Origin of the sequence: Bradyrhizobium sp. sBnM-33 (genome assembly GCF_032917945.1) — a bacterium.
Lineage (GTDB): Bacteria > Pseudomonadota > Alphaproteobacteria > Rhizobiales > Xanthobacteraceae > Bradyrhizobium.
This window is the reverse complement of record NZ_CP136624.1, coordinates 1,996,340-2,227,025: the sequence shown is the minus strand read 5'-3', so window position 1 is coordinate 2,227,025 and position 230,686 is coordinate 1,996,340. Positions and strand designations below refer to the sequence as shown.

Here is a 230,686-nt window from a genome sequence, read left to right as displayed (position 1 = left end):
CCTCCAAGTGCAGGCCCAGCTGAAGGGCAGCCTCGAGTGACTCGGCGAGTGGATCGGGATCGTCGAGGGTTAGCGCCAAACCCGCGGCACCTGATCGGCCCCACTCCTCCAGGACATCAGACGCCAGCGGTTGCACGAGGGGCGGAACGAGCCGCACCGGCATTCGGGCCTGGCTCGCCTGGGTGAAGAGCTCCGTCGGGTCGCCGTTGAGGAAAGCGGGCTGGACCAGGACCAACCCGGTGATCGCGCAGTCGCGCGCGGCGCCTTCCAGCCGCTCCAACGAGCCGTCGATGACGGGCGCGGCCCGCCTGGCCTCTCGTCGGAAGGCGTGGACCTCGCAGTCGATCCTCATGGAGCGCCCTCGCCGCAGAGTGCAGCCGGCAGGGCGCCCGAAAGGCCGCAGCTTACCCGGAAAAGCAGGTCCTCGACCGCGGCGGGGCGGGCGTGGAGACCCTCCAGCTTCTGCTCAAGCACGCGGCGGGCGACGTCCCGCTGCGCGTCCGGACCGTGGCGCTCGGCCGCGATGATCTCGCCGATAGTGCCGAGTCCCAAAATGGAATGCTCGCGCGCCATTGCAAATACGGGGTCGCTATAGGTGATCCTCATCCGGTTATTTGCTCAGCTGTGTAAGTCTTAGTTGCGGAAAAAAACGCGCAAGATGCTTGGTAAGTGAAGGGGATCTGGTCTTTCGCAGTTGCGCCCGTTTGAAAGGCTGGGGCTCCTTGACCTTTACGATCATCTCGCTTGATGCAAATACCTCGCCAGCGAAGTCCAGGATCGTTGCGCCAGCCGTGCGGTAATTGTCGTCCGTTATGCCAATGCCAGTGCCGGCATTGGTCTCGATTGCCACGCTGTGGCCCCGGCCGCCACATATTCGCGGGCGGCTCCAGGCGTGAGGCCACACGATATTCGTGCGTCTCGATTCCTTTAAGAACGCCAACCGTTATTAGCAATCTCCTTACTTGGACGACCTTTTCTGATCGATAGCAGTTTGTTCTCCTGCAAACTTGCAACGCAGGGTCAAATGGCGCGGAAATTCTGCGTTTTTGCCGCCATTGCGCAGGATTCCAAACAGATGGACGCATGCTGGCCGTGGTCGACGATTGCACGCGCGAATGCCTGGCGCTGAGGCCGACAACTTGCTTTCCGGCGCCCGGGTGGCAAGGGAACTGGAGGGCTGGTGATTGAGCGTGGCCAGCCGAAGATGGTGGTCAGCGACAACGGCAGCGAACTCACCAGCAAGGCCATCCTGACCTGGGCTGGGGACATGGCCATCAACGGGAAGCGGGCTGGCCCTCAATTTAGCAACCTACGCAGGGGTCAGTTTCGCAAAAAAAGTAAAGACGTGAATCGCTCAGAAACGAAAGGCCATGACCGAGCACACTAAGGACAAGTTGGCTGCAGCGCTGCGCGATCTCGGCCTCAACCGGGGCCTGGAGCGCGAAGCGCGTAATGTCTGGGTGATGTGGCCGATTGGCGGGCCGGCTCCTGATCATAAGTCGATCACCGATTTTCGAAAGGACGACGGCGCGGCGATCCGGAAGGGTTTGTAAGTTCAAGGCTGCGAACAACCGCGACCGCAACTTCACGCATGCCAAGATGGCGAACCCTCCTGACCTTGCCCCCAAGTTTTAGCCAATCCTGAGTTCGCCCTGGCTGTTGGATTTGCCCGGTTGGGCGGTGGAAGCGACGGGAGCTGGCGCGGAGCCCTCGACATAGCGCAGCGCCAGATCCCGTCGCGGATGGCAGGTGAAGGCGAACTCGGACGGCGTCTTCCATCCGAGCCGCGAGTGTGGACGATGATCGTTGTAGTCGGCTCGCCAGCACCCGAGGGCAATGCGAACCTGAGCCAGTGACGTGAACAGCGTTTCGTTCAGGAGTTCGTCCCTCAAGCGCCCATTGAAGCTCTCGATGAAGGCGTTCTGCATGGGGTTGCCCGGCGCGATGTAATGCCATTCGACGCGGCTGTGATCCGCCCATGTCAGGATGGCGTTGCTGGTAAGTTCGCTACCGTTGTCGCTGACGATCATCTTCGGCTTGCCGCGCTCGACCATCAGCCGGTCCAGTTCCCGTGCCACGCGGATGCCGGAGAGCGAGGTGTCGGCGACCAGCGCCAGACACTCGCGGGTACAATCATCGACGACGGTCAGGATGCGGAAGCGGCGGCCGTCGGTAAGTTGATCCGACACAAAGTCGAGCGACCAGCGGTCGTTCGGTATCATCGGAACCAGCATCGGCGCCCTGGTCCCGATCGCCCGCTTGCGACCGCCCCGGCGGCGCACCGTCAGCTTCTCTTCCCGATAAAGCCGGAAGAGTCTCTTGTGGTTGATCAGATAGCCCTCCCGCTTGAGCAGCACATGCAGCCGTCGATAGCCGAAGCGGCGGCGCTCCTGGGCGATCGCCCGCATGCGCTGGCGAAGGCTGGCATCGTCAGCCCGGGTCGTCCGATATCTCATGGTCATGCGGCAGCAGCCGATGGCTTTACACGCCCGCCGTTCGCTCATCCCGTAGGCATCCACCAGATGAGCGACAGCTTTCCGCTTCCCCGCGGGCGTCACCACTTCTTTCCCAAGAGGTCCTTCAGCGCCACATTATCCAGCATGGCGTCAGCAAGTAGCCGTTTCAGCTTCGCGTTCTCGTCCTCCAGCGACCGCAGCCGCTTGGCTTCGGACACATCCATCCCGCCGAACTTGGCCTTCCATTGTAGATGCTGGCGTCGCTGACGCCGTGCTTGCGGCACAGATCGGCCACCGAAACCCCGGCCTCGTGCTCCTTCAAGATCCCGATGATCTGCTCTTCCGTAAACCGATTGCGCTTCATGCTCTGGTCCTTGTCGTGGGCCAGAGCGAACTTCAAACTGGATTAAGCCCGTGGGGCAAGGTCAAGATTGATGACTTGACCGAGCTTGGCGCGAACAGATCACCTTTCCCAATCGTCTCCGGGTTCTTCGATCACATCGCCCTCCCGCCGAGGCCGCGAAATCATAGGGGCGGTTCGAGGTACTTTTTAAGATGAAATTGCAAGCGTTCGTCTCTCCAGACCTCAAACGCTTGCAATGTCGAAATCCACCGCTGTAAAAAATCCGGGTCCAGCTCAACGGCTGGGCACTTCTTCACGGACGACCGCTTACACTTGCCTGCGTGAACCGATTGAGTGGCCGCTTGAGACCGAGGTTCTCTCTTAGGGTTTGTCCGGAGTATCTGGATCTGAATTTTCCTCGTCGGCGCAATTCGGGAACGACCAGCTCAACAAAATCCTTGAGTCCGCCGGGAACGGTCGCCGGCAATACGTTGAATCCGTCAGCCGCATGTTGGTCAAATCTATCCACCATGGCGTTGGCAATTTCCTCCGGTGTTCCAACAACCATGAGATGGCCACGGCTGTCCGATATCAGACGGATCAGCTGTCTCCAGGTAAATTTCTGGCGTACGGCTAGGTCGACGAGCAGCTTCTGACGGCTCTGGATCGAATTCGTCTGCGGTAAAGTCTCGGGGACCAATGAGTCAAGGTTCATGGAACGCAGATCGGTGACAGACCCCAGCCAAAGATCGGCCGCCCCAATTAGAACGTCGATGTGCGTGTACGATTGCAGTCTTTGAAGCTTCTCAGACGCCTCTTGCTTTGTCCTCCCGATGATCGGGACAATGCCCGGCATGACTAGCAGCTGATCGTCATCCCGTCCAAGTGCGCGCGCTTTCTCTTTGAGAGTTGCGCAGTATCGCTTACCGTTCTCTAAAGACGGTTCGGCGGTGAATACGAGCTCGCCGACTTCTGCAGCAAACGGTATTCCGGCATCGGATGCGCCAGCCTGAACCAACACGGGGTAGCCTTGTGGCGGCCTTGCGATGTTCAATGGGCCTCTGACTGAAAAGTGGTTCCCTCGGTGATTAAGCAAATGCAGCTTCGTAGTATCGGCGTAAATACCACTTTGCTTGTCGCGAATGAAAGCCTCGTCCTGCCACGAGTCCCAAAGACCCTTGACAACGTCTACAAATTCCTTCGCTCGAGCGTAGCGCGTGTCATGATCTGGAAGTTCCTTCTCGCCGAAGTTTTGGGCCTCGAAATTCATTGCCGAGGTGACAATGTTCCAGGCCGCGCGTCCCCGCGATAAGTGGTCAAGTGAAGCGAACATGCGTGCAAGATGATAAGGTTGGTAATAGGTCGTCGTCGCTGTCGCTACAAGGCCGATATCCTGTGTTCTCGACGAAAGCGCCGATAACAGCGTAATTGGTTCGAACCCATCGTTACCGCCTACACGGGCTATGGTTGGGTGATCAACTAGTACACCTTGGTGATCGGCGACAAATACGAAGTGAAATGCCGCACCTTCGGCAAGTGCCGCCAGATGGGCAAGATGGTCGACCTCAACTCCACCATTCGCTGGCACGCTTGAATCGCGCCATGCACCTTCGTGATATCCCGCCGGTGCGAGATACAGTCCGAGCTTCATTTCATCATTGCGGCGCATGCCGTATCTCCGTTTTCAGTTGGACTATCTCGTGCACTGCATTCAGCTGGATTGGCGTCGCAGAAAATCAGCCTCAACGCTCGATTTTCCGCAGGCACAGAGATCTCGACGAGTGTGCTTGCTAGAAGTTTCGCTGCGACCACCCATCCTCTGAAGCCAGTACTGAGGAGAGCGCTCCAAGCATCCTCGCCCTCCCCGAAAGAAGACTGTCATAGGAGGCAGGCACCGCTTATTCACAGAGCGCATCTCCGAAAATGGCTCCGCTCATTTACCTCACAACTGACAACAAGGGACCTACTAAGGGTGGTAGTATCCTCGGTGTCAGAGCTTCAGTATATCCCTGCCATGTAGCTTTCACTGTTTCCATGAGCCTATTTCGAGGAACGGCATTGGAAGTTCCGGAGCGCAGCTGATTTAAGTTGCCTCCGAGTTTGGAGGTGGGACGCGCGGTTATAGGCTTTCTCATTTCGGCCGACGTCGATATAGGTTCGGAGCATTTGTTCACCGGCTAGTTTCGCGCCGAAATACCGGAGCGCCCATAGGCCCGGCCGCGGGAGCCCAGTTAGAAACTACCAATATCGACAGTTGATATTGTTGTCCCGGAGCAGCATCAGTTGCCCAAGGAGTCGCGGTGATGGCTTATAACATTATCGACTTTCAGTTCACGCATGCGTCGCCCGTGAATTCGACTGCCGCCACGTCGCTATCCGTCTCAGTGCGCGCTCGAGCACCATGTTGCCGCCGAGTAATCGACCACGCCGGGATCCGGTTCCCGCCGGCACCTATTGCGCGATGCGGACGATCGACCTTTTCGGTGCGGTCACCTGCCGGAGCCGCTTTGCGCTAAAGACGCGAGAAAAAGGGCGATGTGGAAAGCCCAGGTGAAAGGCGACGGACCTGTTTTCATCAGGGTGCGAGCAGGCACCAACCACAGGTTCTAGCTCAGGTTTAGGTCGATCGCGGCTGCGTGAATCCGCATCCGCGGACCATCGCGAGTTCGGGGCGGGGAAGAGCATCTTTGTGAAACAAAAGCTCGTTTGTCCGCGATGTAAGCGGGCAGCATGATTTCCATGGACAAGAGAGTCGAAACAAAACCGATATAGCGTTCGCGGCCCGCACTCACGAGACGGGCGGCTGGCCATCACCTCGCTGTCGAGCTCAGCGAAACCGTGAAACTCGCGTTGCCGATGGTTCTTACGCAGGTTGGGCAGATCGCGATGACGACGACCGATCTTGCCTTCATCGGTCGGATCAGCACTGAGGCGCTCGCAGCGGCAGCGCTAGCCGGCAGGATCTATCTCGTTAGCTTCACGTTCGGTGCAGGCGTGCTGGCGGCGATCGCACCTTTTGGCGGCACAGGCGTTTGGGGCGGATAATCTGGCCGTGGTCCGGCGCACGGTGCGCATGGGGCTGTGGGCGGCGCTGCTCCTATCGTCCCGATCATAGTCTTCGCGTCGCGCGGGGAACAAATACTGCTGGCTCTTGCCCCCGCGCCTGACGCGGCGCGGCCCGCCCAGCAATATCTGTTCGGACTGGCGTGAGGCGTGGCGCCGGCATTCTGTTTTCAGGCCATCCGTAGCTTTATGGGTGCGGTCAACCGGCCGGAGCCGGTGTTCTGGATCACGCTCACGGCAATCTCCGTCAATGCCCTGTTGGTTTATCTGCTGATCTATAGGAAGCTAGGCCTACCCCGGCTGGAGCTGTTCGGCGCGGGTGTTGCGACCACTCTGGTGAACTGTGCGACGTTTTTGGCAGGTTTATGGTTCGCCACAATGCAACGCTTTTTCCGTGACTACCGCGTGCTTGCACATCTTTGGCGGTTCGATTGGCCGTTAATGCGGCGGCTGATGGTGATCGGAACCCCGATCTCAATCGCCTCCTTGATGGATACGGCCTATTCTCGGCCACAGCACTCCCGGTTGGCTGGATCAGTATCGGCGCACTTGCCGATCACCAGATCGCGCTTCAAGTCGACGCGATCCTGTTGATGATCTCTATCGGGATCGGCATGGCAGCGGCCGTGCGCATTGGGTATGCGGTCGGCCGCAACGACGGTCCCGGCGTCAATCGGGCAGGTCTGGTCCCGATGCTACTCGGCATCGTGAGTACTGCAATTCTGCCGCTTGGGGTGATAGCCGCGCGTTTTGAGATCGCAGAGTTGTTTCTGAGCGAATCTGCCGGCGATGCTGATGCGACGATCCAACTCACCCCACAGCTCATTTTGGTTGGCGCGAGCTTCTTTATCAGTGATACCGTAGAGAGCATTGCGGCGAGCGCCCTGCGCGGGCTGAACGACACGCGGGTGCCGCTTCTGTTTGCCCTAATCGCTTATTGGCTGATCGGTTTCCCCCTGAGCTACGTGCTTAGTTTGAAGATAGGCCTTAGCGCCATGGTATCTGGATTGGCTCGATCGGCACCACCGTGTACGCGGCGCTACTCGTCCGGCGTTTCGTGCTGTTGGCAACTCGGCAGCTCCTTAGAGACAATCCTTGATTGCCTAAACCTCATTTCGACCGCCACGGCGTTGCCGAACCCCTTGCAGATTTCCGATCACGAGATGGACGTCGTCTCCGCCGACGTTTCCCAAAGCCGGCTGCGCACTTCCATGAGGCTGCTGCTACTCTTTTTCGGTTTTGCTCATGCCAACGACGATGCCACCGTTCCAAACCGGCGAAGAAACTGCCGCGATCACACATTCGAAACTCTGCTCAACTGAATATCTGGATAGGCAGCGTCGCCCGACCGCCCTACCCGAGAAGCATAGACAATTCAATGCGATGCTTCCGAGGGACGTCACGAAGGCGAAGACGATGGCAGACGTTACGCGCGGATCCGAATTGGCGGCGTCACCCGGTTAGAACGCGGAACGGCGAACCCCTGAGGTATATATGCAAGCTCGAGGGTCTGGTCAAAATGAAGGCCCGCAGAGATTTCTTAAGCGTGAGGAGTCGCACGGCCGTGGCGGCGATGAATCGTTTACGTGCAATAGTCCTGCAATGCCCGGTCCAGCGCGACGGTTACAGATGCTTCGATGGGTTTCTTTGGCCATCTGCTCGGCGTCTGACGCTGATCCTTTGATTTCTCTACTCGGCTCGGACCACCGTCGCGTTCTTGTTGACGGGCCCGTAGGAGATATAGTGGGTCTGGTCGCCCCTGCGCCTAGGGTGAGCTGGCGAAGGCGATGAACTTGTAGGCGGCGTCCAACCGCGGACTGCCCTTGGGAATCAAGTTCCAGTCCAGTGCCTGGGCGTCCCACATCATCTCGAAATGCTTGCCGGAGTTTCTTGATCGCGTCATAGATCCGGCCGTTTCAGGCCGAGGTCATCACGACCTGACCGTCGGCGAGAAGCTGCGGACGTCCTTCTTGATCGTGCCCAGCATCTCAACGTACGGTCCCTACGCCACTGTGAGATCATCACCGAACGGGGGGGGGGGGCGCGGTGGAACAGCCCATCACGGCTGAACTGGCTTCCACCGTCGAGAATCCATAGCTCGTGCCAGCTCGAGTATTCTAACGGGAGTGCATTCAGCCCGTTCGCCGCGTAGCAGCTGGCGGATAAAGGGCTTCCGCTATGCGCGCGCGAATTCCAGCACAACAGCAGCGAGCGAAGTATGGGTAGTCGATTCGTGCATGACTAGATGGCCGCAAGATGCTCCGTTGATGCCTTCACGAGGTTGTTGCCAGTACTCGACGTCCGGACAAGCTATTTGGTCCAGTTCGATGGCCCCGTTGACTGGTCGAACGCGTGCGTTTCTTTTGAGCCTCCGCCGCTAACCATCGAACATTTTGTGATTGTCAGCGCTTAGCCGCGACTTCCTGCGCCATCCGTAGCGAAATGCAACAATTGCGACCCGGTCAACTACCAACGCAGGCAATTGATCTGGATGACGAAAGCATATCAGGTATCGGTGATTAACGGTCCGTCAAACGCACAGGAGGCGGGATGCAAGACCAATCACAATCTGTACTAGCCAACGGCCCCGATCGATGCCTTGACTCGTCGCCTGCAGGAATTCTGCGCGGTCAGGTCTGCGCCACAAGCGAACTCTCCTTCCTCATGGAAGCGCATGATGGACTCTCTGGCGCGATCGCCGAGCGCGCGGGGTTCAAAGGCCTCTGGGCATCAGGCTTGTCGATTGCCTGCTGTCTCGGCTACCGCGATGCCAACGAGGCTTCATGGAGCCAACTCGTCGACGTGGTCGAGCGCATCGTCGACTCGACCAAACTGCCTGTGCTCGTTGACGGCGATAACGGCTTCGGGAATTTCAACAATGCCCGCCTCCTGGCACGCAAACTAAGTCAGCGTGGCGCTGCCGGCGTCGCTCTGGAGGACAGCTGTTTTCCGAAGATGAACTCGCTTATTGGCGAGCGGCATCCCCGCGCCGATATCGATGAATTCTCCGGCCGCTTGCGGGCAGTGAAGGATGCGGTCGCGGAAGACTTGGTCCTCGTAGCCCGGGTCGAAGTGCCGATCGGTTGCCGTGGGATGGACGAAGCAACTTTGCGCGCTCACGCTTACGCCGACGCGGGAGCTGATGCGATCCTCATTCACTCGAAGGGCACCGCGGACGAGATCCTTCCATTTCTAAGTGCCTGGCAGCAGCGGCTACCTGTCGTGATCGCTCCAACGCAGTACCATCGAACACTGGTCTCTGCATATCGTGAGGCCAGCATCTCCACAGTGATCTGGGCCAACCACTCCATGCGAGCTGCAACAGCGGCAATGCGCCGGGTCTGCGGTCGCATTATCGCCGAGGGAGGCATTGCCGGCATTGAGCCAGATGTCGCGACGCTCGATGAGGTGTTTGAATTGTTGAGGTACGACGAACTCGCCTCTGCGGGAGCGCGATATCTCCCCCCCGAATCTGATCCACTCAACGACATACTAGTTCTCAATGAACTGCCGCCATGGGATCGTTTGCCCTAATGACACGTTCCACTGCAATCTCGAACGAAGCACTTGTTGGCCATCCTGGTGTTGGAGGTACGATAGAGCTGGTCCCGGTTGTCTGAACAGAGTTTCCGCGCCGATAGGTGGAGCCTCTGCCGGGGGTTAGGCTGCCATGCGGAGTGGCAGCGGGGTGAAGTAGGCTTGATCCGGCGTGCTGCCGTCAAGACTCGAATGGGGACGCCTGCTGTTATGGAAGTCGAGATATCGGCCGATCGAGCTGCGCGCCTCGCTGATGCTGTCATAGGCCCGCAGGTACACCTCCTCATATTTGATGCTGCGCCAGAGCCGTTCGACAAACACGTTGTCCCGCCATGCGCCCTTGCTGTCCATGCTGATCGCGATGCCGTTGTAGGCGAGCACGCCGGTAAAAGCCTGTCCGGTGAACTGCGAGCCCTGATCCGCGTTGAAGATGTCCGGCTTGCCGTGACGAGCCAAGGCATCCTCCAGCGTCTCGACGCAGAAGGCTGCTTCCATGGTGATCGACAGCCGCCACGACAGAACACGACGTGTTGCCCAGTCCAGCACCACGGCGAGATAGACGAAGCCACTCGCCATCGTGATGTAGGTGATGTCCATCGCCCAGACCTGGTTCGGTCGCGTGATCTCCAAGCCGCGCAGCAGGTATGGATGGATCTTGTGGCCGGGCTCTGGCTTGGTGGTGCGCGGGCGGCGATAGAGCGCCTCTATCCCCATCCGCCGCATCAGCGTTTTCACATGCCGGCGGCCGATCTTGCACCCCTCGGCAGCCAGCAGGCCTCTCAGCATTCGCGACCCGGCGAAGGGAAACTCCAGATGCAGCCGGTCGAGACGCCGCATGATCGCGAGGTCGTCGGACGACACCGGCCGCGGCAGGTAATAAACGCTGCCGCGGCTGATCTGTAAAACTTCCGCCTGCCTGGTGATCGACAGATCATGCTCGCGGTCGATCATCGCTTTGCGCTCAGCAATCCCGCCTTGGTGAGCGCTCCTTCTAATCGTTCTCCAGCGTCAGTTCCCCGATCTTGGCATGCAGCGACTTCACATCGATCGCAGGCGTGGCCGGCGCAGCGCTGCCAGGTCCAAAAACTCCGGAAGCGCCACCCTCCAGCTGCGCCTTCCACGCCGTAATCTGATTGGGGTGGACGTCGAACTGCTCGCAAGCTGAGCTATTGTCCGGTCGCCCTTGATGGCGGCAAGCGCCACCTTCGCCTTGAAGGCCGGTGCGTGGTTCCGGCGTGCTCGTCTGCTCATCGTCGCTCCTGATTCGCAGGCACCAGCGTGCCCGCTGTCAGGCAGAAACTCCACTTATCGACCTGTTCAAATTTGCGGAGCCGGCTCTCGAGCGACGACGGGCTCGTTAAGGCTCCATCCTTGTCGTACCGGCCATGTCCGTTGATGATGCCGATGTCGTGAACCCGACAAAGCGTCGCGGCCATACCAGTGAGCATGCTGCCACCTATGCGTTTCTTACTTTCGTTGGGCAAGCGAGCACCACATTCCCCGAGTGGCACGCCGATTGCTGCGTTGAGGAGCGAAGAGCCGCCGCGGCCACCAAATGTTCATCAGGTTGACCTTTCGAACGTCGAGAGCCTAGATAACGGCTTGCTGATGAAGATAGCTCATCCTCGGCGTGTTATCGATGACGCGCATGTGCAAGTATTTTCGATATTTTCTTACCTGAGGCACATCAGGCGATTACCATGTAATTGAAGGCATGGATATTGGAAGGCACTAAACTACGTCCCTGGTCTCACTACACGCGGCATCATCGTTCCCTGGGGGCTCGATGGCCCGATCAGGTGCGATGCGTTCGAAACTTATGTCGAGAAGGTCCACCAGAGCTACGACCAAGCGACATAGCGGCCATGGATAACTTATCCCCACAACGGGCCGCGCGTGCGTCAGATGATCGAGGCTGCTGGCGCGAGCTCGTGCCATCTCCCGCCCTACAGCCCCGATTTCACTCCGATCGAGAACGCATTACCAAGCTCAAGGCCTCCTGCGCAAAGCTGCCGAACGATCGGTCGATCGCTCTGGAGCGCCATCGGCCGTATCATCGACTGAGCCAAATGAGTTCTATCAGTAGCCGCGCTTCAGGTCGACCACGTTACGCAGCGGCCTCTTTTCGAGGAATCGCAGCAGGTTGTCGCCGAAGATCTCGAACACGCGAGTGGCGTAGTCGGACGGGTAGCCGGCAACATGGGGCGTAACGATGACGTTAGGCATCGTCCAAAGTGCATTGTCGGCTGGGAGTGGTTCTCGCTCAAACACGTCGAGGAGGGCTCCGGAAATTGTGCCCACTCGGAGCTCCTCAATGAGCTCGCGTTCCACAAGTACCGAGCCGCGGGCTATGTTGACCAGGAACGCGGTGCGGCGCATCAGCCGAAGCTGCTCGCGACCGATTAGCTTGGTTGTTTCTGGAACATGAGGAACTGCAAGGACAACGAAATCGGAGAGCTGCAGGAGCTCGGCGAGGCCATTCGGCGGGAAGAGCTTGTCCACGCTCGCGATCGGCTGGGTCACATCGCGTTTCGAGCCGATCACCGTCATCCCGGTGGTTTTGCCGCGGTGGGCGATGGCGGCGCCAATCGAGCCTAGCCCGACCACGCCGAGCGTCCGCTCGGCGAGCGGCGCAACATCTCGCGGATGCCATTCCTTGCGCGACTGTTCCCGAATAAACCGCGGGAAGTCCCAATGCATCATGGTTATGGCCGCCATTACGAAATCGGCGATGATTTCGCCATGTATACCCCGAGCATTGGTAACGACTATGTCGCCGATGCGATCGCGGACTGGCAGGATCGAATCGATGCCCGCGTTGCTGCACTGGAACCAGCGCAGCCGACGCGCCTTGTCGAACAAATCGACAGGAAACTCGGGAGCGAGGAGAACGTCTGCTTCCGCCATATGGCGATCTAGTGACGCCGCGTCCTTGGCGCTCAAGACGCGCAGATCGGGAAAGCGTTTACGGATCGACGCCATATAGTCATCGGCGGCGGCATCATTGATGAGGACAGTGACGACATCGTCTGCCGCAGATGTGGAAACTGTCATGACCAGCTAATCCTATTCCAATAGCGCAGGCAGTGCGCCCCGCGCCGAAAAGCCTTGATTCGTCTGCCGTCCTTGAGCGCGGTAGCGACCGACTTTTTCATACGCGGCGCGCTCGCCAGCGCAAGACAATCGTTCGAACCAAATCATGTCCGCGCGTGGCTTGAGACCGCGTAACCGATTGCTTCCTTTTAGGACATGTAAGGCCGCAATATACCTACCAACTCTGGTCGCGCGGATTGAGTTCATTCTTCACTCGCACAGTACGGATCCATTCGCAAATGTTCTAAGGCCACGAAGAACGAACACTTCAGCATCGGCCTTTTGGATTCAACTTGGCAAGATACATTTTTATCAATTAACCAGCAAGACGCGACCTGAAGAGTTTAGCTTCCGCCTCAGCAAAGGAGGCATAAGCAACGATAGTAGTTTTGTCTCCAGGACCGCGAGTCGCGCAGCGTTTAAGTCAAATGACGCCTGCCGCCCAGGCTGCTGCCATCACATACGTGGCGAAGTCGCGCTCCGGCTTCGACGTCGCAGATTTCGACGCATTGATCACTGTCCCTGCCGCGTCCTGCAGCGCACGATAATCTAAACGCACGATGGATCTCGCCTTTCATCTACGCAACCTGCATTCCCCACCTAAGCTGAGGTTTGCGCTAGAGCGCGCTCGCCCTCTGTTCCGCTCAGGCAGGCCCGGATGCGATGCCGAGCCGGTCCAGCAAATTCGCCTCGTGGTCACGCTGTGGGTTTTTCGTGATCAGCAGTACATAACCGATAAGGTCGAATTCGCGCCGACCAAAAGGACAGCGCCCGCAGTTCATCTGTCATATACTGCCGTCCGGCGGATAACGGCACTACACTCTTTGGCAGCAGATCCGGACCGTCGCGACCAGACACACCATTACGATCGGATCGGGACGACCCGTTACTGCGTTCCACAGGTTGATCGGACGCTTTCGGGATGGGTAGGAAGATTAGCGAGTAGGAGGAGTAGCCCAGCCGGTCCACGACGCGTTCGCCCATGCCGATGATGTCGCCGCAGCAGACCTTAATGCCGGGCTCCCGCACATGCGCAAGTGTGTCGATGCGATCCTGTAAGGTGCCGGTGATGATGATTTTGCCGAAAAGACCTCTGGTCTGCTTGGCGTATTGTACCACACTGACGCCGATCGCCATGGCCGCCCATGCACTGATTAAACGCATGCGTTTTTAATTTTTGCGACCAACGATCTAACGTCTTGCGACTTGTCAGGTCCAGTCGCGAATCTCGCCTCGAGCCTATAGCGAGGTGCTACTATTTCCGCCCGGTCAACTACCACACCTAGTAGTTGACCTAGATGACAACTAGGTCAACTACTAGTCCATAAAGGTCAGGTCGATCAAACGGCACCCGCAAAGGCGTTGGACATGCAACATCAATCGCAATCTGTTCTCGCCAACGGTTCTGATAAATGCGCTGACTCGTCGGATGCAGAAGTGCTGAGCGCTCTAGTCTACTCCAACCGCGACTTCTCTATTCTCATGGAAGCGCATGATGGGCTCTCGGGCGCGATCGCCGAGCGCGCAGGTTCAAAGCGGTCTGGACGTCCCTCTCAACTGCCCGCTCTCTTCGGTACCGCGACCCCAGCAAAGCTTCATAGAAGCAACTCGCCGACGTCCTGTGCGCCGATGCGCGTGTGTGCCATGAGCTTTACTGGATGCACAGAGATTGACCAGAAGATCGCCGGCCAGTGCGCGCCAACCACGACGCGGCCGGTGATGGAGCCTGGCGGCGACGAACCTTTGATCGTGTTGGACGACTCCGCCCTTGACGAGGTGATCGGACCCGCGGTTGGCGCCAACTTCGTGGCCTCCGGTCAGGACTGTCTGGCAGACAACCGCCTCTGCGTCCCGTGTCCAGTTTACAGGGCCTTCTCTACCGCCTTCGCCAAACGTATCTCAGCACTGAAGGTCGGTAGTGAGCTCGAGGATGGCGTTGAGATCGGTCCGCTGATGTACGAACGCGGCGCGCGTAACGTTGACGAGTGCTTACGCGATGCGCTGGCGCGCGGCGCGCGTTGTCTCGCCGGTGGCAGGCGATCGTTACCGCTGGCCCTCTTTCGTGAGCCGCGCCTGCTGACCGATTTCCGAGACGCGGCCCACGCCATGCTCGCAGAGACCTCGCCACCGCGCTCGCATCTTTCAATACCGAACAGGAAGTGATGACACGGGCCAACGACTCTGAGTACGGGCTGATCGCCTATGTCAACCGAGAACGGCTCGCGGCATCAGCCCATGGTATAGGCGCTCCATTACGGCATCGTGGCGGCGAACCGGCCAACCGGGTGAGATTGCCGGCGGGCCGGTTCCGGCGGCACCGATTAGTCCGCCCCACTGGCCAGCGCTCCGGCCCAGTCACGGAGGTCTTCCCTTATCTCAAATATATGCCTCGACAGTTCTAACACATAGCGCAGGAAAGGAGCCGCAATGCTCGGCAGCTCGAACGAACTTACAGCTTGGGACCGCGATCACTTCTTCCACCCCGCGACGCATGTCGGCGCGCATGCACGGGGTGAAATCCCGACACGCGTGATCGGCGCTGGCGAAGGAGTCTACGTCACCGACACGTCCGGCAATATCAGCCTCGACGCCTTTGCGGGTCTTTTTTGCGTCAATGTCGGGTACGGCCGACAAAAGATCGTCGAGGCAATCGCAGATCAGGCGAGAAAACTCGCCTACTACCACGCGTTTGTCGGCCACGGCACGGAAGCCCCGATCAGGCTATCTAAGATGATCATCGATCGCGCGCCGAAAGGCATGAGCCGCGTCTATTTCGGCACGTCGGGCTCCGATGCCAACGAAACGAACATTAAGCTGATATGGTACTACAACAATGTGCTCGGTCGGCCGGAGAAGAAGAAGATCATCTCGCGTTGGCGCGGCTATCACGGCTCGAGCGTCATGACCGGCTCGCTGACAGGGCTCGAACTTTACCACAAGGCCTTCGACCTGCCGCGTCCGCCCATCCTGCACACCGAGGCCCCCTACTATTTCCGCCGCGCGGACCGGTTGATGAACGAGGAGCAGTTCGCGCAGGCCTGTGCCGACAAGCTCGATCAAATGATCGTGGCAGAGGGGCCCGATACAATCGCGGCCTTCATCGGTGAGCCGATCCTCGGCGCTGGTGGCATCGTTCCGCCGCCTGCCCGTTATTGGGAGAAGATCCAGGCCGTGCTGAGGAAATACGACGTGCTGCTCGTCGCCGACGAAGTCGTCACCGGCTTTGGCCGCCTGGGCACGATGTTTGGTTCGGACCACTACGGCATTACGCCTGACCTGATCACCGTTTCCAAGGGGCTGACCTCGGCCTATGCGCCGCTATCGGGCGTCATCGTCTCCGACAAGGTTTGGCAGGTGGTCGTAAAAGGCTCCGACCAACTCGGCCCCATCGGTCATGGCTGGACCTATTCCGCGCATCCGATCTGCGCGGCGGCCGGCATTGCAAATCTGGAACTCATCGACGAGTTGGGCCTGATCGCGAATGCTAGCGATACGGGCGCTTGTTTTCGCGCAGAGCTGACTGGGGCGCTCGGCGACCACAGAAACGTCGGCGAAGTGCGCGGCGACGGGCTGATGGCTGCGGTGGAATTCGTCAAGGACAGGGACGATCGCGTCTTCTTCGACGCATCGCAGAAGGTTGGTCCGCAGGTCGCCGCCGCGCTGCTCGAGCGCGGCGTCATCGCTCGCGCCCTGCCGCAGGGCGACATTCTCGGCCTCGCGCCGCCGCTCTGCCTAACCAAGGACGAAGCTGATATCATAGTCCAGAAGACGACGGATGCCATCAATGCTGTGTTTGGCGATCCATAGGAGATCGACAACAAGCGTTGGAGATAACGTGCAGCCGTGAACTGCGTTAGCAGATGAATTCAATCGAAACGCTGTTCTCGGCCGCTGGTTCTTCTTTGAACCGTCGTCATTACGCAGATCGTTCGTAAGCCCATTGTGCGGATCGGAATCCAGATGGATGATGTTCTGTGATCCCCTCGGCCGCACCACAGTGCGTCATTTGCGTTCTCGAGAGATGCTGTGTGTCTGGGCATGCTTTGTGGCGGCACGATCGCAGCCAGATCTTTGGCTACTCGGTGCAGTTGGTGAATCGGAGTCAAACGGGCATCGGCCCGTTCAACATCCGCTTGCCTGAAGGCGCAAAGCCTGAGAACTACAAGGAAGGCGCCACGCCCGATCTTGAGACTCGCTACTGAAGCGTCGAGGGCGCGGTGTTGTTCCGGGCGAACCCGCGATCTGACGAGGCGGCAAGAGCGAGGGCGGATCGAGGGTCCCGCTGCGATGCCGCCGGCCTCGTTGAAGCTGCCGCTTCGCTGTCGGCGTGACCGACGATAACGCGTGCCGCGTCGCCGCGATCGATTGGCCGGCAATCGATGAGCCGTTTGCGGCTTGTACAACGCCGTGGAAGGCCGGCCGAGCAGCAACTGTTGCTCGTGCCGCTCTCCGAAGGCCTCGCAGCCCTACTGCCTTGCGGACTGGCGGCCATTCAGCGCCGCAAGCGTGCGGGCTACGTCTTTTGAACGACGCGGGTCGCGCGATCTCGCGCGGCTCGCCCTCAAGCATCACAGAAGCAGGTCGATGAACAACGGGATCCTTTCCGGTACTAACGCGATCGTCAACAGCCAGGGAAGTCCTCGGCGTCAGTGATCGGGGTACATGGGAGTTGGACCAGCTGATGATAGAGCAGGCAAAGCCGGAAATGATCCTCATACTCGATTGCCAATCGCAATCCGATTGGTGGCGCACTCCCAGTCGTGGTAGGTGCATCCATCTGTGCGCCGGCCTAATGTGCCGTCAAATCGGGTAGCGGGATGATTATGCAGTGACAGTCAAGATCATGAAGTTCGGCGGCTCTTCGTTTCGCGCGGCGAATGACTACCGGTCCGTTTCTGCGCACATAATGAACAGACTGGCCACTGATGCAGATAAAGTTGTCGTCGTTGTTAGTGCGATGTACGGGGTGACAGAGTCACTAAAGGCACTGGCGTTATCTGTAAACGACCGATGCCAGAGTGCAGCTTTGGACACTGTGCTTACAACAGGAGAGATTGTTTCCGTCGGCTTACTTGAGGCTGCGTTGGAGAGATACTCGGTTCCGGTATCATCGCTCTTTGGTTATTCGTTGGGGATCCACACTTCCTCGGGATCCAATCGAGTGTGCATCGAAAATATCGATAAGGCACCTCTTCGTAGGGCGCTGGACGCAAATCGAGTTGTAATAGTAGCGGGCGCCCAGGGCGCCGATACGAGCGGGCGCGTCTCAATGCTCGGCCGTAATAGTTCGGATTTAACCGCTGTGGTGGTTGCCGATATCGTAGGAAGTAGTTCGTGCGAAATTTATTCGGATGTGTGTGGCATCTATACGTCGGACCCGCACCTGGTGGAGGGAGCGAGGCTGATCCGGGAAATCTCCTATGCTACTGTCAGTCGTATAGCCCGTCGCGGTGCTAAAGTGCTTCACTGTAGAGCCGCTGAGTACGCTTCCACACGAGGAATTGTGATTTCTTGTAAAGCGTTAGTGCCACGGGAAACCGTTGGAACACTCGTAGGCAGCGTGGGAGACGCGGCGACCGTTGTGATAGATCGATCGGCTAAAAGGGTAAGATTCAGTAGTCTTTCTGAACAGCAGGTAGCGCTAGCTCTCCTGGACTCACTCGACATCACGTGGATCGAGGTGGGGCGGCCTGAAACATGCGAGGTTTATTTGAGTCATGACTCTCATTTTGCTCTCAATACACTTGCACAACAAGGGATTACACCTTCAGATCTTTCGAAAGTAGTATTAGTTACTGAGATTAATAGGGATCAACAGAGGACATACGAGTTTCAGGATCTGGAATCTGCTGTTTCTTGCGCCCGACGGGTACACGCGACTTTTTACCCGAGGGAGCAGCAATCCACAGTGGGACTGTGAGACAGATTGGCTTTCGCTTCCGTACGCTATCCTCTTGTCGTTGTCGGCGTGCCGATCGCTACCGCATGAGTGTGCGATGCAGAACTCTGCCGATGGCACCTGCTATCCTACCGAAGAGGGCGTAACGGGTGCAGGGTAGCGTGTAGGTCACCCCGCATAGCGGGCGGTGTTTGATTGTCAGAGAATCTCCCGGTGATTTGTTCCCAGGAGATCATATGAGCGAACATAGGTCTGACACTAAGAACTTCGAAGTTATCACGGCGACACCCGAGCGGCTTCCGGTCAGTCCGGGGCGAAGCCATCGCACCTGATCGCGGGAGGCGAAGGAGCGGATTGTCGGGGAAACGTTCGCGCCCGGGGCGAACGTGTCGGCGATCGCGCGGGCTCACGGGCTTGATCCATCGCAGGTGTTTGCCTGGCGGCGCAAGGCGCTGGCCTCGGGAGTTGTTGCGCCGCTTTCCGAGCGAGCCCGACCGATCAAGTTCGCGCGTTTTGAAGCTGTGGCGGGCGAGACGATGGAAATTGTGGTCGGCGATGTCGCGGTGCGCATCGGCAGCGATGTGGAGCCTGAGCGGCTTGCTGCGGTAATCGCTCTCGACGAAGCACACTCTCGCACTATGTGGTCAAGATCGCGCGGCTCGGCGGGTACTTGGCCCGAGCCAACGATCCGCCTCCAGGAAATACCGTGATCTGGCGAGGACTATCGCGGCTGACCGACATCGAACTGGGAGCCGCGATCGAGGCAAAAATTATGGGTAATTGAAAGATCAGCTTGGCGCTTACGGTGCAGGTGTATTTTGTCCGAAAGCAATGTAAGCCTCCGGCGGGGGCCCGCCCAGCCCATCGTGAAATCGATGACGCGAATACCATGCAACGGCTGCCGGCCGGGATCGATGCAGCCGGACGTCCCCGGCGCAGCGAGGGACGGATGTGTTCGGATGTTCGCGAAAGCCTGCTGCTCGCCGGGAGCCGGAACCTTGCCGCCCCGGCGCGGTGGCGTTAATGTCAGTCGTTGCACCGAGCCAGTCGTCAGGCCCTCTTCTTCGCCAAGCCGGACGGGCACGATAGCGCCGATCGCGTTCTTCTCCACCTCCTGAAGCAGATCGGAAATCTCGGGCACCGGCACGATGGGGATCTTGCGTTTCAGTCCCTCTTCAAACCACTCCTGCGCCGTCCGCGCCTTCAGTCTCGGCTTGAACTGTCGTTCGATCTCATCCGTCTTTAGCAGCCGATCCTCGCCGAGGACCAGAGCCGGATCATCATGTAATTCGGACAGCCATGTCGCAGAACGCGCGCCATTGTGCTGGCGTGACCGTGGTAACACCGAGCCGACCTTTTTGATTTCGTAAATGCCGGACGGAAAGCCCGGCCAGAAGCGGTTAATGGCAATTCGTCGCATCACGTCGCCGCGCGCAAACGCCTCGAGCATGAGATACTCGGTGAGAGCGAGGCTCGATTCGAAAATACTGAGCGACCACGACCGCCCTGCCCCACCATGCATTCGCGAAGAAGCCGCGGCGATGAAGCCCCACAGGCCGGCAACGATACCCGTCTGGAAATCAGGTGCGTGCAACGGCGGTCCCTCGACAGGTCCAACCACCTTGATGAGGCCGGCGAGCGCGCGGATTGTCGAATCGGTTGCGGCGACTCCTGCATAGGGTCCTTCCGGGCCGAACCAGCTAGCTTCGAGGTAGGTCAACCCGGAGCGTTGCTGCCGGATCGCAGCGATGTCAATGAACGGGCAATCCGCGTCATCCACATCGCGGCTATCAATCAGAATGTCGCAGTCGTCGATGAGTGCCGTCAGCCGTGTGATCGCGTCGAGGTCGGCGGTATCCATGATGACGCTTGACTTATTGAAGTTCAGGAATGCGAACCACGCGCTCTGACCGTTGGGCGTGAGTGGCGCGCTGCGGCGAAGTGGATCGCCTGATGGCGGCTCGACCTTCTGAAACTGAAGTGGACCCCGGATTTTGGACCGCGGCTTAGGTGGTGCGGATGCCGTTCCGTTTTGATAAACGGAGCGGACCATGAAGAAGACGAGACGGAAAATCGATGCGGCGCTGAAGGCAAAGATCGGCTTGGAGGCGCTGCGAGAACAATCAACGGTGACGGATCTGGCGCAGCGCTACCAGGTGCATGTGAACCAGATTAAGCGTGGAAGAAGCAACTTCAGGATCAAGCGGTTCGGGCGTTCGACGCGGGCGCTGGTCGGGATGGCGAGGCGGCCCACGAACTGGAGGTCGAGAAGCTCCACGCCAAGATCGGACAATAGACGGTCGAGCGAGATTTCTTAGCCAGGAGGTCCGGAAGATGAGCGCGCCGGATCGCCGAGGATTGCTTCAGCGCGATCATGAGAGTCTATCGATCCGCCGGCAATGCCAACTGCTGAGCGTTGCGCGATCGAGCGTATATCGGCCGCCGCGGCCGGCCAATGACAACGACGTTGAGCTGATGCGGCGGATCGACCAGCTGTTCACGGCCTGGCCGTTCCTGGGCTCGCGGCGGATGACGGCGATGCTCAATGGCGAAGGGTGTCGCATCAATCGCAAGCGCGTGCAGCGGTTGATGCGCAAGATGGGCATCGCGGCGCTGGGACCAAAGCCCAGAACCACAAAGCCGGCGCCGGGACACAAGATCTTCCCGTATCTCCTGCGCCATATGGTGATCGACCGGCCGAATCAAGTGTGGGCGGCCGATATCACCTATGTGCCGATCGGCCAGGGCTTTCTGTATCTGGTGGCGATCATCGATTGGGCGAGCCGTGCGGTGCTGGCCTGGCGCCTGTCGAACACGATGGACACATCGTTCTGCGTGTCTGCGCTCGAAGAGGCCTTGGCGCGCTTCGGCCGGCCTGAGATCTTCAATACCGACCAGGGCAGCCAGTTCACCAGCGCCGCCTTCACCGGCACGCTGGCCGCCACCGGCGTCAGGATCTCGATGGACGGTCGCGGGCGCTGGATGGACAACGTGTTCATTGAGCGGCTGTGGCGCTCGCTCAAATACGAGGACATCTATCTCAAGGGTTATTCGGATGGCCATGAGGCCAAGGCCGGAATCGCCCGATGGATCGAGTTTTACAATCTCCAGCGCCCTCATCAAGCGCTGGAAAACTGCGCGCCGATGACGGTCTGGCGAGCCGGCGCATTCGGCGAAGAGGCTGTGGATATGACGCTTCTCGCAAGCGAGAAGCTTGGACAACGCTGCGCGTGCCCACATCCCCACATCCCCACAGCCACAACACCAGCAAGCAAGAGTAGCGTAAAGTTATTGGGAAGAACGAACGGCAGCAGCTCCACTTAAGAAACCGGACCCAGTGGTCCTCAGCATAGGGTCCACTTCAGAACATCGGCGCCAAAATCGGCAAACAACCGCGCGCAATAGCTGGTTGCGGCCGAGCTACCGATCTCAATGACCCGCACATGCGATAACACTCCCATCGAGCGCTCCATTTTCCCGGCCATGCTGATGCTCCGGAACATCATCGGCCACGCGATGCGAGGCTGTGGCCACCGCGAGCGCGTCGCTGCTTACCCGGCGTCGATACACGGGCGTTTGCGCCTGCTGCGAAGCGGCGGCACAGGGGACCGAGCGCAGACCCATCCTGATCCACCGGCGCGTCTCCGCGGGATTGATGACGTTGTCAATCTGAATACCTTGGCAATCGATGCGGCCGTGCCGTTGGCATTGAGCTCCGCAACTTTATTCCTGTAATACTCTTCGCGACCGGGCGGTTCTGCGATCGCCTCCAGAGGCGCGCAGCGATCATTGGCGGCGAGGAGCAATCGGATTTGGCTTCGACGACCGTGGTCGGAATGAGGAAACTCGCGCCGCATCGTTATGAACTGCTCAACGAGGCAGCCCTTGTCGAGGACACGGTATGCGGCCGTGGCAAACCTCGTCGATTGTCGACGATCAGCTGAATTCTTACGGCCAGCATTTGCGCGGCTGCGCACCAAGCTTAAGTCCGCCCATTCATGCCGGCGAAAATGACGGGGCTAAACGCAGCTCGGTTCTGTCGTGACGATCAACAAGGCTCCTCAACTCCTCGCCGGTTAGCCAAATAAGCCAGTCGTCGTCCACAATACCCTCTTCCACCAGCTGTAATATCGACCCCCCTGGTTCGTGATGCGGGCTTTCGTATTGCGCAACGACGCCCTTATCCAGTGACCAGCGCGCTACGAGTGCACATACGAAGTCAGGAGCCCACATCGCATAAGACACGCCTCGTGCTATTCCTGTTATGATCCTGGGCATGCCCTGTCCTCTAAAGTCTCTACGCACCCAAATATCCCCGTGGTAGGCTACTTTTCCGGTCATCTTCTTCGCGCTTGGTGCGGTGCAAATACAACGGTCCTGAGGATGTGCATGTATGGCCGGATCAGCGTAAAACGCCTTCAGGGATTCAAGATGTTCTGCAAAGTTGCTTTGCGAGAGGTCAAACAGTCGAGCAGCCTGCAAAAGCGCGACCTCGTTATTCTTGTCGACGCCTATGATCCAATACCCTTCGCCTGATTTGATTGGCGAGCGATCCGGCCGGAAAGTTGGATATGTCGGTCCCTTTGTTGGAGTGGCTCGTGTGATCGAGACATACTCATGAAAATCGAATCCTATGGACAGCCTGATGCCTTTTTGGGCGGCGGCGTCGTCGTGTTTTTGAAGAAAACGTGAAACGTGCAACGGATTGATCACAATTGCCATTGCTGCACCTTGTCCAATCGTGATGAGCTGAATCATAGCCCTACGGTACTAATCCTACGGCATAAACCAGAGTCGAGACACTACCTATTCTGAGGAGAATGTCGTATCGAGATTTGCGCAGGCGGCGTTGACAGCTATCAGCATTCAACAGTGATGGAGCTTGGCAATGGCGGCCTTGACGGAGCCGCGGATTGGGGTAGATGATGTTGCTGGTCCAGTTCGACGAACCGGTAGCCGTTATCGAGCAATCTTTGCTTCAAGAATCGCCACGAGGCGTCCCGCCACTCACGATCAAAAAAGTCAGAGAACGTTCACACCACGATCAACACCGTTCCCTATTGAGACGAAGGATTTCGACATGCCGAACGTCGCGATCCCGGCGCGAACGGTGGCGCACCAGATTCGTACCAAGGCACACGCGGATCGCCGACGGTCTCGGCACGTCAATGACGATCAGCGTCCCATTGTTTTCGGCGAGAAACTCTAGCTCATCGACCTTTGCCTAACGGACCAGGACGTGCGCGAGGATTCCGCGGTGTGCATCGCGCGGTCAACCCTGACCTAAGGCCGAAAAGCGCGTGGTCGATCAGTTCGCCGCAAAGCTCGCGACACCTGAAGATCCAATCACGCAACCTTCTCGGAAAGTCGATCCGCTGAGAAGGCGATCGGCGGCCCAGAATGCCTGAAACCCAGCACAGCTGCACAAACGCGTGCGGATGGTGGGGGCCTGATTGCAGCCCTTGCGGTTTTTCAGAACCTGACCCGGTACCGCAGCCGGCGGCTGGACGAGCAGCGAGGGTCACGTCACTGCGACCTTGGCCTGCTTCAATGTCTCGGCCAGAGATTCCTCGAAAATCTCAAGGCCTCGGTTTAGTGTCTCAACGTCGATTGTGAGTGCAGGCAAGAATTTCACGACCTGATCAACGGCTCCGCATCGTTCGATGATCAATCCCTTCTCAAATGCCTTGCGACTCGTGGCCTCTGCGATTTCGGTCATATGGCAATCAAACCCCAACGCCATGCCACGCCCTCGAACGGCAAACCTGTTTCCATGCTCGGATGCAATGGCCTCAAGCTGGCGCCGCATAAGTTCTCCCAGGCGGTGAACTCCTTCTGAGAACCTGGGACAGCGCCAATAAATGTTTATTGCTGCGGTTGCAGATACAAGTGCAAGGTTGTTTCCTCGAAACGTGCCTGTGTGTTCTCCTGGCTGCCATACATCGAGTTCCTCTCTGATCAACAACATCGATAATGGTAGACCGAACCCGCTTAGCGATTTCGACAGCACGACGATATCTGGCGACAACCCTGAAAACTCGAAGCTAAAGAATTCGCCGGTGCGACCACAGCCCATCTGGATATCGTCAACTATGAGAAGCGCACCAACAGTTTTCGCTATTGCCTGAATTGATTGCAGCCATTCCTTGCCAGCTACATTTATGCCCCCTTCTCCCTGCACAGTTTCGACCAGAATGGCAGCTGGAGAATCGACCCCACTGCTCTTGTCCACCAGTACCTTTCGCAGATACTCAGCCGTATCAACAGCTGGTCCGAGATAGCCATCATAGGGCATGAATGTTGCACTCGACAAAGAAACACCGCTAGCTTTGCGGTAAGAACGATTGCCGCTCACAGCAATCGCTCCTAAACTCATGCCATGATATCCGTGCGTGAATGCAATAATATTTTGACGTCCTGTGACTTTGCGTGCGAGTTTTAAAGCTGCCTCAACAGCATTAGCCCCTGTCGGGCCTGTGAATTGGAACCGGTACTGCATACCCCGTTCCCGAAGTATGGCAGAGTTGAAAGTATTCATAAATGCCAGCTTTGCGGGAGTCGCCATGTCGAGCCCGTGGACTATGGCATCCGACGCCAGATACTCAGTAATAGCAGCTTTGATTTGGTGATTGTTGTGGCCATAGTTCAGTGCTCCAGCACCGGAGAGGAAGTCAATGACGTTCCGCCCCCCGTCAGTTAACATGATGGAGCCGCGCGCTCGACTGAAAATAGCCGGGAACGAACGTGAGTATGAGCGGACGTTTGATTCTAGGACTTCCAAGGTCCGCATATTGCGCGACTCGCCAATTGATCCACCCATGGTTGTCTCCTCCGGAAGTAACCGGTTCGATGAACAAGCTACGCTTCTCTCAGATTGGGCGCCCCCTGAAGAGACCGGAGCGCGGGCACGGTTTCGGCGGGACTTATGTTGCACGAGGGGGTCCCCAGAATGGCTCCACCCATTTACCTGAGAACTGGGAACAACGTACCTACCAACTCTAACAGTTTGATTCAGAATTACCCATGTGCGCTGCCATGTAGGCACGCCTCGTTGAGCTCGGCAAACTGAAACGTCGTTCAGTTTTCGATGAGTGTTTTCCGAGTTGAAGGAATCGGGACCGGTTACGCCGAGAGCAGCTGATTTAAGCTGATTGCCAGGCGTGGAAATGGGAAGGTGCGATGGAGGTTCTCGGGCTGGCCGCGATACCCATAGGTGGTCGCCCGTGAAGAATTCGGAAGCGATTGATCCGTCGCTGTGATTTGACGTGAGCAAGTATTCGATTTTGCAAGAAAGCCGTGGGTAGGTCTCGGTTTTCTTGCGTTTTTGGATTCCGGATTTGGCGGCTTCGTGATTCATTTGACGGCGAGATTCGCTGTTGGGGAGAACCCATGAGCCAGCCGCGCGACAATCGTCAGGACGATCTGTTTCGTCCATCTCTGGAGAAGATCATCAACCTTCGCCATCCGCTGGTGCGTCTGGCAGCGGAGATCGATTGGGACTTCCTGGCGGGACGCTTCAGTTCGGTCTGTCGCCTCGGGCCGGGGCAGCCACCGTTGCCGACACGATTGGTAGCCGGACTGTTCATCCTCAAGCACATGCACAATCTCTCTGACGAGGCGCTGTGCGACAGGTGGGTCGAGAACCCGTATTTTCAGTATTTCTGCGGCGAAGTGGTGTTCCGGCACGACCTGCCGTTCGATCGCTCGTCGCTGACCCGCTGGCGCCAGCGGCTGGGCGAGGAGCAGATCGCCGCGCTGCTGCAAGAAAGCCTCTCGGTGGCGCATCGAACTGGGGCGATCGAGACCAAAGATCTCGAGCGGGTCGTTGTCGACACCACCGTCCAGGAGAAGGCGATCGCGCATCCGAGCGATGCGCGGCTCATGCACCGGGCGATCGAGAAGCTGGTCGATTTGGCCAAACGCGAGGGCATCGAACTGCGCCAGAGCTATCTGCGCGTGGCCAAGCGCGCCGCCATCATGGTGGGGCGCTACACGCATGCCCACCAGTTCAAGCGCGCCCGGCGAGAACTCAAATTCCTGCGCACCCGGCTTGGCCGCATCATCCGTGACATCAGACGCAAGATCGAGGGCGACCCTGCGCTTGAGGATCGCTTTGGTCCGCTGCTCGATCTCGCCCACCGGGTTCGCCATCAAGAGCAGCGTCAGCGCGGTCCCAAGGTCTACTCGTTGCACGCCCCCGAGGTGGAGTGCATCGGCAAAGGCAAGGCCCGGGCACCTTACGAGTTTGGCTGCAAAGTCTCGATTGCCACGCCTGCCACCGCGCCCAAAGGCGGGCAGTTCGTGCTGCATGCCAAGGCCCTGCACGGCAATCCCTATGACGGCCACACGCTCGGTCCCGTCATCGCCGATCTCGAAAAGCTCACAGGTGTCGCAGCGCGCCGCATCCACGGCGACAAGGGCTATCGCGGCCACAACTATCCCGACCGGTTCAAGGTCTGGATCAGCGGCCAGGTTCGCCGCGTCACCAAAGCCATCCGCCGCGAGATGCGGCGTCGTACCGCCGTCGAGCCGGTGATCGGCCATCTCAAGGACGACCACCGAATGCGCCGCAACCATCTCAAGGGCCGCGACGGCGACCGCATCAACGCCGTTCTCGCCGCCGCCGGCTACAACTTCAGCCTGCTCCGCCACTGGTTCGCGGAACTTTTACGCGTCCTGCTATGGATACTCTGTCGCCGCCTATCGCAACCACACCTTGCGTAAAACGGCGCTCAGAAACGTTCTTCACGAACGACTAGGTGCCGAGCAATTGCTAACGGCCTCGCGTCGCGGCAAAGCGGTGGAGCGTTTCCAAGCATTAGGGTTACGATTCTGAGCGCTGAGGAGCGCCGTGAGTATCAGAGCCTCTACACGGACCACCGCAAAGGCTTCCACTGTGATTTGATTTCCCGGAAAGTCGAGGAACTCGACACGGCGCCGCCGTTTTGAATGCGCCGCGATGATCTTTCCGGTCGCAACCTCGAGCGCCGCAAACAGCGTTGTCGTGCCATGCCGCTTGTAGTCGTGGCTCTGACCGGTCAAGGCGCGACCATTTGGGCAACTTCAGATAACCTTGCGCTCGTTCCAAAGCCTGGATTGAAGGCTTTTCGTCCACGCATAGCACGATAGCCTTCTCGGGCGGGGCGACGTAGAGGCCGACAACATCGGCGGCTTTGGCCGTGAAGTTCGGGTCGTTGCTCTCGCACCAGGACTTGCGAGCCACGAGGTCGATCTTGTGGTTGCGCAGGAACCGCCAGACATATTGGACGTCAACATCGCCCAGCGCCTCGGCCAGCAGGGGCCCGGTCCAGCGCGCAAACCCTTCCGGTGGCTGCTTGTCCAACAGCCGCAGAATCCGCTTGTCGGTGGCCTTCGTATAGATCGGCTGCTTGCCAGGCCGCGGCCTCTCCTGCAGCCCTTCAAGGCCAAGGCCGGCATAGCGATGCCGCCACAGGCTGACAATCCGAGGCTGGAGCCCGACTTCCTTGGCTATCGACCGCGTGCTGCGCCCGGCCGCCGCCAACAAAACTATCCGCGCCCGCTTCAAATCGCGCTGCAATGTCGCCGGCGAACGACAACGCGCCTCCAGGACCTTGCGATCCTTCCTCGAAAGGTGAACTTCTCTTGCCTCGGGTATCATCCCGATCTTGAATCACGTGGGTACTAGTCATCACAAAGACATCCGTGCGCTGTACTTTTCCACGAGTCCGGCCGGCTGCCAGCCGAGCTTCGCTTCGCGTAAGCCCGGAATACCGAGATCCTGCGCTCTATTAATAAACTTTGCTTCGGCTGCAAGCGCGCCCGCGAATGCATGAAGAACGTACTGGTAGGCGCCCTTGAACTCTAGTGCGGCCTTCTCATAGTGCTCAACAAACGTTTCAAAGTTGAGCCGTTCGCCGATAGCAAAAGCCACGAGCGCCTGATCTATCTCCACCGCCACCCCCCTCATGGGCAGCGAATCAAAGTTCTGAAAAGCGACTTTGACGGCGGCGGTCTCCTCCGCTGCCGAACTTCGATCAGTGTCTTGCTCGCTCACCCATTTCTCTTGAAGCGCGATACAAGCAGTCACGTCGCGTGCCTCTAACGTCCGCACCGTCGGATTGAGACTGGCAAATCTCCTGACTTTGTTTCTCTTCACTTCGAACTTCTTGCCCTTTAAAGATATGAGGTCCTCAACGTTGTAGTAGTAGTCACTATTATCACGATCGAATACGATGGGCATGCTTCCCGAAAGGTCATCGGAAAGGATCTTTGGTATCCTCACCCACTGGTACCTTCGGAGCCCGGGAAGCGGCTCCAGCATGATCTCCTTCGGATTCTCTCCTATCGGAGGAAAGAACTGCGGTTCACAGTCGGATTTTCGTTGATAGGACACGAGGAGATGATCGCGATATACACCGAACCTGTGGTTCTTTATGCCGGCCCAAGACAGAATGTTTGTAAAGGTCATTTCCGAGCATTCGGGCGGATACTCCGCAAAGTAACGATCGAAGGTGGTCTTGTGGGCCATCGATACTGGTTGCATCGCGTCAAAAATGCTTTCCATGGCTATCCGCCTCTCAATACGGAGCATTGTGACGCTGGGGTTTTATCCGCATTCCCGCTACACTCTTCGAAGACATTGAATTCGCTTGCAGTCCGCGCGTTCAGCGGATTGACAAAGGCCTCTGAGATTCCGAACTGATGTCCACGAGATGGGATGATTCCAAATCGATCTACGCGACGTAAGCAGAAACATCTGTCCCCGCGAAGCCGGTTTGAAATCTGACAGCATCGACAGGTGAAGGTGTCGACGAGACAGCACTCGGAGCAGTTGTCGTTCATCGCTATGTCTAAGCTCTCACAACCAATCTGCTCGACGGCATTTAGGACAATGGCATAGCGCTCGACATTCATGCGCTGGGACGACAGCGGTGATGGGAATTTAAACGGCGCTGCCACAGGGAGGTCAACCTATCAACTCTAGCAGTCCCTATCCTTGAAGCGAAGCAGGAGGATCGAAACGTTGCTCTGGCCGGCTTCGATCCGGACGATGTAGCATTCGGACATTTGTGACGTGCGGGACAGCGCCGAAACAGGATGCGGCGGAGCCGTATCAAAGCGTAGATGATCACCATTCATCCAAAAGACTATCGTCGAGCGCTGCCCGCATGCGTTCCGGCGAGCGTCGCACCGGAGTTTGCGCCGGAAGGGCGTGGCCCTGGATTACCTTGCTTCCGCTCGCAACGACGGCCGACCTCAATCCCAGACTGGCGCGAAGCCAGGATTTACAAGACGCTTGTCCTTCGGCAGGGCCCCGATCGCTCTGCGGTCGTCGGAATCGAGCTCGACGTTCAGCGCATCCAGATTGGCCTTCTGGCTTTCGGCACGTGAGGGCTTCGGGATTGCGGCGACGCCGTGCTGGTCGAGCAGCCATTTCAGCGCTACCTGCCCTCCGGTTGCATTGTGCTTCTTGCCGATCTCCATCAGCGTCGCATCGCTTGCCGCGCAGCCTTGCAGCAGCGGGGAATAGGCCACCAGCGGAATGCCTTTGTTGTCGAGACACCGTTTGACCTTCGACTGGCCAAGCATCACGTGATATTCGATCTGGTTGCAAGCGATCGGCGCCCTGATCTCCTCGACCGTGGTCTTGAGCAGCGCCATGGTGAAATTGGCGACGCCGATAGCGCGGGTGAGTCCCTCTTCTTTCAGCTTCACCATCGTCTCGAATACCGCCGGAAGGTTCATGCTGCGCGAGGGCCAATGCACCAGATAGAGATCCACGAACTCAAGCCCAAGCTTCTTCAGGCTCGTATCGAAGGTTCGGCGGATCGCGTCCGGCGCGAGATTCTCGTGCCAGACTTTTGTCGTGACATGCAGGCCTCTGCGGGGAACAACGGAAGATGCAATCGCACGCCCGACGGCATCTTCGTTGGCGTACATTTCTGCGGTGTCGATATGGCGATAACCGAGTGCAAGCGCGCTCTCGACCGCAGCGCGGCAGACATCGCCCTGCATGCGAAAGGTGCCGAGGCCAAGCCGCGGCAGGCTGATGCCTTGGGTCTGCAAATGATCCATTGTGTCACCTGAAGCGAGATTGGCGACCGAAAAGCCGGCACTTGCACAAGCGAATGTTGGCTGAAAACTGCGGGATGGCAGGACCTCCGGTACCGGTTTGCTCGTCTACCGAGGCCGAGATCGCGGAAACGCCAAGCAGCAACCGCGCATAGAAATCTGGCTGCCAAGCGTGAGAAGGGATCCGGCACGAGATCAAAGAGAGCTTTCGTCGAGCGGTGAGTTTCCAAACAATGAGGACAGGCTTCTGGAATCGATGGTCGGAAATATGCATATGTCTAACGCGCGGCTCACTCTCATCAATTAGGTTCAGAACTCGCTCAACATGTCTCCGCCCTGGGACGGCCGCGAACGAGCAAGATTGTTGAGCCATCTCGGGTAGCGCCGCTCTGCGCGTCAGAATGCACCAAGCCTCAGTGTTGCTGCCTCTCTATAGCAACCGCCGTGCCAGGAGCGTTCAAACCCATTAAGCTTCTAATTCGACTAGACAAAGTCTCGCATGCGGCCGGTGTCTGCCGATGTTTCAAATCCTACACCGTTGTACCCGCAGTCAGAAACCGGACAAGCGTCAGTGGTGTTGGCGCGCGAAAGATCGTTGTTTCGGGCCATTGTCGCGGCAGCTGGTGGAACGGAAATTGCTAGCATCATTAACAAAGTCTGTCAGGCTCATGCGAGGAGATTGTCGATTGACGCTCCCATTTCGTTTGAGCGTGAAAAAGTATCGCATTGCCAAGATGTGCGTGATCAACGAGCTTGTATCACAGATGTCACGGGACTCTTTTCCGAACTATTCTGGAGAAATTGGAGGTTGATGGTGGATTTGTCCAGTCTCAAACGCAGCGCGCTCTCGTGCTTAGGAGCCTTGTTCGCTCCGCAAGTCACTCCACGACTGAATTCGTCGACACCGACTCCAATCGTCGCTAGCTGCGCCAGAGACAGCTGGAGAAACATAGTGAAGAAGCATCTGTCGCAGTTCTTGGTTACGGCCTGTGACGCAATCACGCAAACCGCTCCCTCTCTAGGATTAGACTACGCGACGAAAATCGCTCTCGTGGCCCTTCTTGGGCTTTCGATCTGCGTGGGCGACGCTTTGGCACAGAATGCTACCAGCACGACGCTAGACCGCATAAAGGAGGTCATGTCGAAGGTCGATAGCTCCTTCATCAAGGCGAACGAGGCCACATCGAAGGATTGGCCCAGCATCGGCCTCGATTACGCTGAAACCCGGTTCAGCAAGCTCAACCAGATCAACCCCGACAATGTGAAGGACCTCGGACTGATTTGGAGCTATGATCTTGAATCATCGCGCGGGGTGGAAGCAACTCCCGTGGTCGTCGACGGTGTCATGTATCAGTCGGCGCCATGGAGCGTCGTCCATGCCATTGACGCACGCACCGGCAATAGGCTCTGGTCATTCGATCCGGGCGTGGACCGGTCAAAGGCCGATAAAGGGTGCTGCGACGTGGTCAACCGCGGGGTCGCGGTCTACAGGGGCAAGGTATTCGTGGCCGCCTATGACGGACGCCTCATCGCGCTCAATGGCGCGACCGGCGCGAAGATCTGGGAAAAGGATACGCTGATCGACCACGAGCACTCCTACACTATCACCGGCGCGCCGCGTGCGTTCAACGGCAAGGTCGTGATCGGGCAGGGCGGCGCCGAATACGGTGCGCGCGGCTACGTCACGGCGTACGATACCGAGACAGGCAATCAGCTCTGGCGCTGGTTCACCGTGCCCGGCGATCCGTCCAAGCCGTTCGAGGATGCCTCGATGGAGGCTGCTGCGAAGACATGGGACCCATCTAGCAAATACTGGATCAACGGTGGCGGCGGTACGCCGTGGGACACGATCACGTTCGATCCCGACCTGAACATGGTATACATCGGCACCGGAAACGGCTCTCCCTGGAATCGCAAAATCCGCAGTCCGTCGGGCGGCGATAATCTGTATCTCGCCTCCCTTGTGGCGCTGAACGCTGATACCGGCAAATACATCTGGCACTATCAGGAGACGCCCGGCGATCACTGGGACTACACGTCCACGCAGCCGATGATCCTGGCTGACATTACGATCGATGGTGCGCCGCGCAAGGTCATCCTGCATGCGCCGAAGAACGGCTTCTTCTTTGTTATCGACCGTACCAACGGCAAATTCATTTCGGCAAAGAATTTTGTGGATGTAAATTGGGCGACCGGCTACGACGCGAACGGCCGACCGATTGAGGTGCCCGCGGCGCGCGGCGATGAGCCTTATGACTCGGTGCCGGGCGCCTATGGCGCGCACAACTGGCACCCTATGTCGTTTAATCCGCAGACCGGGCTCGTTTATCTTCCCGCGCAGAACGTGCCGCTCAACCTAACGCCCGAGAGGTCGTTCGCGCAGAATGCGGCTACGCCAGGTAAGTTCGGCGGCATGACCGGCTGGAACCTCGGCTTTGTTCTGGATGGCACTCGTCCGAAGGCGCCCGCATTCGGACGACTGCTCGCTTGGGATCCGGTGCACCAAAGGGAGATCTGGCGGGTCGAACACGTATCGCCGTGGAACGGCGGAACGCTGAGCACCGCCGGCAATCTGGTGTTCCAGGGTACCGCAGACGGCCGCTTCGTCGCCTACGATGCAGTGAAGGGAACCAAGCTGTGGGAAACGCCGACCGGCACCGGTGTGGTTGCGGCTGCCGCGACCTACATGATCGATAACGTGCAGTACGTTTCGATTGCAGTCGGTTGGGGCGGCACGTTCGGCCTCGGGACGCGCGCGACCGAGTTTCAGAATTCCGGCAGGGTGTATACGTTCGCGCTCAACGGCACGGCGAAGATGCCAGGCTTCGTGAAGTATCAGTCGGTAGGCCTGCTGCAGGGCGTGAAGTACAATCCGAAAGACGTCGAGGAAGGTTCGGCGCTTTACGTCGCGGCCTGTGCCGCCTGTCACGGTGTGCCCGGCGTCGGCCGGGGTGGCAACATCAGAAATCTCGGCTATGTTCCCGCTGAAGTCATCGCCAACCTGAAGGACATCGTCTTCAACGGACCATTCCGGGACGAGGGCATGCCTGATTTTACTGGCAAACTGAGGGAGGAGGACGTCGCAAAGATACAGGCTTTCATCCAAGGCACTGCCGATGACATCAGATCAAAGACGAAGTAGCAGACGTCAACCAATGCCTGGGCATGGTCATCGGCCATTCTCTTGCAGTCGGCCGAGCTCCTTGCGGTCTCATCATTGGGTAACAATTGAAGCCCACCAGTGACGGCCCCAGGGTAATTGATGGGATTGCCTTCCTTATCTCGCGGATAGAAAATTTGGCTTTCCAGTCGGCAACTTCTTTGGCCAAAGCCGTGTCGTTTAGCGTTTCCTCAGCTATGCCTTCATCGTCGAGCCGGACGAGGTGGTGCCAGTGGCGCGACAACCGGTCGCTCTCGATGGCGGAGGTCCGCGGTAGCCCATCCCGGCAGCCAGCGCTCGGGCCTGAAAGGCATTGGCACGCGCGCCCTTCCCTATCCACCAGAAGTCCGGGAAAACAACGAACAGGGGGCACTCAACGTAAGCGCGAAGCTGAGCTTTCAATTACCCACATTTGACGTCGGATTTGAACGACGCGCCGCGGGTGAAATCTTGAATCGGCAGAATCTGTTGTGATTCCTTGTTGAGCACCTGATTCGGAAGTGTGGGGTGCGCGATGGGGCTGGTGTTGACGGAATGCGCGGAGGCACGTTCTCAGCGAGTGACGACCGGTGTCGAGACGTGGGTTGATCGGGAAACTGCGGGATGCGAGTTTAAGGATGAGCGGCTTGGCCGCCGGTTCTGCAAATTGCTCGCACAAATCGGGAGCGACATGGGTCAAAGCATCCCGCTGGTTTGTCAGGATTGGGCCAACACGAAGGCCGCCTATCGCTTCTTCTCCAACGAACGGGTCAACGAGGCGGATATTCTTTGCGGTCATTTCGAGGCGACGCGCGGGCGCGTAGCGACGACGGAGGGACCGATCCTCGTCCTCCATGACACGACGGAATTCAGCTTCAAGCGCGAGAAGCCGGATCTGATTGGCTTTACGGGCAAGACGGCAGGGCGCACGCAGTGCGGCATCCTGATGCATTCGAGCCTCGCCGTGACGACCGAGGGGCTTCCGTTCGGACTGGCGGCAATCAAGTTCTGGACACGCAAGAAGTTCAAGGGGACGACGGCGCTGAAGCGAAAGATCAATCCGACACGGGTTCCTATCGAGCAGAAGGAGAGCATCCGCTGGCTGGAGAATTTACGGCAATCGACCGAACTTCTCGCTGCCCCTGCACGATGCGTTCATATTGGTGATCGCGAGAGCGACATCTATGAGCTGTTTTGCCTGGCCGAGGAGGTTGGAACGCATTTCCTGGTGCGAACCTGTGTTGATCGGCTTGCCGGGGACGGCAATCATACAATTGCCGACGAAATGGACGAGGTCACGGTCAAAGGCCTACATCGGATCAAGTTCAAGGACGACAAAGGCGATCCGGATGAAGCGCTTCTCGAAATTCGTTTCCGCAAGCTTCGAATTCTGCCGCCGATCGGCAAGCAGAAGAAATATCCCGCACTCACTCTGACCGTGATCCATGCTCAAGAGCGGGGAAGGCCGAAGCGGCGAAAGAAGATCGAGTGGAAGCTCCTCACCGATCTCCCGGTCCAATCGCGCAAGGACGCCATCGAGAAGATCGAATGGTACGGGTTGAGGTGGAAGATCGAGGTCTTCCATAAGATCCTCAAATCGGGCTGCAAGGCGGAGGAGTCGAAATTGCGAACCGCTGAGCGTCTGGTCAATCTGATCGCGGTTTTCTGCATTGTGAGTTGGCGCGTCTTCTGGATGACGATGCTCAATCGTTCCTCGCCGAATGCCCTACCGCAAACGGCGCTGACAGATCCTGAAATCAGGCTTCTTGATCACTTGGTGAAAGACAGGGTGCGGATTCCGAGACGATGGTGCGCACCGTACCGATTTGATGGCGCGCAGGGTTCCGAAATGATCACGCGCAGCATTCCGAGCATTCTCCGCGCAGCATTCCGATTTGATCGCGCGCAGTTTCGGATGGTGTGAGGCCTGATCGTTGGGCCATTTCTCCGGCTGGAAACAGCTTGGAGAATTGGATGCCGACGAGGAGGGTTATCATGCGCCAGGTGCGCGAGATTGTGAGGTTGAGCCTTGAGGCTGGGCTCTCGACGCGCGTGGTTGGCGAGCGTGTCGGCGTCGGGCCGACGACGGTACGTGACACGCTGAAGCGGTTTGCGCGCGCGGGTCTGGCATGGCCAGTCCCGGAAGCGATAAGCGACGCCGAGCTGGAGCAGCTGCTGTACGGGGTGCCTGGCGTGAAGCCGGGCCGCCGCAAGGTGGCCGAGCCTGACTGGTCCGTTATTGCCCGCGAGCTCAAGCGCAAGCACGTGACCTTGCAGGTGCTGTGGGACGAGTACATTGCAGAGCATCCGGACGGCTATCGGTACAGCCGGTTCTGTGACTTGTTCCGCAACTGGGAAGGCCGGCTGCCGCTCGTGATGCGCCAGCACCACGGCGGGGGCGAGAAATTGTTTGTCGACTATGCCGGCGACACGGTGCCGGTGGTTGACCGTAAGACTGGCGAGGTGCGTGACGCGCACATCTTCGTCGCGGTCATGGGCGCATCCAGCTTGTCGTTCGCGCTGGCGACGTGGACCGAGCAACTCGGCGACTGGATCGCGGGACATAACGCGGCCTTCAGCTTTTTTGGCGGCGCGACGCAACTGCTGGTGCCCGACAACGCCAAGGTCGCGGTGATCAAGGCCTGCCTCTATGACCCTATGGTCAACCGCAGCTATAGCGATATGGCGCAGCATTACGGCACGGCGATTTTGCCGGCACGGCCGCGTCGCCCGAGAGATAAGGCTAAGGTTGAGGCCTGCGTCGGAATCGTCGAGCGTTGGCTGCTGGGGCGGCTGCGCAACCGAACTTTTTACAGCCTGGCCGAACTCAACGGTGCGATCGCCGAGTGGCTGGCCAAGCTCAATGACGGACGGGTGCTGCGCCAGTATGGCCGCACACGGCGCCAGTTGTTCGAGGAAATTGACGCGCCGAATCTTAAACCGCTTCCCGGCGAGCCGTGGGTCCATGCCGAATGGCGCCGATGCCGGGTCGGGCTCGACTATCACGTCGAGATCGAACGACACGACTACTCGGTGCCCTATCGCTTCGCCCGTCGCGAGGTAGAAGCGCGGATCTGTGCGCGAACGGTTGAAATCTTCCTGGGGGGCGAGCGTATCGCCGCGCACATGCGCGGCAGCGGCAACGGGCGGCACACTACGATCAGCGCCCACATGCCTTCCAGCCACCGGCGCTACGGCGAGTGGACGCCGGCAAAGATCCGCAGCGAGGCAAGCCGGATCGGCCCGATGCTGCGCCTGCTGATCGACCGGATCATCGAGGATCGGCCGCATCCCGAACAGGGCTATCGTTCGTGCCTGGGGATCATCCGTCTTGAGAAGCGCTTTGGCGCCGAGCGCCTCGAGGCGGCTGCGCTGCGCGCGATTGAGATCCAGGCTCGCAACTACCCAAGCGTCAAATCGATCCTCGAGAAGGGGCTCGATCGCGTTGCAACGCCCGCGTCCGCCGAGTGCGAGCCGATCATACACACGAACATCAGAGGCTCGGACTATTACCACTAAGGAGAGAAAATGCTGACACACCCCACACTCCACTTGCTTACCCGGCTCGGCCTTACTGGCATGGCCGAGGCCTTCACGAGCCTCGCCGAGAACGAGGAGGTCGGGGGTCTCGCTCACGCCGAATGGCTGGCGTTGCTGCTGGACCATGAAGCGACTTGGCGCAACAACCGGCGCCTGGCGCTTCGTCTTCGTAAGGCAAAGCTGCGTCATCATGCCGTGCCCGAGGATATCGACTATCGCGCCCCCCGTGGGCTCGACCGCCGCTTGTTCGACATGCTGCTCAAGGGAGACTGGATCAAAAACCATGAGAATTGCGCCATTGTCGGGCCAACCGGCGTCGGGAAAAGCTGGCTTGGCTGTGCGCTTGGTCACAAGGCCTGCCGGGACAACCACTCTGTACTTTACACTCGGCTGCCGCGGTTGTTCGAAGAACTGGACCTTGCCCGGGGCGACGGCCGACTCACTTCGCGGATGAAGAGCATCGCCGCCGTCGAGCTCCTGATTTTGGACGATCGGGGCCTCCAAGCCATCGACGCCAATGCCCGTCATTATCTGCTCGAAATCCTTGAAGACCGTTACGGCCGTCGATCAACACTCGTCACCAGCCAGCTTCCAATTGCCAAATGGCATGAGCTCATAAATGACCCAACTTACGCTGATGCCATACTTGATCGCCTGCTTCACAACGCTCACAGGCTCGAACTGAACGGTGACTCCATGCGTCGCCCGCCGGTTCTTCCTCGGCCTTGATTACATCGTCGGCCGATGAAGACTGAGACTGCAGCCCGCGAAGCTGACCGGCCGCTACGGCACTGTTGGGGGTGCGCGTCCAGTCAGCTTCGCTCCGTCGAGCGACACCATCAAACATGAGACGTGATCTCTTCGGCAGCCGCTTGACCACGGGCTGACGATAGTGCCAATTGCCTTTAACGATCGGGGGCTTCCACATGCGCGCGATCAGATTGGAACGCTGCGCGGCATCAGATTGGAATAACTGCGCGCGATCATTGGAATCCGCAAGACAGGGATGGCAATCGCTCTCGACGAAGCACACTCTCGCACTATGTGGTCAAGATCGCGCGGCTCGGCGGGTACTTGGCCCGAGCCAACGATCCGCCTCCAGGAAATACCGTGATCTGGCGAGGACTATCGCGGCTGACCGACATCGAACTGGGAGCCGCGATCGAGGCAAAAATTATGGGTAATTGAAAGGAAGCTGAGAGTGACCTACACGCTTACGTTCGTTGAGACAGGGCACACCCCGTCCAATCGATGATGCGGCATTGACCACCCCCAGATTTCAAGAAGGTGGCGCCAGTCGTGGCCATTGCGGGCAAGCCCGTAGGCATAGAAGCAAAGCACGGCCCCGATGCTCAGCTGGCGCGACGCGGTGGCAGCCACCAGTTCTGCAGCTCGCACGACGCGAGCTGCTCAATACGGGCCCAGCCAACGCCACACCGTACCACGCAAAATGAACAGCACGGTGTTCCAAGCCGACAACCTACTGATCCAGGCTTACGACTTTCGAAGCCATGCATTTGGAGCAGAAGTAAAATTGCTGCCAAACGCGTCGGTGTAATAGGTGTCGATTAAAAATCCTGATTGCTCGACCAACTGCAAGCCATCGATAATCTCTTTATCTGCACGCATAGGATCGTCTTCTAACACATAGTAATCTCCCGATACAAGGAAGCGGCTCAGGTAAGAAAATATCGAGAAAATTTGTACGTGCGCATCGTCGATCACAAGCCAAGGATGAGGTAGCCTCATCAGCAGATTTTCATCAAAGGCGGCAACTTCCGAAAGGTCAACCTGATGAAAGATAAGAAGGGGATGCTTTGCATTTACATGGATACATTTGGTGTGCAAATCAAAGGAGTGAACTTCACCTGGACTCTCACAAAGTACCGACATTTGATCAGCAAACCACAGTCCGCTGCCACCCTGAAGTGAACCGAGTTCTAGAATTGTCCTCGGCTGAAGTTCCCAAATAAGCCTCGTATACAGAGCCAGATCAAAAGGGGTCTTGATATTCATTAACCCTTTGTACGTCAGCGCCAAGGCTCCAACTTTTGTGGAGTAGCTGGGAAAAAGCTTTGCGTGAAGAGACGACTTCCATCCTCGTGCCGATGGCTTTGCGAAGCGGTCGGAACACTCAGCATTCACAACGCTGCTTAGTGCGATTGCCCAATCAAGATTTCCACCCGGCTTTGTTTGATCCGGGTAGTTCTTGTGGGCGGCCTCCCAAAAAGCCTTGTATCCGGAAGCGAGTTTCATAGGTTTATCTCCATACTGCGCCTGTCATTGTCTCTTAGGGGCGGCAGTTCGATCCGCCCCTAGTCCACCCCCAAACTAAACCACTGGCTACCTCGCTTGGGCAGCTACCAAATCAAACAGGGCTAAAGCGCGTAAGGGGCGTCGTTGTAGCACCGCCGGTGCCACCAGCCGCGAAGTAGATGGGTCCTCCGCTCGTGGCAACCGTCGCAGTCTGTGGCTGTACCGATAGGCACCGCAACTCACTGGTAAGCGTCCGGCGACCCTTTCAATTACCCATAATTTTTGCCTCGATCGCGGCTCCCAGTTCGATGTCGGTCAGCCGCGATAGTCCTCGCCAGATCACGGTATTTCCTGGAGGCGGATCGTTGGCTCGGGCCAAGTACCCGCCGAGCCGCGCGATCTTGACCACATAGTGCGAGAGTGTGCTTCGTCGAGAGCGATTGCCATCCCTGTCTTTCACCAAGTGATCAAGAAGCCTGATTTCAGGATCTGTCAGCGCCGTTTGCGGTAGGGCATTCGGCGAGGAACGATTGAGCATCGTCATCCAGAAGACGCGCCAACTCACAATGCAGAAAACCGCGATCAGATTGACCAGACGCTCAGCGGTTCGCAATTTCGACTCCTCCGCCTTGCAGCCCGATTTGAGGATCTTATGGAAGACCTCGATCTTCCACCTCAACCCGTACCATTCGATCTTCTCGATGGCGTCCTTGCGCGATTGGACCGGGAGATCGGTGAGGAGCTTCCACTCGATCTTCTTTCGCCGCTTCGGCCTTCCCCGCTCTTGAGCATGGATCACGGTCAGAGTGAGTGCGGGATATTTCTTCTGCTTGCCGATCGGCGGCAGAATTCGAAGCTTGCGGAAACGAATTTCGAGAAGCGCTTCATCCGGATCGCCTTTGTCGTCCTTGAACTTGATCCGATGTAGGCCTTTGACCGTGACCTCGTCCATTTCGTCGGCAATTGTATGATTGCCGTCCCCGGCAAGCCGATCAACACAGGTTCGCACCAGGAAATGCGTTCCAACCTCCTCGGCCAGGCAAAACAGCTCATAGATGTCGCTCTCGCGATCACCAATATGAACGCATCGTGCAGGGGCAGCGAGAAGTTCGGTCGATTGCCGTAAATTCTCCAGCCAGCGGATGCTCTCCTTCTGCTCGATAGGAACCCGTGTCGGATTGATCTTTCGCTTCAGCGCCGTCGTCCCCTTGAACTTCTTGCGTGTCCAGAACTTGATTGCCGCCAGTCCGAACGGAAGCCCCTCGGTCGTCACGGCGAGGCTCGAATGCATCAGGATGCCGCACTGCGTGCGCCCTGCCGTCTTGCCCGTAAAGCCAATCAGATCCGGCTTCTCGCGCTTGAAGCTGAATTCCGTCGTGTCATGGAGGACGAGGATCGGTCCCTCCGTCGTCGCTACGCGCCCGCGCGTCGCCTCGAAATGACCGCAAAGAATATCCGCCTCGTTGACCCGTTCGTTGGAGAAGAAGCGATAGGCGGCCTTCGTGTTGGCCCAATCCTGACAAACCAGCGGGATGCTTTGACCCATGTCGCTCCCGATTTGTGCGAGCAATTTGCAGAACCGGCGGCCAAGCCGCTCATCCTTAAACTCGCATCCCGCAGTTTCCCGATCAACCCACGTCTCGACACCGGTCGTCACTCGCTGAGAACGTGCCTCCGCGCATTCCGTCAACACCAGCCCCATCGCGCACCCCACACTTCCGAATCAGGTGCTCAACAAGGAATCACAACAGATTCTGCCGATTCAAGATTTCACCCGCGGCGCGTCGTTCAAATCCGACGTCAAATGTGGGTAATTGAAAGCCGGCGACCCCCGGCGACCCTCGTCGATAACGCCAGAGATCTGGCTGACCGCTTCGCGCTGCCCCTCGACGACGGGCAGTAGCGTCCGCAGATACATTTCCCAGAAGCGCCTATCGACATCGCGCGCAAAGCCCTGACGTAAGTCGGGATCGGCATAGAGCTCATAGCGCGCCCACATCTCTTGCAGCATGGCGCGAAGCTGCTGCTCGATCGGAAACTCGGCTGTCTTGAGGTTCTCGAAGCCGAGATCGTGGCGCCGCCAACGTCGAAAAGGTCGCTTATCTATCTGCGCGCCTCATGCCCTGCGTAGCATTCGTTCGACCCGTACACGGTGATAACCGTGCGCATAGACCTGTTGACGGAGCTGCTTGATATCGCCGACGCCGAAGGCCGCCGCTGCCTTCAGCGGACTGGCGAAGGCCGCGTAAAAGGTCCAGCGCACGCCTGTCGGCAGCGTCGGGTTTTGCCGGCGATCGGTGATGACGACGTCGCACGGATCGCTGGTACCAGTCGGGCCGGCGATAGCGAGCCGCTCTCCTGCGAAATTTTCGCACGCATATTTACTTCGCCGACGGTCGGCAACCGCGATCACCTTACGTACGAAGCCATACTGCGAGCGCAACCGCGGTCGACCAGGGGCCGCCGCCTAGTTATCGGACACTCACGCAACCGGGTTAACGGACGCTCCTTGTAGTCTAAGTCTCGACCGCCACAATGTAACGTACAGAGCAATTAACCAAAGCACAGGCATAAGTGTCAGCAGCGACCCCACTGCGGCGATCGTCGGATCGATCTGTTGGTTTATATTTTCCAGCATCTTCAGCGGAAGGGTGCGAATTGAAAAACCGCTGACGAGCGATGTGACGATCACCTCGTCAAAGGAGTGGATGAAGGCGAACACGGCGCCGCCGATAATGCCCGGTCGGATCAGTGGCAGCGTCACTCTCATGAAGGTCCGCACCGGCCCGGCTCGCATGCTCTTCGCCGCCTGTTCCAACCGCTGGTCCAAATTCGCCAAAGTCGCCGTAACGATGACGACGACATAGGCAATCGACCCGATGCTGTGCGCCAGAACGATGCCGGTCTTTGTACCGATCAGCCCCAAATTCGCCAACCCGAGATAGACCGCGACGCCGACGACGATGGCCGGAAAGGTGATTGGTGTCAGGATCACCATCATCAGAAAAGTGCGCAATCGCGGAAAGGTGCGGGCGAGGCCGAACGCCGCGAGCGTCCCCGCGATAGTCGACAGGATGGTGACCGTGACGCCGATCTGGAGGCTGTCCCAAAACGCGCGAGTCCAGGACAGATCGCCGAAGAAGGAGCGATACCACTGGAACGAAAAACCTGAGGGGGGGAATTCCAGAAATGCCCCTGCACTGAACGACATGATGATGACGATCAGCCCCGGAAACAGCAGATATATCATGACGAGAAGGACAATCAACGCGCCGGCGATCTTCGACCAGCTGCTTTCACCTCCGGCTTGGTAAAGGTGCGCCGTCCAGCGCCGCGCCCGATAGGGAATAGCGATCTCATTGAGATAGCGTAGCAGCGCGCCCAATGAGGACAGCCGGCTCTGCCACGACTTCCGCACCGGTTGCCCCGCGTGGCCCTGCGTACCAGAAAAGTCGAGTCCGAACATGGATAGCATAACGACGGCAATTGCTAGGAGAATAAAGGCCGCGGCGGCGATCGGTGCGAAATCGACGGAGCTCGCGACCTGGGCCGCGATGAAGTTCGACAGCAAGGCGTCGCGCAAACCGCCAAGCGCTTGCGGGGTGATGTAGAAGCCGAGACAGACTACGAATACCAATAGAGCGCCGCTGCGCACACCGGGCAGGCTGAGCGGAAAGAACACGCGCCAAAAGGCCGCTGAGGGACGAGCGCCCATGCTGCGGGCTGCCGCTACCAGCGACTTGTCGATACCCTGCATGACGCTGAGCAGTGGCAGGATCATTACCGGCAGCATGATGTGCACCATGCCGATGTAGACGGCCAGTCGGTTATAGAGGAGCGATAGCGGACTGGAGATCAGCCCGAGCTCGAGCAGCACATTATTGATTAGGCCGCGGTCGCCTAGGATCACGGTCCATGCGTAGGTGCGCACCAGCCCGCTGGTTAACCAGGGAATGAAAACCAGCACGATGAGAGCCGTGCGCACCGGCTTCGAGGCGATCATAATCAAATAAGCCGTGGGATAGCCGACGATGACGCAGATGGCCGTAGCCACCACGCTCATTTTGATGGTCTGGAAGAGAACGACGACGTTCCCCTGCTGTTCAAAAAAAGCCTGATAGTTAACGACCGAAAACGATGGTGCGTTGACGCTCGTCAGGAAAAGCTGAACGGTCGGGACCCCGAAGATGACGAGCAGAATCGCGATGGCAGGAACGGTGAGTCCAGTGGGTATTCGCCCAAATTTCTGAAGCGCTTCCATCCGCCTTCCCTTCTCAGTGCTCTAGCCCGCGACGAAGCGGACATCCGACCGCAGCCACTCGAGGCGCACCTCGTCACCGGGTCTAAATGTCTGCTGACCCGAGGCCACATGCTCGCGCACGGTGACAACGCTGCTGCCGACACGCACTTGGTATTTCCTCAACGGTCCGGCATAGATCATGTCGTCCACTTTCCCAGTGACGAACTGTCGCTGGTCCGCATCGGCACGCTTCGGCGCCGCGGGGGCGGCTATGCAGACACGCTCAGGCCGGATCATGGCCACGGTGCCGGGCGCCGGCACCGCATCGGCTTCGATCTTGAAATCAGGACTTTCGAGAATGTTGGCCTCACCCAAAAAACTCGCTACGAAGCGCGTCGCTGGCCGATCGTAGAGGGCTTCCGGGGTATCGGTCTGCTCGATCCGTCCAGCACGCATGACGACGATGCGATCCGATAGCGTGAGCGCCTCCTCCTGATCGTGCGTGACGCAAATGGTGGTCTTGCCGAACTCCCTGTGCAGGCTCTTGATCTCGCCCTGCATCTGCTCGCGAAGGTTACGGTCGAGCGCGCCGAGCGGCTCGTCGAGCAGTAGGATCGGAGGATCGGCGATCAGTGCGCGGGCGAGCGCAACGCGCTGCTGCTGCCCGCCGCTCAATTGCGAGGGCATGCGGTCACCGAAATCCTTGAGATGCACGCGCTCGAGCATACGGTCGACTCGCGTTGCTCTCTCGGCGGCTTTTATGCCGCGCATTTCGAGCGGAAATTCCAGGTTTCGGTGCACCGTGAGATGCGGAAAAAGCGCATAGCTCTGGAAGACGATGCCCTGGTCACGCCGGTAAGACGGCACTGCGGCTACCGACTTCCCAGAAATAAGGATGTCCCCCTTGCTGGGTGCCACGAACCCGGCGAGCAGCATCAACGCTGTGGTCTTGCCCGAACCACTCGGACCGAGAATGGTCAGGAACTCGCCACGACGAACGGTGAGTGACAAGTCTCTAACCGCAGCGATCGGCCCATACAGTTTTGTGACGTCGCAGAATTCGATTTGCGCGGAAACAGAGCTTTGAGCCAACACCTCAGCCTCAGCAAGCGGGGTTACAGTTCTAACATAAACAGTCACTACTGATACTCCAGAAACCAGATTGCGCCAGTAACGGAAGCGCAGCGCGCCGATCTTGCAGAGCGGCGCGCGCTGCCGAGCTCACCTCTTCAGGAAGAGCTCATGCACAGGACACCTGCGATTTAGCGCACAATCCAGTCGTTCCAGCGCTGGATAAGTCGCTGAGAGTTTGACAAGCCGTCCGATCCGATTTCAGCGTACCACTTCCCATTTACCGGAAAGCTGGTCTTCATGTAGTCAGGATAGGTAGCAAGTTTTCGGGCCACCTTCTCCGGTATCATCTCGTAGGCCTTTCTGTTACTCGGAGATTGCGCGAACAGCTGGGCGAAGGCCGCCTGACGGTCGGCGCGGCTGGTGAATGCAATGAACCTCTGCGCGTTCTGCGGATTCGGACTGCCTTTTGGGATAATCCAATGGTCCCAGGTCAGCTTGGCCTGATTCCGATTGATTTCGAAAGGATCGCCCTGATCGATCAAGGATAGGGCCCGTCCGTCGACGGATTGCACGACATCGGCCACGCCATCGCGCATGATCTGCAGGATCTCGGCTCCAGCCGTCCACCACTTGCGAATGTGCGGCTTGATCTTGTCGAGGCTGGCGAAAATGCGATCAATGTCCATCGGGTAGATCGCGTCCATGGGCACGCCGTCCGCCAGCAGCGCTTCCTCAAAGGGCCCAGGGAGAGGGTTTCCGAATTGGCCAGACCCTAGCGAGCGGACGCCGGGAAATTTCGCTACGTTCCAGAACTCGGCCCAGTTGGTAGGCCGCGGCCTGTCAGCCGGGAACTTCTTGGTGTTGTAAACCATGTTCAAAGAATAGATATAGGCGCCGAAGCCGAATGGATGTTTGCAATAGTCTGCGATCTCGTCCAACTCCTGCTGGTTGTAGATTGAGTAGTCGATCTTCTCAAGATAATCGCCCGCAACCAGACCAAGAGCGGTGGATTGGCCTACGAGAATCGCGTCGATGGTGACGCTATTGGTTTTCACCATGAGCCCAACCTGGGCCGCTCTGATATCCTGGTAGACGGGCATCACCTTGATCCCGGTCTCGGCCTCGAAGGGCTTCACAAAGGCGTTCATAATCGCCTCGCCGAAATTGCCGGCGCTCATGTTCAGCCTTAGCGCGTCCGATGATGCGGCCGACACCGGGCCGGCAACGGAAGACAGCGCACCCACCGCGATAGCGGACGATGTCGCCTTCATGAAACGCCTGCGGTTGATCAAACGGTTCACGTTCCCCTCCTCGCGTGTTGAATTCCGGCCCTCCGGAAGCTTGTCCCGAGTAAATGCTATCGATTCCGGGGGTCGAATTTCCACGATCTTTAACCTATTACAGCCGAAGTTCTGCACATCCAACCGAAACTGCGAAGATTCTTTCCCCCTACCTCTCACTTTTCGCAAACTGGCTCCAGGTGCTATCTCAGGTTGGCAGCGTCGCCTGGCCGCAATTCCGATCGTTCAAGGGCTTCGATGACTCGTTCGTTGCGCTCGAGCCGCATCCATCCGGGCTAAGGCGCGGACAATGGATCCCGATTTCATCGCTTGAGGAGTTCGGGTTTTGCTTGTGTATCCTGATGAGCTCCATCAGGTTTCGATGCCGAAGTTGGTGAACGCCATGACGCCATCATCACCGAGACCGACGACCCAGACGAGGCTGTCCGCGGGATTCCGTTCCATTGGCGAGATCCCACAACCAGCCTTCGTCTTCGCCGAGAATCCTTGGCGACGCAATCGATGGTGGGACGGAATGAACTTTGTTGACCTGCATGATTACACCGCCTGAGTGGAGGGCGCTGGCGCGGGAGGTGTCCCCTCCAGGTCCACATAACTGAAAAGCGAGCCAGACCGTTCGTCACTTCCCGCATCGCGAGCCCCCAAGAAAAATCTTGATCCTAGGGAATCGCGATCCGAAACGCTTCGCTACCGACTTCTTCAACAGCCTGTAGGTGGACGAAGAAGTCGCACGCCATTTCGTTCAGCAACGAGCGGAGTTTTGTGTCCGTACGGCGAATCGAGCCAATTGGATTCGACATGTGAACGATCCAGTCCTGAAGCTCTCGCCTAGCGGCGGTAGTGTCGCGTACGCCGAAGCTAGATGATGCCGCGCCACTTCAGGGTCTCGATTATATCCTTCGGCAGTTCTACCAGCTCCGATAGAACCTCCTCTGTATGCTGTCCGAGTACCGGGGGAGCTAGGGTTTCGCTGGCAGGTGTCGCCGAGAACTTCATCGGAGACGCTACAAGGCGGAGCTTTCCGCCGGTCGAATGAGCCACATTCATGCACATCTCACGATGCTTGACCTGGGGATCATCGAACACCCGGTCCAAGGTGTTAATCGGTCCACAAGGGACGCCAGCCGCCTCGAGAACCTCCAGCCAGTGATCGGTCGACTGCGCGGAAATCAGAGATGCAAGCTGCGGGCTCAGAATGCCGCGGTTCTGCACTCGGGCTGGATTCGTTGCAAAGCGTGGGTCCGCGGACAAACCCGGCCGGCCGGCCGCCGCGCAGAACCGATTGAATTGGCCGTCGTTGCCAACCGCGAGGACAATATGTCCATCAGATGTCGGTAGCGCCTCGTAAGGGGCGACGTTTGGATGTGCATTGCCGAGCCGCCCCGGCACTTCTCCTGACGTGAGGTAGTTAAGAGCCTGATTGGCCAACGTAGCGACTTGAACGTCCAACAACGATAGATCGATACTTTGTCCTTCGCCGGTGTGCCTTCGGTGCTCGAGCGCCGCAAGCATCGCAACCGTAGCGTACATGCCCGTGAACAGATCCGTAATCGCAACTCCCACTTTGACGGGACCGCCTCCAAGTACTCCGTCCGGAAGTCCCGTGATACTCATGAGACCCCCCATCGCTTGGATCATGAAGTCGTAGCCCGCGCGATCTTTATAAGGTCCATCCTGACCAAATCCGGTGATCGAGCAGTAGATCAAGCCGCGGTTCAGGTGACGCAAATTTTCGTAGGCGAGTCCGTATTTGGCCAGTCCACCGACCTTGAAATTCTCGAGCAAGAAGTCGGATTTGGCCGCCAATTTCTTAACCAGCTCTTGCCCAGCAGGATTCGTGATGTCGATTGTGACCGACTTCTTTCCGCGATTACACGAAAGGAAGTAAGCCGCTTCCGAAGTTGGGCAACCAGCGCCATCGGTGAGGAAGGGGGGACCCCACGACCTTGTGTCATCTCCGACTCCAGGACGCTCCACCTTGATCACTTCCGCTCCTAGATCGGCGAATATCTGTCCGGCCCACGGCCCTGCAAGAACACGGCTGAGGTCCAAAACACGAAGTCCGGTTAGACATCCTTTCATTTGGAGAGCCATCAATTGAACGCTTGGATGCCGGTCTGTGCCCGACCGAGGATAAGAGCGTGGATATCGTGAGTCCCCTCGTAAGTATTGACAGCTTCGAGGTTCATCATGTGTCTGATGACGTGGAATTCATCGGAAATTCCGTTGCCCCCGTGCAAATCCCGCGCGACGCGTGCGATCTCGAGCGCCTTACCGCAGTTGTTGCGCTTAACGAGAGAGATCATCTCCGGAGCCTCGAGCTCCTCCTCCATCAATCGTCCTACCCTAAGGCTCGATTGTAGGCCGAGCGCGATCTCGGTCATCATATTCGAGAGCTTCAACTGCACCATCTGAGTCGCGGCGAGCGGCCGTCCAAACTGCTTGCGGTCCAGAGTGTACTGACGGGCTGCGTGCCAGCAGAACTCAGCAGCTCCTATCGCACCCCAGGAGATGCCGTAGCGCGCACGATTGAGGCACCCGAACGGCCCCTTGAGGCCCTTGACGTTCGGCAAAAGGCTGTCTTCGCCCACGCGCACGCCTTCCATTACGATCTCTCCGGTGACGGATGCCCGTAGACTGAATTTGCCGTCGATCTTCGGCGTGCTCAAACCCGGCACGCCTCGTTCGAGCACAAATCCTCGGATGACGCCGTCGTCCGTCTTCGCCCAGACGACGAACACGTCCGCGATGGGGGCGTTGGTGATCCACATCTTGGAGCCGGTAAGCTCAAAACCGCCATTCACCGACTTGGCGCGAGTGATCATCGAACCGGGGTCGGACCCGTGATTGGGTTCGGTGAGACCGAAGCAACCGACCCATTCCCCAGGGCCAGTTTCGGTAGGTATTTGCGCCTCTGCTGTTCGGTCCCGTAGGCATATATTGGATGCATCACGAGAGAGGACTGGACGCTCATCGCGGATCTATAGCCGCTGTCGACGCGCTCGACCTCGCGCGCGATTAAACCGTAGGAGACATAGCCAAGCCCGGCTCCGCCGTACTTATGGGGGATTGTGGCACCGAGAAGCCCGAGCACTCCCATCTCCGTCATGATCTCCCGGTGAAAGGTCTCGCGCCGGTTGGCTTCGAGTATCCGGGGCATGAGTTTTTCCTGGCAATAGGAGTGTGCTGTCTCGCGAACCGATCTCTCCTCTTCGGTGAGTTGCTGGTCCAGAAAAAGCGGATCCTCCCAATTGATGGCTTGCAAGGCATGCTCCGTAATGACGGTTTTTATGCTCAAACCCGGCTAGGCGCCTTCGGGACAGAGCGTAAGAATGGAATTTCGGTGACTACATTGGCGGTAGTAGAAAGAGGCCCGTCGCCCGTATGCCGGCATCGTCACGGCTCTCTGCTCTCGCCGAGAAATCTCTTGGAATTTTCATCTGATATCGCGCGGCATTTCACCAAATTCGCGGCTCCATTCACATAATTCTGCAGAAATTTCGTTTTTGCGCAGTTTTACGCCGAATGGCCCCTCCCGGCGTGGCGGATCGACGGATATCTGATTTCGAACCCGTACTACCTGCGCCCTTCGCAACGCGGGCTGCTGCAGCATTTTACGACGCTCGCCGATCACGCGTCTTCGCCAGTCCTGCTCCACAACATTCCTTACCGCAGCGCGGTCGGCCTGACCAACGAGACGCTGCTGTCGCTTGCCCAGCATTCCAATATCGTGGGCCTGAAGGACTGCGGCGCTGATCGCGCGCAATCGATCGAACTCTTACGTCAGCGTCCCGCCCGGTTTGGCGTTCTGACCGGAGAAGACGCGCAATATTTTGATGCGCTCTGCGATGGCGCCGACGGCGCCATCCTGCTCTCGGCCCATGTCGAGACGGCCGCGTTCGCAAGCGTCCGCTCGCATCTTCACGTCGGCCGCACCGAGGAGGCGCGGGCGGTCTGGCAAGGCATTGCCGAACTAGCCCAACTTCTTTTCGCCGAGCCCAGCCCCGCGCCAGCAAAGTATTGGCTGTGGCGAACGGGATTGATCGACAGCGCCGAGGTACGCTCACCAATCGTTACCGTGAGCGGCGCGCTCGCCGCGCGAATCGATAAAGAAATCGCCTATCGCGGATTGCTGACGGCGCAGCACTGCGAGGACGACTGGGTTAATGCGCGGTAATCCTACTCATGCGGGCATTTGGCGCGCGATGATGATGCTGCCGCTCCTGCGCGCGCCGAAATCGAGCAGAAAAATTGGCCCTCCTGCTCGGTTCGCCCTTAGACTTTTTGCAGTGGCGCGCCGACCTGGATCGCTTGTCGACGTGAGCACGCTCGCCACCTCTCTCGGACCTAAGCAATCGCAACCATCATGCTGCGGTCTTAACGGCCTTTTATCCCTGCGCCGGACCAATCAAGTCTGCAAGAATCTCCGCTGTCGCCGCTGAAAGCGTCCATCCAAGATGGCCATGGCCCGTATTGTAATAGACGCCAGGCCGGCGACCAGGCCGGACCACGGGCATCATATTAGGCATCATTGGACGTAGACCGGCCCACGAAGTGATACTCGAAGTATCGACATCGCGAAAATGCCGACGCACCCATTCGATGAGCGGAAGGATGCGATCCATACGTATGTCACGATTGGTCCCGTCAAACTCCGCCGTTCCCGCAACTCGAAACCTGTCCGCGCCCAGTCTACTGGTGACGATTTTTGCCGTCTCGTCGAGTAGGCTCACATAGGGCGCGGATTGTCTGCTCTGCTTGGAATCGAGGGAGATCGTTATCGAGTAACCCTTCACCGGGTAGACGTTCAGCCGATCACCCAACATCGCTGCGAACTTCCGGCTCGCGACTCCTGCACACACGACGGTCGCGTCAGCCTCGATTGAAAATTTTGGTTGCAATGTCCCCTCTGACCAGCCTATGGAGAATTTGCTTCCAGACGTGGCAATTGTGTCCACGTTCGCGTCAAACACAAATGTCACTCCTCGCCTAGCACATGCTGCTGCCAACCCACGCGTGAACTTGTGAATATCGCCGGTGGAGTCTGACGGCGTGTAAAAGCCACCATGGCACTGGGTTTGAAGGGTTGGCTCGATGGCACGGATTTCTTCCGGCGTCACCGCGCTCCGGTCGAGGCCTCCCTGACGGAGCAATTCATTGACGCGCAAGCCGGCCTCGAAGCTTTGCTTGTCATGATAGATGTGCAGAATCCCTCTTCGTTCCAGATCGAACGTAATCTGCTCTCGATCGGCTATCGAAAAAAGATGCCGTCGAGCTTCAATAGCAAGCCGAGCCGTCTCAATTGTATTTTGACGATAGTTCCGGGCGTTCCAGACGAACTCGCCGATCCAGGAATATTTATGCCAAGAGGGAGTGAGGCGCATCAGAAGCGGCGCGTCCTTTCGGAACATCCATTGCAATCCCTTCAAGATTGTCGCGGAACTGTTCCAGACCTCAGAATTGCTGGCTGATAACTGGCCACCATTCGCGAACGACGTTTCCATGGCGGGATACCGGTGCCGATCTAGCACCGTGACCGCATGGCCTCGCTCGGTCAACGCATAGGCCGTGGTCACGCCAGTGATACCAGCACCAATAATAACAATGTGGCTCATAGACTTCTCTCGGCTCCCGAGTTGGCTCGCCCAAGTCACGCAGTGACTTGGATAGCCCCATCTGTCTCGGTACCTGAGAGCTTAGTTCATTCACGTGAATCGTGACGAACATCCCCTTCGGTGGGCGTCTTCCGATGCCTCTCTCCAGATTGCTTCTAACGAAGTGGTCCTTTTGCCTGAGAGTTTCCGGGGCGGTTGCTCCATCGGCGTCGGACGTCCGCAGGACTCCCGATCTCTCCCACTTCGTCGTGTATGACACCATAATAGGTTAGTCGGTCATGAAGGTCAACGATGCTTAGTTACCCGAAAGCCTTGAGCTAAAGTTGCAAAACGCTTTCGACAAATATGCCAAGGCGGCTGAAGCCTCCTTAAGCCCTCCTCGGCGGCGCTATGCTCTCTCTTTCACAGTGATATTAGCAACGTTCTCACACACCTCTACTCATCAGGGATCATACTCTGCACACAACCTTCCCAATGCCCAGTCAGGACCCGCTTCAGCGCGCATCGACGACACTATCGCTGCGCTGGATCGCTGGCTCCCTCCATCAATCCATCAGGATGCACACGATCGCACGAGCGTGCCACTTGCATTTGCCGTAAGTTGATAGGCGACTACTTCATCGTCGGCATAATGAAGTCGGCGCCAGCACGAGTGCCGGTTGGCCATCGAGATGTGATCGTCTTCAGCCGCGTGTAGAACCGAACGCCCTCCGGACCATGCATATGGTGGTCACCAAAGAGCGAGGCCTTCCAACCTCCGAACGAGTGAAACGCCATCGGTACCGGAATAGGAACGTTGATGCCGACCATCCCGACCTTGATCTGATGGGCAAACTCTCGCGCTATGTCTCCATCGCGTGTGAAGATCGCGGTTCCGTTCCCAAACTCATGCGCATTGATGAGGGTGGCCGCTTCGCCGTAGTCCTTCGCTCGCACCACCGACAGGACGGGACCGAAGATCTCTTCCTTGTAGATTTTCATCTGGGGCTTGACATGATCGAACAACGACCCGCCGATGAAATATCCTTTCTCGTAGCCCTGCATCTTGAAATTTCTACCATCGACGATAAGTTTCGCGCCCTCGCTTACGCCGGCATCGATGTACTCGGTGACCTTCATGAGGTGTTGCTGCGTGACCAATGGGCCCATTTCGGCTTCCGGATCGGTCCCCGGTCCGATCTTGAGGCTACGAACCTTCGGCGTGAGTCGGGCGATGAGTTCGTTGGCAGTCCCCTCCCCGACTGGAATAGCTACCGAGATGGCCATGCAGCGCTCGCCGGCTGATCCATACGCGGCTCCCATCAGCGCATCGACAGCCTGGTCCAGGTCCGCATCCGGCAACACGATCATATGGTTCTTCGCTCCGCCGAGCGCCTGGCAACGCTTGCCGTGCTTCGCCGCCGTCTCGTAGATATATTTGGCGATGGGGGTCGATCCCACGAAGCTGACCGCCGAAATGTGGGGATGATGAAGCAAGGCGTCGACCGCCTCCTTGTCTCCCTGGACGACGTTAAAGACCCCATCGGGTAGGCCAGCTTCCTTCAGCCAGTCGGCGATCAAAAGAGAGGCTGACGGATCACGCTCGGATGGCTTGAGGATGAAACAGTTGCCGCATGCGAGCGCGACCGGAAACATCCACATGGGCACCATCGCAGGAAAGTTGAACGGCGTGATGCCAGCCACAATTCCAAGCGGTTGCCGCAGGGAGTGGCTGTCGACACGGGAGCCCACATTTTCGGTGACCTCACCCTTGAGGAGATGAGGAGCGCCGGTCGCAAACTCGACAACCTCCATGCCGCGCTGGATCTCGCCCACCGCGTCTGCGTGTACCTTCCCGTGTTCGGCGCTGATCACGGCTGCGAGTTCCGACGTGCGCTCTTCAATGATGCGCAAAAACCGGTTCAGGATGCGAGCCCGTCGAAGTGGCGTGGTTTCCGCCCATGCTTCGGATGCATGTGCCGCGGCCGCAACTGCATGGTCAACGTCGGCCTTGCTTGCGAGCGACAGAAGCCCCGTCTGCTCGCCCGTTGCGGGATTGAAAACCGGCTGCGTCCTCGATCCCTGAACGGCATAGTGCCGGCCACCGATGTGATGGCCCATCGAGTTTAGCATGTGTCTTACTCCGAGCTTTTGGTTCTTAAGCAATCTAGCTGCCGAGGACCTCGAATCCGGTGACGAAACGCGGGATGGAGGCCACGCGGCGCAATCGAAGCGAGCTTCTGCGCAAACTCGAATGCGATGAGATGGCTCATGTGAACCCAGGGTGCGCAATCCAGCGAAATCAACTACCGTTCGACGGTCTGAACATCAGCGGACGGTCGAGGACCTGCATTCACGCACCAATGCCGGCCGCATCGCCAATGATCTTTCTTCCATCGATGCTCGTGTAGTGCATCCGTTGTGCTGAGCTGAGAAGACGCGGCGGCCGAACTGACGATTGGCGGTGAACCGCCAGATTTGTTCGAGATGACGCCAGAATTCATGTTGCGGCTCCTGCAAACGCGACGCTAAAGCGCCACGCTCTTCGTCGCGCAACAAGTCCTTTTCTTTCCGCCGCTATCGCGTTGAAATTGCTTCATGCTGTTGCAATTAGCGAGCAACACAAACACTCCTGAAAGGCGATGAGAAATCAAAAGCACCTCTCGAGCCCCTCCGCAAAACGTCATTTTGCAGCCCTCAAATGCAGGATTTCTGCGCAAACAAGTGATTTGCAAGACTCTACCCAAGTGTTGTTATCGTATGATTTTCGACGGCTTTAGCCGCTAGCAGACCTTGGACAAAAAAAATGACGCGGGAATCTTCATTCCAGCTTGCGATCGACGATCACGACCCCAGTGCATCTGGTCGCCCTGCCAGAGCTGCAAGTGACCGGTCTGCTGAACTTTCTGCACCATTGTCTCTTTGTAGCGAGATATTCATGAGCAGGCCGGACGACGTGAAGCTTCTTGGAGCGTTGCAACAGGCGCTCGGCGATCAGCTCGTTCTGACCGGGGAGCGCATCCCCACAAAGGCGAGGAGCGACAGCAGCCATACTGGCCACCATTTGCCGATGATCTACATCCGGCCATGCTCCGTCGAGGAAATCTCGAAGGCGTTGCGAGTCTGCAATAGCTATCGCAACCCAGTGGTGGTGCAGGGCGGTATGACTGGGCTGGCAGGCGGGGCCAATCCGGACCCCAATGATGTGGTCATTGCCATGGACCTGCTTTCTGGTGTTGAGGAGATCGACACCGCCGCTGGCACGATGACGGTGCTGGCCGGCACCATTCTGGAAGTGGCGCAGAAGGCGGCGGAAGAAGCGGGTTTTCTGCTGCCAATCGATCTCGGCGCGCGGGGTTCGTGCCAGATCGGCGGCAATCTTGCCACCAACGCAGGTGGCATCCGCGTCATCAGTCATGGTGTGACGCGCGATAATGTACTGGGGCTGGAGGCGGTGCTGGCCGACGGGACGGTGATTTCATCGCTCAACCGCATGCAGAAAAACAATACCGGGTATGATCTGAAGCAGCTCTTCATCGGATCGGAAGGGACACTAGGTGTTATCACTCGCGCGGTGCTGAAGCTGAAGCCTTTTCCAGTCCATCGGGCAACGGCGTTGTGTGGATTGAACAGCTACGAGGATGTCGTCGCACTGCTTCGTCAAGCTCGGAAATCGTTGACCGGCCTCTCGGCGTTTGAGTTGATGTGGGAAACATTCTTCCGCTTCAGCTGCCAAGCGGAGGGTTTTGAGATTTTTGAGGCTGATTACCCTTTTATCGTCATCATTGAGCAATCCGGCGAGACGGTCGGCTTGGAGGAATTTCTGAGTGCAATGTTTGAGGAAGGGCTGATATCGGATGCGCTGATCGCCCAGTCCGAAAAGGAGCGCGGCCGGTTCTGGAAGATACGCGAAGGACTTTCATTGGGTGCGCTGCCACGTCTTATCGAATACGATGTTAGCCTGCCCATTGGTGTCCTCGATTTGTATGCGAAGGAAGTGACCGCAGCGCTGGAGACGGAGTATCCAGGAGTTCACGTTTCCGTTTTCGGCCATGTCGCCGACAGCAATATCCATCTGTGCATTTCCGCCGGGCCGATCGATGCCAGCGCGGAGCATCGTATCAACACGATCGTCTACGAGCGCGTGCGCCAACATCGAGGATCGATTTCTGCCGAGCACGGTATCGGTACGCTGAAGCGGGATTATCTCATTTATTCGCGTAGCCCAGAAGAGCTGGAGGTGATGCGTCGGATCAAGCAGGTGCTTGATCCGCGCTGCATACTCAATCCGGGGAGAGTGATTTGATGGATGAGTTCTGGGCCGCGCCAGTAGATCACGAGGGATAGTAGCTGGGCAGCGCTGGGAGCTCGCAAATTTGATCTTCGAACGTGAGCTTGAAGAAAGCGCAGGCCGAGCAAATGTGCTCTATCACCCTGTCGAATCAACTGCTGTCTATGTACCAGGCTCAAAATCGTCCGGATATCCCTCTCGCTGGTTCGTATCGCTTACTTCCGTCTCGATCAAAAAGGTGCTGTCCCATGCCCATTACGACGACAAAATGTAACCTGACGAACTCGACCGCGTGTTCGGACGGCAAGGGGGCAGCCCGGTGGTGTAAACCAGGTGGCGACTTACGACACATGGTGGCCGGCGCCCGCTACGCCATGTTCCTTGCGGCCTGCACGTTGGCCATAATCTGGAGCGGTCCAAAGAACGGTCAGCACGACATCGCCTCGGACACCGCCGCGAGTAGCAGGCTGCCTGCAGTCATGCCGGCGCGGGCCTGATCGATGGCGCAACAACTGCGCGTCCTGCAGTCGCTCTGGGCGATGGAGCGGCGGCTGGCCGATACTCCGGAATGGCCGCTGCAGACCCAGCTCGCGATGATCCGCGATGCCGGATTTGATGGCGCTGGCGTGCGCTTCGTCGATCCCGTCCTCGCGACCGAGGCGGCAGGATTCCTGAAGTCGCATGGCATGATCTGGCAGGCGCAGTGCTATCCGAAGACTGTCGATGAATTAAAGCCCGTGCTCGAGCTAGTGGCGCGGCTCGGTGCCGATCATGTCAACCTGCAGCCGGATGTTCGTCCGCAGCGGCTGGAGGCCTGCATTCCCCTGCTTGAAGGCTGGCGGCGACTGGCGGAACAGGCCGGTGTCGCCGTGCACGTCGAGACCCATCGCGACCGCATGACGACCGATCTGTTCTTCACGCTCCAGCTTCTCGATTGCTTTCCGGATCTACGGCTGACGGCTGATCTCTCGCATTATTTGGTCGGCCGAGAATTCGCCTGGCCAGTCGATGACGCCAACCACGCGCTGATCCACCGCATTCTCGACAATGCTTGGGGCATTCATGGCCGGATCGGAAGTCGCGAGCAGGTGCAGGTCTCGCTTGGCTTTCCGCAGCACAAGGGCTGGGTTTCCTTGTTCATGGCTTGGTGGGAGTACGGCATGCGCTCCTGGAAGAGGCGCGCCGCGCCGGACGCGACTCTGACCTTCCTCTGTGAACTGGGTCCGCCACCTTACGCCATCACGGGTCCGGACGGCAAAGAGCTTTCCGATCGTTGGCAGGATGCGCTGGTCATGAAAAACATAATCCGGGTCTTGTGGGACCGGATCGCTAAAGAGCCGTGAGCCCGGCCGGCGCCACGATCTGTGTGCTGCCTGCAAAGCTGCAAACAAGCGCCCAATTGGGGCGGCCTCCCTGCCCGCTGTAGAAGCGTGCCCGAAAGGCAATAAACAGCCTGGTTCCTGACCGGAAACGTTGCTATCGAACATTCCCGTTGTTGGGTTGCGGCTTGCCTCCGGTCGCCGGGGCTGGTTGACTGATCTTAAATGCGACGGCCGACCTAGATTGTGAGCGGCCTTTCATTTTCGTTCTGCGTCGCAGGAGGCGCGCAGTGTTGACGGCGTGATGCTTTCCCGCCTGGTCGAGTTGGCCGTTTCGGCGCTGCGTACCTTGGTTTCGACCACCCCCTGCATGACATTTACGCGAACGCCACTAGCGGTTCCGATCCTGCGCGACCTCAACTCGGCCCAAAGCGCCCGCAGCTTTGGCCCGAGACTCTAACCATTTTCCGCTTCATCATCGCGTCGCCCTTGCGGGAAACATCTGCATGGACCGTCCGGACCAAGGATTGTCGTCACAGACCGATAGGCTGATCGTCGTACAGCTTTTGTCAGGAGGTCCGACGATTTGAGCGCTATAAAATTGCGTTCGCCGAACGGCATCGCGCGAAATTTGAGCTACGACTTGCAGACACTCCGCGTTGCAGTGCGGTCGCTGCTGAACAGCGGACCCGAGCGGGGCCGGCGACGGGTTTCGACGTTGCGCACCAGCCAGACGGCGAGCGCGTCGCCTTCGGGAGATATGAACGAGAAACCGCGCACAGCGTTGTTCTAAGCCAGCCGAGATGTTCTTCACCCCCGCCTGCAGAGCTCGATGCTAAACCAATAAAGATTTCATATTAACCGCCGGATCTGCAAGCGCTTCCGCCTTGGGAGCAAGCCGTCTGCCGATCATCATCTCGGCGAAACGTATTTCCTTGGCGATCGAGCCCAGGCAACCGAAGCCGCATGCTGCGACCAGGCGTCCGTCGGCGGCCAGGTAGAAGAAGAGCTGGCCCTTCGGGCCAAGGCTCCTGGCTACCGGGACATACTCTTCACGACAGAGACCGGCGATTTGGAGCGTCTCGTCGTATTGATCCGACCAGAACCAGGGCACGTTCTCGTAGGGGCGGTTCGCGCCCAGCATGTTGGCTGCGGCCGCCGCACCCTGTTGCCGCGCGTTGCGCCACGCCTCCAGCCTGATCCGCTCGCCGTAGAGGGGATGCGGGAACGAACAGCAGTCGCCTGCCGCGAAGACGTGCGGATCCGAGGTAGTCAGCGTCTCGTCCAGCACGATGCCGTTGTCGACGGCCAATCCAGCCGCTTGCGCGAGTTCGACGTTTGGCACGGCGCCGACGCCAACGAGCACCAAATCGGCGAGGTGCGTGCGGCCGTCTGCCAGCACGACTTTAGCGCGTCTTTCATTCGCTTCTATACCCTCGACAATGGCGCCGGTCTCGATGCACACGCCCGCACGCTCGTGCTTAGCCCTGATGAGTTCGGCAATGGGCGCCGGGACTGCCCGCGTCAGCAGCCGCGGGCCAACCTCGACCACAGTCACCGAAGCGCCTCTCGACACGGCACTCGCGGCAACTTCGAGCCCGATGAAGCCGCCGCCAATGACGACCAGCTCGCAGCCGCGTCTAACGATCCGGCTGATCGCCAACGCATCCGCATACGTGCGCAGCGTCGCGATTCTGCTCCCTGGCGCGACCGAAACGCTCAGCTTTCGAGGCCGGGCGCCCGTGGTCAGCAGCAGTCGTTCGTAGATCAGCTGTGCCCCATCCGAAAGTGTGACGGTGTGTGCCGCGCGATCTATCCGCTCGACGTTCCGTCCTTCGAGATAATCGATTGCAAACTCTGCGAGGCGCTTCGGAGTGACGAGAAGCTTGGGTCCAGGATTCATCTCCTCGATCAGGATCGACTTAGATAGCGGCGGTCGCTCGTATGGCAACATAGCTTCGTTGCCGATCAGGATGACTGGGCCTCGCCAGCCACCCTCGCGCAGGGCAATCGCTCCGGCCGTTCCGGCCTCGCCCGCTCCCACGATAACCATTGCGGGTTCGTTGCTCAAGCGACCGAACCATGTTCGAGAGCTTGCGCCTCAAAGCACATGGCCCTAGCGCGCGCAATCAGGGCGACACGCGCGACATCGATACACGACATGCTAATGAGGACGAATCCCGCTTCCTTGATCGTCGTCAGGTAAGGTCCGATGGGCGCTCGATGCCGTCTAGAAGGCGCTGTTCCACCGGCCAGAGTGACCGCAGTACAATTAGGCGTTGCTTCGACACGACGCTGTTTCACCGCTGGCTCACTTAGATCTTGATAAAGATAATGTTCCCCTCGACCCTGGCTTCGTAGCTGCGCAGGTCGACACATGCAGGCAGCGCCCGTGCCTCGCCGGTCTGGTAATCGAAAGTCCCGAAGTGCTTAGGGCATTCGATGATATGGCCATCGACGATGCCGTCTGCGAGATGGACCTTCTCGTGGGAGCAGTGGCCGTCTATCGCAAAGTAGTCACCTTCCGGCGAGCGAATAATCACGAATGTGCGCCCTCCGTGGTCGAAGCGAAGTGCCTCTTCGGGCTGTAACGCATCGAGGGCGCAAGCCGCCACCCACTCTCCTACGATAGTCAATGAATCTTCCTCTGATTTAGGTTACCTATCGCCGACGGTCGACGGGTGCGGCACAATTCTACGGCCACTCCTGGCGTTGCCGACGGAAGAACGCCAACCGCCCGCGTGCGTTCAGCGCACACGGAACGGAAGCGCATGTACCACCCGACCTTATAACAATCAATGCGAGACAGCGGGCGAGCACTTCCTCGCTTTCAACCGCTTGTACATGGCCTCGTCGGCCTCCGGCGAACCGTCGTGCGCCGTGCCACACCACTCGTCCAACGGAACCAACCGGTCGCCATAGTTCACCTCGAAGTACTTGTGGTGCAGGTAATGATTGTAGCCGTCAGTATCGATGAACTTCTCCTCGTCGGTCACGATCCGGTCGAAGCCGAGATGGCCCCGCGCCGGTACCAGCGCCTGAACCATAAGCCAGAACATTGCGTGCAGCGGGTGCGAGGGCACGACGAAATAGATCAGAAACCCGGAGAAGTAGATGATGTGCTCAAAAGTATGCATCGACAGGCCAGACCAGGGGCCCGGATTAACGTTCTTGTGATGCACCTTGTGGATGATGTGGTAGAGCGGCCTGATATGGATCAGGCGGTGGATTAAATAGAAATGCAACGACGCCCACATCGGTACGAGCAGCAATAGCGCGATGAAATAGACCGGATGTTGTTGAAGATCGAGATAAGATATGTACCCATTGGCAAACATCCACCAGGCGAACACCTCATAGACCGTCCACACGGGGACGCCGCTACACATCGTCAAGAACACATTCTCGGCGGTCTGGCTTCCGAACATGAACGCCGAATTGTCCGGGTCGGGCCATTTAGCATTGTATTTGAAGTCAGTCTGTTGACGTCGCTGGATGTAGAGCAGGGTATGGAAGCCGCCATAGACCAGAACTGCCAGCGCTGCATTGCGCAGGAAGATGAGCGACACCCAGCCGGCGCCGAACTCCCGCATCGTTTCCAGAGACGGTGTTAGGTATGTCCAGGAAACGAACGAGATCGCGAACAAGCCTGCTGTCCAGGGCCACAGATACCCAGGATATCCGAACAGCCAAACCAGAATTTTTTTCGGCTGAACGGGCCAGAGGAAGACCGGCGCACGCGTAGGCCGCTTGTTGGGCGTCCAGCTCCCCCGTTTGTCACGGGTACCATATAGGGTGTCGTCCACCTGGCTCTCCAATGCCTTGCGGCAGCCTTATAGGCGCGCGGATGACACCAAACAGATCATGAATCTCAACCTGAATTCATGCAAATAAACCGTGTCGTCGATTAAGTTCTGCGTTTGAAGGCCTTTCCTCGACGGATTCCAGTTGACAGGGCCTGCCAGCACTCGCCCGCGGCGCCCGCAGCGCGGCTCGTCTGCAGCCTAGCCCGCATTTCTCACGGGGCCGATTGATTTGCGACGGGCATTGGTGGGTCGGCGCGAAGGCGACGAGGACCGTGGCGCCGAAGGCGCTGGCGGCGAGATGGTTTTGTGTATCTCCGTTGGCCTTGTTGATGATGCCGCGGATTTGGCGCGTGGCGGCGGCGCGTGTCAGGCCGGCGAGCCGCGGGCCTTGGCGGCTTCGGCCAGGCGGCGAGCGGCGCGGCCCCATTGTTCGGCGGCTGGGCAGGCCGAGGCCATGGCAATTTTGATGCGGCGGCAGGAGATGCGCACCAGTGCCCCGATTTTCAGGAGCTTGAGGCGGATGGTGCCGCAGGTGGCGTCGGCAAAGGCGGTGTCGGCAAGGCCGATGCGCCGCAGCGCACAGATCAGCACATAGGCCATCGCGGCGAACCACAGCCGCAGTTGGTTGGCGCGCATGGTCTGAGCCGATGTGCGGTCGGCGTAGAGGTCGAGCTGGCATTCCTTGATGCGGTTCTCCATGTCGCCGCGCGCGCAGTAAATGTCCTCGTAAAGAGTGCGGGCGCCGGCCTCGGCCCGCTTGAGCGAGGTGACGACGAAGCGCGGATTGGCCTCGCCGTGCGTCCACTCCGCCTTGGCGACGACGCGGCGCTCCTGGCTCCAGCTATCGAGCGTCGTCCACTGGAAGTCCTTGAAGCGGCGCGCCGGGCGGCCGGTCTTCTCGGCCGCGGCTCTCGCCGCGGCAAGCTCCTCTTCGATCATGGCGACCAGGCGCGTGTTGCGGGCGAGCCCGAACAGGTAATCCACGCGGTTGTCCTCGCACCACGCCATCAGCGCCTCGCGCGCAAAGCCACTGTCGGCTCGCAGCAGGATGCGCACGAACGGCCAGCGGGCACGGATTTGCCGAACGATCCGCGCAACCTCATCCACGCTGCCCGCACTGGCATCGATGTCGGAGGGGCGCAGCTTGGCCGCCAACAGATGCCGGCCGCAGAACACGTACAGCGGCAGATAGCAGTAGCAGTCGTAGTAGCCGTGGAAGAAGCGCCCCTCCTGATGCCCGTGCAGCGGATCGTCGGTGGCGTCGAGATCGAGGACGATCTGCGCCGGCGGCCGCTGGTGCGCCTCCAGGAACAGCGTCACCGGCAGCGCCTCGATTGCCGCCGCGTCATAGGCGATCTTGTGATAGCGCGAAGGCTCCTTCCAGCCGGTTGAGCGTCGACTTGCCGGCCACCGGCGCGCAGTCTTCACGCCGGGCCGCAAGCTTGCCCGAAAGCACCGCCATCAGCGGATCATGCCGCAACTCGTCGTGATCGTTGAGGTCTTCGTAGCCAAGCGCGATGCCAAAGACCCGCTGTCCGACGAGCGTCCCGATCGCATGCTCGATCAGATCCTGCCGGCGATGATCGCGAAAGCAATTTGCAAAGCGCCCCACCAGATCGATCGCCCGATCGGTCGCGCCTAGAAGCAGCGCGCCGGCATCCGACGTCACCAGTCCAGCATCAAAGGCCGCTTCCACGATGCGGCCTTCCACTCTTCCAAAATCAAACCGCTCTGCGCTACACTCCGTCGGCATCGGGGCGCTCCTCGAATCATCGCAAAGTACTTCTCGCAAAAGAACTTTCGCTGATTCGGCGCCCCGATGCGCCTAACTCTGTGAGAAATGCGCGCTAGCCAGACGCCGCTCGACAAAACGTCGCGGCCACTTGCCTACGGTCTGTCCAGACTTGGCCGCCACTTCCTTGTCTGACCACCTTCCGCGCAGGTCGCACGATCGGGCTCTCAGAGCGAGCGCCTGCGCCGTCTTCCGCCGCATCGTCAGCGACTTCAGTTCGGCTCGCTTCATCGCTCATTGTCAGGGGAGCAAGGTACGGTTCCGACGAACACCGTCTTCTGACAGGCGATGCGGGTCGAGGTGTTGGACGGGTTGGAGCGGCGGCGGCGCTGGTCGCAGGACGACAGGGCTCGGATCGTCGAGGAAACGCTGGTACCGGGCGCCAAGGTGACAGATGTTGCGCGCCGCAACTGTGTCGCGGCCAGCGTCGTGTTCACCTGGCGCCGCCAGGCCCGGACAGTCGAGAAGGTCGGGCCATGTTTTACGCCGGTGCAGATCACCGCGGCGGTGGAACCGAGCGCGGAAGATGCGATGCCGCTGTCCAAGGATGACCGACGGTTGCGACCCGTGCGGCGGCCCGGAACGGACTGGAGATCGACCTCGTCTCGGTTACATCCTAGCTGATCTTGTGCGGGACGCCGCCGCAGCACGGGCATGGCGATGATGGCGACGGATAGACCAATCCATCTTTTCTGAAGCGCTACAGAAAATGCCTCCAGTGAGTTGCAGGATGAGCGATCATGTTCGCCGCTACCGGCCGCCGGACGATGCTTACGATGGTTTACTGCGAATCTACTTCAATCTTTGCGGGAATTTCGCGCAATCACGCAGCCAAACGCAGTGGGGGGCACATATGGTGATCTAGACTGCAATTCTTGGGTGCCTGAACCAAATTGTGGAATCTTGCTCCAACAGGGGCTTAGAGCCTCGGCGAACACACGGAGGCTTGAATCTAATGAAAGTCCTGTGCTTGTGGCACGCAAGCGACGATGAAATCAAGTTCGTTAAGGGTCAGCTGCCGACAGGTACGAAAGTGGTGGCACCTCGCGGAAAGTACTTCTCCCGATTTGAATGCACCTATGAGGACATCGAGCGCGACGCGGTGGACGCTGACGCATTCATTGGCTGGACGGTGCCCGAGGGAATCTTTGAGATCGCAGAAGATCTCAAGATTTTGAGCTGGCTTCATGCTGGATGCGATGACCTCCCTCTTCCCTTGCTGAAGCAGAAAGGTGTCATAGTAGCGAATGATCGCGGAGCGAACGCGATTGCAGTTGCCGAGCAGGCGATCATGTTCATGTTTGCTCTCGCAAAAAAGACCGTATTCAAAAATCAGGTATTCCAGGAAGGACGTCGACTGTTCCCAGTTTGGGCGGATGAGTACCGCTCAGCGATCGTTGAAGGCAGGACTCTCGGGATCATCGGCCTTGGAGAGATCGGAAGCCGCATTGCAAAGAAGGCCAAAGGGCTCGACATGCATGTTCTCGGTATTCGCCGGAACAAAGGCAAGCCTGTAGGACATGTGGACGAGATATACGGCATGGAGGAACTGCACTCATTCCTCGGCAAGTGTGACTACGTCGTCCTCGCGACGCCAAGCACGAAGGAAACTAATCAGTTCTTTGGAAGGGCGGAACTGGAGGCCATGAAGCCCTCAGCCTTTTCTGATCAATACTGCTCGTGGGGCCCTAACCCAAGAAAAACCGCTCTACGAGGCGCTTACATCCGGCCGTCTGCGTGGCTACGCTGCGGATGTGTGGTGGCGTTACCGGTCCCTGACAGCTTTTCCGGGCGGCAATGGCCCGCGGTTTGACTTTCACACGCTGCCGAACGTGATCGGCTCCAACGACCAGGCTTCGGATGCGGATGATGTCCTTGAGAGGCATCTTGAGCAGGGCACTCGGACCCTGGTCGAGTTCGCAGCCGGCGAGCAGATCACCTGCGCTATCAACCTCGACCTTGGCTATTGATCTAACAAATAGATACACCTTACGACCGTGAAGAACGGTGCGCCAAGCAGCTGAAAAGGGCGCGGAGTGGTGAAGTGTCGATTCGCAAGAACGCGAGAGTTGAGCCTCGCTTTCCTGCGTTTGGCATCGGCATCCCTCTCGCTGCCGGCCCCGAAACGTATGAGGTGATCGATCGTTGATTAAACCAATGACATATCGCAACCAACCTAGATAACGCCTCGTGAGTTGATGGTCCTCCGGCCGACGCTCCAATCGCGAGGACCAGTTCGCGGTCAGGTTGGACTGGAGATTGGCCGTCGTTGCATTAACCCGTCTATGACTGAAAACCCAGACGCGAAACCTTCCTGATTCACGCCAAATGCATAAGCTGCGACCTTCAATTCGGAAGCATCAGTTCGGGTTCAAGGAGTGCAGTCATAGAGCCGCGGCATCATCGGAAAGAAGAGTGCCTCAGCGCATATGAACCGGTTGGCCATCCCCGTTGCAACTCCAATTCGCAGGCTAACCTCTATAGCTGACATCCACTGAACGCGCGCCATAACCCCACAACTTGCGATCTTCAGAACGACCCCAGGTTGCGATTAGAACGATGGCGGCGAACACGCGCTAACGACTTCGCATGGCTCCGCTCCGATGCACCTGAATCTATGCGGTCGAAGGCTGGAGAAATAATACGCATCGCCAGGACCTAATACACGGCGCTGATCGTCAACAGTGACCTCGAGGCGCCCAGTGATGATAATTCCGCCTTCTTCGCCGGCGTGAATGAGCTTGACCTTTCCTGTATCGGATCCTGGTGTGTATGTTTCCTTTAGAATCTGGACTGAACGGCCAACCGTATTATTTCCGATCTGAAGGTAGGAAATTCCACCTTTGCCGATTTCAGTCAGGTCTTCGTTCCTGAAGAAGATTTGCTCCCGGCCCTCCTCTGTCAGCGAAAAGAAATCCGCCAGGCTGATCGGAATGGCATCCAGAATGCGCTTCAGCGCCCCGACAGATGGATTTGTCTGTCCGGATTCAATCAAGGATATGGTCGAGTTCACCACACCGGCTCTCTTTGCGAGCGCGCGTTGAGAGAGCCGATTGCGTTGCCTGATCTGACGCAGGCGAGCACCGATTTTTTCGTTGACGCCGTCAGTCATCGTTCCAGGCGGCCGGGTACAAGCGACGGCCTCGTAATTAGCCATTCAGCAGCCGGTCGAAGTCACGGCCGCATTCATTAACATTGAGCACGAGTCCCTCAAACTTCCGCGACTGGGCTCGCACCACTGCAGGAGGGATGGCTGCAGCATACAAAAAAACTGGCGATGCATGTCTCCTCCTGTCTCATCTTCTTGGTTCTATTTCGCGCCGTCGCCATGAGGCGGTGGTTGCAACAGCTTGCGCCACAGCAGTGCCAGTCAGTTGCGGGTCAACATGCGACAGGAACGGTCAGGTGTTGCGGATGCCGCGCAGCCGCTCCGAACGCCGGCGCAGCAGCTCGACCGTGGTTAGCATGATAATTGAGATCAGGGTCAGCACAGTCGCGGCGGCCATGATCGTCGGACTGATCTGCTCGCGGATGCCGGAGAACATAACTCTCGGCAAGGTACGCTGTTCGGCGCTGGCGACGAAAAGGGCGATCACCACCTCGTCGAAGGAGGTGCCGAAGGCGAATAGCGCACCGGAGATCATGCCCGGCAGGATCAGGGGCAGAGTGATTTTGAAGAAGACGGTGATGGGTGGCGCACCTAGCCCGGCGGCCGCGCGAGTCAGTGAGTGGTCGAAATTCAGGAGGGTCGCGGTTACGGTAATGACGACGAAAGGCGTGGCCAGCGTGGTGTGTGCCAGGACCAGTCCGGTATAGGTGTTCAGCAGTCCGACATCGGCATAGAAGAAATACACGGCCACCGCGGTAATCACGGCCGGAACGATAATGGGCGAGATCAGCAGGCTCATTACGGTTGTGCGCCAGGGAAAGTTTGGCCGGCTGAGCCCGAGTGCGGCAAGCGTGCCCAGCAAGGTGGACAGCAGCGTGACTGACGCCGCGACAAACATCGAATTGTGCAGCGCGCCCTGCCAACGGTCGGTCAGGAAGAACTCCTCATACCAGCGCAGCGACAGCCCCGGCATTGGATAGGTGAAAAACGGCACGGAATTGAACGACAGCGGGAAGATCACGAGGATCGGCGCAATCAGGAACAGCAGGACTGACCCGCAGATCAGACGGTGCAGGTAGTACCAGCCCCTCTCCAGTGGAGAAGCATAGGCGGAAGCGGCCATCGTTCTTACCCCATCTTGATCCGGTCGGCGCCGACCAACTTGTTGAAGACATAGTAGAGCAGCAGGGTCGCAGTGAGCAGGATGGCGCCAAGGGCGGAGGCCATGCCCCAGTTGAGCTCCTCGTTCGTATAGTGGGCGACGAAATAGCTGACCATCTGGTCCGTCGGGCCCCCGACAAGTGCGGGGGTGATGTAGTAGCCGAGGCACAGGATGAAGGTCAGCAGGCAGCCGGCGGCAATGCCTGGCAGCGTCTGGGGAAAGTAGACCTTCCAGAAGGCGTAGAACGGCCCTGCGCCGAGCGAGCGGGCGGCGCGGACATAACTGGGCGAGATCGTCTTCATCACGCTGTAGATTGGCAGAAGCGTGAAGGGCAGCTGGATATGGGTCATGGCCACGACTGTCCCGAACCGGTTGAAGATAAGCTCGGCCGGCTGAGATATGATATGCAGCATCATCAATAGCTCGTTTATGAGGCCATGCTGCTGCAGGAGCACGACCCAGGCGGTGGTGCGCACCAGCAGCGAGGTCCAGAACGGCAGCACGACCATGATCATCAGCAGATTGCTGGATCTGGCCGGCAAAGTCGCCAGAAGATAGGCAACCGGGAAACCCAGAAGGAGGGTGACGGCGGTCACGCTGATGCTGATACCAAGTGTGAGCAGAAAGATGTTGCGGAAGATCGCGTTCTCTGGCGGCGAGGTGACGATCTGGCTGTCGGGGCCGTACTGCAAATCGACGGAGCGCAGGAGGTAGTAGGCCGTGTAGGCCGAGTTTCCACGCTTCAGCAAACTCCAAACGTCGTGCTGTCCCCAGAGCTGGTTGATGTCGATCAACGCCGCCTTGTAGGGGCCGGTGGAAAGCGCGCTCGCCTTGCGAGCGCTCGCCGTTACTTGGCTGCGGGCGCCGGGCAACTCATAGTTCATCCGCTTGCCGATCTCGGCCGCAGTCTTCTGAGACCAGGATAGTTTCAGGTCAGCCGCCAGCGCGGCAAAGACGCTCTCGTCGGGTAGGTCCTTGCCATCCCATCCCCTGAGCTCCGCCATCGTGCGTGGCATCAACCTCAGAAGTGTATCATCGTGAACAGCGTTGAATATCATCCGACCGATCGGCAGGGCGAAGGCGATCAGGATGAAGAGCAGGAGCGGCAGAACAAGGGTGAGAGCCTTCAGCTTGCGCCAGCGCTCGACCCGCTGCAGCTTGATCCGCAGCGGCACGCCATCGGCAGTGCCGGCGATTTGGGCAGCCATCGTCGCCATTGATTCCTCTCTCATCCGTCCGTTCGAGGCGGCAAGGAGAACGGAAGTCCTCCTCGCCGTTCCTTGCTTGGTGTTACTTCGCGAGCCAGGCGGTGAAGCGCTGATTCAATTCGTCGGCGTGGTCGCCCCAGAAGACGGGGTCGATTAGCAGGGCATTGCCCATATGCTCGGGTGCAGTGGGAAGGTGCGGCAACATCGCCGGATCGACAAGTGCGGTCGCGTCCATGTTGGCGGGCCCGTAGGAGATGTAACGGGTCTCGTCGGCTTGTGCCGAGGGTGAGCCAGCGAATGCGACGAACTTGTAGGCGGTGTCCAGGCGCGGACCGCCCTTGGGAATCACCCAGGCATTCATCCCCAGCTCCTGGGCATCCCACATGATCTCGAAGTGCTTGCCGGAGTTCTTGATCGCATCATAAATCCGGCCATTCCAGGCCGAGGTCATCACGACCTGACCGTCGGCGAGAAGCTGCGGCGCCTGGGCGCCAGTCTCCCACCAGATGACGTCCTTCTTGATCGTCTCGAGCTTCTTGAAGGCGCGATCGACGCCCTTGGGTGTGCGGAGAATGGTGTAGACGTCCCTGAAGGCCACGCCGTCAGCGATCAGCGCCCATTCAAGATTTCCGAAGGGCCTCTTGTACAGCCCACGCTTGCCCGGGAATTTCTGTGTGTCGAACAGATCGGCGATAGTCTTTGGGCCGTTCGGCAGCTTGTCCCTGTCGTATGCGAGGACCGTCGCATAGATGTTATCGGGTACTCCGCAGTCGAACTTGTCCGCGCCCAAGAACCTGGCCCGGTCGAGGCCCAGCCTATTCCAGTCGATTGTCTCAAGAACGCCCTCGGCGCACAACCGTACGACTGCATTCGCGTCGGCGGAGACAACGTCCCAGCTCACGCTCTTGGACTCGACCATGGCCCGAATCTTCGCCAGTTCGCCAGTGTATTCCCCCTCAGTGACCTTCACGCCGGCGTGCTTCGCGAAAGGCTCAAAGAAAGCCTTACGCTGGGCCATCTGAGCAGCCCCGCCCCAGGAGGTGATCGTGAGCTGATCGCCCGCAAAGGCGGGTTTCGTCGGTGCAAGCGCCCCTGCTGCCAGCACGGTCACGGCCAGAACGTCCGTGATCATCAATGACTTCCTCATCGCCTACTCTCTCCTGCTATGCCATCCCCAGGATGGAGACGGCCAAGACCCGCCCAGCCCGCTCGCGGCGGAGCCGCGGTTCATGGTCACGGCACGTCGAGCGCCCGACAATCTTCCGTTTTCCAGCCGATCGTGATCAGCGCACCGGGCTCAACCTGCGCAACGCCTTCCGAATTTGACAGCTTGACGACGAAGTCATCATGGCCAGCAACAGAGGCCCGGATCCGCACATGGTCGCCCAGGTAGATCAGCTCCGTAACCAGCGCGCTCAGGACGTTGGGCAGCGACCCCGGCAGCGGATTCAGCTTCACTCGCTCGGGCCGCAACGATAGTACGGTTGGCCGGCCGACCCCTTCGACATTGATCGGCAGCGCCTGCACGTCGCCCACGCCCGGAATCTCAACCTTGCAAGTCGCGCCGTTCATCGCTACGACCTTGCCGTTCAGCTGGTTGTTCTCGCCAATGAACTGGGCGACAAAAGCGTTCTGCGGTCGCTCGTACAGTTCAGCGGGCGCAGCGAGCTGCTGGATGACCCCGTCGTTAAACACCGCTATGCGGTCCGACATGGTCAGCGCTTCGCTCTGGTCATGCGTCACATAGATAACGGTGACGCCAAGATCCTCGTGAATATGCTTGATCTCCAGCTGCATCTGCTCGCGGAGCTGCTTATCCAGCGCGCCGAGCGGCTCGTCCATCAACACGAGCTTGGGATCGAAGACGAGCGCGCGGGCGAGCGCGACGCGCTGCTGTTGGCCCCCGGACAGCTGACCGGGCCGTCGCTTGGCGTAGGCGCCGAGCCGGACCATGTCGAGCGCCCGTTTGATCCTGGCCTCGGCCTCCGATTTGCCGAGCTTTCGGACCTTGAGCGGGAAGGCGAGATTCTCCTCCACGGTCATATGCGGAAAAAGTGCGTAGTTCTGGAACACCATGCCGATGTCGCGCTTGTGCGGGGGCATGTTTTCGATCGAGCGCCCCTCCAGAAGAATCCAACCCTGGGTGGGCACCTCGAAGCCGGCGAGCATCATGAGGGTTGTCGTCTTGCCGGAGCCAGACGGCCCCAGCATTGTCAGGAACTCACCCCGAGCGATGTCCATGTTGAGATTCTTAACGACCAGCGTCTCGCCGTCGTAAGTCTTCTGGACTTCGGAAAACTTCACAAATGCATTGAACGTGCCTGGCATTACCCCTCTCCCCGGTCCCGGCGCTCTCCAGCTGCCGCGGCGCCGGCGACCACCAGACCCCGATGTTCTTCTTGACGGATTGCGGTTTTTCGAGCGTCCGGTTGAGCTCGGCTCATTGTCCCTCCCACTTGCATTTTTGCGACCTTGCGGTCGGTTTTTTCTTTCATCCAAATACTATGGGCTCCCGGCGCTGAAATTCTTTGATTTGGCGGCTCCACTAGCCGAAATTATGCGCTAGCTACTGCAATGCGAGTGTTTTGTGTTATCCGGGAACTGGGTGGGCGCGAGCAAGGCACGCGGCCTTTCAGCTTTGAAATGAACAAGCCGGCGACTGAGGCTGGCTACGTTCCGATCACGGTGGGGCCGCCGATCTCGACGTATCGGCTGTCGCGCAAAAAGGAGTGCGATGCCGCCGGCTACTGCTGGTGGTATGCGCAGCAAACCATGCTCGCGCAGTGCAATGCCACCTTGGCGCCCACGATGCCGAGTAGGAGCTGCTCTCCCTGCTCGACGAGATCAGGATAGACGGCGGCGCAGCGCGTCAACAACGAAGCCCGCGGCCGACAGCGCCGTCGCATTCTCGCCTTAGCGCGCGACGACCTGGCCCCACCGGCAATCGGCCCTCTGCAAAGATGGCCGGAACGTTGACCCATGGATTCGCCATCAGGGTCCGTAGACGGTTGAACCGCGGGTCGCCGGTCGAGCCGAGGCCCTCTGGCGCTGCACTTGGCGCTGGGAAGGTCAGCAGAACATCGGGATTACAAAAGGCGTCGGCCGGCGCAGCGGGCATAGAGCGCGGCCGACAGCGCCTCGTCGTAAGCGGTTGGGAATACCGAGCGTTTCGTCCAGGTAGGCGCGAAGCTTTTGCGCGATCTCGTCACGATGCTCGCAGGCCAGCGCCCGATGCGCCTCGAAATCCATGATCACCAATTGATGCGCCAGGCTTCTTCGACAAGATCTGGGCAGCTTCGGTGCTTGAGCAGACGTGCCGGCGCGCTTCACGGCCGCAATTGCGGTCTGCAGCCCCTCTTCGCTTCGGCGTCCAGCTTGGGAGCAAAATTCTAGGTGACGCTCCCGATGCGGAGCGATCTCTTAAGCATTGTGCGTCGCAAGCTCGGCCCGCGTAATCGCCGAGAGCGCAACACCGATGTCCTCGACGCCGGCCGCGAACAGGCCGGTGGTGTCGAGAGTCCTTGAATAGCATTTGACGCCGACCGTCGGCAGCAGCGCGCAAGACGGCTTCATCGCGGCAACGCCGCAGGTAGGCCGGACTATCGGGCCGCCGCCTGCGTACAAGCCGGCAGGGGAATCATGCCGGCCGCCACGGCCGTCGGCGAGCCCGCGGAGGCATATGATGACTTCCTTCGCTGGGTCCCGGATGGCGATGTCGGCCTCGGCGCAGACCGCTATCGTGCCCTCGCGCGGCAAATGCTAAAAAACCGGGGCGGAATGTTGGCGTGAGCGCCTGGCGCAGAACCGGTCGAACCAGCGTCCCGAGTTCGGAATCAACCGACACGACCCGGCATCTCGAGCAGGCTTCTGTCCAGTTCGTGGACATCCTTGCACCCGCTCAACGCCATGGCAATGTCAAGTTCGCGCCTCAGGAGCCCGATCATTCGGGTGGCGCCGGACATTCCGCCGACCGTGGTGCCGTATAGCAAACTTCGGCCGATCATGACGCCCTTGGCCCCGATTGCAAGGAGCTTGAGGATATCGCTGCCTCGCTGAACGCCGCTATCCGCAATTACGGTAATCTGCTTACCGACCGCGTCGACGATCTCCGCCAGCACCTCGATCGGAGCCGGGGCGCTGTCCAGGTTACGTCCGCCATGATTTGAGACGACGATGCCATCAGCACCCACCTTCGCCGCGAGGATCGCATCATCGGTGCGAAGGATGCCCTTCAAGATGAGGTTGCCCTGCCAGAGATCTCGCAGCCGACGCACGTTCTCCCAGGCAAGATCGGACTCATGGCGGATGCTACGAGCCGCGCCTCTCCCCAATATCGTGCTGCGATACGCGGCCGGATAGTTTGCGAACGACGGGACTTTGCCTGTCGCGAGATAGCGCGCAAAGACTCCGATCGCCCAGCGCGGATGGAGAGCCACATCGCTTATATTGCGTGCGGAATATCTGAATGGCATACCGAAGCCGTTGCGGGTGTTGAATTCCCGGTTAGCAGATATTGGCGTGTCAACCGTCAGCACCAATGTCCGCACGCCAATCTTCCATGCCCGTTCGATCAGGTCTCGCCAGAGCTCGTCCTTGTCCCAAAGATAAAGCTGAAACCAAATCGGAGCAGAACTCGCTGCTGCGATTTCTTCGACGGCAGTTATCGCTTCCATTGCTGCACAGAACGGCACCCCGCATGAGGCGGCGGCTTTGGCCAGCTCGATCTCTCCCCGGTACCGCACCAACCCGGCAAAGGCAGTTGGGGCGACGATGATTGGCACTTCGTGCGTTTGGCCGAAGAGCGATACGGCCTGACTGCGAACACCACCGCCCGTGAGCACCCGGGGCTTGATCCGCACCGCATCCAACGCACCACGATTCCGTTGGAGCGCATTCTCGTCCTCGCTACCCCTATCGATATACTCGAAGATGCCACGCGGCAGCCGACGCTTCGCGATCTGCCGGACTTCTGCATGGTTGAGGAAATCGTTCATATGATCCTGCTCCGAATCGAGTGCCTGTAATGCTGTCGATCACTGACGACCTGCGCTTGCGCATTAACTGGATCTTGGCGAGATGCAACACTGCCAGTATGTGCCGAGTCCAGACGCGGCCGCGATCATGGAATCAATCCGGGAGCGCATATCGCCCAATGGGGGTCTTACAAATGTGAAGGTGCCGGGCTGAGAGAAAGAAATGAACAGTACCTCGTCAAGAAGTGACGAATGCGAACAATCCACACATCGGCACGCCGCTTCAGAGCCACACCGCCCGCTGATCGCAAATCTGGCCGCGATTCTGATTTTTTTGGAAGCACCGCCCCTCATTTTGTATTCTCCTCGCTAGCTAGTTTCTGTCGCGAAACGCCTGTTTTTGTGTCGAGGCATGCCATTTCCGCAATAAAACCGGGGTGAACTGATGTCGGATGCCGGCATTTTCCGGGGCAATTGGACGCCGATTTTCGTCGCTATGTCATTAAGCGCCCATTGGGGCGGGTTCGGTTGCAAGATACACTGGCGGATATCTTTCCGCCGTAAACGAACTTGGGGGATGTTGTCAGGCGGCTTTTCGTCTGCGCGACGATCGTTCGGCCAACAGAGCTGCGATCTTCATCAGGTTGTTGGCGAGCACGGCGGCTGCGACCCACAGCTCGAAGCGCTCGCGACCTTCGGCGAGACAACGCTTCATGCCACGGCCGCGGAATAGCACCGAGATGCGCCCCTCGATGCCCGCGCGAAAGCGCTGGCCGTCCTTGAACTCCCGGCTCTTCTCATAGGCTTCGCGCTCGGGCGCTTTGATGCCGCCCCGTTTTGGGATGCAGACCACCTTGACGCCTTCCTGCTTGCACGACATCACGTTCTTCTCGCTGAAGAAGCCACGATCCGATCCATATAATTTGGGGACGTCGCCGAAGGTCTGTCTGTGGCGTTCCAGCGAGATGACCACATGCTGTTCGTCGACAGGATTGCGGTCCAGCACTTCATACTGCGTGATCAGGCCGCGCGCGCTTTCGGCGAGGAAGACCTTGTGGCCGAACTCGATCGGCGTCTGCACCTTGCCGCGCTTGATCAGGTCCGTGTGGGGCTCAAAAATCGAATAGAGCTTCTCGGCAGTCGGAACTTGCTCGCTATCGAGCACACGGCGGCGCGACTGCTTGACCACACGGGCTCCCAGGTCACAAAAGTGCTCAATCTCCTTGCGCATCTCGGCGATTGCCGGTTCGCTGATCATATCTGTGCCACGCGCTTTGCGGGTCTGCCGGAGCGCGGTTCGAGCGCTTTCGATAACCTCCTCGGCGATACCGATGAGTTCGCGGTATCGCCCGGTCTGCTGCTGCTGGCGCTGCCTTGAGGTCATCCGCTGAATCTCTTGCATCCGACGCCGCGCCGATCGCGTCCGATCCCGAAAACTCTTGATACGCCGGCGTCCCAGCGCCGCGGCAAGGCGGCCGATCAGGCGCGTCACGACGCGAACAACATCCCACAACAGCGTGTTGTCGGTCGGATGGTGAATGTCGGTCTGCACCACCGTGGTGTCGACACGCAGCTTTTGGCCGTCCTCCAGACCGAGCCCGACTGCCGCCTGCACCACCAGATCATTGATCGCCTTGAGCGTCGCGGGCGTCAGCCGATTGAAGCCACGGTTGAATGCGTCATGTCGAGGCACAGGCAGACAATAGAAGTCGGTGAACTGGCGCAGTGTGCATCCGTCGGCAATCCGCTCGCGCAATTCGCCATAGTTCCAGTTCTTGACGCGCATCAGAACCAGCGAGCGCAACACCTGTTGTGGCGTCAGGCCGTTGCGACCGGTCTCGGCCTTCTTCAAACCCCGCGTCAGATCGCGGCGGACCTGCTCGATCATGTCCTTCTGGTCGTCCAGAAAATCGGAAATGGTCTGCAGCACCGGCTCAAGACACAGGCCCTGACGTACCAGCTCAAAATCGGCAAAACTGACCTGCCGCTCCGCTGTCCGGGACACGCTCAGCCCTCATCGCTCTTTTTGGCTTCGGCGCGCTCTCGCTTCAACGCTTTGATGTATCGCGGCGCCGCCTGGTGCAACAGATCCTGCAGAGCGCGCCCGTTGTCCAGGCTACGCTGAACCTCCGGCACAAGCTCTTCCGGCACGTAGACGGCAACGCGACGCTCATTCGCGCGACCGTAGAGCACATAACTTTGATGCTGTTCGCCAGACCGGCACGCCGGGCAATTCTTGCGGATGCACCGGCTACGACGCAGGCTCAGCGAGCCCAGAAGCGCAGGCCAAAGATTCGTCGATTCGCTTCGCAGCCAGAGCGCGACATCCGAAGGCGATTCCGAATCAACATGCTTCATATGTCAAATGTGATACTATGCACATGTGCGCCGCAAGAAAAAAACGTGCTCGAAAATCGCGAGATAAGCCCTTATTTTAAAGGGCGAAATGTCTTTCGCGACAGAAACTAGCTAGGAGCCTGTCTGAGTAGTGACTGGTCAAGAGGGTGCGAGTCTGATTCCTTGCGTGGCCATGAGCAAGGAATTTCGCCCCTGGAAGATCGACGAGGTCCAGCTTCTGCCGCCGAGCGTGCAGGACTATGTGCCGCAGGACCACGTTTCGCGTTTGATCGTGTCGCTGGTCAAGGAAAGCCTTGATCTATCGGCGATCCTAGGCAGCTACCGGAGCGGGCTGGGTCAGCCGCCGTTTGATCCGCGGATGATGACGGCGCTGCTTCTACACGGCTATGCGAGCGGCATCTACTCGTCGCGGCGGATCGCCAGGGCGACGGTGGAGCGGGCGGATTTCATGATGATCGTGGCCGGCGATGCGCCGGACTTCCGCACGATCTCGGAGTTCCGGCGGCGGCATCTTAAGGCGCTGGCCGACCTGTTCGTGCAGGTGTTGAAGCTGGCCGAGAAGGCCGGGTTGGTGAAGCTCGGGCACGTTGCGCTCGACGGCACCAAGATCAAGGCGAACGCGTCCAAGCACAAGGCGATGAGCTATGATCGCATGAAGAAGCGGGAAGCGGAGCTTGCAGCGGAGGTCGACCGCTGGCTCAAGGCCGCCGAGGCTGCCGATGCGCAGGAGGATAAGCTCTACGGCGACAAGCGCGGCGACGAGATGCCCGATTGGGTGGCCGACAAGCAGAAGCGGCTTGAGAAGATCCGCGAGGCCAAGGCCGCGCTGGAGGCCGAAGCCAAGGCCGCAGCCGAGGTGGAACGCAAGGCGCGGGCCGAGGAGCGTCGCGTCGCCGAAGGCGGCAAGAAGAGCGGCAAGACGCCGACGAAAACGGAGCCCGACGGCAAGGCACAACGCAATTTCACCGACCCGGAAAGCCGCATCCTGAAGACCAAGGACGGTTACATCCAGGGCTACAACGCCCAGGCCGCGGTCGATGGTGCCCATCAGATCATCGTGGCGCAGACGCTGACCAGTTCCTCCAGCGATCAGGCGCAACTGGCGCCGTTGCTCGACGGGATCAGGGCCAATCTGGGGACCAATCCCGACGAAGTATCGGCCGACGCCGGCTACTGCTCCGACGCCAATCTTCGCACGATCAAACGGCGGCGCATCGAGGGCTACATCGCCACCGGAAGGCAGAAGCACGGCACCAAGTCCGCCACCGCGGAAAAGCCTTCAAGAGCCGGCTCGCTGATCGCCAAGATGAGCACCAAGCTCAAGCGCGCCGGCTACCGAAGTCGCTACCGCTTGCGTAAGCAGATCGTCGAACCCGTGTTCGGACAGATCAAACAGGCAAGAGGGTTCAGGCAATTCCTGCTGCGCGGCATCGACAAAGTGAAGCCCGAATGGGCCCTGATTTGCACCGCTCACAACCTCGTCAAGCTGGCGAGGGCCGCATGAGCCGCTATCATTCGGATAAAACCGGCTTCCCGATGCTAACTGGACAGGCTCCTAGCAGTTTTTAGTCGGAAAGACGGCGCAAGCTGCCGACGGAAAGGGGGCCTCGTACAGAAATCCAGCAATTCCAGGCGCCATTGCGCAGGATTCCAGAATCTCGCCGCTGAGCGACGAGGTCCCAGCCGAGATCAGCGTCAAGGGGCATATCCAGCAGATCAAACCACGATCGAACCAAATGGGATAATGAGCGATGGCCGCCGGCAGTGCGCACCAGAAGAAGTTATTCACGACAGCATGCGCTGCACTCGACTCTAAGGAATGCCGGTTGCAGGCTATCTTAGTTCCGGCTCTCTTGGATCTGCAGAGAAGCCAATCAATTGTTCCTATGTACCGCATGCGCCAGAGATTACGTGACGCTCGATATACTGAAGGATTTCGCGATTCCTAGTTTGGCACTGAGTTTCCCCTCACCTCATCCTTCGTCCATCAGCTGTTTCGCCAGCGCCATGTAAGCAGGCAGTGTCACCGGATCGTTAGCGGCATTGGCAGCAGTTGGATGCGAGGCATAACGTGCGATCACCATCTCTGCAGCCGGATCGATATAGATGCCCTGGCCGTGAATGCCTCGCGCCAGGTAGGCGCCGTGCTCGTTGTGGGTCACCCACCATTGATTTCGATAGGAGCCGCCGGCCAGTATCGTGTAGCCGGCAGGCTTGAACTTCTCGGGGTCGCCACCGCGCGCGATGTCTTCAACAACCGAAGCTGGCACAATCTCCCGGCCATTGAAGCGACCGTGGTTACGCATGGTCTCACCAAAGCGGGCGAGGTCACGCAGCATGGTAGAGAGCCCGCCGCCAGCGCTCTCGGTGCCGACGCGATCGACGGTATAATGCGCATCTTCTTCAGCACCGATGGGTTGCCAAATGCGGTCGGATAGGAGCTCTGAGAGCGTCAGGCCGCTGGCGCGCCGACAGATCCAGGCCAGCACGTCGGTATTGATGGTTTTGTAGGCAAAGGCACGGCCGTGCTCGCCTTCTTTCTCTTGCGCGCAGAGAAAGTCAAAATTGGTTGTGGGCCCGGTATAGCCTGGCTCAAGCGGTGCCATACCGTTGGCCCGGCGTAGTGCCCACACGCCAGATCCCGGATCTGTATAGACTTCGGTGTAGGCGAGCGCAGTGGTCATGTCCATGACCTCGTGCACCCGCGCATCGCCAAACGCGCTGGGTTTCGGTTCCGGAACGTACTCCACGACTGGCGCCTGGCTACCAAGATGCCCGCCAGCGTGCCGGTGAACGACTTGGTCACCGACATGGCGATATGGGGCTTGTGTGGCTTCAGCGCGCCGAAATAGCGCTCGTAGATCAGCTTGCCCTTGTGCAGTACCGCTATTCCATCGGTGTAGGTCTCCTGCAGCATCTGCGCGAAAGTCATTGGACGGCCGTCCATGGTGACCGGACGCCGATCCGCCGATGTCGCGCCCGGCAAGCGGCAGCGCCGACCCCGGGCCTCCTCCCCGCCACACATTCACGTTCGGCACCAGCTGACGTAAGTTGCTCCAGGCCCAGCGCAGTTCGGGAAAGTTGCGGAACGAGCTGTTGTGGAAGCTGACAGTGCGGTCTGCCGACGGGGGAAAACCCGTCATCCAGCCCATTTTTTCGGGATCCGTGTCGGCGGCAGACATGATGGTGGGCTCCTGGGTGCTCGTGGGATGGGGATGACGATACGGAAAGCGTGAGGCTCGACCTTGGAAGTGAGGCGGAATTCTCGACAGGCTCCTCATTGAATCTGAGGGAAAGGCCGAGAACCGCGCGCCATAGCTCGATCTCGTTGGCAGTAGCTATACCAACTCCTTTCTCGGCCAATAACTCAGTTCAAGTGTTGGTAACGGCGATCCTGGCAAGGCCGCTGGCGCGCTGACGCGGCTTATTGTCCACAAAACCGCCCCTCGCTGTTTCCTCTCGAGCAAATCGATGCGTGAGAATGCGCAACGGCCGGCGATCGCCTCCATCCATGGCGCCCAACGCCTTGTTGTCGTTAGCCGGAAATTGCCGCCGCCACAAAGCTCAACACACCCGCGCTGGTTCGGCATCGACAGACTCCAGACGGTCGGCGCTATCAACTTCTTCCCGAAATTCGACAGCCGATCGAAGGCACTACTCAATGCAGACATGTTGCTCATGACCACGTTGAAGTTGTTCGCTTGACATCGCTCCTCCCCAGGAGGGGTGAGACCGACTTGCCTGGAGGCGGCGAGGGGAACGGAAAGTCCCCTCGCGCCGTTCATTTCGCGTTATTTCGCGAGCCAGGCGGTAAAGCGCTGCTGCAGCTCTTCGCCTCTATCGCCCCAGAAGAGGGGGTCGAACAGCAGGGCATTGGCCATATGGTCGGGCGCGGTGGGCAGGTGCGGCAGGACCGCGGGAACAACGAGCGCGATCGCGTCCTTATTAGCGGGCCCGTATGAGATATAACGGGTCTGGTCGGCCTGTGCCGCTGGCGAGCTGGCGAAGATGATGAACTTGTAGGCGGCGTCCAGCCGGGGATTGCCCTTGGGAATCGCCCACAAGTTCCAGTCCAGTGCCGCGGCGTCCCACACGATCTCGAAGTGCTTGCCGGAGTTTTTGATCGCGTCATAGAGCCGGCCGTTCCAAGCCGAGGTCATCACGACCTGACCGTCGGCGAGAAGCTGAGGCGCCTGGGCGCCGGCCTGCCACCAGATGACATCCTTCTTGATCGTGTCGAGCTTCCTGAAGGCGCGGTCGACGCCCTCGGGCGTGCGGAGAACGTTGTAGACGTCCTTGATGGCCACGCCATCAGCGACCAGCGCCCATTCGAGATTGTAGACGGGGCTCTTGTACAGCCCTCGCTTGCCGGGGAATTTCTGTGTGTCGAACAGGTCGGCGAGAATCTTCGGGCCATTCGGCAGCCTGTCCCTGTCGTAGGCGAGGACCGTGGCGTAGACGATCGATGGCACGGCGCAGTCGTACTTGTCCGCGCCCGTGAACTTGGACCGGTCGAGGCCCAGCTTGTTCCAGTCGATCGTCTCGATGATACCCTCGGCGCAGGCCTCTATGGCCGCCCGCGAAGAGATGTCGAAGACGTCCCAACTGACGCTCCTGGATTCGACCATGGCGCGGATTTTCGAGATCTCGCCGTTGTACTCTTCCTCGATGATCTTTGCGCCGGTCTGCTTGGCGTACGGTTCAAAATAGGCCTTGCGCTGGCTCACCTGATACGCGCCGCCCCAGCCGGTGATCGTGAGCTGATCCCCCGCAAAGGCGGGTCGTGCCGGCGCAAGCGCCGCCGCTGCCAGGCTGCTCACAGCCAGAGCACCGACCAGTATGAATGACTTCCGCATCGTCCCCTTCCTCCCTGCAATGCCATCCCGGAAATAGGGTGGCCTTCCTGAACACTCCGCCGCTGGTGTGTCACCCGCGAAACGGTCGAACGCCGCGCAACTCCTCGGTGCTGCCCTCCCGTGCGGCACTACAGGCTCCGCGACCTCCCGCCGCGCCAGCTCGATAAATACCTTCCGCTGCGCCGCGCCCGCGTAATTTTTCCGATCGCCTTCGCACCCGGTCGCTCGTGCGCCGCCCTCCCCGCTGCTAATCGCGAAGAACGAGAGGGCGTCGGAAATGCCGCGAGACCGTATCAATCTCGTGCTTCCTCTGACGGGCAACGAACCGCTTAAGGATCTCCTTTCCCGGCCGACGGAAGCGCTCAGCCCTGCGCCACGCCCCAGATCTCCACGGTGTTGCCTTCGGTGTGCATCATGGGCTTCGGCACAATCGTCATGGGCGGAAGTGCTCCGCCGACGCAATCGGCGAGAGTCTTGGCGAAAGCGACCGTCTCTGCCTCAGTACCAGTCGACGTGAAATAGCAGACCATGAGCTTGAGGTCTGCGGGCGCCCGGCCGAATGGGCGCAGGAGGTCCTCGATATAGCTCATCGTGAAGCGGGTCTGGGGCATGAGCTGGCCGTCCATGACGCGCAGTCCTGTGTTGCTGTAGGGACGCGAGGGCACTTGGCCGCCGAGCCACACCGTATCGCGCAGCCGGATGGCTTGACGGTAGGGTGTAGGGAAAACCCAGTCCCACACGCGCTTGGGCCAATGGTCCTCGCGCGGAATGTATTTGTCGAACCCGTTCCACAGCTCGCGCATGGCCATGACCTCGACCTTGGTCAGAGCCTTCTTTGGATTGAGGCGGTGGCAGGGAACGACCGTTGCGACCGGCCCCGGCTCGCGAAAGTGGCTCATCCGCGCTTTGGCAAGCGGCGCCCATTGCTCGCGTGTAGTGCCGAAATAATAGCCCTCCATCTTGACGGAGTCCTGGAATGAAGCCCCGAGCGCGGCAAGCGTCTCGGCGTGTTTCCCCATGATGAAGTGGCTCTGGGCCACGCCGTCGTCGGGATGCTGCATCGTGCCGTCGGCGTCCTCCGCTGTGCGGTTGGCCACCGCGATGAACTCGCCCGCGCGCAGGCCAGCGGTGACCGTTCGGCCGCCAAACAGAGCCTGTCTCTGCGGCGGCACCGGGCGCGGCACGGCTCGGACATCGGAGTGCGTCCGCCAGCCGCGCTGGGCGATGGCCTGGATCTGAATTGTCTGGCCTGAGAAAGGCTGCAAGGGCTCCGGCGCGGTGCTGATCGCAGGCATGGGGTCTGCCTTGAAGAAGCGGGCCAGCGCCGCGATCACCTCCCAGTCGTCGCGATCGGCGGTGTAATGCGCCTTGAGCCGCACTACATCATCGAGGCCGCAGGATTCCACGGCGAGCGCCTCCGCCACGTTCGCGATCGCGCCCTCGATTTGCCTGTCGAGGTCGCCGGGATTGCGAATCCGTCCCGTTGCGTCGAAATCGCCGGCGCCGCCGACGAAGCTCAACGCGCCTGCGCTGGCGGACAAATGGTGCGTGTGCGGGATTGGCAGATGCCAGAAGGTAGGTGCCGTCTTGTCCATGTGTCCCGCAACTTTCATTACGTAAGATTTTTCTGATGAGACCAGTCGGCTCAGGTCGACTTAGGCGAAGGTTATCTTGGCTCTCATGATTGAAAAGACGTTTTCTGAAGTGCCGCAACTCATTGAAAAAGCTGGGGGCCGTTTCATAAATCGAACATCGCACTCGTATGGCTTGAGTCGTCTCGCATGCTGCTCGGGAGATCAGCGGTGGTAGTGCGCAATTGTCACTTAACCTTGGTGCGGCACAGCCATCACGGCTGAACTGAATTCGGTAGCGACCACATATCAGGAATTTGATGGCTGTTGAGCTACGACAAGATCACCGCGAGCGTATTCAGCCCGTTTTCGGCAGCGCAACACCTGCGAATAAAGGTCTTCGGCTACAGCGCACTGCTAATCCGGTGCAACAGTAGCGAACAACGAATGGATTGTGATTTTCCTGCAGGCTATCCTGGGGATGGCGACAACAGGCGGGCGTTCAGGGCATCCACATCCTTCGCAAGGTGGTTGCCTGCAGTCGATGCCGGGACAGAACTGCCGCGCGCCACTCTGTGCGGAATGTTCAGGGATTGCCTTACGCAGCAATCCCTGAACGAACTGCAGTCTTTCAAGGCCCCTCTAGCCGACATCAGGGCAAGTGGACCGCATGTTCAGTCTAGTAACCCAGATCCAGGTTGACTTCCCGGGTGAGCGGCTTTCCGGCCGCAAACTCCGCCAGGTTCTGAGTACCCCACTCGATATTTCGTTCCAGCACGTCATCGGCGTTTGCAGCCTGGTCATCGGAGCCGATCACATTCGGAAGCATGTGAACCTTCAGGCGTGAACCCGAGCCGGCTGGAAAGGCGCTCCCAAATCCATAGCTCCACCAGACATCTGCTGCGAAGCCGCGCAAATGACCGGACTTAAGCGCCTCATAGAGAGGCTTCTCCTGGGTCAGGTTCCCACGCGAGACGTTGACCAGAAAGGAACCCCGCTTCATTGCCGCAATTTCGGCCGCGCCAAAGAATTGATAGGTTTCCGTTGTGTTGGGAGTTGCCAGAACGACATAATCACATTTTGCAAGCACGGAATGCAGTTCGTCCAGACCATGCACTGAGTCTACATTTTCTACCGGCTTGCCCTTGTTGCGACGGACTCCGAGAACATGCATATCAAATCCCTTTGCATGTTTGGCTACGCGGCTGCCGATATTTCCAAGGCCGATTATCCCCATCGTACGACCATGCAGCATGGCCGATCGATACTCATCGGCATATAACGGGAAGGGCTTGTTTCGCTCTTGAAGTGCTTGATGCTTGAAAAGTGTTTTCTTGGCGAGGGCAAGCACGAACATCATCGCCTGCTCCGCAACCGCAACCGCATTGGCGCCGCGAATATTTGCAAGTTTCACGCCGCGCTCTCTAAACAGGGATAGCACGCCCATCTGGCGCAGGTCGTCCACGCCAGAATGCATCCAGGAAAACACCTTGAGTTTTTTTGCAAGCTCCAGGGCACCTTGCGGGACGCTCAAGGCAATGATCGCATCAGCGTCGACGACGAGGTGCTTGACATCTGAGTAGGCGCAATCAAACCGGGAGAGATAATCCCCTTTTGGGGCTACAACTTCTGTACCAGGCGGCATGGCCTTTTTTATGTAATTAATCTCATCTTCTGTCGCGTACCAAAAGCATAGTACCTTCATTGGTGCCATTTCCCCTAGCTAGGTTTCCTGAGGGTCTGAAGGAATTGAAAAGGAGGCTCGCTTCACTCCCTCATTATGATCTCACTTTACGCGCGCGAGGCGATTTTTTACCGCGCAAAACTTGGCTCATTGAGCGAATTTCTGCGAGACAACGGAGCTTCCCGCGGCAAAGCTACCAGTAGGCCACTTGGCTGATGCCGCGATCACCGGCCTGTGGCGGACGGCAGTACGTTCTGCCTAAACATTGTCAGGTGCCGCTGTTAGCTCGCCGGTTTCAACCTGCGACCTCCCGTCTGGCCCCTGGTGCCTCAGACCGGCGCAGAAGCGGGTAGTGAAAGTGCTGGTGGCAAACGTGCCAGCTGCGACCTGGCACGCCGCCGGAAACGATCCGACTCAGCCCATCGTGCTACTCACACCTTGTCTTCGATCGAAGACCCCTGATCTGGGCCTACTTTGTGATCAATTTGCAGTCCTTTTGAGAGACACGCTCAACATTCCGGACAGGCCGCCACGCGAAGTTTCGCGATATTTGTCGAGCATATCTGCGCCGGTCTGGCGCATCGTCTCGATGACCTGGTCGAGCGAAACCCGATGCGTACCATCCCCTGCGAGAGCCAGGTTCGCCGCGTTGAAAGCCTCGATCGCACCAAGTGTATTGCGCTCGATTCATGGAATCGGAACCAGCCACGCCATGGGATCGCACGTCATGCCGAGATGATGTTCAATCGCGATCTCGGCTGCGTTTTCAATCTGCTCGTTCGTTCTGCCCAGCGAGACCGGCGCTCGGCATTGGCGCGGCCGAGCCGACCTCGCCCTGGCAGCCCATCTGAGCGCCCGAAAGGGACGTGTTGCGTTTTATGATGCTCCCGATTGCAGTTGCGACAAGGAGCAATGTCCGCGTTCGGTCCTGATTCGCGCCATCAGACAGGTCCCTGTAGTAGCGTAGAACGGCAGGCAGGACGCCGGCGGCTCCGTTGGTCGGAGCGGTGACCACGCGGCCTCCAGCGGCATTCTCTTCATAACGGTGATCGCAAAGAGATGTAATCGAATGGCTGGTTCCCCAGGCGTGAATTGCTGAGCTGAGCGAAGACGGCACGGGCCACGTTCTGCTGCTCGCTAGGCCGGGCAAGTTCGTTGGCCATGGCGATTTCGCCAATCGTGCAGGAATGAAGTCGACACAGGTCGAGAAGATCACGCGACGACTGAAAATCGAATCCGCAGGAATATTCGCCAATTTCTTTCTGCATCTCACTTCCGAATCGCTCGATAAACCCGGCGCCAATCGAGAACCATACGTCGGATGCGACTACGCATTTGTTTGCGTCCAGGGCTTTGAACTCCATCGCGTTCGGATGTCGGTCGAACTGACGCTTCCTGTCGAAGATGATATCCGTGTCTGGCTCGAAGCAAATTCTGCGCCCGCTCTTCAGCTCGATCAAACGATAATTACAGATCCGGTCAAAGAGCTTGCTCGCCTCATCCGCATCAATATGATCAGGTGTTTCGCTGGACAGGCCAAGGACCAGCGCTTTGTCAGTTGCGTGTCCCTTGCCAGTCTAAAGCGGTAATTTCAATTCTATCGAGCTTCTCCTCCTGTATGGCGTTGAGGCCGCGCGGACAAAACTCATTGCAGCCTTCATCGCACCCATGGTGTGGGACAAAGACGGTCCAATTCCGATCTTGAACATCTCAAGAACGCCTAGCGGCAACCTTCTGTTCGTGCCGTCCCCGCGAAAGGAACGAACAAGCAGGTTGGATGGCGTGAAATCCAGATTCCGTGTCATCATACGAGGCACTCCAGCTTCTCAAAGCCAAGATCGTCGGACTTTATTGGCAGCTGCGCAGGCATTTCTCTTCCGGCCTTCCGTTAAGGCTCGCGTCCCTGAATGATCGCGCTACATCCAGGTGGAGGTCATGTCAGCAAGTCGCGAACAAAGCCGCCTGGTTTGCTCGGCCACGGGCTGATTAACGAATCGGAAGTCCTCGTCAGCATGCCGGCCGGACCTCAAGGAAGCGCACGTTCCAACAAGCGGACGACATGAATCGCTTCACGACCTGCTCCGTCATGAATTTGGTGACGACAGCTTGTGCCATCAGCGACAATGAAATCATTTCCGCCGGCCTGTCTTACGGCTGGAAGCAACGACAGTTCGGCCATCTTCATCGAGACGTCGATGTTTTCGGCCGTAAATCCGAAGGCTCCGGACATTCCGCAACAGGATCCATCAATCGATCTGACCTCAAGCCCGGGGATGCTGCGCAGTACGGTTTCGACAGGACCCATCGTAGCGAAAGCCTTCTGATGGCAGTGGCCGTGGAGATGCACGACTTTGCCTTCGAGATTCCTGAGCCGCAGGTCAATATTGCCGGCTTCAAGGTCGGCTGCAACCATTTCCTCGAACAAAAGCGCCTTTCCCTGAATGAAAGCAGATCCTTCGCCAGGAAGCAGCGCCTTCATTTCGTCGCGGAAGGTAAAAATGCAAGAAGGCTCGAGACCGACCACTCGCGCGCCGCGCTCCACGAAAGGTCGTAACGCGTTCAGCGTCCGCTGTGCCTCGCCGCGAGCGGCGTCCGTCTGTCCTGAAGCGAGATAGGTTCGTCCGCAACAGAGGGGTCGACTGCTGCCGGGTGCTGCCACGCGATGCATGCGATATCCCGCCGCGGCCAGCACGTGCTCGGCCGCCTCGAGATTTTCGCGCTCAAAATACCGGTTAAAGGTGTCGCCGAACAGGACGACGTCGCGACCATCGTCCAGGACATTCTCCGGCTTGGCAAGGCTCCCCTTTTCCTTCCAAGGGTGACGCCATTTCGGCAAGCTGCGCTTGGCCGAGAAGCCGAGATATCTCTCCGAGAGGCGGGCGAGCAGCGGGATACGATCGCGCAGGTTCATCAACGGCGCGATTCGCGACGCGAAACCAGCATACCTCGGCAGATGGGCGATCAGCTTCTCGCGAAGGGGCAGGCCGTGGCGACCGTAGTAGTGATGAAGGAACTCAATCTTCATGCGAGCCATGTCGACGCCGGTCGGGCAATCGCGCTTGCAGCTCTTGCAAGAGACGCAGAGATCCATCGTCTCCTTCATCTCTCGAGACGTGAATGCCCCCGGCCCCAATTGCCCTGAGATCGCCAGTCGAAGTGTATTCGCGCGCCCACGAGTGACGTGCTGCTCATCTTTCGTGGCGCGGTAGGAAGGACACATGGTGCCGCCGGCGAGCTTGCGGCACGTGCCATTGTTGTTGCACATTTCGACAGCGGCTCCGAAGCCTCCCCACTCGGACCAATCTAGCACGGTGTACGTTGGCTTGCTCGCCGCATAGCCGGACTTGAAACGCATCAGGCTTCTGTCGTCCATGCGCAGCGGTCGCACGATCTTGCCCGGATTGAGCCTGTTGTCTGGGTCAAAACCGTCCTTGACCTGCTCAAAGGCCCGCGTCAGTTTCGCGCCAAACAGCGGTTCTATGTATTCGGAGCGGGAAATGCCGTCGCCGTGCTCGCCGGAGAAGGAACCTTTGAAGCGGCGAACCAGATCGGCGGTTTCCTCAGCGATCGCTCGCATTCTGCGCAGGCCATCGTCTTCCTTCATGTTGAGGATCGGTCGGACGTGCAGACAGCCGACCGAAGCATGCGCATACCATGTGCCGCGGGTGCCATGCTTCGCAAAGATGTCCGTGACCGCATCGGTGTAATCCGCGAGATGCTCCAGCGGAACGGCACAATCTTCGATAAAGGAGATCGGCTTCCCGTCGCCTTTCATCGACATCATGATGTTGAGACATGCCTCTCTGACTTCCCATACGGACTTCTGCCGGGAAGGCTCAGTCACATCGACAACGGAATCGGACAAGCCGAAGTCAGACATGCACTGGTCCAGGCGCCGGAGATCGTTGCGCAGCTCCTCAAGATCGTTACCTGCGAATTCGACCAACAGCAGACAGTTGGGCTTGCCCCGGGTAACGTCGTCCAGTGTCTTGACGAATATTGGAATGTCCGCGCCGAGAGCAAGCACGTTATTGTCGACCAATTCCACCGCGACCGGATTCAGGGCGACAATATGCTGCGTTGTCTGCATGGCCAAACGGAAATCGGGAAAATGGCAGACGCCCATGACCCTACGCTCCGGCAACGGCGAGAGTTGCAATGTGACGGCGGTCGTGATTGCAAGGGTTCCTTCAGATCCGACCAGGAGATGCGCTAGAGCGGGATGGGTCTAGTTTGAATCGATTGAGGATTGAACCAAATCGTCTGTGCGCTGCGGTTTTTCTACGGCGTCACGCTCGGCGAGGCGCTGATCCCGGAACGCATTCCCTATGCGCGAGAACCGCGCAAGCTGCCGGTCGTGCTCAGCGCCGACGAAGTGGTCCAGTTCCTCGAAGCAGTGTCCAGCCTGAAGAGCCGCGCCGCGCTCACCACCGCCTATGCGGCCGGACTCAGGGCCTCCGAGGTCGCGGGACTGCGGATCGAAGACATCGACAGTGCTCGCGGTGTCATCCAGGTGCGCCACGGCAAGGGGGCGAAGGATCGCAACGTGATGCTGTCGCCCCAACTACTCGGCATCCTGCGCACCTACTGGCGGCTCGCCCGGCCGCGGGTTTATCTCTTCCCGGGACGCGACGAAGACAATCCAATCGATCAGACCGTGTTGCATGCCGCCTGCCGGTCGGCGGTGAAGGCTGCGGGCCTGACCAAGCGCGTCACGCTGCACACGCTGCGCCACAGTTTCGCGACACATCTTCTGGAGAACGGAACCGACATCCGGATCATCCAGGTTCTGCTCGGGCACAATAACCTGTCGTCGACGGCGCGCTACACGCAGGTCGCCACCCATACGATCCGGGCGACGCAGAGCCCGCTCGACCGCCTGTCGCTGGAGGTGACGCCACCGGGATGACGACGCGTCCGGGATGCGGGTTATGGCCCGCCCCGACGTCCGTCCGCACAGACCCGCCATCGAGATTGCCGATATCTTGCGCCGGCATGGCGACGCCTATCGCCGTTTGCATGCCGGTCATCTCGGTCGGATCGAGCGGCGCGTGATGAGTGCGATCGTGGCGTGCCGAACCGAGGCGCTCGGCGGTCACATGGAGGCTTGCGACGACTGCGGCATGACACGCATCGCTTATAATTCCTGCCGGAATCGGCATTGTCCGAAGTGTCAGGGGCGAGCCCGAGCCGCGTGGCTCGCCGCGCGAGAAGCCGACCTGCTGCCGGTTCCCTATTTCCACGTCGTCTTTACGCTTCCTACACCGATCGCAGCGATCGCTTTCCAGAACAAGGCCGTCGTCTATGCCATCCTGTTTAAGGCCGCCGCTGAGGCGATGACGACGCTTGCTGCCAATCCGCGACGGCTCGGTGCAGAGATCGGCGGCGTCGCGGTCCTGCATACCTGGGGACAGGCGCTGACGCATCATCCTCACATTCACTGTGTCGTGCCGGGCGGCGGCCTGTCACCTGACGGAACACGCTGGATCGCCAGCCGACCGAACTTCTTCCTGGCCGTCAAACCGCTGTCCCGGCTCTTTCGCTGGCTTTTTCTCAAACGCCTGATCGCGGCCTTCAACGCCGGCGCCTTGCGCTTCTTCGGCGATCTTGCATCTCTTGCCGAACTCGACGCTTTCGCTGGTCGAATCAAAGCCATGCAACGCGTCAACTGGGTTGTTTACGCCAAGCGGCCCTTCGGCGGACCCGCCCAGGTCCTGGCCTATCTCGGCCGCTACACCCATCGTGTCGCGATCGCCAACAGCCGGCTCGTCGCACTCGACGAGGATCACGTCGCCTTTACCTGGAAGGACTACCGCCAGAACGGCGCGACAAAGATCATGAAGCTCACGCCCGACGAGTTCATCCGCCGTTTCCTGCTTCACACGCTGCCCGATGGCTTCCATCGCATCCGCCACTTCGGCTTCATGGCCAACGGCCATCGCGCTGCCAAACTCGCCCTTTGCCGCAAACTTCTCGATCGTGAGCGGACAGCGCCAAACGATGGCGAGCCGCCGCCTGTGGATTCGGACGCTCTGACGTGGCCCAAGGTTCCCGCCTGTCCCGATTGTGGTGGCGTCATGCGCATCATCAAGCGCTTTCGACACAGCTTCAGCCGCTCCAGCCCTCGAACATCACCGTTCCGATGCGACACATCGTGAGCCAAGTCATGCCGTGCACGACGATCATCATTCGTCATTCCGCTCCCAGCGTCATCGCGGACGATGTCGAATCCGTGCTGTCACACTGCGCGACAACAACCGTCCGATGCAACAAAAAGTCTATCGTGATCTCCGGCGAAGCGCGTCTGGTCTCAACTCTTCCCCGATGCGCACATCTCGTGTCTCTGCCTCACGCGCCGAGCCAGCAGATCGGGCCTTGCGATCTCAAACAATCCCCATAGCGTAAAATCGCGCATAGCCTCCCGCGCCTTCGTTCAATCCGGCTTCAATGAGGTCGCGTCATAAGCGCCTGCCGCGCCCTCGCGTGAGCGCGACCTCACAGAACCCTCCAGATTCCCAAATCGGAAGGCTTCTGATTCAACATGCTGGCTGGGAAGGAGGCCAGCATGGATGGGAAAACCCTATTCGAACGACCTTCGTGAGCGGGTGGTGAAGGCTGTCATCAAAGGCGGCCTGTCGAGGCATCAGGCGGCCGCCCAATTTGGGGTGGGCATCAGCACGGCGATCAACTGGGTACAGCGCTTCCACGAGACCGGCAGCGTCAAGCCGGACCAGATCGGCGGCTATAGGCCAAAGAAGATTGCGGGGCCGCACCGCGAATGGCTGATGCAACGGTGCCGGAAGGATTTTACCGTGCGCGGGCTGGTGGCCGAACTCGCTGTGCGTGGGCTCAAGGTCGATTACCGCACGATGTGGGAGTTCCTCCACGCTGAGAAGCTCAGTTACAAAAAAAGACGCTGATTGCCGCCGAGCAGGATCGTCCCGATGTTGCCCGTCGGCGGATGCAGTGGACCAAGTATCAGAATCGGATCGATCCCACTCGGCTGGTGTTCATCGACGAGACCTGGACCAAAACCAATATGGCGCCGCTACGGGGCTGGGCGCCGCGTGGTCAACGTCTCAAAGCCAAGGTGCCGCACGGCCGCTGGCACACCATGACCTTCATGGCCGCTTTGCGCCACGATCGCATCACCGCTCCCTGGTTCATCGAGGGGCCAATCAACGGCGAAGCCTTCCTTCTCTACATCGAGAAGGTTTTGGTTCCGACCCTGCGGCCCGGCGACATCGTGGTCATGGACAATCTTGGCTCGCACAAGGCCCGCGCCGTGCGTCGCGTCATCCGTGCCGCCGGCGCAAGACTCTTCTACCTGCCGAAATACTCGCCAGATCTCAACCCAATCGAGCAGTTCTTTGCCAAGTTCAAACACTGGCTGCGCAAAGCCGCGCAGCGAACCACCGAGGCCGTCTACGATGCTATCGCTCCAATCCTCGACACCGTATCACCGGCCGAATGCGCCAATTACTTCGCCAACGCCGGTTATGACCAAACCTAGACTCATCACGCTCTAGGTTGGGCCTCTCTGGCAGGAGTTCATCGAGATTGTATCCGCCAACGCGGCGCTGGACCTTCGGAAACCTCGTTTCGATTTCCAGGCGATTATCCTGGGCAAGTTGTATCATCCGATCCATGAGCTGCCGCGTACGCGTCGATACGTTGTTCGAAAGCGGTTGAGCGCTGAGGGCAAATTGCTCGCCGTCGTGGAACATCGCCTCGATGGAGAGGACATTGTCGACCGTTTTGCCGTAACGTAAGGAACGGGCGCCGGAGGAGTTATTGCCGCACATTCCCCGATCGTGCAGCGGCTCGCGTTGGAGGGCTCGACTGGAAAAAAGAGACCTTGCTTACCCAGGAAAGTATTGAGCGTATCGAGAACCGTGCCGGGTCGCACTCTGACAGTGCGGGACGAACGATCAAAATCCAGAATGCCGCCGAAGTTGCGGGACATATCGACGATGAGGCCGCTTCCGATCGGCTGCCCATTTTGCGAGGTGCCGCCGCCACGAGCAATCACCGGAACGCCATGGTCGGCGGAAATCTTCAGCGCTGCGGCGAGATCAGCTTCATGCTTCGGGAAAATGACGCCCTTTGGAATGATCTGATAGATCGAAGCGTCGGTGGCGTAGCGCCCACGCGTGAAATCGTCGAACTGAATTTCGCCCTCGATTGCATTTTTCAGCAAGGACTCAAAGGCCAGATCGCGGGCTGGCAATAAGTGAGATCGGGATGGCCGGCTATTCATCAGTTCGAGACCTTGTTCGCCTTAACCAGGCCATCTGGCCTGATGTCCGCTCATTATCAGTTCGTATAAGTTGTAGGCGCCTCCAGGCGCGCGACGGAATGCGCATGGTCCCGCGCGACTACCCGAAGGCGGGTTCTCGGTCGGGGAGAAGCCTGGAGAAATTTTCGGATCATCGCACTTTGGCTAAGTGACGGGACAGACCTCGGGGTCCGCATCTTCTCCAGTCCGCGCGCGCGCAAATGAAATTAACTTGCCTGCTCCGGCTTCCGCCTCTTCCCGAGCCGAAGGGCGGGTTCTTCGCGGACCACCAGTCTCAGCGCTGAGCGGAAGGCTGCCGTTTTGGTGCTGTCGGAAGCTATTTCCGTCGGGGTCGAAATCGACAACGAGCCGCCAATCGCAATCGCATCCGACAATCGCAGAGACCAATGCCGCTAGAGATGAACCATTCCGTCATTGAAGATGCGATCGAGCACCGACTCCGTTCGAAGAGATCTTGTTCATTGACGACTGAGCTGATGAAGAGGAACACGATCCGTAAGCGCCAATTGCCGGTTTTGGCCGGTTCGGGTTATCAGGGGAAAAGGCCCCTGGTCCTCTTAGCAGATTGCACGACGTTAACGCCGATCGCCATGGCCGCCATGCGATGTGGGATGCGCTCGCGTCTCGCGCGAGTTATTGTTTGCTGAAAAGAGCGTTCGAGAATTCGGTAGAGGCGATCGAAAACCTCGGCTTCTTCCCAAAATAGCCGCTGGAGGTCCTGCACCCATTCGAAATAGCTGACGATGACGCCTCCTGCATTGCAGAGAATGTCGGGCAGTACAAAGATCTCGTCGCCTCGTTCATGCAGGATCGAGTCAGCTTCCGGCGTTGTTGGACCATTGGCGCCCTCGGCTAGAATGCGGCATTTGAGATGGGTTGCATTTTCGCCTGTAATGACCCGCTCGATTGCAGCCGGTACCAGAATATCGCACTTTTGAACCAACAGTTCCGACGGCTCGATAAGGCTCTGACTTGAGAACCCAGCAAGTTGCCCGCATCTAGTAATGTGGCCCTTCAACTCGGCGACGTCGAGAGCTGCCGGATCGTAGTATGCAGCAGTATGATCACTGACACCGATGATTTTGACGCCTCTTTCGGCGAGGGAATACGCTGCAATTGATCCAACGTTACCAAATCCTTGGATAATGGCGGTGGCGTCACCCGCGGGAATCCCAAGGTGCTCGAGCGCGCGACCGACGAGATAAGCGACTCCCCGTCCTGTGGCTTCGCGGCGGCCAAGTGTACCTCCGGCCGATATCGGTTTTCCGGTGACGATCTCGTTGACAGTTTGCCCCTGATACATGGAGTAGGTGTCCATAAACCACGCCATGACTTGCTCGTTAGTGCCCATATCGGGGGCCATGACGTCGGTGTGTGGACCGACGAAGGGAATCATCTCCTGCATGTAACGCCGGGATAGCGCTTCAAGTTCACGTGGAGACAACTTGTAAGGATCGACGGTAATCCCTCCCTTTGCTCCACCGTAGGGAAGTCCGGCCAGCGCGCATTTCCAGCTCATCCAAATGGCCAAGGCGGCCACTTCGCCGATATCCACTGATGGCGCGAACCGCGTTCCCCCCTTGGTTGGCCCAAGCGTAAGGTGATGTTGTACCCGGTAGCCCTGAAACACCTCCGTCCGGCCATCGTCCCGATGGATTGGGCACGAAACCGCAATCGCGCGTTTGGGATAAAGCAGTCGATCCCTATCCATTTCGTGGATCTGCAGGTGATCGGCAACTCGCACAAATTGCTGTCTGGCCATTTCGAAGACGGGGCCGCTATAGATTGATCTGCTCATGGGTTCGTGATCAGGGTGTGAATTGGAGGAACGGATTGAAAAAGCGGCCGCCCCACGTAGGGGGCGGCCAGTGAGCGTCCGTCGCGGGAGAAACGTGACGACGAACGAATTGGAAGAGAGCGCGGTGGTTAGAGTCTGCGCCGCCGACGGCCCAAGGACGACACCGACTGGTGACAGATTCAGAACGCCGAAGGCGTACAGCACCTCAAATCTCTCCACGCGGCCGACAGCAGAGTGTTTTCCGGCCCGTGCACGGTCGACTTGAATCAGGGTCGGCGACTGCCAGGCGATCTCAGGAATTCAGTAGATCGAGGATGTATTTGACGGTGAGCTCCGTCGTCGGGATGATAAGGTCATCGGAGGCTCCAAATGTCGGTGTATGCACCAACGACTCGTTGCCCAGCGCTCCGCTGCCGAACCAGAAGTAGATTGATGGCACGCACGCCGCATAGAAGCCGAAATCGTCGCTACCTGCTATCTCTTTCTTGCCGTTGAAGAAAGCATCGCGGCCGGCGGTGTCGTGGACGAGTTGCCGGAAGCGCCTCACCATTTCGGCATCATTGATGACAGGAGGCTCGCCTGTGCGAATGATGCACTCGGCGTGCCCGCGGTGCATCGCAGCAACTCCTTCGGCTACTTCACGCACACGCTGGGACAGGAGCGCCCGACGTTCCGAGCTGCTGGTCCTGATCGTCCCCTCCATGACGACCGTAGGGCAGATGATGTTGGTAGCCTCGCCGCCATGAATGGTGCCGACGGTGACGACCGCGCCATCATCGACCGGCATTTCGCGCGAAACCACCTTCTGCACCTCGTTGATAAAGGCTGCAGCGATGGCAATCGCGTCGACGCCCTTATGGGGCGATGCCCCATGCGCCATCTTGCCAGTGATGGTGAGTTTGAATTGGTCGGCGGATTTGGTGACAGCGCCCTCCTGCGCGCCGAACACGCCGGCGGGAATTCCGGGACTGACGTGGAAGCCGACGGCCCGGTCAAACCCGTCCAGCAACCTGTCCTCTTGCACCGTACGCCCACCGAGCGGCTCCGCCTCCTCGGCCGGCTGGAAGAAGACGCGGACCTTACCCGCGAAATTGTCGCGCAGCCGGTGGAAAGCGAGCGCAGTACCAAGCGCGATGGAGCCGTGCACGTCATGACCGCAGGCATGCATCACGCCGTTGACTTGCGAGCGATAGGGGAGATCCTCGCGCGCTTCCTGGATCGGCAGCGCGTCGATATCGCCGCGCACCGCAATCGACCGTTGCGGGCCGGAGGCCCTACCTTCAATATCGACGTAGAGGCCGGTGTTGTGAAAAGTCTTGGCGCCGTCAAGCCCGAAGCGCTGCAGTATGCCGCGGATCCGCTCTTGCGTCTTCCACTCCGCGTTGGAGAGCTCAGGCTCTTGATGCATGGCGTGTCGAAGCTCGATCACAGCATCGCGCTCGGCATCCGATAAAAAACTGTTCGTGCGTGTGCTCATTGGCCTGAATCCTTCGTCCGCGCCGCTGATCGGCCGTCCACACATGAAACTTATCCTAGCTCGAAGAAGACAATTGGCCAACTTTTGCGCCTCATGCGCATACATTCGGCTGGTTTTCCTTCTTCCGTGCAGGACTTCATCGTGAACGGCGACCCGCATCGACGCGCAAGGATTAACGGCATGGCAGCAGGAAAAGTGGTCTGCTTTGGCTACTCGGTGCGATCACAGATCTGTCGCCGACAGCTCGCAGCCCGAAGCGGCTGCACGCAGCCGGGACCGACGAAGGCTCTCTCGATCACGTTACCCAAACCCTCGGCTGCGACTTCGTTTCTCGTTTTTATGGCGGTCGGCTGCGAGCGAGACGCCCCTCGACTGTTAAAACAATCGATAGCGATCGCAAGCGGCCACTACTTCGCTGGGCGGCTGGGCGTCATGCCGGCGATCACAGCGAAGACCATGCTGACTGCGAGGAGAACAAGCCTGATATCAAAGAGCGTTAGGACGAGCATGGTGATGCACCGGCGCCAGGAGTGGCTTACACCGCCGATCGAGGCCCGCCCTGGATACTCCTGGAAGGCTGCCGGCCGCGGGAGCCGGGAGCGCGCGCTGACCGCTGGGCCTTGACCGCCATCATGTGACATAGATGGCAACCAGCCAGAGCACGGGCAGAAGCACCAGCATCGAAGCCACTGCCGCGATCGTCGGATCAATCTCGTGGCGCATATTCTCCCACATGTTCAGAGGGGCAGAGTTCGAATCGAGAGGCCGCTTACCAGCGACGTTGTGACGACCTCATCAAAACTACGGATAAACGCGAACGCGGCCCCGGCAATAATGCCCAGCATAATCAGGGCAGCGTTACTCTGATGAAGGTCCGCAGCGGCCCGGCCCTCATGCTCTTTGCCGCCTGCTCCAGCCGCCGATCGAAATTGGCCAAAATCGCCGAGACGATCACGACGACATAGCAGCTGATTGAGCCGACGCTATGGGCCAGGACGATGCCGGTCTTCGTGCCGATCAGTCCGAGATTGAGTAGTCCGAGATAGGCGGCGATTCCGACGACGATGCTCGGAAAGGTGATCGGCGTCAGCATCACCATGGTCAGCACGCTGCACGGCCGGGGAAAGGTACGGCTGAGACCCGTGGGCTGCGAGTGCGCCGACGATGGTAGACAGGGTGGCGACCGAAACACCTATCTCAATGCTGGCCCGGGCGGCGTCGGTCCATGACGGATTGTCGAAGAAAGAGGCACCACTGCAGTGAAAGTGCTGAAGGTGGGAATTCCAGAAACGGCTCGGCGCTGAACGACATGATGATGACCAGGAGGGAAACAGGAGGTAGAACATGACGAGTACGACGAATACCGTGCCGACGATCTTCCACCAGCGAGTCTTGCCTCCGGCGAGGTAGAGCCTGGCGGTCCAGCGCTTGCCCGCCAGGGCAGCGCGTCAACAAGCCGCATGAAGGTAGCGGGCTCCGCCAGGGTTTCTGTTCTAATTGTACCCTCCGACCTTGCGTATCTGAAAGATCAAGCCCGACCATGGAGAGCATGACTGTGGCAATGCCCAGGAGCAGGCACACGTGGACCAGGCTTTGGCCGTTTCACTAGCGTCAAGATAGTACCGAGTGCATAGCCTGATCGCCGGCCGATCAGGTGCGTTGCTCAGCGTTCAGAGATCCTGAAGCCCTCCGCACCAGAAGCCAAATCGGAAAAAAGTCGCGAAACAAGCCGCTAGCTACAACGCTATGAGGATCGCGATTCGCGAGGGGCTTGCTCCGCAAAACAACAGGGGGCGACTTCCTCATATCGCCACCGGATTGGAATAGCAGGTCGCTTGACACCCCCACCGGCCAGGGTGTGTCAGTTCCTGTAGCGAGTGCAGCCTGCAGGGGTCCTGCAGGCTGACGTTTTCGTTTATGGCGCCTGTGCCCCGAAATCAGATTTCAAAAATTTCCCGAGGCAGGCTGGAGAAGGTCTCAGCGCCGGTTTCGGTAACACGGAATGTTTCGCTGATGACGTAGCCGAAGTCCTCGTCGATCCAGTTTCCGAGCATCAGGTGGAAGGTCATATTCGGTTTTAGGACCGTCTGGTCATCGTCCCTGAGGCTGGCCGTCGGTTCTGTCCAGTCGATTCCGATGGCGTAGCCGCACCGCGACTTTTTTTCAAAACCATACTTTTTCAGGGTGGTGTTGAAAACCGCGGCAACATCGCCACAGGTCGCGCCGGGCTTTACGGTAGCGAGCGCGGCTTCCAAGCCGGCAACCTCACCCTCGTGAACTCTACGTAGGCGGTCTGAAGGCTTGCCGATTGAGAACGTCCGCATCAGGGCCGAGATATAGCCATGACGCACACCACCAAACTCAAGATTAATCTGCGAGCCCTGCCGGAAAATATCCTCGCCCCACCGGATATGGGCGGTGGCCGAACGCGGTGAAGCACACAGGAAGAAGGAAGACAGATCCGTGCCCGGCTTGCCATTTGTGCCGCGCACCAGTGTCGCAATGATCTCTGCCGCCGCATCGGCCTCTCTCACCCCCGGCCGGATCACCTGTTTCGCTCGCAGCATCCCCGCATCCGCAATGGCCGCCGACTCCCGCATCACGGCGATTTCGAGATCGGACTTGATTCCCCGAATCCAGTGGACGGTGTTACCGAAATCGACCGTTGTGGCTTTCGGCATTTTCGTCTTGAATTTTTCGACCGCCTGAACCGAGATGAATTTCTTCTCAAGCCCAACCCGCCCGCTGGCAACGCCTTTATCATGCAGGAACTCGATCACTGCGTCAAAGCCGTCCATTTCGGGATTGGCAATGAGAGCCTCAGGATAGCCAACGACCCGACCATTATCGATGAACATCTGATGCATCGCCGCCGGTGCATCCATATGCCGCGTAAAGAAGCTCGGCTCCTCTTCCTTCAAGAAAATGATCAGACCTTGCGGCACATAAGCAGATTTGCTGGTGTAGCCGGAAAGATAGGTGATGTTGGCCGGACTTGTGACCATCAGCACATCGACCTCGCGTCGTTTCATTTCTGCCTTAACGGCGGATAATCTTCGCAGATATTCAGCACGCGGAAACGCTTGCGGGCCCTTTGGCATTGCCATGATCTTAGCTCCTTCTGTTGAATGTTGGATCGTTTAACTTTTAATCGTCTTTGGCTTGGCAATGCTCAAGCTTCAGGCAGACCGGACCGCCGTAGACGTCCGGGAGCGCCGGAGGCTGTACGAACGGCATTGAGAGGACGTGACCAGAGACCAGCCTGTGTGCATCCTCATGGCGTCGATTCCGATCATGGAAGTCTTCAAGTCACGTCAACGATACTTACGCGTACGATCTGTCGGTGCAGCAAAGCATGTCAGCGCGGTGAGGCGAGCAAGCGCCCGAACCCGGCTATGGGATCGCGAAAGCCAGCGAGACGAAGCGCATCCCAAGCCATTGCCTGAGAACTGCTGACCACCGGCACGCCGATCTCCCTTTCCAGGCTATCGATGTACGGCACCACGGGGGTGGCAGTGCAGGAGATGAAGAGCGCATCCGGCGCTGTATGACGCATGAGTGCTTTGGCCGCACTGAAGATGGATTCGCGACGCAACTCGCCGATTTCGGCGTCGGTCGACTTAGCGAAGGTCCCGTCGGCAGTAATTTCGAACCCGTTTTCACGAAAGAAGGGAAGGAACGACCTGTGCACCCTGGGTTCATAGGGTGTGAGCAGCGCTATTCTCTGTGCTTTGAACTGTCGCAGCGCTGCAACGCCAGCCACGGCAGGAGAGGTATAGTTGACGCCGGGTCTTGCTTTCGCAAGCTGCGACAGCAGGCTTTTCATGCCCAAAGCAACCGTCCCGCTAGTGCAACTGAAGGCAAGCACATCGAAACGCCCGGCGGGCGGGAGCGTGTCGGCAACATCCGCAAAGGAAGTTGCCAGCGAGAAGCCGCCGCCGCTGTGGTCATAGGCGGTTCTCGTTGTAAAGACTGACACTCGATCCTTGGGCATTATAGAGACAAAAGCATCACCTCCCACTTCGTCCGTTGAGAGCAGGATGAGTCCTATGCGGGCAACCACCTTTGACGGACTCGTCAGCCCTTCGAAAATTCTCGTCGAATTTTGCTCTTCCATGGCTGTCTCTCAAGCAGAGCTGTACGCGGGGCGCCCCCGGCCCGGTGCCAGCTTGCCACCGACCGCTCTGCATATTGTCCTGTTTTGCCAAGAAATAATGGTCGATGATCGAGACAAAGCGACAGGCGGGCCAAGTCTGTCGGAGCGAACATCAGGAGCTCGCCAACCAAGGCGCTCAAGGGGCGCGCTCAGCAATAGCTCCGAAGTACGACCGGGAGGACGAAGGATCTCGCCTGCATGCGGCGTGTCCGGCTCGCGCTGGCTCATTGTTTCCTTGCCTTGAATTTTTGCCGGAACCTTGGTCACCCGGAAGCCTTCATCTCGTTGGGAAAAACATTACTTGGGCCTAAAGCGCAATTTCACTGATGTAACGCTTCGTGTAGACGAAATTATGCACGTGACGGGCTAATTGCGAAGTTTCACTACGCGACCTCTCGGATCGACGCGAACAACCATCCAAGCTTTGGAAAGTGGATGGGCCCAACCAGCCGCTGCCCACGCGGAAAGCCCAGGTAGGTGGTCACCGCGAGCCCGTTTAAACCACTCGCAAGCAATAGGTGCTAGCGAGCACCATCCCGACAGTTTCATGCCCATTTATCTACGGAGTATCTATTCGTTGACCGGACTTGCCTTGCGTTTTCGCTGTACAAAGGTGAATTGTTTGCAGGTGGAGCCCATCCACCGTCGTTGGCTTCAATCGGAGAGTTACGTTTCCAGTGAATCGCTGCGAGGAAAGCCGTGCGACGAATTGTGATCATTCCCTCGCGTCTTCGCTCCATCAGGCTTCCGGGGATGGCGCTCGCAGACATCAAGGGTCGACCAATGATCGTTCAGGTGTCGCGGAGCATTGGAGGCAGGTGCACGGATCGACGTCTCCACTGTTCAAACGGAGCCGTTAGGTGTGGATAGGTTGGACGATTTGGTCGCGGCTCGTAGACTAGTGAAGAAGCAAGCAACTGACTGATGAAAACCGCGGGCCACCCGGCAGTGCGGACCCGAACCACATCCAGGCCGATTGTCGCGAACGATATCGCACGACCTGTGACTTCGAGCCTGCGGACGGACCGATTTGTGATCCGACGAGTTTGATCAAAACGGTCGAAGTCGGATTTCTGCTGCGGTTCGGAATGCTCTGGGCGGCGATGGCAGCTCAGGTTCTTGGCTCGCTCTGCGGCTCGTACGGAGACTGGAAAGGTGGGCAGAGAACCAAAAGGCCCCCGGCGGGCATGCCGGAGGCCTCCTTGGAGGTTAACTCGATCTATTGAGCCTTTCCGTTTTCTCCTTCCGCTTGTTGAACAGAGAACTCACCAGTTGCGCTGCGCGCGGAGCATCAGCTGGAGGCTGCTCTGGTCCTTCAGCTCATAGGTAGCCGCTGGCTTGGCAATGCCAGCCTGCACCGGCAGGTTCACCGTGCTTCCGCTCGTATACTTTTGGTCGAGCATCACGTAAGCGACATCCGCCGAGAAGGTCAGATTCTTGACGGGGTTCCAGCGCGTGATCAGACCAACAACCGAATAGTTGAAGTCGGGGTTGCAGCCAGCAGCACCGCTTGACAGCGCGAGCGTTCCGACGAACGCGCCGCAGATGTGGCCCTTGGCCGTGCCATTGTAACGGACAGCAGCCCAGGCACCGTAGACGGCCGTATTCCAATATGGATTCCAGTTGTGGGTATACGCGCCATTGAGGCCGTAGGTCGTGGTCAACTGCTGGCCACCTCCGGTAACGAAGACGGAATCAGAGACACCGGCGAGGCCGACGCTCTGGTAAGCTCCTCCGAGACCCGTACCGCCGTACATTGCGTAAGTGTACGCCGTATAAGGTTGGAAATTGTAACTGCTTGCCCCGTTGGTATATACGCCCTGGACGTTGATCGTATCACGCTCACCAGTCGGGATGTTTTTGATCGACAACGCCAGCTGTCCAGCCCAGCCCCATTTGTCGTCAGGATGGCCAGTCGTTTCGTCAACGCCATAGTAGCCGGCGTGGTTGTTATGCGCGGCAACCGACGCCTGCAAAAGACCCCAGGCTTGGTCAACTCGAAGCGCCGCGACAAGGTCTGGAGTTCGCGTACCGCCGATGTCACCGGCACCGTAGGTACCCGTAGCCAGACCTGCTGCCGTCGCGCCGCTTACGTTCCAAATATTGGTCGTATAGCGGGTGACCTGGTCCTCAGCGGAGAAGCTGAGCGAGACGCCTTGCCCGAGGTCAGCGGTGTAGGCGAACTGATTGACAGCTTCCCACCCGCCGCCGCCCGGCAGACCGTCGAAGCTGTTCCCCGGATAGTTGGTCCAGGGAGAGGAGAACTGCGACTGCGCTCTACCCATGGTGAAACCTGCGAACTGAAGGAACGCGTAGTAGACGCTGAGGTTACCACCAGAAATTTGGCCGCTACCGCTTCCTGCGGGGTTGGTTCCGCTATAGGCCGTCGCGCCATTGACGGCCGTTGTACCGGCACCGCTATAGCCGCCCGCGGTCCAGGTGAAGGCCAGCTCAGCGTACGTGCGAAGGACACCATATTCCGTGGCGGTGCGCGTATCTACGTTGAAGTCGAAACGGGATTGAGCCGTGTAGTAGTTGCTAAGGCGGTTGTGTGCGCCAGCGACGCCGCCTGTGGCGGCACCCCATACGCCGTTGGAGCCAAGAATGGTTGTGGCGCGCACGTAACCACCCAGCTTGATGCAGGTGTCGGTTCCGGGGATGTAGTAGAAGCCAACACCATACAGCGAGCAGACCTTTACGTATTCAACCGCCTTGGCCTTCACGGGAAGGTCGGCAGCCTGGACCCCGGCGCCGGCAAACATTGCCGCAGAACCGAGAATAAGACTCTTCATTAGTTTCATGGATGAACCTCCAAGTTGGAAACGTCGTTTCCGTCCTTCAAAGATCCGCGCTGCTAGCCTCACCTACTGGGCGGGTGCTTGACGGACGACGTCGAGGCGCCCCCTCTCCGTCCGTCCAAGGACTAATTCGCCAAATCAATTGTTGCAATTAATTAATTACTGCAATTGCTATTCGGTCGGAAAGCGTTGCCTTTCTGCAACGCCAGGGCTCGCTTGGCGCACAAAACCCGATTAGTAAAAAAAGAACCCCCAGGGGGCATCCCAGAGGTTCTCCTTGGAGATTTGAAACATGATCGCTGAAAAGATCTTCTAACGATCCGGAGCAGACGCTATCTCAAATTAATTGCATTTGTCAATTGATTTTTTACATGGCGCCTATGCCCGGTGTAGCCTTTCCCCATCGACTTAACACGGATACCTCTCTCGGGAGCAGTTACGGAGCGCGGCTTCGGCGGCTCCAAGTTTAGGCGGAATCACCGACATGGCTGAAAAACAAAAAATCGATAGAGCCGTTAGGGACTTCATCTGGAACATTGTCGAGATTCATTCCCAACTTGAGGAAGTACACAAGAGCTGGGCCCAGCTATTGGGATTAACCGAGCCACAGTGGTTGATTCTAATGGCCATCGACGAACTCGATGAAGGTCGCGGTGTCTCGGGGATAGCGGTTGCAGGCAAACTGCGCATCCATCCGGCGTTTGTCACCAATCAAACGAAGAAGCTAGAAACAATGGAGTTTCTGGCACGCGAACCATCGCCCGATGATGCAAGGTTCGTCCAAATGTCCTTAACTCAAAAGGCTCGTGCAGAAATTTCGAAACTGTCGATCAAGAGAGAGGCGCTCAACTCCACATTATTGGACGGTCTGGATGAGGCGTCGCTTGACTACCTCAATAAACGGCTAACCTCGATCGCCAAGAATACCCGATTGGCGTCGCAAAAGCTTAGTATAGGCGTATTGTAGGCGGTATGGACCAAAGCGGTTAAGCACGATCTGATGCAACGGCAAGATCGATCGCGCGGCCTCTACAGAGGCAAAGGCGGCTAAGAGTCGAAAGCTCAAGGCAGGGGCTCAATCAAATCCCGGCCTGTCCAACGATGGACGAGCGCCTTAACGGATTCACTATGCAGCTGCAGCGCGTGTGAGCTTCTTCTCCAGCCATCTGAAGATGTTGTCGTCTGAGGTCACGAAATTGTCAACCTCCCCGCCGGGGGCCCCTTGAATGATCTGCGGCACAGCCAAATCCAAATCGACGCTCGCCGCCATACAATCAGCCTGAAGTTTGATGGCCTCTGAGACGCTGACAATGCCTCGCCCACCCGCCACGACGAGTATTGGACAATTCAACTGTCGTGCCAATCGTGAGCGACACGCCGCCACCACGTCCTTATCTGCGTCATCTTGGGTGCTCGTCATCCAGCCAATGGACCCTCGAGTCCGCGTCCAATTCCAAATGCCAGCGTCGCAAACCGCCGCAGCGACACGGCTATCATACGCTGCGAAATCGGTGGCTAAGGCAGCCGATAAGCCATCTCCATAAACGGCGATTCGATTGCTATCGACGTCAGGCCGGGCCGACAAATGATCTAAACAATGAGACAATAAGATTTCCGATTCGCCGCGAGATTGATTTGCGATATCCTCATGAGAGACAACAAGGACGGACATTCCCCGACCAATCACCACAGGCAAGAGCCTGCCGAGCAGCGTCGCCCTGTTTTCTTCTTCGCTGCTGACGCAAATGACTGCCGGGCCGCATAAATGGGGAGTGCCAGCAGGCAAACAGTACGCCGATAATTCAATCTGATCGCCGCACGTAATTTGCAAGCTCTCCACCTTGTGGCCGAGAGCTAATGCGAACCTCTGAACGCCGGCCTCGACTTTGGCTGAAACGTCTGCACTGTCTCGATTATCGTCAGCAACTAGCCTCCTGGCAACTTCGAAGGCTGTGAGCGCGCAAAGCCACGCGTCCGTGGCCACATCGAAGACTCCCTTGCCTATGTTGAGGTCAGCAAGACGGTAATAGGCATCTCCGGTGGTTGTCCATGTCGCGGCCCAGTTCTGACGACCCATTCCCGCGCCCTCCCCCTGGGACGGCAGGCTGTCGAAGAACGCCGAGGCGCCCAGCCGTGTGGACGCAAGATCACCCCTCGCATGAGGCCAAGCACCAAACTCCATCGTTTTGTCCTCGGTGCAGATCCCTCACCCTTTGGTAGCATGCCCAATCAATATGCTGCTCGATTGGAGATAAAACCTATCGGTGAGACAGTGGCTTCGCAGGCTTTGATTGTTCATCTCTTTGTAATAAATATTAGCAAGCTCCAGACGCCGAAATTCCCTAATGGAGAGGCTTGCAACTCCGAAATACTGTGCCTGAAGCGGATTGTAGGCATTTTTCATGCGAATCCAGCCTCGGCTCTTCGGGAGAAGCAGCGATGACTATCTAAGCGTTGCCTGCCGGCTACCGCAGCAAGCCCGCTACCCTCAAGGGCCGTGAAGCCGCGCTTAGTGTGTACCCGCGCGTGCCGGCAGTACAACGGAAGCGAGGGGAGCCGGATTCGTGCTGCCCGCAAAGCTCATGGGCATTTGAACATTCACCATCCATCTGTTCGACTTCCCTTGACATCAAGAGTCACCGAGACCCATCTCCCCGATGGACAAAAAACAGAGCGCTTTCGATCTCCCGCGACAGCGTGGGGGCTCAAACCGTGGTCTCTCGAAGCGCGCCCGAAACTGTCGGCCTCGACCGCCACCAGGTGATGTAGAGAACGATCAGCCAGAGCACGGGCAGAAGCATCAGCAGCGACGCCACTGCTGCGATCGTCGGGTCGATCTCGTGGCGCATGTTCTCCCACATCTTCAGCGGCAGGGTGCGGATCGAGAATCCACTGATCAGCGACGATTTGACGACCTCGTCGAAAGAGTGGAGGAACGCGAGCAGAGCCCCCATGTGATCGGCGGCTGCCTCACCGAGACATACGCGATGGTGATCAGTGCCGACACGCATTGAGACGAGCGGCCCCATGTTCTTGGAGAGCCTCGGTCGTGGCTCGGCAAAGCACGAATTTGCAAGATCTTACTCCGTATTGGACTCGCGAAAAAGCCCTCGACGCCACTGGTAGATCGATGACGAAGTGGCCGTGCAGCGATTTGGGCCCGAAGGTCCATTCGCAACTATATTGGGAACGAATGTGTTGCGGTCGCGAGTCAAGAACGGCGTGTTTGCCATGTCAAAGCTGGAAAGGTAAGCGCAATGGGTATCTGGCCAAGCTTGTGAAGCGTGATCAACAGTCTCGTCCCGTCTGGCGCCTACGCTTTAACGACTCGTACATGGGAGTGCATTCAAGTCGCGCCTCGTCGCCCGGTTGGAGGGCCCGTCGCCCCGATGCGACGTGCTCCTGCACGACAAGCTCAGTGCTGCCGACACGGCATCGTATTTCGCACCGGGCAGGCACAGATCAAATTTTGCACGAGGGCGCAGATTATCTCCTGCCCCTCGGGCTCGGCGATGTTGACGGTGACCGATTTCTTGTTGCGGTTGAGGTCGCGTACCTTGGCGGGATCCCCGCACTCTGAGGTGCCCTGCAGCTCACGCTCGAATAGATGCCATAACTCAAGCTCCCGTCCTTCGGGCGTGGGGGCTTTTTGGATTCTGGATGCAGGACTGTGGCTCCGAAGGCCCAAGATTTAATGCCTAAGCTCAGGGTGTCCCAAGAATCAAGGCACGTCGATTTGACCTTGCGTCACGAAAACCAGCGTCGCGACACCCGAGTTGAGTCTGTGGTGAGCTGCAAGGTCGCTCAGGTGCGTGATTCGTTAGATCCTCGCGATCCCTCGACAGAGCCTCTCTTCCTCAGCTTACTGCCTTGTCGGTGCTCTCGCGGTAAATCCAGATCTATTTAGGCCGGCCGGGGGGTCAATTGATCAAGCCAGCGTGTAGCATGGCTTCGCGGATCTGAGCTTGCGTTTTTTCGCTAACCGGCACCATCGGCAATCTGACCGTCGACGAACATTTACCGATCAGCGACAACGCAAACTTGACTGGCGCAGGATTGCTCTCAACGAATAGGCTGACGTGTAATGGCGTGAGCTTGTCTTGCAATTCTAGCGCTGTCGCGTAGTCCCCAGCTAAGCATGCGTTTTGAAAGTGAGCACAGAGGCACGGGGCGACGTTCGAGGTTACGGAGATCCAGCCGTGGCCACCATGAGCCATAAAGCCGAGCGCGGTAATGTTTTCCCCCGAAAACTGATTGAAATCGCGCCCCATCGCCGCGCGCTGCTGCGAGACGCGGCCCAAATCGTTGGTCGCATCCTTTACCCCCGCAATGTTCTTCAATTCATAAAGCCGCTTCATGGTCTCCAGCGACATATCGACGACAGAACGCCCCGGGATATTGTAAATGATTATGGGAATCCCAATCGCGTCGTTAATCATCTTGTAGTGTTGGAAGAGACCTTCCTGACTTGGCTTGTTGTAGTACGGTGTAACGATCAATACCCCGTCCGCGCCGACCGTCTCTGCGTGTCTTGAGAAATCTATCGCCTCTGACGTGGAGTTTGAGCCGGCACCAGCGATTACCGGCACCCTTCCTCTAGCTTCTTCGACGCACCACTCAATTACTTGTTTGTGCTCATCGTGAGAGAGAGTCGGACTCTCGCCGGTAGTACCGACTGGCACCAAACCGTGCACTCCCTGCGCAATCTGCCATTCTACAAGACTGCGAAACGCCTCCTCGTCCAGATCGCCTTCATCAAAAGGCGTGACCAGGGCAGTAAAGCACCCTCGAAAGCGCCTTTTTTCCGTCATTGCATCCCTTTCAAAACATGTCGCGAACCATTCCCATATCAGCCTTATTTAAGGCCGCCAGTGTGAAATTTAACTCCAGTTTATTCCTCGATGCCCCACTTCGACCTTTCCCGACCGATGCCGGATTGTTTGCCCCCAAAACAGTCGTTCATGAAAATGGATCACGCTTAATGCGCCACATAGTAACGGCCCATCAATATTGATTAATGCAACGAGACCCACATCAATGCCTGAATTCAGCGTGAGCGCGATTTTTGCGACGGATTTCGCCGCAGAGATCGTTCGCTCGTACCTGGCGCCAAGGAATTGCTCAATTGCGATTCCTTCGGAATCCCCAGGCTAGAGCAGATTCTGATCAGACACGATCATTCGGCTGCGGCAAAGAAGTTCAGGCACTCTTGGGCGGTGAAGGCGGCTAGGGCGTGGGCGATAGCATCGTCCAAAGCCTCGATTGACCTAGCGGCGGCCTTTCGGAGGGCGGCTTGAGCTTGGCGAAGGCCATTTCGATCGGATTGAGGTCGGGCGAATAAGGCGGCAGATAGAGGAGCCAGGCTCCCGCCGCCTCGATAGAGAGGCCGACCTCGGCCCGCTTGTGTGCTGCGAGATTGTCCATCACCACGATGTCGCCCGGCTCGAGCGTCGGCACGAGGACTTGCATCACGTAAGCCTCGAACGCCAGGCCATCCATGGGACCGTCGAGGACCATCGGCGCAGTCATGCCGGTCGCCCTGAGCGCACCGACGAAGGTCGTCGTCTTCCAATGGCCATGTGGGATCGCTGCAACACAGCGCCGGCCATAAGGCGACCGACCATAGCGCCGCGCCATTTTGGTAGAGGCCCCCGTCTCGTCGATGAACACTAGCCGGTGGATGTCGATCTCAGGCTGAGATGCCTTCCACGCGGCGCGTTCGGCGGCGACGTCCGGCCGATCCTGCTCGCTGGCGTGCGATGTTTTTTTGAACGTGATGTTGCGGCGATCGAAGGACCGCCAGAGCACGCTCGGCACGAAGCGCTCGCCGTGGACTTTGAAGAGATGGTCAGCGATCTCGGCCAGCGTCATGTCAGGCGTAACCTTGACCAGGGAGAGGATCTCCGCAGCATGACCCTCGATCCGAGCTGAACGCCGGTCTCCGCCCTGCGCTCCCGCCTCACAGGCGCCCGTGCTTCGCCACTCGCTGACCAGCTCGATCGCTGTCGATGGCGCCACACCGAACCGGCCGGCGGCGCCCCGACAGCTCATGCCTTCATTTTCCACGGCCCGAACAATGCGAAGGCGAAGGTCCGGCGAGAGCGGTTTAGCCATGGGGGCTGGCCTCCACATACCAGCCCCCATGATGAATCACGATTTGCCCCGCAAGGGAATCCCTTCCGATTCCGCAAGATCGGAAAATGCTCTAATGAGATCGGGTGGTGGCAGCTCTGCTGAGTGTCATTAGGTGGTTTGCGATTAATCTGGGAGGTCGGATCCATCAACTTGTATCCTTGGACCGTTTCCTGCCAATGGCTTGATATCATTGGGCCACAGTGTTTCTTTTGGCCTTAGGGGACTTGGACGAAGAGAGTCGTGTTTCCGTCGATGTCGTATCAAAATTGAGCATATGGATCCTTCATTCGTCACGTCCTAATCACTGCTTAAAAGACAATTGCGTCCTGCGGCGCAAGTCGCCCACAATCGATGCCCGGTTCGTCGCTGGCGGAGAAGACGTATAAGCTTGGCAACCGTCTCTGCACACAGAACGTATCGAGCCGCGACGGCCACAAGGAAACTCCGCTCATTTCTTTGCGGGCGCTGCTTGTGAGATTAGAGTGCATTTGACGCGCTCTTAAACTTTGCATTAGTCTAGCGCGCCGCCCGAGACGTGAGTACTCCTGCTCGCCACCTCTCTCGAACCTGAGCAAGCGCAACTCTCAGGCTGCGGTCCTGGCGGAATTTCGCGAGACACCGAGCGATCCACCCCGCCGGCCAAATCCCCGGTGGTTCGCAACAAAATCGAACTTCATGTCGACTCGTTCGCGAAGCAGGCCGCGGCTTTTTTAGGCCCGCTCGGTATTCAGCTTGGCGACCTCGCGCATGAGGTGTGCGCGATCTCCAACTGCTGCGGCCTCATCTGACCGTGGCCTGGGAAACCGTCAATGAAAACGGACGCTAACGACCGAATCTAAACGTCATAATGCGCAAGAAGTTGGTTTCATTTATATGATGTTGGTCACGCTAGATCCTCGCTGGAGCCGGCTGCCGCCCCTTGCTTCTCGGCAAGTCCAAGCGGTTTGATGACGCCGATCAACGACGGATGTGCACGCCAGGGGGCGTGTCGTTGCTCACTTTCCTATCGTCACAGCCCACCACCGCTGCGATAGCAGCGACGACTACCACCAGCAGGATAGCGACGAAGAAATCCACGACCCAGCGAAGGCGACTGTGGCTCACGAGTAACCCCAAGAGCTATAAACTTCGACGGCACTCGCTCTTGGGTGGCCACTTCGCCTTGAGCCAGGACCAGCGTTCTGGGCGTTGATGCAAGGGTTGAGGCTCGACCTCGCAATCGGGAAAACCGATCGGCAACGGTTAATCAAGCCAGTCAAAGTGAAGCTTCGAAGCGGGTGCGTGACACGACTCGCTTCTCAGCCGCGAGAAGAGATCGAGGCGGGTCATACGGGCAACAACGTCGACCGCAAGGGTCGTTCGGCGTTGAACTGACCGAATGGGCTTCATGGGCTGGCTGACCGGTTAACGAGGGCCAATCAACTAGGAACCGTTCCGGGATTGCACAAGCCTGCAACCCCTGAAACGAACGTGTTTTTGAGCCCCTCAACTCGCCCACTGCGTTGCCATTCTAGTCTAGCAGTCTGCTGAAGAACCCCCTCGCCACGGAGGGGGCTTGATGATTCACTTGATCATCTCGAATCGGCGGAGATGATCATGCGGGGCAGGTTTACGGATCAGGGCGGCCTGTTTTCGTACATTGCGCCGGATAAGCGGGTGCCAGCGAACCATCCGCTGCGGAAGGTCCGGGAACTCGTCCGGGATGTTTTGAGTGATTTGAACCGCAGCCTTGGGAGGCTCTACGCCAGCGAGGGACGTCCTTCGATCCCTCCGGAGCAATTGCTGAGCGCCTTGCTGCTGCAGGTGTTCTACGGCATCCGCTCGGAACGCCAGTTGATGGAGCAACTGGACTACAATCTTTTGTATCGCTGGTTCGTGGGACTGTCGCCGGACGATCCGGTCTGGGACCCGACCACCTTCACCAAGAACCGGGAGCGGCTGCAGAACGGTGATGTGTTCACGAAGTTCATGACCAGGCTTCTGAACCATCCGCAGGTCAAGCCGCTGCTGTCGGACGAGCACTTCTCGGTGGATGGAACGCTGATCGAAGCCTGGGCTTCACAGAAGAGCTTTCGCCCCAAGGACGGCAGCGGCGACGATGATGACGGCGCCAACTTCCACGGCCAGAAGCGCAAGAACGACACCCATGCGAGTACCAGCGACCCGGACAGCAGGCTTTATCGCAAGGCGGCCGGACGGGAGGCCAAGCTTTGCTATATGGGCCACGCCACCATGGAGAACCGGCATGGGCTGGCGGTGGCCGGCAGGGTCACGCATGCCAATGGCACCGCCGAACGCCGGGCTTCGGAGACCATGCTGAAGGCGAGACGCAAAGCCGCAGGCCGCCGCATCACGGCCGGTGAGGACAAGGCGTACGATACCGCCGATCATGTCGCCAATCTTCGCGCCATCGGCGTGACGCCGCATGTGACACAGAACCAGGCCGTCACCAAAACCGGCAACACCCGCAACAGCGCCATCGACGAACGAACCACGCGGCATCCGGGGTACGGCATGTCGCAATCGCGCCGGGCGATGGTCGAGTGCATTTTCGGATGGGGCAAGCAGCATGGCACCATGCGAAAGACCAAGCATCGTGGCATCGCTCGCGTCGCCGCCGACTTCCTGCTCAATCTGATCGCCTATAACCTGATCCGCATTCCAAAACTGCTTGCCGCTTAGCCACCCCGCGTCAGGTGCACCCAACACCAGGCTAGAAATTTACATCCAACTCCGCCGCCTCGCCCCAACAACGACCGGCCAGAATAAGAAAACTCTCCATTTCATGGTTTTTCAGCGGACTGCTAGGAGCCTGTCCAGTTAGCATCGGGAAGCCGGTTTTATCCGAATGATAGCGGCTCATGCGGCCCTCGCCAGCTTGACGAGGTTGTGAGCGGTGCAAATCAGGGCCCATTCGGGCTTCACTTTGTCGATGCCGCGCAGCAGGAATTGCCTGAACCCTCTTGCCTGTTTGATCTGTCCGAACACGGGTTCGACGATCTGCTTACGCAAGCGGTAGCGACTTCGGTAGCCGGCGCGCTTGAGCTTGGTGCTCATCCTGGCGATCAGCGAGCCGGGTCTTGAAGCCTTTTTCGCGGTGGCGGATTTGGTGCCGTGCTTCTGCCTTCCGGTGGCGATGTAGCCCTCGATGCGCCGCCGTTTGATCGTGCGAAGATTGGCGTCGGAGCAGTAGCCGGCGTCGGCCGATACTTCGTCCGGATTGGTCCCCAGATTGGCCCTGATCCCGTCGAGCAACGGCGCCAGTTGCGCCTGATCGCTGGAGGAACTGGTCAGCGTCTGCGCCACGATGATCTGATGGGCACCATCGACCGCGGCCTGGGCGTTGTAGCCCTGGATGTAACCGTCCTTGGCCTTCAGGATGCGGCTTTCCGGGTCGGTGAAATTGCGTTGCGCCTTGCCGTCGGGCTCCGTGTTCGGCGGCGCGGACGTCTTGCCGTTCTTTTTGCCCCCTTCGGCGATGCGGCGTTCCTCGACTTCGGCCCACGCCTTGCGCTCCGCCTCGGCTGCGGCCTTGGCTTCGGCCTCCAGCGCGGCCTTGGCCTCGCGGATCTTCTCAAGCCGCTTCTGCTTGTCGGCCACCCAATCGGGCATCTCGTCGCCGCGCTTGTCGCCGTAGAGCTTATCCTCCTGCGCATCGGCGGCCTCCGCCGCCTTGAGCCAGCGGTCGACCTCCGCTGCAAGCTCCGCTTCCCGCTTCTTCATGCGATCATAGCTCATCGCCTTGTGCTTGGACGCGTTCGCCTTGATCTTGGTGCCGTCGAGCGCCACGTGCCCGAGCTTCACCAACCCGGCCTTCTCGGCCAGCTTCAACACCTGCACGAACAGGTCGGCCAGCGCCTTAAGATGCCGCCGCCGGAACTCCGAGATCGTGCGGAAGTCCGGCGCATCGCCCGCCACGATCATCATGAAATCCGCCCGCTCCACCGCCGCCCTGGCGATCCGCCGCGACGCCGCTCGCGTAGCCGTGCAGAAGCAGCGCCGTCATCATCCGCGGATCAAACGGCGGCTGACCCAGCCCGCTCCGGTAGCTGCCTAGGATCGCCGATAGATCAAGGCTTTCCTTGACCAGCGACACGATCAACCGCGAAACGTGGTCCTGCGGCACATAGTCCTGCACGCTCGGCGGCAGAAGCTGGACCTCGTCGATCTTCCAGGGGCGAAATTCCTTGCTCATGACCACGCAAGGAATCAGACTCGCACCCTCTTGACCAGTCACTACTCAGACAGGCTCCTAGTAACCCAAATCCAGACCAACCTCCCGCATGAGTGGCTTTCCCGTTGCAAAGTCCAGCAAGTTCTGAGTGCCCCACTGAATATTTCGTTGCAGAACGTCATCGGCATTTGCGGCTTGATCATCGGAGCCAATCACATTCGGAAGCTTGTGAACCGCCAGGCGTGAACCCGAGCCCGCTGGAAAGGCCTCCCAAATCCATAGGTCCACCAGACATCTGCTGCGTAGCCGCGCAAACGACCGGGCGTAAGTGCCTCATAAAGAGGTTTCTCTTGGATCACACTTCCGCGCGAGATGTTGACAGGCAGATGGCTTCATAGCCGCAATTTCGGCCTTGCCAATCAACTGGTTGGTTTCCACTGTATTGGGAGTCGCTACTACGACATAGTCACACTTCGCAAGCACGGAGTGTAATTCATCGATGCATGGACCGAATCCACGCATTCGACCGGCTTCCCCTTATCTCGGCGGACGCCAAGAACACGCATGTCGAATCCCTTTGCATGCTTAGCAATACGACAGCCGATTTGTCCAAGGCCGATGATCCCAATCGTACGACCGTGCAACATGGCCGATCGAGAGTCATCCGCATACACTGGAATAGGCTTTTGTCGTTCCAGCAACGCATGATGTTGAGTAACGTCTTTTTCGCAAGGGCAAGCACGAACATCATCGCCTGCTCTGCAACCGCAACCGCATTGGCGCACCACGAATATTCGCAAGTTTCACGCCGCGTTGCTTAAGGAGAGAGAGCGCTCCCATTTGGCGAAGGTCATCAACGCCAGAATGCATCCAGGAAAACACCTTGAGTTCCTGCAACTTCCAAGGCGCGTCGCAAACATGTTTGCGTCGCATTTGCCCGACGCCACGACGAATTCCTGCATCATAGGGGCATTCCCTAAATGAACTCGTCGAACATCGTCAACAGACCAAACATCCGACCTATTGGCATTGATTTCGCGAAGATTTTTTCTGCTCTGACCAGCCTAAATTGATGAGAAGCGCCCGCAGCCAGGCGTCTCCTCACGTTCTGCTCGGTGCAAGTCGTGGACGCCAGCCAACCAACGGAACGCACGCCGCGATTGTCTGCCTTGATGATGGCCGAGCGTGGCATTGGCTCCAATAGTGTCCCGATCTCCAAAGTTCAAGTCAGTCATAAAACTTTGCATTTTGGCGAACAGCCGCAGGATTCCGGCTATGCCGTGCCCCACAACAGCGAAATCCTGTTCCCGCAGCTTGGTATGCTCTCTCTCAACAACTGCTATGCGCATTAACAAAAATCGACATGGGAGCAAGGAACATGTTCACGTCACGTCGCCGCTTTTTGAAAGGTGCTGCTTCAGTTGCCGCTGCCGGTACTGGCTTCTCGTTGGCAGGCGTTGAAGAGACCCGTGCCGCTGAGACGATCACTGCGGTTGATTGGGGCGGGGGCTACTTCGACAGCATCAAGAAGCTTGCGGCCACGCAAACGGACATTCAGATTAATTGGCAACTACATGCCGGTGGCGCTATCGCTATTCTCCCAAAGATCAAGGCCAACTGGCCGAAACCTGGCATAGATCTGCTCACCGGATGGGACCTCTCGTGGCAAACGATCGCCCGGGAAGGCTGGGCAGAGCCGATTACGCGCGAGAAGGTTCCGAATATCGCAGACATTCCGCAAAAGCTCCTGGTCAAGGACAGCGCCGGCAACGTCATCAATATTCCCCGTACCATATCAGCGCTCATTTGGTGGTATCGCGAAGATCTTGCCCCGTTTGAGATCACGAAGCTCGAGGATTTGCTGGATCCCCGACTCAAAGGCAAGATTTGTTGGCCGGTACCGACGCTGAGCTCCAATCTCCAGGCAGTCACTATGGCGCTGCATAAAGGCGGCGATGAGCGAAACATGGAGCCGGCCTGGGACTTCTTAAAGCAATTGGCGCGCAGCGGAAATATCGGCCGTGTTGCAAACGCGGATACCGATATCACGACTTCGATAACCTCCGGCGAGACTTGCATAACCTTCGGTGGCGGTACAGGCGTCGCGAGACTGAAACGCGACTTCAAGATCAAGACAAAGCATCTTAGCAAGATGCCCGCTCAGTCAGGGTTCAAGACGTTTGTCTTCCACGAGGGTTGGTGTGTGCTAAAAAACGGGCGCACGGATGCAGCTTTCAAATTCGCGAATTTTGCAATTAGTCCTGAGAACAATGAACAATTTAATCGAGACATAAGTGGAATACCGACGAATGTTAAGGCGAAGGCGCCTGAGGACGTCCAATACTTGGCTTTCAATAACGAGGAGATGGAGCGGCACGTCTACATCCCGGACTGGGCTCATCTCTCCAAAGAGGTTAACGCCTGGAATAAGCGTTGGGAGCAAGAAATCCAGCCTCTACTCTAGATGCAGAACGCGAATCCCAAATTCTTGATGAGCCTATGGCTGGAGTAAGAATGAAGTCTGGCAGATTCCAAGTCTTGCAGCTTCTTCCGGAAGCGGCGGTGAAGGCGCCAATCGTAAACTCTAAGCGTAGGCATATGGTTGGAGAGCGAGTGAGGGCTGCCAGATCCCAAATACTGCTGTTGCTTCCGGCAATGGCAGTATTCGTTCTCTTCCTCGGACTGCCGATGTTGACGGTTCTCAATGAGAGTTTCCGCACATTCGAACCGGGTCGAATTGGATCCGTGGACGGAGCTCCGCTTACGATCGAAAACTACACGGAGCTCTTTCTGCCGGTCTATCTGCGGTATTTTTCGCAAACGTACTTCCTGGCGTTCTGCGCATCGCTCATCGCCGTCTTAATTGCCTTTCCGATTGCGTATTTCATTGCCAGAAATGCATCCTCGGCAATGCGCAAGGCCGCAATGACCCTACTTATCGGGCTCATGTTTTTGAGCGCGCTCGTTCGGGTCTATGCGCTTCAGCTGACCTTTGGCTCCGTCGGTATACTCGCACCGATCATGTCCGCTCTTGGAGTCAACATGAACGGATCGCTGTACATCAATTGCGTCATTGTCGTTGGATTGCTCCATTATTCCATACCCATGTCGATCCTGATACTGATCGGAGCTGTACAGCAACTTAATCCGCGGTTGATCGAAGCGGCGCAATCGCTTGGCGCTTCGGCGCTCTCTTCTCATCTTACTGTGACGATACCGTTGTGCATTCGCGGACTGGTCTCCGCATTTCTAGTCTCGATGACGCTTGGCATAAGCGCCTTCATAATACCCTGGATCCTCGGACGGGGTCGTGTGATGTTCATTTCAAACCTTATCTACAGCCGGTTCAGCGAGATCACGAACTACCCGAGCGGCGCAGCAATATCGATTGTCATGATGGTCCTGTCCCTGCTGTTGATTTTCATCATGTCTAGGCTCTTGACCCTACTCGACCGGACGTGAGCAAAAGAGATGCGTAGCAAACGAAACGCCGATGTCATTCTTGCCGTGAGCGTGACGGCGATCATCGCCGTGACGGTAGTGTTCCTGCTGTTCCCAGTCATCGTCACCGCATTCATGGCGTTCGATGCGCGCGAGTACATCGGTCCATTGCCCCCGACGGATCTATCGACGCAATGGTTCGTAAAGTTGTGGAATAATAACTATCTGTGGTCGGGGTTCAAAAATAGCATGCAGCTGGCGATCGTTGTGACCGCAGTGGCGACCGCAATGGGCGCATCAGCCGGACTGGCGATCAGCCGCATGTCTCCGCGGTGGCGCGATCTTACCACCACGGCATTCTTGTCGCCGCTCGTTCTGCCAGGAGTCATCATTGGCTTTGCGCTACTTATGTTCTTGTCGATCGTTAACGTGCTGCCGGTCTTTCCGAGATTGGTTTTCGGCCACCTGATCGTCACAATACCCTACACGATTAGAATGACATTGGTCGGGCTCGCAGGCGTAAGCGCAACGCTCGTTGAGGCGGCGTTGAGTCTCGGCGCGAACGCGCGTGAGGCATTCTTCACGATAACTCTACCACTCGCCAAGAACGGCATTGCCGCTGGTGCCATTTTTGCTTTCGCATTCTCCATGGATGATGTGACGATTAGCCTTTTCCTGAGCGACTACGACACGTACACTCTGCCCGTCGCCCTCGTCGGTCTGATCAGGTCGCATTTCGAACTCACGATCGCGGCGGCTGCGGTCGCCCTGATGGGCCTTACAGTCATTTTACTGCTCGCGCTGGACCGCGTCCTTGGCCTCGAACGTGTAATCGGCCAAGGGCCCTATAGGACATGACAAGATGAGTGTACTCAATCTCAAAGAGATCACCAAGAAGTACGGAGAACTCGCCGCAGTCGATGGTATCTCCCTTGATATAGAGAGAGGAAAGGTGCTTTCTCTTTTGGGGCCGAGCGGCTGCGGCAAGACGACGACGTTGCGCATCATTGCGGGCTTTACGTCGCCTGACACGGGAACCGTAGAAATTGGCGGCGAGGACGTCGGCCATCTGAGGCCCTACGAGCGCAATGTTGGGCTCCTGTTCCAGGATTACGCGCTCTTTCCTCACATGACCGTGGCCCAGAATATCGCTTATGGCATGCGATACCGCGGCACTTCGGGATCGGAGATACCCTCTCGCATCGCGCAAATGCTATCGCTCGTGCAACTTACCGGCATGGAAGCCCGATACCCCCATCAGCTGAGCGGCGGACAACAGCAGCGTGTGGCGCTTGCGCGTGCACTAGCGATCGACCCGCAGATCGTTCTCCTTGACGAGCCTTTGTCTGCGCTCGATGCGAAGCTTCGCCTAGAATTGCGGCTTGAACTGAAGGAGATCCTCAGATCAGTCGGCGCCACGACCATCGTCGTCACCCACGATCAGGAGGAAGCCCTGACCCTTGGCGATGAGGTCGTCGTCATGAATGCCGGAAAAATCGCTCAGCGGGGAACGCCGACACAGATTTACGAGGCGCCCGCCGACAAGTTCGTGGCCGAGTTTGTTGGGAGATCGAACTGGTTCCACGGATCGAAAAGCGGCCAATCAACCGATGGTGTCATTTCGTACGCCACCGACGATGGCTGTGAGATCCGCACGACGGTTAGTCGTCAGTGCAGCGAGCACGGCGTCGATTTATGTATACGGCCGGAAAACATCGAGCTCGTGGATGGCACCACACCCGAGCCGGCTCTAAGCCCAAAGCACAACGTCCTGGCGGGTGTCGTGCTCGATGTGGCGCCTCTTGGCGCCGATGTGCATGTGGTTGTCGAACTTCCGGGTAAAAGCCGGTTGCTCGCAATCCGCAAGAATGTCGGGCGCAGTTCGGCGGTCCTACCCGGACAATCCGTCCGCGCTCTTTTTTCCGCGTCGGATGTCCTCGTATTCCGAAATTGAAATGTGCACGTGAGGCAGTCAATAAAAGGTCTGCAACGGCTGGTGCCAAGGACCGAAAATGCTTTTTTAGGCGACGCCTCCGTTCCGCGTTTGGACCACCAACGATCGATGCACAGAGGCATGCCGGCCTTCTCAAAACGCTCACTATATCGGCGGCCGAATAGTCCGGTTGAAATGAGAAAGGTCTGACCCTAGAGGTGCCGTGGCTCGGCATTGTCGCAGTGGCGCTGGCATGCCTAGGTTGGTGCGAGTACCGTAATGGCTCTTCCATCGAGCAAAGATACAAAGCACTGGGTCAGAAGGTGGACCAGGACCCCGCAGGCCGGACAATAAGGGTCTGCAACCGCAACAAGAGATCGTTAGTTGCCTTTTCCTACGCTCGCGATCGAGCGAGGCGTCCCGAAAACTCGCTGCACTCCCTCGGCGGCGATGACTGCGCGTCACTTTAGCGTCGCCAAAAGTCCCGCCATCAAAAAATCTGCCGCGTTCGGCGAGGCTGTCGACGTCGATATGCTCGTCGAGCGTGTGCGCGTAGGCACCGCGCACGCCGGGGCCGTCGAGAGTCGGGATCCCAAGAGCGCCCGTGGAATTTCCGTCCGAGCCGCCGCCGGACGTGCGGAAGTTCGGCGCCAAGGGACTTTGCGATTGCGCGCGCGTTCTCATACAGCGCCATGGTGCCAGCGTCGGGCTCCCACACCGGACGGGTGACCCCGCGGGTCACCTTGAAGGTAACATCGTTGGTCTTGCCTGACAGCGCCAGCATCGTACGCATCCGACGAGCGCCGTCTTGTCTGACGCGTGGTATTTCGCGAAGCATGTGACCTTAAGTCTAGCTTTAAGGTCATCAGGCGATGCGCGTTGAGGTATTGGGCGGGGTCGAGCGGCGGCGGCGCTGGTCGCATGACGACAAGATGCGGATTGTCGAGGAAACGCTGGTGCCGGGCGCGAAGGTGACGGAGGTTGCGCGTCGCAACGGGGTTGCGGCGAGCGTGGTGTTCACCTGGCGTCGGCAGGCTCGGACGGTCGAGCAGGTTGGACCGCGTTTTGCGCCGGTGCAGATCGCCGCCGCGGAAGCGGTTGAGGAAACTTCGAAGCTTTTGCCTGAGGATGACAGGCGGGTGCGATCCGTGGCAGCCGCGCGGGTTGGACTGATCGAGATCGATCTTGGCAATCGGCGACGCATCCGGGTGGATGCGCACGTCGACGCGGATGCGCTGGCGCGGATCCTCGATGTGCTTGAGCGCCGATGATTGCCATACCGGGCAATGTGCGGGTGTGGCTTGCGACCGGCCATACCGATATGCGCCGCGGATTCCCGAGCCTTGCGCGTCTGGTTCAGGAGAGTTTGAAGCGGGATCCGCACGTTGGCGATCTCTACGTTTTTAGGGGGCGCCGCGGCGACCTGATCAAGATCATTTGGCATGACGGCCAGGGCGCGTGTCTGTTCACGAAGCGGTTGGAGCGCGGCCGCTTTCTGTGGCCCTCGCTGGCGGATGGCGTTGTCACGATCAGCGTTGCGCAACTATCCTATCTGCTGTCCGGAATTGATTGGCGGATGCCGCAGGCAACCTGGCGTCCGCAGGCTTCCGGTTAAGCTGTGGTTTTTTGACTCACGAAGGAAATCTGGCGCGATTTTTTGCGGCGAATATGGTTGATTCGTCATCGTGACGACACCCTCCGATCCGCTTCCCGCCGACCTTGCCGCCGCGCATGCGATGATCCTGGCGCAGCGCGAGCAGCTGACACTGGCGAAGAGCGAAGTCACCGTCGGCCGGCTGGAAATCGAACGGCTGAAGCTGATGCTGGCCAAGGCACGGCGCGAGCAGTTCGGGCAATCTTCTGAACGCGGCAGGCTGCTGGTCGAGCAGCTCGAGCTTGCCATCGAGGATCTTGAAGAGACCCAGGCCGAGCAGGAAACCAAGGCCGAGATCGCAGCACCGGAAGCCGCCAAGCAGAAGCGCACACAAAATCCGCGGCCGCCCCGGCGTTCCCTGCCAGATAACCTGCCGGTCGAACGGATCGTCGAACCCGCGCCTTGCGCCTGCGGTAAATGTGGCAGTGAGCGGCTGCACAAGCTTGGCGAGGTGGTGTCGAAATCCCTGGAATGCGAGCCGCGGCGCTGGAAGATTATCGAGCACGTCCGCGAGAAGTTCTCCTGGCGGGATTGCGAGGCGATCACGGAAGCGCCGGCGCCCTCACATCCGATCCCGCGCGGTTTTGCCGGGCCGAGCCTGCTGGCGATGGTGCTAGTCAACAAGTTCCTGCTGCATCAGCCGTTGAACCGCCAGAGCAAGACCTATGCCCGCGAAGGGATCGAGATCGATGTCTCGACACTGGCGGATCGGGTTGGCGCCTGCGTGGTGGCGCTCGACCCAATTATTGAGGCGATCCGGACCCATGTCATGAGCGCGGAACGCATCCACGCCGATGACACGACGGTGCCCGTACTCGCGAAACTGAAGACTGTCACCGGCCGGATCTGGACCTATGTTCGCGATGACCGGCCGTTTGGCGGCAAAGACCCACCGGCGGCGGCGTTCCATTACTCGCGCAGTCGTGCCGGGGAGCATCCGCAAGGCCATCTTGCTGGCTATGTGGGCCTCATGCAGGCCGATGCCTTTGATGGATACAACCAGCTCTACAAGGTTCAAAGGAAGCCGGCTCCGATCCTTGAAGCGGCCTGCTGGAGCCACGGCCGGAGGAAGTTTGTCGACCTGGTGAAACAGGGAGAGGCGCCGATCGCCAGCGAGGCCGTGCGTCGTATCGACATGCTCTTCGAGATCGATCGCAGCATTAACGGCAAAACGCCGGAGCAGCGGCTTGCCGTGCGCCGTGAACAATCGCGGCCGCTCATTGCCGAGCTTGAAATCTGGATGCGCCAGCAGCGAGCGTTGCTTTCCACCAAGAACGATACCGCCAAGGCGATCAACTACCTTCTCAACCGCTGGGAAGCGTTCACCCGCTTCCTCGACGATGGCCGCGTCTGTCTTACGAACAACGCCGCCGAACGAGCGTTGCGCGGTGTGGCGGTCGGAAGAAAGAATTGGACCTTTTGCCGGTTCAGACGCTGGCGGCCATCGTGCCGCCGCCGTCTATACCCTGATCGAAACCTGCAAGATGAACGGCGTCGATCCGCAAGCCTGGCTCGCTGACGTGCTGGCCAGGCTTGCAGATCACCCCGCCAACAAAATCGCCGACCTGCTTCCCTGGAATTGGAAGGCGAACCAACAGGCCAAGGCCGCCGTTGCCGCCTGAGCGCTTCGTGGCAGACCATCGCGCCTGCTTGGGGTGCTGGCCGGATGCGTACCCAGCATCATCTCGACACCGCGGTCGAGATCTGCCTGGCGCTTGGCCATGCTGAGCGCGTCGCCCGTGCAGGTCGTAGCAACGCAATTGACCCACTGGCCGCCATGCACGGATACCAACCGAAAAGGTGCAATCATCGGTAGTCATCGCCTCGATCGGATCGCGATCCGACCGACGAAGCCATCTCGGCGTACGCATCCGGCGTGGGCCGCGAGCTCATTGGATTATTCTGGCGGCCAGCGCTTAAGCAACTCCGGGCTTTCCTTGTACATCCGGATGAGCTCAATCAGGTTTTCGATTCCGAAGTCAGTGAAGGCCTGGATGCCATGTTCTCCGACGCCATAGACCCAGATGGCGCCGTCTTCGATATCCATTTCATTGGCAACGTCTCGCAGCCAGTCTTCGTCTTCGCCAAGATCCTCGGCGACACGGTTGATGGTGGTGACGTGATGAACCTTGTTGACGTGCATGGTTACGCAGCTCGAGCGGGTATCGCTGATGCCGACGTCCAATTCCAGGGGAGCAGTTCGTCCAGCCGATGAACTGGATGAGCGGAGATGCGGGCAAGGACGTCGGTGAGCCAGGCCTGCGGATCGATGCCGTTCATTTTTGCCGTGACGATTAGGCTGTACATGGCCGCAGCGCGCCGCCCGCCGCGATCAGAGCCGCAGAACAACCAGGCCTTTCGGCCAAGTGCGATACCTCTTAGGCCGCGTTCGGCGGCATTGTTTGAGAGGCAAACCCGCCCCTCTTCAAGGAACAGGGTGAAGCTCGCCCAGCGCTTCAGGATGTAGTTGAACGCCTTGGCCAGGTCGTGCCCACGGGACAGTTTAGCGAGCTGCTCGCGCATATAGACCTGAAGGTCCTCGACCAGGGGCCGGCTCAACGCCTGCCGCACCTGAAGGCGTTCCTCGGGGCTCCTGCCATTGATCGAGCGCTCGATCTCGAACAGCGCATCGATCCGCCGCACGACCTCGACGGCGATGGGAGAGAGCGGAATCTCCTTTTTGCCCGCAGCCTTGCGTCGCGCATTCTCTTCAATGTCGGCCATGGCAAAGAACGGGCGCCGCGCATGGACCCAGCACGCCGCTTCCTGGATCGGCCTAGGCTGGCGCCCGGCCAGATAAAGCTGGTTGTACCCGTCATAGGCGTCGGCCTGCAGGATGCCGGCATAGCCTGCCAGGTGCACCATCGGCACGCCCTCCAGAGCGTAGCGCTCGGCCTGTCGGTTCAATGGCTGATGCTGGCCGAACTTCTCGAACATGATCATGGCCAACAGGCTCGGTCCGGCCCATCCCCGGGCGATCGCATGGAACGGCGCCGGTGCCTGGCTGATCTTCTCGCAGTCGCGGCAGGAGAACTTCTCCCGCACCGTCTCGATCACCTTCCACTGGCGCGGCACTACTTCCAGCGTCCGTGTCACGTCCTCGCCGAGCTTGCGCAGGCGATGGCCGCCGCAGCACTCGCAGGCGGTCGGCGGATCGATCACCACGCGATCGCGTGGCAGATGCTCAGGAAAGGTCTGGCGCTCGGCGGGCTTGCGCGTAAATCCCCGCACCGTGGTCGTCTTGGCAACAGCCCGTTCAGCCGCCAGCTCGTCCTCGGTAGTGTCGGCCTCCAGCTCCTCGAGTGCCAAGGCCAACTGTTCGATCAGCCGCGACGAACGCTCCGACTGCTGTCCATAAATTTGGCGCTCGAGCTTGGCTATCCGAAGCTTCTGATGGACAATCAGCGCGCTGTCTTCCGACGCCTTCGCGCGGGCTACCGCGAGCTCGGCTGCAATCTCCAAGGCCTTGGCCCGCTCGACCGCCAGAGCCTCCTTCAGGGCTGCGATATCATCACGGCCAGAGTTGCGATCAGCATCCATGCGACGCAGTGAATCACAGATCGGATGCGTTGTGACTCCCCAAAAAAGGGAAGGCCGCAGATTTATTTGCTCAGCCCGCGCTTTGCGGCCGCCAACTGAGTTGCGGGTTCCTCCAATCGATGCCCTCGAGCATGTAAGCCATCTGCGCCAATGAGATCGATACCGCACCGTCCGACGCTGAAGGCCAGATGAACTTGCCGCGGTCTAGGCGTTTGGCATAGAGCGACATGCCCAACCCGTCATGCCAAAGAATCTTGACCAGATCGCCGCGGCGCCCGCGGAAGATGTAGAGATCGCCTGCATGAGGATCGCGCTTCAGGCTCTCCTGAACACCCAGCGCCAGGCTTTGCATGCCGCGGCGCATATCCGTGTGGCCGGTCGCGATCCAGACCCTGACGCCGCTGGGAATCGGGATCATCGCGTTCGTCCATCCGTCAAGGCCGCGACAGCAGCCTTCACCGTTGACGCGTCGACCACGCCCGTAATCCGCATGCGAGCCCCAGCAGCAAACTCGATCTCAATCGCGCCGCTGCTCACTGGATTGATCGGATCAGGCGTCATCTCCGGATCCGGGACCAACTTCGCTGGGACGAAGCTAAATTGTGTGCCGGTGGCATCCTTTGGCTCGGGATGAAAAGACCGGCGCCATCGCAGCAGCAGCGACCGCGAAAGGCCGTATCGCCGTGCCGTTGCCGCGACCTGGCGGGGACCCTGAAAGCTCTCCACAACGATCTTGAGCTTCTCCTCCTCAGACCAGCGCCGTCGCCGGCCTGTGTCCACCACCTGAAGCCGCTCGACTTGGGCGCTGCGCCTATCACTGTCCATAGAGACAGGTTCTTAGTCCCCAAGCCACTTCGCAAGGCGGCCGCCGCCGGAGGCGTACATCTCGGCGCGCGAGCGTACCAATTATGAGGATCGCTCATGGCCCTTCATGAGAACTGACAGGTCCGGCTTCTTGGCGCGGCCGCGCGGGGCAACCCCAGCTTTTTCGCTGGTCACGGAACCGGTTGGTGCGCCCGGCGAGGTGAGATCCTGATCGAAAATCGCGACCTCTCTTTGCCGATTCCGGGTGTTGATCCGGGATGGCAAGCAATCCGCGCTCACGAGATTGCCGATTCCTTTGCGAGTTCGTCCATTACTTGTTTGGTTGCTTGATATGCTAGGTCAACGATCTCATCAATCTCGGCTTCGGATACAACGAGAGGCGGAGCAAAACCGAGAATGTCTCCATGCGGCATCGCTCGTGCAATAAGCCCGCGATCACGAGCAGCTTTCGAGATGCGGGCGCCGACCTTCAGCTCCGGATCAAATCGCCGTTTCGACTGGCGATCCGAAACATATTCGATTGCGCCGAGTAAGCCCACGCCGCGAACTTCTCCGACGATTTCCAGTTGCGAAAACCGTTCTATGAGTCGCTTCTGAAAGTGCGCACCGACTGTTCTGGCCCGGTCGGTCAGCCGTTCCTTCTCGACTATATCGAGAACGGCATTAGCTGCGGCTGCCGCAATCGGATGGCCCGAATAGGTATATCCATGCGAGAACGCGCCGACGCGATCGGCAGCCTCCTCCATCACCCTGTAAACTCTCTCACCAACGATGGCTCCCGAGAGCGGCATGTAGCCGGATGTCAGCCCTTTGGCGACTGTCACAAGATCCGGCTTTATCCCGTACAGCGTGCTTCCGAAGTCCGCGCCGGTCCGACCGAATCCACAAATTACCTCATCGGCAATCAGAAGGACATCATAGCGACTTAGTACGGCCTGAACTTCACGCCAATAACCCGCCGGCGGCGGCGTAATGCCACCGGTGCCTAGCACCGGCTCAGCAATGAAAGCACCGATTGTTTCCGGACCCTCTCGCACGATTAGCTCTTCGAGCTCGGCGGCACGCCGGCGAGAAAAGTCCTCTTCCGTCTCGCCTGGCTCAGCGCCCCAATAGTGATGCGGTGCGCCTGTGTGCAAAATGCCCGGGAAAGGAAGGTCCATGTGATCGTGGTAGAATGACATCCCAGTCATCGAACCGGAAATCACCGAGCAGCCATGATAGCCGCGCTCGCGCGAGATGATCTTTTTCTTCTTAGGCTGACCACGTAAATTGTTGTAATACCAGACGAGCTTTGCTTGAGTCTCGTTGGCATCTGACCCGGATAGGCCGAAGAACACTTTGCTTGGCTTACCAGGCGCCATTCGCACGAGACGATCCGAGAGCGTGGCCAGCTCTTCGGTCGTGTGCGCCGCATATGTGTGGTAGTATGCCAAGCTGTATGCCTGACGCGCGATGGCTTCGGCTACCTCCGTACGGCCGTAGCCGATGTTTACACAATAAAGGCCGGCGAAGCCGTCGATGTAACTGCGTCCCTCTGCGTCCTTGATACAAATGCCTTTTCCGCCCGTAACGATCGTCGGGTCACCGATCTTACCAGTGGCGAAATCCTTGAGCTGAGTGAAAGGATGGAGAACACTCGAGCGATCCCGTTCAGCAATGGTCTTGATGTCGATCATATTGTTTCTCCTAGGCCGCCAGATCGCCGAAGCAAACGTATTTTAGTTCCATGTATTCCGCCAAGCCGTGTCGCGACCCTTCGCGACCGAGCCCAGATTGCTTCCAACCCCCGAACGGAATGGGCGGCCCGGTGAATGAAGCTGTATTGATACCGAGCATGCCGCACTCGATTTGCTCAGAAAGTCGCATCGCCCGACGTAGGCTGTCCGTGTAGATGTACCCAGCCAGCCCCATTTCGTTAGCGTTAGCTCGGGCGATGACCTCCTCTTCAGAATCGAAGGGAAGTATAGCTGCGACAGGGCCGAAGGTTTCCTCGCGAGCGATGAGCATGTCCTCAGTGACCTCGCTAAGCAGCGTCGGAGCAACGAAGTTGGCACCCAAGCTTACGCCCGGCTTCGCCGAGACGGCTCGAGCTCCCTTCTTGATCGCATCATCGATGTGGGACCTGCATTTATTTGCGACCGATAACTTGGTCATTGGCCCGATATCCGTTGCAGGCTCCAGACCATGCCCGACTTTGAGTTGGCCCATCGCCGCAGCAAACGCGTCAACGAAGCCGCTATAGATGCTTCTTTGCACGTAGATGCGGTTAGCAGCCAAACAATCCTGACCAGACGTAGCAAACTTTGCTGCCATCGCGCCCTTGACGGCTTTCTCAAGATCGACGTCGTCGAAGACCAGAAAAGGGGCATGACCGCCCAACTCTAGCGACACCTTCTTGATGCTCTCGGCTGCCCCCTCAAGAAGCAGACGACCGACCTCCGTAGAACCCGTAAACGAAAGAGCGCGTATTCTTCTGTCCTTCAGCAATGGCGCCGAAAGCTCGATCGGATTACCGACGAGCACTTGAAACACGCCGGGCGGGAACCCGGCCTCCTCGGCCAGCCTGGCAAGAGCGAGCGCAGACAGTGGAGTTTCGGGAGCAGGCTTCACGATGATCGGACAACCGGCAGCAAGAGCCGCCCCTGCCTTTCGTGTAATCATGGCGACAGGGAAATTCCACGGCGTGATCGCCGCGGCGACACCTATTGGCTGCATTCGCACTTGAAGCAGACTTCCAACCTTGTGGCTTGGGATCGTCTCTCCGTATGCGCGCTCCCCCTCTGCTGCGAACCACTCAAGAAAGCCAGCACCGTACGCGATTTCGTGGCGCGCCTCGGCGAGGGGCTTGCCCTGTTCGCTCGTTACCAGGATGGCGAGCTCTTCCGCGTGCTCGAGCATCAATGAGGCCCAAGACCTAAGGATCGCCCCTCTCCTTGCTGGCAATAATTCTCGCCAAGCCGGAAAGGACCGCTCAGCTGCGGCGATCGCCACTTCCATCTCTGCGGCGGCGCAACGAGCAACATCCGCGATCTCCTCCCCAGTTGCGGGATCGATCACAAGGTCTCGCTCTCCGCCGGTCACCCAGTGGCCGTCGACGAGCGCCCCGCCCGCGAGAAAATCGCGACGGCGCAGGTTTTGCAGGCACCTGGTAGCAAGACCGACCGGGTGCGGACTTTTTTGCCGAGTCGTTTGAAACGCCATTTGCGGGTCCCGCACGGTCATTTGTTGAAATTTCCCATGCATTCAGGATAGTGATAATGGACATTGATTTGCGTCGCATTTGTCCGTCACCCGGATGATTTCCTGCAACGCACATGCACTTTGCGATGGAATGCACCTGAAGGCTGGAGCCCAATCATGAAATACGACCGGATAGACGCCAGGATCCTCGAGATCGTGCAGAAGAATAACCGTCTGACTTCCGATGTAATCGGCGAAATGGCCGGGCTTTCTGCTACCGCGTGTCAACGGCGGCTGAAGAGACTTCGCTCGGAGCGAATCATTGAAGCCGATGTCTCGATCGTTTCGGCGAGGGCGGTCGGAAGGCCTATTCAGATGCTTGTGCTGGTGAGCCTAGAGCGAGAGCGTTCAGACATCATCGACAAGTTCAAGAAGGCCATCAAATGGTCAACTGAGGTCGTCAATGGATTCTACGTCACTGGCGACGCTGATTTCGTCCTCTACATTACTGCCCGTACCATGGAGGATTATGAGCAGTTCACGCGGCGATTCTTTTATGAGAACTCGGACATCAAGGGGTTTAAGACCATGGTCATAATGGACCGTGTGAAAACGGGCTTTGCCATTCCCATTGAGGCTCCGTCCGATGATTGACCCGCTTCTGTCCTTTTGATCGCATGTATTCTTGAGTTGTCGACCTTATGCATACCCTAATTCTGTCAGGGAGCGATGCCACGCTGTTTCATAGACATTGTTTGGGAAATTCGACGCCGCAGACGAAAGTAGTGCCGGTCGCTTGGTACACATTCACCCGGACAAGTGAATTGGCCGACATATGTAGATAGGCTTCCCGCTTGCTCATCCCGAAGTCATCGACCAACCACCGAATCATATTCACGAAGCAGTTGGTGATTGCGCGTTCGGAACTTCCCGAGTTTCGGGCCGAGTCAACCTGGATCAGAGAGTGAGGTTTTTCGATCCTGATTACTCCCGGGACCGATCTGCCTTTCAGGAGCCTCATCGAGGCCGTCACCTCAGCAGCAGTTTCATTGGCATTACCCGTCAGTTCGGAGTCGCCTTGGGAGGCATGCACGTCTCCGAAGAATAGCAGCCCGCCAGGGTGAGCTGAATTCATATAAATCCTGCTTCCCGCACAGACATCGCGGACGTCGATATTGCCACCCCACGGCCCCTGCGACTTCAGGGTATTCTCAATTCCCCGTTCCGGTGCAGTGAGGATCGTACCCAGAAAGGGCGCAAGAGGCCAGCGAACCTCTCTCCCTACATTCATCACGGCCGTGCCGTCAGCAAGCGTGCCGGAAGGTCCTGGCACATGGCTGATAACCGTTGAGAAATCGACATCGATATCGGCTAGATAGCTTAATCCCGTCAGGCGGCCCATGCCCTGCACCGTGCCAGTCCATCCCCAGTCGCGCACATCGATCTTTTCCAGGTTCACGACGATTGTGTCGCCGGGTTCGGCGCCATTCAGGTAGACGGGCCCAGCGACGGGATTAACGCGAGGATACTGCTGTGCCCTGATCCGCGGGTGCTTGAGGTCCGGGACCGAGCCTGCATCGCCTAACAAGTCCCAGAAATTGTCCAGTGTTTCTACAACGAACGACTCGCCAGGCTCGACCTGCAACTGCGGCTTCAGGTGAGCTCCAAAGTCGATAACGACGGCTTTTTCTTTAGATAATCTCTGCACTTGTTTCCTCCTCGTGAGCGAAGCTGCGCGGCGCGACATCAAGAACCAGCCCTGCGACGCTGATGTAATCTCCGGATCTCTGTTCCTACGGACGGACGTAAATGGTCTTTAAAGACGTGTAGAACTCGCGTGCGTGCTTCCCTTGCTCGCGAGCGCCGTAGGAAGACGCTTTCCGCCCCCCGAAAGGCACACGATAATCGACGCCCGCGGTGCGCGCTCGAGCCTGGCGCGAATGGAAGTCGCGTGGCCCTGTCAGCAACGAATTCGACTTCGATCATCATTCCATGTCCCTGACGCCCTCCTTCAAACGGGACGCTGACGCGATGCGAATCTGATCACGACACCGAGCAATCGATTCTTGCATGACCGAAAGCGGCTCGGGCGTAGAGTCCCAGCCGACGACATCATAACCGTACGCAGAAAACAGGACCGGCCACCTCTGGCCAATGAGCCCGCAACCCAAAACCGCAATTGTGTCGTTGCGTTCGGCCATCATCGACGGCCAATCCCGCTCGAGAAGTGACCGACGAAGCCTGCAAGGTCGGATGCAGAGAGAGAGAGAGAGAGAGAGAGAGAGAGAGAGAGAGAGAGAGAGAGAGAGAGAGAGAGAGAGAACTGAAATCGCTCCCCCATAGGCTACCTTGGTTCCCGCGGCTCGATCGGCGTGGCATCACGCAAGCCTAGAATATCCTCGAGCATTTTGGCGCCAGCGAGCAGCTGAGCCTCGCCGCGTGGTGCGGCCACCATTTGCAATCCGACCGGCAAGCCGGAGCTGGTGAAGCCGCACGGCAGTGACAGCGCCGGGCAGCAGGCCAGCGTGATCGCGTAGGCGATGGCGAGCCATTCCACGTAGTTGTCGAACCTCTTGCCGGCGCATTCGGTGACATAGCGCTCTTGCACCGGGAAAGGTTCGACGATTGTCGCGGGCGTCAACAGCAGATCGTAGGTTTTGAAAAACTCCAGCGCGCGTTCTGTCATGGCAGTGCGCTGGGTTTCAGCGCGCTCGATCTGCTCCACGGTGAGTTTCAGCCCTTCTTCGATGTTCCAGATGATCTCGGGTTTCAGCAGCTCGCGATGCTTGCGCAACAGCGCTGCCTTGCTGACCGCGAAGTCAAAGGCGCGCAACACATGGAAGCACTCGTGTGCCTCGCGAAAATCGGGATGGGCTTCTTCGACGATTGCACCCCCTTCCGCAAATCGCGCAGCGGCTTTGCGAGTGATCGCAGCCACCTGCGGATCCACCGGCGTGATGCCGAGGTCGGGCGAATAGGCCACGCGCTTTGGTCCTTTCCCTGAGCGTGCGGCCGATAAGAAGGAATGGGGCAGCTTCGGCAGCGAGAGCGGGTCAGCGGGGTGTTCGCCGCTCATCGCATCCAACAGCAGCGCGAGATCTTCGACATTGCGCGCCATCGGTCCCGGCAAGCCGAGGTTCCGGTCGACTTTGAATTTGGGTGTATGAGCAACCCGACCGATACTGGTCCGCAGCCCCACCACGCTGCAAAAGCTCGCCGGATTGCGCGTCGAGCCGCCCATGTCCGAGCCATGGGCAAGCCACGCCATACCGGTGGCCAGCGCGACCGCCGCGCCGCCCGAAGAACCGGCGGCGGAGCGCGACGTATCCCACGGATTGAGCGTTGCGCCGAACACCTCGTTGAAGGTGTTGGCGCCAGCGCCGAATTCCGGGGTGTTCGATTTGGCGTAGACCACGCCACCGTTCTCCTCCAGTCGCTCGACCAGGATGTCCGAGCGGGCCGGGACGTTATTCTTGAAGATCGGTGAACCCAAAGTGTTGCGCACGCCAGCGACGTCGGTGAGATCCTTGATCGGCACCGGCAGCCCCGCCAGAAGGCCGCGCTCCGCGACGGCCCGTTTCATCAGCGCCATGGCGTGCTCGCGCGCGCGATCGAAACACAAGATCGGCAACGCGTTGACTTTGCCGTCGATCTCGGCAATCCGTCTTTCTAGCACGTCCAAGAGATCGAGTGGCGTCACCTCGCCGCCTTTCAGCTTCTCGATGACACCGCACGCACTCTCGCGGATCAAGTTTTGCACATCAAGTCTCCGTTTGCTCCATCGTTCGGTCTTGCAGGGTTACATCTGATGACCTGCGTTTACTCAGTTGTAGCGATGAAAATCGCCGCTTTGGTCGTTCACAATTGGCTCGGCTGACCAGGCGAAGCCCCCGATCGGGATTTTGCCTCTCTGGCTGGACACCGAGCAGGGAAGGAATTGGAGATGAGAGCGCACAAGAGTCCGCATGCGGCGAGACGGGTTCGTTACGCATACGGGCATATCCGTCGCGCAGCCGCCTGGCACCACCAGCTTCCGCGCTATGTGATTTCCGCGCAGGTGCCGACATCAAGAGGCTGATGATTGACCTATCGAATCACTGCCTTCCCGCCCACAGGAAAGCTGTAACCGGGTCCGCCCCATTCGATTAGCCCCCTTCACCCGCGCCGTTTGATCGGGCGCCGCCCAAGACTACCCGCTCAGAAAGACGAAAATCGGCAAACTACCTGCGATGGCGCGCATACATCCGGCCAATTCTCGCCTTTGGCGCAGAACTTCACCGCTGAAGTCAACCCGATCGAATGCGCAACTGCTCTTGGCCCTGCAAGGCACGCCAACGTCATCTGAAGGCAACGGTTCAAGTGAAAGGGCCATCGGCTTGATCACCGGGAGGCTGATTTGGGTAGTGAACGACCGGTCGCAGCATCGAAGATTCCGGGTTGTTCACCTGGCATTGACGCATTCAGATTGGTCAAAGACGACGTTTGCAATGAATGGCGTAAAGGCGGCCATCGCAATTGAGGCTCACGCATTGCCCGGAGGCCGACATTGCTGTGTTACCCCCGCCGAATCATGCGTTTGCGCCTTTTTTCTTCGCCCACACGCACAGAACGCGAAAAATCCGCGCGGTCGATCCCGTACGTAGGGTCGCCCTTCGTCAAATAACGGTTAAGTGATCCGAATGAGGAATTTTCATCTGGCCGGCCGCTCCACGGTCCATTCCCGGAACGCCATGGTGGCGACGTCGCATCCGCAAGCCGCGTTCGCAGCGCTCGAAGTACTCAAGGAGGGCGGCACTGCAGTTGATGCGGCGGTCGCAGCCTGCGCCCTATTAGGCGTGATCGAGCCGCAGGCGACCGGTATTGGCGGCGACTGCTTTGCCTTGATCCAGCCGCGCAGCGAGGGCAAGATTTTTGCGTATAACGGCTCAGGCCGTGCGCCGAAGGTTGCGAACGCGGACTGGTATCTGGAGCGCGGCATGCACGCGGTGCCACTGACCTCGGCACATGCGGTCAGCATACCAGGTGCAATCGATGCGTGGGAGACGATCGTGCGCGCTCATGGCAGGTTCGGTCTCGACCGTCTGCTAGAACCCGCGATCAAGGCCGCCGAAGAGGGGTATGTCGTTGCGCCGCGTGTCGCGTTCGATTGGAAGAACCAGTTCGAGAAGCTGAAGAAAGGCACCAACACAGGTCGCTATCTCCTACCGAACGGCAATCCTGCGGTCGCCGGCGACGTGATCCGCCAGCCCGAACTCGGCAAGACCTTGCGGGCAATTGCAGCGAAAGGTCGCGATGCGTTCTATACTGGCGAGATCGCAGCCGATATGGTGGAGACGCTACGCGGTATTGGCGGCCTGCACACGCTGGAAGACTTTGCCACGCATACGACCGAGGTGACATCGCCGATTGGCACCGGCTACAAGGACTTCGATGTCTGGCAATGTCCGCCGAACGGGCCCGGGATCACCATGCTGGTGATGCTCAATATTCTGTCGCGATTTGATCTGATGAGATACGGCCCCCTCAGTGTCGAGCGTTTCCATCTTGAAGCGGAGGCCGCGCGGATCGCTTTTATGATGCGCGAGGAGAATGTGGCCGATCCCGCGCATGTCAAAGTGGACGTGGCGAGGATCCTCGTGAAGGAATTCGCTGAAGACTATATCAGCAAGATAAGGATGGATGGGCTGCTCGATCTGCCCAATGCGGCTCCCCCGATGAATCCTTCGACGGTCTACATCACTGTAGTCGACAGGGATCTCAACGCGTGCTCATTTATCAGCTCGATCGCGCATCAGTTCGGATCTGCGATCGTCTCGAACAGAACTGGCATCCTCCTGCAAAATCGTGCCGGCGGGTTCCGCGTCCAGCCGGGTCATCCCAATTGCATTGCGGGCGGAAAGCGGCCACTGCACACGCTCATCCCCTGCCTCGTCACCAAGAATGGCCGCGCCGTGATGCCATATGGCGTGATGGGCGGGCAATACCAGCCCGTCGGTCAGGTACACGTGCTGACGAATCTGCTGGACTATGGCTGCGATGTGCAGGAAGCAATCGATATGCCGCGCGGCCTTCATTATGAGGGCGTTTATCAGCTCGAACAGGGGGTTCCGGCTGCAGTTGTTGAGGGCCTCAAAAAGATCGGGCACAAGACGATCAACCTGCTGTCACCTCTGGGCGGAGGACAGGCGATCTGGATCGACTGGGACAAGGGCACGCTCATCGGTGGCTCAGATCCGCGCAAGGACGGCTGCGCTCTCGGTTACTGATGATTGTCGCCGGGGCCGCAGTCTTCAACGCCGGCTGATCGACGGGCGATCGCGGCGGCAATATCTCGCTCGGTGAGAGGCTTTTCCTGGTGCGCGGCGCGCTCAAGCGCTGTATTTGACCGCGTCTCGATCGCCCGCGCTACCAGTCGGTCGGCCGGATCGATAATCTCGTGGTCATCGCCCTGCCATAGACGCCTCATAGGGCGCTTGTCCGAACTCGGGACAGGCACTTGTCCGAACTCATTATCGACTCTCTCGGACCGATCGGCGGCATCAAGCCAGATGCGATCGTATGCGCAGCAGCCGCTTCAATGCCAGCTATGGCGCAATCGAACCAAGCTCAGATCGCCTCTCACGCGGCGGCCGTTCGTCTCACGAAAGTAGTCGTGGGCGAGCTTCACCCAGTACCGCTCGAGCGCACGATGTCCCAGGATTCTGCCGCTCAGACGCAGAATTTCGGCCATACCAGGCTCTGCATTAAAGGATTTCGGCTTCAAACCGTGGTATGTTTTGTGCATGACATCACAAGCCCCCCGCTCCCTCGGAGTCCTGCACCTTGAGCGCGGGCTGCCGCCCGGCGTCACACCACCAAGCCCTCTGCCCGGCTCAATGCTAAACCCGACCACCTTCAATTTCCCGATCATCTCGGAAACCGTCGCGGGAGCTTGGGTGGAAAATGTCGTGCGCGGCGATCCAGCGCTCGAGCCAGCCTTCATCGCAGCCGCCCGGCGGCTGGTCGAACGAGGAGCCGTCGCGATAAGTTCGACCTGCGGCTTCTCCATCCGACATCAGCCGGCGGTGGCCGCCTCGGTGAACGTGCCCGTGGTAATGTCGAGCCTGCTCTTCTTGCCGACGTTGCTCCGCCAGCTGCCGCCGCGCGGCAAGATCGCCGTGCTGACCTATGACTCGATGCATTGCGGCGAAGATCTGCTCGGCATCGATGACACGACCGAGCGGGCTCGGATCGTGATCGGCGGTATCGAAGGCAGCACGTTCTGGCAAGACGAGTTGAAGCGTCCAACGCCACCGATCGACGTCGGTGCTATCGAGGCAGATGTCGCCGCCTGCATCGCGCGACTCCGCGCTGAGCATCCGGCGATCGCGGCCATCCTATTCGAATGCGCGGCGTTCCCGATGGTCGCGCAGGCGATCCGCCGTATCGCGAAGTTGCCCATCTACGACATCACTGATCTCTGTCGGATAACGATGGCGTCCGTCTGCTGAGGGTATCAGAGGCGATGCTGTTTCAGCGAAATTGACAACGCGCCGTGATGAATGCGTAGGCTTTCACTTCCACTGGGCGGGAGGCCCAATCTCGCGCACGAAGGTGGCACACCAATTTTGGCGATGCGTCCGGATGTTAGCTGGCGCCATGAGGCTTTCGAACGCAAAGTGCGCAAACTAACCGAAGTTGAAGAAGCGCTTGCCCGGTTGCTAGGGGCCAAGTTTACCGGACCAACACCGATCTGGTCCAGGAACAAACCCTCGGAGGCAAAGCAGGCGTTGATATGACGGATTCGCCGAAGCGCCAGACGTTCAGTGCCGACGGCATCACCGCGCCGCTCCGCCATGCCACCTTTCGGCGCATCTGGCTGGCGAGCCTGCTCTCCAATCTGGGAGCCCTGATTCGGAGCGTGGGCGCCGCTTGGGCGATGACGCAGATGACATCGGCGGCCGACATGGTAGCACTGGTGCAGACCGCGCTGATGCTGCCGGTCATGCTGATCTCGATGCCGGCCGGCGCGATCGCCGATATGCGTGACCGGCGCATCGTGGCGCTCGTCTCGCTCACTATCTCGCTCGCAGGCGCGACCGCATTGACGACGCTCGCCTGGCTCGGTCTGGTCACGCCAAACTTGTTGCTGGTGCTGTGCTTTGTGGTCGGCAGCGGCGTGGCGCTAATGGACCCTGCCTGGCAATCCTCGGTCAGCGAGCAGGTGCCCTCGGAAGCGCTGCCCGCCGCAGTCGCGCTGAACAGCATCAGTTACAATATCGCGCGCAGCGTGGGCCCGGCGATCGGCGGGATCGTCGTTGCGGCCGCCGGCGCAGTGGCTGCGTTCGCGCTCAACGCGCTGCTATATCTGCCGCTGATGCTTGCTCTGTTCCTGTGGAAACGCGGCACTGAACCCTCACGCCTGCCGCCTGAGAAACTCAACCGCGCCATCGTTTCAGGCGTGCGCTACATCATCAATTCGCCATCGATCAAGATTGTGTTGACCCGCTCCATGGTTACGGGGGTGATCGGCGGGGCGATCATTGCGCTGATGCCGCTGGTCGCGCGCGATCTCCTGCATGGAGGCGCCGAGACCTATGGCATCATGCTCGGCGCCTTTGGTTTGGGCGCGGTGGTCGGTGCGCTCAACATCACCGAGGTGCGAAAGCGGATGAGCGGTGAGGCAGCGATCCGCGCCTGCGCGCTGTCCATGGGTGGGGCGTTTGCCGCAGTGGCGCTGAGCCGCGAGCCGGTCTTGACGGCGGCCGCGCTGGTTTTGGCAGGGGCCGTCTGGATGATGACATGGGTGCTTTTCAGCGTTGGCGTGCAGCTGTCGGCTCCGCGCTGGGTGGCTGGGCGATCGCTCGCAGCCTATCAGGCAGCGAGTTCGGGCGGGATCGCCGTTGGTAGCTGGGGATGGGGCCGTCTGACCGATGTCGCTGGCGTCGACACGGCGCTCCTGGTCACGGCCGCCTTGATGCTCGCCTCCCCGCTCCTCGGGCTGTGGCTGCCCATGCCGCGCATCAACGCGCGGGACGAAGAGCCTGAGATGCTCGAGGATCCCAAGGTGCGGCTGGCGCTGACCGGACGCAGCGGGCCGCTTGTGGTGGAGATCGAATATCGGATCAGGCAAGAGAACGCGCGGGCCTTCCATAATTTGATGCAGGACGTCCAGCTGTTTCGCCAGCGCAACGGCGCCTATGGCTGGTCGATTGCCCGCGATATTGCCGATCCCGAACTGTGGACGGAGCGCTATCACTGCCCGACATGGCTCGATTATTTGCGCCAGCGCAACCGCTCGACCCAGTCGGAGCGCGCGCTGGATCGGCAAGCTGAGGCTTTCCACGTCGGTCCTGAGCCCGTGCACGTCCGACGCATGCTGGAGCGCCCGTTCGGATCGGTGCGCTGGAAGGAGGAGGCGCCCGACCGCGCCGCGAACAGCGCTTTGCCTGGAATTTGCAAGCGCCGTGGAGAGCAGTAGCTGGCGTTCGTTGAATCCAAAAAATTTGATGCCTCTGATGGAAGCAAAAAGGGGCGGATGCCAGCGCAGCGCGAACGCTTACAGCTCATCCATTTGCAGCCCTGTCGCAACGAAAGGCGACGCCCGCACCAGCAAGTCTGTGAGGCTCAAGAACAAGGAGCATGGGTCATCAGCTGCTCGACCGCCAATGACCAAAGCGAGGGTACCGGCCGCCAACTGCCGCCGCATCTTCATCGGCTACGTGTTCCTGTCGCTAGTGACCTGAAACATCGGCACGTCGGGATCACTGCCCCGTTGAGCTCTGCGTTCCAAGACGACTCAGCTTGAGTAGCGGACTTGTAGCTTCCAAAAAACGGGCCACTCCCGAAGGAGTGGCCCGCCAAGTCAGGGAGGAAAAGTCCCCTAGGAGCCTGTCCAGTTAGCTTTGGGAAGGCAGTTTTATCTTGATAATGGCGGCTCAGGCGGCCCTTGCGAGCTTGACGAGGTTGTGAGCGGTGCAGATGAGCGCCCATTCTGCGCTGACCTTTTCGATGCCGCGCAGCAGGAATTGCCTGAACCCTCTTGCCTGTTTGATCTGTCCGAAGACGGCTTCGCGATCTGCTTGCGCAAGCGGTAGCGACTTCGGTAGCCGGCGTGCTTGAGCTTGGTGCTCATCCTGGCGATCAGCGAGCCGGGTCTTGAAGCCTTTTTCGCGGTGGCGGATTTGGTGCCGTGCTTCTGCCTTCCGGTGGCGATGTAGCCCTCGATGCGCCGCCGTTTGATCGTGCGAAGATTGGCGTCGGAGCAGTAGCCGGCGTCGGCCGATACTTCGTCGGGATTGGTCCCCAGATTGGCCCTGATCCCGTCGAGCAACGGCGCCAGTTGCGCCTGATCGCTGGAGGAACTGGTCAGCGTCTGCGCCACGATGATCTGATGGGCACCATCGACCGCGGCCTGGGCGTTGTAGCCCTGGATGTAACCGTCCTTGGTCTTCAGGATGCGGCTTTCCGGGTCGGTGAAATTGCGTTGCGCCTTGCCGTCGGGCTCCGTATTCGGCGGCGCGGACGTCTTGCCGTTCTTTTTGCCCCCTTCGGCGATGCGGCGCTCCTCGGCTTCGGCCCGCGCCTTGCGCTCCGCCTCGGCTGCGGCCTTGGCTTCGGCCTCCAGCGCGGCCTTGGCCTCGCGGATCTTCTCAAGCCGCTTCTGCTTGTCGGCCACCCAATCGGGCATCTCGTCGCCGCGCTTGTCGCCGTAGAGCTTATCCTCCTGCGCATCGGCGGCCTCCGCCGCCTTGAGCCAGCGGTCGACCTCCGCTGCAAGCTCCGCTTCCCGCTTCTTCATGCGATCATAGCTCATCGCCTTGTGCTTGGACGCGTTCGCCTTGATCTTGGTGCCGTCGAGCGCAACGTGCCCGAGCTTCACCAACCCGGCCTTCTCGGCCAGCTTCAACACCTGCACGAACAGGTCGGCCAGCGCCTTAAGATGCCGCCGCCGGAACTCCGAGATCGTGCGGAAGTCCGGCGCATCGCCCGCCACGATCATCATGAAATCCGCCCGCTCCACCGCCGCCCTGGCGATCCGCCGCGACGAGTAGATACCGCTCGCGTAGCCGTGCAGAAGCAGCGCCGTCAGCATCCGAGGATCGACAGCGGCTGCCCCAGCCCGCTTCGGTAGCTGCCTAGGATCGCCGATAGATCAAGGCTTTCCCTGACCAGCGACACGATCAGCCGCGAAACGTGGTCCCTCGGCACATAATCCTGCACGCTCGGCGGCAGAAGCTGGGCCTCGTCGATCTTCCAGGGACGAAATTCCTTGCTCATGGCTGCGCAAGGAATCAGACTCGCTCCCTCTTGACCAGTCACTACTGAGACAGGCTCCTAGCGGACCTCTGAGATCAGGCCGCAGCCTGCTCGATCGGTGAGAATGGTAGGTCAAGACTTTCAGCCACGGCCTTATAAGTCAGCCGGCCACGATAAACATTGAGACCCGCCCGAAGATGGGGATTTTCGAGTACGGCCGAAAATCCCTTGTTGGCGAGAGCCAAACCCAAAAGGCAGTGTGGCGTTGTTCAGTGCCTGGCTTGAGGTGAGCGAGACAGCTCCCGGCATATTCGCCACGCAATAGTGAATGACGCCATCCACCTTATAAGTCGGATCATCATGGGTGGTCGGGCGCGAAGTCTCAAAGCAGCCACCTTGATCAATCGCAACGTCGACAATCACCGAGCCCTTCCGCATCGAGCTCAACATTTTACGGCTGACCAGTTTCGGCGCGCTCGCTCCGGGCACAAGCACCGCGCCGATTACGACGTCTGCCGCAAATACCTCTTCCTCGACGTTGTCGATCGTCGAGAACCTGGTGCGAACGCGCCCGTGGAATTGTTCATCCAGCTCGCGAAGCCGGGGTATCGAACGATCGAGGATTGTGACCTCGGCACCCAAGCCCGCCGCCATGCGTGCCGCATGCGTACCGACGACGCCGCCTCCGATGACCACGATACGAGCTGGCTGGACACCCGGTATGCCACCGATGAGCAGCCCGCGCCCGCCGGCATACCGCATCAGGGCCGCACCGGCCGCTTCGATCGCAAGCCTGCCTGCGACCTCGCTCATCGGCGCAAGCAGCGGAAGGCCGCCGTGCGCATCAGTGACGGTTTCGTAGGCGATTGCCGTGCACCCAGACTTAATCAGGCCTTTAGCCTGCTCCGGGTCCGGCGCCAGATGTAGATAGGTGAAAAGAATCTGGTTCTCTCGCAGCTGCGTCCATTCGGGCGGCTGGGGCTCCTTCACCTTTACAATCATCTCGCTCGAAGCGAACACCTCGCGAGCGAAGCGTTGCGCCGGCCTTACGATAATTGTCGTCGCTAGCGCCAATACCGGCGCCGGCGTTGGTCTCGACCAGCACGGTATGGCCGGCAGCCACATATTCGCGGACGGCGCCAGGCGTCAGGCCCACGCGGTATTCGTGCGTCTTGATCTCCTTGGGAACACCGACCTTCAGTTGGAATCTCCTAAGCTGCAGAACACGTTCTAATCGGAATTGCGAAACAAACCCGCAGCGAGAGGCGACCAAATCGCGCAGAAATTCAACAATTTGTTGCGCTGAAGCGCAGGATTTCGCACAGCGGACGACAAGCTCGATCCGACAACTCTCGCGGGCGGATTAGCCAGGCTGAAATCTCGTTCGAATGAGAACATCCAGCACTGGGATCGCCCGCGAGTGACGTACTGGAAGAATGAAGGATACCGCAGAGTCGTAAGCTTCCGAGGAAAGACGCCTTGCGGCGGACTGTCCTGATGGTTGAGAACTGTACGTATGGACAGCCATACGATCAGCGCGCTGAATCGACTTGAGGTGGTGGATACGGGCCGGCGGCGGCGTTGGTCTGAGGAGGAAAGGCGCGGATTGTTTTGGAAAGCATGTCCGAGCAGCGTCTGGTTGCGGCGACGGCGCGTCGATATGGCCTGTCGCGTTCTCTGCTGGTGACCTGGCGAAGGGCATTCGCACCGAACGGAGCCCAATCCGGGGCTGGCTTTGTCAGAGCGGTTGTGGCGGAGGATGGGCCGGTTAGGTCAGTGGCGCTTTCGTCGCAGGGCGCGACATCGCATGCGACGGAGCGGCGAATTGAGATCGAGCTGACAGGTGGACGGCGCATCATTGTCGACGCGAGCGTCGACGTTGAGGCGCTTGGCAGGATCGTCGGGGTTCTGGATCGGCGATGATTCCAATCCCTACAGGAGTTCGGGTGTGGTTGGCGACGGGCCATACCGACATGCGCAAAGGCTTCGCTTCTTTGTCGTTGCAAGTGCAAGAGGTGCTGCGCCGCGATCCGCTGAGCGGTCATTTGTTCTGCTTCCGCGGACGCAGAGGCGATCTCTTGAAGGAGAGGAGGCCGCAGACCGCTTCAGTAGGGATCATGGACTGCGCTCATGACTTTGCTCGACCGAGCTACGCCATGGGGGACACGACCTTTCTCACTGCCGCCCCGTCGCGTTCTCGATTAACTCGCGCTGTGATTTCATCACACCGCTATTTGCTGCGATATTGCTTCACTGCCGCTCAGTATCGGTCCCGATAGGCGCCGCGCCGCTGGCGCGCGAACACGTACTGGGGATTGATCCCGCAATAGGCGTTAGTACCGCTCGCGCTGGCCATGCATTGGGCGTAGCTGGAGAATTGGCAATTACCGGGATAGCCCCATATGCGCCCTTGCAAGCAGTAGCTGTCCGGCCCAGGAGGCGCGGACGAAAAATCATAGGCCTGAGCCCGGGCTTGCCCTGCTGCCAAAACCATACCCACCGTCAGAATTGTCAAAGCCAAAGTGCGCATTGGAACCTCCTCGAAATAGGCAGTGGGCAAATATTGAATCCAAGTCAATTGACGTTCTCGCTCACAAATACGCAGGTGGTAGTCCGGAATAGGTTAACTGTAGTTCCAAGCGGATTTCCGGATCAGCGAATGAGTTAGATAAAGCGACAATATCCAACTGCTGGTTCAGTGTCGGCGCCCCAATGTTGTCTACTAAGAAGGGCAAATCCCTCGCTTCAAAAATAACGCGGGATCGAAAGCTGACCGAGATAGATGGCCATGTTCGCGCAGATGAATGGAGTATCACTAATGCAGTAGATTGATAGAGTCCTAAAAAGAGGGCCACTCCGAACGAGTGGCCCAAGTTAGGGAGGAAACGCCCTCAACGGGCCTCTGGGATCAGGCCGCAGCCTGTTCGATCGGTGAGAATGGCAGGCCGAGACTCTCGGCCACGGCCCTATAAGTTAGCCGGCCTCGGTGGACATTGAGGCCTGCGCGCAGATGCGGATTTTCGAGCACGGCGGAAAATCCCTTGTTGGCCAGAGCCAAACCAAATGGCAGCGTGGCGTTATTCAGGGCCTGGCTCGAGGTCAGCGGGACAGCTCCCGGCATATTGGCCACGCAGTAATGAATGACGCCGTCCACCTCGTAAGTTGGATCAGCGTGGGTCGTCGGACGCGATGTCTCAAAGCAGCCGCCCTGATCGATAGCTACATCCACGATCACCGAGCCCTTGCGCATCGAGCTCAACATGCCACGGCTAACAAGTTTCGGCGCACTCGCGCCGGGAACGAGCACCGCGCCAATGACTACGTCCGCCGAAAATACCTCTTCCTCCACGGCGTCTATTGTCGAGAACCTGGTACGAACGCGCCCTTCGAATAGCTCATCCAGCTCGCGAAGCCGGGATATCGAGCGGTCAATGATGGTGACCTCGGCACCCAAGCCCGCCGCCATCCGTGCCGCATGCGTACCGACGACGCCGCCTCCAATCACCACGATACGGGCCGGCTGAACACCGGGCACGCCACCGATCAACAGCCCCCGCCCGCCTGTATACCGCTTCAGAGCGCTACCTGCCGCCTCGATCGCAAGCCTGCCCGCGACCTCGCTCATCGGCGCAAGCAGCGGAAGGCCGCCACGTGCATCAGTCACGGTCTCGTAGGCGATCGCGGTGCAGCCAGACTTTATGAGGCCCTTAGCCTGCTCCGGGTCCGGCGCCAGATGCAGATAAGTGAAGAGGATATGATTCTCTCGCAGCTGGGTCCATTCGGACGGCTGGGGCTCCTTGACCTTTACGATCATCTCGCTCGATGCAAGGATCTCGTGCGCGGAGTCCAGAATCGTTGCGCCGGCCCTGCGATAATTGTCATCTGTAGCGCCGATGCCGGCGCCGGCATCGGTCTCGACTGCCACCTTGTGGCCGGCCGCCACATATTCGCGGACGGCCCCCGGCGTCAGGCCCACGCGATATTCGTGCGTCTTGATTTCCTTGGGAACACCGACCTTCACTTGCAATCTCCGTTCTTGGACGACATCTTCTATTCGAAAGGGCACTGCTATATTGCGAAACAAGCACCCGGATGGCGCGGAAATTCAGCGATTTTTGGCCTCTTGCGCAGGAATCCAAACAAATGGACCCCGACAAGGATCGATATGACAATCCTCGCCGAACTTATCAACGCGCGGATCAGCTAGACCGAATTCTCGAATCGAGCTGGACAATGCAGCACCGCGATCGCGCGCCCGGCAGCGCGCGATGAATCCAGAGTATCGGGCCATACTTGGCTTGGAATTGCCTCAACACCGCCGTGCTGGTTAGGTCACGCTTGACAGTCAACGTGACGAGGCGCTGAATTGCTCGAAGTTGGCGTCGTCAAGTGCAGATCAGTGATCTACAGCTTTTGATGTCGGAAAGTGATCCTCATCGTGCTGGCTCGAGACATCGATGACTTCGAAAGACTCCACTGGACCGCCCCCTCTGCGATGCGACGTTGCGATGTGGCTCCTCCGCCGCGCGTATCTGCGACACTGTCTCAGATCATTCGCCTAAGACCAACTGGCGAACGGCTGAATTTGACGTCCGTCTGAGCAATCGCAAACTTCCAGTTGCGACGAGACGAGACGCAAACTGCGACAAGGATGCAAAATTTCTCTTTGTGACACCTGTGAGCGCCAGTTGCATCGCAACAAGTCAATGCGTTGCCTGATGGCAGCTCCGTCGCCGTGCTGGCCATGAAGCAAGCTCTAACCATCTAAGCACTCGAGAGGCTCCAACACCATTTCCATTACTATTTTGGCTTCCGATAGGCTCAATGATTTGCAGGTAACCGTAACATCGATGAAAGCCATGAATGATGTTTGTTACGCGCTCGGCAATTGCGTAAGCCACCATTGCCGCTGAGGAATATCCCGCGAGCGATATGGCCCCTTCGGCTGAATCTCTTTGATCAAGATGACTTGCGCGGCTATCGCTTCAAAGTTAGTGGACAAACTTCATTGAAAGACGGCCAGGGCAGAGCACAGGCAGCACAGTCTATGTCCATTTCGTTTGTCAAGATGAGGACATAAGAACAATCTCCCAGACTTGTCGGAACAAAGAAGATCGGCGGTTGCGATCCCGTGGAACGAACGGAAAGCAGTTGAGCTGTATTGCGGTGTGGCTCCAAATCAATCTTCATGCAAGTTCCTTCAAAACGGGAGCCTGGAAGAGATCAGCGGTGCTAAGCTTCAACCCACGATGTAGCGCTCGACTAAGAAGCCGCACCGCCAATACGAGTGCCCGCCCTGTGTGTGTGTGTGTGTGGCGCGAACAGTTGGTCGTGCCGCCCGACCCGCGCGAGACCCAGAAGCTCCGCCCGGAGCTGCGCCAGCGTGGTCTCGATCTCGCCTTGCGGCACCTCATGGCCGCCCCGTTGCATACGCCTCATCCTCCGGCGCCGGCAGTGCCTTGCGATCGAGCTTGCCGTTCGGCGTCAGGGGCAGCGCCGCAAGGCGCACAAACGCAGGCGGCACGATGTACTCCGGCAAGCACGCACTTAAGTGCGTGCGCAGCGTGGCGGCAAGTTCAGGTCCCTCAGCTTCGCCGGCGTGCTCGGCAGCCGTAACAACATAGGCGACAAGACGCTTCTCGGCCGCGCCCTCTCCTTGCGCCACCACTACCGCGTCGCGCACCGACGGGTGCTCCGTGAGCCGCGCCACGATCTCACCGGGCTCGATCCCGAAGCCGCGGATCTTCACCTGGTCGTCGTTGCGGGCCCAAAAGTTCCAGATCGCCGTCCGGCAGATAGCGCGCCAGATCGCCGGTCCGGTACATCCGCGCCCCCGCCTCGCCGCTGAACGGATCGGCCACAAACCGCTCCGCCGTCAGCTCGGGCCGGTTCAAATAGCCACGTGCCACCCCCGCGCCGCCAATGTAAAGCTCCCCCACAGCGCCAAACGGAACGGATTCACCATGACTATCAAGCAGGTAAACTCGCGTGTTCGCGATCGGTCGGCCGATGGGAGGCAGTTGGGGCCAACATGCTGGGTCAGCCGCGAGATGGTGCTCCGTAACAACGTGGGTTTCTGTAGGCCCATACTGATTGATCAATCTCGCCCTCGGGTGCAATTCGAAGAACGACCTGAGCATTGGGGTGACCCGCAATTGCTCACCCGCTGTATAGATCTCCCTCAGAGAGGGCAGCAGTACTCCCTTAGCGCCCCAGACCTCCGCAAAATGGTTCAACGCGACGAATGGGAGGAAAAGCCGCTCGATCGCCTCCCCCCACACAAATTCCAGTAAGGCGGAGAAGTCCGCACGGGTCTCTTCCTGCACGAGCACGAGCAGCCCTCCGTCCCTCCAGCAACTGAACAATTCCTGGAACAACACGTCGAAGTTCAGGGTCGTGAACTGAAGTGTGCGTCGTTTGGGCGCGCCAAGCTGTGAGAAGTAGAGCAAATTCACAAGCGAGCCGTGGGACATTTCGACGCCTTTGGGCGTGGCTGATGATTCCGAGGTGTAGATCACATAGGTGAGATGGCGCGAGGTCAGCCCGAGCGCGCGCGCATCCGGATTCGACGCCGGCAGATTTGCCCAGGGCGGTGTCGCAGTCGCGAGATCGACCACCCTCACATCGACGCCCACATCGCCCAGTGCGGCGCGCCCCGCCGCATCGGCCAGCACCAATTGCGGCGCCGCATCCTCAAGAACCTGCCGCAGCCGCGCGGGCGGATGGGCCGGATCGAGCGGCAGATACGCGCCCCCTGCCTTGAGCATCGCCAAAAGCCCCACCACCATCGCCGGGCTGCGCTGAAGGCAGATCGCGACCGGCTGATCCGGCTTCACCCCGAGCGCGATCAGATGATGTGCGAGCCGGTTCGCCTGCGCATTGAGCTCGCCATAGCTTAAGTGCTCGTCCGCATAGGTCACCGCCATCGCATCCGGCGCCTGGCGCACCTGCGCCTCAAACAGCTCATGGATGCACCGCTCCGACGGATAGGGCGCCGCGGTCCGGTTCAGCTCCTCCAAGAGGTATGCGCGCTCCTCGGATGACAGCAGCTCAACCCGTGCGACCGGCTGCTGCGCATCGGCTATCACAGCACACAACAAGTTTTGCAAATGCTGCGTCATACGGTCGATCTGCTTGGGCGCCAAGCGACTGGCATCAAAGTGCCACCGAAAGCTCCCATTGAGAGCGCAAACTTCAAACGTCAACAAATCACCGGATAGGGCTGTCTCAGCACTCGGGCTCGAATCTTGATCACCAGCGGCAGAACAGCTATTTGCGGTGAGCGTCACGCCAATCGGCCAGGGTCGGCGCGATTGTAGCGCCTCCTTGCCCCGCAACGTCGGAGAGCGCGCGATAAGATCCCGCGGAAAACTATCGTGCTCTCTCAGATCCGCGCATTCGGCCGCGACCGCCCTGCATACGCCTGCAAAATCACGACCGAGATCGATGGTCATTTGCATCGGCACGACAGAGGCGACAAGCACCTCTACCGCCCTCATCCCGGCTCGCGATCCATTCGGTGCGGGAGTCCACCCTAGTTGAAGCTCTGATTCTCCCGTGATGCGAGCGAGATAGATCAGCCAAGCACTCAGCAAGTACTCAGTACGATCAAATGGCGACAACTCGGCCAAGGCACTTGGAATGAGCCAGGAACTCGACTGCCATCTGGGCGGAGCCGCAGTTTCCGAAGACGACAGAAACGGACTCTGCAATTCCTTAAACTGCTCAAGCCGCTGCCGCCAAAAGTTCTCCCGAGGCGCCAACATTCCATGGGCAACAGTTATGCTCTACGCCTCCTCATCGCTCAAAATCGGGAGGCGATCGCCTACATTCAGAGCGGACTGCCTCGCGAGTGTCCGTGCATTCAGAGTCAGACCGTCTGAGCTGCCAAACCAAACATCAACATCCTCTGTCCCTGTCGCCACACGCCAGTTGCTGCGGTGGATTTCAACCAGGGACCCTGCCGGAAGGCCGCAGCGTCCAGCAGATACCTTCAAGCGCCTGACTGCGACAACATCATCCCCTAGGTGCACCTTCGGCAGACACAACGGATTGGAATGATACCGTCCATAGTTTAAGGCGCGTGTGATCCTTGAGAGATCTTGCGCGGAGCGATTCCATCGCAGATAGCCCGCAGCATCTGGGCGTCGACGCCTCGGAGAAACGCTTCCGTCCACTGGCGCTTGCGAACCAGCATGGAGCTCTCCATTCGTTAAGCCAGCTAGAAGCTCGCGGAAGCCTTCGACAGCGGCTTCATGACATTTGAGGTTCAGGGTCAACGCCGTATCGGTTGGCGCAATAGAAAGTTGGCGCTCAACCACCAACTCACCCCTATTAACACCATCATTGATACGATACCACCCGATGGCATAGTCGGTCTCTTGTGCCAGCCGCGCCCAAGACATCGAATGAGCTCCCGCATATCGTGGCAACGGGCCGTCTTGGTGATTGAAAGCGCCTTGACGGACTCGGGCAAACACATCCGGTGGCAGTATGAATGGATTTCCTACGGAAAATATCCAGTCTACCGGGTCGGCATTCATCAACACGGAGAGCTCTTCAACACTGTCTACACACAAGATATTGGCGCGAGAAGCCCAGTCCCGGAATATGGCGTCGGCACACAGCGCCGCGCAGACGACATGACCCATCCTACTTACTAGCTGAGCACACCTGATAGCTAGCGTACCGCTGCCAACAAGGATGCTGGAGCGAATTGATGCGACTGCAGGTGGTTGCCCATCCCAATCGCCCGGTTTGCAAGCGTCTGCGAGCACCGAAGCAGACCAATGTGCCATATTCAGCTACTCCATGCTGTAGGTTGGGGAGTTCTCGCCGTATGCGCCACACCACATCGCGACTTAACCCGGTCACACTGATTTGCATTCGCTCGGGAGTAACCGGGTTGAATGCTACTCAAAGCCAGCCAGTGTTGAGAGGTATCCAGCGCGATCAACGACAGCGGAACCCGTGATGGAAGCGGCAAAGCTTCACTTGATGAAGCCGCACTCAACAGTGCAGCCTCCATGGCGTGGATTTGGATCAGTCGAGCAAGCTTCATTTTTATCCGTAGGCGGGCAGCTGCGGGACCGGCATGGTCGCAACAGATCCTTCACCCTCTCCCAGCAATCAGCGTGCCACCCAAAACGTTGAGCAGGCCCTGCTTGAAAAGGAACAAATCCATGCACTTCGCTCCGAAGCGGAGAATACTTAAGCGTTAGTGTCGAGTCGCGGACATAACGTCCTCAACTGGACATGGCTGAACACGACAATACAGGCCGTCAAATGACGAAGGTGACCTCTTGAGGCAAACTTGCACGTCTGCTTAGGGATGATGACCAAAGGACGACGAGGTCCCCTGGCTTTAACTTGACGACAATCTTGTCTTGCAAAATTTCTCGTAGTCAGCGCCTGAACACCAGATCCGCCACTCAAAGTCCTTATCCAATTGGCGCAATTCAAGGTCGCCAGACGGGATCTTGACCAATTCGCTGTTCCGAAACAGTCGCACAAAAATCGAAAACAGCTTTGGTCATCACTGACAATACTATCCCACAGGACATTCACATCGGGCTTGACGATGAGCGAATAGTTTCTTTTCGCTTTGGTCATAACACTCGCCAGCAAAAGGCCGAAAACTCATCGTCCTTTCGACATTCGCCCTATTCCGCTTTAGAGAGACGCTCTCCCTCAAGACAATCCTACACCTTCGCGGTGAATACCGATGCGATGCCGGAGTGTTGACCTGCGCGATGCCGATCAGCTGCAGCCAAGCTAAATAGCGCTAAGGCTGCGGGGATGCGGCCAGCCATGCTTTAGTCTGGCCTGCCGCCGAGATCTGACCGCACTCGATGGCCTGCAGCTCGAACAGCCCGCGATAGATGCCGCCGGGACGCGCCGTCAGCGCCGCGTGCGTGCCCTGCTCGACGATCTCGCCGCGGTCGAACACCAGGATGCGGTCGAGGCTGCGCACCGTCGACAGCCGGTGCGCGATCACGATCGAGGTGCGCCCTTTCATCAGCCGCTCCATCGCCTGCTGGATCAGGCCCTCTGACTCGGAATCAAGGCTCGAGGTTGCCTCGTCCAGGATCAGCACCGGCGCGTCCGCCAGGAACGCGCGCGCCAGCGCGACGCGCTGCCGCTCGCCGCCCGACAGCTTGACGCCGCGCTCGCCGACCAGCGTGCCGTAGCCTTTCGGCAGTCGCAGGATGAAGTCATGCGCGTTGGCGAGCCGCGCCGCCTGCTCGATCGCCGCCATGCTGGCGCCGGGCCGGCCATAGGCGATGTTCTCCGCCAGCGAGCGGTGAAACAGGATCGGCTCCTGTTGCACGATCGCGATTTGGCTCCGCAGCGATTGCTGCGTCGCTCTCGCGATATCCTGGCCGTCGATAAGGATACGGCCGCCGGAGACGTCGTAGAGCCGTTGCACCAGCTTGACGAACGTGGTCTTCCCGGAGCCGGAACGGCCGACCAGACCGATGCGCTCGCCGGCGCGAATGTCGATCGACAATCCGTCGTAGAGCGGCGCGTGATGCCCGACATAAAGGAAAGTCACGTCGTTGAACGTGATCCTACCGCCCTGAATGTCGATCGGCTTGGCGTCGGGCGCATCGACAATGCCGATCGGCTCGCCATGGATGGTGACAAGCTCTTCCATGTCGTTCACTGAATGCTGCAGATTGTTGATGTGCATGCCGACGTCGCGTAAATAGCCGTGGATGATATAGTAGCTCGTCAGCACATAGGTGACGTCGCCCGGCGAGGCGCGCCCGTCAATCCACAGCAGAATGGCGCCGCCGATCACGGAAGCGCGAAAGCACAACAACATCATGAGCTGCACTGTGCCGGTGGCGTTGTAGCGCCGCCAGGTGCGCAGTAGCCGCGCCCGCCAGCGGCTGATGACACCGTTAAGCCGAGCATCCTCGCGCGCCTCCGCACCGAAGGATTTCACCACAGCATTGCAGGTGAGCGAGTCCGCCAGCGTGCCGCCGACCTTGGTGTCCCAGGTGTTGGAGACGCGCGCCGCCGACGCGATGTAGCCGATCGTGAATGCCATCGTGATCGCGACATAGATCACCGCGCCGAGGCCGATCACACCGCCGAGGACCGGCCAACGCAGACCGAGCAGGATCATCGAGCCCACGAGCACCGCTAGCGACGGCAACAATGCCATCAGGATCGTGTTGTTGAGCAGGTCGAGCGCCCACATGCCGCGTGTGATCTTGCGCACGGTTGAGCCGGCGAAAGAGTTGGCGTGCCAGTCAGTCGAGAACCGCTGCACCCGCATGAAGGCCTCGCGCGCCACATCCGACATCGTCGTCAGCGTGAACGGCACGATCGCCAGCGAGCCTGTTAACCGGAATATGATCGAGATCAGGCCAAGCGCGAGGATGCCGCCGAAGTCGACGAACGCCGCCTGCCGTGCTGCCTGGTCGGACGGACCTGATGTCAGCGCCTCGACCAAGTGACCGGAATAGACCGGCATGAACAGGTCGGCCACCGTTGCCCCTAAGAAGCCGACGAGGACGACCGCGACGCGGACGGGCTGCTTTAGCCAGTGACGGAACACGAACGGGATCACCACGCCGATTGCGATGGGTGGTTTGTCATCTTTAACGATCATGGCGCCAGCAGTTTCTGCCACACGCGGCGTAAGACCCTTTTGATCCAGACGCGATGTGCCGAATGCTTGGCGCTGCCGTCCGAGGTGACGCAATAATGCCCGGAGTTTGGGGCTGCGATCGAAATCTTCTGCCCATTTCATCCCCTCTTTGCGTAAGCGTAGCTGAAGCGGTTCAAGCTTTGAGGGTTCCACGGCATGAGAGCATCGATCTGAGAAATCGGTCAGCCTTGCGCGATCCGTTCGATAGTTTGTGTGAGCCAGGCATGCGGATCGACATCATTCATCTTCGCCCGTCTGCAGAAGCATGGAGATGGCCGCCTAGGTCCGGGCGCCGCCATGGCCGTGCGCAAAGGGTGCATTTTTATGACGAAGGAGTCGTTCAGCATTTCGTGTAGACCTTAAGACCGTAAGAGTGTTTGCATCATGGGATGACGGCGCGACTTCACCTGGAAGATCACGTCCGCCTCGATCCGGCCGGAGGTCATCGCAATTTGAACCTTCACCTGCCGCAAACGATCCAGCGCTGTACTCGATGGTCTTTAGTTGCCACTGGCCCGCCGGAGAAATGGACGAATTCACCCGTGAGCAATTCCGACTATTACCCTTTTTCATGTTTTCTCTTCCGGCGCCTGCGCTTTGACTCTTTCGGAAACCCATCTTGCGGAGTCGCACAAAGAGCCCCGTAGCAAGCCTTCTCACCCTTGTAGTTGGCCAGCGCTTGGACCAACAGCGACATAACGTGCTGTTTCAGTTCGTCGGGGATAGGCTCAGAACCGTCCAGCGACTTCAGCGCCACCTCGACCAACTCGATCGCGCGATCCTTGTTGCCGCTCTCATAATAATACTGAGCGACCGCCCCATAGGACAGGAACTTGGAGCCGTCGCCGCGTTGCGGAGGATTCAGTGCCAGGATGTGTTCGGACAACTCCTTACCCATCGCAAAGCGCTCGGCAGGCGGGAAGTGGGAGTTGTCATTCGCCGGATCGAAGAGTTGGCGCATCGCCCCGGCCATCCACAGCTCGGATTTTTTGTCTATCGCGTCGCGAACCAATTGGCTCATGACCGGCAAGCCGGTCTGCAAGTCGTGCACTTTGTGAAGCAACAGATCCGCATGGAGCACGCGGAAGTTGACGTCGTCCGGCATCACAGCGACGGCCTCTTCGAGCGCCGAAAGCGCCTTCGTCCAATCCTTCGCCTTCATCGCCGGCGTAAGTTTGGCGAAGATCGGCTCAGTCAACGCTCGCTTGCGCGTCGTTTCGTGCATCGTGCGTTCGCCTTCGGCGATCCGCTCTGTATCGGCGGCTCTAGCTTCATCGCTGGTGCGCCAGCCGCCGTTAAGAATTTTCGGCAGAACGTCATCGAGTTGCGTTGGAAAACCGATAAAGGCGATATGGCCGTCACGGTCGACGACGAACGAGGTGGGAATCGCGACAGAAAAGCTGGAATCCATCCAAAGCTTGTTCATTTTCCCTGTGTGGTCGAATCCGATCCGGTAGTTGAGATTCGAGAACTTTTCGGTCAACCATGCGTCCAAGTTGGTTCGGGCCTCGTCCGCCGTTCGAGCTCGTTCATAAGCTGCGACTCCGAGGACCTCAACTCCGCTGTCTTTGTATTTATCTTGCAGCTGCACCAGATGGGGCATCGCCGCCACACAGGATCCGCACCAAGTTGCCCAAAATTCGACGATGTACACTTTTCCCGGCTGGAAGCTCGTGAGGGGCTGGCCACGCAGCCAGTTCTTCACCTTGATCGGAGGAGCTGGGGACTCCATGCGCAGCATCATGTTGTTCTCCATAACTATTGCCAAACGTTGCGCGACTTTTTGCGCCAGCTTATCTCTCAGAACGGGGCACACGGGTTCAAGGGAAGGAGCATCGCTCGTTTTTCGCTCTGGACGCACTCAGCCCTTTCTCAGTGTTGCTGGATCTCAACAGCAACAGCCGTGCCATCTTCGTCAGCGCGCATTAAGCGTCTGACTACGCTTTGAAAAATACTCCACGCGCCCAGCCGACCGGTGTTCTGAACCTGACGGGCTTTGTGCCGCTGTCAGGTGTTGGACACGAATTGCGCGCTTCGCGCGGCCAGAAAAGCTGGTTTGTGAGTCACCGAACGGAACTTGCTAACCCCTCTCCCTGCCAGACAGGATTAGAGGCGAGCGATGCTGTAGATCGGAGTCGAAACAGCCGAAGCCGTGGACCGGCGACGCGTGTTCGTGTCTAATGACGACGGAATCATTCGCCGGGCACTGCAGCGGTGCTGCTTATCGGTGCGCCTTAAAACTGCCAGTGCTCGCCATCGCGCCAAGCGGTTCCTGCACCACAAACTGGCACTCCGATCAGTTTTGCTGTCCAGTCGCGGTCACGGGGTGCCTGACACCCCTAATCCCGTTCTAAAATCGTTGCCTCCGTATCGAAAAATATATCGCCGCTCGCCTCGATGCGAGCTAAGACTTATGAGGGCGTTCATCTCACAAGTTTCTGACCAGGAGGCCCGGCTGGCCCCACCCCGCTGGCCCCATGAACACTGTCGTCCTAGCGCAAGCCCTGCGGATCGCCATACCGCCGATCGTCGGCTTCATAGTGCAGATCGTCGAGAACATGTCGATTGCTCCGCCTATCGTTCGAGAATAAACGTCTTGATTGATCTTGCGCTGGATTGTCCGCAGCCAGGCCAGTTTCCTCTCTGTCAATCAAAGTCAGACAACGGCATGCGTCAGCGGCTTCTCGCCGACTGCACTTCGCGGCGTGCGCCGAGGTAGAGCGCCTTGATTTCGTCTTGGTTGCGCAATTCGGTCGAAGCGCTGGATAGCACGCTCACAAGAACGGACCGCATGGTCGGAGCGTAGCGCGACCGTTCGACTAGCCGGCCTCGCCTATGCGCTAATCTAGGATGGAAGCGGACAAGGGCGCCTGTGATCAGCGAGGGGCCCTGCCTGCCTGCCTACGGGCTGCCCTGCTACCCTGCCCCTGCTATCCCATGGCGCAGTGCACAAGGGTAGCCCTGCCCCATTGGCACAGGACAATGTGAGACAGATTATATTCCTATGTATCATTGGGTATCAGGGCTTCAGGGGCATAGGGCGCCAAACATGTCTTGGCTTGTGTCATCGGGTATCAGGTTGGCTACGGGTCCTCTTCAGGGCGTCTCATTCCGCGGGGGGCGCAGAGCCGGGGCAATCGCGAGTTTGAAAATCTTCCTATAGAACATCGGAGAAAACGTAACCAAATCGGCGCTGTCTAAGAATGTCCCGAAAAACCGAGAAGTGAAAATTCGACAACAATGTCTCATGTTGTCCTGGTACAGGAGCGTACGGTAAGAATGTGAAATCCCAATTTTCCCGTACCGGCTGTAAACCTCTGATTTATTATTGTTTTTTATACCCGGTACAGTAAGTACAGGAAGTATAGGTACATTTCTCGTGTATGCGCGCGGACTGGAGGTCGGCAGTCCGACCACCTCATGGTCTCTGTCCCACGTTGGAGAATTTTGGTTGGTCTTGCCCGTTCTTCCTGTACCAACCTTTCTTCAATAGGTCGATCAAAGCGTTAGCCGCGTACAGGAAGCCGGATTCATCCTGTACCGGTACAGGAGGCTTCCCGTCCACGCTTCGAAATCGACGCCGAAAGCTGGGAATTCGGGCGCCGCAGCTGATTTATAATTTCAGCAGCGTGATTGTAGTAACAATGCTGAGCACATATTTCGTTCGAACATTGAATTGGAGTGACAGGTATGAGTCAGGCCAAACGGGAATTGGACGCATGGAACAACCTGCGATTGCGGATCGAAAATTTAGCGTGCGAGGTTGAAGCGATCGAATATGACGGCGATCGGGATGCTTACGTGTCGAAAGAGGACACCGACGCGGAGAGGCACGCATATGCCCGCCTGACGAGGATGCACCGACTAGGCTTGATCGATTTCCCCTTGGACGAGGTAAAGGACCTGTTGGAGGACGTTCTCGATGGCGCGCGCATGGAAAATTATGGCGTTTAGCCGAGCAGATCGTCGTCTTGGGGGAAATCGCCGGCCCAATTTTGATCGTGCTGCCAATCAATTTTTCGAATTCGGCGCGGCATTCAGCCAGGCGAGGAATAACATAATACCACTGCCGCTTATCGCCGACCTTGGGGTGAATGCGGGTGATCGCTGGAAAGATTTGGTACGCACGCCGAACCGTGAAGCGTTCAGCGGATCGCCGGCAAACCGGCGTCGCCTTAACCAGTCCTCGTAATTGAGACGGAAATCGTCGACCGCGACCTTGATCGAGGCGTCTTCCCAGGAGACCTCGACGTCCTCGAACATCGAATCCCCGGGCGCGCGGCCGGAGGACAGGATCTCGAAAAGCCATTGCTCGATGCCGCGGAGCGAGTCGATTTTCTGATCGCGCAGGCCGGTGGTCATCGGCGGGTTGCGCACGTGGAAGCCGGTCAAATCGAGGTCGAGCAGGTGGTGCAGCAGCGCGGCGCGACCGCCGTGGTGCATTTCCTCGCGCAGCTTGGCGAAGTAGACGGTGTCGCGCGCCCTGGTATCGGCGACGTTGAGCACGCAGAAGCGCCGCTCGTCGAATGTCGCCGGGACGATCCAGTCTTCGTTCGAACTGATTATGATGCGCAGCACCGACGCGACTTGAAATGCGTTGATGACTTTGCTCTCGATCATCACCTGTTCGGACGTGATCAGGTGCTTCAGTTGCCCTTCGGCCTTTTTGTCGCCGGCCCAGAAGCCTTCTTCGACATGCAGCAGCAGGGTCTTTTCCTGATGCGCGTTGAAGCGGCCGACCAGATGTTCGGGGTTCGAAATTTTGGTGTGATGATGGGGGAAAAGACCGCCGACGTAGTCGCCGATCGTGTCTTTGCCCGCGCCCTTGCGACCCTTCAGCACCAGCGCGGTACCGGGCTTTTCCCAGGGGCGCTGAACCATGTGGGCGAACCAGCGGATCACCCATTGATAGGCGTTGTCGTCGCCGGCACAGATGTTATCGCGCAAGTGGTCGAGGAAGCGCGCGCAGGATGACGATGGATCGGGTTCGACGGCGAAGCCTTGCCAATGATTGTGGGCGCCGTCGGGCCCGCCCTGTGGCGCGAAGACGATGCCGTTCGGATAGCTGCGCCGAGCCTTGTGGCGCATCCACGCCTTGGTTACCGGCTCGGTGGACTTCTCCGTCGCGACGCGATCGTTTTCGTAATAGTTGTAGACGTCATGCACCGATCCATAGGAGGTCGTGCCGTCTTTTTCGAAGGTGAGGATCACCGTTTTGCCTTTGACGAAGGCCACGGCGTGGTTCTTATTCAGCTTCGCGATCCGCTTCGGAACATGACCGAGCTCGTGATGCACTTCGGCCTGTTTCAGCTTGCGAACGCGCTCTGGCTGCTCGGTGGCCGTGTCATCGCCCTCGCCTAGCAGATCGTCGACGTCATCATCCATATGGCCGGGCTTAACCCGGGCATCGTCCCCGTCAATTTCATCTTCATCGCCGAGATCGTCGACGGCGTTCATCAATCGACCTTCGCGGCCGACAACAGCGTTGCCATGCGAACGGGCTTGTTCGATTGACGGAATGAGTGCCAAACTCGCCGTTGATCTTCCGGATCGTATTTGTCGGAGGCGGCCGAGAACTCGGCCCAGGCCTTGAAGCCCTTTTTGCTGCCGTTGAACTCGTGAAGCAGCGCCATGCCGACCTGCAACCAGCCGTCGCGGTCCTCGCGCCAGGTGTCGGTCGGCAAATCGGCGAGAATATCCTTTGCCTCGGCGACCGAGAGGCCGAGCGCGTTGGTCCGGACGTCGGTTTCGTCCCTACTCGGTGGCTCCCAGCCGGCGACCCGGGCCGCGGGAATGACGGGACCGACGCCGAGCTCGACGAGATCCACAGGCCATTCCCGCTCCCATTTGTAGCGCTTGCCGGTGTCGGATGGATCGAGGGCGGCACGACGACCTGCTTGCCGGTGCCGAAGCGCTCGATCTCCCAGGCCCAATGCGCCTTCTTGTCTTTTCCGATAATTTTTTGGCGCAGCTTTTTCGACGGGAATGGTCGATCGGTCAGGAAATACAGATGGCGGCTCTCGCCCATCGAGCCCGAGATGACCGATGGCAGCGAACGCGCTTCCGGAATCAATTCGAGCAACGCGCCCCAGGCCTCATCGGCTTTGTCGGGGTCGCGGATGTCGAGATCGATGCAGTGAAGGTATAAATCGTTGAAAAGCGACGGCTCGCCAAGGCGAACGCCGAGATTATAGCCATCCCGGTGTGTCTTCGTGAGGGTGGCGAGTGAAGCGACGCGTTCTGTCGACCAGCTATCGTTGAAGACCTTCTCGGCTAGTCGATCCTTCGGGGTGTCGGGAAACCGGCACCCCTCTTTCTCTCTGACCACATCGGCCAATGAAACGGTCCCGACAACAAACCGAGCGAGCAGTATCGGTCGAAGTATTGCGGCGGCTATTCCGCTGTGATGCGAAGCGCGGCCTGCTGTTCTGGCGCAGGCGCGCTGTCGACCATTATCGAATTGTAACTTGGAACAAGCGATTCGCAGGTAAGCAGGCCGGAAACGATAACGGTCTCGGTCATTTGCAGATCGCCTTCGCGATCGACGGAGTAAAATACTATTCGACCGTTCACCGCGTGATTTGGGCGCTTTCGCATGGCCACTGGCCGACCGACGACCTCGATCATCGCCACGCAGAGCGCTCCCACAACGCCATTGTCGAGTTGCGCGACTGCACACCTTCCGACAACCAGCGCAATCATCGTCTCCATAAGAACAACACGAGCGGATTTAAAGGGGTTTCGTGGGTTCCGAAGCTACAGAAATATCGTTCAAATTCAGGTCAATAAGGCCGCCGTCAAGCTCGGATATTTCGTCGACAAGATTGAAGGGGCAAAAAGCCTACGACGTCGCCGCGATCAAGCATTTCGGCGAATTCGCAAAAACCAACCGACAGTTGGGTTTGCTTCCATGAAGGCGTCGCTTGCAGATGCCGCGCTGTTCGACACGGAAGTGTACATTACCTACTTCCTGGCGGCGTTCAAATCGGTCAAGACCGGTAAAGTGCTTCGGTTGGAGAAGTCCGACCGGTGCGTCCTCGATCGCAAGAAGCTGCGCCAGGTGCTCGACGAATATTGCACCGTCGGCTTCAACTCCATCCCGTTCGATATTCCGATAGTGTCGGCAGCCCTCGCCGGCTTCAGCAACAAAGCGCTGAAGCAAATCGCCAATGAGATCATTCAGGAGGACGCCAAAGCCCTGGGAAATCTCGCGCGCCTACGATTTTCAATTGATCGAGTGCGATCACGTCGACCTGATCGAGATCGCGCCAGGGCAGAACAGCCTCAAGATTTACAACGGCAAAATACACGGCAGGCGCATGCAAGATCTGCCCGTGTACGAAGATGCCGTGCTGACGCACGACGAGATGGACGTCGTATCGGATTACTGCGTCAACGACCTTGCCGCCACCGGCCGCTGATGCAGACGCTCAAGGAGCAACTGACGCTTCGCGAGCAGATGACCAAGCAGTACGGAGTGGATCTACGCTCCAAATCGGATGCGCAAGTTGCCGAGGCCGTGATCAAGAAAGAGTTGAAGCGGCTAACCGGTGAAGAACCGAAGAAGCCAAAGATCACGCCAGGCAAGCACTACAAGTACAGGGTTCCCGACTTCATTCACTATCGATCGACCGAGCTCAACGCAGTTCTCGGCAACGTTCGCGCCGCCGACTTCGCGATCTCGACGAGCGGCAAGGTCATTATGCCGGACGTTCTGAAGAAGGCTAAAATTAAGATTGGCAGTTCGATCTACCGCGTGGGCATCGGCGGTTTGCACTCATCGGAGAAGACGATCGCGCATCGAGCCGACGCGCACACCAGGATCGTCGACCGCGACGTACGCGGCTATTACCCGCAAATCATCCTCAACCTCGGCCTGTATCCGCAGCATCTCGGGCCGATCTTTTTACGGGTCTTCCGATCGTCTGTTGAGCGGCGCAACAAGGCGAAGGATCGCGTCGACGAACTCAAGAAGCTGATCAAGCGGGCGAACGACGAAGCCACACTGCTGAAGCAGGAATTGAAGACCAACGACAACGTCTCGGGAAGTCTGAAGATCGTCAACAACGGCGCGTTCGGCAAGCTCGGCTCCAAGTGGTCGGTTCTGTTTGCGCCAGACTTGATGATCCAAGTGACGATCGGCGGCCAATTGTCGTTGCTCATGCTGATCGAGATGGTCGAGCGAGCCGGCTTCCGCGTGGTCAGCGCCAACACCGACGGCATCGTGATCATCTGCCCTACGGACGAATAAGACGCCCTGGCGGCGGTGACCGCGAAGTAGGAGCGGCTGACCGGCTTTGAGACTGAGGAAACAGAATACAGCGCGCTCTATTCCCGCGACGTGAACAACTACATCGCCGTCAAGCCCGACGGCTCTGTCAAGAAGAAGGGCGCATACGCTGAACCCAAGATCGTCGCGAGCTCGTGGCCGTCGCCGCTCAACGAGGTCTGCACTGACGTCGTGGTCGAGTATGTAACCAAGGGGGTACCGATCTTCAAAACCATTCACGCCTGTCGAGACATTCGGCGATTTGTCACCATTCGCACTGTCAAAGGCACGCCGTGAAAGACGGCAAGTATCTCGGCAAGGCGATCCGCTGGTACTACTCGACGGACGCCAGCGGCTCGATCAACTACAAACTGAATGGCAACAAAGTGGCGCGCAGCGACGGTGCAAAGCCGCTCATAGAACTCCCCGACGCGTTTCCGAATGACGTCGATTACGATTGGTACATTCGAGAGGCCGAAAGCGTCCTCATCGATATCGGCTACCGATCTGAACGGCCGACGCTAGATCAGCATCTCCTACTCGCCGCGGTGATATGACGGAAGCAATGAAAAGCGCGATCATTTCGTCATGCGGTTTGTATCGCTACGATCTGCGCAGGGATTGGGATGCGAACTTGCCGCCGCTTGTGCTCGGCATACTCAACCCTTCGAAAGCCGATCACAAAATTGACGACCCGACGATTGTTCGCGGCGTCTATCGCGCGAAAACGATGAATTGCGGATCTCTGATCGTGTGGAAACTCGGCGCAGGTGGCGCGACCGAACCGCAAGACTGGATGGCGATGCCAGACCCGATCGGTCCCGACAATGACCGGCATATTCGAGACATCCTGACCGAATGCAAGGAGCGCAACGGCATCGCCGTCGCCGGTTGGGGCGTCTACGGCGACTTCATGAACCGCGACCTGGCCGCGATGGAAATCGCGCATACCGTCCAGCTACCAGGATCGAGAGGCCCTGTTGAGCAGATTCCGGACGATTCTGTCCTCAAAAACACCTATTATCGTGTTATTGACAAACCAAGTGCCTCGTCAGGGCTTTGAGCCGTGAGTTCAGTATTCTTTAGCGCCCACTGTGTGGGGCAGTGTTGGCTTAGCGGAGTCGATCATGACCCCAACCCACCGCATTATCCAGGAGTCGTCCGGAATTCGATTTTCAAGGATCGTCAGTTTTCTCTATGGATCGGCCGCGGACATCGCTTTCTTCATCACAATTCTATCTGTTGTCTGTTTCGTAAGCGGCCAAGTCGTGCCGAAGACGATCGACACGGGCCAGCAGACATGCATCGAATCGCTTGCCGTAGAGGGGGCGGATGGCTCCGTTTGCCATCCAACACAGCGTCAGGACGCGCAAGCGCTTCAAAGACTCCTGGACACAATAAGTGCCGAAGCGCATTGAGCGAAGTACTTATCGCTGCGAGCCTCATGCTGCTAATCTGGTAGTGGCATTCGGCAGGCCGAGGAAGCTATGGCGCGGGCTGCGACAGTCTCATTCGTCGGCTGGATATTCGTGTTCACAAGCACGTTTCTGATCGATCATTTCGAATTGTTCGGACTATATCAAGAGCACCCGATCTCGCGAGCCGCGCAAGCCAGCGCCGCAATTCGCACCCCGCTGCACCACAGATTTGTGCGGCATCTCACATATTCGCCTTTATCGTCGCGTCTGAGCCGCGCCCGTCACGACGATCGGGAATCTGTTACTTGCAGCCGTGATGACCGCTTACATCTTTGTCGGCATCTTCTCAATCATCAAAACAGTCGTCGGCGTTGGTTACCAGTATGTCCAGCGGATAGAGCCTCTCGCGAAAGGCTGCGCCGCCGAGAGAACCGCCATTCCACCAAACGGTGATATGCGCCTGCCTGGTCTCCTTGAGCTCTGCCACCGATCACCAGCCGGTTCGCTGCACGGCGTCCATTTGCACACATGGAAGAACGACGCGCTTGTCAACCAGGCAATCAAGGCCAGGTCCGAGAGCTGCGCGAAGGTAGCCTAGATGGGCCTTTTCGGTCGAGACGAGTACAGGATGTTCAGCTCGCTGATCACGAGCATGGGAAGTGTGTTGCAAGGACGAAAGCGAAGGCCTGGTCCCACTCGTGGAGCTCAACTTCGAGGGGCTGCCGGGTCCGAGGAGACAGCGTCAAAGGCGTTCTTTTCCGAAATGATGCCGCTCGAAAACATAACTTTATCCCAGAGGATGCGTCGAGCGATCTCACGAGGGTCTGCAGGCACTTGAGCGCGGTGAGTGCAAAACCAGTCAAGCCGCATTTCAAGCGGCAAGACGAAACAAGCTTCTCAGCCGAAGCGAATGACAACCTTGCAAGGTGCTTACTCGACCTTGAAAGGATTGGCTGAGGCGGTTCAACTAGAAGCTAGACGGCACCTATATAGGCGACTTCCTGATTAGGTCTGCTCTGAGCCTCGCGCAAACTTGCGAGAAGGAATACGATCCCCGCGCGCGATCAGATCCTGGTCAGTTCGCCGAAGTTCCGGATCACCTTCGGATCGCCGAAGTCGCCGCCGGATCTCCGGAGCGGCTAAGGGCGACGCCGCCGACATGCCTAGGCTTACGGGAGAGGACCTCCGCACGCATGACGGCGCTCTGAGAGAAGCACTCGATCGCTTCACCGGGAGCGATCCGTCGTCAGAACTGAGGCAGGCGCAGCACTGTTTGCATCAGCGGATCGTCCGTATCGAGCATTGCTCTCACGAACCCGAGCGAAAAGCATCCATCGCATGGGCCAATAGTATGCCGATGCTCAGAAAAATGAGTGTCCCGACAAGAGCCGAATACATATGCCACCTCCATCGCTCACTTCCTTTGAACTGCGCGACCGCTACACAGTCAAATTATTCCTTGAGCACGAAATGGGATCGCAGCCAACTGATGAGTCTGGGCCACAGCGGCTAGCTGGCAACATGTGGAACGATCAAAGGCAGAAGCTGTAAAACCCAGCTGTTCTGTTCGAACCGACGGGACAGGCGTAGCGCGGATGACCGAAAAACGCGTGTGGCTAATGTGCAACGGATACTTGGTTTCTGCGCGGGAATGTCCAAAACGAACGCTCCGGCCCTTGAGACGCCTGTAGCACCTGCGCGCAAGAATTGGGGCGTCGGGATGATTTTTCAAGCTCGAAGGATGAGAGCTTATTGTCTCTTTGGGAGGTATGCGCCGGCAAGTGTTGGCCGGTTGTGCGAACGCCGGGCGTTGCCGCTTGTTGGTAACAATCTTGCGCACCTATGCTGAATTGCTTCGTTCGGAAATGGACCGGCGGGAGCTGAAGTACACCCCGATTAATTGGTCTGAATAGGCCGCTCCAAGGCATACCGATGAAAGACCTGCAGAAGCACTTGAAAAAGCTCCGCACTGATGCAGCCGAATGCAAATTGATCAGCGACCTGGCACTGACCAGGAAAAGCGAGAGCTGTTCGCAAGGCTTGCGGATCACTTGAGTGTCGTGGCGTCCTAGGTCGAGCCCGCCATATCTGCGAAAGTCTCCACCACGGAGACGGAGCTATAAACACAGTCGCTCGTGCTTAAGGATCGGCTCTGGGTTCACGAGAGTGGGACTTATGTGAAATTTGACGAGGCGGGTAAGCTGAGCACGATTTTGCCTCTGTGGTTGCCGCGATTGTTGATTAGGGTGTCGCCGGGACGAAGCGTCGGAAGGAGGACTTTCTCGACAAGAGGCGGAAACTCTCGCGATCGTTCGGCCCCTCGAGAAACCATGGAGCCTCGATCCGGGCAGGTGCAATGGGGAATGTCAGATATTTTGTGTAAGAGATCTCTGTGAAGGTTGAATTGCAGTGGTTTCTTGCATCAGCCGGACATTGTCATCGATCCCATGGTGGCTAACAATGGCCGGGCAGCAAGCTCTGTCAAGGCCGCAGCCGCCGCAGGCGGGGGCCGCAGGCCCGCCTTTACAGAGCTTGCTGATCGGCCAAACTCGGGCCGCCGGATAAGACGGCTGATCGGCACTTTGGTCATCGCGCTGATCCCGGAAAACGCGAGCCGAACTGAATGGCGAACTGGCCCATGGCGGCGGTCCACTCGACGCCGCGCCGCCACCTCAATCCGGCGTTCTTGATGGCGAGATAAAGCAGCTTCAATGCCGCGTCGTCGTTTGGAAAGCTGCCGCGGGTCTTGATGATCTTGCGCAAGCTACGGTGCAGCGCCTCGACCGCGTTGGTGGTGTAGATCATCTTGCGGACGCCAGGAGCGAACGCGAAGAACGGCACGACGTGTTCCCAGGCGCGGCGCCAAGCCTGGCCGATCGCCGGATAGCGCTTGCCCCATTCGTCCTCGAACTCCTCGAGCCGGACCAGCGCCATGTCGGCATTCTCGGCCCGGTAGATTGCCTTGATGGCAGGCAGGATCGCCTTGCGATCCTTCCAGGCGACAAACGCTAGGCTGTTGCGGATCAGGTGCACGATGCAGGTCTGCACCACGGTCTGCGGATAGACCGAGGCGATCGCCTCGGGAAAGCCCTTGAGCCCATCGACCACCGCGATCAGGATATCGTTGACGCCACGCGTCTTCAGGTCGTTGATGACCTTGAGCCAGAATTTGGCGCCTTCGGTCTGCTCAATCCACAAGCCCAGAACCTCCTTCTCGCCGTCCGGATTGAGCGCCAGCGCGACATAGACGGCCTTGTTCTTGACCATGCCTTCATCGCGAATCTTGACTCGCAGCGCGTCGAAAAACACCACCGGGTCGAGCGGACGGGTTTGCCATTCCCGAACTTCGTCGAGAACCGCGTCGGTCACCCGGCTGATCAAATCCGGCGAGACCTCGGTTCCATAAAGTTCGGATAAATGCCCCTGGATCTCGCGCACCGTCATGCCGCGCGCGTAGAGGCTCAGGATTTTGTCGTCGAAGCCGTCGAAACGGGTCTGGCCCTTGGCGATCAATAGCGGCTCAAAGCTGCCGGCCCGGTCGCGTGGCACAGCTATGTCGATCTCGCCGTCCTCGGTCAGGATCGTCTTCGCGCTGGTCCCGTTACGGCTATTGCCGCTGCCGCGGCCGGCCGGGTCCCCCTTCTCGTAGCCAAGATGATCGCTCAGCTCCGCACCAAGCGCCCGCTCAATCAGCGCCTTCTTCAGCTGCTTGAAAAGCCCGTCAGCACCCGTGAGGTCTTCAGGCTTCTCATAGTTAGCAAGCAGTTGATCCAGTAGTTCAGGGGTAATCGTCCTGTCGGTCGTCATGTGAGTCTCCTCGGTAAGGTAAACTCACAGAAACCTGCTTACACATTCTTTCTGACACCCTCGTGCAATGCGGCCAGGAAGTCTTCCAGCGGCCGTGCGGAATCTTGCTGGGACTCCTCTCGCTACCGGGCGCCCACCCCCGCAAGGCCGCCATACCAATCTGTTCCAGATCTCGTCGCTGAAGACCAAGCGCTCAGGTTCGAGGCGATCTTGAATTTGATCCACTGCGTTCGCCGTCTGGCGACGTCCGGACGGTCGCGTTCGCCAGCCACCACCTTGCTCTTTGAAGCTGAGCTTCTCGGCGTGGACGAACTCCCACTCAACGGTAATCAGCCTTCAGCCCGCGATCAGCGAGCTCGGCGACCAAGCCGCGCAAGGTGAAGTCCCCTTGATTCGTCCTAAAACCCCGACACGATGTTCGCCGGAAATCGCCTTCGGCCTGTGGACGCCCATCCTGCCGGGCGCCACGCTGCCGGTCTCCCGATGCCGTCGCACCCATCCTACGGCGGTGCTGACTGACCGCAACACCGAACTGTTTAGCCGCCTCGCTCCGGGACAATCCGCCGGTAAGAACCTACAACGACCCGCTTCCGAAGATCCTCAGAGTAAGGCTTTCCCATCCATGCTGGCCTTCACGCCGAGCTCTCCTGATTTGGGAACCCCGAATCGATTTAAGCTAACCTCATCACGCTTTAGATTAATCCCTCCGCGGCTTTGCTCCACGGCTTCTTCAGACCCCTTCGCGATGGCTCGTTGCACTTCGCTAACCCTTTGCCCTCATGCGGTTGGATAGAAGACTTCCACTTTCAAGCAGCCGTTCATACTCGGCGCTCCTGAGAAACCGCCCGGCAAACCGGGGGTTTCTTCCCCTTGTGTCACGGGCAGCCTTTTAGACGTCGTTCCGGGGCGCTCACGAAGCGAGCGAACCGGCAATCCAGAGATCGCGGCGAGAGGTTTCCGGGTGCGCAATCCAAATCGGCTGCTACCGACTTGCACCACTAAGACCCGCGAATCCGGTTACACCCGAGTTCGACTTGCCCTGGAATGACGGTTAGAAATGCAGCCGCCTACCCTGCCGTGTTCGAGGTCTCGCCGTCGTTGGGATCGATTTTCTGGTTAAGCCGCGCATGCAGCGTGGCCTGGTCGAGTTCGCCTTCCCACCAGGCCACGAACACCGCGGCAATACCGTTGCCGATGATATTAGTAAGGGCGCGCACCTCGCTCATAAATTTGTCGATCGAGAACACGATTGCCATGCCCGGCACCAGCACTGGATTAACCACTGAAAGCGTCGCCGCGAGCGTGATGAAGCCGGCCCCGGTGATACCGCTTGCGCCTTTCGAAGTCAGCATCGCCACAACGAGAATGGTCAGCTGCTGGCCGAAGCTGAGATCGACCCCGAGCGCCTGAGCGATAAACAGCGTTGCCAAGGTCATGTAGATGTTGGTGCCATCGAGGTTGAAGGAGTAGCCGGTAGGCACCACGAGGCCGACCACCGGCTTGGAGCAGCCCAGCCGCTCGAGCTTCGTCATCAACTGCGGCAGCGCACTTTCCGAGGACGAGGTGCCGAGCACGAGCAAGAGCTCATCCTTGATATAGGCGATAAACTTGAAGATCGAAAACCCGACGAAGCGCGAGATCAGACCGAGCACGACCACCACGAACAGCGCGGCCGTAGCATAGAACAGCGCGACGAGACCGATCAGATTGCCGAGCGCCGATGGTCCGAACTTACCGATCGTGAAGGCCATGGCCCCGAACGCGCCGATCGGCGCTACCTTCATGACAATGGCGATGACGCCGAACACCGCGTGCGCCGCGTCGTCGATCATGCCACGCAACTTTGCGCCGCGCTCACCCAGCGCCATCAGCGAGAAGCCGAACAGAATCGCAAACAAGAGCACCTGCAGGATATCGCCGCGCGCCAGCGCGCCGACCACGGTGTCGGGAATGATATTGAGGATGAAATCGACGCTTTTCGAGGCTTCCGCCTGCTTCACGTAGTTGGCGACGGCTGCGGCATCGGGCTTGGCCGCAAGGCCGTGGCCGATCTGAAAAAGATTGCCCATCACCAGGCCGAGCACCAAGGCAAAGGTGGAGACGACCTCGAAATAGACAAGCGCCTTGAGGCCGACCCGGCCGACCTTTTTCGCATCCTGGATGTGCGCGATGCCCGAGACTACGGTGCAGAAGATGATCGGCGCGATCAGCATCTTAATTAGCTTAATGAAGCCGTCACCGAGCGCCTTGACCCACTCGTTGGTCGCGAGCGACGGCCACAGCCAACCGACGAGGACGCCAATCAGAATCGCGATCAGCACCTGAACGTAGAGGATTTTGTACCAAGTTCGCGACGCCCGCGCGGACGCCGCAGTTGCGATGGTGGTCATGACGCTCCTTCCCATACGAACTCGAACACCGAGCCGTCGCGCGTTGAGAGGCGACGGCATCAGACGAGCTTTTCATGCCAGCCGTGTCCGATTGAAGACGACGATGTCGGAAACCCGACAGCCTGCAGCGTGATTCCAAAGGCAGGCTGGCTGTTACGTGTGTTTTCTCTCGATAAGCAAGACGCGCACCACGCGCGAAGCCATGCGGCCGTCAACCCGCCAGACGGTGAACCGACACTCTCCTGACTACCTTGGCCGAACGCCAGAACCGTTCGTGCCGCCGAAGGCAGAGGCGTTGTTCAGCGCCACGCGCACCTTGCGCTGGCGCAGCACATTGCACGTGGCGTCGAGATCGACGAGCTGCTTGCAGTCGATGTCATGCTCCGATAGCGCTTTGAGGTCGGCGCCGATCCTGACCTTCAGCTCGTAAAGCTCGGAATCGACGATCGGGCCGATGGCGGTGCGGCCTTCGCGCATCTCTTTCCAGATGGAGGCGGCGCAGGTGTCTAGGCCGCACAGCCCGCCCATTCCGGTAATGACGACGCTCCTCTCCATTCAGGCCTTAGCGAGCAAGCCGTGGACAGCTTCAACCGTGTCGCCGATATGCTTGAGGTTCGACCAGGCATCATCCGTGTTCATCTCGATCTGTACGCCGTTGGACTGTTCCAGGTCGTAGATGAGGTCCGTCAACTCCGGCGACTGGATGCCACGCAAGGTAAGTTCCGTGGCCATCGTTGTCTCGCCGCCGCCCGCGGGTATTCCTTGGTTTTGGCGATGTTCCTTCGCGAGTTTGATCTGCCATCCTGTGGCTTCCATCAGGCGCCTCGACGCGAACGCGACGCCGTTCCTCAGCCGAGCCGCGTCGCCGATAGAAGCAGTGACGTGATCGGTGGGCGTCAGGTGCTGTTGCCAATGCAACATTCCGCAACATTGGTAAAATTGATTTTTTGGATGGTAAGCATCCACGCCGCGTATCAATTCCTCGCGCAGGACAAGAAAGTCGCACCCTGGACGCCCTCTACAGCGGCCGGCCCCCTCAGGTGCGAGTCGACCGCCTCCGGTCTGTCGCCAGCCATCGAGGCCCCGATGGGCGCGGCCCGGGAAAGTGAAAACAAAGACACGATAATGGCGACCATCGGCACCTTCACCTTGAACGGCAATGGCTTTTCCGGCTCGATTCGCACCTCGCTCTCAATACCAAGGCCAAGCTGGTCCGCGTCGAGAACCCTCTGAAGGGCCGCACTTCCGCATCTTGGGGGCTAATGCCGATTATGCGTAGCGTGGGATTATGCGAAGTCGTTGGCTGTTAGTCCCGGTTTTCCAGGTCTTTTGTCGCTGTGCCGCTCCGCATAATAACGGGCTGCGGTCCGCGGTGCCTCGCCTGCTGCGAGGCACCGCGGTGTCGGTCAGCGCGACCAGATCAGCGCAAACTCGCGATCGTCGCCTTCGAAGAGGTTGGCGTAGACGGGCGCGGTGAGGGACGGATCGTCGAGGTTAACCGAGTAGTAGGTGCGGTTGTCCTTCGAGGTCCGGCGCCAGGCGGCACCGATCTCGACGCCGGAGACGATCACGCGCAGGTCTGGCGCCTTGTCGCTGGTGGAGGCGGGCTCGCTGGGGACGAGGCGCGCCTTGGCGTTGATCGCAAGCGTCTTGATGATGCCGGTGTAGGTGCCATCGTTGCTGCGGGTGAACGAACCGATCTGGGACATGGTGGATCTCCTGTGCTGTGAAAGCCTGCGACCATCGCGGCCTTGTGGCGATCTTGAGCCCGGGGACGGCCGACCCGCACCGTCAGGCTGCCGCGCATGCGGAGGACGGCGTGCGGCGATCTTGTTGCTGCGCGAGGAGCGGCGCAGCCGCGGGGAAGAAGATCGCCGGCACGTTATTGCGGGGAACAGGCCGGGTCGCAGACCACATCTCGGGTCCGCCCAGCAAGGCCCGTCGGTCGTAGAGCATCACGGCATGCCTGGAGAACCACCCGCTCCCGTCGGGCTCGCATGGCATGATGACCTCTGGTCCTCTTCACAGCGTCAGGTCGGCACAGTGCGCATGTCGGCCATCAGCGACGCGATTAATGCGTCGCTGCCGTCAACTACCAACGCTAGTGATTGATCCAAATGAAAGACACGGCAATTATTGGTGAACGTTGGGCCGATCGAACACCACGTGGCGCGAGCATCACATGCAAAGACTTCGGCATATAACATCAACCAAGGGTCCGCTCTCGCAAACGAACTTGATGCGCCGATTCGCCGGTCGCAGAAATGCCGCGCGCGCAGGCTCGATCCAGTATAATTTCTCTTGGAGATAGCATGATGGACTGTTCAGTGTGATCGCAGCCGCAGGCCCAAAGGCCTCGCGCATTGGCCTGTCAATCGTCCGCCCTCTGGGCTGAGCACCTCATGATTCCAATTCGCCGACGTAGGCGAGCACATCGTGGACTCAATCGTGGCAGGTCTCAGCCAGATCAACTCGTGAGCCGCCCGAATGAGGCAGAGCTTGGCCAAAGAAGATTCAACGGAAGCAGAGCATCCACGTCAGTATTCTGTCACGCCGCCGCATTTAGGCGCACTTAGTCCTCTCTTAGATTGGATTAGATCGTTCGCAGCAGGGAATGAAGATGGCAGCAAGCGAGACAAGCTTTGAGCAATCGGTGATCCGCATGGCGGCTGGACGCTTCCGCCAGACGTCTACCGAGAAATCGGCTTGGCATTGGCCGCGATCGGCAAGCCGATCTGCATCGTACAGGAGGGCGGCTACCGACTGGACGCGTTGTCGGCCTGCGCAGCGCATTTATCCCCGGGCCTGCGAATTGGAATGAAGGAAACAGGCAGGAGCCATACATGAACGACACCTCAGCCCCCGATGCTGGCCTTCTTCCGTTTCGAGACCTCATCAACGAGTTGGACAACGATGTCATGGCTTCCTTTGGAGCTGGGCAGGCGAACTACGTCGCCGCCGCTACGTTCGATCTCCCCGTCCTCGACGGGAGGTCTCCACATGCTCGGCAGTTTCTGTTCAAGCCCGTACGCGCCGTCGCGCTGGCGGAGCAATCCTGCCGTGAACTCGGGCGACAACGGCCGGATGGCCGGAAGTGGAGCCAGTAGTGAAAGCTGTGATCCTCGCGGGCGGCCTCGGATCCCGAATCTCCGAGGAAACCCACCTTCGGCCCAAGCCCATGATCGAGATCGGCGGCAAGCCGATTCTGTGGCACATCCTCAAAATCTACTCGCACTATGGCATCAACGATTTCGTGATCTGCTGTGGCTATAAGGGTTATCTGATCAAGGAATACATCGCCAACTACTTCCTGCACGTGTCGGATGTCACCGTCGACATGACGAAAAACCGTATGCAAGTCCACCAGCATCATGCCGAACCTTGGAAGGTGACGCTCGTCGATACCGGCGAGAAGACCATGACGGGTGGTCGGCTCAAGCGAGTTGCTAATTACCTGACGGATGAGGACGCCTTCTGCTTGACCTATGGCGATGGTGTGGGAGACATCGACATATCCGCATCGATCGCCTTCCACCGTCGCCAGGGTACGCTCGCCACTCTAACCGCGACCTATCCGCCTAGCCGTTTCGGCGCCTTCAAAATTTGTAGTGATCACCGTGTTGCCAGCTTCAAGGAAAAACCTTGGGGTGATGGGGAAATGATCAATGGTGGCTTCTTCGTGCTCTCCCCGAAAGTATTTGACCTGCTGGTGGATGACTCCACTGTTTGGGAGCACGAGCCGCTCACGACCTTGGCCGAGCAGCAACAGCTTTCGGCTTACCAGCACCACGGCTTCTGGCAGCCCATGGATACTCTGCGTGACAAGACGTTCCTCGAAGCGCTCTGGATTGAGGGCAACGCTCCGTGGAAGGTGTGGGAAAAATGAGCAGCTTCCAGGCGAGCATGCGCATCTTTCTCATAGGGTACGCGGATTTCAAAGGCTCAAGGCTCGCGCTTTGGCTGCAACGTCTCGACGTCACGGTGACCGGGTACGCGCTGACGCCGCCATCCGCGACGCCCAGCCTTTTGAAATCGCTCGCCTGGCCGGCATGGGGCCGATTCTGGGCGACGTGACCAACTGCAATCATTTGGTCGGCACGCTTCGTAGCGCTGCGCCCGATATCGTTACCCACATCGCGGCACAACCATTGCTACCCTATTCCCATGCCAATCCATCCGAGACCTATCGCGCAAATGTCATGGGAACGGCGCATCTGTTGCAGGCCGGTCGGCAGATGGATTCGGTCCGCGCGGTACTCACCGTCACCTCCGACAAGTGCTACGAGAACCGTGAATGGATCCGGTGCGATCGAGAGAACGGTCGGATTTGCCGTCTGAGCGAAACGAAGGCGGGGCTCGGCACAATTGAGTCCGTGTTCAGCGCTGACGGTTCAAGTGGTCTGACTTGGACAGAATTCGCGGGCATGGAGTCCTGCGTAAGCGCCATCCGCCTTAGCAAGAATGTCGGGGCTCAGCGATCGGTTCTCGTCGACGATAAGCATGCCCGTGGCGACGCCGTGATGCAGATCGAGGCCGATCTCCAGGATCCGTCCGAGCTTCGTGCCGAGCTCTTTGACTTGTGGCGATCGGCCGCCGGGGTGTCTACGGCAATTCGCCGTGTTCATCGTCCGACCTGATGCGCCATAGCAATTTCTGCCATTAGGATGCGGCTATGGAAAAGGTATTGGTGACTGGCGCACGAGGCTTCATTGGATCCCAGCTTTGCAAGAGGCTCACGGGCTTGGGCGTCGAATTACACGCGGTCTCGCGCCAGCCACCGGCCGACGTACCGGCCTGGTGGAAATCGATTGGCGGAGATGTCAGCAATGCCCGACGCGCCACCGCTATCTGTTGGTGGAACGTCAATCTGGTCGATCTGCAGGCAACGCGAGAACTGATCCGGACTGTCCGGCCTGACACGACCTATCACCTCGCTGGTCTGGTGACGGGTTCGCGCAGTTTCGAAATGGTGCTGCCGATCCTGCAAAACAACTTCCTCACCGCATTCAATCTGCTCCTGGTCACCGCTGAAAGCGGCGCCGGCCGGATCGTGTTCGCGGGCTCCGTTGAAGAGCCGGATAACCCCGATCACATACCTTCCTCGCCCTATGCCGCGGCAAAAGGGGCTACGTCGGCGTATGCTCGGATGTTCGAGGCGCTGTATCAGACCGAGGTCGTCATCGCGAAGATCGCCATGGTTTACGGCCCGGCGCAGGCGGACCTCACGAAGCTGGTCCCCTACGTTATCACCACCTTTTTGCGCGGCGAGCGTGCCAAGCTGAGCAGCGGCGTCCGGCCGGTTGATTGGATCTACGTCGATGACGTGGTCGATGGCCTTATAGTGTGCGCCCACGCATCTGGCGCCGAGGGCCGTGTGATAGATCTTGGATGGGGCGAGGTGTGCACGATCCGGGAGATTGTACAGCAGCTAAGAGCATTGATTCCCGGTGCGCCCGAACCGCTGTTCGGGGCAGTTCCCGATCGACCGCTCGAGCGGGTACTGAAAGCCGATGTTGCCACTTCCCGCAAATTGATCGGCTGGAACCCGTCGACAACGCTGTACGCGGGCCTGCGCCGTACAGTGGAATGGTATCGATCCCGACCCGCGGCATGACCGCCGGGCCGTCACCCTTTGCTCGGTTACCACGAACGCGTGGTTCCTGTGGGCCTCGTGCCGATAATGATCACGGGCTGCGGCTTGCGTGTCGCCACGCGGCGCGCGTTTCCAAGCGCATCATCATAAGAGGAAACCTCGCAAAACGCCGGGTTCAGGTTCCGCAATCGCGACAGCTCGAACAGGACTTGCATAGGGGGCCGCCGGGCCCAGATAGGCTTCGACATCGGGTTTCGAGCATGCTCGATCAGGTATTGCGTAGAATCTGCACAGGCAAAGCATAGGCCGTCGGCCAAGTCGACAAAGAATGTCTTCGTCGCCATCCAGGCGGAAAAACTCCGAGACGGCGCTACGTCGGCGGCCCGGACACCTATCCACAACGCCACCGAGCCGATCACCGGCAAGATGAACTCGCGGCGTGATGGTGTATCATTCGACCCGCTTCGATCACTCGGAACGTGCGTGGACAAGCCCTGCGTCCAGTGCGACCCGCGCGGCGGACTCAAGCCGAGCAAAGGGTACGTCGGCCCGCATCGCCATGTCCAACAGGCTATGGTCGCCATCCGCGAGGTTGAGCAACCATAACAGGTCCATCTGCGTGGCGCCGCCCGCCTCGCGTTGCCCAGCGATCGTTCTATAGAGATCGCGTCTTCCAAGCTGAGGCTCGCATCGACCGTCGACGCGCTCATACGTGCAGTCCGCATCAAGTAAGTCCAAGACCGTCTCTATTACCGAGTAAGATTGATCGAGGGCCTCCGGCTTCACGAAATCCAGATTGTCTGCCGACGTATGGTATTCGGGGAAAGCACCATGTACACCGCGCATAAGGCAGCCTACCGGCAGATCGAATGCAGGCGAACAAAACTGCCGCTCATCATATCCGTAGGGGGCGAACGGCAGTATTTCATGGCGGAGGCTGGAATGCCTGAGGACATGTGCCACGGCCCGATCGATCGTCGCCCCCTTGCGGCTCTGCTTATAGTGAAATTGCCCGCCATCACCCAAACACGTCAGCACGAGGCCATACTTGATGTTAGCCAATACCGGCTCGTTGCGGGCGAGCCAGGTGATGGCGCCGATCGTCGCTGGAAGGAAAAGAAATCGATATCCTAGCCGTCGTTTTTGGCGCGCCTGCCGCATGGCCAGAGCGGTCATGACTGCGATTCCCGAAAGATTGTCATTTGCGAGGCTGGGGTGACAGACATGGGTGCTGAGCAAAACTTCGTTCGGCGTCTCGCCGGGAACGAAACACTCACCAAACGTCAGTGAACCAGCCGAGATATCGCTGTCAATCTCGACATGATAGACGTCATCATTCATGGTCTGCCAGAGATTATGAGGCAGGCAGAAGCCCCAATCGTCGGCGTAATAGCCAGTCCTGTATGGAATAAGATCTGGCTGATCAGGCAGCGTGTGGATGTGCCGCGCGAGTTCGGCACGCGTGAACACGCCCTGCACCGGCCTGCTATATCCAAGAACATGAAGATTGTTGCTGGCGAAGTCGACCAAGCATTTTCCGCCCACCGTGGAGATCGACCCGTGGCGAATATTCCATTCCATCGGAACGTGCCAGTCGAAAACAGAAGTTCCCGTTCGGACTTCATTGATTTCGAGATCAATATGGCGGGCGATGATGCTCAGGGTCTTGCGAACTCCTGAGCCGGTTTGACTGCGGTTGATTGGAAACAGCTCGCAGACCAGTTGATACAGGTCAATCGCAGGCTTCCTCTCAATTTCCCTTACGTCGAGCTTCATTGGCATCTCGTTTCTGCCGGGGTCACTACAGCTCGCGATCTGCGAGCGATGGTCGGGCCGCATCTTTGGGCGAAAACATTGTCACCGGTTCAGGCCGAGTCATAGAAAACATCGGATCGTCGAAGCGGAAGCCACCCGACAAACCTTCGACGTATTCGATATCATCAGACGTCCCACAAAGTGCCAAGCGGGAAGGGGGTACATGACCATCATGTTCGTCTGCCGCCCGATGAAACCGATCGCGCCGGTCAGCAAGACCTTCATGTCAGAACCTTCAGTTCGGGAACCGCAATGACAAAATTGCCGCCCCACCTCCTAGTCTGCTCATGCTGCTGCATCACCTCGGCAGCGATGTTCCAGGGTAGGATCACCACCCAATCTGGCTTTCGCTTCGCGAGTTCTGCTGGGTGAAGGATCGGAATGTGGCTGCCGGGCATGAACTTGTTCTGTTTCGAGGCTGCCGCGTCGCAGACAAAGCTAATCAGGTCGTGTTTCAAGCCGGCATAGTTCATCAATGTATTGCCTTTGGCAGCCGCGCCATACGCGGCGACCGATCTGCCGGCGAGCTTCTGCTCGATCAGGAAAGCTAGGAAGTTGTTCTTTACCTGGTCCGCCTTTTGCTGGAATGCAAGGTACAAACCGAGGTCTTGCAGCCCCAGCCTTGTCTCCTCCGCCAACATGGCCGTGACCGCTGCCGTTGTTTTGCGCGGATCATCCTTGTTGCAGCCATAGATGCGCAAGGAACCGCCATGCGTCGGGAGCTCCTCAAGGTCGAAGACCCGCAGACCGGCCTTTTCGAAGAGTTGGATAACCGCCGTCAGCGACAGGTACGAGAAGTGCTCATGATAAGCCGTGTCGAACTGGTTCTGTACAATCATGTTCTTGAGATGCTGGAACTCCAGGTTCACCGTACCTCCCTGCTTGAGTAGAATACGCAGGCCCAACGTGAAGTCATTGATGTCAGGCACATGGGCATAGACGTTGTTGCCGCAGATCAGGTCTGCTTGCTGCCCGCCTGCCGCCAGCCTCGTAGCGGTGGCTGCGCCAAAGAATTCACGAAGCACCGGCACGCCAATCTGCTCGGCAGCATCGGCCGTGCCGGCGGTCGGCTCGATGCCCAGGCATGGTACGCCCATCGTTACAAAATTTTTGAGGAGATATCCGTCATTGGAGGCGACCTCGACGACAAAACTGTCTCGGGTCAGATGCAGCATCTCGGCGATCTTTTCGCAATAGGTCCTGGCATGTTTCAGCCAGCTCTGCGACGTCGAGGAGAAGTATGCGTAGTCGCTGGAGAACAATTCGTCGGCGGCGGTGTGATCTTCAGTCTGTACGAGCCAGCACGCGTGACAGACAAAGATCTTGAGCGGAAAGGTTCTCTCCGGTTCGTGGAGCTGCGCTTCCGAAAGATAGGCGTTCGATGGCGGCGCGTGTCCCAGATCAAGGACCACGTGTTGCAATTGCGTCTGGCAATTCCGGCACTTCATAAGTCTAGTCCCTTGACGTCCGCATCAAGATGCGGATGCGTCGAGTCGCGTGTGGACAAATCCGTTGATGGAAAAGGCCATGAAAAGTCCGCCATCGGATCATCGAAATAAACAGCTCCTCGTGGGACGACGGATTGAATGTGGTACTGCAGCGATTTTCGGCACAAAGGACGACATAGAGCGTAACGACGAGGGCAATGGCCGCCGCGGTGTCGGCCTGACCGTGAAGCAGCACCAGCCGCCAACGCCGACCAGGACCCGCCCCAACACCCGGCGGATGCGCCCCGGCCGGTCGGCCAGTAGCCTCATGAGTGATTGAGACGTTAGCGCGGAGTAGCTGGGGCGAGCAGCTAGAGGTAAGGGTTGACCAATGCGAGCCTGCCGATTCCTGCCGATAGCACCGCGGCATGCAGCCAGCCCGCCGTCCAGGGGCCCCCGGACCACGAGGAAGCTGCAAATCCAGCTCAGCGCTATGGTGAACGTGACGTTCGCCATGCGAAGCACTGCGATATCGCTACCTGCCGGGATTGAAACCGAAACTGCTGTAGTATTGCAGCCAAGCGAGACTGCGGTGGTTACGGCGGACAGAGCGAGCAAGGTCCGATCCAGGAAGACTGACGTTCCGTTTGCAAAGTGGTCGTCTCGTGCCATAGGTCTCTTCTTGCCAGCTTCGTCGACGAGCCTCATTCCAACGGGCCTCGAGATCCTTCTAACTGGCCTGAGCTCCGCAATCTCCTCCCAAAATTGGTAGAGTCTATCATTGGCGTGCAGCGAGACCGAAGTTTGGACCACTCAGAACTAGAGTTTTGCGCCTCTAATCAGGTTGGCGGGCTGGTTTGCGCCGACGTGGTTTGCAGCAAAATCGGCGCCTGTCTTCTCTTCCATGGTGGGCATGCCAAATGCTGTGCTCCGGTCAACTACCAGAGCCGGTAATTGATCTAGATGACGGAAGCATGTTGCCTGTCGATGATAAACGTCGGCCGGTCGGATGAAACGGCCGGTCAAACGCAAGGTCCGCTTTTCAACAAGCCCGGAAACCTCACATCGCAGGAGCAACCACAATGGACGTTTTTGGACCACGGAGAGAGCACTCCGAAAAGCCCAAGCAGGGCTCCAGCCGGTTCAACGGCGGGTACTTTTTTCTTCCGTCGGTCACTCTTGAACTACCTTTTAAATCACGCCGATCTCGTGCTGGAGAATGCGCCCTTCACCGATCGCGCCGGGCCACTGGCTTGCGCGTATGTCGTCACGCCGGCTTCTGGGCTTGTATGGATACGCAACATGACACGGATCAGCTCGAAGAACTCTGGGTCTCCGGTCGAGGCCCTTGGGTTCACGCCAACAACGCCCAGCCTTTCGTTCGGAGCGCTACGTGACAATCAGCCTCATCGTCAAAGAAGATATCGAGCAAATCCATGCGGCCTTGCCGCGAGGATGCTTCGCGGGGGCAACGGTCCTGGTCACAGGCTGCGCGGGCTTCCTTGGATATTACTTCCTCCAGTACTTCACGCGAAAGGCGTCCGAACTCGGTCTGAAGCGGATCATCGCGCTCGACAGTTTGCTGCTGCATCGGCCGCGCTGGCTGACCGATCTGAGTGCGGAGTTTCCGGACGTGCTCAAAACGCATACGTTCAACATCGCCAGTGATGACCTTCGAATGGTCGACGGCGCTGACGCAGCGGACTACGTCATCCATATGGCCTCGATCGCTTCGCCGACGTTCTATCGTCAGTATCCGGTCGAGACCATTGACGCTAACATCTGGGGATTGCGGCGGCTGCTCGAATCCTATCGGAGTTCGGATCGGCTCAAAGGGCTGTTGTTCTTTTCGAGCAGCGAAATCTACGGCGATCCGGCTGAGACGGCGATCCCGACTGACGAGGAATACCGCGGCAATGTCGCGTGCCTGGGCCCGCGGGCCTGCTACGACGAATCGAAGCGTTTCGGCGAGACGATGTGCTACGTCTTCTCGAAGACGTATGGCATGCCTGTCACCGTCGCCCGCCCCTTCAATAACTATGGGCCTGGTATGCGCATCGACGACCGTCGGCTCCCGGCCGATTTCGCGCGATGCGTGATCAATCGAGAAGACATTGTCATTTTTTCCGACGGCATCCCGACCCGGACTTTTTGCTACGTCTCCGACGCGATCACAGGCTATATCCTCTGCCTCCTGCATGGGAAATACGATTACTTCAACATCGGGATCGACGGGCCGGAGATCTCCGTCCACAACCTTGCCGAGATCTATCAGCAGGCCTCGCTGGAGGTTTTCGGGCGCCGCGGCGCGGTCGTCTTCGAGAGGAGTTCCGACTCAGAGTATCTTGTCGATAATCCAAACCGACGCCGCCCCGTGATCAAGAAGGCGCGGCACATTCTCGGGTACGCTCCCAAGGTCCTCGTAAATGAGGGCGTGCGCCGCTACCTGTCCTTTCTACGCGACGAGTTGAGGGCGTGATGCGCGTCACAGTTGTCGGGTCCGGTTATGTGGGTCTCGTCTCGGGCGTGTGCCTCGCGGTGAAGGGACACGACGTGACGTGCGTCGATCTGCGGAAGGATGTCGTCGCTCAGCTTAACGACGGCGTGCCGCATATCCATGAGCGCGGTCTCCCTGAACTGCTCAAGTCAGTGCTTGCATCGGCCCGCTTTCGGGCGACCACCGATCTACACGCCCCGATCGAGACAGCGGAAATCGCCCTGATCGCTGTCGGCACGCCGTCGAAGAACGGCGCGATCGACCTCAGCGCCGTCCGGCAGTGCGCTCGCCAGATTGGCGCTTATCTCGCGACTACTCCTCATCACCTATCAGTCGTCGTGAAGAGCACCGTCATCCCAGGAACAACGGACACGATAGTGCGGGAAGAGCTTGAGCACTCGTCCGGGAAGAAGCTCGGGGCATTCGGCTTGGGTATGAACCCGGAGTTTCTTCGCGAAGGAGAGGCGATCGAGGATTTTATGGAGCCCGATCGCATCGTGATCGGTCAGGAGGATGAGAGGACGCTGGCGCGGCTCGAGGAACTCTACGCTCCGTGGAACTGCGACAAAGTGCGGGTGAACACCCGCACGGCCGAAATGATCAAGTACGCCAACAATGCAATTCTGGCCACCCAGATCTCCATCGCGAACGAGATGGCAAACCTCTGCACTGCGGTGGGAGGTGTCGACGTCCTCGACGTCATGCGCGGCGTCTATCTCGACAAACGGTGGTCGCCGATCACTCCCCTGGGCCGCCTTGCTCCACAGATCCTGACTTATCTCGTTCCGGGCTGCGGATTCGGCGGGTCCTGCTTTCCAAAGGACGTACAGGCGCTGCGCAGCCAAGGCGAGAGCCTTGGCCTCCCGATGAATATGCTGAATGCCGTTCTCGACGTGAACGCCGCGCAGCCGGGCCAGATCGTCTCTACCCTCGAGCGGAAGCTCGGAGCGTTGTCCGGCCGACGAACCCTCGTTCTCGGCCTCTCCTTCAAACCGAATACCGACGACGTGCGAGAATCCGCCTCGATCAAGATCGCTCGCGATCTTCTGCGGGCCGAAGCGGATGTCAGGTGTTACGATCCGCTCGCGACGGAGAACTTCAAGCTCGCCATCGGAATCGCCGCGAACCGTATTCAGTTCTCGTCTGACTGGCGGCGCGAAGTCGAATGGGCCGAGATCGTCATCATCGCGACTCGGACACAGGAATACGGCGAACTCACCTCGTTGCGAGTCGCCGGCAAAACGGTGTTCGACGCGCGTCGACTGATCAATCCAGCCGATGTGGCCCCCGCGGACTACCTAACCATTGGCCGCCGCCTGAACTGAGTCGGGCCATGATCTTCGAACTGACACCCATATCGAGAGCTTTCCTCAGCCTCGAACCTAGCGGCGTCGATCGCCGCTTTCTTCCACGCATCTTCTGCGCCGAAAGGTTCGGCGTGCGCCCGCGGCCTGGCGACGGGATTCCGCCTCTGCCGGAAGCGGCCATGCCGGTTCTGGAGAACGTCGAGTGATCCGGCACCGCGCCATCCAAACCGAGCCGGCAGAACCACCGGTAAGCCAGATTGAGGTGGACCTCATCGCACAGCCGCCGCTCCAATCGGATGCCGAAGCAGTAACCGATCAAGAGCATCCGGATCATCAGTTCGGGATCGATCGAAGGTCGACCGATGCCGCTGTAGAAGGGCGCCAAGTCCCGCCTGACCTGTTCAAGGTCGACAAACCGGTCGATCGACCGCAGCAGGTGGTCGGCGGGGATATGTCTCGAGCGAGAACTCAGAGAACAACACAGCCTGTTCGACTTGCCGATGTCCCATCATGATCTTCAGTCCTGCAATTGGACAGACTGAATCATTGATACCCCTGCGTTGCAACAGCAGTCTTTTTCAACAGAACCGGCCCAACTCGACGCGATGGGTGTAGCGGCCGAGATAGGCCAGGACCTGGGCGGGTCCGCCGAAGGGCCGCTTGGCGTACACAACCCAGTTGATGCGTCGCATGGCGTCGAGGTGGGCCGCAAGGCATCCGGCTCGGCCAGAGCTCCGAGATCGCCGAAGAAAGGCACCGGAGTTGAAGGCTGCGGACAGACGTTTGAGAAAAGTGTGCGAAATAGTCTGGACAATGGTTTGACGGCCAGGAAGAAGTTCGGTCGGCTGGCGATCCAGCGCGCGCCATCGGGCGAGAGGCCGCCGCCCGGCACGACGCAGTGGACGTGGATCTCCAATCGCAGCCGGTCAAGCGGACTCGAGGTCTGGCTGATGGTTTTGGTGGCAACCTGGGCGTAGCGCGCCGTGCTCTGCAGGCTGGCATGGCCAAGCAGAACCTGGATGACACGAATGTCGGCGCCGTTCTCCAGAAGATGGGTCGCAAAACTGTGCCGTAGTGTGTGCAAACGCGCTTGTTCAGACCGGCTGCAATGTGAGCCGAGCGGCACGCCGCGTGCAGCACGGTCGCATCAAGCGGCCACTCACTGTCGCGGCCGGGAAATAGCCAGCGTGTCGGTCGGGTTAGCCGCCAATAGGCCCTTAGAATCTTCAGAAGCTGCGGCGAGAGCATCAAGTAATGGTCCCGGCCGCCTTTGCCTTGTTCGACCCGGATCACCATCCGCTGGCTGTCGATATCCGCGAGGAAAACCACCTCCGACACGCGTAGTCCGGTGGCATAGACTGTCGTCAACGCTATGCGGCTCTTTAGGCTCGGGACCGCCTCCAGAAAGCTCACCACCTCGTCGGCACTTTCAGTACGACCGGCAGTTTGCGAGGCTCCCGCGCATAGGCGATGCGCTCTGGGATCGTGCTGTGGCCTAACGTCACGCCGTAGAAAAACCGCAACGCACAGACGATCTGGTTAAGTGCCGGCCATGATATCCCCGTCGCCACCAGATGAACCTGGAACGCATGAACATCCCCCAAGCCCAGATGATCGGGGGATCGACCAAAATACCGGCTGAACTTCGATACCGCGTTGAGATACGATCCCTGCGTCGCCGGCGACAAATTGCGGACCGTCATGTCCTCGATCATGCGTCGGCGGAGAGGGCTCACCTGGGCCATCGGAAACCTCCTGTCTGAAGGGTTGGGCTCTGAAAACCCTCGATCCTCTCAGACAGGAGGCGACGACCGTTGCTACCTCTCCTCAAATGCCGCGCCAGCGGCTTCGTTCAATCCCCAACCTCAATTCGCAAGAAAATCGACCCCGGAGCCCCAATTTCCGGCAAATCCAATCGCAGGAATTCCTGCCATTTCTATTGCCATTCAATCGCTTCGGGATATTTCACGGACGACGACCTGAAGACTGTCTACGCGTCGGCAAACGTCCGCAAGTGGGAAACGGAAGCTCGCTCCAGCGCCTTGGCGCTAGGAGCCTGTCTGAGTAGTGACTGGTCAAGAGGGTGCGAGTCTGATTCCTTGCGTGGCCATGAGCAAGGAATTTCGCCCCTGGAAGATCGACGAGGTCCAGCTTCTGCCGCCGAGCGTGCAGGACTATGTGCCGCAGGACCACGTTTCGCGGTTGATCGTGTCGCTGGTCAAGGAAAGCCTTGATCTATCGGCGATCCTAGGCAGCTACCGGAGCGGGCTGGGTCAGCCGCCGTTTGATCCGCGGATGATGACGGCGCTGCTTCTGCACGGCTACGCGAGCGGCATCTACTCGTCGCGGCGGATCGCCAGGGCGGCGGTGGAGCGGGCGGATTTCATGATGATCGTGGCCGGCGATGCGGCGGACTTCCGCACGATCTCGGAGTTCCGGCGGCGGCACCTGAAGGCGCTGGCCGACCTGTTCGTGCAGGTGTTGAAGCTGGCCGAGAAGGCCGGGTTGGTGAAGCTCGGGCACGTGGCGCTCGACGGCACCAAGATAAAGGCGAACGCGTCCAAGCACAAGGCGATGAGCTACGATCGGATGAAGAAGCGGGAAGCGGAGCTTGCAGCGGAGGTCGACCGCTGGCTCAAGGCGGCGGAGGCCGCCGATGCGCAGGAGGATAAGCTCTACGGCGACCAGCGCGGCGACGAGATGCCCGATTGGGTGGCCGACAAGCAGAAGCGGCTTGAGAAGATCCGCGAGGCCAAGGCCGCGCTGGAGGCCGAAGCCAAGGCCGCAGCCGAGGCGGAACGCAAGGCGCGGGCCGAGGCCGAGGAGCGCCGCATCGCCGAAGGCGGTAAAAAGAACGGCAAGACGTCCGCGCCGCCGAACACGGAGCCCGACGGCAAGGCGCAACGCAATTTCACCGACCCGGAAAGCCGCATCCTGAAGACCAAGGACGGTTACATCCAGGGCTACAACGCCCAGGCCGCGGTCGATGGTGCCCATCAGATCATCGTGGCGCAGACGCTGACCAGTTCCTCCAGCGATCAGGCGCAACTGGCGCCGTTGCTCGACGGGATCAGGGCCAATCTGGGGACCAATCCCGACGAAGTATCGGCCGACGCCGGCTACTGCTCCGACGCCAATCTTCGCACGATCAAACGGCGGCGCATTGAGGGCTACATCGCCACCGGACGGCAGAAGCACGGCACCAAGTCCGCCACCGCGGAAAAGCCTTCAAGAGCCGGCTCGCTGATCGCCAAGATGAGCACCAAGCTCAAGCGCGCCGGCTACCGAAGTCGCTACCGCTTGCGCAAGCAGATCGTCGAACCCGTGTTCGGACAGATCAAACAGGCAAGAGGGTTCAGGCAATTCCTGCTGCGCGGCATCGACAAAGTGAAGCCCGAATGGGCCCTGATTTGCACCGCTCACAACCTCGTCAAGCTGGCGAGGGCCGCATGAGCCGCTATCATTCGGATAAAACCGGCTTCCCGATGCTAACTGGACAGGCTCCTAGCGGGATTTCTCCATGCCACTGGAAATCGAAAGGTGCTGGCGGGCGCGATACTTTGCGCAAGCAATTCGCCTGAACTCAAAAATGTTTTTTCTTACGCGAATTCGCGGTTTATGCCACACGTTCTTTGTCCCAAATTCTACGCACACCGCCTCGTATCGATCCTGGGTCGACAAGTGGCCGGCTTTAAACACTGTCCTGAGAGGCCAGCGGCAGTGCTGTGTTGGAACACGCCCACGGACGAGTTCGGCGCTACTCACATGCTCAATGACTCTGGCCGTCGACAGTCACTTGACGGAGCGTTTTTTCGATGAAACTCCGACCTGGAGATAGATTGAACGATGACGAGCGAGAAAATTAGTGGCGTGGAGTGGGACGGAAACGTATTGGTCGGCTGGGTTTCGATCAACGGGTCTCCGATCAGGATTGCGGTCGACCAGGACACCGTTCACCGACATGGCCCAGCTTCGACGACGCGCTCACCTGGAAAATCAAACTTCACGGAGCCGAAATTCTTGAAAGGATGATCCCATTTTTTGGGTACGACCAATGGATGATGCTCACTGCAACACGCGTCAAGCTTGAACCAGGGCTTTACGAGTTGAATGCGCAGTCCTGGAGATATCAGGCCGTTAATCCGCTCCCAAACTTGCCCCCTCATTGGAGTAGGCCCCTGGACCCGGACAGGGTTGAATTTAAGGTTTGACCGCTATGCCGGGCTTTTGAAGGACGGAAGCCCATTGCCAAGCATCGAATTCACAGCCTGGAGTTCAAACGTCAGGTCGCGCAAGAGTTTCTCGCCGGCGAGACCTTGCACGGTCTGGCGAACCGCTACGATCTGTCGCGTAATCTGATCCGCATTTGGGTCCAGAAGTTCGAGGCCGGCGCCCTCGATGAGGCCGCCGTCGCGGCCGACCTGGTCGGGCAGTACGAGGCGCGGATAGCTGCCGCTATGAACAGCAGACCGCGGCCGAAAAGTGCGCCTACATCCGTGATTGTCGGCCCGTCGGGCCTTCCATCGCGGAAGGATGCCAGCTGATGGGGATTGCCGGCTCGACGTATTACGAGGCCTTGCGGGCGACGACCGATGACACCGCGATCGTCGCAGCGATGGCGGCGATTTGCGAGGAGTTCGAATGCTTCGGGTGGCGGCGCGTGCGCGCGGCCTTGCGGCAGCGGTGGATGATCGTCAATCGCAAGAAAATCAAGCACCTCATGCGCGAGCATGGTCTCCAGCCGAGGTCTGTCGCCACCATGTCGCAACGACCGATAGCGATCACGACCAGCCGATGTATCCCAATCGTGCGAAGGACATGACCGTTAATGGGCCCGACCAACTGCGGGTCGTCGACATTACCTACGTCGCGAACGCAGTCGGCTTCGTCTATGTAGCCGTCATTCTCGACGCGTGGTTGCGCCGTGTGGTTGGTTATGCGATCAGCCGTTCTAGGGGTCAATATTGCAGGCCGAATGACAACCACGGCCCAGATCGGTTCGTTCACCCGCAGCAACGATCGCACCTACACCGGCATCATCAAGACGCTTGCGATCAACGCCAAGGCGCGCCTCGTCCCCAGCGATCCCGCCTCCACCAGCGACAAGGCGCCAGACCTGCGCGTGATCGTCTCCGGCGTCGAGATCGGTGCCGCCTGGCGCCGGACCTCGAAGGACAACCGCACCTACTACTCGGTTAGGCTCGACGATCCGTCCCTCACCGCGCCCATCTACGCCAACCTCTTCGAAGGCGACGATGGCACGTATCCGTGCGGAGGTGCGCCAGGCACTGGCGGATACCCGGCCCGATCTCGATGATTCCGAGGTCGAAGCACATTTCGCGCAACGCCGTACCGCTGCGCTTCGAAAAAGTGGCGGAGCATGAACGGTGGAACTCGTCTGGTCGCGATTCGCGCTGTCCGATCTCGATGGCATTTTCAGCTACATCGAAGCCGAGAATCCCCGTGCAGCGGTTCATGTTGATGAACAGATTGCCGATGCCGCGCGGCGCCTGCTCGACTTTCCTGACAGTGGCCGGCCCGGGGCGCGTCGCTGGCACGCGCGAGTTGGTCATCCCGCGCACACTTATGTCGCGGCCTACCTGGTCGACGGTGATACTGTTCGCATCTATTGCGTGCTTCACGGCGCGCAGATGTGGCCCGACGAACTTACCAATGACGATTGGGGCCGGCTCCATGCAGTAATCCTGCGACCGGAGCTGGATCTCTTTTTCTTGAATTGGATGTCCAGGTCGCAGTCAGACTACGATAACCTTCATTAATCTAAATCGGGGGAAGGTCTGCCTCTACTTTAGGGTTCGACCGATCTGCGAGAGGCCCCGCAACGCCGAACGAGTGAGAGTCGGCGCTATACGCCGCGGGCAAATCGCGCCAGCTTCGGACGGATTGGTTCCCTCATTCTTGGCAAGTTGGGGATTTCTCATGCGTCTGACTGGTTCGTTCCAGTGGAGTTATGCGCATCTGCAATGGATTCGATTATCTCAAAGAGTATCAATTCGTCATTGTCCCACTTAACAGGTGCGTACTTCCAGTCGTGCTGCGTTCAGTGCGCGCAAGCAGTCTGCTTTGCGTGCAACGCTCCGATTTGAGGATGGCAAGATGGGTGATCTTGATGCGATACTCGCTCATCCGACTGAGGAAGCACATTGAATAAGTGCATTTTCTAGTCGACTCATTTATTGAGTCGTCCGTGAAGAACATCCTCTCCGCCATCGGCCACAACTTCCGCCGCATCCTCGCTTGGCTGAGGGCTCTTTGGTGCCTTTCCTGACCGCCCTCATCGCAGCCGCCCAGCGACCGGTCACCTCTTGAATCGGCTTCTTAACGGATGACATCGTAGCCCGGATGGAGCGAAGCGTAGTCCGGGAACGGTTAATCTATCTGCGAGAGAGACGCCCGGATTACGCTTGCGCTTCATCCGGGCTACGGGTCTGACGCGCGGGGCGCTACGCCTCGCGCACCACGGTCTTCAGATAGTTGTACGCATTGATGATCTCGATCAGGCGGTCTTCGCTGGAGCGGTCGCCGCCATTGGCGTCGGGATGGTGCTGCTTCACCAGCGCCTTGTACTTGGCCTTGACGTCCCCGAGCGTGGCTTCGGCGGTGAGCCCCATCACCTGCAGCGCCTTGCGCTCGGCGTTCATCACCGTGCGGGTCTCGCGCTTGCCCTGCGCGCCGGGGCCAGGCCGCCAGCCGGCGCGGCCGTTGAGTTCGGCAAACACGTTGAAGGGATCGGCGGCTCCGCCGAGGTCTTCCTCGACGTTGCCCTTGCCGCGCTTGGCGCTGGTGTTGGCGCCCATCTTCCAGGTCGGGCGATGGCCGGTCAGCGCATCCTTCTGGTAGCGCGCAACCGCTTCCGGATTCATGCCCTGGAAGAAATTGTAGGACTGGTTGTACTCACGGACATGGTCGAGACAGAAGTGCCAGTACTCGCGCGCGTTCTCGTCCCCCTTCCGCACGCTGTGCGAGCCCTTGTTCTGGCAGCCCGCCCATTCGCAGGTGACGGCCTCCTGACCCGCCTGCGCCTTGCGCTTCGCACTCACCTTGGTAGGCTTGATGCGAATGGAGTCGAAGAATTTTGATGAATCGATCGGCATGGCTGACTTTGACTACGCAATACTAAACGCTTCGAGTCCTGACATTGCGAATACCTCTCCTTCGACTACGCCATTGACGGAAAGCGGATGCCAAATTATGCCCGCCACCGCCATGAGCACCAAAGATGTTATCATAAACAAGTTGCGTGAAGCTTTCACACCCGAAAGCCTCGCGGTGAAGCCTTCATGCTAGAGGTTAGCCCAAGATGTTTTTCGATTGCGGCAGTGAGCTCGATAACCTCACCCGGGCGGTCGGAAACATGATCGGCTATTCCAATGAGATCGATCATCTGCTTCAACGCGTCGGCTTGATTGACACACCTCTCCAGAAGCTGCGAACGTCAGACTGTTCGGGCTGAAACGCCTCAACTAGAACTGGCACGGCGCTCGCAGGATCGCTGTTGCCACATACGAAAACATCAGCGGCCGCGTAGGACCTCTCAGGCCAAGTATGTAAGGTAATGTGCGATTCAGCCAACAAGGCTATTGCGGAGACGCCGTGACCCGGACAAAACTTATGAACGTGAAGGTGGAGTAATGTCGCACTCGCCGCGCGGACGGCTTTTCGGATTGCGTCTTCCGCAATGGCCGGATCGTCGAGGTTCTTCGCTCCCCATAGCTCGATGAGCATATGCGTCGCACCGGTGGACAGAGCCGGTGGGGCTTCCCTCTCATTATCAATAGTCATTAAGAAATCTCCATTGAATTATCGGCCCAATAGCTGAGCTATTAGGGATTTAGGCGACGAGGTGATCAGGCGCTCGGTTTGCCGGCACTTGGATGCCCGCAATGCCGTCCTTGAAACTGACAACTGCGACGACCTTCGGCGACTGATTTGTGCCGTTGAGCCGCCGCCAAAGTCCTTGATGCGGCGATCACCAGCTTGAACACGATCGGCCTGGCGTTGGTTGGCGACAAGGAGCCCTTCGCCCGCACGGTCCTGTATCGCCCCGTGGCGAATACGCTCTCGATGAGATTGGTGGTGGTATGCAAGTGATCCCAATGTTCGGCAAGAAAATCGTAGAAGGCCAGCAGTGCGTCGCGGTCGTTGACCAGGCATTCGATCGCCCGGCCGTACTTGGCCCAATACTTCTCGGCGAAGACGTCAATCGCCGCTTCGGCGGACGCTCGGTTCGCGCCCAATAGACCTTGCGCAAATCCTTCTTCATGGTGGCCTGCACAGAGAGTGGATCTTCTCCAGGACGTTCACAGTCTTGTGCACCCAGCATCGCTGGTGGCGTGTGCCGGGAAAGTCGAGCGCCTTGTAGACGTCGAGCGCGCCGTCGCCGACATCGGCCAAACTCGTTGTTATTGATGCCGTCGCCTTGATTGCTTTGCCAAGCCACGCCTCCCTTGAGGTAGGCCAGCGTGTGGCCCTCCGCGCCAAAAGCGTAACCGAGGCGACCGGCCCCGGGGACAAAGACGTTTGGACTTGCCTTGCAGTTTGCGCTCATTACTGTGCCGGAGGCTGCGAGGCAGGTATCTGTGCCGTTGGAGACAGCACCGCTGGCATCGAGTTTGAGGCCAAACACCCAGCTATTCTTCTGCCAGTTGTAGCCGATCTGGCCGCCTGCCAGGAACACAGGAGTATCGACGCCGCCGCCATAGACTGACGGACCGTAGGGATTATTGAAGGATTTTTGGCCGTAACCAACGCCTACGTGCCCGCCAATATATCCTCCGGACCAGCTCCACAGGGCCGATGGCAGTTGTACTGCTGGCTCAAGGTCCGCCGAATTGGCTGCACCGCTTGCCGCCAGCGCAGTCGTTGTCGCTCCCCAAAAACGAACTCCAGATCGCATCAAACACTCCGTGGCGCTTTCCCGATCCACAACCGAGCGCCTTCAAGCTGGCATCGGTGATAGCACCGCGACTGAAGCAAGCAGCGTGCCGCTTGGAAATTGGGGGGGTCTCCAGTTACTTCGTACCGGGTGCATGCGTCAGGTTGTGGACAATGGTCTTGAAGCTGACAATCTCGCTGTAGCGTCCGACAGTATGCTGCGCAGCAGGAAGCCGCCTTTTTCGCTGCAGCAGTAGAAGGAGACTTTTGTTCGCCTGGACAGAATTTCGATCTCACCTATCGAGGCTCATGCGAAACGGTGAACGCCAATGGATATTACCGACGAGCGGAGCCGGCCTGGACGCTAGACCCGTCTACCCGCACAGGGATCGCACCTGCTATGCCGCGCGTTGTCGAAGTCCGCTCGTGGGAAAATCGCCACGAGCGATCAATCACGCAACGCGACACGCGCAGGAAAGGCTCATCATCAGCGTCTTCCAGTTTAGCACGAATATCCGCGTGATAATAACAGTCCGGCTCCGGCTTCGCCGTAGTGCTAAGTGGCTTTGCTGCAACATCATTCGCATCGGTTCTGCTCTAGGAAAGGGAGTTGCCGAGCATGCGTCTCGTGGAGGCTAAGCGAAGGCGCCATCCGCAATTCAATTCCGGTTCGGAAACCGTATCGGTACGCCCTTTCGGGTAGACTGGACGTCGCCTGCCGTTCACAGCAAACGCTTCTGAGCGCGTTTTCGTGTGCACCAAGGCGGACGACTGCGAACATCAGCAGATCAAGGACCTCCCGGTGGATGGTTCTGCACGCCCACGACTCGTTACGCCGCCCATAGCTCTCGTTATAGCCAAGAGCGTCAACACGTTTGAGCGCTTAACGACTGCCCTTCGGCGGCTATACAAACAACGCCGGCCTCGTGGAAAACGGTAACACGCCTCCGTGTTGGTTCTTGCACATTCGAGTCGCAGACGACCTGCAGCCCGGCGAGCGCCAAATCCGCTTTCATGAGGAGCGCACAAAACCATTGTCCCGGCGCCTACAAATGCAAGAAATCACAAGCCGGAGCGAGTCTCTGGACGCGTTTGGTTACGGGCGCCATGCAGACTACCCGCGTGTCTACTACCAGATCCGGTAGATGCCAACGCCAGCTTGAGGCCCTAGCGTCCGGCCGTGTTCCCCTGCCGATCATCGAGGAAACAGTAGTGAACGCAAAGGACGAGAAGCTAAGAAACGGACAAAACGGCACACCATGACTGGCAGCACCAGGGTGGTTACGCAATGGACACCCTCAACCGAGGATCCTCGGTATTCTACTTTAAGTGCCGCAGAAGGCGACGAATGGCGGGACGCGTTGCCTGCGGAAAATCGATCAGGCAAAAATCCGCTTGTAGAACGTCAACCGACGGACGCGATCTCGGCGATCGATCGCGTTGCGAGATCGGATCCGGAGAGGGTTGCGCTGAGGTACGGCGCAGACGAACTCACCTACAAAGCGCTGCGATTAAGATCGGATGCCCTCGCAAGGACGTTACGAGAGCGGGGCGCTGACCGCTTAGTCGTTGGCTATTGGGGTGAGCGGGACCTCGACTGGGCGACGGCGGTAGTTGCAATTTTGAGGGCTGGAGCAACGTACCTGCCGCTCGATCCATCGTTACCGGCTTCGCGCACATCATTCATGATCGAGCAGAGTCGCTGCGCGCTGATTATTGGCCCAGACCAGCCGGATTCGCTCAGCCTATTTCAGGCGAGCAGCAAAGGCACCACGCAATTCATGGCGATAGAGGCGGCGCTGCGCGAGGGCCAGACTTCGCCTGTTGTGCCACCATCGCGCGAGGATGGACTCGCCTACATTCTGTTTACGTCGGGTTCGACGGGCAAGCCTAAAGGCGCAATGATCGAGCGCGCAGCCCTAAACAATCATTTGGTGGCAAAGATTGATGCCCTAACCCTCACTCGGACGGATTGCATCGCGCAGACGGCATCGCACTGCTTTGACATCTCGCTGTGGCAGCTTCTGGCAGGGCTTTGCGTCGGAGGCTGTATCGCGATCATTGATGATGCGACACTGAAATCGCCAGTGTCCCTTCTCAAAGCAATTCAAGGATACGGCGTGACGGTTGTTCAATTCGTTCCGTCCATGCTTGCAATATTTGTTGAATATCTGCAGTCGCTTGCGGCGGCTGACCGAGCTCTGGACAGTTTGCGGATTATTTCAACGGTCGGAGAACCTCTAACACCCGGACTGGCGCGCGCGTGGCTTGCCTTATATCCCCGGGTGCCCATTCTCAATCATTACGGGCCGACCGAGTGCGCGGACGGCGTTACGCATCATCTGGTTTCCGTAGCGCCTGCGCTGGCTGACCCTTATGTGCCGATCGGCAAACCGATTTCTAACCTTGAGGTTTATGTCGCCGACGGACCGCGGCTGTGCAACACGGGAGAGGTCGGCGAAATCTGTGTTAGCGGCGTTGGTGTCGCTGCTGGTTACGTCAATGACGATGTCCGCACCAAGGATGCCTTTGGGCCAAACCCGTTCTCAAACGACCCGTCGTTCCAGCGCCTATACAGGACAGGTGATCTCGGGCGCATTCGTTCCGATGGCCTTTTGGAATGTCTCGGTCGACGGGACCGTCAGGTCAAAATCCGCGGGCACAGAATTGAGCTGGGAGAAATCGAGGCCCGCCTCTCCGCTCATCATTTGGTACGTGGCGCCGTCGCGGTCGCCTCCGTCTGCGCAGGCGTAAAGCTTATGGCGAGAGATATAACCAGGGCCGAGGAGGAAACTGGATCGAGACGACTCATCGCGTATGTGTCAACTCCGGCTGAAGTAACGGAAGGCGAGCTTCAGAATTTTCTTGCCGAAGCGCTTCCCACCTACATGCTCCCAGAAAGGATCATCCACCTCGCCAGTATTCCACTGACCAGAAACGGAAAGGTCGATTTTGGGGCATTGCCGGACCCGACCAGTGTTCGCCCTCCATTGTCGACTCCATTCGAGGAGCCGCAAACAGAGCTCGAAGCCCAGCTGTGTCAAATTTGGGCCGGCGTTCTGCGTATTGAGGACATTGGCGTGAAGGACCAGTTCATAAGCCTCGGCGGAGACTCGCTCCGGGCAATGCTCATATTGGGCCAGTTGCAGACCCAGCTCGGAGTGAGAACGGATTTCAGGCTAGTCCTCAATGGAACGATCCGATCTCTTGCGGCTTCGATCTCGGCCGGCGTCGGCTCCAAACCGCGCACAGCCCCGACGTACGGAAAGCTTATGCGATCGCCTCTGACGCGAGTTCAGGAGCACCTATGGTTTCTCTCGCAGCTCGATCCGTCTGCCAGGAACTACATCATTCAAGGCGGCCTGCGGATAAGGGGCATGATCGATCTGGCGGCGTTCAATCGCGCCTGGACCGATGTCGTTCATTCCCATCAGGCACTTTCGGCACGCTTTATCGACGAGGACGGTCCGGTCCAGCTTTTTGATGCTCCTCAATACGCAAGTCTTGAATTGGCTGATGCATCTCATCTCACGGCGCAGGAAGCTGAGGAGCTGGTCGCAGAGTTACGGCGAACAGAGCTGAACGGCAGCTTTGATCTCAGCCAAGGCCATCTTTTTCGCGCGCGCATGATCCGTTTTGGCCCTGACAACCATCTCATACTGATCACCGCTCACGAAATTATCATCGATGCCTGGTCGATCTCTGTTCTACTCAGGGACCTTCGACAAAGGTACGTAGATGCCGCGGCGTTTTTGCCAGAGAACCGCGCGTCGCTCTCGACATACGCGGTCTGGGAAACACAATACGCTACTTCAGAGGCGCTGGCCAACCAGCGTAGCTATTGGCGTCGTCAGATTGGCGATGATCCGCCGGTGCTTTCGCTTGGAACGGGACGAGCGCGGCCGCAGACAAATTCCTACCGCGGCGCCTCGCATGCGGTGCTGCTTGGCAGCGAGCTCTCCAATCAGGTACGGGAGTTTGCGCGCCAACATAGGTGCACCACGTCGACAACACTCCTCGCGTGCTTCAAGCTGCTGCTGCGGATGTATAGCGGCCAAGACGATATTATCGTTGGCATACCGCACGTCGTACGGGATCAACCTGGCAGCGCCGAAATTGTTGGCTTTTTCCTGAATATGCTGCCAATCCGCACCGCGATCGATGTCGACCAGTCCTTTGCGGTTCATGCCATGCGCATCCAGGGCCTGGTCGGCGATGCCATCGCAAATTCGGCATATCCGTTCGGCTGGATGGTAAGGGATACCCGGCTATATCGCGAAGCTGAACGATCACCGCTCTTCCAAGTCATGTTCAACATGTACTCCGAGGCCGCGGAGCCATTTGGCCAACATGAGTTGGATCTGACATTCCGCGAATATGAGACCGGCTATGTAAAATTCGATCTGACATTGTACGCACAAGATCACGGCGATGAAATTGCCCTCCAGCTAGCGTATGCGGAAGACATATTTTCCAGTGATCTGATTGTCCGCATGGCCGACAATCTGCGCTGTCTGATTGCAGCCTGCGTTGAGAGGCCGCTTGCGCACATTAAAGATCTGAGCTGCCTCAGCGCGTCAGACGTCACTGTGCTGGACTCGCTGGATGGCTCGGCGCAGCCATATGAGACTGAATGTCCGCTTATCGAAGCGTTCGAGCAAATCAGCGTCTCTAATAGCAGCCAGGTGGCATATTTTGGTGATTTCGGTGAGATCACATTCGACCACCTGCGTGAGCGCGTAACAGCTATCAGGTTGTTACTGCGGGCTTCTGACGTGGGGGCTGGCGATATGGTCGCCATGCTGGTCGACCGGTCGCCTGACGTGGCCGCTGTTATTCTTGCAGCACGAGCCTTGCAGTCCATTGTTGTCCCCATATCGCCGGATTATCCGCGTGATCGGATCGAACATATCCTGCGAGATAGTCAGGCAAAGCTTTTGGTTCACGCAAATACCTCTGATCCTGGTTTTGACGTGCCGTCGATTCGTCTATCGACCCTTGAAGGGTGCGGCGCGCCCGTGCACGATTTTGAGCGCAGCGACAAACCATCAGATCAGGGAATTGCGAGCCTCATATACACGTCGTCCTCAACTGGGAAGGCGAAGGGGGTTCTTATACCGGAATCGGCAATTCTCAATCGACTGAACTGGATGTGGCGAGGCTTTCCCTTCGACAGTACCGACGTGATGGTTGTCCAGAAGTCCGCATCACTTGTTGCGTCGGCATGGGAGTACTTTGGGGGACTTCTGAGAGGTGTGCCCGCGCTGATCTTGACCCAAGAGCAGTTGCTGGATCCAGATCTGTTGTTGTGCACGTTGGCGAGACGTCGCGTGACACACTTATTTGCCTCGCCGCCGCTCCTATCCGGCCTCATTGCTTCCCAAGAACGGCACCCGCGACCGACCGCCTTGCGGTTGGTCACGAGCAGCGCGGAACCGATGCCTTCCTCGCTCCCGGGTCGCTGGCACGCGCATTTCCCGGACGTGCCGTTGTGGAACTTCTATGGTGCTACGGAATGTGCATCCAATGCAGCAATCTACGAAACATCGGGTGCCTACGACGGCTCGTCGCTCATCCCTGTTGGGCGCCCAATCGATAACGTCAAACTCTACGTGCTCGATGCACAGTTGAAGAGAGTCCCTGTCGGAGTCGCCGGCGAACTCTGCATCGCGGGACGCTGCGTGAGCGCTGGGTACTGGCGGGATCAAGATCGGACCAACCGCTGTTTCGTGCCGAATCCGTATGATGACGGACAATACAGCGTTCTTTATCGAAGTGGCGATATCGCCCGTATCTCAACCAGCGGCCTTCTCGAGATTTGCGGCCGATCGGACAACCAGATCAAAGTACGGGGCTTTCGCATCGAGCTGGAGGAGGTCGAAACGGCCCTTGAGTCTCATCCGGCAATCGCAAAGGCCGCGGTCGTCGCAGAAGGCATGAATGACCATCGTCGCTTGACGGCTAGCGTGGTTCCGGCTCGCGACAGTCTAAGCTCTGGAGATATTGTCACCCACCTGCGCCACACATTGCCGTCCTACATGATTCCCGCCGCCTTCCGTTTGGTTGACACTATCCCCCTTACGGCGAGCGGAAAGATCGATCGTGCTCGCCTGTCGTCCGTTCCTTACCGCGAGGTCGGGCCTGTTCCATCTGCTGAGCCACGCACGAGGAAGGAGCGTATTCTTGCTGGGATCTGGCAGGATCTATTAGGCGCCAAGTGGGTCGGAATCGATCAGAGCTTTTTTGATATCGGCGGAGACTCTCTTCTGAGCGTGCGCTGCGTCACGCTGGCGCGCAAAGCCGGACTGAATCTCACTGTCGACCAACTCTATCGAACACCGACCGTCAGGGAATTGGCGGCAGACGGAGCGGCGGTTACACTCCATACCTTCCCTTCCGCGGATGCCTCATTGCCAGTTATCCCGGCAATCTCATCTTGGAACCGTCTTGTCGGGTTCGATGAGCATTTCAACATCGGCGATCTGTTCTTCTTGCCCGGCGGCGTCCTGAATATCCGAATCCTGGAGCGCGCCCTTGCCCATGTCATGGATAGGCACGAAGGCCTCAGACTCCGTATTGCCCGAACTGACGATGGTCTACGTCTGACGATCGGACCTTCGGTGGCCGAACGCCTCGTGGAGGAGATCAACCTTGTCGGAATGACCGGCCTACAGCAGCGTAAGGCAATCGAGAGCGTCTCAGCAAGACGTCAACATACCTTTCGGTTTGACGGCCAGACGCCTCTTGTTAACGTCACGGTGTTCCGCACATCGCAAAGTGGCGATTACTACCTGCTGGTCCTGATGCATCATTTTGTGGCGGACGGGATAGGCTATCGACTGTTCCTGGAAGCATTGGATGGGGCGTACAACGCCCTTGCCTCAGGCCACGCCGTGAGTGGTCCCGAGAACATACAAATGCTCTCTCCATGGTTGAAGCGCCTTGAGCACTACGCCAACAGCGAAGCGCCAGCCGAACTCAAATACTGGGAGAGGATTGACTACCATCAGTTCAATTTGCACGTCAGCGACACTTCATCGGGCGGCGCGAGCTTTTCGAAAGTGACCGCGAGAGAGCTTCACCATGCACGCGTTGAAGGTCGCATCGATGAAGCGAATTGCCGATCCCTTTGGGAAGATCAGGCCAAGTACCATCTCGAGATTGACAAAGAAGCGACAGCTGATCTCCTCAATATTGCAGCCAGATTGGCACATTGTCAGGACTTTGATGTGTTTCTTGCCGCCATATCTGGCGCCTTTGGACGCGTTTTCGGCAACTATTCGCTCTGGATTGATAGCCTTACCTCAATCCGAGGTCGGCTGTTTGACGATCTCGACCCATCTCAGATCATCGGCCATATCAGCGAGCTCGTTCCGCTTCCCTTGAGTCTCACCGGAACGGAGCCCCGTCCCGATCGTGCTCGTTCAATATACCGCCAGCGCAATGCCCTGCCGCGCAGGGGAATAGGCTTTCGGGCCATGAAATTCCTAAACCGAGATCCAGCCGTGCGGAGCCGGATCGATCGCCTGCCCTTACCCAGAATTGGATTGAATTATCGAGCGGGTTTGCAGCGCCATTTTCCACGCCGTCTCTTAGCCAAGGAACCTTCTCCACTCTGGATCGGCGCAGACATGGATGAAGCGGCCGTGATTCACCTCTTCTGGTTCGATGTCGGATATCAAGCTGGCCATCTCCAGATCGAAACGACGTATAATCCAACCCAGGTCGGTTATGAGGTGACCCGCAATCTTTGCACGGTATTGCAACAGGAGCTGTTGCAGACGATCAGCGAATTCGGAAGAGCTCGCGACACTTTGATCCATGAATGAGCCGGATGCGGAATTCGCCGTCGAGGGCGATCGCGATGTCTTGCCGAAGAAAAAGCAGCACATCGATCTATCGGACCCTAATCTCTCGAGCCTTATCCTGCGGCTCGCCATTCCGTCTGTTGTTGGCTTATCGATCAACGCGTTACAGCAGGTCGTCAATGCGATCTTTGTTGGCGCACTTGGCGCGCAGGCGATCGCAGCTGTCAGCATGACCTTGCCGATCGTGGTCCTGCTCGCGGCAGCCGGACAGGGGATCGGTGTTGGAACAGCGTCGTTGATATCTCGTCACCTTGGCGCTGGTGAGCACCTGGAGGCGAGTCGAGGCGCGAGTACTGCACTTGCGCTCGCCGCTCCGATCGGTATCACCTTTACCGTCGCTCTGCTTCTAAATCTGCGAGGGATCTTCGTAACGCTCGGAGTCACTCCAACCATCATGCCCGTGGCGCTCGACTACGCGGAGACGCTTTTGTTCGGGTACACCCTGATGCTTCTAAACATCGTCAACGGCTTCATCGTCAGAGCCGAAGGCAACACACGATTCAGTATGTGGACGATGATTACCGCCTTCATACTCAACGCTGTGCTTGATCCCGTCTTCATATTCTTACTGGACCTCGGTGTGCGAGGCGCAGCCCTCGCAACGCTGGTATCTCAGATCGCCGCTATTAGCCTGTATATCGCGTATTTTACGAAGCTTCGCGGGATAGTCCTCGTCAGGATATCTCACATCTCATTGCGAGCAGATCGCATCAGACAGCTCGCGTCCATAGGGGCGCCGGCGACTATGACCAGTATTTTATCTGCTATTGCCGTTATGCTCTTGTACTGGACTGCTGCGCCGTTCGGCGACGATTCCATCGCGGCCGTGGGAATAGCTGTGCGAATCTTGACGATCGGCGCACTGCCTATCACCGGCTTCTGTATAGGCTCTCAAGCTGTCCTGGGTTTCGGTTGGGGCGCGCGCGACTTTGCTCGTGTATTGAAGGCTGCGAAGTTCATACTCTCCATGACTATCGCTCTTGCCGTTGCGTATTCTGCGGCTGTTATGATTTTTGCCCGGCCTTTGGTCAGGCTGTTCAGCGATAGCGATAAGGTCACGGAAATTGCCGTCTCGACCTGCATCGTCTTCCATCTCTTTTTTGGACTTTTTGGTATTGAGAGTTTCGTGACGACGATGCTTCAGTCGTTCGGGAGAGCACGCCTCAGTGCGGTTGTGTCCTTGGCGAGGCAGGGCTTTCTCTTCATACCGGCCGTACTGTTATTCCCGGTCGTATGGGGTTTCAGCGGCCTGTTGGCCAGTCAAGCAATCGCTGAACTGGGCGCCGGAATGATCGCGCTGTTCGTCATGTTCCACCAGTTCGCTGAGCTCAGACGAGGGCTCCGGCACCGTAACTTCAAGAGCGATCGAGCACGCGGGTTGACCTGACAACGGACATCATCGGGGCCCAATGCATTGTCACGGGATGCTCGGTCTCGAAGATGGTTTGGTGAAGACCTCGTCAAAATGCTTCTTGTCGACCTCGTGGACACGGGCCATTCCGGCGTAGTCGAAGACGTTGCTGTGAACCGCCCAGAGCTCGTCTGCAAGCCGTTGCAGCGGCGGCGGCAGGTGGAGATAAGCGGCCGCGGTGTTTGACCGGACCGTATCGCCGCCAAATGGTGGGATTACAACGGCTCGCAGCACCAAAATCTTATGATAGGCATCGGCAAAGGTTCCATCGACGTGCTCCATCGGCCTGGCCACCTCCGCGGGCGGAATCAAGCTCGAGGATCGAGCCGTTCCCTTGGTGACACCGAGGTCGGATGCGGCACCAGCTTTCCCAAACGGAAGCGAATCGCTCCTGCTAGGCGTCATCGAGATGACATTGGCCGCGGAAGAAGATGACCTTGTGCTCGAGTAGAACCCTTTTGATCGCAGCAATCGTCGGGTCCGGCAAATCGCCCGAGAGATTGATATTCCTGATTTCAGCGCCGATGGTGAGTCGCGCGAACCCGCTTCTTGCTCATGAGAGCTCAAGGTGCTCCACATAGTTGGTCGAAATGTTTTAGGACCGCATTCGAGACGGATCAGCATGCATGGCTAAACAATTCACTCAGCGAAGCTCGAAGCCGACCCTCCTTGCGGCAGATGAAGGCTTGACCAGCCATGCCGTGTTGGGCGCGACGATCGGCAATATGCTCGAATTCTACGATTTCGGGACCTATAGCTTTTTCGCCATCCAGATCGGTCACGCGTTCTTCCCGGCGCAGGATCAGTTCGCCAGCCTTATGCTGTCGCTCATGACCTTCGGAGCGGGTTTCGTCACCAGACCCATCGGGGCCATTGTGATCGGCTCATACTCGGATCGAGTTGGACGCCGGCCCGCAATGACCGCCAGTTTTGTCATGATGAGTGCCGCTATACTCGTGTTGGCTGTGACGCCTTCGTACGACACGATAGGGATCGCCGCTCCGTTATTGGTTATTCTCGCGCGTTTGGTGCAGGGCTTCGCCCTGGGAGGCGAAGTCGGTCCGACGACCGCCTATCTGATGGAAGTGGCCCCGGCCGGACGCCGGGGCCTTGCCGTCTCGTTTCAGCCTGCTAGCCAACAAATAGCTGCAACGGCCGGAGCGCTGGTCGGAGAAATACTCTCCCTCACCATGACAAGCGAGTCGCTGGATGCGTACGGATGGCGGATCGCGTTCCTGCTCGGCGCCTGTACGTTACCGGTCGGATTTTGGTTGCGCAGGGCCCTGCCCGAAACGCTGCACCGACCTGAAGCGCCGGCCCTCTCCGTCGAGCCCGCAAGGAAATCGCGTGCCAGCCGCCGCATGATGAGCTTGGGATTGATCATTTTGGCCAGCTGCACGATTATCCCCTATGTCACGGAATATATGACGACTTATGCACTGAACACCCTGCAAGTTGCCGCGCCTCTCGCCTTTGCGACCACGGTCGTCAGCAATGCAGTGGGCATTGCTGCCGCACTCCTGGGCGGTTGGCTGGCAGATCGGGCCGGACGCCGGCCCATCATGATATGGCCGCAGATCGCCGCGCTGCTGATAACCTATCCGGTGTTCTTGTGGATCGTAGAGAGCCGCAGTCCTATGGCGCTTCTCGGAGGTCTCGGCGCGCTCACCCTCGTCGGAACGATTCCGTATAGCGCCTTCTATGTTGGTATGGTCGAAGGCATGCCCAAGAGCATCCGCGGCGGCGCCTTCGCGACGATCTACGCGGTTGCGATAACGACCTTCGGAGGCACAGCTCAACTCGTTGTCGCTTGGCTGACCCACGTTACTGGGAACGCGCTGGCGCCGGCTTGGTACATGCTTGTCGCTACCGCGGCCGGGCTCTGCGCCATGCTGATGATGCCCGAGACGGCACCGTCGAAAATTCGAGCCGCGAACGCGCGGAGCCCGTAACAGCTTTGGACAATGCGATAACGGGTTACGGCTCCAGCCAGGTTCCCAATCTCATGATGCGTTGCATCGGCTTCCGCTCTTTGCGGAGCCGGCCTGCCAGACGAGGGCGACGGGACGATGCCGGAGGATGGGCGCCGCGCCTTTAGCGACGTAAGCTTGCGTCCAGCCGGAATCGATTGCTTTCACCTGTTCGTCCGAAGTTGGTGCGCGTCGAGTTCGATCCAGAGGCGGCGAGAGAATTTATCTCCGCCGAACGTTCATTCATGCTCAATGGGACTAATTGTCCGATCAGGCCGTTTTGCTGCAAGCACTTCATTACAGCACAGCCGTATCAGACTAAGTCGGTCAACTGGTACTGGCGTGGCTGGATGCCGAAGCGTTTCGGAAACTACTTCATATCGCCGTCCATTGCGATGAGGATGGCATTGTTAAGCTAATGGCGTATCGCACACCACGTCATCCGCGCCATTTTCGTGTAAGAGATCGCGGTAGAAAATTGCTTCGTGACCATGCTTGATGGGTATGCTTCCTACGGAAAGCCAGAACTCCAGCATCCAAAAAGTCTCTCGGATCTGGACGCCGACGCTCAAGCTGCAACGTCTTTGTGAGCGATCGCCGCGCGGATGGCGTTTTCCGTCACAGTCGGGTATTTCTTGCGGATATCCGCACCTGAAACTCCACTTTCTGCGAATGACTTGATGCTGCGAACAGAAATGCGCCTGCCGGCATCCCCGGCTGACCCAAATCAATGACTGCTCTGCGCACAGCGACTATCCTATTGCCAATTTCTCGCACAACGAAAGCTGCGGTAGGCAGGGCTAGTCCATGAGAACTGCGCTGAAATTGCTCATTCTTGCGACGCCTTAATGCTCGCGGGCCAGCCCTTCTTCGCGCAAAGCCTACGAACTGCCCAGCTTGAAATCGTCGATGTCTCGCCAGCCCGGCTCTCCCGAATTCGCTCGATGCTGAAAGAGGATGTCGACGCGGAGCGCATGCAAGGCGCCGTACCGCCTTGCCGCTTGGCCTCACGGTTACCGAGTGAAGCCGAACTGATTGGCTCGCCGCCAGCGGAAAGCCTTTTCTCGAGCCCAACACCGCGCCGGCAGTGCAGAGCCTACAGAATCGTCGGTGATTAGCACTACTTTGGCATGTTCGTCAGTTTGGTGAGCTTATCAGCGTTGAAATGGACGGCGTTGGAGGCTTCCGCCTGCTTGATGTAATTGGCCACCGCCGCGCTGTCGGGCTTGGCGGCAAGCCCATGGCCGATCTGGAACTGCCCATGGTCGGGCCGAGAATGAGGGCAAAGGTGGAACGATCTCGAAGTAGACCAGCGCCTTGACGCCGACCCAGCCGACCTTTTTCGCATGACGGATGCGAGCGATGCCGGAAACAACCTTACAGAAGATGATCGGCGCGATCACCATCTTGATCGGCTTGATCAAGCCGTCGCCGAGCGCCTTGACCCAGTTATTGGTCGGAAGAGACGGCGACAGCAGCGAACGAGGACACCGATCAGGATCGCGATCAGCGCTTGGACATAAAGGAGGTTTCACCAGGGTCGAGAGGCCCGCGCGGCCGCCGCAGTTCCGATCTTGTCATGATTTTCCTGCCCTAATACGAACTCGAATATCTGGCCGCCGCGCGTTGAGAGGCGGCCGACATCACACGAGCGGCCAGCTTGTCCGCTCCAAGACGACGATGTCGGAAGTCCGACAATCGGCAACGTCATCCAAAAGCAGGCAGTTACGCGCGTTTTCTCTCGCCAAGCAAGGCGCTCACCAGAATCCTTCGAGCGGCACGGCGATTGCTGGGATCAGGCGCAAACCCGCCGCAGCCAAAGCGCTCGCAGCGGCCCCGTCTCAGGAGTGCCCGATGAGCCGCGCTCGATTGATCCCGATTAAAGCACTGATGGCGCTTATACTCAGTGAAGAACCGGCGGACATCAATGTCGCGGTTGCCGCCAAGTTCACCGAGCCGGCCGGGGACATCGCACCCCTCAAGCAGAAATCTTGGTGCGGTTGGAGAATGACGCCAATAACCGAGCGACGCGCGCCTTCCGTAAGGGGCCCGTTAGCCTACGCAATCATTGCGCGAGCATGACCATGTGCTCTGTGCTCGAACGCTTAAGTTGACGCACATGGATGGCTTTTCGCCAGAAATCTGGCAGTCGCTCGGGCTCACGATCGAGCTCGCGAGCGTGACGACCGTGATCCTGCTGATCGTTGGCACGCCGCTCGCGTGGTGGCTAGCACGCTCGAAGAGCCTTTGGACTGAGGCGGTGGCCACGATGATCGCGCTGCCGCTGGTGCTGCCGCCAACAGTACTCAGTTTTTATCTGCTCGCCCTGCTCGGCCCGAACGGCCCGGTCGGCCTTCTCGCCTCTCTGTGGGGCGGGCGCACGCTGGCCTTCACCTTTGCGGGGCTCGTGGTCGGATCGGTCTTGTCCGCGCTGCCTTTGGTGGTGCAGCCCATCCGCAACACCTTCGCTGCCATGGGTGACCGCCCGCTGGAGATCGCGGCCACTCTGCGCGCCTCACCGTTATATGCCTTCTTCACGGTCGCCCTGCCTCTGGCGCGACCGGGTCTTTTGACAGCCGCCGTGCTTGGCTTTGCGCATACGATCGGCACGTTCGGCGTCGTGCTGATGATCGGCGGCAACATTCCTGGGCGCACCAAGGTGCTGTCGGCGTTTCTCTTCGACTTTGTCCAAGAGTCGCGCTGGCGCGAAGCAAGCTGGCTTGCCGGCGCCATGCTGATGTTCGCCGTTGCGGTAGTCCTCGCCTTAACCTTGATCGACAAATACAGCAGAAGGAGGAGCACGTGAGGACAGCCACACCGGGCCGGATTGAAATTGCCTTGAGTGGCAGTATCGCTGGCTTTCCACTCGATACGCGATTCAGCGTACCGGCCAAAGGCGTGGCGGCGATTTTCGGCCCGCCAGGCTGCGGCAAGACTGCGGTGGCGCGCTGCATCGCCGGCCTTGAGCGTCTGCCGGCCGGCTTCTGCGCCATCGATGGCGAGGTATGGCAGGACAAGACTACCTTCCGCCCACCGCATCTGCGTCCCATCGGCTATGTGTCTCAGGAGGCGAGTCTCTTTCCCCATTTGTCGGTCAGGCGCAACTTGCTTTACGGTGCGCCCAAACCCAAACCGACGCCGATCGCGTTTGATGAGGTGCTCGAACTTCTCGACCTGGCGCCGCTGCTCGACCGCTCTCCCTCGCATCTCTCCGGCGGCGAGCGGCAGCGCGTCGCCATGGGTCGCGCGCTGTTGTCTCAGCCCAGACTGCTTGTGATGGACGAGCCGCTTGGCGCGCTCGACAGCTGCGCCAAACGTGAGATTCTGCCGTTCGTCGAGCGCCTGCCCGAGAAGCTCGCGCTGCCGATGATCTACATCGGCCATGACATGGCGGAGATCGAACGCTTTGCCGATCATCTCGTTATGATGGAGCGCGGCATGGTAACCGCGGCTGGGCCGCTGCATGTCTTGCAGACCGATCCTGCGCTGCCGCTTGCGGCGAGCCGCGAAGCCGCCATCAGCCTTGATGCCGTGGTGAGCGGCTATGATGGGCGCTATGGGCTTCTTATTCTCCGCCTCAAAGGTGCGCACCTGTTGGTGCCGGCGCCGCCGCTTGCACCCGGCGTGCACCAACGGCTGCGCATCGCTGCCTACGACGTCAGCGTCGCGCGCGAAGCACCGCGCGCAGGCTCCATCCTCAATGTCTTTCCGGCGCGCATCAGAGCCTGTTTGCCGCTCGGCGCGGCTGAGATCACGCTGGTACTTGCGCTCGGCACCGGGGGCTTGGGCACGGAGATTTTGGCGCGCATAACGCGTTTCTCCTTTGATTCGCTAGGGCTCAAGGATGGAGTGGACGTATTCGCCCAGCTCAAGCATGTTTCGCTGCTCTCGGCCTCTGAACCGCCACTGCAAACCATACCAGCTTCCACGCCAACAGCAGATCCTGGGGACAGGCAAGCGACGCCGCGGCGTGAAACGAGAAGCTCGGCACGAGAGGCGAGCGGCATCTTCTTAAGCCTCCACTCTTGTCGTGCCACGCATGTCACTTGACGGCGATATCGGAAGCTGGCAGAGCGACCCAGCATTCCACGGGCACGCTGGCAGCTATGCGCGTTTCAGTGTCGTCAACCAAGGCGCGCACCATGTTCCCGAACGGCACGCCGATTGCTGGGATGAGAAGCAAAGAGCCGCCGCGGCCAGAGCCATCGCAGCGGCCCATCCCTGGAATGCCCAATGACGCTTACCCGACTGATCCTGATCAACTCAATTCTGACGCTGCTTATGTTCGGAAATGCGGAAGCGGCGGAGATCGATGTGGCGGTCGCCGCTAACTTCACCATACCGTCCAAGGAGATGCAGCGTCGTTTAAGCAGAAGACTGGGCGAGGCCCTGTTGAACTTTGGCGCGAGCGGACAGTTTTACAGCCAGATCACGCAAGGGGCGCCATTTGAGGTGTTTCTCTCGGCCGACAACGCCCGCCCGAGCAAACTGCTCGAGAAACGTCTCGCGGTTCCGGAAAGCCGCTTCACCTATGCGATCGGCAACCTCGTGCTCTGGAGTTCGACTCAAAAGTTCGTGAACGACGCGGAGACTTTCGCAAAACGGTCGATCTACAATCCAGCCGCGGCGCTTTATGGCGCAGCCGCGGAGCACGCTATTAAAGCGCTCGGCGCCTATGAGTCGACGCAGCCGAAGCTGGTCGCGGGATTCTCGCCTCTCTCTGGGGCGGGCGCGCCCTCGCCTTCACCTTCGGGCTTGTGGTCGGATGGGTTTTATACGCGCTGTCTTTCGTGGTGCAGCCGCTTCCCAACGCCTCCGTGGCCAAGCTGGCTTGCCATGGGCATGGTGATGTTCGGCCTTGCGGTAATTCTCGCCGCAACGTTGTTCTAGAAGTGCAGCGCAAGGAGAGCACGTGAGGACAGCTACACCAGAGCGAATCGAAATCGCCTTCAGCGGTAGGCTCGCTAGCTTTGCGATCGATGCGCAGTTCAGTGAACGGGCCAAAGGTGTGGCGGCGATCTCCAGCACAGCGCGCATGACGCGCCGCTGCCTATGCGCTAAGGCTCAACTATGGAATGGACGTGTTCGCCCTGGTCAGGGGTCGTCTCATTGGTTCACGACCTCTGAACGCTAGGGCATCGCGCCATCTACGCCAGCAGTAGATGCTGGACGGGCAAGCGCCGCGGTTTGAAACGAGCCAAGAGGATCAAGCCCATGATCGCCAACCACGCCAAGATCTATCCCAAGCGCGTCGCGGCAATCCTCTATAGGCCCGAACAAGACGCGGATACGCTGCTCGCCGACTTCACCCAGGATCTCGCGCGGCAAGGCGTGCGCGTCGGCGGCATCGTCCAGCGAAACTTCAAGGGCGCAAACGGCATGAAAACCATGCTCGCGCGCGACGTTGCGACGGGGCGCGAGATTCCGAGCTGTCAGCCACTCGGCAGCGGCGCCATTTCCTGCAAGCTCGATGCTAATGGGCTTGCCGATGCCGCAGTTGTCGCGTCTCGCGCGATCAAGCGGCACGTCGATCTCCTCGTGATCAACAAATTCTCCAAGCAGGAGGCGTCCGGCCGGGGCCTGCGCGACGAATTTTGCTGATCCGATCATTGCTGGCGTGCCGCTCCTCACCGCCGTCCCCGAAAAATGCCATGCCGCCTGGCGGACTTTCACCGGAAATGTCGGCACGACGCTACTGTGCGGGCGCCAGGTCGTGAAGGAATGGTGGCGCGACATCGCCAGCGCCTGCCGCGCATCCGCGCGCGTTCCATCCCGTCAGCGGCTATTTACCGATCATCAGATCCGACAGCTTGATCACGGGCGGGAGGGCATCCACAATTTTGCCCCCGAGAATGTCCGCCGCGTCATTGGCTCGATCAAAACACCGTCAGTGCCGGTTCCCGCGCCACCTCACATCAGCTGTCCTCGTGCGCGTCGTGGGAGCGACCAGTGGCTTGGCGGAACATTGCCGCGCGCGCTGGGTTTCATCTTAATCAAGCGTATTCTTTTGGCATCATAACACACCCGAACAGTTGACTTGGGCTAATCGTTCAAAGGCGCGCAACCGGTCGCGCACGGCAACATGCTCAGTTATTGAATATTGAAGCAGGACGGCAGGACCATTCAATCGAAACCATGCTGTTAAGATCCCTCCACGACGAGCATCCGTTTGTTGCATTTCCGCCAGTTGAATCGCGAGATCACCTGGCATATCGCTTGCTTCGCCTGAGGCTGGGAATCATCGGTTTCCACGCGAAGCAATCTTGTGAGGACAATATGCTTGGAATTGGAAGTAAGTTACCGTCGTTCGAAATCACAGGCGTGAAGCCCGGTTTTCACCTGCACGAGGAGAACGGGCAGAGCGCGTTCGAGACGCTGACGGAGAACAGCTTCCCTGGGAAATGGAAAGTCATCTTCTTCTACCCCAAGGATTTCACCTTCGTCTGCCCAACCGAGATCGCGGAGTTTGCCCGCCTGTCGAAGGATTTTGCCGACCGCGATGCGGTCGTGCTAGGCGGATCGACCGACAACGAGTTCTGCAAGCTCGCTTGGCGGCGCTCGCACAAGGACCTGCACCATCTGCCGATCTGGCAGTTTGCCGACACGAAGGGCGGGCTGGTCGATGGCCTTGACGTGCGTTCGCCCGACGGCGTCGCCTATCGCTACACGTTCGTCGTCGACCCCGACAATACGATCCAGCACGTCTACGCGACCAATCTCAATGTCGGCCGCAGCCCGAAGGACACGCTGCGCGTGCTGGATGCCCTGCAGACCGACGAGCTCTGCGCCTGTAACCGCGAAATAGGCGGCGAAACCCTGAAAGTTGCTTGAGGCATGATGTCGATTGAACAGCTAAAGGACCAAATTCCCGATTTCGCCAAGGACGTGAGACTCAACTTGGCGTCGATGATGTCGGATGAGACGCTATTACCGCAGAGCAAATACGGGCTGTTGCTCGCCACCGCGATTGCGGCCCGCAATCCCGTGGTGATCGGCGCAATAGAATCTGCGGCGGCCGTCGTGATGACGCCGGCCGCGGTCGCGGCGGCGAAATCCGCGGCCTCCATGATGGCGATGAACAACGTCTACTACCGCTTCGTTCACCTCGCCTCCAATCCGGAATACAAGACGATGCCGGCGCGGCTGCGCATGAACGTGATCGGCAATCCCGGCGTGGACAGGGACGATTTCGAGCTGTGGTCGCTGGCGGTAAGTGCCATCAACGGCTGCGGCGCCTGCATGGACGCCCATGAGAAGGTGCTGCGGGAAGCCGGCGTCAGCTCGGCGGCCATCCAAACCGCGGTCCGCTTTGCCGCGATCGTGCAGTCAGTTGCGGTTGCGATCGAGGCGGCCGGCATGGGCGTGACCCAGGGGTGGAGTGATCCACCCCCTCCGCGCTCTTGTTGAGGGTGTTCTGGAATCCAAATGCGGTTGATAATCCAACAACTTCAAGGCGCATTTGGAAAAAGGCGCCCCCTCAGCAATTTCAATAGCTTGGCAGCCGTTCCAAATGAAAACAGCGCGTCCGGTTGGAGTGCACGTTCGCCGCGCCTACCGTGAGGCGAGGCCTTCCATAGTGATCAGATCGAAGTTAACGAGCTCTGCAGCTTGGGTACTTTCGTCGGTATGCAGCTAAGAAGTCTTCGTCGGCACAGATGCACCGTCCCGACGTATCTTTCGCCTTGGGATCGTGAAGATGCGACGCGAGTGGACGAAGCAGGTTAATCCGTGTGCTTGTGGTCTGCAGGTTCAGAAGCCCGGAAGCGTGCTTCACGAGATCCGCCGCCAACATTATGCCAGCGAGAGCCGACTGAAATGACATCGGCACAACGGCTCTCACAGGCTGCGCTCCGTCCGTCAGGCGCATGACAATCCCCCCGCAGATTGCCCGCTGGTGAAACGATCGGACGGACTGGCCGACAAACTCTTTAAGGGCTTCGGACGGGATGTCGAAGGCCTTGGCGACACGCTCGACGAAACCTACATCCACCGGCCTGTTCGTCTGAAGGAGATCCCGGATCTCTTGTTGGGCCTCCGGCATCTTCAGCTCCTCAGCCATCTTCTCGTCGTCGTCCTTTATCTTCCCGTGAGGCAAGTAGAGGCAGGCCAGACATGCCCGCCCGTCATCAAAGCCGTGGCGCGACACTCCGAGATCAAGCTCCTGTGTCCAGGCGTTTACGATCCATTTCGGCAACGCCCCCTGCACGGCAATGCGGTCCGGAGCGTTGTCCAATGCGACAGCGACTCTTTCGAACATCCAATCGTTCCGGTCGCTCACATAGACGTCCCATTTGGCACAATGCGCCGACACTTGCAGCGCCGTGTCCGCGAGCGCGGCACGCGCCAGATCCACTTTTGGTGAACCAACATCACATTGGCCGGCCAGCACGTAGCGCTGCAGATTCGAAAGATCGACCTCCTCATGGTCTACCAGACGGAGCGATCCCTTAAGGCTCGCCGTGCGAGCCAAAGCCCAAATGGCGCCATTGCCGATCGCGCCGAGCCCGACGAGGTGAGTCTCGCCGATATCCGTTCCCTCAAAGCCCCGACCGGAGTCAGGGGCGCCCTGGGCGTAGGTCAGCATTGACAGGTCGATAAGTTCGTCAGCGTCGCCCTGATCCAGCTGGTCGGCAAATATCGTCCGAAAGACGTTGGCTGCGGCGAAGCATGACGCAGCTCCCGCGCCAAACGGATTCATCGACTCGCCGGAGCCAACCAGACCGCGGCTCGAAAGCTTGGCTCTCCATCCGTCCGAGCCGATGAAGAAGGTCGGACACTTAGTGCGCGACGGACTGCTTCCAACGACCACGGAAACCGTGACGGCCTTCCTGGTCTTGGCGAGCTCGATCTCCGGATTTATGGACTTCGCCAGGAACTCCAGGATTGGACCATGATCCTTCGCCTTTGCATCGAGCGGCCGCAGCGCGATCGTCGGATAAAGACGCGACAACAGCCTGATGATCATATCCAGACTGGCCCTGCCTTCCGGCGACTGCACGGCTGCGCCGTCGAAAGACACTCCGATCACTTGCGCGGCAAGCCTTTCCTCGAACGCCGAGAACTTGAAATTGGTCAGCACCCGCGACGCCGCCGACGCCGCACGGTCCATGAAGTTGGCCATGGCCATCGTTCAGTCCTTGATTAAAATCATCCGCGTAACCTGGCCAACCGACAGGGGGCGCCACACTCCAGCCCCGTCAAGCCGGTACGATGCGACGTTCCTGAGATCGAAGGGCACTCGCGCGAAGTCCGGCACGACCAAAGACAAGCAGCCCACCGTCGTGGCGATCGCGTACTCGTCGTCCGTGCTGGAATGATAGGCTCGGCCGGGATGACTGTGTATCTGGGCAATTAGCGCAAGCTTCTCCCGGTACAGCCATACATTTATGCGATGCAGCTCTTCAGGTCCTGTTACGACGCACACCCCGTCGGCAGTACGTATGTGGCGTTGGGCGGGAATGAGAGTCCTATGTACCTGAAAATGGTGCCCCGTCTGACGGCCTACCCAAAGGCCGAGACCTTCATGCCCTTCACGTCCCACTTTCCGCAAATGGCCATGGAGTTCGTCCACGCAGCCCCGCGGTACCGAGAGGACCGTAACGTCCGCGATCTGATTCATTCCGGTACGGCCAGTAATAAGGGCAGCACGTTCAGCGCCGGAATCTGGACCTGGACCTGCACCTGGTAATGCTCGATCGGCTTTACCCCGTGCTGCCAGATCTTTTCGAGGATAAAAGCTAAGGATCCTTCGCCAGAGCTTCGATGCATCAGCCATGAATCACCGCTGTGAGCGGGATTGTCGTGGTATTCGCGAATGCCGGGAAGACAAATAAATGGCCGATCATCAGGGCTATTGTACTGAATCATGTTTGTCACTTGCACCCCGCCCTGCTGGGCCAGCGCCTGAATGGTTTCGGGAGTTGCGCCGGGGATTGCCGCACGGCGAAACATTTGCACCTGGAGCAATTTGGCGGCTATCGGTTCGCGCGTGAAAGGATCCACGAACCTGACGGAGGGCGGCCGCAGATCATAATCCGTAAAATTCAGCACGATGGCAGCGACGATCGGAGGCGGTCTCAGCTTAGTCGCCGCGAAAACCACGAAGATTTCCGGAAACTCTGCGTCAAGCAGGATCCAGCCCCTCTTGCGATAGGCCGATTCCATGCTCCAATAGTTGGCAAGCTCTCGCTCGAACTTTACGCGCGAGACCTCGGGATCGACAGTTTGGAGGTCAGCCACCGGCCACGCCAGCCTTGAGACTCAGGAACAGCGTCACTTCCTTGCCAAATCCAAACTCGCCTAGCTTCTTGTCCGGATCCAACAGCTCGCCCCCTTCGTTCTTGATCTCCCAATTCTCGGGCGGTTGAGCCAGGTTCTTTGTCTCCTCCAGCGCTTTTTGGCGGGCCACATGCAGCGGCTGCTGCTCTACGGCCTTAATGACGACAGGCTGACCGTTCACGACCATCGTAATTTCGACGAAATCCGTGCCCTGATCACTTCCTGGCTTCTTCTCATTCTTCATTTTTGGTCCTTTTGTGTGTGGGCGGCGCTTGGAATCGATGCTGCCGATCGTATGCAGGGGACGACGTGTAAAAAAAGGGAGCATGCCACAAGACGCAATCGAAAAGCCTTCATTTGACGCGTGCGTACGCAGTTTTCAGGCGTTAGCGCTCTTTCGTCCACATCACCGACCCGTTGCGGCTTGAGTCGCCCAGACCGGCGGCCCGCCAGTGAGCAACATCCGGAACACGTCGTCGCCACACTGGCGCGTGTGGCTCAAGCTGGACAACCGATGCCTCGTGCCCTTCAACGGCTTTGCCGAATGCGCCCCGAAGCGAACCCCGAAACGAAGAGGGATGTCGTCTGGTTCGCGCTAAACGAGGATCGGCCGCTCTGTGCCTGCGCCGGCATCGGGACCGAGTTCAAGGGCGACCGCGGCACCAAATCCAAGCCGGTCCCGGGCCTCACCTCGTCTACGCTTTCTGACGACGGCCTTGAACGCGGTTGTCGAGCCTATTCACCCAAAGGCCATGCACGTGATCCTGGCGACCGCTGAGGAGCGTGACGTCTGGATGCCGGCGCCATGGGATGAAGCAAAGCGCTGTAGCGTCCTTTGCCGGATGATGTGCGCAAGATCGTTATGCGCGGAGCCTACAAAGATCATCAAGATTGCTGCATGAAGCTGACTGCAGACCGCACTGACCAGAAGGGGTCCACCGGGCGTGGACAACAGGATGTTCGTGGAAGGTGTGCTGTGGATCGTGCGGACGGGCTCGCCCTGGCGTGATCTTTCGCAAGCGTTTGGGGACCGGAGCACTGTGTTCCGGCGCTTCAGTCGATGGAGCCTCAAGGGTGTTTGGTGGCGAATCTTTGAGGCGATGTTCGATGACGCTACCAACCTCAATGAACTTCCGGACCCTGTGCACAGTCTATGCCACCCGTTTTCGCTTTCAGCCCCACCTCAAAGGCTGGGTTTAATCGAGCGCTCGATGACCCTCATTGGTAAGCACGGGCACGTCGTCGCGCATACTGACGAGTTCCATTTCAATTAAGGTCTTTAGATCATCTGGATGGACAGGCGTTAACTTGGTTCGCTTGGCTTTGATATCGCGCAGCGCCCAGCGGAGGCGGATCGCCGTGTCTAGATCTATACCGGCCAGTGGGGACAGTGATTGATTTGTTGTCGCCGCTTCGTTTTCGCGCTCAGCCTCAGTACTGGGTGTAGCCACGGTAGATTCAGGCTTTACCGCGGCATCATCGGCGGTACTGTCCTCTGTGGCGATGGGACTGCTCGGTGAAGGTTCGGCAACGGTGGAATTACCTTGCGAGCGGGTTCTAGACGAGGCTGCAGCTAACATTTCTGCGAATTGGTGAAGTTTGTCCGCTGCGCTCATTTCCCTTTGCCTTCAACCGAGCGTTACGAGCCGGCAGATGGCGTCGCGTGGCCTGCCATTCCGCTTAACGTTCCGAACCATCGTTGCTATGGCTAACGAACTGCAGGTCGTTTGGCGTGTTAGTGATATGAGAGAGTCGGCCGTTGTCTTCATATCTCGCTGCGAGATCAAGAAGTCGCCTTTTGATGAATGGGTCGGCCTTCTCTGCAAGATCACGTACAGTTTGGGCGCGCTGTTTCTTAAATTCGTCGTCCAACATGATAGGCCCCAACACAACAAACAAGTGCATGGAAGTAGTATACTGTTTTGGGCTAGTCGCGAAAAGCCTCATCTCCGATAGCCTCATCTCCGATAGGACGGGAACCTGCAACGGCTGCAGTCGCACTTTCTTGGGCTAAAGGGCGCGATCAATTGCCGTCTGCGCAGCGGTGACGGGCGCCATCCCGGGCGCGCGCCTCGCCGTGCCGGCGCGCCTCCTGAAGCCGGACAGACCATTTCCGCTTTCTGTCGAAGCCCTGCACCACCTTAATCTCGAAGTCTCGATACTCCATGCTCGAGCTCCACTCCTCCTGGTGACGCTGGTCCGGCCGCGGTCGGATGTGAGCGCGTAGACAACAAAGCCCCCCGATTCACGGCGGCGGGTTTCTCTTGCGGTGTACTGCCCAGGAGACCTAAGCTGTCGCCCACTGGTTCAAAAGGGAGTGCGGACAGTGGCGACAGGTACGGTAAAGTGGTTCAACGCAACTAAGGGATATGGATTTATCCAGCCCGACAGCGGCGGCAAGGATGTTTTCGTGCACATTTCAGCTGTTGAGAAAGCCGGCCTGAGCAGCCTCAATGAGGGTGCCAAGGTGAGCTATGAAGAAATGAGCAACCGAGGCAAAACGTCCGCGGAAAATCTAAGAATCGGGTGAATTCAAGCCAGCTGGCTCACGCCGGCATGGCGAATCATCCCCGTGACCCACGACGTAGGCTAAACATGGGTCACCAGCGGGCTTATCCGTGGGTTTGGATGCAGAGACCACAAACGCAAACCCCTGCCGGTGAAGTCGGCAGGGGCAAGCAAACGAGGTGGATGACAAGCGCGCGAGCCCTAAGGCCCGGTGGCCCGTCAAGGATCCTTGCGGCACCATAAAGCCGATCGCGCTCGGCCCTTCAATGATACTGATGTATAGACCGTGACCGCTTTTGACTCGCTTATCCAGCAGCTGCGGTCTGCAGGCTCATAATCGCGATGAGGGCGGCGGTGCTCGTGCGGCTGCTTTGGATGATGCCCACGCGGTGGTGCGCCGGGATCTAGTACTGCCTGTTTCCGGGCTCAGTGGCCTAATCAGAAATACGGAATGGCTAAAATTCACGGAGGAACGGAACGCGCGCGTTGCATGAACCTTTGTTGTCCACCTTACCGGGTGCAATTGACCCGAACTTATTACATCAGGCCGCCAATCACCAATCGGGCTGGCACGGTTCGGTCCCAGGCCTCGCTGCCCTCGAGGTCCAACGGCGGTTGGAAGATAGCCCCAGCCTGGGCCAGGCAAGTTCGATTGGGGCCGTCCGAACGCGTGCCGCTACTTCCACGGACACGCGGTGGAGCGAGTGCGCACCGCCGGCGATCGTTCCCGGCGAGCCGGCGCATAATTCCCGTAGTCATACGGGGTAGCGACGAAATGAAACTGAAACAGAGCTGAGCTTTAGTATCTACAGCACCGAGGACGGCGATTTCAACACGGCAGAATTATTTTAGTCGGTGGGCCGCAGAGCAATCTGCGGCCGTTTTGCTTTCAGTGCAGCGCCAGCGCAGCGGCACACGACACGATTAGCAGGGCGAATCCGGTGGCGGTGAGGGCGAGGAAGGCGTGGTCCATGCGAGGGGTCTCTGGAGCGTTGCCACGGCAATGCGTTTCCCCGACAATCGTTCCGACGCGGCTTAGACCGGTGGCTTGAGTTCGCTTGAGAGCCAGCCCTTGCACGCTTCCGACGAGCACACGACATAGCACCCAAGAACATCCGTTCGAAGTTGTCATTCAATATCGACATCATCCACGCGCCGGTGAGCGCGTCATCGCTTTGAGGCGAGTCATTCACGGGGCTCGCCTTCACTTCGTGATTGAACAGCCCGACGGCTCTCGCGCCTTGCTCCCGGCCTGGATGACTGAGAACTCCGCCGCGACACTGCCGACGGTTGAAGTCCCTCGGTTTCCTTGGATTCGTTACACGAACTTCGCGGCCTCATTGATGCACAGCGCGTATCGTCGTCACCGTCGTCTGGAGCGAGTCGGACGGTTGGAGGTGATGATGGAACAACGATGGCGACAGCTCGATCTGCTGGCGATCACGGCAGGCACAGTCCAGCACCAGCGGCTCGATCCGCTGGTTCGTTTGGAAGTCACAAGTCTGCTCAAACTTCTTCTCGACGAATGCAGCACCGCCCGCCCAAAGGCGCCAGAGGCGGACAATGAATAAGATAACGCCTGATCATTTGTCACGCAGCGCCTATGTCTATGTGCGGCAATCGACCCCGGACCAACTCGTCAATAATCCTGAGAGCCGTCGGCGTCAGTACGCGCTCGCAACTCGCGCACGGCTGCTTGGCTGGGAAAGCGTCATCGTCATCGACGACGACCTTGGTCGCTCGGGGGGCGGCACAGCGCGTCCAGGCTTTGAGCGCTTGCTAGCTGCGATCTGCACCGGAAGCGCCGGCGCTGTGCTGGCCATTGAGGCTTCCCGCCTGGCCCGTAATGGCCCGCGACTGGCACACGCTTCTGGAGTTCTGCACGCTGGTGAATAGCCTGATCATTGACGAGGATGGCGTTTACGATCCAAAGCTCACCAATGACCGGCTTCTGCTAGGGATGAAGGGAACGTTCAGCGAGCTCGAACTATCGATCTTGCGCCAGCGCTCACAGGAAGCATTGCGCCTCAAGGCGGCGCGTGGCGATCTCCACACCTCCGTGGCCGTCGGCTACGTGCGCACCAGCGACGACAGGCTGGAGTTGGATCCGGACAGGCGGGTGCGCAAGTCGCTCCATCTAGCGTTCCGCAAGTTTGCGGAATTTGGCAGCGTGCGCCAAGTCGCGATTTGGTTGTGCGATAACGGCATCAAGATGCCGATTGTCGTGTATGGTCCACGTGGCCGAATGGTGGAGTGGCGGCTGCCACGCTACAATACGATTCACCGGCTGCTGACCAATCCGACCTATGCTGGCGCGTACGCATTTGGTCGCACCGGTTCGCAGGTGCGAATCGAAGCCGGCCGCAAGCTGGTCACCCGTAATGTGCGCCGATCGCAGAAGGACTGGGAGGTTCTGATTCGTGATCACCACGACGGCTACATCTCCTGGCAGGACTACGAGAGCAACCAACGGACCATCAACGGGAACGCGAACATGAAGGGCGCGATGGTGCCGGGATCGGTGCGCAATGGTGGCGGATTGCTCGTCGGCCTGTTGCGTTGTGGACGTTGCGGTCGCAAGCTCAGGGTGCACCATAATGGGCTGCGAGGTGTTGCGCGTTACCTTTGCAACGGCGCCACCGTTAATCACGGACGGCGGACGAAGTGCATTGAGTTTGGCAATGTGCGAATCGATGCAGCTGTGTCGGCCGAGGTATTATCGGCGATTGCACCTCTCGGCCTTGACGCTGCCCTGCAAGCAATCGCGGACCGCGAGCGAGCCGGCGGGGAGCGGCTGCAGCACATAGAGCTGGAGCTGGGGTAGGCACGCTATGAAGCGGCTCGCGCGCACCGACAATATGATGCGGTTGATCCAGAAAACCGCCAGGTCGCTGGAGATCTCGAACGGCGGTGGAATGAACGGCTTGCGGAAGTGGCGCGCCTCGAGGATGATCTTCGCATCGCCCACGCCAAACAGCCGCCCGCTCGAACCGACGCAGAACGCGCAGAGATTTTTGGACTAGTCTTACTGCGTCATAAGCGTAGGACGACGATTGACGTTTTGGGGGTCGTCGTCCGCAACACGGGCATCGTTGCAAGGTTTTGATGATCGCGTCAGCCAGCCGCCTGCGCATGGTTGCGATTGAATTTGGAATGTGACGCTCAGGCCGTAATGGCAGCTCCTCTGGGTCGGTAACCGTCGGGAACGGCAAGTTGCGAGAAGAGAGCGGTGGATTGAGATGCTGAGGGGGGAATCGTCTCCCGTTCGGAGATCAGGAATCCGTAGGCTGCGATGCAGAGCGTAGCGTGATGATGGAAGCCGCGCCAGCCGCGCCCCTCAAAGTGTCCGAGCCCGACCTCCTGCTTCAGCTCCTGATAATCGCGCTCGATGCGCCAGCGCAGTTTGGCCAGATCCACAAGACGAGCGAAGCCAATATTCTCCGGTAGAGTTGCGAGCCAGTATTTTGTCGGCTCCTCTTCCCCCTTCGGCCATTCGATCAAAAGCCATTCTTCCGGCCAAGGTTCGCTGCGGTTGAAGTCGCGATGCGCGATGCGAATGCGCAGCCGCGCAAAACGCGATTTGAGAGGCGCATTGCTTCCCTCGCGCCAAGTGATCGTCCGCCAGAGCTTGGCCGGAAGGCTGAAGGCAAGGTCCTTGACCTTGATCGGTTGGTGCTCGGCATCGCGGCGCAGCTGTTTGGTCGGCCGGCCGCGGCCCGGGACGTAAGGCTTAGGCGGCAAGGGCCCCGTGCCAGGCGCCCACACCGTGGTGTTCGAGAGTATGCCGGCAATGTAGGGCAACCCAAGCGCCGTGATAGCCCCGCGCAGATCGATGTGAGTGCCATAGCCCGCATCCATCAGAACCGCTCCGCGCGGCAAGCCCGCTGTGCAGGCCGCGCGGATCTGATCGAGCGCGATCTCGGACTTGGTCTGAAAGCCGATCTCCTCAGGCACGCCCACCTTCTTGCGGCGGGTAGTATCAGAGGCCCAGCTTTCCGGCAGATACAAGCGATAGGCCACCGGCAGACTCGCATGAGCATTGGCCAGCGACAGCGATACCGCGACCTGGCAATTGTCCTGCTTGCCGAGTTGACCGCAATATTGCCGCGCCACCCCCACCGAATGCGTGCCCTTCTTGGGAAAGCCCGTGTCGTCGATGATCCATGCCTCGATCGGCCCGTGCCGCTCGATCGCGGGCAGCACCATCTCTTGCACCTTCGCCAGCACCTTCTCGTCCGACCAGCGCCCTTCGCCAACGAAATGCAGCAGCGACTGATGTTGCGCCGCCGTCCGTTCCGGTGCCGTTACCGCCGCCATCGGCTCAACCCTCTTGCGTTCGCAGGGCATCATCAGCCCCAGGCAATAATCTCGTAGCGGTTTGGCTCGGTCTGCGTGACCGATCACGCTCACAAGCCCCTCGACATAGGCCGAAAACCGCGTCTCACTGCGCTGTGCTTGAAGATCCATCCCAGCCCTCACATGCTGAAAAACGAATCTCCTCAAGCTACCTGCGTCCGGTCGCCATTAGAATGCGACTTTCTGATCCCGGTAGGGACGCTCATTGCTGAGCGCCCCCCGGACAGATCCGGACATGCAGCTTTCCCGCATCCGGCTCCCACCTCGGGTGCTTGACGGCGAAGCGCTGTTCTGGCCAGGGGTGAAGGATCCTCGCTTTCGGGAGCCAGTCATCCGACAGCTTCGTGATCCGCGCCCAAGTCAGGTGGTCCTTCTGGCTGCGTCGCCTTAGCGAGCGCCGCCATAGGTCGATGACGTGGTAGCGGAACGCCTCCAGCACGCGCCCATTGGTCGGCACGGCATGGTAGGCGAAGAAGCCGGTGACGACTTGCCTCAACCATTTCCCCTGGTCGGGGATCGGCTGATGCCGCCGTCGTCGCATCTCATCCTTAATCTCGCTGAGTTTCGCTTGTATGCGGTCGCGTCGCGACTTCCGCTTGAGCAGGAAGCCGCCTCGGCGCGATGTGCCGCAGATGAAGCTGAACCCGAGGAAATTGAAGGTCTCCGGTTTGCCGAGCCCGCGCCGCTCGCGATTGGTCGCAGCGCGGCGGCCAAACTCGATCAGGCGGGTCTTTTCCGGATGGAGCGACAGTGCGAACTCCTGCAGTCGCGTTCGCATCGCGTCCCAGAAGCGACGGGCGTCGTCCTCATGTTCGAAACCGACGACGATATCGTCGGCGAAGCGCACGATGATCATATCGCCCGTAGCGTCGCGCCGTCGCCAGCGCTCGGCCCAGAGATCGAACACAAAATGAAGGTAGACGTTGGCGAGGAGCGGCGAGATCACCGAACCTTGGCCCGTTCCCTTATCATTGGTCGTGACGATTCCGTCTTCAAGAACGCCCGCCTTAAGCCATTTCTGGATCAGGCGGATGATGCGTTTGTCGCCGACCCGATGCTCAACGAAGCGGGCCAGCCAGGATTGGCTGACCCCATCGAAGAACGACCGAATGTCGGCGTCCAGGATGTAGTTCACCTTCGTGCTGTTGATCCCGGCAACCAGGGCGTCCAGCGCATCATGCTGGCCGCGCCCGGGCCGGAAGCCATAGCTAAATCCGAGGAAGTCCTCCTCGAAGATCGCGTTCAGCACGGCAGCAGTTGCGCGTTGGACGATCTTATCTTCCAGGGCAGCCACTGCGAGCGGGCGCTGGCGGCCATCCGCCTTCGGAATATACCGGCGGCGGCTTGGTTGCGCCCGGTACGCTCCCCGATGGACCCGTGCGTGCAGGTCTGCGATCTTGCGATCGAGATCGGCCTCGTAGTCCCGCCACGTCACCCCATCCACTCCAGGCGCCGCCTCCCGCTTAAGCGCGAAGAACGCCGTCCTGAGCATAGGCAGGCTGAGATGGTGGTAGAGCGCGGTGAACCGTTCCTTCTTCCTTTGCCTTGCGGCTTGACGTACGCGCTCCAGCGCCTGTGACACGCTTTCCCGGTCCTGCGCCCGGCGCGTGCTGAGCTGGTTCGCGTTCCCCTTGGCCCACGCCCTTCGCTCCACCGACTCCGCCGCCGGTCGCCCGGCTTTGTTCGTCAGCTTCGTTGCTAGTATGGCGGGGTCTGACTTCTCGTGTCCGTGCATCACCGGCTACGGCTCCTCGCCTTCCCGGTGCGGGCCGGGGCGGCCGAACCGTCCCCCGGTCAGACTCGAGATCTCCCGGTTTCCGCGCAAGGAACGTCCATACATGCCAGGGTCTACGACCACGCCGGGACGTCCAGGTGCTCGCGTTATCGCACCCGTCCGCGTCGCCTTCCGCTCTGAGTACAGCGTCGGCTCCCGGGACAATCTTCTTTCGCGGCTCAATGGCTGGCCTGCATGCTCCCCTGCCGACGCTTCGCCAACGCCCTCACGGACGCTGCCGCACGGCTCGGGGCCGATGTGGGGCGCTACTCCTTCATCGTAATGGACTCTCACCATCTATTCCTTGCCGGCCTCCCGGCGCACACTCAGTAAGACTAGGGACAGACGTGGAGCGCCTGTGGAGCCATCCGGCAGCCTCGGTTGCGACACGAAAGCGGATATTGAGAGCGATTCTTGAAGAGATCATCGTCACCGTCGAGCCAGGAGTATTGCACCTCAAATTGCACTGGAAGGGCGGCGACCACACTGTGCTCGAAGTTGTGAAGAACCGGGCCGAACAGCATCGGTGGAAGACCAATGCTTCAACTGAGCAGCTGATCCGTGATCTGGCTCGTTTGCTGCCGGACGGGAGCATTGCCTCCGTTCTCAATCGGCTTGGCACACGCACGGCTAAAGGCAACACGTGGACCCAGCAGCGCGTTTGTGTCTTCCGCAACGACCACAACATTCCTGTTTACCGAGATGGCGAACGCGCCGAACGTGGGGAGCTGATCCTGCATGAGGCAGCAAGCCGTTTGGGCCTCAGCAAGATGACTGTGGTACGATTAATCAAGGATGGTGTCTTGCCGGCAAAACAGAGTTGCGTGGGCGCACCGTATGTGATCCGGGAGATTGACCTGAATCGGCAGGAAGTCGGTCATGCGGTGACGAATGGTCGCGCAGTATCACAAGATCCGCGGCAACGAAGCTTCGATTATCAATGACATAGCGAGATGTGCACCATGTCACCAACCCGATAAGGTCAACAACAACGTGCTCGGTGTGGACTCACAGTTCGGGCACGTAAATATCCGGCTTTCGAGCCCTGTGCCCTCTGGTTCGATGCGTTACGAGCGCCGCACCGCTTACAAGCGGGACGTTTTATCGATTCCGGGAACATACGCATATCCAACCCCGAAGGAGGCTGGGAGCGACTCCGGTGAAAGCCCCCTTTCCCGCCACAACAATTAATCTGGTTTGTTTGTCGGGTCTGCAACATACCCGACATAATCGTTTCGGCATGGTCAGCAAACCGAGACGCCGCCCCGCCGGCTGTCAGGTCGCTCGGTTGACAAACGCAAAATCCGAGTCACGCTTGGCCTCTTTTTGATTGGCCATTTGCATGACGTATCGGCGCCGAGGCCCTGGTTGGGTTGCCGCCATTTTCATCACCGCGGTGATGTGGCTCTCCGTCGTTTCAGCGTTCATGACCTTGTGGTCCTGTGACGCTGCCGCTCCGTAATTTCCCGGAGCAGAAATAGTGCCCGCTTGCTATTGCTGGTGCCAGCAGCCGAGGTGAAGCATTTCAGCACGGACAAGCATAATCTGACCGGTAAGCCGCAGAGCAAGCTGCGGCCATTCCGTTTGTGGGTAGCGAGCGCTTCGCGCTGACAGAAGCTCCAGTCCGCGCCGGCCGCCCAGCGCGAGCGACCGGCGACGGAAGGAGGATGACCTGCCTTCGGGGCTTTGGGGGCATAGAGGCCAGGCCGCCTCGCATGCAGTCCAGCACGCCTGGGTCAATGTTGTCTACCCGCAAAGGTCCGCGTATCGACGGTCTGACGAGGAACGTTCGGCGAGGGCGGCGCGTTTCGGGCCATGGATATCATCTACTGGATCGCCGGTTTTGCCGCCGTGGTCGTACTTGCCGCGGTCGCCTTCGCTCTCATACGAGAGATGCGCTGAGTTTCCACCAGCGCTTCGCGCGATCTATTGTTCATCTGACTTTGGCTTACCCGTTAGATCGAGCGGCTGCTCGCCGTGCATATGCGCCATCACCTGGCCGAGGTCGCGCATGTCAACCAGGGCGCCGCAAACCGGGCAGTTGCCGAAATGCTCGATCTCCGGCCAGTTCGGATCATCCATGTCGACGCCGGTGTAGCGCGGCAACTGCTGAGAGCTTTCGACATCCGCCTGAAATCCCTCGGGAAGATCCGGCGCGGTGGACTCATCGGATTGATTGCAGACCGGGCATGCCGCTCCGGCAGCGCCGCAGGTACAAGCGCGCGCGCCTAACCACGGCTGGTCCGGATGCTCCTCGCACACCCAATGACAGTTGTCGCAGCGGGCACACCACTTCATTGCAGGTCCTCCCTCTGGGCACAGAAACCAGCACGGGAAAGGTCCGGGAGGAGATTCCCGCAGGGGTCCTGGAATTGCTACCATGCCGGGGCTGCGCCCGGACAAGGTCCTGCGCCTCTACAAGGATCTTGGCATCACCTCGCTTGACGAACTGAAAGCAGCTACCAAGCAAGACCGGATCAAGAAGGCCAAGGGGCTCGGTGCGGCAGTGCAGACGAAGATCCTGCACAATCTCGAAACTGCAAAGGGCAGCGCGGGGCTGCTTCATCTGCATCGCGCCGCCGCCCTGCTCGAGCATTCGAAGAAAACTCTCGAGAAGACACAACCCGAACTGAAGCACGTGACCATAGCCGGCGACTTGAGACAGAGCTGCGAGCTCGTCGGAGAGCTCGCCCTGGTGGCAGAAACGCCGGTTTCGGAAAGAACCGACCATCCGGGATTCGTCGGGCCTGAAGGTTTACGTGGCCGACCGCAAGCACTTGGGCGCTCTGCTCCTCCAGGCCACCGGATCGGCCGATCATTTGGAAGGGCTCCGGTCTCTCGCCGACACGAAGGGCATGAGGCTTGAGGTGCACGGGCTCCACAAAGGCCGAACCGTGATCGCCGCCAAGGAGGAGGACATCTACCGAGCTCTTGGCCTTCTCTTCATCGAACCCGAATTACGCGATGGCCGCGGCGAAATCGAGCGCGCGCTAAGAGGCAAGCTGCCGAAACTGGTTTCGATCATCCCGATTGAAGGGACGTTCTGAGGGAGCCCCAGGTACCATGTCTGCGTCAGGATCGACGCCGCAAGGCCGATGCCGCGCGGGCTCGCTTCACGCGAGCCTGCGTCCGGACGTCTCAAGGCGCCCCGGGGCAACCCAGATCACGATAGAAGCTGCTGAACTTTTTGCGTCAAAAGCGGATCATGCAGACATACCGCCCATTCCAGCAGCATCTGGCGCACCGTGGTTGCCAAGATGCCATGAAGCGCCATCCGATCCAGAGCAAGTGAACGATCCGCATCGACACGCGTCGCGATCAGGTCCGAGAGGAGGCGTACGTCATATCCACGCTCGGCGGCCTGCAGAGCGGCAATGAAGATATCTTCTTCGAGCCAACCTCCTCCAAAGAAAATGATACCGGTCTCGCGTGAAGCCAGATTGTCCGTAAACCGCCGATCGTGCCAAATGGAAAGAGCGTCTACGTCCAGCTGCGTCATCGAGTGCACGAGTTGCTGACCCTTAATCCCGAACGGCTGGCATTCGCCGATGAGGGTCGACGCGACGGCGAACATCTCCAAGCCCGTCTGCAGCAACGAGAAACTGACGTGCCGCGGGGCAAGACCGGCCGAAGCCGGCGTCTCGCCGCGCGTCATATTGATCAAAACCACCCGACTATGTCGTGGGTCTGCAAGCATCTACGTGTCAAATGACCTTGGCTGGATGCTGCTCACGGGGCATCAGGCGGCCGCGTTAACAAGATCCGATGACACAAGCACGGGGCCGTTGACGTCGGCTTGTTCGTACATCCTGTGAAGCGTTTGTTCGGACATGTCGAGAAAGCCGGCGACCGCCATGGTCGATCCGACCTGCCGCGGTGCAGCGATCCGCCTCAATGGCCAGCCCGCTCGCCGAAGAATGCGCTCCATACGTGTATCAGTGACTGTCACGATGCTGTCTGCGCGCGCGCCGCGTACTGCCTCCATCATGGCGGCGAAGAGGATAAACGTTGCGCGGTTGAGACTATTGGGCGCCTGCTCCGCGACAAGACTGGTGTCAACGCAAAAGCGTGAGCTTTCGAGAATTCTTTCGTCATGCGGCGCTGGCGACCCGCCGAGCAGAACGGGAAAGGTGTCGGCCAACATGGTTGGTCCGGTCGTCGGAAGCAGACGAACCGAACCAACCGGCTCTCCGGCGTCTGCCATGAGAATGAGATAAGTCGGCCCGAGAGTGTCATACACATCGAGCTCGAATTCACCCGAGACCGACACTGACCAGTCGAGGCGGTCCTTGAAGACACGGCGCCGCAGCCGATACATCGCCGCGAGCAACTCCAGATGACGACCAAATTGAGAGGTGTGAAGTGCGATGGCATGCATAGCGACCTCCTGAAATTATCGGGAGGCCTCAAAACCAGAAAGAGAGTTGCTAATCGCCTGTCAAATTTTACAGGTAACACTTATTCAGTTTGATTACGCTAGACCTTTTTGGACAGAACACAATACAACATGCCCGGCGCGACGAGCGCCAGGTCTCTTGTGCATCTCGCGAAATGGGAGGGTGTGGATGATTAGGACAACAAACCGCGCCGCAGCGCCTCGGCGACGCATTGGGCAATAGATGCTGCACCTAGTTTGCGGTGCGCGTTCTCAAGATGAAACAGGACAGTGCGCGGCGCAATCTGGACCAGCACCGCGATATCCGCGACTGTTTTTCCCTGCGCAGTCCATGCAAGGCATTGGCGCTCGCGCTGAGTGAGTTCACTTTCGGAGAGTTTAGACGCCATTGACGTTGTCGCCGACCTTGGCATCGACATGGTCAAGGCCCGTGCGAGCGGATATATTTGCGGCCGTCCGCGCCAGCTCGCGCGCCTCGAGCATGTTCCGCGCGAAACGCACCTGTCCGCCTTCCTCTCGCGCCAGCCCCTGCTCGATCAGCCATTGCCGTCTCGTTCGGAGCGCCGTCTCGACTTCCGCGCCAAAGCCGGTCGCGAACTCATCGGGCTCCTTCCCAACGAGCCTGCGATCGAGCCAGATTGCCCCCAAAGCCTGCGGCAGATCTTCAAGCCTTTGCCATGACAGCACCGCGAGCCATGAGCAAACGTAATCGGCATGACGCACGGTCGGCACGATGCCGAGCGAGGCACAGCAAAATGCCGAGGCTATCTCGGCGATGATCTCCTCGAAGCGTATTTCTTCGTACCGAAAGCACCTGACAGATCGCGGTTGAGACGGGTAGAATGGCCGCTGGCATGCGCCAATTCGTGAAGCGCTGTCCGATGCCATTTGATCAGTTCGAAATAGGCAGCCGGTTGCCGCACCTGAACGTAGTCCTCGGAAGGACAGTAAAAGGCCTATTACCGCCAATCCGGAAATCGATGCCGCTCGCAGCGATCAGCGCTTCGACCTGCGGCTCTATCACGCGGCAAATTGCCGGCACGGAGGCGACCTGAGTCATTTACCTTCTATGTTGTCGTACCAGTCGTGTCCGGTTGAAGACGTCGATGTGGGAAACCCGACTACAGCAGCTAAGTCATTTTCCGCGGCTGCTGCGGCAAACACGTGGTTTTTCTCTCTTCAAGCGACGCCCGCAGGCCTTCGCGTGCGGCACGCCGATTGCTGAGATGAAAACCGCCGCACAAAAAACGTGGCGAGCTGGCCCCAGGAGTTCACAATGAGACTTGCTTCATTGACCCTGATCAATGCGGCGTTGAAGCTGGTCGTAACTGCACAACCGGCAGAGATCAATGTGGCAGTCGCCGCCAAATTCACCGAACCGACCAACGAGATAGTCGCGAGCATCAAGCGGACTCCTGGTCATCATCGGCGTTAAGCTTCGGCGCGAATGGCCAATGTCATAGCCAAATTATGCAAGGCGCGTCATTCCAGATCTTTTTCTCGGCCGAGGATGCGCGACCAAAGGAGCTGGTCGTGGATGGGATCGCCGTACCGGAAAGCCGCCTCATCTGCAATACCGGAAAGCTCGTGCTTTGGAAGAAGCCTGCGGTTTTCGTGAATGGCGCGGAGATGCCCAAGTCGGTGGCCTTCGCAGAACTGTCGATCTGCAATCCCGCCACGACGCTTTATGACGTAGTCGCAGTGGAGGCGGTGAGTTCGCCCGGCGTTTCTGAGACCATGCATCCGAAGGGCGTCGAGGGCGCGAATATCACGCGGGCCGATCAATACGAGGCGGGCTATGACGAGCTCGCCTTTGTTGACAATGAGGCCGCCTCGCGCTGGCTGATGCGGCAGGAGCTCGATAGACCCATTCGGCGAGGTGCCGCGCCATTGAAGAGCGGCGCCGACAGCAAAGCGGCGCAGGGCTTCATTGACTTTCCGAAAGGGCCGGAGGCTCACGCGATCATCGAGCGCTACGGTTAGATGCCCGAGAACCAGAGTTGGACCGCATGAACATCGTCTCGGCTGGCATCTGCCCGTCGGCTAGGCTGACGGTCAGGCTCGCCAGCCTCACGACCGTGGTCCTACCGCATTTGCACGCCGTTCTCTTGGCTTGGTGATCTTCGATTTTTCTCTGATCCTAGCCATGGCTCTGATCGATAGCGCAGCGCAGGGATATGGTACGGATGACCCACTGGAGCAAACCAAAACCACGCGTGATTGAAGGCGGTAAAGCCAATCGCCATTGCGTCCTGATGCTTCGCAGCTGCGGACCGCGTGGAATTTTTGGCCGCTTGCGGCGATCCTCCTCAACGCGCTCCTCTGGGCCGGTATCCGCTGTGTCGTCGGGGCGTTCTTATGAGCGAGATGGCGTGACCGAAGCAGCAAAAGCTAGCGCCACATGGTTGGCGCGTTGGCAAACGCCCTCTGGCCTACACCCCTCTCGTCGACTGACGCTTCTCCGAACGAGGCCCACGATGCAGCGTATGCAAGTTAACGAACGCCACACACGCACGCCCGGAGGTTGTTGACCACGCTGTTCCAGAACCACAAAGAGCGCTTTTGATCTGGACGCGCGGCAGTTCACAGTGTCCCACTTCGCGCACCGCTTTCGCCGGGTCCAACGGTGAAGCTCACGTCCCGCAAAGCCCAAAATTCCCGGTAGTAGCGACGCGGGGTCAAGCTCTTGCCGGTGATGCGGGCGAGCGGAGCGGCTGCCCGCTGCAAGCGGGGCACTATCGATTGCTTAAGGCGATTGGGCGGAGATTCGAAAATATGATAGCATTTGCTCAGCCTTTCGACTGCCACGAGAGCGTCAGAGGACATCGGCGAATCCTTTCCGTGTTTTCTGAAACGATCCGTATTCTCCTCGCCCCGCAGTCTTTCCAGCGCGATGCGGATCTTCTCCTCCGCTGAATACTGTCGGCGTCTGGCGCCGAATGTCCTTTAGCACTCGTTCTGCCGGCGCTTTGCCCGGCCCGGATTTCTGTTTCATCTTCGCTCCTGGTGGCTACGATGAACCAGAATCCTCCCTCCGCAATTGGCGAGAGTCTCCTAGGCTCCGCCTGACGCCTCATCACTGATTTGGCTAAAAAGCAACTCCCATTTCTGGGAGCGCTTCGGCGCGCTTCGCGCCTATTGCTCGGCGGTTGCGGATGATAGGGCCTGTGCCGCTCAGGGTTGATGGTCTGGAAGTCGGAATCGACGGCTGCAGTGAAACTGAAGCGCCTACTTTGGATCGTCAATCCTAAGAGCCTCATGCAGGCCGAGGTACCCATTTTAAGGTCCCTCGGTTGGGGCGTTTTTCATTCCGAAGGTTCTGCGGGCCGATAGCGGCTTCCGCAGCGGCCGCGTCAGGCCGAATACGTGCCAGCCTTGGCATCGCCCGGAAGCCGACCTCTCCGTCCTAGAGAGCGTCACCAGTTTTACGGGCGAAACAAATGGTCCGATGATGTTGCCGAGATCATCAACCGGCACTTCGAGGTGGCCATTATCCACTTTTCGGGATTTCCACCGAAACAACCTTGGAGGCCGCCAACAAAGTTTTCGAGGGCGCGTCTTCCGGCGAGGCGTTTGGCCGTGAGGCGCCGCAGTCCTACAGCGGGCGCGCGATCATCATTCCGGCCAGCGCGACCTGATGGACCGCATCCGTGCTCTCGGCGCTCGTCTGGTGTTCGCCCAATGCTACGACCCGATCGTCAGTGGGTGAACGAGTCCCAGATGCCGCGCGCCAAGACGATCTTGATTCCTCTGCCAGGAACGATCTTCAAGCAAGCCAACACATGGAAGGGAAGCGGCGGCTGATCGAGCGCCGCTTTCATACGTCCTTTTTGCCGTACGGCAATCCGGTGTTCATGTTGCGCGCAGAAAAACCTGATCCTCATGGCCTGCCGGCCCTAATGTGGCCGCGTAGTTCACGCCGTTGAGAGAAAACTTTGTCTCCGGCTGAGACGCACTCGGCAGCAGGTTATGCAAGCGCATTCCTTGCATGAAGTCTTCCGACGCCCAATGGGGGCCGTGCTGGAAGTCCAGGGGGAGGTACATTGATAGATTCGGCAGCGGACCCGGCTCGCAAGCCGACTGATCTGCCGGGCCTGAACTAGATGCCAGTCCCAACGGCGCGGGTTCATCAGCATTCAGTAGCCGCCAAAGCTCCTTCGGAGAGAACTGCTCAAGATTTAGAGCGAAGTACTCTGGACCGGCGGGGACTGGCGACGGGATGGATCGATCATCCAGCATTCGCTGAAGCTCGCCTGGAGAGAACTGCTCTGGATTGAAAGTAAACTCTTCTGGATCGACGGAGAGCGACTGGGCAGCGTGATCGTCCTGTCGTCCGCGAAGCTCGTCATGCAAGTCCCTTTCCAGTCGCTCAAGCTCCGCTGAAGGGACGGAGACTGGGGACGGGATGGATTGATCATTCAGATGATCCAGCACTCGCCGAAGCTCCTCCGGAGCAATCTGCTGTGGATAGAACGCGACGTGCTCTTGGACGAAAGCCGACGGGGCGGATTGATTATCCCGCCGTCCCTGAAGCTCCTCTCGTCGAGTGTCAGCTTCCTGCGACCCGCTGTACTGCGCAGCGGTGGCGCCGACGCGCCTCCGCTCCATCACTACCGCCTCTTCGGGATTGATGAGGGCCACGTTCAAGGCGTGAAGATTCAGCTTGGCGCGGCGTATGATCGGCGCGGCTCCTGACCGCAAGGTCCGGAGATGGTCTAATGCCCTAATGAGGAGCCTCGGATCACCCTTTCCGATGTACTCGTGCACGTCACTGCCATTCAGCGAATTACTGTCGAGCCGAGCAACAATGCTCGGTTTCTTTTTTGCGAAGAGCCAGCGGCTAAAGCCAAGAAGAGAACTTACATACCGCTCGGCAGTGACTTTGGCGCTCCCGTCCTTGATGAGGGCCTCCCCAAGCCCGAAAATCGCGGGAGCATCATCGGAATAAAGAGGCCGCCTGTCGTGCCGTATCAGAACCCCCGTTGACTGGGCCGGCTGCAGCGCCGAGGCTGGCGGCATTGCTCCACCACCTTCACCTGAATTGGCGATCTCGCTCAGCTGCCGCTCAATGGCAACGCCTTGCGGATTGTTTGCGGTCCTCGGCCTCTTCGCTGCTCTCAACCCAGCTGTATCACGCTCATCGTTGATGAGGACCTCCTCCCTTGGCAGGATATTGCTCCTTGCAATTGCACCCATCAGCCCGTTGGGGGACTGCTGGCCGTCGCTAGACACATTGGTACGGAGGCCACCGGGCGGCCCCCGATCGGGCATCGCGGCACCGGCTGGGCGCGCCTGGTGCAATTGCTGCTCAAAGGCCCCTTGGCCGACGTCGCTCGCTTCGGGCTCGTGCGAGACGGGGGGCTCTACCTGCGGCCAACCTCTTACATTGAATGAGTCAAAATTGTGCGGGTCCATCGCAGCCTCACGTTTACAAATCACCTGAGCAACCTTACTCGGGCAAGCTTTCGAAAACCTGACGAGGCCGTCGCTCGTCAAGTAATGCATCGCCACATTCGCAAAAAACGAGACTGCTCAATGGTCAATCATGGTGTCGAGGATAGCCACAGCTTGCACGACGTCGAGGCCATTCTCCTGTGCCGCCGCTACTGTCGTCGTTCGACGCTGCGTGTTGTTGTGTGTTCAACCGTGTCTGGTTGAAGACATCCATGTCTGGAGCCAGACACCAACGCAAGTAATTCGCCCGCTCGGCGCGAAGCACATGGTCTTGTCCCCTGATCAAGCAAGGCTCGTACCAAGGTCTTGGTCGGCAAGCCTGAGCCTGCGCCAGATCGGCTACGCGCTTCGGAAGTACGGGATTGTAACCAATCTGCCCTGATCCGGACTGTTGAGCTTGCGAGAATCTGGCTCGGTCTGTTCTACGCCCACCTCCTGACGAAGCAGCTTCACACTTGCAAATCTGCACAAGTATCCGGGCTTCCCGCCCGAAGTGAATAAGTTCAGTGGGTTTCCGGAGCGGACCAACGACTTGACCTTCTCAACGATTTCATCGGGCAGCTTGCTGCCCTGTCGTGCGTTGATCTTGTTGCAGAGCTTGCAGTAGCGATATTGCCTCCCGTTCACATGATTTTTGTAAGATAGCCCATGCACTGCAAACTCGTGGCCGCGCCGGCAATGTGTGCGGGAGCTATAATGTGCGCCTTTCAGCTTGTCCGTCGCCTTCATTCGCAATAGCAAGCCGCTTGGCTTCCGCGCCCCACTCCGGATAGAGCTTGCAGTGCTTGCGAAATTTCGTAAGCGATGCGATTGCCGGACCAAATTTCCCGCCGCCGCAGATGCGTCTTAGCGTTCGGCCGGCGCGTAATGCTTTCATGGTTTCGTCGAGGCAACTGCCGACCTTCGAACAATCGCTTTGGTGCGGACAGATGGCACAGGCTTCCATTGTCATGTTCAGCTCCGGCAGATGCAGAGCCTGAGTCGCGGCGGAGCGGTGGCGGTCCCTGCCACAGCCGTTCCAAAATCGAAGAGAGCCAACTTTTGAGTCGCGGGCCTATTGCCCTCGCCTCACGGTTGCGGAACAATCAGACTGTCTTTTCAGGGGGCTGATATGGCTATTTTCCTAAAGATCGTTTCCGGCGTTTATCTCGCTTTGTTTGGCTGGTACTTTTCCTGACGTTGAGCATCCCAACGCCTTTGAACGCTTCCGTAGCGAGCGCTGGCGCTAGCGTTATCGTCTTCATGATTGCAATCGGCCTATCTATTCCGGCGGTTGCCCTCTTCGCCTTCGGCCAGGTGGTCGGCGACGTCCGGATCATGCGCAACAATGCGCGGCTACAGAGCGAACACCCAAAAGCGATGCGGGCGTATTACGAGCCCAGCAATTCCCGGTGAGGCAGGAGACAACGAAACGGATCACGAAGCCGCATGCTGGACTCCACCGGACTGGCCCAGAAGCGCGCCTGCCTTGACCTCAATCCTTCAACTCATAGCGAGCTTTGAGGTGATGGAAATGTTTGAAGTCAATCACCCTGTGATGCTGAAGCATTCCAACGACTATACCGGGGTGTATCCCTAACTCGCCCGCGAATGTAACTATGGCCTTCGCTGATCGCGGTCGCGTAGCCTTGAACGCCGCAAAGCGTTCAGTTCCGACCAATATGTCTTCAGCCCATGCATCGGCTTCATCTTCGAATCCATCACCTTCGCCGCCGTGATCGTCCGCGAACGCTCTCCCCTTATGCAGGGTGATATGCGCCGCTTCATGAAAAAATGTCCACCAAAAGTGGTCATTAGTTTTCATGCGTAGAGACATTTGAATAATCGCCCGATTGCCTTCGATCCATCGCGCGGAGCCATACAAGCACGTCTTCTCGATCGGCTTTTCGAGAACCATCGCAACCCCCGCACCACGGCACAACTCAACCATCCGGGGATAGAACTCTTCCGGGTCTTTCACGGTGAGTGTGCGAATCTCTCGAACTGCAACCGCAAACTTTCCTTCGTCATATGCAGGAATATCCATCGCGCGCGCCTGCCGCTCTCCCAGAAGAAGCCACGCTGCAACGTGATACGGGGACGTTTTATGGGCCTTGGACTGACGGTGACGTACAGCCATATTCGCCAGACGGGCGTCGAATGCCTCAATGCCGCCTACTCCGAAAAATTGGAGAAGGCCATCGAAAAGCCGGGCCGGCTCATTTGTGGCCGGGAGTATCTTGCGTTCCTTCAACACCTTCACGGGGAAGCGAGCCAAGGTCGCCTTTGCTTGTTCTGCTTCAACTTCCTTGGCCGCCTTTGCCTGATGCAAATCCCAGTCAGCCTGAAGGCCGGTCCAAATATCAGCCTTCATGCCGAGCACCCGCTCAAGCTTAAGTGCGGTCTCGGCTGTCACCGGATTCGCGCCACCTAGAATGGTGCTAACCAGCTTCGGCGTCATGTTGGCCAGACGCGCAAATTCCGCCTGCGACAGGCCCCTGCTCGCTAGATGCTCTGCCAGATGTTCGCCAGGATGGACTGCCCAGTCAGGCGACCAGGCCTTCTTCTGTGCCGCTCCGAATCTAGCCATCTCTTTACCCTCGTTCAAATTGTGACCAGCTCTTCGCTTTTTACTTCCCGTGATAGTCGTCGACCGCTTCAATCATGATCGCCGTTACCCTCAATGGATCAATTCCGCCATCTTCCTTTGTTGGCACCGGCTGATGATCGGGCCGGAAAATTAGGCGCCAGTTATCCTTCAGCACGACGGCGAAGCGACCAGCAAGGTTCATCTTCAATTCATGGCACCGCTCAGGCGGCGTGCGGGGGACATCCGCCAAAGTCGGGGCGTTTGCCAGCACGCCAAGTCGCATCTGGATGGGCTTGGCCAGCTGCCCGAAAGCCTTTTTGAGCTCTGCCTCGGACTCCATCTGTCGACGGAGCTTTTTGCTCGAGAAGTCCAATTCCATGCCCGGGGTCCGCCCGTTACCTAGAAGGTAATAAACCACGAATCGTTACGCAATAGGTAACAGGACAATCCGACCGTTAAAAGGATGGACCACTCAAAGTTCCGGTGAATTTTGCCGATTTGGCCATTTTTTCTCGGAGGTCGTTCAAGCGCTTCCGCCGGCAGCTTCCATTCAGCGAGCGGCGATCGAAAAGACGAGATCGCCCGCGCGTTCGCCAGCTTGATCCATGCGCACCGGCGGCGCCGAACGACCCTTGCGGCAGGACCGGCATTTTAAC

General features: G+C 58.8%; 175 protein-coding genes, 40 pseudogenes and 1 riboswitch (1 of these 216 only partly in view). Of the genes and pseudogenes, 83 read left to right on the top strand and 132 right to left on the bottom strand.

Annotated features, from left to right (window positions below; translation table 11 throughout):
• The 3 genes and pseudogenes from RX328_RS10290 to RX328_RS10280 form a co-directional block, all read right to left on the bottom strand.
• A protein-coding gene (locus tag RX328_RS10290) for an amidohydrolase family protein (protein ID WP_213255476.1) crosses the window boundary here: on the bottom strand, nt 1-352 show its 5' portion. 446 nt of this gene lie to the left of the window's left edge; 352 of the gene's 798 nt are visible here — the first part of the coding sequence; it begins with the start codon at nt 350-352; its stop codon lies beyond the left edge, outside the window.
• Nucleotides 349-606 carry a hypothetical protein gene (locus RX328_RS10285; protein WP_213255474.1) on the bottom strand — a complete coding sequence of 86 codons (258 nt, stop codon included), beginning with the start codon at nt 604-606 and terminating at the stop codon, nt 349-351. Before RX328_RS10285 ends, RX328_RS10290 begins: the two co-directional genes overlap by 4 nt.
• A 46-nt stretch (nt 607-652) precedes the next feature.
• Nucleotides 653-947, bottom strand: a pseudogene (locus tag RX328_RS10280) (alanine dehydrogenase); the annotation flags it as partial.
• Nucleotides 948-1,071: 124 nt separating this feature from the next.
• Here RX328_RS10280 and RX328_RS10275 point away from each other — a divergent pair.
• Together RX328_RS10275 and RX328_RS10270 are read left to right on the top strand one after the other, a co-directional pair.
• Nucleotides 1,072-1,265, top strand: a pseudogene (locus tag RX328_RS10275) (DDE-type integrase/transposase/recombinase); the annotation flags it as partial.
• 159 nt (nt 1,266-1,424) lie between these two features.
• Nucleotides 1,425-1,602 (top strand): annotated as a pseudogene (locus RX328_RS10270) (IS5/IS1182 family transposase); the annotation flags it as partial.
• 29 nt (nt 1,603-1,631) lie between these two features.
• Here the strand turns inward: RX328_RS10270 and RX328_RS10265 are convergent.
• Together RX328_RS10265 and RX328_RS10260 are read right to left on the bottom strand one after the other, a co-directional pair.
• Nucleotides 1,632-2,820 (bottom strand): annotated as a pseudogene (locus RX328_RS10265) (IS3 family transposase).
• Nucleotides 2,821-3,112: 292 nt separating this feature from the next.
• Nucleotides 3,113-4,468: an LLM class flavin-dependent oxidoreductase gene (locus tag RX328_RS10260; protein WP_213255472.1), complete on the bottom strand. Its 1,356-nt coding sequence runs from the start codon at nt 4,466-4,468 to the stop codon at nt 3,113-3,115.
• Nucleotides 4,469-5,538: 1,070 nt separating this feature from the next.
• Here RX328_RS10260 and RX328_RS10255 point away from each other — a divergent pair.
• Nucleotides 5,539-6,961, top strand: a pseudogene (locus RX328_RS10255) (MATE family efflux transporter).
• A 666-nt stretch (nt 6,962-7,627) separates the two neighbouring features.
• Here the strand turns inward: RX328_RS10255 and RX328_RS10250 are convergent.
• Nucleotides 7,628-7,765 carry a hypothetical protein gene (locus RX328_RS10250; protein ID WP_213255470.1) on the bottom strand — a complete coding sequence of 46 codons (138 nt, stop codon included), beginning with the start codon at nt 7,763-7,765 and terminating at the stop codon, nt 7,628-7,630.
• Between the two features lie 761 nt (nt 7,766-8,526).
• On the opposite strand from RX328_RS10250, the gene RX328_RS10245 reads away from it, so the two are divergent.
• Nucleotides 8,527-9,396: an isocitrate lyase/phosphoenolpyruvate mutase family protein gene (locus tag RX328_RS10245; RefSeq protein ID WP_249727071.1), complete on the top strand. Its 870-nt coding sequence runs from the start codon at nt 8,527-8,529 to the stop codon at nt 9,394-9,396.
• A 126-nt stretch (nt 9,397-9,522) separates the two neighbouring features.
• Here the strand turns inward: RX328_RS10245 and RX328_RS10240 are convergent.
• Nucleotides 9,523-10,650: pseudogene (locus RX328_RS10240) on the bottom strand (IS3 family transposase).
• Nucleotides 10,647-10,847, bottom strand: coding sequence for a hypothetical protein (locus RX328_RS10235; RefSeq protein WP_213255466.1), 201 nt, complete (start codon nt 10,845-10,847; stop codon nt 10,647-10,649). Before RX328_RS10235 ends, RX328_RS10240 begins: the two are co-directional and overlap by 4 nt.
• A gap of 265 nt (nt 10,848-11,112) precedes the next feature.
• Between RX328_RS10235 and RX328_RS10230 the strand changes: the two are divergent.
• Nucleotides 11,113-11,463 (top strand): annotated as a pseudogene (locus RX328_RS10230) (transposase); the annotation flags it as partial.
• Between the two features lie 15 nt (nt 11,464-11,478).
• Here the strand turns inward: RX328_RS10230 and RX328_RS10225 are convergent.
• From RX328_RS10225 to RX328_RS10215, 3 genes and pseudogenes are all read right to left on the bottom strand, one after another.
• Complete coding sequence (locus RX328_RS10225; RefSeq protein ID WP_249727069.1) at nt 11,479-12,381, bottom strand: D-2-hydroxyacid dehydrogenase; 903 nt, start codon at nt 12,379-12,381, stop codon at nt 11,479-11,481.
• Nucleotides 12,382-12,916: 535 nt separating this feature from the next.
• Nucleotides 12,917-13,051, bottom strand: a complete 135-nt coding sequence (locus RX328_RS10220; RefSeq protein ID WP_283772431.1) for a hypothetical protein — start codon at nt 13,049-13,051, stop codon at nt 12,917-12,919.
• Nucleotides 13,052-13,136: 85 nt separating this feature from the next.
• A pseudogene (locus RX328_RS10215) lies at nt 13,137-13,578 on the bottom strand (biotin synthase); the annotation flags it as partial.
• Between the two features lie 282 nt (nt 13,579-13,860).
• On the opposite strand from RX328_RS10215, the gene RX328_RS10210 reads away from it, so the two are divergent.
• From RX328_RS10210 to RX328_RS10200, 4 genes are all read left to right on the top strand, one after another.
• Nucleotides 13,861-14,655, top strand: coding sequence for an aldehyde dehydrogenase family protein (locus tag RX328_RS10210; RefSeq protein WP_213255462.1), 795 nt, complete (start codon nt 13,861-13,863; stop codon nt 14,653-14,655).
• 264 nt (nt 14,656-14,919) lie between these two features.
• Complete coding sequence (locus tag RX328_RS10205; RefSeq protein ID WP_213255460.1) at nt 14,920-16,299, top strand: aspartate aminotransferase family protein; 1,380 nt, start codon at nt 14,920-14,922, stop codon at nt 16,297-16,299.
• Between the two features lie 1,036 nt (nt 16,300-17,335).
• A complete protein-coding gene (locus tag RX328_RS43415) occupies nt 17,336-18,412 on the top strand; it encodes a uridylate kinase (protein ID WP_409410894.1) in 1,077 nt (358 codons plus the stop codon).
• Nucleotides 18,413-18,777: 365 nt separating this feature from the next.
• Nucleotides 18,778-19,101 (top strand): IS66 family insertion sequence element accessory protein TnpB, encoded by a 324-nt coding sequence (locus RX328_RS10200; protein WP_317258675.1) that lies wholly within the window; start codon nt 18,778-18,780, stop codon nt 19,099-19,101.
• 11 nt (nt 19,102-19,112) lie between these two features.
• On the opposite strand, the gene RX328_RS10195 is transcribed toward RX328_RS10200, so the two are convergent.
• A complete protein-coding gene (locus tag RX328_RS10195; RefSeq protein ID WP_213255457.1) occupies nt 19,113-20,444 on the bottom strand; it encodes a CoA transferase in 1,332 nt (443 codons plus the stop codon).
• On the opposite strand from RX328_RS10195, the pseudogene RX328_RS10190 reads away from it, so the two are divergent.
• Nucleotides 20,443-21,535: pseudogene (locus tag RX328_RS10190) on the top strand (IS3 family transposase); the annotation flags it as partial. The gene RX328_RS10195 and the pseudogene RX328_RS10190 sit on opposite strands and share 2 nt — an antisense overlap.
• Nucleotides 21,536-21,735: 200 nt before the next feature.
• Here RX328_RS10190 and RX328_RS10185 read toward each other — a convergent pair.
• From RX328_RS10185 to ectB, 4 genes and pseudogenes are all read right to left on the bottom strand, one after another.
• Nucleotides 21,736-21,876 (bottom strand): CoA transferase, encoded by a 141-nt coding sequence (locus RX328_RS10185; RefSeq protein WP_213255455.1) that lies wholly within the window; start codon nt 21,874-21,876, stop codon nt 21,736-21,738.
• Nucleotides 21,877-21,942: 66 nt separating this feature from the next.
• A pseudogene (locus RX328_RS10180) lies at nt 21,943-22,164 on the bottom strand (hypothetical protein); the annotation flags it as partial.
• 223 nt (nt 22,165-22,387) lie between these two features.
• Nucleotides 22,388-23,149, bottom strand: a complete 762-nt coding sequence (locus RX328_RS10175) for a hypothetical protein (protein WP_213255453.1) — start codon at nt 23,147-23,149, stop codon at nt 22,388-22,390.
• 763 nt (nt 23,150-23,912) lie between these two features.
• Nucleotides 23,913-25,181 carry a diaminobutyrate--2-oxoglutarate transaminase gene (gene ectB, locus RX328_RS10170; RefSeq protein WP_213255483.1) on the bottom strand — a complete coding sequence of 423 codons (1,269 nt, stop codon included), beginning with the start codon at nt 25,179-25,181 and terminating at the stop codon, nt 23,913-23,915.
• A gap of 599 nt (nt 25,182-25,780) precedes the next feature.
• On the opposite strand from ectB, the gene RX328_RS10165 reads away from it, so the two are divergent.
• The gene (locus RX328_RS10165; RefSeq protein WP_213255451.1) at nt 25,781-27,115 is read left to right on the top strand and encodes an IS5 family transposase; all 1,335 of its coding nucleotides are present in this window, start codon (nt 25,781-25,783) and stop codon (nt 27,113-27,115) included.
• A 189-nt stretch (nt 27,116-27,304) separates the two neighbouring features.
• Here the strand turns inward: RX328_RS10165 and RX328_RS10160 are convergent.
• The 3 genes and pseudogenes from RX328_RS10160 to RX328_RS10150 form a co-directional block, all read right to left on the bottom strand.
• Nucleotides 27,305-28,031: pseudogene (locus RX328_RS10160) on the bottom strand (IS630 family transposase); the annotation flags it as partial.
• Nucleotides 28,032-28,061: 30 nt separating this feature from the next.
• Nucleotides 28,062-28,937 carry a DUF2156 domain-containing protein gene (locus RX328_RS10155; protein ID WP_213255449.1) on the bottom strand — a complete coding sequence of 292 codons (876 nt, stop codon included), beginning with the start codon at nt 28,935-28,937 and terminating at the stop codon, nt 28,062-28,064.
• 692 nt (nt 28,938-29,629) lie between these two features.
• Nucleotides 29,630-30,448 carry an aldo/keto reductase gene (locus RX328_RS10150; protein ID WP_213255447.1) on the bottom strand — a complete coding sequence of 273 codons (819 nt, stop codon included), beginning with the start codon at nt 30,446-30,448 and terminating at the stop codon, nt 29,630-29,632.
• Between the two features lie 505 nt (nt 30,449-30,953).
• Between RX328_RS10150 and RX328_RS10145 the strand changes: the two genes are divergently transcribed.
• The 4 genes from RX328_RS10145 to istB all read left to right on the top strand — a co-directional run bounded on the left by RX328_RS10145 (nt 30,954) and on the right by istB (nt 37,853).
• Nucleotides 30,954-33,587, top strand: coding sequence for a PQQ-dependent dehydrogenase, methanol/ethanol family (locus RX328_RS10145; RefSeq protein WP_317258674.1), 2,634 nt, complete (start codon nt 30,954-30,956; stop codon nt 33,585-33,587).
• A 532-nt stretch (nt 33,588-34,119) separates the two neighbouring features.
• Nucleotides 34,120-35,508: an IS4 family transposase gene (locus RX328_RS10140; protein WP_317258673.1), complete on the top strand. Its 1,389-nt coding sequence runs from the start codon at nt 34,120-34,122 to the stop codon at nt 35,506-35,508.
• Between the two features lie 71 nt (nt 35,509-35,579).
• On the top strand, nt 35,580-37,103 hold the full coding sequence (gene istA / locus RX328_RS10135) for an IS21 family transposase (RefSeq protein WP_213257490.1): 1,524 nt from the start codon (nt 35,580-35,582) through the stop codon (nt 37,101-37,103).
• A gap of 9 nt (nt 37,104-37,112) precedes the next feature.
• Nucleotides 37,113-37,853, top strand: a complete 741-nt coding sequence (istB, locus tag RX328_RS10130; RefSeq protein WP_213257492.1) for an IS21-like element helper ATPase IstB — start codon at nt 37,113-37,115, stop codon at nt 37,851-37,853.
• Between the two features lie 765 nt (nt 37,854-38,618).
• Here istB and RX328_RS10125 read toward each other — a convergent pair.
• The 9 genes and pseudogenes from RX328_RS10125 to RX328_RS10085 all read right to left on the bottom strand — a co-directional run bounded on the left by RX328_RS10125 (nt 38,619) and on the right by RX328_RS10085 (nt 49,260).
• On the bottom strand, nt 38,619-39,380 hold the full coding sequence (locus tag RX328_RS10125; RefSeq protein WP_213257494.1) for a CmcI family methyltransferase: 762 nt from the start codon (nt 39,378-39,380) through the stop codon (nt 38,619-38,621).
• Between the two features lie 265 nt (nt 39,381-39,645).
• Entirely contained in the window at nt 39,646-41,082 is a 1,437-nt protein-coding gene (locus RX328_RS10120; RefSeq protein WP_317258672.1) for an IS4 family transposase, read from the bottom strand.
• A gap of 60 nt (nt 41,083-41,142) precedes the next feature.
• The gene (locus tag RX328_RS10115; RefSeq protein WP_317258671.1) at nt 41,143-41,391 is read right to left on the bottom strand and encodes a hypothetical protein; all 249 of its coding nucleotides are present in this window, start codon (nt 41,389-41,391) and stop codon (nt 41,143-41,145) included.
• 105 nt (nt 41,392-41,496) lie between these two features.
• A complete protein-coding gene (locus RX328_RS10110) occupies nt 41,497-41,823 on the bottom strand; it encodes a hypothetical protein (RefSeq protein WP_249727117.1) in 327 nt (108 codons plus the stop codon).
• Nucleotides 41,824-41,862: 39 nt separating this feature from the next.
• On the bottom strand, nt 41,863-43,641 hold the full coding sequence (locus tag RX328_RS10105) for an ABC transporter permease subunit (RefSeq protein ID WP_213255856.1): 1,779 nt from the start codon (nt 43,639-43,641) through the stop codon (nt 41,863-41,865).
• Nucleotides 43,642-43,662: 21 nt separating this feature from the next.
• Nucleotides 43,663-44,712, bottom strand: a complete 1,050-nt coding sequence (locus RX328_RS10100; protein ID WP_213255897.1) for an ABC transporter ATP-binding protein — start codon at nt 44,710-44,712, stop codon at nt 43,663-43,665.
• A 170-nt stretch (nt 44,713-44,882) separates the two neighbouring features.
• Entirely contained in the window at nt 44,883-45,995 is a 1,113-nt protein-coding gene (locus RX328_RS10095) for an ABC transporter substrate-binding protein (protein WP_213255858.1), read from the bottom strand.
• Between the two features lie 858 nt (nt 45,996-46,853).
• Nucleotides 46,854-48,077, bottom strand: a complete 1,224-nt coding sequence (locus tag RX328_RS10090; protein WP_213255860.1) for a CaiB/BaiF CoA transferase family protein — start codon at nt 48,075-48,077, stop codon at nt 46,854-46,856.
• Between the two features lie 11 nt (nt 48,078-48,088).
• Nucleotides 48,089-49,260 (bottom strand): annotated as a pseudogene (locus RX328_RS10085) (acyl-CoA dehydrogenase).
• A gap of 276 nt (nt 49,261-49,536) precedes the next feature.
• Here RX328_RS10085 and RX328_RS10080 point away from each other — a divergent pair.
• Nucleotides 49,537-50,172 (top strand): annotated as a pseudogene (locus RX328_RS10080) (dihydrodipicolinate synthase family protein); the annotation flags it as partial.
• A gap of 211 nt (nt 50,173-50,383) precedes the next feature.
• Here the strand turns inward: RX328_RS10080 and RX328_RS10075 are convergent.
• Together RX328_RS10075 and RX328_RS10070 are read right to left on the bottom strand one after the other, a co-directional pair.
• Complete coding sequence (locus RX328_RS10075) at nt 50,384-51,610, bottom strand: D-amino acid dehydrogenase (RefSeq protein WP_213255862.1); 1,227 nt, start codon at nt 51,608-51,610, stop codon at nt 50,384-50,386.
• Nucleotides 51,611-51,764: 154 nt separating this feature from the next.
• Nucleotides 51,765-51,861: riboswitch (glycine riboswitch) on the bottom strand.
• A 361-nt stretch (nt 51,862-52,222) separates the two neighbouring features.
• On the bottom strand, nt 52,223-53,710 hold the full coding sequence (locus RX328_RS10070) for a CoA-acylating methylmalonate-semialdehyde dehydrogenase (protein WP_409410901.1): 1,488 nt from the start codon (nt 53,708-53,710) through the stop codon (nt 52,223-52,225).
• A gap of 835 nt (nt 53,711-54,545) precedes the next feature.
• On the opposite strand from RX328_RS10070, the gene RX328_RS10065 reads away from it, so the two are divergent.
• Both RX328_RS10065 and RX328_RS10060 read left to right on the top strand, forming a co-directional pair.
• A complete protein-coding gene (locus RX328_RS10065) occupies nt 54,546-55,895 on the top strand; it encodes an FAD-binding oxidoreductase (protein WP_409410902.1) in 1,350 nt (449 codons plus the stop codon).
• A 485-nt stretch (nt 55,896-56,380) separates the two neighbouring features.
• Nucleotides 56,381-57,223, top strand: a complete 843-nt coding sequence (locus RX328_RS10060) for a sugar phosphate isomerase/epimerase family protein (protein ID WP_213255866.1) — start codon at nt 56,381-56,383, stop codon at nt 57,221-57,223.
• 811 nt (nt 57,224-58,034) lie between these two features.
• Here RX328_RS10060 and RX328_RS10055 read toward each other — a convergent pair.
• The 4 genes and pseudogenes from RX328_RS10055 to RX328_RS10040 all read right to left on the bottom strand — a co-directional run bounded on the left by RX328_RS10055 (nt 58,035) and on the right by RX328_RS10040 (nt 62,758).
• Nucleotides 58,035-59,252, bottom strand: coding sequence for an NAD(P)/FAD-dependent oxidoreductase (locus RX328_RS10055; protein ID WP_213255868.1), 1,218 nt, complete (start codon nt 59,250-59,252; stop codon nt 58,035-58,037).
• 262 nt (nt 59,253-59,514) lie between these two features.
• The gene (locus tag RX328_RS10050; RefSeq protein WP_249727118.1) at nt 59,515-59,835 is read right to left on the bottom strand and encodes a Rieske 2Fe-2S domain-containing protein; all 321 of its coding nucleotides are present in this window, start codon (nt 59,833-59,835) and stop codon (nt 59,515-59,517) included.
• Nucleotides 59,836-59,994: 159 nt separating this feature from the next.
• Complete coding sequence (locus RX328_RS10045; protein ID WP_213255870.1) at nt 59,995-61,005, bottom strand: sterol desaturase family protein; 1,011 nt, start codon at nt 61,003-61,005, stop codon at nt 59,995-59,997.
• 366 nt (nt 61,006-61,371) lie between these two features.
• Nucleotides 61,372-62,758 (bottom strand): annotated as a pseudogene (locus RX328_RS10040) (IS1380 family transposase).
• A 339-nt stretch (nt 62,759-63,097) separates the two neighbouring features.
• Between RX328_RS10040 and tnpA (RX328_RS10035) the strand changes: the two are divergent.
• From tnpA (RX328_RS10035) to RX328_RS10025, 3 genes and pseudogenes are all read left to right on the top strand, one after another.
• Entirely contained in the window at nt 63,098-63,421 is a 324-nt protein-coding gene (gene tnpA, locus RX328_RS10035; protein ID WP_213255877.1) for an IS66-like element accessory protein TnpA, read from the top strand.
• Between the two features lie 331 nt (nt 63,422-63,752).
• A pseudogene (locus tag RX328_RS10030) lies at nt 63,753-64,400 on the top strand (NAD(P)-dependent oxidoreductase); the annotation flags it as partial.
• Nucleotides 64,401-64,461: 61 nt separating this feature from the next.
• A complete protein-coding gene (locus RX328_RS10025) occupies nt 64,462-64,767 on the top strand; it encodes an NAD(P)-dependent oxidoreductase (RefSeq protein WP_283772443.1) in 306 nt (101 codons plus the stop codon).
• Between the two features lie 581 nt (nt 64,768-65,348).
• Here the strand turns inward: RX328_RS10025 and RX328_RS10020 are convergent.
• The 10 genes from RX328_RS10020 to RX328_RS43410 form a co-directional block, all read right to left on the bottom strand.
• Nucleotides 65,349-65,909, bottom strand: a complete 561-nt coding sequence (locus RX328_RS10020) for a cupin domain-containing protein (RefSeq protein WP_213255905.1) — start codon at nt 65,907-65,909, stop codon at nt 65,349-65,351.
• Nucleotides 65,910-66,198: 289 nt separating this feature from the next.
• Nucleotides 66,199-67,029 carry an ABC transporter permease gene (locus tag RX328_RS10015; protein ID WP_213255879.1) on the bottom strand — a complete coding sequence of 277 codons (831 nt, stop codon included), beginning with the start codon at nt 67,027-67,029 and terminating at the stop codon, nt 66,199-66,201.
• Between the two features lie 5 nt (nt 67,030-67,034).
• Nucleotides 67,035-68,285, bottom strand: coding sequence for an ABC transporter permease (locus RX328_RS10010; RefSeq protein ID WP_213255881.1), 1,251 nt, complete (start codon nt 68,283-68,285; stop codon nt 67,035-67,037).
• Between the two features lie 73 nt (nt 68,286-68,358).
• On the bottom strand, nt 68,359-69,408 hold the full coding sequence (locus tag RX328_RS10005; protein ID WP_213255883.1) for an ABC transporter substrate-binding protein: 1,050 nt from the start codon (nt 69,406-69,408) through the stop codon (nt 68,359-68,361).
• A 101-nt stretch (nt 69,409-69,509) separates the two neighbouring features.
• Entirely contained in the window at nt 69,510-70,604 is a 1,095-nt protein-coding gene (locus RX328_RS10000) for an ABC transporter ATP-binding protein (protein WP_213255886.1), read from the bottom strand.
• Between the two features lie 741 nt (nt 70,605-71,345).
• On the bottom strand, nt 71,346-71,534 hold the full coding sequence (locus tag RX328_RS09995; protein ID WP_213255888.1) for a hypothetical protein: 189 nt from the start codon (nt 71,532-71,534) through the stop codon (nt 71,346-71,348).
• A 162-nt stretch (nt 71,535-71,696) separates the two neighbouring features.
• A complete protein-coding gene (locus RX328_RS09990; protein WP_213255889.1) occupies nt 71,697-71,849 on the bottom strand; it encodes an amidase family protein in 153 nt (50 codons plus the stop codon).
• A 260-nt stretch (nt 71,850-72,109) separates the two neighbouring features.
• On the bottom strand, nt 72,110-73,270 hold the full coding sequence (locus RX328_RS09985; RefSeq protein WP_213255891.1) for an alpha-hydroxy acid oxidase: 1,161 nt from the start codon (nt 73,268-73,270) through the stop codon (nt 72,110-72,112).
• Between the two features lie 562 nt (nt 73,271-73,832).
• Entirely contained in the window at nt 73,833-75,254 is a 1,422-nt protein-coding gene (locus RX328_RS09980; RefSeq protein WP_213255893.1) for an ISNCY family transposase, read from the bottom strand.
• Between the two features lie 2 nt (nt 75,255-75,256).
• The gene (locus tag RX328_RS43410) at nt 75,257-75,607 is read right to left on the bottom strand and encodes a DUF6788 family protein (RefSeq protein ID WP_213255895.1); all 351 of its coding nucleotides are present in this window, start codon (nt 75,605-75,607) and stop codon (nt 75,257-75,259) included.
• Between the two features lie 172 nt (nt 75,608-75,779).
• Between RX328_RS43410 and RX328_RS09975 the strand changes: the two genes are divergently transcribed.
• Nucleotides 75,780-77,111: an IS1182 family transposase gene (locus RX328_RS09975; RefSeq protein WP_317258670.1), complete on the top strand. Its 1,332-nt coding sequence runs from the start codon at nt 75,780-75,782 to the stop codon at nt 77,109-77,111.
• A 469-nt stretch (nt 77,112-77,580) separates the two neighbouring features.
• Here RX328_RS09975 and RX328_RS09970 read toward each other — a convergent pair.
• Nucleotides 77,581-78,524, bottom strand: a pseudogene (locus tag RX328_RS09970) (serine hydrolase domain-containing protein).
• A 554-nt stretch (nt 78,525-79,078) separates the two neighbouring features.
• On the opposite strand from RX328_RS09970, the gene RX328_RS09965 reads away from it, so the two are divergent.
• A complete protein-coding gene (locus RX328_RS09965) occupies nt 79,079-79,312 on the top strand; it encodes a hypothetical protein (RefSeq protein ID WP_213255947.1) in 234 nt (77 codons plus the stop codon).
• Nucleotides 79,313-79,398: 86 nt separating this feature from the next.
• On the opposite strand, the gene RX328_RS09960 is transcribed toward RX328_RS09965, so the two are convergent.
• The 6 genes and pseudogenes from RX328_RS09960 to RX328_RS09935 all read right to left on the bottom strand — a co-directional run.
• Nucleotides 79,399-80,463, bottom strand: coding sequence for an ABC transporter substrate-binding protein (locus RX328_RS09960; protein WP_213255949.1), 1,065 nt, complete (start codon nt 80,461-80,463; stop codon nt 79,399-79,401).
• A 362-nt stretch (nt 80,464-80,825) separates the two neighbouring features.
• Nucleotides 80,826-82,058, bottom strand: a complete 1,233-nt coding sequence (locus tag RX328_RS09955) for a RidA family protein (protein ID WP_213255951.1) — start codon at nt 82,056-82,058, stop codon at nt 80,826-80,828.
• 655 nt (nt 82,059-82,713) lie between these two features.
• The gene (locus tag RX328_RS09950; RefSeq protein WP_213255953.1) at nt 82,714-83,739 is read right to left on the bottom strand and encodes an NAD(P)-dependent oxidoreductase; all 1,026 of its coding nucleotides are present in this window, start codon (nt 83,737-83,739) and stop codon (nt 82,714-82,716) included.
• Between the two features lie 459 nt (nt 83,740-84,198).
• Nucleotides 84,199-84,757, bottom strand: a pseudogene (locus RX328_RS09945) (L-serine ammonia-lyase, iron-sulfur-dependent, subunit alpha); the annotation flags it as partial.
• Nucleotides 84,756-85,379, bottom strand: a pseudogene (locus RX328_RS09940) (serine dehydratase beta chain). The pseudogenes RX328_RS09945 and RX328_RS09940, both read right to left, overlap by 2 nt.
• 365 nt (nt 85,380-85,744) lie before the next feature.
• Nucleotides 85,745-87,940, bottom strand: a pseudogene (locus RX328_RS09935) (FAD-binding and (Fe-S)-binding domain-containing protein); the annotation flags it as partial.
• Nucleotides 87,941-87,967: 27 nt separating this feature from the next.
• Between RX328_RS09935 and RX328_RS09930 the strand changes: the two are divergent.
• From RX328_RS09930 to RX328_RS09920, 3 genes and pseudogenes are all read left to right on the top strand, one after another.
• Nucleotides 87,968-88,627: pseudogene (locus RX328_RS09930) on the top strand (tyrosine-type recombinase/integrase); the annotation flags it as partial.
• Nucleotides 88,628-88,649: 22 nt separating this feature from the next.
• The gene (locus RX328_RS09925) at nt 88,650-89,876 is read left to right on the top strand and encodes an IS91 family transposase (RefSeq protein WP_213255957.1); all 1,227 of its coding nucleotides are present in this window, start codon (nt 88,650-88,652) and stop codon (nt 89,874-89,876) included.
• 411 nt (nt 89,877-90,287) lie between these two features.
• A protein-coding gene (locus RX328_RS09920; RefSeq protein ID WP_213255959.1) for an IS630 family transposase occupies nt 90,288-91,231 on the top strand; the annotation gives its coding sequence in 2 pieces (ribosomal slippage) (nt 90,288-90,623 and nt 90,626-91,231; 942 coding nt in all).
• 123 nt (nt 91,232-91,354) lie between these two features.
• Here RX328_RS09920 and RX328_RS09915 read toward each other — a convergent pair.
• The 6 genes from RX328_RS09915 to RX328_RS09890 form a co-directional block, all read right to left on the bottom strand.
• Complete coding sequence (locus tag RX328_RS09915; RefSeq protein WP_410734040.1) at nt 91,355-91,978, bottom strand: FAD-binding oxidoreductase; 624 nt, start codon at nt 91,976-91,978, stop codon at nt 91,355-91,357.
• 571 nt (nt 91,979-92,549) lie between these two features.
• Nucleotides 92,550-93,815 (bottom strand): Glu/Leu/Phe/Val family dehydrogenase, encoded by a 1,266-nt coding sequence (locus tag RX328_RS09910; protein ID WP_213255961.1) that lies wholly within the window; start codon nt 93,813-93,815, stop codon nt 92,550-92,552.
• 292 nt (nt 93,816-94,107) lie between these two features.
• Nucleotides 94,108-95,292 carry a M20 family metallopeptidase gene (locus RX328_RS09905; protein WP_213255963.1) on the bottom strand — a complete coding sequence of 395 codons (1,185 nt, stop codon included), beginning with the start codon at nt 95,290-95,292 and terminating at the stop codon, nt 94,108-94,110.
• An 847-nt stretch (nt 95,293-96,139) separates the two neighbouring features.
• Nucleotides 96,140-96,391 (bottom strand): ABC transporter permease, encoded by a 252-nt coding sequence (locus RX328_RS09900; RefSeq protein WP_249727142.1) that lies wholly within the window; start codon nt 96,389-96,391, stop codon nt 96,140-96,142.
• 838 nt (nt 96,392-97,229) lie between these two features.
• Nucleotides 97,230-98,399, bottom strand: a complete 1,170-nt coding sequence (locus tag RX328_RS09895; RefSeq protein ID WP_213255965.1) for a M24 family metallopeptidase — start codon at nt 98,397-98,399, stop codon at nt 97,230-97,232.
• A 251-nt stretch (nt 98,400-98,650) separates the two neighbouring features.
• Nucleotides 98,651-99,409 carry an aspartate/glutamate racemase family protein gene (locus RX328_RS09890; protein WP_213255967.1) on the bottom strand — a complete coding sequence of 253 codons (759 nt, stop codon included), beginning with the start codon at nt 99,407-99,409 and terminating at the stop codon, nt 98,651-98,653.
• A 738-nt stretch (nt 99,410-100,147) separates the two neighbouring features.
• On the opposite strand from RX328_RS09890, the gene RX328_RS09885 reads away from it, so the two are divergent.
• The gene (locus tag RX328_RS09885; protein ID WP_317258669.1) at nt 100,148-100,318 is read left to right on the top strand and encodes a cytidylyltransferase domain-containing protein; all 171 of its coding nucleotides are present in this window, start codon (nt 100,148-100,150) and stop codon (nt 100,316-100,318) included.
• 395 nt (nt 100,319-100,713) lie between these two features.
• Here the strand turns inward: RX328_RS09885 and RX328_RS09880 are convergent, their stop codons facing one another.
• Nucleotides 100,714-102,249, bottom strand: coding sequence for a porin (locus tag RX328_RS09880; RefSeq protein WP_213255969.1), 1,536 nt, complete (start codon nt 102,247-102,249; stop codon nt 100,714-100,716).
• Nucleotides 102,250-102,730: 481 nt separating this feature from the next.
• Between RX328_RS09880 and RX328_RS09875 the strand changes: the two genes are divergently transcribed.
• Nucleotides 102,731-103,213 (top strand): MarR family winged helix-turn-helix transcriptional regulator, encoded by a 483-nt coding sequence (locus tag RX328_RS09875; protein WP_213255971.1) that lies wholly within the window; start codon nt 102,731-102,733, stop codon nt 103,211-103,213.
• A gap of 159 nt (nt 103,214-103,372) precedes the next feature.
• Here the strand turns inward: RX328_RS09875 and RX328_RS09870 are convergent, their stop codons facing one another.
• The 6 genes and pseudogenes from RX328_RS09870 to RX328_RS09850 all read right to left on the bottom strand — a co-directional run.
• Nucleotides 103,373-104,323: an alpha/beta hydrolase family protein gene (locus tag RX328_RS09870; RefSeq protein ID WP_213255973.1), complete on the bottom strand. Its 951-nt coding sequence runs from the start codon at nt 104,321-104,323 to the stop codon at nt 103,373-103,375.
• 628 nt (nt 104,324-104,951) lie between these two features.
• Nucleotides 104,952-105,257 (bottom strand): hypothetical protein, encoded by a 306-nt coding sequence (locus tag RX328_RS09865; protein ID WP_249727144.1) that lies wholly within the window; start codon nt 105,255-105,257, stop codon nt 104,952-104,954.
• 404 nt (nt 105,258-105,661) lie between these two features.
• Nucleotides 105,662-105,934: a CoA transferase gene (locus RX328_RS43405; protein WP_249727145.1), complete on the bottom strand. Its 273-nt coding sequence runs from the start codon at nt 105,932-105,934 to the stop codon at nt 105,662-105,664.
• Between the two features lie 232 nt (nt 105,935-106,166).
• Nucleotides 106,167-107,057, bottom strand: coding sequence for a 4-hydroxy-tetrahydrodipicolinate synthase (gene dapA, locus RX328_RS09860; RefSeq protein WP_213255974.1), 891 nt, complete (start codon nt 107,055-107,057; stop codon nt 106,167-106,169).
• 365 nt (nt 107,058-107,422) lie between these two features.
• Nucleotides 107,423-108,360, bottom strand: a protein-coding gene (locus RX328_RS09855) for an IS630 family transposase (RefSeq protein ID WP_213255976.1) whose coding sequence is annotated in 2 segments (ribosomal slippage) — nt 107,423-107,538 and nt 107,538-108,360 — 939 coding nt in all. Because the reading frame shifts where the segments join, the coding sequence is not laid out codon by codon here.
• 626 nt (nt 108,361-108,986) lie between these two features.
• Nucleotides 108,987-109,183, bottom strand: a pseudogene (locus tag RX328_RS09850) (IS3 family transposase); the annotation flags it as partial.
• Between the two features lie 794 nt (nt 109,184-109,977).
• On the opposite strand from RX328_RS09850, the gene RX328_RS09845 reads away from it, so the two are divergent.
• On the top strand, nt 109,978-111,063 hold the full coding sequence (locus tag RX328_RS09845; RefSeq protein WP_317258668.1) for an IS5 family transposase: 1,086 nt from the start codon (nt 109,978-109,980) through the stop codon (nt 111,061-111,063).
• Nucleotides 111,064-111,094: 31 nt separating this feature from the next.
• On the opposite strand, the gene RX328_RS09840 is transcribed toward RX328_RS09845, so the two are convergent.
• The 5 genes and pseudogenes from RX328_RS09840 to RX328_RS09820 form a co-directional block, all read right to left on the bottom strand.
• Nucleotides 111,095-111,244: a hypothetical protein gene (locus RX328_RS09840; RefSeq protein WP_317258667.1), complete on the bottom strand. Its 150-nt coding sequence runs from the start codon at nt 111,242-111,244 to the stop codon at nt 111,095-111,097.
• A pseudogene (locus RX328_RS09835) lies at nt 111,241-112,576 on the bottom strand (IS1182 family transposase). Before RX328_RS09835 ends, RX328_RS09840 begins: the two are co-directional and overlap by 4 nt.
• 191 nt (nt 112,577-112,767) lie before the next feature.
• Entirely contained in the window at nt 112,768-112,914 is a 147-nt protein-coding gene (locus RX328_RS09830; RefSeq protein WP_312018154.1) for a hypothetical protein, read from the bottom strand.
• The gene (locus RX328_RS09825; RefSeq protein ID WP_283772455.1) at nt 112,889-113,077 is read right to left on the bottom strand and encodes an NAD(P)-dependent oxidoreductase; all 189 of its coding nucleotides are present in this window, start codon (nt 113,075-113,077) and stop codon (nt 112,889-112,891) included. Before RX328_RS09825 ends, RX328_RS09830 begins: the two co-directional genes overlap by 26 nt.
• The gene (locus RX328_RS09820; RefSeq protein ID WP_283772457.1) at nt 113,011-113,202 is read right to left on the bottom strand and encodes an NAD(P)-dependent oxidoreductase; all 192 of its coding nucleotides are present in this window, start codon (nt 113,200-113,202) and stop codon (nt 113,011-113,013) included. Before RX328_RS09820 ends, RX328_RS09825 begins: the two co-directional genes overlap by 67 nt.
• Before the next feature lie 477 nt (nt 113,203-113,679).
• Between RX328_RS09820 and RX328_RS09815 the strand changes: the two genes are divergently transcribed.
• Genes RX328_RS09815 through RX328_RS09795 form a run of 5 tightly spaced genes read left to right on the top strand, consistent with a single transcriptional unit; the run spans nt 113,680 to nt 117,950 of the window.
• Nucleotides 113,680-113,907 (top strand): hypothetical protein, encoded by a 228-nt coding sequence (locus RX328_RS09815; protein ID WP_213256913.1) that lies wholly within the window; start codon nt 113,680-113,682, stop codon nt 113,905-113,907.
• A gap of 26 nt (nt 113,908-113,933) precedes the next feature.
• Nucleotides 113,934-115,019, top strand: a complete 1,086-nt coding sequence (locus tag RX328_RS09810; protein ID WP_213256914.1) for a PotD/PotF family extracellular solute-binding protein — start codon at nt 113,934-113,936, stop codon at nt 115,017-115,019.
• A 50-nt stretch (nt 115,020-115,069) separates the two neighbouring features.
• The gene (locus RX328_RS09805; protein WP_213256915.1) at nt 115,070-116,017 is read left to right on the top strand and encodes an ABC transporter permease; all 948 of its coding nucleotides are present in this window, start codon (nt 115,070-115,072) and stop codon (nt 116,015-116,017) included.
• A gap of 9 nt (nt 116,018-116,026) precedes the next feature.
• A complete protein-coding gene (locus RX328_RS09800) occupies nt 116,027-116,854 on the top strand; it encodes an ABC transporter permease (protein ID WP_213256916.1) in 828 nt (275 codons plus the stop codon).
• 4 nt (nt 116,855-116,858) lie between these two features.
• Entirely contained in the window at nt 116,859-117,950 is a 1,092-nt protein-coding gene (locus tag RX328_RS09795; RefSeq protein WP_213256917.1) for an ABC transporter ATP-binding protein, read from the top strand.
• A 440-nt stretch (nt 117,951-118,390) separates the two neighbouring features.
• Here RX328_RS09795 and RX328_RS09790 read toward each other — a convergent pair.
• Nucleotides 118,391-118,728, bottom strand: a pseudogene (locus RX328_RS09790) (M20/M25/M40 family metallo-hydrolase); the annotation flags it as partial.
• A 73-nt stretch (nt 118,729-118,801) separates the two neighbouring features.
• Here RX328_RS09790 and tnpA (RX328_RS09785) point away from each other — a divergent pair.
• The 3 genes from tnpA (RX328_RS09785) to tnpC (RX328_RS09775) all read left to right on the top strand — a co-directional run bounded on the left by tnpA (RX328_RS09785) (nt 118,802) and on the right by tnpC (RX328_RS09775) (nt 121,205).
• The gene (gene tnpA / locus RX328_RS09785; protein ID WP_213256918.1) at nt 118,802-119,200 is read left to right on the top strand and encodes an IS66-like element accessory protein TnpA; all 399 of its coding nucleotides are present in this window, start codon (nt 118,802-118,804) and stop codon (nt 119,198-119,200) included.
• Nucleotides 119,197-119,544, top strand: coding sequence for an IS66 family insertion sequence element accessory protein TnpB (tnpB, locus tag RX328_RS09780; protein WP_213256919.1), 348 nt, complete (start codon nt 119,197-119,199; stop codon nt 119,542-119,544). Before tnpA (RX328_RS09785) ends, tnpB (RX328_RS09780) begins: the two co-directional genes overlap by 4 nt.
• A gap of 121 nt (nt 119,545-119,665) precedes the next feature.
• Nucleotides 119,666-121,205 (top strand): IS66 family transposase gene (tnpC, locus tag RX328_RS09775; protein WP_409410915.1). Its coding sequence is split into 2 segments (ribosomal slippage): nt 119,666-121,000 and nt 121,002-121,205, totalling 1,539 coding nucleotides; the frame shifts between segments, so codons are not numbered across the junction.
• A 53-nt stretch (nt 121,206-121,258) separates the two neighbouring features.
• Here tnpC (RX328_RS09775) and RX328_RS09770 read toward each other — a convergent pair.
• The 7 genes and pseudogenes from RX328_RS09770 to RX328_RS09740 form a co-directional block, all read right to left on the bottom strand.
• Nucleotides 121,259-121,412 (bottom strand): annotated as a pseudogene (locus RX328_RS09770) (M20/M25/M40 family metallo-hydrolase); the annotation flags it as partial.
• A gap of 68 nt (nt 121,413-121,480) precedes the next feature.
• Nucleotides 121,481-121,726, bottom strand: a complete 246-nt coding sequence (locus RX328_RS09765) for a hypothetical protein (protein ID WP_213256920.1) — start codon at nt 121,724-121,726, stop codon at nt 121,481-121,483.
• 2 nt (nt 121,727-121,728) lie between these two features.
• Nucleotides 121,729-123,123, bottom strand: a complete 1,395-nt coding sequence (gene tnpC, locus RX328_RS09760; protein WP_213256921.1) for an IS66 family transposase — start codon at nt 123,121-123,123, stop codon at nt 121,729-121,731.
• 70 nt (nt 123,124-123,193) lie between these two features.
• A complete protein-coding gene (gene tnpB, locus RX328_RS09755) occupies nt 123,194-123,541 on the bottom strand; it encodes an IS66 family insertion sequence element accessory protein TnpB (protein WP_108523229.1) in 348 nt (115 codons plus the stop codon).
• A complete protein-coding gene (gene tnpA, locus RX328_RS09750; protein WP_213256923.1) occupies nt 123,538-123,948 on the bottom strand; it encodes an IS66-like element accessory protein TnpA in 411 nt (136 codons plus the stop codon). The genes tnpB (RX328_RS09755) and tnpA (RX328_RS09750) overlap by 4 nt, the downstream gene beginning before the upstream one ends.
• A 275-nt stretch (nt 123,949-124,223) precedes the next feature.
• A complete protein-coding gene (locus RX328_RS09745; protein WP_213256924.1) occupies nt 124,224-125,624 on the bottom strand; it encodes an aminotransferase in 1,401 nt (466 codons plus the stop codon).
• A gap of 10 nt (nt 125,625-125,634) precedes the next feature.
• Nucleotides 125,635-127,149: an NAD-dependent succinate-semialdehyde dehydrogenase gene (locus RX328_RS09740; protein ID WP_213256940.1), complete on the bottom strand. Its 1,515-nt coding sequence runs from the start codon at nt 127,147-127,149 to the stop codon at nt 125,635-125,637.
• A 156-nt stretch (nt 127,150-127,305) separates the two neighbouring features.
• On the opposite strand from RX328_RS09740, the gene RX328_RS09735 reads away from it, so the two are divergent.
• Nucleotides 127,306-127,782 (top strand): Lrp/AsnC family transcriptional regulator, encoded by a 477-nt coding sequence (locus tag RX328_RS09735; protein WP_213256932.1) that lies wholly within the window; start codon nt 127,306-127,308, stop codon nt 127,780-127,782.
• An 88-nt stretch (nt 127,783-127,870) separates the two neighbouring features.
• Here the strand turns inward: RX328_RS09735 and RX328_RS09730 are convergent, their stop codons facing one another.
• From RX328_RS09730 to RX328_RS09720, 4 genes and pseudogenes are all read right to left on the bottom strand, one after another.
• On the bottom strand, nt 127,871-128,836 hold the full coding sequence (locus RX328_RS09730; RefSeq protein ID WP_213256934.1) for an acetamidase/formamidase family protein: 966 nt from the start codon (nt 128,834-128,836) through the stop codon (nt 127,871-127,873).
• An 85-nt stretch (nt 128,837-128,921) separates the two neighbouring features.
• Nucleotides 128,922-129,047, bottom strand: a pseudogene (locus RX328_RS09725) (aldehyde dehydrogenase family protein); the annotation flags it as partial.
• Nucleotides 129,048-129,113: 66 nt separating this feature from the next.
• Nucleotides 129,114-129,329: a 3-hydroxyacyl-CoA dehydrogenase NAD-binding domain-containing protein gene (locus tag RX328_RS43400; protein ID WP_410734057.1), complete on the bottom strand. Its 216-nt coding sequence runs from the start codon at nt 129,327-129,329 to the stop codon at nt 129,114-129,116.
• 143 nt (nt 129,330-129,472) lie between these two features.
• Entirely contained in the window at nt 129,473-130,888 is a 1,416-nt protein-coding gene (locus RX328_RS09720) for an amidase (protein WP_213257333.1), read from the bottom strand.
• 919 nt (nt 130,889-131,807) lie between these two features.
• Between RX328_RS09720 and ggt the strand changes: the two genes are divergently transcribed.
• Nucleotides 131,808-133,394, top strand: a complete 1,587-nt coding sequence (ggt, locus tag RX328_RS09715) for a gamma-glutamyltransferase (protein ID WP_213257335.1) — start codon at nt 131,808-131,810, stop codon at nt 133,392-133,394.
• Here the strand turns inward: ggt and RX328_RS09710 are convergent.
• Nucleotides 133,388-133,594 carry a hypothetical protein gene (locus RX328_RS09710; protein ID WP_213257337.1) on the bottom strand — a complete coding sequence of 69 codons (207 nt, stop codon included), beginning with the start codon at nt 133,592-133,594 and terminating at the stop codon, nt 133,388-133,390. The two genes, ggt and RX328_RS09710, sit on opposite strands and share 7 nt — an antisense overlap.
• Nucleotides 133,595-133,910: 316 nt before the next feature.
• Between RX328_RS09710 and RX328_RS09705 the strand changes: the two genes are divergently transcribed.
• Both RX328_RS09705 and RX328_RS09700 read left to right on the top strand, forming a co-directional pair.
• Nucleotides 133,911-134,618 carry a hypothetical protein gene (locus RX328_RS09705; protein WP_213257339.1) on the top strand — a complete coding sequence of 236 codons (708 nt, stop codon included), beginning with the start codon at nt 133,911-133,913 and terminating at the stop codon, nt 134,616-134,618.
• Nucleotides 134,619-134,902: 284 nt separating this feature from the next.
• Nucleotides 134,903-136,588, top strand: a complete 1,686-nt coding sequence (locus RX328_RS09700) for an MFS transporter (protein ID WP_213257341.1) — start codon at nt 134,903-134,905, stop codon at nt 136,586-136,588.
• A 469-nt stretch (nt 136,589-137,057) separates the two neighbouring features.
• Here the strand turns inward: RX328_RS09700 and RX328_RS43395 are convergent.
• The 4 genes and pseudogenes from RX328_RS43395 to ald (RX328_RS09690) form a co-directional block, all read right to left on the bottom strand.
• Nucleotides 137,058-137,291: pseudogene (locus RX328_RS43395) on the bottom strand (transposase); the annotation flags it as partial.
• Nucleotides 137,243-138,202: pseudogene (locus RX328_RS09695) on the bottom strand (transposase); the annotation flags it as partial. The pseudogenes RX328_RS09695 and RX328_RS43395, both read right to left, overlap by 49 nt.
• Nucleotides 138,196-138,387, bottom strand: a complete 192-nt coding sequence (locus RX328_RS43390; protein ID WP_410734039.1) for a hypothetical protein — start codon at nt 138,385-138,387, stop codon at nt 138,196-138,198. The gene RX328_RS43390 and the pseudogene RX328_RS09695, both read right to left, overlap by 7 nt.
• Before the next feature lie 74 nt (nt 138,388-138,461).
• A pseudogene (gene ald, locus RX328_RS09690) lies at nt 138,462-139,567 on the bottom strand (alanine dehydrogenase).
• 419 nt (nt 139,568-139,986) lie between these two features.
• On the opposite strand from ald (RX328_RS09690), the gene RX328_RS09685 reads away from it, so the two are divergent.
• The gene (locus RX328_RS09685; protein ID WP_312018138.1) at nt 139,987-140,289 is read left to right on the top strand and encodes an IS66 family insertion sequence element accessory protein TnpB; all 303 of its coding nucleotides are present in this window, start codon (nt 139,987-139,989) and stop codon (nt 140,287-140,289) included.
• Entirely contained in the window at nt 140,286-140,645 is a 360-nt protein-coding gene (tnpB, locus tag RX328_RS43385; protein WP_213256381.1) for an IS66 family insertion sequence element accessory protein TnpB, read from the top strand. Before RX328_RS09685 ends, tnpB (RX328_RS43385) begins: the two co-directional genes overlap by 4 nt.
• Here tnpB (RX328_RS43385) and RX328_RS09675 read toward each other — a convergent pair.
• The 8 genes and pseudogenes from RX328_RS09675 to RX328_RS09645 form a co-directional block, all read right to left on the bottom strand.
• Nucleotides 140,627-140,896, bottom strand: a complete 270-nt coding sequence (locus RX328_RS09675; RefSeq protein ID WP_213256383.1) for a DUF3551 domain-containing protein — start codon at nt 140,894-140,896, stop codon at nt 140,627-140,629. The genes tnpB (RX328_RS43385) and RX328_RS09675 overlap by 19 nt on opposite strands.
• A 378-nt stretch (nt 140,897-141,274) precedes the next feature.
• Nucleotides 141,275-142,387, bottom strand: coding sequence for an alanine dehydrogenase (gene ald, locus RX328_RS09670; protein ID WP_213256385.1), 1,113 nt, complete (start codon nt 142,385-142,387; stop codon nt 141,275-141,277).
• Nucleotides 142,388-143,776: 1,389 nt separating this feature from the next.
• Nucleotides 143,777-144,115 carry an AMP-binding enzyme gene (locus RX328_RS09665; protein WP_213256387.1) on the bottom strand — a complete coding sequence of 113 codons (339 nt, stop codon included), beginning with the start codon at nt 144,113-144,115 and terminating at the stop codon, nt 143,777-143,779.
• Nucleotides 144,081-146,132 (bottom strand): amino acid adenylation domain-containing protein, encoded by a 2,052-nt coding sequence (locus RX328_RS09660; RefSeq protein ID WP_312018139.1) that lies wholly within the window; start codon nt 146,130-146,132, stop codon nt 144,081-144,083. The genes RX328_RS09665 and RX328_RS09660 overlap by 35 nt, the downstream gene beginning before the upstream one ends.
• Nucleotides 146,133-146,153: 21 nt before the next feature.
• The gene (locus tag RX328_RS43380) at nt 146,154-146,909 is read right to left on the bottom strand and encodes a formyltransferase family protein (RefSeq protein ID WP_410734056.1); all 756 of its coding nucleotides are present in this window, start codon (nt 146,907-146,909) and stop codon (nt 146,154-146,156) included.
• 1,241 nt (nt 146,910-148,150) lie between these two features.
• Nucleotides 148,151-149,989 (bottom strand): ABC transporter ATP-binding protein, encoded by a 1,839-nt coding sequence (locus tag RX328_RS09655; RefSeq protein ID WP_213256393.1) that lies wholly within the window; start codon nt 149,987-149,989, stop codon nt 148,151-148,153.
• 221 nt (nt 149,990-150,210) lie between these two features.
• A pseudogene (locus RX328_RS09650) lies at nt 150,211-150,361 on the bottom strand (transposase domain-containing protein); the annotation flags it as partial.
• A gap of 226 nt (nt 150,362-150,587) precedes the next feature.
• Entirely contained in the window at nt 150,588-151,772 is a 1,185-nt protein-coding gene (locus RX328_RS09645; protein WP_213256395.1) for a TlpA disulfide reductase family protein, read from the bottom strand.
• Nucleotides 151,773-153,718: 1,946 nt separating this feature from the next.
• Here RX328_RS09645 and RX328_RS09640 point away from each other — a divergent pair.
• Nucleotides 153,719-153,982: a hypothetical protein gene (locus RX328_RS09640; protein WP_213256397.1), complete on the top strand. Its 264-nt coding sequence runs from the start codon at nt 153,719-153,721 to the stop codon at nt 153,980-153,982.
• 57 nt (nt 153,983-154,039) lie between these two features.
• Here RX328_RS09640 and RX328_RS09635 read toward each other — a convergent pair whose 3' ends face one another.
• The 3 genes and pseudogenes from RX328_RS09635 to RX328_RS43375 all read right to left on the bottom strand — a co-directional run.
• A complete protein-coding gene (locus RX328_RS09635) occupies nt 154,040-155,485 on the bottom strand; it encodes a primase-helicase family protein (RefSeq protein WP_213256398.1) in 1,446 nt (481 codons plus the stop codon).
• A complete protein-coding gene (locus RX328_RS09630; protein ID WP_213256400.1) occupies nt 155,485-155,856 on the bottom strand; it encodes a PriCT-2 domain-containing protein in 372 nt (123 codons plus the stop codon). Before RX328_RS09630 ends, RX328_RS09635 begins: the two co-directional genes overlap by 1 nt.
• Nucleotides 155,857-155,951: 95 nt before the next feature.
• Nucleotides 155,952-156,356: pseudogene (locus tag RX328_RS43375) on the bottom strand (bifunctional DNA primase/polymerase); the annotation flags it as partial.
• 267 nt (nt 156,357-156,623) lie between these two features.
• Between RX328_RS43375 and RX328_RS09625 the strand changes: the two are divergent.
• The 6 genes from RX328_RS09625 (at nt 156,624) to RX328_RS09600 (ending at nt 160,313) form a co-directional block, all read left to right on the top strand.
• Complete coding sequence (locus RX328_RS09625; RefSeq protein WP_213256411.1) at nt 156,624-158,279, top strand: hypothetical protein; 1,656 nt, start codon at nt 156,624-156,626, stop codon at nt 158,277-158,279.
• 90 nt (nt 158,280-158,369) lie between these two features.
• Nucleotides 158,370-158,594: a hypothetical protein gene (locus RX328_RS09620; RefSeq protein WP_213256402.1), complete on the top strand. Its 225-nt coding sequence runs from the start codon at nt 158,370-158,372 to the stop codon at nt 158,592-158,594.
• Nucleotides 158,591-158,854, top strand: a complete 264-nt coding sequence (locus RX328_RS09615) for a hypothetical protein (RefSeq protein WP_213256404.1) — start codon at nt 158,591-158,593, stop codon at nt 158,852-158,854. Before RX328_RS09620 ends, RX328_RS09615 begins: the two co-directional genes overlap by 4 nt.
• Before the next feature lie 8 nt (nt 158,855-158,862).
• Nucleotides 158,863-159,360: a DUF1643 domain-containing protein gene (locus RX328_RS09610; protein ID WP_213256406.1), complete on the top strand. Its 498-nt coding sequence runs from the start codon at nt 158,863-158,865 to the stop codon at nt 159,358-159,360.
• 64 nt (nt 159,361-159,424) lie between these two features.
• Nucleotides 159,425-159,715 carry a hypothetical protein gene (locus RX328_RS09605; RefSeq protein ID WP_057850452.1) on the top strand — a complete coding sequence of 97 codons (291 nt, stop codon included), beginning with the start codon at nt 159,425-159,427 and terminating at the stop codon, nt 159,713-159,715.
• 316 nt (nt 159,716-160,031) lie between these two features.
• Nucleotides 160,032-160,313: a hypothetical protein gene (locus tag RX328_RS09600; protein WP_213256407.1), complete on the top strand. Its 282-nt coding sequence runs from the start codon at nt 160,032-160,034 to the stop codon at nt 160,311-160,313.
• Nucleotides 160,314-162,301: 1,988 nt separating this feature from the next.
• Here RX328_RS09600 and RX328_RS09595 read toward each other — a convergent pair.
• The 4 genes and pseudogenes from RX328_RS09595 to RX328_RS09580 form a co-directional block, all read right to left on the bottom strand.
• Nucleotides 162,302-163,522, bottom strand: a complete 1,221-nt coding sequence (locus RX328_RS09595; RefSeq protein WP_317258666.1) for an IS256 family transposase — start codon at nt 163,520-163,522, stop codon at nt 162,302-162,304.
• Nucleotides 163,523-164,589: 1,067 nt separating this feature from the next.
• On the bottom strand, nt 164,590-165,912 hold the full coding sequence (gene dctA / locus RX328_RS09590; protein ID WP_057902640.1) for a C4-dicarboxylate transporter DctA: 1,323 nt from the start codon (nt 165,910-165,912) through the stop codon (nt 164,590-164,592).
• Between the two features lie 350 nt (nt 165,913-166,262).
• A pseudogene (locus RX328_RS09585) lies at nt 166,263-166,467 on the bottom strand (beta-ketoacyl synthase N-terminal-like domain-containing protein); the annotation flags it as partial.
• Nucleotides 166,468-166,728 (bottom strand): hypothetical protein, encoded by a 261-nt coding sequence (locus tag RX328_RS09580; RefSeq protein WP_249727271.1) that lies wholly within the window; start codon nt 166,726-166,728, stop codon nt 166,468-166,470.
• Nucleotides 166,729-166,794: 66 nt separating this feature from the next.
• Here RX328_RS09580 and RX328_RS09575 point away from each other — a divergent pair, with 66 nt between their 5' ends.
• Nucleotides 166,795-167,145, top strand: a complete 351-nt coding sequence (locus RX328_RS09575) for a DUF736 domain-containing protein (RefSeq protein WP_249727269.1) — start codon at nt 166,795-166,797, stop codon at nt 167,143-167,145.
• A 173-nt stretch (nt 167,146-167,318) separates the two neighbouring features.
• Here the strand turns inward: RX328_RS09575 and RX328_RS09570 are convergent, their stop codons facing one another.
• Nucleotides 167,319-167,621, bottom strand: a complete 303-nt coding sequence (locus RX328_RS09570) for a DUF736 domain-containing protein (protein WP_213256856.1) — start codon at nt 167,619-167,621, stop codon at nt 167,319-167,321.
• A 1,134-nt stretch (nt 167,622-168,755) separates the two neighbouring features.
• Between RX328_RS09570 and RX328_RS09565 the strand changes: the two genes are divergently transcribed.
• The 4 genes from RX328_RS09565 to RX328_RS09550 all read left to right on the top strand — a co-directional run bounded on the left by RX328_RS09565 (nt 168,756) and on the right by RX328_RS09550 (nt 171,526).
• Nucleotides 168,756-169,019, top strand: a complete 264-nt coding sequence (locus RX328_RS09565; protein WP_057902636.1) for a hypothetical protein — start codon at nt 168,756-168,758, stop codon at nt 169,017-169,019.
• Nucleotides 169,019-169,798, top strand: a complete 780-nt coding sequence (rfbF, locus tag RX328_RS09560; RefSeq protein ID WP_213256854.1) for a glucose-1-phosphate cytidylyltransferase — start codon at nt 169,019-169,021, stop codon at nt 169,796-169,798. Before RX328_RS09565 ends, rfbF begins: the two co-directional genes overlap by 1 nt.
• Before the next feature lie 70 nt (nt 169,799-169,868).
• Nucleotides 169,869-170,549: a GDP-mannose 4,6-dehydratase gene (locus RX328_RS09555; RefSeq protein ID WP_213256852.1), complete on the top strand. Its 681-nt coding sequence runs from the start codon at nt 169,869-169,871 to the stop codon at nt 170,547-170,549.
• A 35-nt stretch (nt 170,550-170,584) separates the two neighbouring features.
• Complete coding sequence (locus RX328_RS09550; RefSeq protein WP_108522694.1) at nt 170,585-171,526, top strand: NAD-dependent epimerase/dehydratase family protein; 942 nt, start codon at nt 170,585-170,587, stop codon at nt 171,524-171,526.
• Nucleotides 171,527-171,973: 447 nt separating this feature from the next.
• Here the strand turns inward: RX328_RS09550 and RX328_RS09545 are convergent, their stop codons facing one another.
• Nucleotides 171,974-173,287: a DUF4910 domain-containing protein gene (locus RX328_RS09545; RefSeq protein ID WP_108522692.1), complete on the bottom strand. Its 1,314-nt coding sequence runs from the start codon at nt 173,285-173,287 to the stop codon at nt 171,974-171,976.
• 254 nt (nt 173,288-173,541) lie between these two features.
• Nucleotides 173,542-174,732 carry a class I SAM-dependent methyltransferase gene (locus tag RX328_RS09540; RefSeq protein ID WP_317258665.1) on the bottom strand — a complete coding sequence of 397 codons (1,191 nt, stop codon included), beginning with the start codon at nt 174,730-174,732 and terminating at the stop codon, nt 173,542-173,544.
• Between the two features lie 1,408 nt (nt 174,733-176,140).
• On the opposite strand from RX328_RS09540, the gene RX328_RS09535 reads away from it, so the two are divergent.
• Entirely contained in the window at nt 176,141-177,226 is a 1,086-nt protein-coding gene (locus tag RX328_RS09535) for an NAD-dependent epimerase/dehydratase family protein (protein WP_213256848.1), read from the top strand.
• Nucleotides 177,226-178,569 (top strand): UDP-glucose dehydrogenase family protein, encoded by a 1,344-nt coding sequence (locus tag RX328_RS09530; protein WP_108522689.1) that lies wholly within the window; start codon nt 177,226-177,228, stop codon nt 178,567-178,569. Before RX328_RS09535 ends, RX328_RS09530 begins: the two co-directional genes overlap by 1 nt.
• A gap of 149 nt (nt 178,570-178,718) precedes the next feature.
• Here RX328_RS09530 and RX328_RS09525 read toward each other — a convergent pair.
• From RX328_RS09525 to RX328_RS43365, 3 genes and pseudogenes are all read right to left on the bottom strand, one after another.
• Nucleotides 178,719-179,063: pseudogene (locus tag RX328_RS09525) on the bottom strand (transposase); the annotation flags it as partial.
• Between the two features lie 66 nt (nt 179,064-179,129).
• Nucleotides 179,130-179,964 (bottom strand): annotated as a pseudogene (locus RX328_RS43370) (tyrosine-type recombinase/integrase).
• Complete coding sequence (locus RX328_RS43365; RefSeq protein WP_249727267.1) at nt 179,961-180,296, bottom strand: site-specific integrase; 336 nt, start codon at nt 180,294-180,296, stop codon at nt 179,961-179,963. The pseudogene RX328_RS43370 and the gene RX328_RS43365 overlap by 4 nt, the downstream one beginning before the upstream one ends.
• A gap of 364 nt (nt 180,297-180,660) precedes the next feature.
• Between RX328_RS43365 and RX328_RS09510 the strand changes: the two genes are divergently transcribed.
• The 4 genes from RX328_RS09510 to RX328_RS09495 all read left to right on the top strand — a co-directional run bounded on the left by RX328_RS09510 (nt 180,661) and on the right by RX328_RS09495 (nt 184,331).
• Entirely contained in the window at nt 180,661-182,004 is a 1,344-nt protein-coding gene (locus tag RX328_RS09510; protein WP_317258664.1) for an IS1182 family transposase, read from the top strand.
• Between the two features lie 1,090 nt (nt 182,005-183,094).
• Complete coding sequence (locus tag RX328_RS09505; RefSeq protein ID WP_213253674.1) at nt 183,095-183,373, top strand: IS3 family transposase; 279 nt, start codon at nt 183,095-183,097, stop codon at nt 183,371-183,373.
• A 153-nt stretch (nt 183,374-183,526) separates the two neighbouring features.
• Nucleotides 183,527-183,868: a DUF736 domain-containing protein gene (locus RX328_RS09500; protein WP_213253673.1), complete on the top strand. Its 342-nt coding sequence runs from the start codon at nt 183,527-183,529 to the stop codon at nt 183,866-183,868.
• 70 nt (nt 183,869-183,938) lie between these two features.
• Nucleotides 183,939-184,331, top strand: a complete 393-nt coding sequence (locus RX328_RS09495; RefSeq protein ID WP_108522687.1) for a type II toxin-antitoxin system RelE/ParE family toxin — start codon at nt 183,939-183,941, stop codon at nt 184,329-184,331.
• Nucleotides 184,332-185,015: 684 nt separating this feature from the next.
• On the opposite strand, the gene RX328_RS09490 is transcribed toward RX328_RS09495, so the two are convergent.
• From RX328_RS09490 to RX328_RS09480, 3 genes and pseudogenes are all read right to left on the bottom strand, one after another.
• The gene (locus RX328_RS09490) at nt 185,016-185,666 is read right to left on the bottom strand and encodes a J domain-containing protein (protein ID WP_213253672.1); all 651 of its coding nucleotides are present in this window, start codon (nt 185,664-185,666) and stop codon (nt 185,016-185,018) included.
• A 295-nt stretch (nt 185,667-185,961) separates the two neighbouring features.
• Nucleotides 185,962-186,297 carry an adenosylmethionine decarboxylase gene (speD, locus tag RX328_RS09485; RefSeq protein ID WP_249726825.1) on the bottom strand — a complete coding sequence of 112 codons (336 nt, stop codon included), beginning with the start codon at nt 186,295-186,297 and terminating at the stop codon, nt 185,962-185,964.
• Nucleotides 186,298-186,403: 106 nt separating this feature from the next.
• Nucleotides 186,404-186,981: pseudogene (locus RX328_RS09480) on the bottom strand (transposase); the annotation flags it as partial.
• A gap of 1,724 nt (nt 186,982-188,705) precedes the next feature.
• On the opposite strand from RX328_RS09480, the gene RX328_RS09470 reads away from it, so the two are divergent.
• Both RX328_RS09470 and RX328_RS09465 read left to right on the top strand, forming a co-directional pair.
• Complete coding sequence (locus RX328_RS09470) at nt 188,706-195,275, top strand: non-ribosomal peptide synthetase (protein ID WP_249726813.1); 6,570 nt, start codon at nt 188,706-188,708, stop codon at nt 195,273-195,275.
• A complete protein-coding gene (locus RX328_RS09465; RefSeq protein WP_213253670.1) occupies nt 195,268-196,701 on the top strand; it encodes an MATE family efflux transporter in 1,434 nt (477 codons plus the stop codon). Before RX328_RS09470 ends, RX328_RS09465 begins: the two co-directional genes overlap by 8 nt.
• A 30-nt stretch (nt 196,702-196,731) precedes the next feature.
• Here the strand turns inward: RX328_RS09465 and RX328_RS43360 are convergent, their stop codons facing one another.
• Nucleotides 196,732-197,007: a TauD/TfdA dioxygenase family protein gene (locus RX328_RS43360; protein WP_409410869.1), complete on the bottom strand. Its 276-nt coding sequence runs from the start codon at nt 197,005-197,007 to the stop codon at nt 196,732-196,734.
• Nucleotides 197,008-197,351: 344 nt separating this feature from the next.
• Between RX328_RS43360 and RX328_RS09455 the strand changes: the two genes are divergently transcribed.
• Complete coding sequence (locus RX328_RS09455) at nt 197,352-198,677, top strand: MFS transporter (protein ID WP_213253669.1); 1,326 nt, start codon at nt 197,352-197,354, stop codon at nt 198,675-198,677.
• Nucleotides 198,678-199,263: 586 nt separating this feature from the next.
• Here the strand turns inward: RX328_RS09455 and RX328_RS43355 are convergent.
• Nucleotides 199,264-199,377, bottom strand: a complete 114-nt coding sequence (locus RX328_RS43355; RefSeq protein ID WP_410734055.1) for a hypothetical protein — start codon at nt 199,375-199,377, stop codon at nt 199,264-199,266.
• 480 nt (nt 199,378-199,857) lie between these two features.
• Nucleotides 199,858-200,268: pseudogene (locus tag RX328_RS09450) on the bottom strand (cation:dicarboxylate symporter family transporter); the annotation flags it as partial.
• 546 nt (nt 200,269-200,814) lie between these two features.
• On the opposite strand from RX328_RS09450, the gene modB reads away from it, so the two are divergent.
• The 7 genes from modB to RX328_RS09410 all read left to right on the top strand — a co-directional run bounded on the left by modB (nt 200,815) and on the right by RX328_RS09410 (nt 206,102).
• A complete protein-coding gene (gene modB / locus RX328_RS09445; protein ID WP_057847946.1) occupies nt 200,815-201,501 on the top strand; it encodes a molybdate ABC transporter permease subunit in 687 nt (228 codons plus the stop codon).
• Nucleotides 201,498-202,745, top strand: coding sequence for a molybdenum ABC transporter ATP-binding protein (gene modC, locus RX328_RS09440; RefSeq protein WP_213253668.1), 1,248 nt, complete (start codon nt 201,498-201,500; stop codon nt 202,743-202,745). The genes modB and modC overlap by 4 nt, the downstream gene beginning before the upstream one ends.
• Nucleotides 202,746-203,009: 264 nt before the next feature.
• Nucleotides 203,010-203,585 carry a molybdate ABC transporter substrate-binding protein gene (modA, locus tag RX328_RS43350; protein WP_409410868.1) on the top strand — a complete coding sequence of 192 codons (576 nt, stop codon included), beginning with the start codon at nt 203,010-203,012 and terminating at the stop codon, nt 203,583-203,585.
• Between the two features lie 324 nt (nt 203,586-203,909).
• Complete coding sequence (locus RX328_RS09425; RefSeq protein ID WP_249726812.1) at nt 203,910-204,296, top strand: DUF2478 domain-containing protein; 387 nt, start codon at nt 203,910-203,912, stop codon at nt 204,294-204,296.
• A gap of 16 nt (nt 204,297-204,312) precedes the next feature.
• A complete protein-coding gene (locus tag RX328_RS09420; protein ID WP_312018073.1) occupies nt 204,313-204,714 on the top strand; it encodes a DUF2478 domain-containing protein in 402 nt (133 codons plus the stop codon).
• Nucleotides 204,715-204,971: 257 nt separating this feature from the next.
• On the top strand, nt 204,972-205,526 hold the full coding sequence (locus RX328_RS09415) for a peroxiredoxin (protein WP_057847949.1): 555 nt from the start codon (nt 204,972-204,974) through the stop codon (nt 205,524-205,526).
• Between the two features lie 3 nt (nt 205,527-205,529).
• Nucleotides 205,530-206,102: a carboxymuconolactone decarboxylase family protein gene (locus RX328_RS09410; RefSeq protein ID WP_249726810.1), complete on the top strand. Its 573-nt coding sequence runs from the start codon at nt 205,530-205,532 to the stop codon at nt 206,100-206,102.
• Nucleotides 206,103-206,286: 184 nt separating this feature from the next.
• On the opposite strand, the gene RX328_RS09405 is transcribed toward RX328_RS09410, so the two are convergent.
• Nucleotides 206,287-207,660, bottom strand: a complete 1,374-nt coding sequence (locus RX328_RS09405; RefSeq protein WP_249726808.1) for an E2 ligase fold family C protein — start codon at nt 207,658-207,660, stop codon at nt 206,287-206,289.
• Between RX328_RS09405 and RX328_RS09400 the strand changes: the two genes are divergently transcribed.
• Nucleotides 207,653-208,012, top strand: coding sequence for a hypothetical protein (locus RX328_RS09400; RefSeq protein ID WP_249726827.1), 360 nt, complete (start codon nt 207,653-207,655; stop codon nt 208,010-208,012). The two genes, RX328_RS09405 and RX328_RS09400, sit on opposite strands and share 8 nt — an antisense overlap.
• Nucleotides 208,013-208,026: 14 nt before the next feature.
• On the opposite strand, the pseudogene RX328_RS09395 reads toward RX328_RS09400, so the two are convergent.
• The 3 genes and pseudogenes from RX328_RS09395 to RX328_RS09385 all read right to left on the bottom strand — a co-directional run.
• Nucleotides 208,027-208,314, bottom strand: a pseudogene (locus RX328_RS09395) (hypothetical protein); the annotation flags it as partial.
• Complete coding sequence (locus RX328_RS09390; RefSeq protein ID WP_213253664.1) at nt 208,311-208,934, bottom strand: putative metal-binding protein; 624 nt, start codon at nt 208,932-208,934, stop codon at nt 208,311-208,313. The pseudogene RX328_RS09395 and the gene RX328_RS09390, both read right to left, overlap by 4 nt.
• A complete protein-coding gene (locus RX328_RS09385) occupies nt 208,927-209,217 on the bottom strand; it encodes a DUF2604 domain-containing protein (RefSeq protein ID WP_057850477.1) in 291 nt (96 codons plus the stop codon). Before RX328_RS09385 ends, RX328_RS09390 begins: the two co-directional genes overlap by 8 nt.
• Before the next feature lie 190 nt (nt 209,218-209,407).
• Here RX328_RS09385 and RX328_RS43345 point away from each other — a divergent pair.
• Together RX328_RS43345 and RX328_RS09380 are read left to right on the top strand one after the other, a co-directional pair.
• Nucleotides 209,408-209,982, top strand: a pseudogene (locus RX328_RS43345) (SOS response-associated peptidase family protein); the annotation flags it as partial.
• Nucleotides 209,903-210,085 (top strand): annotated as a pseudogene (locus RX328_RS09380) (transposase); the annotation flags it as partial. The pseudogenes RX328_RS43345 and RX328_RS09380, both read left to right, overlap by 80 nt.
• An 84-nt stretch (nt 210,086-210,169) precedes the next feature.
• Here RX328_RS09380 and RX328_RS09375 read toward each other — a convergent pair.
• On the bottom strand, nt 210,170-210,589 hold the full coding sequence (locus RX328_RS09375; RefSeq protein ID WP_312018075.1) for a hypothetical protein: 420 nt from the start codon (nt 210,587-210,589) through the stop codon (nt 210,170-210,172).
• Between the two features lie 407 nt (nt 210,590-210,996).
• The gene (locus RX328_RS09370) at nt 210,997-211,140 is read right to left on the bottom strand and encodes a hypothetical protein (RefSeq protein ID WP_213253663.1); all 144 of its coding nucleotides are present in this window, start codon (nt 211,138-211,140) and stop codon (nt 210,997-210,999) included.
• Between the two features lie 159 nt (nt 211,141-211,299).
• Here RX328_RS09370 and RX328_RS09365 point away from each other — a divergent pair, with 159 nt between their 5' ends.
• The 4 genes from RX328_RS09365 (at nt 211,300) to RX328_RS09350 (ending at nt 214,305) form a co-directional block, all read left to right on the top strand.
• The gene (locus RX328_RS09365) at nt 211,300-211,503 is read left to right on the top strand and encodes a cold-shock protein (protein ID WP_213253662.1); all 204 of its coding nucleotides are present in this window, start codon (nt 211,300-211,302) and stop codon (nt 211,501-211,503) included.
• Between the two features lie 1,189 nt (nt 211,504-212,692).
• Nucleotides 212,693-213,052: a hypothetical protein gene (locus RX328_RS09360; protein WP_213253661.1), complete on the top strand. Its 360-nt coding sequence runs from the start codon at nt 212,693-212,695 to the stop codon at nt 213,050-213,052.
• A complete protein-coding gene (locus tag RX328_RS09355) occupies nt 213,045-213,377 on the top strand; it encodes a recombinase family protein (RefSeq protein WP_249726806.1) in 333 nt (110 codons plus the stop codon). The genes RX328_RS09360 and RX328_RS09355 overlap by 8 nt, the downstream gene beginning before the upstream one ends.
• Nucleotides 213,370-214,305 (top strand): recombinase family protein, encoded by a 936-nt coding sequence (locus tag RX328_RS09350; RefSeq protein ID WP_317258663.1) that lies wholly within the window; start codon nt 213,370-213,372, stop codon nt 214,303-214,305. Before RX328_RS09355 ends, RX328_RS09350 begins: the two co-directional genes overlap by 8 nt.
• Before the next feature lie 338 nt (nt 214,306-214,643).
• Here RX328_RS09350 and RX328_RS09345 read toward each other — a convergent pair whose 3' ends face one another.
• Nucleotides 214,644-215,948, bottom strand: a complete 1,305-nt coding sequence (locus RX328_RS09345; protein WP_213253660.1) for an IS701 family transposase — start codon at nt 215,946-215,948, stop codon at nt 214,644-214,646.
• Between the two features lie 91 nt (nt 215,949-216,039).
• Nucleotides 216,040-217,572: a group II intron reverse transcriptase/maturase gene (gene ltrA, locus RX328_RS09340; protein WP_213253659.1), complete on the bottom strand. Its 1,533-nt coding sequence runs from the start codon at nt 217,570-217,572 to the stop codon at nt 216,040-216,042.
• 386 nt (nt 217,573-217,958) lie between these two features.
• On the opposite strand from ltrA, the gene RX328_RS09335 reads away from it, so the two are divergent.
• The gene (locus tag RX328_RS09335; protein WP_213253658.1) at nt 217,959-218,555 is read left to right on the top strand and encodes an excisionase family DNA-binding protein; all 597 of its coding nucleotides are present in this window, start codon (nt 217,959-217,961) and stop codon (nt 218,553-218,555) included.
• Nucleotides 218,556-218,886: 331 nt separating this feature from the next.
• Here the strand turns inward: RX328_RS09335 and RX328_RS09330 are convergent, their stop codons facing one another.
• Entirely contained in the window at nt 218,887-219,039 is a 153-nt protein-coding gene (locus tag RX328_RS09330; protein ID WP_213253657.1) for a hypothetical protein, read from the bottom strand.
• 498 nt (nt 219,040-219,537) lie between these two features.
• On the bottom strand, nt 219,538-219,909 hold the full coding sequence (locus RX328_RS09325; RefSeq protein ID WP_213253680.1) for a hypothetical protein: 372 nt from the start codon (nt 219,907-219,909) through the stop codon (nt 219,538-219,540).
• A gap of 82 nt (nt 219,910-219,991) precedes the next feature.
• Between RX328_RS09325 and RX328_RS09320 the strand changes: the two genes are divergently transcribed.
• Both RX328_RS09320 and RX328_RS09315 read left to right on the top strand, forming a co-directional pair.
• On the top strand, nt 219,992-220,477 hold the full coding sequence (locus RX328_RS09320) for a hypothetical protein (protein ID WP_249726803.1): 486 nt from the start codon (nt 219,992-219,994) through the stop codon (nt 220,475-220,477).
• Nucleotides 220,371-220,658, top strand: a complete 288-nt coding sequence (locus RX328_RS09315; RefSeq protein ID WP_244608649.1) for a hypothetical protein — start codon at nt 220,371-220,373, stop codon at nt 220,656-220,658. Before RX328_RS09320 ends, RX328_RS09315 begins: the two co-directional genes overlap by 107 nt.
• 116 nt (nt 220,659-220,774) lie before the next feature.
• Here RX328_RS09315 and RX328_RS09310 read toward each other — a convergent pair whose 3' ends face one another.
• From RX328_RS09310 to RX328_RS43335, 5 genes and pseudogenes are all read right to left on the bottom strand, one after another.
• Nucleotides 220,775-221,281 carry an isochorismatase family protein gene (locus RX328_RS09310; protein WP_057901290.1) on the bottom strand — a complete coding sequence of 169 codons (507 nt, stop codon included), beginning with the start codon at nt 221,279-221,281 and terminating at the stop codon, nt 220,775-220,777.
• A gap of 69 nt (nt 221,282-221,350) precedes the next feature.
• Nucleotides 221,351-221,989 carry an acyl-homoserine-lactone synthase gene (locus tag RX328_RS09305; RefSeq protein ID WP_057849745.1) on the bottom strand — a complete coding sequence of 213 codons (639 nt, stop codon included), beginning with the start codon at nt 221,987-221,989 and terminating at the stop codon, nt 221,351-221,353.
• A gap of 191 nt (nt 221,990-222,180) precedes the next feature.
• Nucleotides 222,181-222,396, bottom strand: a complete 216-nt coding sequence (locus RX328_RS43340) for a helix-turn-helix domain-containing protein (protein WP_213253656.1) — start codon at nt 222,394-222,396, stop codon at nt 222,181-222,183.
• The gene (locus tag RX328_RS09300) at nt 222,386-222,739 is read right to left on the bottom strand and encodes a DUF3363 domain-containing protein (RefSeq protein WP_410734054.1); all 354 of its coding nucleotides are present in this window, start codon (nt 222,737-222,739) and stop codon (nt 222,386-222,388) included. Before RX328_RS09300 ends, RX328_RS43340 begins: the two co-directional genes overlap by 11 nt.
• A gap of 6 nt (nt 222,740-222,745) precedes the next feature.
• Nucleotides 222,746-222,930, bottom strand: a pseudogene (locus RX328_RS43335) (zincin-like metallopeptidase domain-containing protein); the annotation flags it as partial.
• 353 nt (nt 222,931-223,283) lie between these two features.
• Between RX328_RS43335 and RX328_RS09290 the strand changes: the two are divergent.
• Nucleotides 223,284-223,442 (top strand): hypothetical protein, encoded by a 159-nt coding sequence (locus tag RX328_RS09290; protein ID WP_244608765.1) that lies wholly within the window; start codon nt 223,284-223,286, stop codon nt 223,440-223,442.
• Nucleotides 223,443-223,477: 35 nt separating this feature from the next.
• A complete protein-coding gene (gene modA / locus RX328_RS09285) occupies nt 223,478-223,990 on the top strand; it encodes a molybdate ABC transporter substrate-binding protein (protein ID WP_249726800.1) in 513 nt (170 codons plus the stop codon).
• Nucleotides 223,991-224,845: 855 nt separating this feature from the next.
• Here the strand turns inward: modA (RX328_RS09285) and RX328_RS09280 are convergent.
• The 4 genes and pseudogenes from RX328_RS09280 to RX328_RS09265 form a co-directional block, all read right to left on the bottom strand.
• Nucleotides 224,846-225,002: pseudogene (locus RX328_RS09280) on the bottom strand (IS3 family transposase); the annotation flags it as partial.
• Between the two features lie 857 nt (nt 225,003-225,859).
• Nucleotides 225,860-227,512: a hypothetical protein gene (locus tag RX328_RS09275; protein WP_249726799.1), complete on the bottom strand. Its 1,653-nt coding sequence runs from the start codon at nt 227,510-227,512 to the stop codon at nt 225,860-225,862.
• Between the two features lie 1,423 nt (nt 227,513-228,935).
• Entirely contained in the window at nt 228,936-230,030 is a 1,095-nt protein-coding gene (locus RX328_RS09270) for a HigA family addiction module antitoxin (protein WP_057850887.1), read from the bottom strand.
• 40 nt (nt 230,031-230,070) lie between these two features.
• Nucleotides 230,071-230,409 (bottom strand): type II toxin-antitoxin system RelE/ParE family toxin, encoded by a 339-nt coding sequence (locus RX328_RS09265; RefSeq protein ID WP_057901262.1) that lies wholly within the window; start codon nt 230,407-230,409, stop codon nt 230,071-230,073.
• Nucleotides 230,410-230,686 lie beyond the last annotated feature (277 nt).

Excerpts from the sequence above, each read along its gene's own strand:
- RX328_RS10285 (WP_213255474.1), bottom strand. The coding sequence starts at position 606 with ATGAGGATCACCTATAGCGACCCCGTATTTGCAATGGCGCGCGAGCAT.
- RX328_RS10260 (WP_213255472.1), bottom strand. The coding sequence starts at position 4,468 with ATGCGCCGCAATGATGAAATGAAGCTCGGACTGTATCTCGCACCGGCG.
- RX328_RS10250 (WP_213255470.1), bottom strand. The coding sequence starts at position 7,765 with ATGACGCGATCAAGAAACTCCGGCAAGCATTTCGAGATGATGTGGGAC.
- RX328_RS10245 (WP_249727071.1), top strand. The coding sequence starts at position 8,527 with ATGGAAGCGCATGATGGACTCTCTGGCGCGATCGCCGAGCGCGCGGGG.
- RX328_RS10235 (WP_213255466.1), bottom strand. The coding sequence starts at position 10,847 with ATGCTCACTGGTATGGCCGCGACGCTTTGTCGGGTTCACGACATCGGC.
- RX328_RS10225 (WP_249727069.1), bottom strand. The coding sequence starts at position 12,381 with ATGGCGTCGATCCGTAAACGCTTTCCCGATCTGCGCGTCTTGAGCGCC.
- RX328_RS10210 (WP_213255462.1), top strand. The coding sequence starts at position 13,861 with ATGCAACATCAATCGCAATCTGTTCTCGCCAACGGTTCTGATAAATGC.
- RX328_RS10205 (WP_213255460.1), top strand. The coding sequence starts at position 14,920 with ATGCTCGGCAGCTCGAACGAACTTACAGCTTGGGACCGCGATCACTTC.
- RX328_RS43415 (WP_409410894.1), top strand. The coding sequence starts at position 17,336 with ATGAAGTTCGGCGGCTCTTCGTTTCGCGCGGCGAATGACTACCGGTCC.
- RX328_RS10195 (WP_213255457.1), bottom strand. The coding sequence starts at position 20,444 with ATGGTCCGCTCCGTTTATCAAAACGGAACGGCATCCGCACCACCTAAG.
- RX328_RS10185 (WP_213255455.1), bottom strand. The coding sequence starts at position 21,876 with ATGGCCGGGAAAATGGAGCGCTCGATGGGAGTGTTATCGCATGTGCGG.
- RX328_RS10175 (WP_213255453.1), bottom strand. The coding sequence starts at position 23,149 with ATGATTCAGCTCATCACGATTGGACAAGGTGCAGCAATGGCAATTGTG.
- ectB (WP_213255483.1), bottom strand. The coding sequence starts at position 25,181 with ATGCGGACCTTGGAAGTCCTAGAATCAAACGTCCGCTCATACTCACGT.
- RX328_RS10165 (WP_213255451.1), top strand. The coding sequence starts at position 25,781 with ATGAGCCAGCCGCGCGACAATCGTCAGGACGATCTGTTTCGTCCATCT.
- RX328_RS10155 (WP_213255449.1), bottom strand. The coding sequence starts at position 28,937 with ATGGAAAGCATTTTTGACGCGATGCAACCAGTATCGATGGCCCACAAG.
- RX328_RS10150 (WP_213255447.1), bottom strand. The coding sequence starts at position 30,448 with ATGGATCATTTGCAGACCCAAGGCATCAGCCTGCCGCGGCTTGGCCTC.
- RX328_RS10140 (WP_317258673.1), top strand. The coding sequence starts at position 34,120 with ATGGGGCTGGTGTTGACGGAATGCGCGGAGGCACGTTCTCAGCGAGTG.
- istA (WP_213257490.1), top strand. The coding sequence starts at position 35,580 with ATGCGCCAGGTGCGCGAGATTGTGAGGTTGAGCCTTGAGGCTGGGCTC.
- istB (WP_213257492.1), top strand. The coding sequence starts at position 37,113 with ATGCTGACACACCCCACACTCCACTTGCTTACCCGGCTCGGCCTTACT.
- RX328_RS10125 (WP_213257494.1), bottom strand. The coding sequence starts at position 39,380 with ATGAAACTCGCTTCCGGATACAAGGCTTTTTGGGAGGCCGCCCACAAG.
- RX328_RS10120 (WP_317258672.1), bottom strand. The coding sequence starts at position 41,082 with ATGGGGCTGGTGTTGACGGAATGCGCGGAGGCACGTTCTCAGCGAGTG.
- RX328_RS10115 (WP_317258671.1), bottom strand. The coding sequence starts at position 41,391 with ATGCTGCAAGAGATGTGGGCGCGCTATGAGCTCTATGCCGATCCCGAC.
- RX328_RS10105 (WP_213255856.1), bottom strand. The coding sequence starts at position 43,641 with ATGGAAGCGCTTCAGAAATTTGGGCGAATACCCACTGGACTCACCGTT.
- RX328_RS10090 (WP_213255860.1), bottom strand. The coding sequence starts at position 48,077 with ATGAAAGGATGTCTAACCGGACTTCGTGTTTTGGACCTCAGCCGTGTT.
- RX328_RS10075 (WP_213255862.1), bottom strand. The coding sequence starts at position 51,610 with ATGAGCCACATTGTTATTATTGGTGCTGGTATCACTGGCGTGACCACG.
- RX328_RS10070 (WP_409410901.1), bottom strand. The coding sequence starts at position 53,710 with ATGGGCCATCACATCGGTGGCCGGCACTATGCCGTTCAGGGATCGAGG.
- RX328_RS10060 (WP_213255866.1), top strand. The coding sequence starts at position 56,381 with ATGGCGCAACAACTGCGCGTCCTGCAGTCGCTCTGGGCGATGGAGCGG.
- RX328_RS10055 (WP_213255868.1), bottom strand. The coding sequence starts at position 59,252 with ATGGTTATCGTGGGAGCGGGCGAGGCCGGAACGGCCGGAGCGATTGCC.
- RX328_RS10020 (WP_213255905.1), bottom strand. The coding sequence starts at position 65,909 with ATGACTGACGGCGTCAACGAAAAAATCGGTGCTCGCCTGCGTCAGATC.
- RX328_RS10015 (WP_213255879.1), bottom strand. The coding sequence starts at position 67,029 with ATGGCCGCTTCCGCCTATGCTTCTCCACTGGAGAGGGGCTGGTACTAC.
- RX328_RS10010 (WP_213255881.1), bottom strand. The coding sequence starts at position 68,285 with ATGGCGACGATGGCTGCCCAAATCGCCGGCACTGCCGATGGCGTGCCG.
- RX328_RS10005 (WP_213255883.1), bottom strand. The coding sequence starts at position 69,408 with ATGATCACGGACGTTCTGGCCGTGACCGTGCTGGCAGCAGGGGCGCTT.
- RX328_RS10000 (WP_213255886.1), bottom strand. The coding sequence starts at position 70,604 with ATGCCAGGCACGTTCAATGCATTTGTGAAGTTTTCCGAAGTCCAGAAG.
- RX328_RS09990 (WP_213255889.1), bottom strand. The coding sequence starts at position 71,849 with ATGAAGCCGTCTTGCGCGCTGCTGCCGACGGTCGGCGTCAAATGCTAT.
- RX328_RS09985 (WP_213255891.1), bottom strand. The coding sequence starts at position 73,270 with ATGAACGATTTCCTCAACCATGCAGAAGTCCGGCAGATCGCGAAGCGT.
- RX328_RS43410 (WP_213255895.1), bottom strand. The coding sequence starts at position 75,607 with ATGAAGCATGTTGATTCGGAATCGCCTTCGGATGTCGCGCTCTGGCTG.
- RX328_RS09975 (WP_317258670.1), top strand. The coding sequence starts at position 75,780 with ATGAGCAAGGAATTTCGCCCCTGGAAGATCGACGAGGTCCAGCTTCTG.
- RX328_RS09965 (WP_213255947.1), top strand. The coding sequence starts at position 79,079 with ATGCGTGAGAATGCGCAACGGCCGGCGATCGCCTCCATCCATGGCGCC.
- RX328_RS09960 (WP_213255949.1), bottom strand. The coding sequence starts at position 80,463 with ATGCGGAAGTCATTCATACTGGTCGGTGCTCTGGCTGTGAGCAGCCTG.
- RX328_RS09955 (WP_213255951.1), bottom strand. The coding sequence starts at position 82,058 with ATGGACAAGACGGCACCTACCTTCTGGCATCTGCCAATCCCGCACACG.
- RX328_RS09950 (WP_213255953.1), bottom strand. The coding sequence starts at position 83,739 with ATGAAGGTACTATGCTTTTGGTACGCGACAGAAGATGAGATTAATTAC.
- RX328_RS09925 (WP_213255957.1), top strand. The coding sequence starts at position 88,650 with ATGGCCCGCCCCGACGTCCGTCCGCACAGACCCGCCATCGAGATTGCC.
- RX328_RS09915 (WP_410734040.1), bottom strand. The coding sequence starts at position 91,978 with ATGAATAGCCGGCCATCCCGATCTCACTTATTGCCAGCCCGCGATCTG.
- RX328_RS09910 (WP_213255961.1), bottom strand. The coding sequence starts at position 93,815 with ATGAGCAGATCAATCTATAGCGGCCCCGTCTTCGAAATGGCCAGACAG.
- RX328_RS09905 (WP_213255963.1), bottom strand. The coding sequence starts at position 95,292 with ATGAGCACACGCACGAACAGTTTTTTATCGGATGCCGAGCGCGATGCT.
- RX328_RS09900 (WP_249727142.1), bottom strand. The coding sequence starts at position 96,391 with ATGGTGATGCTGACGCCGATCACCTTTCCGAGCATCGTCGTCGGAATC.
- RX328_RS09895 (WP_213255965.1), bottom strand. The coding sequence starts at position 98,399 with ATGGCAATGCCAAAGGGCCCGCAAGCGTTTCCGCGTGCTGAATATCTG.
- RX328_RS09890 (WP_213255967.1), bottom strand. The coding sequence starts at position 99,409 with ATGGAAGAGCAAAATTCGACGAGAATTTTCGAAGGGCTGACGAGTCCG.
- RX328_RS09880 (WP_213255969.1), bottom strand. The coding sequence starts at position 102,249 with ATGAAACTAATGAAGAGTCTTATTCTCGGTTCTGCGGCAATGTTTGCC.
- RX328_RS09875 (WP_213255971.1), top strand. The coding sequence starts at position 102,731 with ATGGCTGAAAAACAAAAAATCGATAGAGCCGTTAGGGACTTCATCTGG.
- RX328_RS09870 (WP_213255973.1), bottom strand. The coding sequence starts at position 104,323 with ATGGGTCGTCAGAACTGGGCCGCGACATGGACAACCACCGGAGATGCC.
- RX328_RS09865 (WP_249727144.1), bottom strand. The coding sequence starts at position 105,257 with ATGCGTGTCGGCACTGATCACCATCGCGTATGTCTCGGTGAGGCAGCC.
- dapA (WP_213255974.1), bottom strand. The coding sequence starts at position 107,057 with ATGACGGAAAAAAGGCGCTTTCGAGGGTGCTTTACTGCCCTGGTCACG.
- RX328_RS09845 (WP_317258668.1), top strand. The coding sequence starts at position 109,978 with ATGCGGGGCAGGTTTACGGATCAGGGCGGCCTGTTTTCGTACATTGCG.
- RX328_RS09840 (WP_317258667.1), bottom strand. The coding sequence starts at position 111,244 with ATGAGCCGCTATCATTCGGATAAAACCGGCTTCCCGATGCTAACTGGA.
- RX328_RS09825 (WP_283772455.1), bottom strand. The coding sequence starts at position 113,077 with ATGCGTGGATTCGGTCCATGCATCGATGAATTACACTCCGTGCTTGCG.
- RX328_RS09820 (WP_283772457.1), bottom strand. The coding sequence starts at position 113,202 with ATGTTGCACGGTCGTACGATTGGGATCATCGGCCTTGGACAAATCGGC.
- RX328_RS09810 (WP_213256914.1), top strand. The coding sequence starts at position 113,934 with ATGTTCACGTCACGTCGCCGCTTTTTGAAAGGTGCTGCTTCAGTTGCC.
- RX328_RS09805 (WP_213256915.1), top strand. The coding sequence starts at position 115,070 with ATGAAGTCTGGCAGATTCCAAGTCTTGCAGCTTCTTCCGGAAGCGGCG.
- RX328_RS09800 (WP_213256916.1), top strand. The coding sequence starts at position 116,027 with ATGCGTAGCAAACGAAACGCCGATGTCATTCTTGCCGTGAGCGTGACG.
- RX328_RS09795 (WP_213256917.1), top strand. The coding sequence starts at position 116,859 with ATGAGTGTACTCAATCTCAAAGAGATCACCAAGAAGTACGGAGAACTC.
- tnpA (WP_213256918.1), top strand. The coding sequence starts at position 118,802 with ATGCGCGTTGAGGTATTGGGCGGGGTCGAGCGGCGGCGGCGCTGGTCG.
- tnpB (WP_213256919.1), top strand. The coding sequence starts at position 119,197 with ATGATTGCCATACCGGGCAATGTGCGGGTGTGGCTTGCGACCGGCCAT.
- RX328_RS09765 (WP_213256920.1), bottom strand. The coding sequence starts at position 121,726 with ATGCACGTCAACAAGGTTCATCACGTCACCACCATCAACCGTGTCGCC.
- tnpC (WP_213256921.1), bottom strand. The coding sequence starts at position 123,123 with ATGGATGCTGATCGCAACTCTGGCCGTGATGATATCGCAGCCCTGAAG.
- tnpB (WP_108523229.1), bottom strand. The coding sequence starts at position 123,541 with ATGATCCCGATTCCCAGCGGCGTCAGGGTCTGGATCGCGACCGGCCAC.
- tnpA (WP_213256923.1), bottom strand. The coding sequence starts at position 123,948 with ATGGACAGTGATAGGCGCAGCGCCCAAGTCGAGCGGCTTCAGGTGGTG.
- RX328_RS09745 (WP_213256924.1), bottom strand. The coding sequence starts at position 125,624 with ATGATCGACATCAAGACCATTGCTGAACGGGATCGCTCGAGTGTTCTC.
- RX328_RS09740 (WP_213256940.1), bottom strand. The coding sequence starts at position 127,149 with ATGGCGTTTCAAACGACTCGGCAAAAAAGTCCGCACCCGGTCGGTCTT.
- RX328_RS09735 (WP_213256932.1), top strand. The coding sequence starts at position 127,306 with ATGAAATACGACCGGATAGACGCCAGGATCCTCGAGATCGTGCAGAAG.
- RX328_RS43400 (WP_410734057.1), bottom strand. The coding sequence starts at position 129,329 with ATGGCCGAACGCAACGACACAATTGCGGTTTTGGGTTGCGGGCTCATT.
- ggt (WP_213257335.1), top strand. The coding sequence starts at position 131,808 with ATGAGGAATTTTCATCTGGCCGGCCGCTCCACGGTCCATTCCCGGAAC.
- RX328_RS09710 (WP_213257337.1), bottom strand. The coding sequence starts at position 133,594 with ATGAGGCGTCTATGGCAGGGCGATGACCACGAGATTATCGATCCGGCC.
- RX328_RS09705 (WP_213257339.1), top strand. The coding sequence starts at position 133,911 with ATGACATCACAAGCCCCCCGCTCCCTCGGAGTCCTGCACCTTGAGCGC.
- RX328_RS09700 (WP_213257341.1), top strand. The coding sequence starts at position 134,903 with ATGACGGATTCGCCGAAGCGCCAGACGTTCAGTGCCGACGGCATCACC.
- RX328_RS43390 (WP_410734039.1), bottom strand. The coding sequence starts at position 138,387 with ATGAGCAAGGAATTTCGTCCCTGGAAGATCGACGAGGCCCAGCTTCTG.
- RX328_RS09685 (WP_312018138.1), top strand. The coding sequence starts at position 139,987 with ATGTCCGAGCAGCGTCTGGTTGCGGCGACGGCGCGTCGATATGGCCTG.
- tnpB (WP_213256381.1), top strand. The coding sequence starts at position 140,286 with ATGATTCCAATCCCTACAGGAGTTCGGGTGTGGTTGGCGACGGGCCAT.
- RX328_RS09675 (WP_213256383.1), bottom strand. The coding sequence starts at position 140,896 with ATGCGCACTTTGGCTTTGACAATTCTGACGGTGGGTATGGTTTTGGCA.
- RX328_RS09660 (WP_312018139.1), bottom strand. The coding sequence starts at position 146,132 with ATGTTGGCGCCTCGGGAGAACTTTTGGCGGCAGCGGCTTGAGCAGTTT.
- RX328_RS43380 (WP_410734056.1), bottom strand. The coding sequence starts at position 146,909 with ATGAATGCCGACCCGGTAGACTGGATATTTTCCGTAGGAAATCCATTC.
- RX328_RS09655 (WP_213256393.1), bottom strand. The coding sequence starts at position 149,989 with ATGATCGTTAAAGATGACAAACCACCCATCGCAATCGGCGTGGTGATC.
- RX328_RS09645 (WP_213256395.1), bottom strand. The coding sequence starts at position 151,772 with ATGATGCTGCGCATGGAGTCCCCAGCTCCTCCGATCAAGGTGAAGAAC.
- RX328_RS09640 (WP_213256397.1), top strand. The coding sequence starts at position 153,719 with ATGAGTCAGGCCAAACGGGAATTGGACGCATGGAACAACCTGCGATTG.
- RX328_RS09635 (WP_213256398.1), bottom strand. The coding sequence starts at position 155,485 with ATGAACGCCGTCGACGATCTCGGCGATGAAGATGAAATTGACGGGGAC.
- RX328_RS09625 (WP_213256411.1), top strand. The coding sequence starts at position 156,624 with ATGGCCACTGGCCGACCGACGACCTCGATCATCGCCACGCAGAGCGCT.
- RX328_RS09610 (WP_213256406.1), top strand. The coding sequence starts at position 158,863 with ATGAAAAGCGCGATCATTTCGTCATGCGGTTTGTATCGCTACGATCTG.
- RX328_RS09605 (WP_057850452.1), top strand. The coding sequence starts at position 159,425 with ATGACCCCAACCCACCGCATTATCCAGGAGTCGTCCGGAATTCGATTT.
- RX328_RS09600 (WP_213256407.1), top strand. The coding sequence starts at position 160,032 with ATGACCGCTTACATCTTTGTCGGCATCTTCTCAATCATCAAAACAGTC.
- RX328_RS09595 (WP_317258666.1), bottom strand. The coding sequence starts at position 163,522 with ATGACGACCGACAGGACGATTACCCCTGAACTACTGGATCAACTGCTT.
- dctA (WP_057902640.1), bottom strand. The coding sequence starts at position 165,912 with ATGACCACCATCGCAACTGCGGCGTCCGCGCGGGCGTCGCGAACTTGG.
- RX328_RS09580 (WP_249727271.1), bottom strand. The coding sequence starts at position 166,728 with ATGGAAGCCACAGGATGGCAGATCAAACTCGCGAAGGAACATCGCCAA.
- RX328_RS09570 (WP_213256856.1), bottom strand. The coding sequence starts at position 167,621 with ATGTCCCAGATCGGTTCGTTCACCCGCAGCAACGATGGCACCTACACC.
- RX328_RS09565 (WP_057902636.1), top strand. The coding sequence starts at position 168,756 with ATGAACGACACCTCAGCCCCCGATGCTGGCCTTCTTCCGTTTCGAGAC.
- RX328_RS09550 (WP_108522694.1), top strand. The coding sequence starts at position 170,585 with ATGGAAAAGGTATTGGTGACTGGCGCACGAGGCTTCATTGGATCCCAG.
- RX328_RS09545 (WP_108522692.1), bottom strand. The coding sequence starts at position 173,287 with ATGCCAATGAAGCTCGACGTAAGGGAAATTGAGAGGAAGCCTGCGATT.
- RX328_RS09530 (WP_108522689.1), top strand. The coding sequence starts at position 177,226 with ATGCGCGTCACAGTTGTCGGGTCCGGTTATGTGGGTCTCGTCTCGGGC.
- RX328_RS43365 (WP_249727267.1), bottom strand. The coding sequence starts at position 180,296 with ATGGCCCAGGTGAGCCCTCTCCGCCGACGCATGATCGAGGACATGACG.
- RX328_RS09510 (WP_317258664.1), top strand. The coding sequence starts at position 180,661 with ATGAGCAAGGAATTTCGCCCCTGGAAGATCGACGAGGTCCAGCTTCTG.
- RX328_RS09505 (WP_213253674.1), top strand. The coding sequence starts at position 183,095 with ATGGGGATTGCCGGCTCGACGTATTACGAGGCCTTGCGGGCGACGACC.
- RX328_RS09500 (WP_213253673.1), top strand. The coding sequence starts at position 183,527 with ATGACAACCACGGCCCAGATCGGTTCGTTCACCCGCAGCAACGATCGC.
- RX328_RS09490 (WP_213253672.1), bottom strand. The coding sequence starts at position 185,666 with ATGCCGATCGATTCATCAAAATTCTTCGACTCCATTCGCATCAAGCCT.
- speD (WP_249726825.1), bottom strand. The coding sequence starts at position 186,297 with ATGCTCATCGAGCTATGGGGAGCGAAGAACCTCGACGATCCGGCCATT.
- RX328_RS09470 (WP_249726813.1), top strand. The coding sequence starts at position 188,706 with ATGACTGGCAGCACCAGGGTGGTTACGCAATGGACACCCTCAACCGAG.
- RX328_RS09465 (WP_213253670.1), top strand. The coding sequence starts at position 195,268 with ATGAATGAGCCGGATGCGGAATTCGCCGTCGAGGGCGATCGCGATGTC.
- RX328_RS43360 (WP_409410869.1), bottom strand. The coding sequence starts at position 197,007 with ATGGAGCACGTCGATGGAACCTTTGCCGATGCCTATCATAAGATTTTG.
- RX328_RS09455 (WP_213253669.1), top strand. The coding sequence starts at position 197,352 with ATGGCTAAACAATTCACTCAGCGAAGCTCGAAGCCGACCCTCCTTGCG.
- modB (WP_057847946.1), top strand. The coding sequence starts at position 200,815 with ATGGATGGCTTTTCGCCAGAAATCTGGCAGTCGCTCGGGCTCACGATC.
- RX328_RS09425 (WP_249726812.1), top strand. The coding sequence starts at position 203,910 with ATGATCGCCAACCACGCCAAGATCTATCCCAAGCGCGTCGCGGCAATC.
- RX328_RS09415 (WP_057847949.1), top strand. The coding sequence starts at position 204,972 with ATGCTTGGAATTGGAAGTAAGTTACCGTCGTTCGAAATCACAGGCGTG.
- RX328_RS09410 (WP_249726810.1), top strand. The coding sequence starts at position 205,530 with ATGATGTCGATTGAACAGCTAAAGGACCAAATTCCCGATTTCGCCAAG.
- RX328_RS09400 (WP_249726827.1), top strand. The coding sequence starts at position 207,653 with ATGATCATATCCAGACTGGCCCTGCCTTCCGGCGACTGCACGGCTGCG.
- RX328_RS09405 (WP_249726808.1), bottom strand. The coding sequence starts at position 207,660 with ATGATCATCAGGCTGTTGTCGCGTCTTTATCCGACGATCGCGCTGCGG.
- RX328_RS09385 (WP_057850477.1), bottom strand. The coding sequence starts at position 209,217 with ATGAAGAATGAGAAGAAGCCAGGAAGTGATCAGGGCACGGATTTCGTC.
- RX328_RS09375 (WP_312018075.1), bottom strand. The coding sequence starts at position 210,589 with ATGAGCGCAGCGGACAAACTTCACCAATTCGCAGAAATGTTAGCTGCA.
- RX328_RS09370 (WP_213253663.1), bottom strand. The coding sequence starts at position 211,140 with ATGGAGTATCGAGACTTCGAGATTAAGGTGGTGCAGGGCTTCGACAGA.
- RX328_RS09355 (WP_249726806.1), top strand. The coding sequence starts at position 213,045 with ATGAATAAGATAACGCCTGATCATTTGTCACGCAGCGCCTATGTCTAT.
- RX328_RS09345 (WP_213253660.1), bottom strand. The coding sequence starts at position 215,948 with ATGGATCTTCAAGCACAGCGCAGTGAGACGCGGTTTTCGGCCTATGTC.
- ltrA (WP_213253659.1), bottom strand. The coding sequence starts at position 217,572 with ATGCACGGACACGAGAAGTCAGACCCCGCCATACTAGCAACGAAGCTG.
- RX328_RS09330 (WP_213253657.1), bottom strand. The coding sequence starts at position 219,039 with ATGAACGCTGAAACGACGGAGAGCCACATCACCGCGGTGATGAAAATG.
- RX328_RS09325 (WP_213253680.1), bottom strand. The coding sequence starts at position 219,909 with ATGAAGTGGTGTGCCCGCTGCGACAACTGTCATTGGGTGTGCGAGGAG.
- RX328_RS09320 (WP_249726803.1), top strand. The coding sequence starts at position 219,992 with ATGCCGGGGCTGCGCCCGGACAAGGTCCTGCGCCTCTACAAGGATCTT.
- RX328_RS09305 (WP_057849745.1), bottom strand. The coding sequence starts at position 221,989 with ATGCATGCCATCGCACTTCACACCTCTCAATTTGGTCGTCATCTGGAG.
- RX328_RS43340 (WP_213253656.1), bottom strand. The coding sequence starts at position 222,396 with ATGGCGTCTAAACTCTCCGAAAGTGAACTCACTCAGCGCGAGCGCCAA.
- RX328_RS09290 (WP_244608765.1), top strand. The coding sequence starts at position 223,284 with ATGAGACTTGCTTCATTGACCCTGATCAATGCGGCGTTGAAGCTGGTC.
- modA (WP_249726800.1), top strand. The coding sequence starts at position 223,478 with ATGCAAGGCGCGTCATTCCAGATCTTTTTCTCGGCCGAGGATGCGCGA.
- RX328_RS09275 (WP_249726799.1), bottom strand. The coding sequence starts at position 227,512 with ATGCATTACTTGACGAGCGACGGCCTCGTCAGGTTTTCGAAAGCTTGC.
- RX328_RS09270 (WP_057850887.1), bottom strand. The coding sequence starts at position 230,030 with ATGGCTAGATTCGGAGCGGCACAGAAGAAGGCCTGGTCGCCTGACTGG.
- RX328_RS09265 (WP_057901262.1), bottom strand. The coding sequence starts at position 230,409 with ATGGAATTGGACTTCTCGAGCAAAAAGCTCCGTCGACAGATGGAGTCC.